A 230,686-nucleotide genomic window follows, 5' to 3' on the forward strand; every position below is an offset into this window, starting at 1 on the left:
AGCATTTTGGCGGCCTGGGGCCTGGGGCTGGCTTACCGCAAAGTAGAGGGCCAGCAGGAACGCACCTATTTACTGGAACAAAGCGTCGTCAAACTGATGCGTGGCCTGTTGACGGCAATGATGCGGCAAGCGGCGAAAGTGGAAAAATTTAAGCACAGCCAAGACCCACTGGATGCGCTGCACGCCAAATACAAAACCACCAGCGGCGAAGTGGTGGTGGGCGACAGCGAATGGGGCCATTTGCAACTGGACGCGACCTCCTTATTCTTGCTGATGCTGGCGCAAATGACCGCCTCGGGCTTGCGGATTGTGTTCAGCATCGACGAAGTCAATTTCGTGCAAAACCTGGTGCATTACGTCAGCCGGGCTTATCGCACGCCAGACTATGGCATCTGGGAACGCGGCAATAAAATGAATCACGGTCTGGCGGAATTGAATGCCAGCTCGATAGGCATGGCCAAGGCTGCGCTCGAAGCCATGTCCGGCTGCAATCTTTTCGGCAAAGACGGCGGCCAGACTGCGATCATCCACGTCATCAGCGACGACATCGCCCGCACCCGCATTACACTGGAAGCCCTGCTGCCGCGCGAATCCATCTCCAAGGAAGTCGATTCAGCGGTACTGAGCGTGACCGGCTTTCCGGCCTTCGCGGTAGACAATAAAGCGCTACGCGAACGCACAGAAGGCTTGATAGTCGACAAGCTGCAAGGCCGCTACGGCTGTAAACGCTTCTTGCTGGACGGCCATCAAACCGTTCTCGAAGATCATCAGCGCCTGCATTACGAACCGAACGAATTGAAGCAATTCATGGACATCGAATGCGAATGGCCGCTGTTTTTCTGCTACTTATTACTGAATAAACTGTTTGCCGGTGATACTGAAGGGGTTGGTGATTATCGCCGCCGCCTGGAAGACTTGCTGGTGGAGCAGAACGGTCAATGGCTGTTGCCGGAACTTTACATCGTGCCGGAAAACGCCATCGCCGCCGAAAGACGCCATCCGCACAGCCAAACGCGGGTTCCCAATGAAAATGTCCCGCTGGTTTGGGCGCAAAGCTTGTATATTTTGGGCGGACTGTTGCAAGACGGTTTGATTGGCCTGGATGACATTGACCCGCTGGGCCGTTACAAGGCCACCCGTCTGTACCCGAACTCCACATTGCAGATTGCCCTACTGGCCGAGGACGAACAGGTACAAGAAGAATTGCGCGGGCGCGGCATCCCCTCGCAAACCTTAACCGAAATCGCACCGATCCAAGTGCGAGATGCCAGCGAACTCGCCGCTGCTTACACCCAAGTAGGGCGCAACGACCGCATTGGACTCACCGGCCGCCCCCTAAGACAATTACGCACGCTAGCCACCTCCAAGCTTTACGTGCTGGCGGGCGAGCCTTTATTGTTTTTACCGCAATTTATGAACCAAAAAGGTTTTTATATTGCCATGGACAACCAGTTGCTGATTCAACGGCTGCGTACTGAACTGGCCTACATCATCCGCCATTGGGACAATCCCGCCCACCCCTTGCTGGTCATCAACATTAAGCACAACATGCTCGGTAGCGAGGATCGGCAGGTTTTGCTGGGTTTTATCGAACAACTCGCCCAAGGCAACGTGCAAGGCACACCGGTTAAACTGGGGCTGTTGACCGATTTTGTAAAAACCGCCAGCCACGAAAAAATCGGCTACCTGCACGACTTCAGCTTTTCCGAAGCCAGTTGGGAAGAGGTCGAACGGCCTTTCGCTAATTTGCTGGCCCACGACGACCAAGCGCCGCAAGCACTGGATAGCTTCGTACTGACCGAGTGGGAAATTGGTGACGATGGCCGCTTAGTAGAACAATTGCGCAATAACCCCAACCTCTATGCCCAGTTGGAAGCCCTCACCTTGCTCTGCCAACGCCACGGACTTGATTACGACACCGGCTTACGCAACGACGAAAACCAGCCAGGGTACGTGCGCGACTTGCTAGAAGAAGTGTATGCCCGAGCCGGCGACCGCCATGCTTGGTATGTGGTGCGGCGTTGCGCCAGCTTACTGGGCAAGTACGACATCAACCTGGAACAAGCCGCCACCGAGATTCTGGTGCGCCAGCATGGCTTGACGGTAGGCCGCGCTTACAGCGGCAAAGCCACCTTGCGCCGCCCCACCGACTCCTGGCAAATCCTGGACACTATCCGCACCTTTAACCCTAACGATAGTAGCCAGCAGATCATCGTGCAGGAACTGATTATCTACCTGGGTATGCTGATCAAGTTAAAGCCGGAATTGTTCGCCGACATGCACACCATTCGCGTCGGCCACATTCTGCAATTGATCATTGCCAGACAAAAACGCCTGAGCAGCACCTCTCTGGACCAGGCGTTTAGCGATATTTTGTCGCTGCCGCCACATCAGGTGGCGGACCTATTGCAGGAAACCCTGGAAGATTACAACAACAGCGAAAACCAGCTGGGGCAAGTCGAAACCTTGCATTGCGAAGGCCCGCAGCGCGATCTGACCGCCGCGCGCTTTCCGGAGTCGATGAACCCGAAAGACCGTGGCGACGCCGACGACTGGTATGCCTGGCGCGAACAGCAAGGCAGCGTCGGCCGGGAAAACGAAGCCTTCTTCGCTGGCGTATGGGACTTGTTGCATCACTGCAAGGGTTTGATGGTCGGCGAAAAATACAACAGCAAACGCCGGATCGACAGCGAAATCATGCTGGCGCAAATGACCGCCGGCGAACAAAGCTTTAGATTACATATCAACCATATTCTGAATAAAATTCAGGCGCCGGTGTATCGGCAATTGAGCGTGGAAGCCCTGCGCGCGCTGGCCTCCATTGTCCGCGATTATCCCGACCTGTACATTGACGACACCTTGGTGACGGATATTTTGATCGGCCATGCGGTCAGAATAAGTTGGCTGCAACAGCACCCGCACTACCGCGATCATTACGAAGAATGCGTATCGCTGGCTTGGCAGGCTTTTTACCAGTTGCCGCCGCATGCGTTGGCCAACGCGATACTCGATGCCTTGATCCACCTGCTCAACAACGCCACCCCAACCTCATGAGGACGACTATGATTCTAGCCGGCGACATTGGCGGAACCAAAACGGTTCTGGCCTTACTCGACAGACAAGCCGACGGCACGCTGAGCTGTTTGCAGGAACAAACTTTTGCCAGCGGCGAGTTTCAGACTTTTGAGGAAATTCTGGATCTATTTCTGAGCGACACCCCAACGGTGACATCGGCTTGTTTCGGCATCGCCGGCCCGGTCGTCAATCAACGCTGCCAAACCACCAACCTGCCCTGGCTATTGGATGGCGAACAACTCAAAGCTCGACTGGGCACCGACCGGGTGAAATTGCTGAACGATTTGGAAGCCATGGCAATCGGCATGCTGCACCTACAGGAACAGGACTTCGTCGAACTAAATCCCAACGCCGAGCCGCAAACCGGCAATATTGCGGTGATCGCCGCCGGCACCGGTTTGGGCGAAGCGATGCTGCATTGGGATGGCGAACAGTATCACCCCATCGCCACAGAGGGCGGTCATTGCGATTTTGCCCCGCAAAACCCGCAACAAGATCAACTGCTGACTTTCCTGCGCGGCCGTTATCCTGCGCATGTCAGCTGCGAACGGATATTGTCCGGTATCGGCTTCAGTAATATCTACGACTTTCTGGTCCAAGCCCGCTTCGCCCCGCCCTGCCCGGCGGTGCCTGCACCCGCCAATGCCAGCGGCGTTGATCGCAATGCGCTGATTTCGCGCTTGGGCGTGGACGATGAAGATCCCTTGTGCCGCGAAACCGTGCGCTTGTTTGCGGAACTTTACGGCGCCGAAGCGGGTAACTTGGCCTTAAAAGCCTTCGCTACCGGCGGCGTATTCATCGGCGGCGGCATCGGCCCCAAAATCAGATCGGTGCTGGAATCCGGGGAATTTATCCAGGCTTTTGTCGCCAAAGGCCGGTTTCAGCCCATGCTCGCCAAGCTATCGGTCAAACTGGCTTTGAATCCGCGCACACCTTTGCTGGGAGCAATGCACTACTTTGCCGCGCAATAAGCATTTCGTATCGAGCTATAGAAAAAGGTACGGCAGCGTCGGAATCGGCTAGGCTTATAAATCAACCTTTTAAATAAGCCTTTGCTAGATTTACTTGCTAGCAGTGTAGCCGAGTCATGGTCCAACCCAAGCAGAAACAAGCCAGTTTGCAAAAATCGCTATCAATCCTTCAAGCCGCGCTCGACTCCAGCACCGACGCTATATTGGTAGTCGATCTGTTCGGCAAGATCGCCACTTTCAACCCGCAATTCATGCGGATTTGGGGCATCCCGCCAGGTTCTTTAAAGATCGGCGACGATGAGAAATCCCTGAGCTATGCCCTGAAACTGCTAAAAGACCGAACCGCCTTCCTAAACCGAATCGAAGAGATTTATAAATACCCTAAGCAACGTTACGCCAGCGAACTGGAGTTTAAAGACGGCCGCTTTATCGAAAGCTATTGCCAACCCCAATATCTGGACGGACAACCGGCGGGTCGGGTTTGGAGTTTCCGGGACATCACCGAGCAAAAAACCTCGCGCAGGCGCTTAGCCCAATTAAGCTTTGGTATGGATCAAATGCATGACAGCGCTTATTTGATTACCGAGAATGCCAGCTTCATTTATATCAACAACCAATCCTGCAAGGCTTTGGGCTATAGCCATCAAGAGCTGTTGCGCTTGAGCGTATTCGATGTAGACCCTTGCTTTCCGCGCCAAGTCTGGGCCGCGCACTGGGCGGAGCTGAAAATTAAGCGCTCGAACAAGTTGGAAACCATCCACAAAACCAAGGATGGCAGGTTGTTTCCGGTGGAAGTCGTGGCCAATTATTTTGAATACGCCAATGTCGGTTATAACTTGGCTATCGCTCGGGACATTAGCGAACGTAAGCGTATCGAAGAAGCCCTGCAACAGGCCGCACTGATTTATCAAAACAGCAGCGAAGCCATGCTGTTGGCAGACTCGGATGATCGCATCCTGACAGTCAACGCCGCCTTCACCACCATTACCGGCTACCAATCCGATGAAGTAGTCGGTAAGCACATTGGCATTTTAAACAGCAGCATCCACAGCGAAGCTATGTGGCAAGCCATTCAAAGCAAGGGCAGCTGGCAGGGCGAAATCTGGGACAAACGTAAGAACGGCGAGTTATACGCCAAGTGGTTAACCGTCAATACCATCTTTGATGCTCAACAGACCATGCAGCGACGGGTGGCTTTGTTTTCCGATATTACCGAAAAGAAAAAAACCGAAGGCGTGATCTGGCAACAAGCCAATTTCGACCCATTAACCCAATTGCCGAATCGGCGCATGTTTTACGACCGGCTGAGTCAGGAGATCAAAAAAGCCCACCGGGAACACAAGCGTCTGGCGTTGTTGTTTATCGACCTGGACTTATTCAAGGAAGTGAACGACACCCTGGGACACGACATGGGCGACGAGCTGCTGCAAATTGCCGCCCAACGGATTTTGACCAGCGTGCGGGAAACCGACACGGTAGCCCGCCTGGGCGGCGACGAGTTTACTGTGATTCTGAGCGATGTCGGCGACCCCGACAACGCCGAGCGTATAGCCGGCAAGCTGTTGCACAAAATGACGGAATGTTTTCAGTTGGGTAACGAAATTGCTTATATTTCCACCAGTATCGGCATCGCTTTTTTCCCGGATGACGCCGACAACCTGAAATCGCTGTTAAAGCATGCGGACCAGGCGATGTATGCCGCCAAGCGCCAGGGGCGGAACCAATATTGTTTTTTCATCCCCACCATGCAGGAATCCGCACAAGCGCGGCTGCGGCTCAGTAACGACCTAAGACAGGCTCTGGCCGGGCAGCAGTTTTATTTGTGCTACCAACCCATCGTCGAACTGGCTACTAATACTGTACGCAAAGCGGAAGCGCTGATCCGCTGGCAACATCCAACACGCGGCCTGATCAACCCAGCGGATTTTATTCCGATTGCCGAAGAAACCGGTTTGATCAGCAGCATCGGGAATTGGATTTTTCAGGAAGCCGCCGAGCAAACCAGTCGCTGGCGGCAATCGATACACGAAAAATTCCAGATCAGTATCAATAAGTCGCCGGTGCAGTTTCGAAATGAGCGCGAAAGCCATCGCGACTGGCTGGATAGGCTGGAAGCGCTGAGTCTTTCCGGGCAAAGCGTCGTCATCGAAATTACCGAAGGTCTGTTACTGGATGCCAATAGCAGCGTGGCCGAGCAACTGTTGTCGTTCCGCGACGCCGGCATTCAGGTGTCGCTGGATGATTTCGGAACCGGCTATTCCTCGTTGTCTTATCTGAAAAAATTCGACATCGATTATCTGAAAATAGATCAGAGCTTCGTCCGCAATCTGGCAGTTGGCTCCGACGACATGGCCTTATGCGAGGCGATCATCGTGATGGCTCACAAATTGGGCATAAAAGTGATTGCCGAAGGCATAGAAACCTCAAGCCAACGGGATTTGCTTACTGCGGCAGGTTGCGATTTTGGACAGGGTTATTTGTTCGCAAAGCCATTACAAGCTCAGGAATTCGAAAGATTGTTTGCCGATTGTAAGCTTTGAAAGATCGGCAGCGGAGGGAGTAAGGGAAGTATGCCAAGCAGGCATGAACATCGAAAACAGTTTAGTTGGGAGCCACCGAGAAAACACGTCTTCCGGTGGCAGCCGTTAATCAATCCGGATTGGATTGACTAGATGCGTCCTTAGTGAGCGGCGCTGTAAACTTTCATCATTTCTTTGTAAAGGTCCAGAGTCGCTTTCAAGCTGGCTACGGCGTTGGCATCACCTTTTTCGATCTCATCGCGGGCAACCTTCAGTTTGTCGCCAGCTCTTTGACGCAAACGCTCGGTTTGCTCATAACGGAACTCTTTTTGCGACTGGCGAACGTCGCCCAGTGCTTTCAAAGTACCTTCTTTGTCGCCTTTTTCCAACAAGCTTACAGCTTCTTCTACTTTGGCAACGGTAGCTTCACCGGCTGCACGTACTTTGGCGTCGCCAGCGCTGTTTGCATTAGCGGATGTGGAAACCAATGCTGCGGCGATCACCAAAAATGAAGCCAAGGTTTTTTTTACTGTGTTCATACAAATCCTATCAATTGATAACTAAGTGTTTTTTTAAACCACATTAAAATTACAAATTTATGACTGTATATTTTAATCCGGTTGCTTGCTCAAAGCCTTTTCATCCTACCATAGATTCTGAAAATAGCAGCAAAACCGGGAAAAATAGCCTAATTACCACAAATATTAAGAGGTATAATTTATTGCGACGCCAAGCCGGCAATATGTTTGATAAAGCCGGTTTCATTGACGAAGGTAATATCGTACATTTTAGTCAACCCCAACACCTGCTCATCACTAACACCCAAGACCAGTAACAGAAAGTTTTCCTTGGCAATATCCAACCTGCGCCGCATTTTGCAGTACTTGTCGATAAACGAACGAAATTCTCCGGATTTACATTCTATAAATACCGGTATCCGCCCGTTAATTAGAAAAAATACATCCACTTCATATTTATCTTCGTTCGCAAACTGAATATTAAAGCTTCTTAAGCAAGAGAAAAGCCCTTTGCTTTCGTAGAAATGTTTCAGCAATTTCATAAACACATACCATTCCAACCATTCACCATTAAAAAATCCGACAATGGCCGAAATGCTCTGTAAATTCAGATGCACTCTCTTTTCATTTTTATTATAAAAATACTTGGCGACAAACGAGAATTCGTAAAGGTTTTTACAAAAGCCGGTAATGGTTTTAATTTGATTTTGACTGTAATCGCTTAAATTCAAAACAACCGATGCGTAGTTATTTCTTTGGGCTTTCCTAATTCTATCCAGTACATCCTGCAAAACCGGAAAGTTATCGCCCAATTCAACCGCCACTTCATCATAAAAACCTTGCGTATCCAAGGCGTTATGATTTACTTCGACCTGGATATTTTTACGTTCGAACCAGCTGATGATGGGTTTGTACTGCATACTGTTAGTCATCACAGCAGTGTTGTGCAAATCCACCTCTTCGTCTTTAGGCAAGCGAATATCGGATGGCGCCATTTCCGTTACAGGATTACTCGCCTGTTCCAACTCACGGTATTTAGCCAGTAGCACCCCGTATTTATCGATCAGTTTCTTCACAAAAACCACGGTATCGTGAATTGCCGAGGCTTGTTCGCAAACCGGACACTTAACCGTTTTGCCCACATGCTCGTTCGGCACTTCACGTAAATAGGCACAATTGTTACAGCGCAGAATTGCCATATGGCGTCCTTGAATATTTATTACGGTAATGAATGTACTTGGCTAAATTCAAAATAACCACGCAATCAGCTTGCACTAAAAACTGGCGTTTAGCTCACTGAAGAGCCGCATCTTGACGCTAACAATCCACCCTGAACCTAACGGATAACGCCGGCCGCCGTGTCACAAATCACCCCATCGGTCTGGCAATTGTAGACATGCCTGCACAGACCTCAACCTGAAAATACGGCAAAAAATCCTATCTAACTGATATAAAACAAAAAACCAGATGCGCCGGTTATTTTTGAATCTGGATCAAAATTTGCTGAGAAGTTTAAAACGGCTGTACAAGCCTTATCCCGCACTCTCGATCACAGGTGATTTATGAGCAAAATCGGCATTTTTTTCGGAACGGATACCGGCAGCACCCGACTGGTGGCAAAAAAAATTTTCAGTCTGTTAGGCGAAGAGCTGGCCGACAAGCCCAAAAATATCAATCGAGTAAAACCCGAAGAATTATTGCAGTACGACGCGCTGATTTTGGGCACGCCCAGCTATGGTATAGGCGATTTACCGGGCCTAGCGGCCGGATGCCAGGAACGCAGCTGGCAAGAGTTCGTGCCTTCCCTGGACGGCGCCGATCTCTCCGGCAAACGCATCGCGCTATTCGGCTTGGGCCATCAAGAACGCTACGCTTCGCGTTTCGCCAGCTCGCTGATCCAGCTTTACCGGGTGTTTTACGACTACGGTGCCGAAATGATCGGCCGCTGGAGTACCGAAGGCTACACTTTCGAACATTCCGACTCGATAATCGACAACCAATTCGTCGGCCTAGTGCTGGATCAACGCGGTCAACCGCATTTGACCGACGAGCGCATTCGAATCTGGCTGGCGCAAATCACGCCGCAGCTACTGCCGGTCTTAGCGGAGGCCGCCTAAATGGTGGCCTCATCCCTAGCAGAGCACGATTCCGTGGATCTAACCCCGTTAGCCGACTGCTCGACTTGTGCTTACCGGGATAGCTTATTGGCTGCCGGCACTTGCAAACCGGGCGACCGCTGTGTGGTCGCCGAAAGCGGCCGGCAAATCGACCGTTTTTTTAAAGTTCATCCGGGCTTCGCGCCGAATTACGCCAATGATCCGTTCTGGGAACGCCGGGCAATCGCCGCCCGCTATCTCCCCACCAATCATTTACGCCCGCTACTAACCGATCCCGACGAAGCGGTGCGCCGGGTATTGGCCTACCGCGTCCCCGTTGACTGGCTACTGGAGTTGAGTCAGGACAGCGACAGAGAAGTCCGGGTCACCGTAGCTGATCGTCTGCCCGAAACGCAACTTGAACTGATGGCCAACGACCCGGATTATTTGGTGCGAACCTACGTGGCCAAGCGCTTGCCCGCCGGGCGGCTGTTCCGCCTGGTCGCCGACCCGGACAATGAGGTGCGCCGCACCGTCGCCGAACGCATACCCAGTGTCAGTTTGGGCTTGATGGCCGAAGATCACGAGGTGAACATCCGCCGCATCGTCGCGCAGCGCATGGACGTCGACGATCTGGTCATGATGAGTAAAGACGAAGACTGGACCGTACGTTACGAGGTGGCCTTGCGCGCCGAGCCGGAACTGCTGAAACAGATGCTCGACGATGCCGACGAAGAAGTCAGCTTTACCGCCCGCGAGCGCTGGGAAGCCCTCACCATGGAGACAGTGCATGCAGCAGACTGAACACATCGTCGGCCTGACTTATGCGGATCGATTGCGCATGGCAACCGAATCTCGCCATCAAGCGCTGCAGGAACAGCTGGGTTCTGAATTGGCGGCGCTGACCTCGCTGATGGGGCCGATGAGCGACGGGCCGGAATGGCCGGCCGGCGCAGCCTGGCTGGCGGCACGGCATGGCCAGAACGCCTGCGTGATCTCGGATGGTTTATCCGATCCCTGGGTTGAGCGCGACCGACCGGAAACCGGCCTGGGCCTGGAAGTGTTTATCGAAAGCCCGGATTCCGGCACCGCCACCGATGCGCCGCTCAGCAAACTCGCCGACACGTGGTTATTTCCTTTAACAGCCGAAGTCAGCCACACCCTGGCCGGCTTTCCGCGTTTGAGCGAACGGCTGTTGAACGGCGAGCTACTATCGATGGAATTCGCAATCGACCATATCAAGGACGGCCGCGGGCAAATCGGCGCACTGCTAGGCGCTAACAGCGAATCTGGCAAAACCCTAACGCTAGCGGGTGGAGAGATAAAACTGGTTGCCATCACCTTGCTGACCGGCAGCGAATTGAAGTATCTGCGCGGCAAAGGCGAACTAGCCCGTCACGAATTGGCCGACAAACTGAAAACCGCCGGCGTTGGCCATCTGTCCTTACTCCACCGCCCTTCTCTGGTCTGATCTGTATGCCTCTTTCGCCCGAAATAGATGCCTGGCTACTGGAAAATGGCTTTCAATTAGGCCTCAACCCACACGGCAAACACCCATTAATTCTGTCCGCCCAACAAGGCCGGAGCGACGTGCTGACCTATCTGTTGGAGCAAGGTGCAGATCTTACGGCGCTGGACGCTTACGGCAACAACGCGCTGTGGGCCGCATGTTTTGCCGAAGCCAGTGATTGCATCGGCTTGTTACTGGAAGCCGGCATCGATATTAACTATCAAAACCCTAGCGGTGCCAGCGCGCTGACTTATGCATCATCCAGTGGCAAGCACGCGGTGGTCAAGCAATTACTGGAAGCCGGCGCTGATCCACTACTGACTACGCAGGACGACTTCAGCGCGCTGGACCTAGCCGCCAATCGCCAATGTTTGCAGTTGTTACGCAGTGCTACGAAAGCCGTGCAGGCATAGCGGAACCGGACATTATTCACTCTTACCCTAAATAGCGGCACTCTCGCGAAGGCGGGAGACCAGCAGCTACGCTGGAGTGGTTGCGCCGTCTCACAGCCTTCCAGCCTTACCTGCGCGTATCGGGATCACATGCGATAACAGCACTACCCCCACATGCTTAGCCACCAATCTAAACCCTAAGCCGGAGTCCGCCTATTGCCGCAAGCCCAGCGCGGGCATAGAATGCGGCCTTTCTCAACATACTCCGAGGACGCACCATGTCAGACTCTTATTGGTTTAGAACCGGCGAAGCCACCGTATTTTCCAGCGAAGGGCAAGGCACCGACGCCATGCCGGAAATTCTGATTGGCGACGTCAAAGGCCCGGCCGGCCATGCTTTTGCCAATCTGATGGGCCAAACCGCCGGCCACACGCGCATGTTTGCGATCCGCGCCACCAACCAACAAGTGCGCCCGGCCACCATCATGGTGCCGAAAGTTACGATCAAATCCTCGGCTTATGTCAATTTATTGGGCGGTCCGGTACAGTCGGCGGTCGCCGACGCAGTCATCGATAGCGTCGCCGACGGCGTCATTCCGCGCCTGCAAGCCAACGAGTTGTGCATCATCGCCATGATCTGGATAGATCCCTCCTGCGCGGAAAACCCAGAGCTGGACCGCAAGGATTTGTACCGCACCAACTACGAAGCCATGAAGCTGGCAATTTCCCGAGCCATGAGCAACTCGCCCAGCATCGACGAATTGATCGCCAACCGCCACAAAATATTCCACGAAATGTACGACCCGGAAACTGGCGAATCACAGTGGTAGGCTTGTAAAGCAAATCGTCAGGGAGCCGCAATGCGGCAACCTGACCGACTGCTTGATCCATCATAGAAGCGTATTGTCCAAGCATCATCGCATTCACAGGCAAATCCGCCCGCTCTGCAGCCTAATCCCTTTGCCACCTCCAGCAAGCAGTGTTATTATCCCGCGCCGTATCCGCCCGCACCGCAGCGAGCGATTCGCGTCAACGGAGACGCAAGAGGCTGGTTTTCAAGGTTATACGTTCGCCCTCCGCTTTGTTAAAATCCGCCGATTTTTTGCCCTCGCGGCCAGCCCAGTTTGCTAGGGTGTAATATCCATGCCGCTCGTTCCAATTCCGCAGAGTTTGACCACATGCCAACCCAACCGCTCGAAACGCTGTTCCGCTCAGAAGTTCTCTCCATGTCGGCCTACCATGTCGCCGATGCCAGTAACTTCATCAAACTCGATGCCATGGAAAATCCTTATAGCTGGCCGGAAGACATTCAAACACGCTGGCTGGAATCACTGAAATCCTGCCCGATCAACCGCTACCCGGACCCGGAAGCCAAGGCCCTGGCGGCCGCATTGCGCCGAGCGAACGGCATACCGGAGCAAGCGGCCTTGCTGCTCGGCAACGGCTCGGACGAGATCATTCAAATATTGCTGATGGCTCTGAGCGCCGATGCCACTGTGTTGGCACCGGAACCCGGATTTGTGATGTACAAGCAAGTGGCGCAAAGCTTGGGCCTGCGTTACCTTGGCGTACCGTTGCAGGCAGACTGTTTTGAACTGGACATGCCGGCCATGCGCGCGGCGATTGCCGAATCGCGACCCTCCCTGATTTTTATCGCCTATCCCAACAACCCCACCGGCAACTTGTTCGATGCCGACGCCATCAAGGAAATACTTAGCCTTGCACCGGGCTTGGTCGTGGTCGACGAAGCGTATGCGCCGTTTGCCGACGCCAGTTTTATCGGCGAGCTAGGACATTATCCTAATTTACTGGTGATGCGTACCGTTTCCAAACTGGGGCTGGCCGGCTTACGCCTGGGGTTTCTGGCCGGCGATGCGGCCATTGTGGAGCAGCTGCATAAAGTCCGCTTACCATACAATATCAATAGTCTGACCCAAATCACGGTGGGCTTTGCGTTGGATCATGGCGAGTTTCTGTTAGAACAAACCCAAACGCTGCGAGCGGAGCGCGCTTTAGTTCTTCAAGCCTTAGACGAGACACCCGGCGTCCACGCCTACCCCAGCGCCGCTAACTTCATATTGTTCCGCACCCTCAACAAAGCCGCAGACGACGTATTTGCTTCATTGAAGTCGCAAGGCGTGTTGATCAAGAATCTGTCCCCGCAAGGCGGGCTGTTACACAATTGCCTGCGCGTCACCATCGGGAAACCGGAAGAAAATCAAGCCTTTCTAAACGCGCTGGCAGTTGCTTTAAAGTGATAATTCTCAGCATCCGCAAACGCCTGAAACCCTTGAGTAGCGCTGTCGCAAGAACAATTTCAATAATCACGGACAGTAGGGTATATTTGCTGAAAATTATAATAATCGATGTATCGCGATATACATCACATCATCAGGAGTGTTACTTATGAACCACGAAGGCGTCGATCATTCCAAACGCCAGTTTCTGACCTCGGCACTGTCGGTGGTTGGTGCAGTGGGTGCCGGCTATTTGGCCGTCCCTTTTCTCTCGCAAATGCAGCCCAGCGCCAAGGCCATGGCAGCAGGAGCCCCCGTCGATGTCGATATCAGCAAGATGGAACCCGGCCAGCTAATTCGTGTAGCTTGGCGAGGGAAGCCGGTGTGGGTCTTGAACCGGACGCCGGAGGTTATATCCACTCTGGCGACGCTGGACAGCAAACTGGCTGACCCGGTATCCAACGAATCCATGCAGCCGGAGAACAGCAAAAATCCGCTGCGCTCCATTAAACCGGAAATTTTTGTCGCGGTCGGCCTATGCACGCACTTAGGCTGCTCGCCTACGTTTCGCCCGGAAATTGCCCCTAATGATTTAGGCCCGGACTGGAAAGGTGGTTTCTTTTGCCCGTGTCACGGCTCCTGGTTCGATCTGGCCGGTCGTGTGTATCGCGGCGTTCCCGCCCCTACCAATCTTGAAATACCGCCTTATCGATATGAAACAGACAATCTAATTGTCGTGGGCGAAGACAGCGAGGCAGACAAAGCATGAAGCGTAAAATGAATCAATGCAGCGAATGGCTGCTGGAGCGCTTTCCACTCTCCGATTTGTGGAATGAACACATGGCGCACTACTACGCGCCCAAAAACTTTAACATCTGGTATTTCTTTGGGTCTCTGGCTCTGTTCGTGCTCGTCAATCAGTTCATCACCGGTATTTTGCTGACCATGAACTACAAGCCGGACGCCAAACTGGCTTTCGATTCGGTCGAATACATCATGCGCGACGTCAACTGGGGTTGGCTGGTGCGTTATATGCATTCCACCGGCGCCTCGGCATTCTTCATCGTCGTCTATCTGCACATGTTCCGCGGCCTGATTTACGGCTCGTTCAAGCAACCGCGCGAACTGATCTGGATTTTCGGCATGCTGATCTTCGTCTGTTTGATGGCCGAAGCGTTTATGGGTTACCTTCTGCCTTGGGGCCAAATGTCTTACTGGGGCGCCCAGGTAATTATCTCCTTGTTTAGCGCGATTCCAGTGATCGGCGACGAGTTATCACTGTGGGTGCGTGGCGACTATGTGGTCTCCGACGCTACCTTGAACCGCTTTTTTGCGTTTCACGTCATCGCTGTGCCGCTGGTATTGCTGATCCTGGTATTCCTGCACATCGTGGCTTTGCACGAAGTGGGTTCCAACAACCCCGACGGCGTTGAAATCAAGCAATCAAAGGACCCTTGGGGACATCCTGTCGACGGAATTCCCTTCCATCCGTACTACACGGTGAAGGACATCGTCGGCGTCGGCGTGTTCATGTTCTTCTTCGCCACGGTGATTTTCTACATGCCGGAATTAGGCGGCTACTTTCTGGAGCATGCCAACTTTATCCCGGCTGACCCATTGAAAACCCCGGAACATATCGCCCCGGTCTGGTATTTCACCCCGTTCTACGCCATTTTGCGCGCGGTACCGGATAAGTTTGCCGGCGTGATTGCGATGGGCGGCGCGATTGTGGTGCTGTTTATGCTGCCCTGGCTGGATCGTAGCCCGGTCAAGTCTATCCGTTACCGTGGCGGCATCTTCAAAAAAGCCGTGGCATTGTTTGTAGTGGCGTTTATCGGCTTGGGTTATTTGGGTACCCAGCCTGCTACGCCAGGCGCCACGACGGTTGCGCGGATATTGACCGCCGTTTACTTCGGATTTTTCCTGTTGATGCCTTTATATACCCGCTGGGAAAAAACCAAACCGGTACCGAATCGCCTGACCAACCAGCCTAGCCTGGAAGATCGCATTCCCGCTTTGCTGGCCTTAGTCGATGAAGTCGTTGAGGTACAGCAAGTTCCCGACAATATGGGGGGCACTATCGCTAAGAAAAGGCCGAACTGGTCCGGCATTTCAGCCGTGCTGATTCGTTTTGCAAAAAACCTAAAAAAGAGCCTGGATTAAGCCATGAAAAAAATACTCTACACTCTTTTGTTTTTGCTGCCTTTCAACGTGCTGGCCAGTGGCGGCGTCAAACTGGATAGCGCCGACATCGACTTGAGCGACAACCTGTCGATGGAGCGCGGCGCGAAGTATTACGTCACTTATTGTTTGGGCTGTCATTCGGCAAAACACATCCGCTACAAACGTATCGCGATCGATTTGAAACTGGATGAAGCGGAAGTTCTGAAAGTGGTAGCGCCTTTCGGGGCAGGCATTTACGATCAGATGCATTCAGCGATGAACGCGCACGACGCGGAAAAATGGTTCGGCACCACACCGCCGGATTTATCGCTGATCGCCCGTTCGCGCGGTGCCGACTGGCTATATACCTACCTGCGCAGCTTCTATGCGGAACCGGGAAAACCTTTAGGCGTTAACAACGCGGTATTCCCTGATGTCGGTATGCCCAACGTGTTCTGGCAACTGCAAGGTACGCAGTCGGCAATTACGCAGAAAATCGACGGCCATGACGTGATTACTGGTCTGAAACTGGATCAACCAGGCCAAATGACACCCCAGGAATTCGACAAAATGGTCAACGACTTGGTCAATTTCCTGGTTTACGTCGGTGAACCGGTACAGTTGGAAAGACAACAAATGGGTAAATACGTGCTGTTCTTTATCCTGATGTTTATCGCTCTAGCTTATCTGCTGAAAAAAGAGTACTGGAAAGACGTACACTAACCACAGCTTGAGCGCGTTATATCAAACCGGTATCGGCTGAGCTGATACCGGTTTTTTTATGGCCGCGGGTTTAACAAGCAATCGATTTGTAAATCCGGTTAAAATCTCGGGTAAACTCCCCGCATAGCCATAAGCTCGAACGCTGGAAACTACTCTATCCCTGACCGTCTGAAAGCCAATATGAAAAAAACTACGCCTACCTCCGAAACACCAGTCTCTACCGCTGAAAAGCCCACTCCAGCGAAAGCGACTAAAAAATCCCCTGCCAAATCCGTTGCCGTTAAAACAGCACAAGAAGCCTCCGCCGCACCGGACAAAACCAAAGCTAAACCCAAAGCAACTACAACGCCTAAAGCCGTAAAAACAACGGCTGAAGCACCGGCTGCCCCGGAAAGTATCGAAAAAGCGCCGGAAGCTGCCGCTGCCAAAGCAGCCACGAAAAAAGCCAACCCAAAACCAAAGGCCGCCAAAGTAGAGCCTAATGTAGAAGCCGAGCCAAGCGGCACTGAGTTAGCCGAGATTTCCATGCTCGAACGCATAGGTTTGACCGCTGGCGTTATCTGGCATCATTTGGCTGAAAACGGCGCGACACCGGTTGCCAAATTAGTTTATGTACTTCCGGAGGAAGAGGCCGTCATTCAAAGAAGTATCGGTTGGTTAGCTCAAGAGGACAAAATCACGCTGTCGGCCAGAGGTGGTGACCAAGTCGAAACCATCGTGCTGAAGGGCTAGTATTTGCGACTGAGCGAATCGTTCCTCACGCAACACTTAGCCGCTTGCCATGAAAATAACGATTGTTGAGGCATAAAGACCTCTGGCTTTAAACGACAAGCAACAGACGGTCAATTGCGAGAGCCATCCAAACCTCAGCAATGACCGAATAAGCGCACTATCAATTATTCGGAGGATAAACAATGAAAAACATTATTTTGGCAATCGTAGCTTTATTGTTCTTAGGCCAAACGGCGTATGCGGCCGACGCAGATTGCGAAGCGAAGGCGACTGAAAAAAAGCTGGCCGGCGCCGCCAAAAATAGCTTTCTTAAAAAATGCGAGAAAGACGCCAAGATCGCTGCCGCTAAAGCCAGTTGCGATGCAAAAGCGGCCGAGAAAAACTTGAAAGGCGCGGCCAAAAACAGCTTCACCAAAAAATGCGTCACTGACACAAGTAAATAGCACTTTCGATAAACGCGAGTCCTCCGTCCCTCAGGAACGCCAGCAACGAATATCTGCTTGCCCCCATAGTTGCAATCACTCCGAAAATACCTTTTTTGTGGAATGACGTGTTTCAGTCCCACTGACACATACGCAACCGCTATTAACCCCGCGCCTCAATAAGCTCGCTCCCGCAAAGCCGGGAGCCCAGTTGCCGCACTGGAGCCCCCTCTTCTCGGGAATGACGACCTCAAGAAACTTAAGAAGCGGATTAACCATAGCGGTTTCGAGAAGACCGCTTTACCTCACCCAAGCAGCAACAGCCCATCGATAGAAAATTTTTCCGGTAACGAAAAAAATTATTTGTTCTGTATTTGTTTTAGTTGTATGCTTTATCAAAACAAACACAGAACAAATATGACGCTTACCCGTAAACAACAAGAAATTTTCGACTTCCTGCTACAAAACCAGGAGCGATTCAGTCATCCGCCGACATTGGAAGAATTGTGCGCGGCGATGGGCTTGAAATCACGCGGTTCATTGCATAGCCAGATTAAGGCGCTAATCGATGCCGATTTGATCGAAGCGCCGCAGCGCAAGCAACGCGGCATCCGCCTGACCGAACACGCCAAATCGCTGGTCAACAAAACCGAAGCATCCGGCATGTTACCTTTTGTCGGTACCATAGCCGCCGGCAGGCCGATAGAAGCGATCGAAAACATTTCTTATATGGCAGTGCCGGAAGAATTGAAAACCGAAAACCCTTGTTATGTACTGAAAGTAAAGGGGGATTCGATGCAGGAAGAAGGCATCTTCGACGGAGACTGGGTCATCATCGAACAACGCAGCCATGCCCGTAACGGCGAAATCGTCGTGGCATTGATCGAAAAAGCCGAAGCAACATTGAAATTTATTGAGCAGTATCCACACGAAACCCTGCTAATCCCCGCCAATTCCACGATGCAGGCCATGCGTTACCGGCCCGAGCAAGTGGAAATACAAGGGGTATTAGTCGGACAAATGCGTAGCTATACCAACCACCACTAGGAGGAGATTATGCTTCATCAATCCGTTCATATGCGCGATCAAAAAGCCAATCAAACAGCCATGCTGAACAGGGCGGACAGACAGGCCGCCATCAACATGATCGAGGAAATTACGTTGGTAGTGGTGCTGTGGGGCGTGTTTTTACTGGCTACCGGCTGATGTTCGTAACCATAAGCTGCATGGCATGACCACCTGGCACCCGGCACTATGTATAAGCTGAGTTTTTATGTGCCGGTGAGCCATGCCGAGCAGCTAAAACAAGCGCTGTTCGAGCAGGGCGCCGGGCGTATCGGCGATTATGATAGTTGCGCCTGGCAAGTGCTGGGAGAGGGCCAATTCCGGCCTCTTGCCGGTAGCGAACCCTATCTGGGCAGTATCGGTAAAATTGAGCAGGTCGCCGAATATAAGATAGAAATGGTCTGCGCCGATGATTTGATAAAAACGGTGGTGCAAACCTTGCTGGCTTGCCACCCTTATCAGCAGCCAGCCTACGAGGTTTATAAAATCCTCAGCATCGCAGACTTATCCTAGCCTGTTCAAATCAGTTTTAGGATCTGTGCACAAGCTGATTCCATTGGGATTCGAAGCCATCCAGACGAAATCTATCGATTGCCACTCGCTGGTAAAATGGCCTATCGTCGGCTTTTATGTCTTGATAGCCCCGCTATTCCCACAACAGGAAATCCAGTTTTTGAACTTGCCGGCTTGCCACTTTCGTGGCAACGACAAAGCAAAGATTTTTGAGAAATTCTTTGGAATTTCCTTAATGCCCCCCACTATCCTCATCGCCCTCTTTCTTGGTGATTTCTTCCAAAGCAAGACCGCCGGCCAACGAACTGGGCTTTTTGGTCGCCGACCCCAAACCTTCGCTCAAATTGATTTTAAGTTTTAAATTGTTCGGCGAGTCCGAATTGCGTAAGGCCTCCTCCAAGGTGATCACGCCGCCTTTGTAGAGCTTGAGTAAATGGCTGTCAAAAGTCTGCATGCCGATATTTTCGGATTTTTCCATCGCTTCCTTGATGGCGTGAATATCGCCTTTATGGATCAAATCGCTGACCAATTTAGTGCCCAGCAAAATTTCGATAGCCGCCACCCGCTTTCCTTCGACAGTAGGCACGAGGCGTTGGGAAATAAACGCTTGCAGATTCAAGGACAAGTCCATCAACAACTGCGGACGGCGCTCTTCCGGGAAAAAGTTGATGATCCGGTCCAAGGCCTGATTGGCGTTATTGGCGTGTAACGTGGACAAGCACAAATGCCCGGTTTCGGCAAAAGCCAAAGCGTGTTCCATGGTCTCCTGACTGCGAATTTCGCCAATCAGAATCACATCCGGCGCCTGCCGCAGAGTGTTTTTCAATGCATCCTCATAACTGAGGGTATCGACACCGACTTCGCGTTGATTGACCAAGGATTTTTTATGAGGATGCACAAACTCGATAGGATCTTCGATGGTAATGATATGCCCGGATGAGTTGCTATTGCGATAATCTATCAAGGCTGCCAATGACGTGGATTTACCGGAACCGGTGCCGCCGACGAACAAAATCAGCCCGCGCTTTTCCATGATTTTATCTTTGAGGATTTGCGGCAAGCCCAAGGCATCGGCACTGGGAATATCGACCTTGATGTTGCGGATTACCAAGGCATGGCAATTGCGCTGTTTAAAAATATTCACCCGAAACCGTCCGATTCCTTCTTCGGTGATCGCCAGATTCATTTCCGGCACCTGTTCGAAGGCAGCGCGTTGCTCGGCGTCCATGATGCCGTCAGCAATTTCCTTGATGCGTTCACGGCTAAGTTTGACGTTTTCCAGCGGTTTTAAGCTGCCTTGGAACTTGGCCGCCGGTGGAGCGCCCGCCGTCAGGTAAAGGTCCGAACCATCGTGTTGGACGAGGATTTTTAGATAGTCTTTAAATTCCATGCGGGCGGCTCTCGAATTGATAATGCCCAAAGTGTAGGCCAATCCGCCCACAAGTGAAGCCGGGACGCTATTCGCTCGGTTGCCTAAAAAATGCCTGTTAATTTCTTCACCGAAAAATGTAGTAGCTCGTTTATGCTTGCCTTCCCAAACCATTACTAATTCGTCGAGATGCCAAACCGCCGACTCAACTTGAGTAATTTTGCCCATGAAACCGACTTGCTTTACGGGATCATAGACAGCATTAAAGAAGCCGTCATTGTTTTCGACACGACGCACACAATCGTCTGCGTCAACCGCGCCGCTGAACTTATGCTGGGGATTGGCTCAACAGCCGATTGGGAGAATCGACATTACCTGTTTACCGCCGACGGCAACACGCCTTTTCCCATTGCGCTTTTACCGTGTTTCCAGCCTGTTGACCCAGGCATGACGGAAGAGGCTATCGAATTAATTGTAAAGCGCGCAGACGGCAGCGCAGTCCGCGTCAGCGTTAGCGGTCGAGGCCTAGCAGACCGGCATGGCACTATATCGGCGTGGCTAACGATACTTTCGGACATTCCGGTGCCCAATAACCCGGAGAAACATGCCAAAATTTTAGAGTGCCAACATAACTTGGGCTCCGTCCTCAACCATATGCCGGCGATGATCGGCTACTGGGACAAAAATCTTATCAACAAATTTGGCAACAAAGCCTATGAAGAATGGTTCGGCTTTACTTCGGAAAACTTGCTCGGCAAACATATTCGCGAAGTCATCGGCGATCATCTATACACGCTGAATAAGCCGTTTATCGATGCCGTTCTGAAAGGAGAACCGCAGTATTTTGAGCGTACCATCGTCAATGTCGCGGGCGCAGTTCGCCATACCCAATCCGCCTATTTGCCGGATGGCGCAGCAGGGCAAGTAAAAGGATTTTTCGTCTTGGTGACCGACATTACCGCATTGAAGTCTGCACAAAAACGGGTTAGCGAATCGGAAGCCCGTCTGCGTGCCATGTACGATAGCTTGCCGTTCTTGGCCTGGATGAAGGACAGAAACGGGAAATATATTCAAGCCAACAAACATTGGCTAAACGCCGTGGGCATCGACCATCTGCACGATTCAAACGATGTGACTGATTTCGATATCTGGCCGGAAGGCCTGGCCGAGCATTACCGCGCGGTTGACCAAGAAGTGATGCTGACTCGGCAACAAATATCGCTGACCGAGAGAGCCTTCGACGCTGGACGGGAAACCTGGACCGAAACAATCAAAGCCCCCATCGTCGACGATAAAGACGATGTGCTGGGCACCATCGGTCTGGCACGCGATATAACCGAAAGCCGCAGCGCGGAGGAGCGACTCCGCAATTACAGCGAACGCTTGAGCTTGGCCACCAAAGCCGCCGCAATCGGCATTTGCGAGTGGGATCTGGCGTTGGGCGTCGGGGATTGGGATGAACGCATGTACGAAATGTTCGGCATTCCTGTGGGAACGCCCATAGACTACCAGACCTGGTCTGCCTTGGTGGTGGTTGAAGACTTACCGCGCACCGAAGCCACCCTGCGCAAGCTGATTCGAGACCAGCAGGAAAAGCATTGGGAATTTAGGATTCGCCGGCAAAGCGACGGCGCCTTACGCTTCATTCAGGCTTCAGCCATCATAGCCGGCGATCCCAAGAGCGGCGGGCAAAAAATCGTCGGGGTTAACAGAGATGTCAGCAATTTTAAGTTGATCGAAAATGCCTTGCGCGAAAGCGAAGCGCATCTGGCTCACGCCCAAGCCCAGGCGCATTTGGGCAGTTGGTCCTTGAATCTTAGAGAACATTCTCTGAAATGGTCTGACGAAAATTACCGAATTTTCGGCATGCCTTTGGGCACGCCGATAAGCTACGAGCGCTTCTTGAAATGTGTCCATCCGGCTGACCGACATTACGTGCGCCACGCCTGGGAAGCGGCCATGCGTGGCGCGCCTTACGACATCCAACACCGTATCGTGGCGAACGGTAAAATAAAATGGCTGAGGGAACGCGCCGATCTGGTATTTGCCGGGGATGGCAGTTTCGTGCGCGGCATAGGCACATCGCAGGACATCACCGAGCTGAAAATAATAGAAAAAGACCTGGAATCGTCCCGCTTGCAATTACGGCAACTGGCCGCTCGTCGGGAAAAGGCCCGTGAAGAAGAACGCAAGCACATGGCCCGTGAAGTTCACGACGAGCTGGGACAAATGTTGACTGCCCTGCGCATGGAAATGTCGCTGCTGCGCATGAAATTCGCCATCAACAACCGGGAGCTGGCCGAACAAATCCGCAACATTATGGAGTTGCTGGACCAAACCATCCAGGTTACCCGCGACGTGGCAACCTCCCTACGTCCCTCGGCGATAGAAATGGGAATCGTGCCGGCTTTGGAGTGGCTGGTAAGGAAATTCGCGGAACAATCCGGGATTCAGTGCGATCTGTTGTATCCGGAAGATGATTTCGATATGGACGAGGAATGCGCAATCGTGATTTTTCGCATCGCCCAAGAATCGCTGACCAATGTGCTGCGGCATGCGGCAGCCAGCAAGGTAAAAATTGCCGTCAATTTGGATAAGGACCACTATTGCCTGAAAATTGACGATAATGGTCGTGGTTTCGACACCCATGCGCCCACTAAGACCAAGTCTTTTGGCCTGATCGGCATACGTGAACGCTCCTTGATGTTGGGCGGAGAAACCAGTATTTCCAGTGCCCCGGGCCAAGGTACCTCTATCCAGGTACGTATCCCGGCTAACCCTAAAAGACCAGAACTATGATCCGATTAATTATTGCCGACGACCATGCCATTGTGCGGGGCGGTCTGAAACAACTATTCGCACTCTCCACCGATATTACCGTCGTCGGCGAAGCCGAAAATAGCCAACAACTGTTGAGTTTTCTCGCTGAAAACGCCGTTGATCTGGTGCTACTGGATCTGACCATGCCCGATCTTGGCGGCGTGGAGATGATCAGCCGGATTCGCGGCCAATATCCGGCATTGCCCATCCTGATTTTGAGCATGCACAACGAATTGCAAATCGTCTCGCGCGCATTAAAAACCGGTGCGAATGGCTATCTAACCAAGGATAACGACCCGGAAACCTTACTGACAGCCATCCGCCGAGTTGCCGGCGACGGCCGATTTATCGACCCTAAACTCGCCGAAAAAATGGTATTTGAATTCGAGAGCTCCGAGCCAAGCAAACCGCATGAAAAACTATCCGAACGCGAGTTTCAAATCTTGCAGTTACTGGCTAAAGGCCAAAGCCTGAACGACATCGGCAGGGACCTGGCAATCAGCAACAAGACTGTCAGTACATACAAAGCCCGGCTGTTTGAAAAATTGCACATCAGCAATAACGCCGAATTGATCCGCTACTATGATGCACACCGCCTGAATATGTAGTCCCATGCCCGCATAAGAAGGAAATAGCCTACAACAAATTACACTTTTACCTGCCTGAAATTTCGGATTGACTGATATTCAGCCGCTCTACATTTAAATATGATGCAGGATCCAGAATTTTGAATGCATCGGGGTTCATCTATGCAAGTATCGGTAACAGGTGAATGGTTTGAGGTGACTATCCGTAACACGTTGGAGTTTGCAAAATGCCATGAATTACTGGCGTCATGCAAGGCTCACACCAAAGTCAATACGCGCGCCGGCGCCAGGATAACACTCGAGAATATCCCTACATTCAATATGTGCGGCATCGCCACCATCTCGCTAATCTGCGATTGGATGCAGGCCGGCGTCGAGCTGAATCTGCAAGGCTGTGGCGGCGACGTACATCAGATTTTCGATACCGGCATATTCGATAAATACTTCAGCAAACACACCCCCTACATTCGCACCACCCACCATGTGCCTGGAGCGCACAAAGCCGCGTTTAGCCAAGGATTGCCCGATACGCAAAACCCACCCACGGTTACGTCCGGACCAAACCGTGCTGGAAAATTAGCGTGAAAACACCATTCTTCGATTTTTTCAGTGCGGGCGGACTGATGCCGCACGGGTTTTGCCTAAAGTGGACGCCCGGCCTGCTGTGGTCGTATGTGATTTCCGATGCCTTAATCACTCTGGCCTATTTCGCGATTGCCGTCATTCTGGCTTATGTCGTATCACAGCGCCGAGACCTGAAATTTCGCGGCATCTATTTGATGTTCAGCTCATTTATTCTGGCCTGCGGGGCATCGCACTTGATGTCCATCTTCCTGATCTGGCAACCCTTGTACTGGTTGGATACCGCCATAAAAGCCTTGACGGCGGCCATCTCCCTGGCAGCGGCAATATTGTTGATCAAGTTGGTGCCGCATGCATTGAAACTACCGAGCAATCGGCAACTGGCAGCCGAAATTGCAGTGCGCACGCAGGCGCAACAGGACCTACAGGAAAGCGAAAGCAAGCTAAAAGCCCTCAGCCAGCAACTCATCAGCCTGATAGAAGCCATTCCCGACGCAATTCTGTTCAAAGACGGCGACGGCCGCTTGTTATTCGCCAATGAGCACGCGCAACAGTTATTCCGATTTGACGGTATGGATTGGCAGGGCAAGACCTATCTGGAACTGGCCGATCAACAGCCGGACGCACTGGACAAGCATATAAAACTATTTTCGGATGAAGAAGCGGTATGGAAGGCCGGACACTTGATCATGTTTGAAGATCATATTCTCAACGACGAGGGCCGCTTGATCGAAATAGAGGTACGCAAAACGCCGATTTACCAGGAAAACGGCCAACGCAAAGGCATGGTGGTGATTAGCCGGGACATCAGCAACATCCGCTGGGCGGAGAGCCAATTGCGCATCGCCGAGCGCGCTATCGAGTCCCAGGAAGGGATCATGATTACCGATGAAAATAATATCATCTTGCGCGTCAACAACGCCTTCACCCGGCTGACCGGTTATCAGCCGGACGAAGTCATCGGCAACAAACCCTCGATTTTAAAATCCGGCCGTCACGGCCAAGAGTTTTACCGGGAAATGTGGGCCGCTCTCAAGCGCGAAAAATTCTGGCAAGGCGAGGTGTGGGACAGGCGTAAAAACGGCGACGTGTACCCGAAGTGGCTGACAATCAGCGTAGTAACCGGCGCGGACGGCCACACTTGCAACTACGTGGCGGCCTTTACCGACATTAGCCAGCACAAGGAAGCGCAAGCCGCCATTCACCGCCTGGCTTATTACGATCCGCTCACCGACCTGCCCAATCGCCGCCTGTTGCAAGACCGGCTACAGCAGGCTTTACACAACAGCCGTTGCGCGCGTAAGCACGGCGCGGTGTTGATGATAGATGTCGATAATTTCAAAACGATTAACGATACCCAGGGCCACCAAATCGGCGATCAGCTACTAATAGAAATTGCCTCGCGCCTAAAAGCCTGCGTTCGTCAAGGCGATACCGTTGCCCGGCTGGGCGGCGACGAATTTATCGTGCTGCTGGAAAATCTGGGCAGCGCGCAAGCCGAGGCAACCGCGAATGCCGAAGACGTTGCACACAAAATATTGTGCGCCATCAATACCGGCATGTTGTTAAACGGCAAGGAACATCTCGGCTCCATCAGTATCGGCATTGCCATATTCGACGAACACAACAACTCGTTCGACGACACGCTGAGGCGCGCCGACGCGGCGCTGTACCAGGCCAAGGATGCCGGCCGCAACACGCTGCGTTTCTTCGATCCACAGATGCAGGCCTTATTGGAATCGCGCGTATTGCTGGAGTTCGATTTACGCCATGCCCAGGCCCAAGATCAGCTAAGCCTGCATTACCAACCCCAGGTCGATAAAAACGCCCAGATTTTTAGCGCAGAAGTGCTATTACGCTGGAAACATCCGCAAAAAGGCATGATTTCGCCGGCCGAGTTTATCCCGCTAGCCGAAGAATCCGGCTTGATTCTGCCCATCGGCGAATGGGGGTTGCAATGCGCCTGCGAGCAACTCAAGGCCTGGGAACAAAATCCGCTCACCCAGCATTTACAGCTTGCCGTCAATGTAAGCGCCAGACAGTTCCGTCAAGCCGATTTCGTCGAATCGATCTGCCGAATTCTTAACAACTCGGGCGCCAACTCGGCAAAACTCAAACTGGAATTGACCGAAAGCATGGTATTGCACGATGTCGAAGACGCCATTGAAAAAATGCAAACGCTGAAATCATTGGGCGTACGTTTTTCGATGGACGACTTCGGCACCGGATATTCCTCACTGAGTTATCTAAAGAAGTTGCCGCTTAGCCAACTCAAAATCGATCAAAGCTTTGTGCGTGACCTTATCGTTGACCCTAACGATGCGGTCATTGCCCAAACCATTATCGGCATGGGCCACAACCTGGGCCTGAATGTGATTGCGGAAGGGGTGGAAACCCAGGATCAACGCATCTGCCTGGAGCGTATAGGCTGCGATGCCTTTCAAGGCTACCTGTTCGGCAAACCCATGCCCTTACCTGAATTCGAACGTGTAATACACAGCTTGAACCGGGCGATTCGACCGGAAAACATCCGCAACGGCAGCTAAATGGCCGTCATTTTAAGCCCTCATTGATTTTCTACACGACTTGGCGACATGGCATGTTTGATCATCCATCTGCCGTTTCACTCACTCTTATAACAATAAATTTAACGGGGGAAATCTTATGTTCTTAATGAACTGGCATTCGGTGGGAGTCAAAGTGGTAGCCATTACCACGGGCATACTCTTCGTCCTGAGCTTGGGCTTGTTGTTGATGTTTGCCAACATCGAAAAACAAAAACTGATAGACCGCAAGATTGAATCGTCCCGGCAATTGCTGCTGCTTTCCGAATCGATTCGCGACAATGTAGCCAAAAATTGGGAAAGCGGCCTTTACTCGCCGGAGTACCTCCGGCAGTTGGTGCAAGGCAAGGATGAAGCCAGCCGCCGGTCGTTGATTATCGCGACCGTCCCCACCGCCAATGCCTGGGACGTGATAGAAGCCAAAGCCAAGGAAGGCGGTTTTCGTTTTAAAGCGCCGGCACTGAATCCGCGCAATCCGCCCAGAAACATGCCGGACCAACTGGAACAACAGGTTTTGGACAAATTCAAAAAAGACCCGGCGCTAACTGAATACAGCATGGTCGACGAAGAGAAACAAGAAATTCGCTATTTCAGACCGGTGAAAATGACCAAACAATGCGAGCTTTGTCACGGCGACCCGCAAACCTCGCAAGCCTTATGGGGCAACGGCAAGGGCCAGGATTTACTCGGTTATGCCATGGAAAACCGCCGGACCGGCGACTTGCACGGCGCATTCGAAATCATCACTCCTTTTAGCAACGCCTTTAGCGAGTTGAAGCAAACCGTGTTTTACGCAGTCGGCTTTTTGGGTTTGACGCTTTTAATCATCGGTATCACCGGTTATCTGGTGATGAGCAAAATCATCATCGGCCCACTGACTGCATTGGCGCTGAACCTGCAAGCCATTTGCAGCGGAGACGGCGATTTGCGCGCCAGGCTCAGCGCGTCGGGTAAATCCGAGTTTGCCTGGGTGGCCTCCAGTTTTAATGCCTTCGTGAAGAAAATCGCCAAAACCGTTGAAGAAATCAGCGTGACCAGCGACCGGCTAGCGCAGGCAGCCAACAAACTGGCAACCATCACCCAATCCACCCAACAAGGCGTAGAGAAGCAATTGCAAGAAACCACGCTGGTGGCTAATGCGATGAAACAAATGACATCGACTGTACAAGAGGTTGCCAAAAACGCGGTCAAAGCATCCGAAGCCGCCGAAAATGCGGACCGGGAAGCGACGTCAGGCAAAAATATCGTTACGCAAGCGGTTGGCGGCATTAACGAATTAGCCACCGAAGTGGAAAATGCCGCCAATGTGATTCACGATCTGGAAACCGACAGCAACAGCATAGGCGAAGTATTAAGCGTGATTCAGGGCATCGCCGAGCAAACCAATTTATTGGCGTTGAATGCAGCCATTGAAGCGGCCCGCGCCGGCGAGCAAGGCCGCGGCTTTGCAGTGGTGGCGGATGAAGTCCGCACCTTGGCCAGCCGCACGCAAAACTCGACGCTGGAAATCCGCCAAACCATAGAAAGGTTGCAAGGCCGGGCGAAACAAGCGGTTTCGGTGATGGAAAACGGCAGAAAACGCGCCGCCTCCAGTGTTGAGCAAGCCGCTTCGGCAGGTGATTCGATCAATACCATCAGCGAGAGAATATTTACCATCAACGACATGAATAATCAGATCGCCACCGCCGCAGAGCAACAGACAGCGGTCGCGGAAGAAATTAACCGTAATGTCAGCAATATCAGCCATGTGTCCCAAGAAACCTCAAGCGGCGCCAAACACACCGCCGATGCCTGCCACGAGTTGCTTGAACTGGCCAATCAATTACGCCAGACGGTTGGCCATTTTAGAATTTAAAGCCATCGCTTCGCCGGCCGTCAGCGGCCGGCGAATCACCGACCCACCAAGGCAAACCCCTGATTTTTTGGTGGATTTTCCCACCGAAAGTTGCCCAATTAATTGTTTGCCCACGTTGCTGACAGCCGCATATTGCTGAAATCCACAGTATAATGCGGCGTTTTTCCTGCTAGACATCTGAGTTATGAGTCAACAAAGAAAAGCGGTGGCGCTGATTTCCGGCGGCCTGGACTCCATGCTGGCTACCCAAGCCATCCTTGAGCAAGGTATCCACGTCGAGGGCATCAATTTTTTCACCGGCTTTTGCGTGGAAGGCCACACGCACGCGATACGCAAGCAAGACGCCGACAAGGTCAAGCGCAACAACTCGCTGTGGGTGGCCGAGCAGTTGGGTATCAAACTGCATATCATCGATGTTATCGAAGAATACAAAAACGTCCTTCTAAACCCCAAGCACGGTTACGGTGCCAACCTAAACCCTTGCCTGGATTGCAAGATTTTCATGGTCAACAAGGCCAAACAGTGGATGGTGGAAAACGGCTTCGATTTCATCATCACCGGCGAAGTGGTCGGCCAACGCCCCATGTCGCAGCGCAAGCAAACCATGCCCATCGTCGCGGCCCAGTCCGGTGCCGACGATTTACTGGTCCGCCCCTTGTCCGCGCAAAATTTACCCGCCACCTTACCGGAACGCGAAGGCTGGATCAGCCGTGAGAAAATGTTTGGTTTCAGCGGCCGGTCACGCAAACCGCAAATGACCTTGGCGAAAGAATACGGCTTTACCAACTACGCCCAACCCGCCGGCGGCTGTTGTTTCTTGACCGACGAAGCCTATTCATTAAAGCTGGTTGATCTATGGAAAGCCCGCGGCGAACGCGATTACGATCTGGACGATGTGATGCTACTGAAAGTAGGCCGGCATATCCGCCCCAAACCACATTTCAAAGTCATCATAGCGCGCGAAGACGGTGAAGCCCGCTTCATGAGCGGTTATAAAAAAGAATTTATCAGTATGAACTGCGCCAGCCATCGCGGCCCGCTAGCCTTGATCGACGGCACACCCAGCGAAGACGATCTGCTGCAAGCCGCGCAGATTACCGCGCGCTACGGCCAAGGCCGCGAAGCCGAACAAGTGGAAGTGACCATCCGCGAGCGGGACGGAGCAGAACGCAATGTGTTTGTGAAGCCTTTGCTTGCCGACGACATTCCACAGGAGTGGTTCGTATGAGTGAACATGTTTTGAACGCCCGCCGCTTGCTCTGCCCCTTGCCGGTGATCCGCACTCAGGACAAGGTCAAGACCTTGCTAGCCGGTGATGTGTTGACTGTGGAATGTACCGATCCTGGAGTGATGCAGGATATTCCGGCTTGGTGTCGGATTAATGGGCATAAGGTTTTGGAGACTCGTACGGGTGATGGGGAGTATGTGATTGTTTTGGAAGTGGGTTGAGTATTTGTGTCGCTATCGCGACGGATTTTAGAAGTCGGGTCTCGGCCCGACAGCCGAGATACTTTTCTTTGCTTGTCCAAAGAAAAGTATCCAAAAGAAAAGACACCCGGATGCCGCTTTGATCCTGCGCGCCGAAGCTTTCGACGGGGATCGACAGAAGGGGCTTCCTGCCCCTCTGTCGACGTGCGGCATCCATGCCGCACCCCTACGGGCTATTCCCGCCGAAAGCTCCGGTGCTCGGCGCGGCATACGGGAGGGAAACCGTCGAGATAGAAAGGAACGATGTATTTGCGAACACTAGATGATACACAGAAACCACTTAATCACTTGTAGGCATAGAAAAGGGACATAATACATCATGGCTTATCGATTCCAGATTTCCGCAAATTTATTGACATGGCCACGGAAATGCGCATGTTGTGGTGATTCTGCAGATAATCATCTTAAAGCATCGGCATCACGAACGACTGGAAAAAGGGTGCGTACAACTAAAACGTCTTGGTGGGAAGTACCATATTGTTCGTCTTGTTTAAAACATAAGGTAATCTTCGAGAGGGCTGGCATTTGGATTCTACCTGGTTTTCTGTTTGGAATTGTTACTTGGTATTTTGCTGCAAGTGCATCAAACAGTGGTCTGATAGGTTTTATTGCTGGAATGATACTTTTATTGTTAAGTTTTTGGCCTTATAGACAAGCGGTAAAGGTTGCTAAATTAAAAATGAAGCCGGGGTGCTGTTCGCCAGGTTCTGCAGTGCGATACATCGAATGGCATGGGACTGTGCATACTTTCGTTTTCGAGAGCAAGTCGTACCTTGATAGCTTCCTGAGTAGTAATTCTGGAAAGAAAAGGTCTGACATAAAAGAAATATAAGGGGATTAGGAGTTTACTTTCTGGCCTAACCACTGCGTCAATTCGAACCACCCACTACGCTGGGTTTCGTGGATAGCCGGTTACGTGCCAAGTTATATGTTTTTTATACAGAACATGAGAGGACAAATGTGGCTACTTATCTGAGCATAGCGTCCATATTCTTTGGTTTTCTTTCAGCAGGTGCCTGGCTCTGGGCGAGTGTAGTAAAGGTAAGCCGGGAAAAGGAAATAAATCGACGCATAGCCAAGGCAAAAAAACTCGGCGAAGAACCGAATTTGGCAGGAGTTAGTCTAGATGGCTGGGATATGTCCGGCACCTTCCGTGCACAATCATTCTGGAATGCCATCGGCGCGGTACTAGCAGCTATTTCTATTTCTTGCCAGGCAATCGTGCAGATTCTGCAAGACGTATAACAACCACATTACCCTGATATTCTCAGCGATGTGCCTCAACGCGGTAAGGCGCAATCCGTAGGGCGTCAATAGGCGAAGTCGTATTGCGCCGCATGCTGGCCTTCGATTATTCGGTGCATTACGCTATCGCTAATGCACCCTACGAGGGTGAGACAAAAGGCTTTGGGGCAGTAGTTAATCGCCAAATTCCGGGATGGTTTTGTCCCGTATGCCGCGCCGAGCACCGGAGCTTTTGGACGGATCAGCCCGCAGGGGCGATGCAGGGATGCATCGCGTTGCTGAAGGGGCAGGAGCCCCTTTCGGCAACCCCGTTCAAAAGCGAGGAGCGCAGGATAAAAGCGGCATCCGGGTCGCCTTTTCTTTGGATACTTTCTTTTGGCGACGCAAAAGAAAGTATCGCGGTTGTCGGTCCGCGAACCGACATTAAAATATTCGTCGCGATAGCGACACAAACTAGAGCGACTAATCAATTTAAATTAGGCTACAACAATGGCAGTAGGACAAATCGACTTCCCCACCATGCATGCCGTCAAAGGCATCAAACTCGGCACCTGCAATGCCGGCATCAAACAAACCGTTCGTGACGATATTTTAGTCATCGAAATGGCGGAGGGCGGCAGTTGCGCGGCGGTGTTTACCCAAAATGCCTTTTGCGCGGCGCCGGTACATATCGCCAAAGCCCATTTATCGCAAAATCCGCGCTGGTTGCTGGTCAATTCCGGCAACGCCAATGCCGGCACCGGTAAGCAAGGCCTGCAAGATGCCTTTGCCTGCTGCGCCAATCTGGCCGGCGAAGTCGAGGCCTTGGCACAACAAGTGTTGCCGTTCTCGACCGGCGTCATCGGCGAACCACTGCCCGTGGAAAAGCTCACGGCAGCGTTGCCGAGCGCCGTTGCGAATTTGGCCGAAGCGCATTGGGACAAAGCCGCGCGCGCCATCATGACGACAGACACCTTTCCCAAGGGCGCTTCGCTCATCATCGATATCGCCGGGCATCCGGTGACGATCACCGGCATTTCCAAGGGCGCTGGCATGATTCAACCCAATATGGCCACCATGCTGGGTTTTGTCGCCACCGATGCCAATATCGAACAATCTCTGTTGCAACAGTGCCTGAGCGCGACGGCGGAAAAATCCTTTAATCGGATTACCGTAGACGGTGATACCTCGACTAACGATGCCTGCGTATTGCTGGCCAGCGGTAGTAGCTCGGCGCCGGAAATTCTGGCCGGCAGTGCGGAGTATGCGGCCTTCGCCGAGGCCGTGATGACAGTTTGCAAACGCCTGGCTGAACTGATTATTCGGGACGGCGAAGGTGCGACCAAGCTGATGCGCATCGTCGTCGAGCAAGCCCGCGATAGCGCCGAGGCGGTGCAAGTCGCTAAAACCATCGCCCATTCGCCGCTGGTGAAAACCGCCTTCTTCGCCAGCGATCCGAACTGGGGGCGGATTCTGGCGGCGGTCGGTCGGGCCGGGGTCGAAAACATGGACTTGGATAAAATCGAAATTTATCTGGGCACCGTGTGCATCGTCGAAAACGGCGGCCGAGCCCGCTCTTACACCGAGCAAGACGGCCAACGTGTGATGAATCAGGAGGAAATCGTTGTCACGGTTAGACTGGGACGAGGCACAGCTAGCGAGGAAGTGTTGACCTGCGATTTTTCCTACGATTACGTCAAAATCAACGCTGAATACCGTACCTAAGCGCGGGAAAGCATGTCCATGCCTAAGCAGTGCCTGCATGTCGCGGTCGGCGTAATCCGCGACGGCGACGGCAAGATTTTGATTACCCAGCGGGCCAAACACGCGCATCAAGGCGGCTTGTGGGAATTTCCGGGCGGTAAACTGGAAGCCGATGAACCGGTACAGCAAGCACTAGCCCGTGAACTGGCGGAGGAAGTCGGTATTCAGGTACAAACCGCGACGCCGCTGATCAAAATCAACCATGATTACGGCGACAGGCAGGTATTGCTGGATGTTTGGAACGTCACGGCTTTTACCGGCCAGGCCAGAGGCTGCGAAGGCCAGGCCATGCGCTGGATTGACGCCGAACAACTCAGAGAGTTCAGTTTTCCGGCCGCCAACATCCCCATCATCGCCGCCGCGCAACTTCCGCATTATTACGCCATCCTGGAAGGCCGCAACGCTGCCGAAGCATGGGACAATTGCCAACGAATTTTGGCGGCCGGCGTCAAACTGCTGCAATTTCGGGTTAAGTCTTTACCTATTGCCGATTTGCAAATTGTCTTCGAGCAAGTTTCTCAGCTTTGCCGAAAGCAACAGGTTAACTTGCTAGTCAACGCCGATTTGCCTGTCGATACAGTTCAGGCGCAAGGCCTGCACCTGAGCAGCCGCGCTTTGCTGGCCTGTCATGAACGGCCAAACGGCTACCGCTGGGTAGCGGCATCGTGTCATAACCTTGATGAACTGAAACACGCAGAAGCGCTGGGCCTGGACTTTGCGATTTTGGCGCCCATCCAAGCGACCGCATCCCATCCGGACGCCACGCCGCTAGGCTGGCAGGCCTTGACCGAATTGCTCGAGCACATCAATTTGCCGGTGTTTGCCTTGGGCGGTTTGGGGAGGCACGACCTAGACAAAGCACTTGCCGCCGGCGCTCAGGGCATAGCCGGCATCAGCACCTTTTTAGCGACAGATTAGCAGGATAAAATCCGGCTTAGTAGGATTCGAAATCCGAATTTTCGCCGTCTTCGTCAAGCAGCGGCGGACCGGGGATTTTGTGAGCTTCGGTAGCCCAATCGCCCAAATCGATCATTTTGCAGCGCTCAGAACAAAACGGCTTGAATAGTTCGGCGGCTATCCAGGCGACCGGCTTGCGACAAGTGGGGCATGCCACCGTAGTCGGGGTATTCGTGGCCATCAGAACATGCAGCGGGTCAAAGAAAACTCGATATCGTCCAGCGTTTGGCTGGGCCGGTTTTCATCGACAGACGGGTTCATAAAACGAATGCTGAACCTATGCTTGCCACCGCTGATCTCGGCAAAACACGGAGTATCAGCCGCCAAGCCAACTCGAAGCAGTTGCACCGGATGATTTTTATTATCCAGCGCCAATTGGAAAAATCCGGCCTTGGCAAGTTCCTGGGTGGGCACGCTGCTTTGCCTGATAAAACCCAGGATCAAATCGATCGCCACCCGAATATCCACGAACGGTTGAGTCCAGCGTTCCAGGTCTTTTTGCTGCTCGGCTTCGTGTTGCTCCAGCCAGTAATGAAAGGCCGGCAAATCGAAAGAACAGCTGCCGCCGGGGATGGAGTTGCGCTGCGAGATACTTTGAAACAAATCGCTTTCCATTACGCTGATGCCGATTTTGCCGTTCGCGCTATACAGATTACGGCTGGCTTGATTCAGCTCGAGCAGTATTTCCTGCAATTTTTCATCATCGACGCCGTGGGTATGCGCCAGTTGATTCAATACTTTGGTGTGCCTATCCAGCTCTTTGATCAACTCGGATTTCAAGTCGCTGCGGCTGAAGATCATCAAGATGTCGAGTAAAACCGAAATGGCGGCGCGTTTATCGAAGACCGAAGCGCCCAACATGAAGTGACTGAGCTGTTGAAAGAGTTGCTCCAAGCGCATAAACACCCGAATTCGTTCATTGAGAGGGAATTCGTAGATAGTTTGTGTATTCAAGCCGATTGTGTCCTGACGGTGGCTAATAAAGTGTAGGAATTGTGCAGTCTTTTAACCTGTTCTGCAAGTTGCTCCGGGCCGGCGATATTCTCGATGACATCGTCCGCTTTGCTTAAGCGGTCTTGCCGCCTCATTTGGCTGTCGATGATGGCTTGCACTTGCTGGCGAGTAAGTTTATCGCGCGCGGTAACCCGCGCTATTTGCACATCCACCGGGCAATCGATTACTAACACTCGATCCACGGCATAGGGATTTTTCGACTCCAGCAGCAGCGGCACGGCAATTATGCAATAGTCGGACGCTAGAGTATTTACCTCCGCCGCGATTTGCGCGTAGACCAAGGGATGCATGATGCCATCCAATTCACGCTTTTTGTCCCTATCAGTGAATACCGCATCGCGCAGTCTGGCGCGATTCAGGCTACCGTCCTGGTTAAGCATCTGTTGCCCAAAAGATCTAGCGATCATCGACAGAGCAGGCTGCCCCGGCTCGACCAACTGTCGGGCAATCAGATCTGCGTCGACAATGGGAACGCCAAATTCGGCAAACAACCGGCAAACCGTGGATTTACCGCTGCCTATGCCGCCCGTCAGACCAATCTTCAGCATCGCCTACAAACCGGCACTATGCAGATATAAGGCATTCAGCTCCGGCCCGAACAACATCGCCAGCCAGCCAGCCATAGCCAGATAAGGCCCGAAGGGTATCGGTTTGCCGGCATCGCGTTTGCCGAACACGATCATCGCGATACCGATGACCGCGCCCACCAAAGATGACAGGAGAATAATCAGCGGCAGATATTGCCAGCCCAGCCAGGCACCGAACAGCGCCAGCAGTTTGAAATCGCCATACCCCATCCCTTCCTTGCCGGTCAGCAATTTAAAAAGTTGATAAACGCTCCACAGGCTCAAATAGCCAGCCACCGCACCGATGATCGCGTCGTGGCTATTCGTGTATATATCAAACAGGCTTAACAACAGGCCCAGCCACAGCATCGGCAGCGTGATCGAGTCCGGTAATAATTGCTGATCGATGTCGATAAAACTCAATGCGATCAAACACCAAGTCAGAGGCAATGCAAACGCTAAAGCCCAACCGTAACCGAAATGCCAAGCCATCACGGCCGAACATAAACCGGTAAACGCTTCGATAAGCGGGTAACGGATGGCGATTTTCACCCCGCAATGTGCGCATTTACCGCCCAACAACAGGTAACTGATGACCGGAATGTTTTGATAGGCTTTGATTTCGGTTTTGCACGACGGGCAATGCGAGGCCGGCAACATCAGGTTGAACACTTCGCTTGCCTGATCCTGTGGGAGCTGCAAATATTCCCGGCATTCGCGCCGCCAACCCGTCTGCATCATGACCGGCAAACGGTAGATCACCACGTTCAGAAAGCTGCCGACCAGAAGGCCCAGCACGCAAACGACGCTGATCAGAAACAGCGGATATTGTTGTAGAGTGGCAAAAACCATGAGGAAGAGAGAATATCCGTAATTCGGCCCCGGTACTCGGCGCAACGATAAAGAGTACCGGGGAGTAGCAAAACTAAATAGCCGCGCCCAGCTTGAAGATAGGCAGATACATCGCGACGATCAAACCGCCGACCAAAATGCCCAGGATCACCATGATGATAGGCTCCATCAAACTGCTCAAGTTATCGACCAGGTTATCCACTTCTTCTTCGTAAAAGTCGGCTACTTTGTCCAGCATCGCATCAATGGAACCGGACTCCTCGCCGATCGCCACCATTTGCACCACCATATTCGGAAACATGCCGGTGGTCTCCAAGGCAAACTTCAATTGCTGGCCGGTGGAAACGTCGTCGCGCACAGCCATCACCGCTTCGTAAAATAAAATATTGCCGCAAGCCCCTGCCACCGAAACCAGTGCTTCAACCAAGGGTACGCCAGCCGCAGACATCGTTGACAGCGTTCTCGCAAAACGAGCGATGGCCGATTTTTCCAGAATCATCCCGACAACCGGGATTTTCAGCAAAGTTTTATCGAGAAAATGGTTAAACGCCTTCGAGCGCTTTTTAAAATAATTGAACACGTAAGCGGTAATGGCGATCACGCCAATCACCGCCCACCACCATTCCTGCACCCACGCCGACAGCTCAATAACAAATTGGGTAAATGCCGGTAGGTCGGCGCCAAAGCCTTTAAACAAATCCTCAAACACCGGCACCACGAAAATCAGCAAAATCGCGGTGACGATAAACGCCACGACCAACACTGCAATCGGGTAGGTCAATGCTTTTTTAACCTTCTTTTTGATCGATTCGGTTTTTTCTTTGTAGGTGGCAATCTTGTCGAGCAAAGTTTCCAATACCCCGGCATGTTCGCCGGCTTCGACCAAATTGCAGAACAGCGCATCGAAATACAGTGGCTTACGGTTTAAGGCCTGGGCCAGGGTATCGCCACCTTCCACATCGGCTTTTATCGATAACAGCAACTCCGACATACTGGCATTGTCGTGTCCCTTGCCGATAATGTCGAACGATTGCACCAAAGGCACACCAGCGGCCAGCATCGTCGCCAACTGCCTGGCGAACACCGCGATGTCGCCGGGCGTGATTTTCTGCACTCTGGCACCGAACAAGGGCTTGGACTTGGCTTTGATACCGATGACCCGAATGCCCATCCGCCTTAATTCGGTGCGCGCAATGACCTCGCTCTTGGCGCTGATGGTGCCTTTGGTTTTCTTGTTTTGCCTATCGAAACCGTCCCAATTGAACTCGATTTGTTCGTCTTGCTTTGCCATGATTATTCCTTGGTGACCCGGTCAATTTCTTGCAGCGAGGTGACGCCTTGCTTAATTTTTAACAGCCCCGACATTCTTAAATCGTTGATTCCTTCACTTTTTGACAATTCCGCCATTTGCATGGAATTACCGCCGTTCAAAATCAGCGCACGCATTTTTTCGGTGATAGGCATTACTTGGTAGATACCTACCCTGCCCTTGTAACCGTTATTGCAATGTTCACAACCCACCGGACCGTAGACTTTAAACGTACCGATTTCCTCCTGCTTAAACCCGGCCGACAGCAAGGTGCTTTCCGGATAATCAACTTCTTGCTTACAATGCTCGCATAAGCGCCGCGCCAGCCGTTGTGCCATGATCAAAATCACCGCCGAAACAATATTGAACGGTTCTATGCCCATTTGCACCAAACGGTTGATGGTTTGCGGCGCATCATTGGTATGCAAGGTAGACAACACCATGTGACCGGTTTGCGCCGCCTTGACCGCGATACTGGCGGTTTCCAGGTCGCGAATCTCGCCAACCATGATGATGTCCGGGTCTTGCCGCAAAAACGCCCGTAGCGCTTCGGCAAAGGTCAGGCCGGCCTTGGGATTGACATTGACTTGGTTGATGCCTTCCACGGTGATCTCTACGGGATCTTCGGCGGTGGAAATATTGGTTTCGATGCTGTTCAAAATATTCAGCCCGGTATACAGCGATACGGTTTTACCGCTACCGGTCGGCCCGGTGACCAGCACCATACCGTAAGGCTTGTGGATCGCCTCCAGAAAATTTTTCTGCTGGTCGGGTTCGAAGCCGAGTTTCTCGATACCAATTTGCGCACTGGTCGGATCGAGAATCCGCATTACCACTTTTTCACCGAACAAGGTCGGGCAGGTGTTTACCCGAAAATCGATGGCCCGGTTCTTGGAAATCTGCATTTTGATCCGGCCGTCCTGCGGCACCCGCCGTTCGGCAATGTCCATTTTCGACATGACTTTCAGCCGGGAAATAATCCGGTTGGCAATGCCCACCGGCGGACTGGCCACCTCCGATAAAATACCGTCGGCCCGAAAACGGATACGGAATTTCTTCTCGAAAGGCTCCAGGTGTATGTCCGACACCCCGCGTTTGATCGAGTCCAGCAGGATTTTGTTCACAAAACGGACGATAGGCGCGTCATCAATATCCGAGCCTATTGCTTCGTCGGCCGGTTTGCTGTCGTCGCCTGCGGAAATATCGATATTGTCCAGATCGTCGTCCAACAGATCCTTCATCGACGTATCGGCAGCCTCCAGCGCCGTGTCTATCATGCGAATCAGCTTGTCTTCTTCAACCAGAATATTTTCGGTATTGTGCCGGGTATGAAACTTGATCTCGTCCAGCGCCTGAAAATTGGTCGGATCAGCGGTGGCGACAAACAAGCGGTTGCCGCGCTTGAATAAAGGTAAGGCATGATGCTGGCGAATCAATTTCTCGCTGACTAGTTTGATCGGCAAGAATGAAGGGTCTATGGCATCCAGATCGAAAAACGGCACACCAAACTCCGCCGAAGCCAGCGTAGCCACGGTTTTGCTGTCCGCATACTTATGTTCCACCAAATAGCTGATAAACGCTTGTTTACGCTTTTGCGCCTCCTGCAAACAGGTCGCCGCCGATTCCTCGGTCAACAAACCTTTCTGAATCAGGCATTTGACCAAGCCGCTGAAATGGATGTTAGTGGGTGCTGTCGCCATGAAAAAAAGTCTGGATTGGTTTTACTGCAACTAAGTGCTGCAACTATAGATGAAGTAAGGATTTTATCCAAACTCATCAAGCCATGCCCAAGACTTTAACATGGTTATATTGGCATGCCGCCAAGCGCTGTTTTTAAGCTGGCGATCATTTGGAACGGCCGGCGGTGCCAAGAACAGCACCGCCGACGAATGGGACAAGAATCAGATTTCGTGATAAATCGCAGCACCTTCTTCCAGGAACTGCTTGGACTTTTCTTCCATACCAATTTTCAAGGCCTCGGCTTCTTCCAGACCTTTTTGCTCGGCGTAATTGCGCACGTCCTGGGTGATTTTCATCGAGCAGAAATGCGGACCACACATCGAGCAAAAATGCGCGACTTTTGCGGAATCTTTCGGCAAAGTTTCATCATGGAAAGAGCGGGCTTTTTCGGGATCGAGCGCCAGATTGAACTGGTCTTCCCAGCGGAATTCGAAGCGCGCCTTGGACATGGCGTTATCGCGGATCTGCGCGCCGGGGTGGCCTTTGGCCAAGTCGGCGGCGTGGGCGGCGATCTTGTAAGTGACGATGCCTTCGCGCACATCCTGCTTGTTCGGCAGACCCAAGTGTTCTTTCTGAGTGACGTAGCATAGCATTGCGCAGCCGTACCAGCCGATATTGGCAGCGCCAATCGCTGAAGTAATATGATCGTAGCCGGGGGCGATGTCGGTGGTCAATGGACCCAGGGTGTAGAACGGCGCCTCGTAGCAATCTTCCAATTGCTTGTCCATGTTAACCTTGATCATTTGCAACGGCACATGTCCGGGGCCTTCGATCATGGTTTGTACGTCATGCTTCCAGGCGATTTGCGTGAGTTCTCCCAGGGTTTCCAGTTCGCCGAATTGCGCTTCGTCGTTGGCGTCGTAAATCGAGCCCGGACGCAGACCGTCGCCCAACGAGAACGACACGTCGTAGGCTTTCATGATTTCGCAGATTTCCTCAAAGTTGGTGTAAAGGAAACTTTCGGTATGGTGAGCTAGACACCATTTGGCCATGATGGAGCCGCCGCGCGACACGATGCCGGTCAGGCGTTTGGCGGTTAACGGTACGTGATGCAGACGCACGCCGGCGTGGATAGTGAAGTAATCCACTCCCTGCTCAGCTTGTTCGATCAATGTGTCACGGAAGATTTCCCAAGTTAATTCCTCGGCTTTACCGTCGACTTTTTCCAGCGCTTGATAGATTGGTACGGTGCCGATAGGTACCGGCGAGTTGCGCAAGATCCATTCGCGGGTTTCGTGGATGTTTTTGCCGGTGGATAAATCCATGATGGTATCAGCGCCCCAGCGGATGCCCCACAGCATTTTCTCGACCTCTTCTTCGATAGAAGACGTCACGGCAGAGTTACCTAGGTTACCGTTAATCTTGACCAGAAAGTTGCGGCCGATAATCATCGGCTCCAATTCGGGATGGTTGATGTTGGCCGGGATAATCGCACGACCTCTGGCAACTTCGGAACGAACAAATTCTGGCGTGATAAACGACTGAATGTTCGCGCCGTAGGAAAAACCGGGATGCTGACCTTGGTAACGGTCGCGCATTGCTTCAAGATTTTGGTTTTCGCGGATGGCGATGTATTCCATCTCAGGAGTAATGATGCCTTTACGGGCATAGTGCATTTGCGAGACATTGTGGCCGGATTTGGCACGACGTGGGTTACGGGTCAATTCGAAACGTAGGTGCGCGGTTTTCGGGTCGTGTAAACGCTCGTGACCATACTTTGAGGTCGGACCTTTCAATAATTCTGTGTCGCCGCGCTCCGCAATCCAGTTACCACGAATCGAACCCAAGCCTTTATGTAAATTCACATCCACATTCGGATCAGTGTAAACCCCGGAGGTGTCGTAAACATAAATCGGCGGATTTTTTTCCGCACCGAAGTGGGCCGGGGTATCCGACATACTGATTTTACGCATCGGCACTTGAATATCTGCGCGGCTGCCCTGGATATAAATTTTCTCGGAAGCGGGGTAGGAATCAATTCTTACGCTACTACCGGTGTCGGTAGTAATCTCATTGCGGACAGCGCTCATGCTTATCTCCAAACTATCAATAAATCGCAAGCGCAGGGAAGATAGGGCTTTCCTACGCCGGTGTTAACCGGTTCAGGTTCGAAGGGTTTTTCTCAGCTTTCCGGGCTTGCATACAGCGGAAAGCACCCCTAGCCTTTCAGGTGACTTGCTAAGTTAAATGATAATCGAGCCAATTGCAAGCGCAGCGCCAAGCTCCCAAGGCGCAAAAAGCTTATAAAACAATGGGTTTTAAAGCCCATCAATCCCTCCCGGCGCTCTTGCTATCATAAGCATTCACAGCCAAACCAGAGCATATGCCGCCGCAGCAATCAACGCACTAAAAAACAGGAGAAAACATGGCATCCCAAAAAAAGCAAAGCAAACGCCTGCTGAACGACATAGAGGACTCAGTAAATCAGTTAGTATTTTTGACCAGCGATTTGAGTTTGCTTGCAGACACAAACAGACTGGCGCTAAACCTAAAAACAAACATCGAGACATTAAACCGCCAATTAGCCGGCTTAAAAAAAGCAGAATTCAACGCCACCCTGGCAGAATCGGAGATACTGGAGATATTGGACGAGCTAATCGATAGCGATCCGATCAGCACACTGGAACAACGACTGTTTGTAGCTCATGCTGATCAAGAATCGGGCGAAGTAGGCGAGTTTTTCCAACAGTTGCTCGATAAAATCGAAAAACTGTATTCGCCGCTACTATCGTCCATCCAGCAACTAACTGCGATGCCGGATAAGCTGTAAACGCTCAGTGACTGCGCTGCACCGAGAAGCGCGCCAACTCTTCAAGAGCCTGTTTGTAATCGGAATCAGGCAGGCATTGCAGTGCGGCAATCGCCTTTGCAGCGGCCCTGTCCGCACATTGCTCTGTGTATTCTATGGCATTGGTGGCCTTAACTACTTCATAGACATCGTTAAACGCCTCGCGCGAACCTTGCCGGATCGCATCGACCACAATTTTAGCCTGCTGCTCGTTCCCGTGCTGGATGGCATAGATCAACGGCAAGGTAGGCTTACCTTCAGCCAAGTCGTCACCCAAGTTTTTACCCAGTTCTTCGCTATTGGCTTTGTAATCCAATGCATCGTCTATCAACTGAAACGCCACGCCCAATTGCTGACCATAAACCGCCAACGCTTCTTCCGTAGCCGGGTCTGTTGCAGAAACGACTGCCGCCAAACGGGTGGCCGTACTAAACAAAATGGCGGTTTTACGGGCAATGACTTCTAAATATCTGGCTTCACTGGTCTCCGGGTTATTGCAATTCAACAATTGCAGCACCTCACCCTCAGCAATCGCGGTGGTAGTTTTGGACATAATGGCCATCACCCGCATGTTATCGGTGCGGACCATCATTTCGAAGGCACTGGAGTACAAGTAATCACCTACGAGCACGCTAGCCGCGTTGCCCCACACCGCATTCGCCGACTCCTTGCCGCGCCGCAGAGCCGATTCGTCGACCACATCGTCGTGCAACAACGTCGCGGTATGGATGAATTCGATCACTGCTGCCAAAATCAGATGATGGTCATCAACCTTACCCAAGGCTTTTGCCGCCAACAGCAACAGCATCGGTCGTAATCTTTTTCCGCCATTACCGATTATGTAATGCCCAATTTGATTAATCAGCACAACATCGGAACTCAGTTCCTCTAAAATCAACCGGTCGACGGCTTGAGTTTCCGCATTGGTTAAATTTTTGATGGAATCGAAGTCTATAGTGACTGACGCTGGCGTTGAAACTTTAGCTATCATGTGATGTTGTGAACTTGTCGCTCGTTAGCGTATAACGTGAATAACCGGTCATGCTATGAAGAATACTGATTAGTGTCAATAGTACTCCCCGCATAGGCCTGTTAGACAGCAGGTTTCCCCTGGAATTTTAGTTTGACTGTGACTTAAATAAAAAATATAATCCTCTGTTCACTATTAACAGATTATGCTTGATGGAGCTTACGCTGATGTATGCGGTAATTCAAACAGGTGGTAAACAGTATCGGGTCGCAGAGGGTACTACCTTAAAAATAGAAAAACTTGAGTTGGGCGCAGGCGACAGCGTAGAGTTCGACAAAGTACTGATGGTCCAATCCGGCGACTCCGTAAAAGTAGGCCAGCCATTTGTCGAAGGCGGCAAAGTGACTGCGACCGTGGTTTCCCAGGGCAGACACAAAAAAGTCAGAATCATTAAATTCAGAAGACGTAAGCACCACATGAAACAAATGGGGCATCGTCAATACTACACAGAAATCCAGATTACTGGCATTTCTGCTTAATATAACGAGGATAAGAAATGGCTCATAAGAAGGCAGGCGGTAGTACTCGTAACGGCCGCGACTCCCAGGCTCAGCGCCTCGGCGTAAAACGTTTCGGCGGTCAAGTGGTTAAAGCCGGCAACATTCTGGTTCGTCAACGCGGCACCCAGTTCCACCCCGGCACCAACGTAGGCATCGGCAAAGACCACACCTTGTTTGCAACAGTCGATGGCAAAGTGGTTTTTGAAGAAAAAGGTCCTAAAAACCGCAAATACGTCAGCATTGCAGCAGCGTAAATTTCTTTGGCTGTGCTGATTGGCACAACTAAAAATAAAAGCCTCGTTTTCAGCGGGGCTTTTTTGTTTATACCGGTAGATTATGAGATTTGTTGACGAAGCGGAAATCCGCGTAGAAGCAGGCGACGGCGGCAATGGCAAGGCCTCATTTCGCCGTGAAAAGTATATTCCCTTGGGCGGCCCGGACGGCGGTGACGGCGGTGACGGCGGCAGCGTTTATCTGGTCGCCACCGAAAACGTCAACACCCTGGTGGATTTTCGCTACCACTCAGTACACCGCGCCCAACGCGGACAAAACGGCGGCAGCCGGGATTGCACCGGCAAGAAAGGCGACGACTGCTTCGTCCCGGTCCCACCCGGCACCATCGTTTACGAAGCCGACACTGGCGAAAAAATCGGCGACCTGACCAAGCCCGGCCAGCAATTATTGGTCGCCAAAGGCGGCTTCCACGGCCTCGGCAACACCCGCTTCAAAAGCAGCGTCAATCGCGCGCCGCAACAAACCAGCAAAGGCTCGTCCGGCGAACACCGCATGTTGCGCCTGGAATTAATGGTTATCGCCGACGTAGGTTTATTGGGTATGCCCAATGCTGGCAAATCCAGCCTAATCCGCACGGTCTCTTCCGCACGCCCCAAAGTCGCGGACTACCCATTCACCACTTTACACCCCAACCTGGGCGTGGTGCGGGTAGACGATTTACGTAGCTTTGTCATCGCAGACATTCCCGGCGTCATTGAAGGCGCCGCAGAAGGCGCCGGCCTTGGCTTACAGTTTCTGAAACACCTATCCAGAACCGGCTTGTTGCTGCATATCGTCGACATCGCCCCCTACGAAAGCGACGAAACGCCAGTGAGCGCTGCGCGCAAAATCATCCACGAAGTGGAAAAATGGAGCGACGACCTATCCAACAAACCGCGCTGGCTGGTATTGAATAAGATCGACAATGTGCCCGACGACGAAGTCGAGCAACATTGCCAAGCCATCGTCGAAGAGCTCGATTGGACCGGCCCGGTATTCCTGATTTCCGCTTTAAAAAATCAAGGCACCCAGGCACTGATGTACGCCATCATGGAATTTCTCGACCAACAAAAAGCCGAGCGGGATTTGCAAACACAGGAGCCGCGCCATGAGCCGTTCTGAGTTTTCGCAAGCCCAGCGCGTTGTCGTCAAAATCGGCAGCTCGTTGCTGACCGACGGCGGACGCGGCCTTAATAAACAGGCCATCGCCGACTGGGTTGCGCAAATGGCCGCCCTCAAACGCCAAGGCGTCGACGTGGTATTGGTATCGTCCGGCTCCGTTGCGGAAGGCATGTCCCGCTTAAAGCTAAAAGCCCGCCCGAAAACCTTACATGAATTACAAGCGGCCGCCTCAGTAGGGCAAATGGGCTTGGTCAGACGCTTTGAAGATGAATTTCAAATACACGACTTGCTGACAGCGCAAGTATTGCTGACCCATGACGACCTTTCAGACCGCCAGCGTTACCTGAATGCCCGCAGCACTTTACTCACGCTGCTGGATTTCGGTGTCGTGCCGGTCATCAATGAGAACGATGCCGTCGCTACCGAAGAAATCCGCTTCGGCGACAACGATACCTTGGGCGCGCTGGTTGCCAATTTGGTAGAAGCCGATTTGCTGATCATTCTTACCGACCAAACCGGCTTATTCGACGCCAACCCCAGCCTGAACCCAAACGCTCGCCTAATTTCCAGCATTAGTGTCAACGAAAGCCTGCTCGACGAAGTAGCCGGTGGCAGCATCAGTGGTCTGGGACGTGGCGGCATGTACACCAAAGTCCGTGCCGCCAGGCTGGCCGCGCGCTCCGGAGCAGCGACAGTGATTGTATCGGGCAAAATTGACAACGTGATCCACGCGGTATTCGACGGCAATGACTTAGGTACTTATTTAATACCCAACATTGCACCACTGGTGGCGCGCAAACAATGGCTGGCCGGACAACTGCAGTTGAAAGGCAGTGTAGTACTGGACGATGGCGCGGTAAAAATTCTGAAAGACGCTGGCAAAAGCCTGTTGGCAGTCGGCGTAAAGGCCGTGCAAGGCGCCTTTAAACGCGGCGATTTGGTCTCATGCCTGGATTTGCAAGGTAACGAAATCGCCCGAGGTTTAATCAATTATGGATCGGAAGACGCCGGCAAAATTGCCGGAAAACCCAGCAGCGAATTCGAAGCTTTGCTGGGCTATGCCGATGAAGACGAACTTATCCATCGCGATAATTTAGTATTGGTCTGAGACCAGACGACTTCGCGACTAGCCAAGTCGTCTACCATCAATCTCAGGTATTCTGGATGACTATATTTGGAAACCTGCCACTGTAATCCCGCGCACGCATTGCCAGCTTGGCGGCCATTTTCCGGGCAATCGCTTTGTAGATTTGCGCCGGCCGGCCATCCGGGTCAGCCACCACTGTAGGCCTGCCGCTATCGGCATACTCGCGAATCTGAATATCCAGCGGCAAAGAGCCCAGTAAATCCAGCTTATTCTTGACCGCCATCGCCACGCCACCACCTTGGCCGAAAATCGCTTCTTCATGCCCGCAATTACTGCAAATATGCACACTCATATTCTCCACTAGCCCCAATATCGGCACGTTGACCTTTTCGAACATCCCCAAGCCTCGTTGTGCGTCGATCAGGGCAATATCCTGCGGCGTAGTAACGATCACCGCACCACTTACCGGTATTTGTTGAGCCAATGTCAGCTGAATGTCGCCAGTACCGGGGGGCAAATCAATGATCAGATAATCCACATCTTGCCATTGGGTTTGATTCAGTAATTGTTGTAAAGCACCGGTAACCATGGGCCCGCGCCAGATCATAGGCTGGTCCGGGTCAATCAAATAGCCTATGGAAATGGTCTGCACACCGAACGAGATTTTCGGCAACATGCTTTTGCCGTCCGGGCTATCGGGCTTACCGGACAAGCCCAGCATGGTCGGAATGCTGGGGCCGTAAATATCGGCATCCAGAATACCGACATTGGCGCCTTCCGCCGCCAAGGCCAGAGCAAGATTCACGGAAGTGGTGGACTTGCCCACCCCGCCCTTGCCGGAGGCCACCGCGATGATGTTTTTCACATTCGGCAAGGGTTTCAGCGCCTTTTGCACCGAGTGCGAAACGATATTGAAACTAACCGATACATCCAGTTTGCCAACGTCCGGCAAAGTTTGCAGACGCTGTGTTACCGCCCCCTTCAGTTCTTCAAGATAACTTTTAGCGGGGTAACCCAACTCGATAACGACGCTGACATCATTGCCATCCACACTGATTTTCTTAACGGATTTTGCCGACACCAAATCGGTTTCCACATTTGGATCGATAAAATGTTTAAGTAAATTTTCGACAGCCGTTTTGTCAATGCTCGCCATGCGGAACTCCGAAGTAAGGGGAAATAATAACCAAGTAAAATAGTGTGAATATGATAGCACCTTAACAGGATGCCATTAAATCCGCGCCATTGTTAAAAAATAGTTTTCTCTTTAAGAATAATGCTTTATCGTAATGACTTAACTATTAGCCTTAATAGTTAATTCTTAATTAGGACTTAATGCCGCCTTAATCTGATTTTAATTTGAATCGCTTACCTTCAATCATCCAGCTCCGTCACTACATGCGCCTATCATAAACATGTCAGCAGTCATTCAAAACCGTACTGTTTCACCGATACCGCTAGTCTTCGTTGTGGCAGTAGTCAGCGCCCTGCTTAGCGGCTGTCAAAGCATACCGTTGTTTTCCGACAACCAGCCGGAACACATCGTCTGGAACTCCAAACCGGACAGTATTGCCAGTCATGAGTTTAACCTGAGCAGCGGCCAAGGCATGGTCGGCACGCTAGCCAGTATCAGCAGCCGCGAAAACGATACGCTGTCCGACATCGGCCGCCATTACGGCTTGGGTTACAACGACATTACCATCGCCAATGCCAATCTCGATCCTTGGACCTTGCCCGCCGAGCAAACCGTGTTGCTGCCATTGCGATTCGTACTCCCCGACGCCCCGCGCAAAGGCATCGTGTTAAATCTGGCCAATATGCGCATGTTCTATTACCCCAAAAATCAAGCCAATACCGTAATGACTTATCCGGTGGGCATTGGCCGCCAAGGCTGGAACACGCCGTTAGGACAAACCCAGATTGTCGCAAAAAAGGCCAATCCGGACTGGACGGTGCCGGAATCCATTCACCGCGAACATCAGGCATTGGGCGACCCACTGCCGAAAGTGATACGTTCCGGCCCGGACAATCCCTTGGGCAGCTACGCCATGCCCTTGGGTTTCAGCGGCTATTTGATCCACGGCACCAACAAGCCTTACGGGATTGGCTTACAAGTCAGTCATGGCTGCGTACAGCTATACCCTGAAGATATAGAAGTCTTATTCAACAAAGTCGAAGTCGGCACCCCGGTTCGCATCGTCCACCAGCCGTACATGGCAACCTGGCAAGATGACATGCTTTATCTGGAAGCTCATCGCCCCTTAGACAAATGGGAAAAACAGCAAAAACAGCTACAAAAAGATATTCGGAAAAAATTGCAACAGCTAGCCTCCGAAAAGCAGGCAACGGTTGATTGGAGCAAAGTCGAGCGTATTTTACAACGCGCCGACGGCGTCCCCACCCCAGTATTACCGGGCAGTGCGGATCTACCCGAATTAACAGCCGATGCGGTGCAACTAGCCCATCCTGAACAATTTTTCGGTCAACCGGTCATCGACGAATTGAGCGACAGTGACTGGTCCATTCTGGCCGCCAGCTTCGAAAATGAGACCGACGCCCAAAAGCTGGCAGCCATGCTTAATCACCAAGGACCGCCGATTCCTGCGCGTAAAATTGCCAAAGATGGTAGCTTTCAAGTGGTTGCCGGACCGTTTAAGAACAAGAAAGAAGCCAAAACCGTAGCGCAACGCATCAAGCTGAATTTCGACATGGACGTTAAAGCCATCGATCCGAAGCAGGCTTCAAGAAACTGAGCGCAGCCAAGCCTTATTGCTGTTGCAACATGGACTGCCGCAACAGGGCAGATGCCTGTTCGGCCGGCACGGGTTTACTGAAAAAATACCCTTGTCCGTAATTGCACTGTTGTCCGCCCAAAAAATCCAACTGACTCTGATCTTCGACGCCTTCGGCCACCAGCTCCAGTTTCAACTGGCCCGCCATGGCCGAAATAGCCGACACAATCGCTCTATCGTTGGCGTCGGTGCAAATATCCTTCACAAACGATTTATCGATTTTTAAGGTATCAAGCGGAAAACGCTTCAAATAACTTAGCGAAGAATAACCGGTACCGAAATCATCCACCGAAATCCGCACTCCCAGCTGCTTGATCTGACTCAGCGTGTCCAGCGTCGTATCCAGCTTATGCATCAAGATGCTTTCGGTAATCTCCAACTCCAGCAACTCCGGCGAAAGCTCGGTTTCTTTCAGCACATCCAACACCACATCCAGCAACTGGCGCTGATCTTGGAAGCGGTGAAACTGCCGCCCGGACAAATTGACCGCAATTCGAATCGGCATACCGGCCAACTGCCAGGCCCGTGCCTGTTTGCATGCAGTTCGCAATACCCAAGCCCCAATTGGCACGATCAGCCCGGTTTCTTCAGCCAAGCCGATGAATTGATCCGGCATGACGATACCCATGGCGTGATTGTGCCAACGAATCAAGGCCTCCATACCAATGATGCAACCGCTATCGATTTTCACCTGCGGCTGATAGTGCAATACCAGTTCCTCCAACTCCAGGGCCTGGCGCAAATGATGCTCCAGCTTCAGATAATGCTGAGCAGCGCTGTTCATTTCCGGGGTAAAAAACTGGTAATTATTTTTGCCCAGCTTTTTGGCGTGATACAAAGCAGAGTCGGCCTGCGCCAGCAATTCGTCGAACGAAAGCGAATTATCCGGATAAATACTGATACCAATACTGGCCCGTGAATAGATTTGATGCTGTTGAACCTGTAAAGGCTCGTTCAAGGCATGTAATATTTTGATGGCCACTTTGGCGGCATCCAGACTATCTGCAATATTGGGCAGCATAATAATAAACTCATCCCCGCCCATCCTGGAGGGCGTATCGCCTTCCCTCAAACAACCGGAAATTCGCTTGGCAACAGCTCTGAGTAATTCATCACCCACGGCATGCCCAAAGGTATCGTTGATCGCCTTGAAATTATCCAGATCGAGAAATAGAAACGCGATAATGCCTTGCCTGCGCTGCGCTTGCGTAATGAACTGCAAGGCTCTATCGGTTAACAAAGTCCGGTTCGGCAACTCGGTAAGCGCATCGAAATGGGCAATATAATCCAGGCGTTGCCGTGCGCGTTTCACTTCCTCAATTTCACGGGCATTATCGATTACCAGCGACAACGAATGCGCAAAACTCAACGCCAACTCTTCATCGTTCTTGGTAAATAGCTCACCACTGTATTTATCGCTGAGATAGATACGCCCATACACCCGACCTTGATGAGATATAGGCACCGCCAATAAGGATGTCATCTGCGGATGATGTGGTGGAAAGCCGGCGCTGCGCGGGTCCTTGCCCATATCCGCAAGCCTCAAGGAGACGTTTTCCTCAATGACTACCCCCAACAAGCCCCTCCCCTCAGGTAAATGACCTATTTGCTGAGCTTGCTCGTCGCTGATACCGGCATAAATAAACTCCGTCAACGCGCCGCCGTTGTCAACTATCCCAATAGCACCATAACGAGCATCCAACAAATTACAAAGCGCATCAATGCCGGCCTGCAATAACTCGGTTTCGATTGATGTATGGGCCAGCACCCCCAGCAAGCTGCGCGCAGCGTCGTTCAATGCGGCCAGACGCCCAACCCAAACCACCGTTTGCTCGTGGTTGGTTTCCGCCGCAATTTTAAGGCGCATAGTCTCTTTCAGCAGCAGTCGCTCACGGTTCAGCAGAACTTCCAAAATACTTTGCCGGGTAACCACGCCGACGAATTGACCTTTGTTGAGCACAGCCAAGGCTCCCAGCTGATTTTCATCCATCAGACATAGCGCTTTGCGGACGCCAAGCTTAGGAGCGACACTAAGCATAGGCCGATGCTCGACCAAATCTGCAAAAATCCAATTGGGATGTTTTGATATATCGTGATCGGTGGCCAAACCGCAAAACTCTTCCACCGGTGCTTCCCGAAAAACGGCAAAAACGATATTGCGCTCAACGCTGCAAGGCCGCTCCTCCTCCATAACCCGACGAACGTGCGGCCATAAACAATCGCCAACCGCCAGTTGTTTCATAACTTGGTATTTAGCTGAACGGAAATATCCATCTCCGCATGCAATATTTCATCGTCACTCATCAAGGGCTTTATCTGAGTCAACACGAAATCGATTAACGCAGCCTTGCTGATACGTTTTAGCAAGCTCTGTCTTACCAAAAGATCACTGATCACATCGTCATCAAACTCAATATGCTCAAACGGCGCTTTTACCAATAGTTCGATTGCCCGGCGCATGGCGATGCAGCCAATCGGAGACTCCTTGCCTAACACCAACATATCTTTTAACGGCGGAATAGCGTATTCGCCCAAGTTGGCAGAAATATGAATTTGATTTTGGCTGGCTTTGTACATGGTCTAATGGCCGAATTATCTGACAAATTGAAAGGTTAATTTAGCAGATTTTCAGTTTTGAGAATTATTTCAGTAGCAGCCGACGCTAGGTCAGAGACTTCACTTGCCGCTCGACCACGTGCTATGGAAATGAAGAAAGGAAGGACTTAAAAGTTACCGCTAAAATCATGCGGATTGGCGATTACCCATCCACAACAACTAACTTGAAAAAAAGGAATTTGCATTGCGTTTACCGGCTTGCTTAGTCAAGCGGCGAGTCAACCAAGCAAACCGGTAAACGCTATCCGGACAATCGAGGGGAGATTATCCGGTCACAAAACAGGCGGCAGTGACCGCCAAAAACAATTATCTCGGTTCAAACCAAACCGCTCAAAACCCTCTATCAAACCGACTCTTAAACTCCCTGGATTCGTCATTCCCGAGAAGGTCGCAACCTTTAAAGAATTCTCAGCGAATCCGGGATAGCCGCTGGGCTCCCGCCTTCGCGGGAGCGACGATATGTAAGAATTGGATTAATCGTTTCGTAAAGTCTTGGCCGGCAAGTTGTCGAACCGAATAGGTTCAACGGGTATCAGTTGCCACCTTTGAAGGTAATTTCCAGCGCGTGCAGGGCATTAGCGCAATTAGCGCTGCCTTGAATAGCCGGATCATCGTGACAAGCTTGGTTTTGGGTACGCGCCTCTTTAATGTTGGCCACATACCAAGCGACGGTTTTGACATCCTCGCCAGCCGCTTCATTAGCATTAGTAACATTCAACGCCGTGGTCAATCCCAGCGCGGCAACGGCAGCGGCTATTATCATCATGTGTGCTTTTTTCATAAAAACTCCTTGGCTTCTCGATTATCGGGGGAACGATTAACGCCCATGCAAACCCGCATGAGCTGGCGATAATCTAGCAAAGAATCCTAACGTTTAAAATGTGGCCGATTGCCGCGCGACAATATGTCTCTACAGTGCGGCATATCACACAATTTTTCACAAAAAGCCCTAAATGCGGCTGACAAAAAGCGTTAATAACAAATGGCCGCAAAACACAGCGGGACAGCCCAGGCAGGTTTGTTGGAGAAAAGACGGCGCAATAAGCCAAAGCCATTGCGCCAGGGATTTATTTGATTTTGACCAGTTCCTTACCGTTGCTGGAAAAACTGCAGATACCGGCTGCGAAATAAGTACATTCGTCCGATTGCTCCAGCTTGGCACCGTTAGGCGTCAGATGAATTTTCACGGAGCAAGAGCGCGCTTCGCCCTCAATGTGCTTTTTCAAGACCAATTCGTTTTCACCAACACTTTTAGCCTCATCGGATACCGTTGCGGAACAGGCGTGCTTGCCGGCCTCATCGGGATTGGGTTCGAAATCCACATCCACCGTGGCGTTAATGTCTTTTCCCAAGGTCGTAATCTTCAAATGCTGTACATGATTGCCGTCGCGCAACAGATAATGGTCAGTAGCCGCCGCCGCAGTACCGGAAGCCAGCATCGCGATGGCCAGAAACAACGTTTTTCTCATGATGTTACCTCTTCTTATAAGTTTAAGTGATTCAAAAAGGGCTAAGGCCGATCCGACTTTAAGTATGCCATGCCGGACGGTATAGCGCTTAAGCTGGAGGCTTGGTTGGGATTGTACCTTACTGATCCCTATTACCAAACATCCCTAGCCCCCGCATCAGGGTAACGCGCCGGCAATCGGCAAACCGCTGCCCAAACCATGAAAGCCCTGGCGATTTATGCCATAATCCGCCCTCATTTTCCCAGGCTGTTTTAACCCCATGTCTAACCGAAAAATCCTTGTTACCAGCGCCTTACCGTATGCCAACGGCCCTATCCACTTGGGCCACCTTGTCGAATACATCCAAACCGACATCTGGGTGCGGTTCCAGAAACAACGCGGGCACAATTGCTACTACGTCTGCGCCGACGACACCCACGGCACGCCGATCATGCTTAGAGCCGACAAGGAAGGCATTACCCCGGAACAACTGATCGCCGATGTGGAAAAACAACATCGCGCCGATTTCCAGGAATTTGGCGTCGCGTTCGATCAGTACCACAGCACCCATTCGCCGGAAAATAAAGAATACTCCGCGCTGATCTACAAACGTCTGCGCGCCGGCGGCCATATCAGCCAACGCAGCATCACCCAGGCTTACGATCCGGTGAAAAATATGTTCCTACCGGACCGTTTCATCAAGGGCGAATGCCCGAAATGCGGCGCGGCCGACCAATACGGCGACAGCTGCGAAGCCTGCGGCGCCACCTATTCGCCCACCGAACTGAAAAACGCCGTCTCCGCCATTTCCGGTGAGCGCCCCATCGAAAAAGATTCCGAGCATTACTTTTTTGAACTCGGCCATTTTGCCGAGATGTTGCGCGACTGGACCACCGCCGGCCACTTGCAACCGGAAGTCAGCAACAAGATGGCGGAATGGCTGGAAAACGGCCTGCAGCAATGGGACATTTCCCGCGATGCGCCGTATTTCGGCTTCGAAATTCCCGATGCGCCAGGCAAGTATTTCTACGTTTGGCTGGATGCGCCCATCGGTTACATGGCCAGCTTCAAGCACTTCTGCGACCGCCAAGGCCTGGACTTCGACCAGTTTTGGCAAAAAGACAGCACCACCGAGCTGTACCATTTCATCGGCAAGGACATCATTTACTTCCACGCCCTGTTCTGGCCGGCCATGCTGCACGGCGCAGACTTTAGAACACCCAGCGCGATTTTCGCCCACGGCTTTTTAACCGTCAACGGCGAGAAAATGTCCAAATCGCGCGGCACCTTCATCAAGGCCCGCACCTACCTGGACCATCTGAACCCGGAATATCTGCGCTATTACTTCGCCGCAAAACTCAGCGCCGGCGTAGATGACATCGACTTGAACTTCGACGATTTCAGCCAGCGTGTCAATTCCGACTTGGTCGGCAAAGTGGTTAATATCGCCAGCCGCTGTTCCGGCTTCATCGCCAAGCGCTTCGACGGCCTGCTTTCGGCAGAATGCGCCGAACCGGCACTATTCCAACAGTTTGTCGACGCCAACAGCACGATTGCCGATTTATACGAAAGTCGCGAATTCGGCAAAGCGATGCGGGAAATCATGGCGCTGGCCGACAAAGCCAACCAATATATCGACGAGAAAAAACCCTGGCTGATCGCCAAGGAAGAAGGCAAAGACGCCGAGTTACATGCCGTGTGCAGCATGGGCGTGAATCTGTTTCGGATGCTGGTAGCTTATCTGCGCCCGGTGATTCCGACGCTGGCAAACAACGCCGAAAGCTTTTTGAACATTCCCACACAAAGCTGGCCGAGCGATGCTCAACCGCTGCTCGACCATAAAATCAACAGCTTCGTACCGTTGATGACCCGCGTAGAGCCGGACAAAATCGCCGCGATTGTAGAAGCCTCCAAAGAAAATCTGGAAAAGACGCCACCGGTTGTAGCCAAGCCAGGCAAACAAGCTGCCGCAGTGAAAAACAATCCCGAGCAAGTAGCAAAAGCGATAGCCGAGCCGATTGCTGAAGCGATCGAGATCGAAGACTTTGCCAAAATTGATTTGCGCATCGGTCGAATCGTCAAAGCCGAATCGGTGGAAGGCGCCGAAAAACTGCTGCAACTGACGGTGGATTTGGGGACCGAAACCCGCAATATCTTCGCCGGCATTAAATCGGCCTACGCCCCGGAAGAACTGGAAGGCAAATTGACAGTGGTAGTGGCCAATCTAAAGCCGCGCAAAATGCGCTTCGGCACCTCGGAAGGCATGGTATTGGCGGCCGGACCCGGCGGCAAAGACATCTGGGTGCTGTCGCCGGACCAAGGCGCGCAACCGGGCATGCGGGTTAAATAAAGCAAGAGGCCGCAAGACAGCTTATTGGTCATGAGCGAGCAACACGAGGCATCTCTAGCCGTACAGATCGACGCGCTGCTACCGCAAACCCAGTGCCGCAAATGCGGTTACCAGGGATGCCGGCCGTATGCGCAAGCTATCGCAAACGGTGAAGCCGACATAAACCAGTGCCCGCCCGGCGGCGGCCAAGGAATCCGATTATTGGCGGATTTACTGAACGTCCCCGCCAAGCCGTTGAATCCGGCGTTCGGTATGACGCAGCCTTTACAAGTGGCCGTAATCGACGAGGCAAATTGCATAGGCTGCACCAAATGCCTGCCGCCTTGCCCCACCGACGCCATTCTCGGTGCATCCAAGCAGATGCATACCGTCATCGCCACCTTATGCACCGGTTGCGAATTATGCATCGCCCCCTGCCCGGTCAACTGCATCAGCATGATCCCGGCAAACGCCGAATGGACCGCCGCTAATGCGGAGCAATCCAGACAGCGCCACCAAGCCAAAAACCGGCGCCAAGCCAAAGCGGAAGCGGAAAAGTCCGAACGGCTGAATCGACAAAAACAGCTGCTGGCGAAACTTAATAAAGGAAAAACCGCTGTTTAAGCCAGGATTGGCAATGACTTTAACGGCATTTAATCTTATAATGGCGCGCTTACCCGATTCGGCCCAGTGGCCGATACATATCCTGAAAGGAAATCCTCTTAGGTTTTCAGGATTAAGGTAAAAAGCCTAAACCGCTTGACTGCAAATCACATAGCGCCCGTAGCTCAGCTGGATAGAGCGCAGCCCTCCGGAGGCTGAGGCCAGAGGTTCGAATCCTCTCGGGCGCGCCATTTGACATGTTTCCTACCCTATCTTGACTCTGCGTGCGATGGTGCCGAGAGGTCTTTAGTAGCAAATAGTCTTTTGCCATGCCTGTCAAACCCGCTTCCGAAACCCTGATCAAATGGACATTTAATATTAGCCTGCCTCTTAACGTCTCTGGAGTCGCCATACCCGCGAAAGCAGAAATCCAAAATAGCCACCGGGCTATGGCCATAGCAAGAACGGCGATACTTAAAGACTAATAAACAGGCTAATCCGGATTGAAGTCACTCAAGGCGTTTTCAAGTTCCTCCAACAGGGTCTTTAACACTTCGGCTTCTTGAAGCAAATGGCTATTTTCTTGGCGGACGGCTCGCCCCGGAACGGCATCAGCCTTAATACTTGGTTTATCCGTTGCTGATTTAACCGGCATATCGGTTAATAAAGCTTCAAGCCCGCGGCCCAGGCCGCGTTTGGGTGGAATATTATTCATATCAATTTAATGACAACAACAAATCCGCAGCACTTGCGGCCGCTTAAGGCCATCATCTCCAGCGCATAGACCCTGGTAACTTCGGCGAAGTGTTGCTGCAACATCAAATAAACTCCTCTTCTAATCCCGGGGAACCGAGCCAATACAAACTGGGGCAACGAATACCAGAGAACCTCCATTTCGCCGGCGAACAAGGCATTTTAGCAATTTCCCTGCCGGCAAGCCGATCAGAAATAGCGGTTGTAACAGAATACGCCCCGCATTCCATGCCTCGACACTTACACCAACGCCACGAGTAGATATGAGGAAGATCAACAACAAGCCATTCATCCCCGCGGGTGCGGGGAACACGGCAAATGAAGCTTCAACAGCTCCAAGAAGCCACATTCATCCCCGCGGGTGCGGGGAACACATCATGGTTTGAAGCGCTTGTGTCTGCGTTTCCGGTTCATCCCCGCGGGTGCGGGGAACACTCGAACTGCCTGCCATCCATCGCCGCCGCCACCGGTTCATCCCCGCGGGTGCGGGGAACACGGTTCGCACCACGGCATCAATCTCAGCACTGGCGGTTCATCCCCGCGGGTGCGGGGAACACATATCCCGGCTGGAAAACAACATAGACACCCGCGGTTCATCCCCGCGGGTGCGGGGAACACACCGGTGTTTTGGTGATCGGTATCGCTATGGCCGGTTCATCCCCGCGGGTGCGGGGAACACCCCGCCACATGAATAACCAACTCCCCGAAAGGCGGTTCATCCCCGCGGGTGCGGGGAACACGCGCGAATCTTGGACCATTGGCCGGTTAAATACGGTTCATCCCCGCGGGTGCGGGGAACACCTGGAAATTAAAGCGGAAAAAGTATTGCCCGTCGCTTCATCCCCGCGGGTGCGGGGAACACTTTGTATTGACAAACAAAAAAATAACTGTATACGGTTCATCCCCGCGGGTGCGGGGAACACCATCAATCCGGCGGCCGCGCCGAGCTAATCGCCGGTTCATCCCCGCGGGTGCGGGGAACACTGCATCGGTCGCCGTATTCGGCAAGGCCATTACGGTTCATCCCCGCGGGTGCGGGGAACACCACAGGGCTTAACTTTAGTGCGCCGGATGCGGCGGTTCATCCCCGCGGGTGCGGGGAACACCGAAGCGGCTATGATGGTGTCCATATCTATCACGGTTCATCCCCGCGGGTGCGGGGAACACTCGTTCTGGGTAGTTCGCTGCCTGGACGTGTCCGGTTCATCCCCGCGGGTGCGGGGAACACATTGGCGCTGATGATCGTCGTTGCTGTTGCGACGGTTCATCCCCGCGGGTGCGGGGAACACATAAGGGCGGCTAGTCCTATTGTTAACCCTGCCGGTTCATCCCCGCGGGTGCGGGGAACACATAGTAATCAACTGAGTTTTACACTCGACAAACGGTTCATCCCCGCGGGTGCGGGGAACACGCAAAAGTGGAAAGAAAAAGGAAAGCCGTTTCCGGTTCATCCCCGCGGGTGCGGGGAACACCGGTTATCGATCCCGTTTTAGTTAAACGTCGCCGGTTCATCCCCGCGGGTGCGGGGAACACCCAGCTTTTACGAGCTTAACCGCTGCGGTTGACGGTTCATCCCCGCGGGTGCGGGGAACACACACAAGGCGCGGTCTGTTCGTCTGGAGCAGGCGGTTCATCCCCGCGGGTGCGGGGAACACTCAGTATTCCTCGTCTTCGTCTTCGTCGTAGTCGGTTCATCCCCGCGGGTGCGGGGAACACCGAGTGTTTCTGATTCGGCTAACTCCTTCGCTCGGTTCATCCCCGCGGGTGCGGGGAACACCGGTGTCACGTCAACGGTTGAGGTCTATTCCTCGGTTCATCCCCGCGGGTGCGGGGAACACTTGTTCGTCCAAATTAATCGACGTGCCGAAACCGGTTCATCCCCGCGGGTGCGGGGAACACAAGGTGCAGTTAAATTTAAAGGAAGCCTAGCCCGGTTCATCCCCGCGGGTGCGGGGAACACTTATCGGGAATATGCCCGATGAAATACACACGCGGTTCATCCCCGCGGGTGCGGGGAACACACGGTTGGGCGGTTTTCTTTTAGCCTGGCTGGCGGTTCATCCCCGCGGGTGCGGGGAACACATTATGTTGACCTTCGTCGGTGGTATCGCTGGCGGTTCATCCCCGCGGGTGCGGGGAACACCCAGTGCCGAAAAAAGAGCTTGATTGCTCTGACGGTTCATCCCCGCGGGTGCGGGGAACACTCGTTGAACTCTACTGAAACAACTTCGACATACGGTTCATCCCCGCGGGTGCGGGGAACACAGTGTTCGAGTGTACTGGTTCAAATAATGTGGCGGTTCATCCCCGCGGGTGCGGGGAACACAAAGGCTCGCATATTGGCGAAATAGACAGCGACGGTTCATCCCCGCGGGTGCGGGGAACACAGCGTTACAACCCTTGCGGGTAGGGTGTGCGGCGGTTCATCCCCGCGGGTGCGGGGAACACCTATTAAAGTAGTTCCCGCGCGTGGTAGCCGGCGGTTCATCCCCGCGGGTGCGGGGAACACCGAAGGATTACATCATCAGCGGAGCCACCCCGCGGTTCATCCCCGCGGGTGCGGGGAACACGTTTCAGGCATAAAAAAAGCCCGCTCAAGTCGCGGTTCATCCCCGCGGGTGCGGGGAACACCGCCTCGGCTGCCGAGTTGGTAAACGATGCCTCGGTTCATCCCCGCGGGTGCGGGGAACACCCAACCCCGTGCGCTCTGCTATCGTTTCTCGGCGGTTCATCCCCGCGGGTGCGGGGAACACCCGGCCAACAGCCCGCCGACACCCGCAACAACCGGTTCATCCCCGCGGGTGCGGGGAACACTTTAAGTTACCAGCGGGACAGTTAACGCATATCGGTTCATCCCCGCGGGTGCGGGGAACACTGGAATGAAAAAAGTTTTATCAAATCCACTTCCGGTTCATCCCCGCGGGTGCGGGGAACACTTTACCGAATTGTTTTAAACGCTGTTTTATACCGGTTCATCCCCGCGGGTGCGGGGAACACCTGCAAGGCAAGTCGAAAAAGCTATAAACAGGCGGTTCATCCCCGCGGGTGCGGGGAACACCAGCGGGACAATGCCGCTTATAAAATCTCGATCTGGTTCATCCCCGCGGGTGCGGGGAACACTTAGTGCCGGAAGCCGGCATTAAACCGATTGACGGTTCATCCCCGCGGGTGCGGGGAACACGTCATGGGCTTTAAGCATCAAATGGCTGTAGGCGGTTCATCCCCGCGGGTGCGGGGAACACGGCAGCGCACTGGAAAGAACGGTATATCGAAGCGGTTCATCCCCGCGGGTGCGGGGAACACGTTAAGGGATGAATTACGCCGACGCAAAATTACGGTTCATCCCCGCGGGTGCGGGGAACACGCTACCCTCTTTGATCAGCCCTTCGGCAAACGCGGTTCATCCCCGCGGGTGCGGGGAACACCCTCCCTCTTTAGACTACCCCCAACACTAAGGCGGTTCATCCCCGCGGGTGCGGGGAACACACCAAGACCTTCGTTACGTTGCAAGGCATGGGCGGTTCATCCCCGCGGGTGCGGGGAACACGTATTAGAACAGGCAAAGTTAGAGTTATAAATCGGTTCATCCCCGCGGGTGCGGGGAACACCGCGGCGAGATCAACCTGTTCGGCAATAAATACGGTTCATCCCCGCGGGTGCGGGGAACACATGGTGTGACGCAGTCTATGCAGGCCACCGAGCGGTTCATCCCCGCGGGTGCGGGGAACACAATGACCGGGGCAAAAGTGACATTGCAATACCCGGTTCATCCCCGCGGGTGCGGGGAACACAGCTGCTTATCGTATGTCCACCATTTAACCGCCGGTTCATCCCCGCGGGTGCGGGGAACACTGCTCGGCATTCAACGCACTGGCGATAGGATTCGGTTCATCCCCGCGGGTGCGGGGAACACCCACAGCGTCAGCAAATGGGCGCCTGCTGCGGCGGTTCATCCCCGCGGGTGCGGGGAACACGGTATAGACTAGGCGGCGCGCCGCCCTGGCTGCGGTTCATCCCCGCGGGTGCGGGGAACACGCATCAGGTGCCAACTATTTAAAATCGGCATCCGGTTCATCCCCGCGGGTGCGGGGAACACCTCTCCGCGCTGTTCCTGGCACGGTCTTTGATCGGTTCATCCCCGCGGGTGCGGGGAACACTTTATCGACATCGACCTAAGCACCGACCGCGTCGGTTCATCCCCGCGGGTGCGGGGAACACCCTGGCCAGCTTGCCCACGTCCTGCGCCATACCGGTTCATCCCCGCGGGTGCGGGGAACACGAAAACCCCGCTCCGGTAGATGACGGTTCTATCGGTTCATCCCCGCGGGTGCGGGGAACACCGCTAAGTCCAAAAGGGAAACTAATTTGTTGCCGGTTCATCCCCGCGGGTGCGGGGAACACGAGGCTTTACGAACTCTCATTAGGTCCATTAGCGGTTCATCCCCGCGGGTGCGGGGAACACTGTTTTGGCGAGGATTTTGGCCGCCTGGGAGACGGTTCATCCCCGCGGGTGCGGGGAACACACGCCGTTAAATTGCGACCGGGCAAAAGTCGCCGGTTCATCCCCGCGGGTGCGGGGAACACGCTATGGTGAGTGTGGCCAGCGGTTCGACCGGCGGTTCATCCCCGCGGGTGCGGGGAACACAAATGACGACGATACTTATCCAAAGCGATTTGCGGTTCATCCCCGCGGGTGCGGGGAACACCGCACGGCATAGCGGCCCGCCGCCAAGGCTATCGGTTCATCCCCGCGGGTGCGGGGAACACCAGCATTGGACCTTTAAAGGCGCGGCTATCTGCGGTTCATCCCCGCGGGTGCGGGGAACACCTCTTGAACACTATAAGTGTACTGACAGTTGCCGGTTCATCCCCGCGGGTGCGGGGAACACCTGCATGGGGATAACTCGCGGCCCGCAAACCCCGGTTCATCCCCGCGGGTGCGGGGAACACATTCTCACCGCCTCGACGGGATACCCGGCAGGCGGTTCATCCCCGCGGGTGCGGGGAACACGTGTTCATCGTCCTGCGCGGCGGTGGGTTGATCGGTTCATCCCCGCGGGTGCGGGGAACACAAGATTCAGTTAAATTTAAAGGAAGCCTAGCCCGGTTCATCCCCGCGGGTGCGGGGAACACTTGAGTAGCCATCCCATTAACTCCGCGCTTCGCGGTTCATCCCCGCGGGTGCGGGGAACACCCCCTAGTATGACTTCGATAACTGCCGAAAAACGGTTCATCCCCGCGGGTGCGGGGAACACATGACCGGCATAGCCGATTACAACTACCCAGCCGGTTCATCCCCGCGGGTGCGGGGAACACATGGACAAGCCGCCGGTTTTCCGTACCACCGGCGGTTCATCCCCGCGGGTGCGGGGAACACCTTGCGCATTTCTTCGCTGTCTAGCTTTTTGCCGGTTCATCCCCGCGGGTGCGGGGAACACACGGAAAGCCAGATAAGGCCGGTAGTGGCGACCGGTTCATCCCCGCGGGTGCGGGGAACACACCCATTTCATCCCTTTTTAGGTTTGACCATCCGGTTCATCCCCGCGGGTGCGGGGAACACGGGCAGTCTTACGGCAAAGCCCGCGACAAAGGCGGTTCATCCCCGCGGGTGCGGGGAACACCGGCATGGTCGGCACCATTAAAGCGGCGGATGCGGTTCATCCCCGCGGGTGCGGGGAACACGTTTCCTCATACCAGCCGCAACGCAAACACTCCGGTTCATCCCCGCGGGTGCGGGGAACACGCGCGAAGCCGGAAGCCGAGCGGCGTTTTTGACGGTTCATCCCCGCGGGTGCGGGGAACACCCTGTTCCCGTTATAAGGCCCGCTAGGCGTGGCGGTTCATCCCCGCGGGTGCGGGGAACACGCGGATTATTACGTGGAAATGATGGCGGACAAGCGGTTCATCCCCGCGGGTGCGGGGAACACCCACGTTGTACAATGCGCTGCCGGTGTTAATACGGTTCATCCCCGCGGGTGCGGGGAACACTGATTTTAACCCCTAACGTTAAAATTGATTTTCGGTTCATCCCCGCGGGTGCGGGGAACACTGCGCTTTGGTATCTGTTTGCACCTATACACACGGTTCATCCCCGCGGGTGCGGGGAACACAACGATGTACGGTCTAGTTAACATGCCTCCAAGCGGTTCATCCCCGCGGGTGCGGGGAACACGAGTGACTAAAACAATATCCGGTTCCTGTCCGCGGTTCATCCCCGCGGGTGCGGGGAACACTCATGCCGTCTAAGTACCGTAATGAAATAACACGGTTCATCCCCGCGGGTGCGGGGAACACTTTTGCGTTATTGCTTTCGCTTTCTATTTGTGCGGTTCATCCCCGCGGGTGCGGGGAACACGCGCGATCCGCCACCCAAACCATCAACAATGGCGGTTCATCCCCGCGGGTGCGGGGAACACCCGGATGATGCTAGTTTCGCAGATAATCGGGCCGGTTCATCCCCGCGGGTGCGGGGAACACTAGCCAACGATCAGCGACTGTTGCCCGATTGCCGGTTCATCCCCGCGGGTGCGGGGAACACGGGGTAAAAAATGGAACAATGGCAAATTGATTTGGTTCATCCCCGCGGGTGCGGGGAACACATAACGCATTCCAGCAAATTACCGGGATTTCCCGGTTCATCCCCGCGGGTGCGGGGAACACCGCCGCCACCATTTAGGGCAAATGAGACGAGCCGGTTCATCCCCGCGGGTGCGGGGAACACCATGTCCTGGGTGCCGCGCCAAGCTTCAATGGCGGTTCATCCCCGCGGGTGCGGGGAACACAATGAAATCCTTCATCATCCTTTTTGACGAGTCGGTTCATCCCCGCGGGTGCGGGGAACACTCCATCACCGCTTGTTTAAGCTGTTCTAGCGTCGGTTCATCCCCGCGGGTGCGGGGAACACGCTTTTTCCATGCTAACGCCGTCCTGCATCATCGGTTCATCCCCGCGGGTGCGGGGAACACATCGACGTGATTAACACCATGCTCGGCAGCCGCGGTTCATCCCCGCGGGTGCGGGGAACACTTCGCTGTTCTGTAGTCGCTTCCGGTTTTTGCCGGTTCATCCCCGCGGGTGCGGGGAACACTCTTCGATTGGCTTGCCGACAATCTCGGAAAACGGTTCATCCCCGCGGGTGCGGGGAACACAACTGACGAATTCCCCAGGTAGACGACCAAGCCGGTTCATCCCCGCGGGTGCGGGGAACACCGACGTTCGCTCGGCGGTTGCCGCTCGACCGGCGGTTCATCCCCGCGGGTGCGGGGAACACTTTTGTAAGCATCAACGGCTGAATTAAAACGGCGGTTCATCCCCGCGGGTGCGGGGAACACAAAATATACTTTACCAATTAGGTGTATATCGTCGGTTCATCCCCGCGGGTGCGGGGAACACATAACCGGGGGCAATTCCAAGTGCAATTTAGGCGGTTCATCCCCGCGGGTGCGGGGAACACCGTATTTGCAGAATTGCAAAATCAATGTTTTGCGGTTCATCCCCGCGGGTGCGGGGAACACTCATCATCATAGAAATCAACCTTATCAACATGCGGTTCATCCCCGCGGGTGCGGGGAACACATGCCAGCGCGTATGGTAAAAGCTGGATTTTGCGGTTCATCCCCGCGGGTGCGGGGAACACATGAGCCTTATTATTCCTGACCAGCTTTCTAACGGTTCATCCCCGCGGGTGCGGGGAACACCAAGGCGAGTTTCAAATGAACACATTTTTTTTCGGTTCATCCCCGCGGGTGCGGGGAACACCCCTTTGATAAATCACGTGCAACGGTACTCGCCGGTTCATCCCCGCGGGTGCGGGGAACACCCAGAAACGTTACGCCGTCTGATTATTCGAGCCGGTTCATCCCCGCGGGTGCGGGGAACACACTAATCGTAACTCATTGTTACGCATATAAAAACAACCCGTCCAATTTTCTACCGAATTTTTCGGTATTTTCCAAGTTGTTAAAAAGCTGGCGACTACCCTTACAGCGCCCTATATCCCAACAGGAATTTAGTGCACCTTCACCCCGCCCCTCGCCCGGAGGGCGAGCGAGACAAATCGGCCTCTTCCGGCGGAAAAAACGACACCAGTTTCAAGCCGTCAAGCTCTACCGGTAGCCGTCTATTCTTTCCTAAAGTCATAAAATCAAAACCGGATTCGGTATTGGTGGACCAGGCCATCACGGCGTTGCCCTCCTCCAAGCCCTGCTCGACTTGCGACCAGATCATCTCCCGCACCTTGGCCGACAAGTCGCCGACGTAAACCCCGGCGCGAATCTCGATCAGCCACACCGCCAAGCGTCCGCGCAGCCTGGGCGGCACGTTTTCAACTACGATGACCAACATCGCCGATGCCCTCCGCATTGGGAATGGCCGGGGCGATGTTTTCCTCGACCGGTTTGGGAATTTCCAGTTCGCCGGCCGCCAGCACTTCTTCGATGGTGGGGATGATCTTGCGCAGGATTTTGGATTGACGAAACACGTCGCGGCACATCAGCCGCACTTCGCGTTCCGGGTTGGAGTAGTTTTTGGCGGCGATTTTGAAGGCGTGCGGGACGATGTCGTCGAATTTGAACAGGTCGGCGATGTCGTAAACGAAAGACAACGGCTTGCCGGTATGGATAAAGCCGATGGCCGGCGCGTAACCGGCGGCCAGCACGGCCGCTTCGCAAATGCCGTATAGGCAGGCGGTGGCGGCACTGAGACAGCGGTTGGCGGTATCGCTGTTGTCCCACGCCGTATAATCGTAATTGCGGCCCTTCCAGTCCACGCCGGCCTGCTTGGCCAGCAACTGGTACAACTTCCTGACTCTGGCGCCTTCGATGCCGCGCAGTTGTTCGACGCTACGGCGCTCGGGCGGTTTTTCGCCGAAACGGATTTCGTACATTTTGCGCACCACCTTCAAACGAGCGTCGTCGTCCAGCGCCAGTTTGGCCTGGTAAAGCAAGCGGTCGGAACGCGCGCCGCCGGGTTGGCCGGCTGCGTATAACCTGACACCGGCTTCGCCAACCCAGACCAGCAAAGTCCCTGCTCGGGCCGCCAGGGCGGCGGCGTGATGGGAGACGCGGGTGCCGGGTTCCAGCATGATGCAGGCAATGGAGCCGACCGGAATGTGGGTGCGGATGCCGGTTTCGTCGATGACGACGAAGGCGCCGTCCTTGACATCTATCTGGCCTTTTTCGATAAAGACCAGCGAGACACGTTCTTTCATGGCAATGGGTTTTAGGGGTGGGAGCATGGGTAAAATCATCCTTAATTTTGGGGATCGTTCGGCTAGAGAGCGCCTATCAATCGCTGGGTTAACAGCGTTTGCATATCCCGGCGCCCATCCAGAATGGCATGGACGACCACTTGTTCAAGCATGCGTTGATAGACGATGCGATAGGGTTTTACGATGAGTTGTCGATATTGGCGAATGCCCAAACCCAGTAACCCTTTAGGTACGGTTCCACGCTCGTTCAAATCCGCGAGGCTATTGACGGCTGTTTCGAGGGCGTCGATGATTTTTGCCGCCACCTTATCACTGACTTCCACTAAGAAATAATCATTGATAGCCAGCAAATCGGCCAAGGCCGGTTCGGTCAGCCTTACCGGAACACTCATGCCAAGCCGCGCCGCTTACGTAAACGACTAAACGCCTCTGCGCTGGACACCGTTTTGCCTTCCGCTAGCGCTTGCTGACTTTGCGCCAACATTTTCAGCAAGGCCAGGGTTTCCTGAGTTTGCTCGTAATCGGCAACCGACTGAACTACCATCGCCGCCTCGCCGTTTTGGGTGATGATCATAGGCTGATGATCGGTTTTTAATTTTTCGATCACCTCAGCGGCGTTGGCTTTTAAGTAACTGATGGGTTTTATGTTTTCGGATAGTTTCATTTGGTTTTGCTCGCAATGAAATAAATTCAGACTGAATTAAGTCCGAATTATAACCGCCGCACCATCAACAAACCACAGCCAAATGCCTTGGCCCGGCCCAGGCCGGTGAATAGGGTTTGGCGAAATTTTTCGGCGTCGGTGATTTGCAGTTCGCCGGTGAAATCGACCGAGCTAAAGCCGGATTTTTCGCCTTTTTTGACAGCCTTTTGCTGCAAGCCGTGCCATGCGTAAGTGCTGTTTTGCAACTTGGGTAAACCGTCATCGCCGCTCAGTAACGTAAATCCGCAACGCTCGCCTTGCTTGATCATCCAACTAGTCAGTGCCTGATCGACGCAGGCTTTGATCGCCCATTCCAACTTATCAGCCAAGCCGGAAATTTGCCCCAAACGCTCGGCGTAGTAACGATCCCCAGCCAATAATTCGGATAATTCAGCCTCCAACGCCGCCCCGCCCTTTTCCAGTAACAGCCTTTTGTAAATACCTTTATCGGTTTTGGCGGGCAAAGAAACATCCAGGCCATGCGATTTGATCAACGACGCCAAAAACTGCAATTGCGCATCCATCGCCACATCATGCTTTTTGCCTTGCCGACTGACCACTGGGTTGACCCGGCAATCGAATTGCAGGCATAGGCCGTTCGCCAATCGTGGGTCGTATTCTTTACTCTCGACCTTGAACAACGATCCTTCATGCTCAATAGGCTTATTTTGCGAAACGACGTAATACAAGGGCTCGCCGCGTACCGCCGGCGACGGACCAATCTGTTCACGGGCGATTTCTTCGCGGTAAAGAAAAGTCCGTTTGTCCTGTTCCGGAAACAAATCCCACAACAATTGATGGCAACCGTAAACGTTGCCTTCCAACACTCTCGCCAACTGCGACGATTTGTAAATATCCGGCCGTATCCTGACCCTGGAAAAATACATCACTCGCCTCCCTGATAAAAATAATGTTCCTGACGCGGCGCGAATTGCCACCGTTTGCGCGATAAGGGTTGATCGTGGCGGACTCGGGTTTGGCGATGCTTTATCAAATTGATGTCCTGTGCAAAGTCTTGCGGCTCGCCTTCCCAGTAATAATAGCGTTCACCACCAGCATTCAGCCAATCGGCGTCTTGCTGAATCAGCTGACCTGCTGCACCATCTGCCTGTTTGCGCGGCAATAACGGTTTATGTGAATAGGCTTTGAAGGCCGACAACAGATCGGGTTGTTCAGTCAGCAACTGCGGATGCAATGGGGCTGCCAGCGGACAAGATTTGCGACCCAGATACAAATGAAACACTGGCTTGCGCAGTTTTTCCTCGATTTGTATCAGACTGAACGGCGCATCCGGTAAAGCGCGCAAAGCCACGACGGCCAAGGCATCACTACGATATTCGCGGCTGGACAAAATCGTGCCCAAGCGCTCCTTGCCCAACACCAATTCGTCGCGGCGGGTACGGTAAACAAACTTGCCGGCCGAATCCGGCACTTGCGCGGTATGGTAATCGCGCAACAGTTGGCCGGTGCTGAACACTTCGACGGCCACTTGGTAACCATTCTGCAAACCGACTTGTTGCGCTTCGTCGCTACGTTCTATGCCCAGTGCCGCGCCGACCAATCCCAATATCGCCGACTTGCTCGGATAATTGGCGCTATGCCGGCTTTCGCCAACGGCGATTTCACCCCAACTCGCCATCGGCCCGTATAATCGGAATAACAATAGGTCCATGACCGGCTCCTATTGAGCGACGAAGTCGAGCAAACCGGCCAAAGTACCTTGGCGTTGCGACGGTAAGGCATTCAGTTCGTAACGGCTATCCGCGCAGGCGCCGTAAACTTCGTCAAAGCTCTCGTTCTGCGCTTTCAACGCCAAAATGGCCTGAATAGCATAATCGTCAGCTTCGCGGCCAACGGGTTTCAAATAAGCCACCGACAAGGAACGCGGCTGCTGGTCGCCCTTTTCCGCCAACACGAACGACGCATAAGCCCTGGACGCAAAGCTGTTTTGCTTGCCTTCCGGCGCAACTTTGACGGCGGCTTCGGTCAAGGCGCGAATGGCTTTATTCGCAAGCTCGGCGTTGCCATCCAGGTTTTTGATCAGCAACTCGCGGTTGATGCAGATGTAGGCGTAAAACAAACCGGCTGCGAAGCGGGTTTCGCCGATGTGGGCGGCACCCATGTCGTCCTGGCCGTTGTTTAGATCGTCGACGGCGGTGAAATAATCGTCTTCGATCACCACCGGATGCACGCTGATGGCGTGCGCCACTTGGCAAGCAGCTTCGATGTTGAAGGCCGGGCTGGATGCCAGCATACGGCCGAACAAGGCAATGTCCACCGCCTGTTCCTTGACTCGCAGCAAATTCAATTCGTCTTTTTCCGGCGCTCGCTGTTCGGCAATCAATTTTGCGGTCAGCACATCCAATGCCGACCGTTCCGCAGGACTGACATGCACCAATTGTTCGATTTCCATTTCCGCCAGCGGGTCGCTTTTGTCGGTTTTTTTCAACGCGCCGAATACTTTGGCAATGTCCTTGGTCCATTCCTTGGCGTCTTTTTCTTTAACCCCGCCTGCCAACAGCTTGTTATAAATCTCCAGGCCAAGCAATTTGGTCCGGGTGCCCAAATGGCCGGCAACCGCCGCCTGGAACATGTCCGAGGTCCGCCAGGTTCTTTTCAGGCATTGCGACGACACCCGCAAGCGGTCGTAACCTCCCATCTTCGCGGTTTTCGGGCTGCCTTGATCGTCGCGGTTCAGGTTGGCGGGCGGGTAAGCGGTCAGCAAATGCAGTTGAATGAAACGGCTCATGTGTCTCTCCTTGAAATTAATTTTTGGGTAAGGCGGTGAAATAGTCGGTGGCCCAACGCACAGCAAGGCGGTCTTTGGGATAGCGGCCCAGCGGCTGATTAAACTCCTTATGCCAATGAATGATGTCGTTGGTGAGCGACACAACATTGGCGGTTTTGCCAAGCAAACGAATCGCGCGCAGCATGCGCCGATAAAAGTCTTCGACGGTTGGGCTTTTTTGCAGTTGCTGAAAGCGCAACTCGCTCATTGGCGGCTTGGCTTTATCTTTGGCCGTACCCAACTGAGCGGCAAAACGGGCAGTGGCATCGTTGGTTTCGACATGCGCCAGCAAACCAACAATAGATGCGGCGACCAACAAGCGCTGCTCGGGCGACACCTTTTGCGGAAAATCGTCCGGCATTTGCCGTAAGAAATGGAAAAAGGCGTCGGTCAACAAAATGTCTTCCGGCGCTTCGGCGCGGCGTAAACGGGCGCGGGCGCCACGATTACCACCCCGGTCGCCGTCGTCGCCGTTCAACCAGCGATGCCAGGCCAGCAAAGCCGGTAATTCCTCAGAAGTTAAAAAATAGTTCTCGCTCATTTAGGCAGCCTCCTCCGTTTTGGCATGGGTTTTCAATTGCTTGACGATTTTGTTGCCGTGAAAACGGCCTAACATGGATTTCCGGGCGTTGATAATCCGTTTTAAATCGAGGTCTTCCGGGGTAGCGCTTAAAGTTGCAACTTCAAAAACCTCGATCATTTTCGATCTCAACGCTGCAAACCAATCAGCGTAAATGTCAGCCGGGGCCATACCACCGCCGTCCGACAAGGTAGCCAAGCGTTCCAAGAGGCGGAAAAACTCCGCTTCGCTGGCTTGCCAAAATTGCGCGTCGATTTGGCTCATGTCGCCTTTGGCATCTTCTGGGCGTCGAAACCAGGCGGCTTTGACTTCGCTACGCAAAATCTTCACGGTTTCCCGTGCCGCGGCTATCAATTCGCCAGCCCAACCGACAAGGTTGCGTTGCTGCTGTGCGGACAGATAAAACACCGGAAACCTCGCTTCGTACCAGCAACGCGCCTTCATGTTGTCCATGTCGTAACCGAAGCACCACAATGCCGCTCCGCCCCGGTCGGCCAACTTGCGACCGCGCTCCTGGTTGTATTGGCAAACAATTTTGGCGGCTTTGTCGCCGTTGCTATCGTCCTGCAAGGCCAAGCCCAACCAATGCCGGTAACCCAAACCGCCTTGCTGGCCTTTCAAAGACAACGGTGGATTGACCTTTTTCGGATCATGACGGTACGGCGTTAACGGATGTTGCCAAGCGCCATCGTAATTGGTGCCATAGTTTTTAGTACGGTATTCGCGGAACAACGTCTTGGCATCGCATCCGCATACATCGCAAATACCCGGCTCAGGAGTTTCGCTCAAGCGAATCCGGCGCGGCATGCCCCAATATGCGTGCAACGGATGAACGTCGACCGGCGTGGTGATTTGGCCTTTTTCAGAAGTGCGGGTTTTGTCCAACCAGGGCATGATGGATAGTTCCAGTTTGTCCAAAGGTTGCAGGTCTTCCTGATTGAACACATTCAACCAAAGCTTTTGCCACAACGTGGTTTGGCTAGCCTTAGGAAGCACCAAGGTCGTCAAAGGCCCGCCGCCGCGCAAGCCGACCCGATGTCCGACACCGCCGGATGGCGCGTTGGTTTGCAAGGTAAACAATGCGCTAGCCGCACAGCTTGGGCATAGCTGGTTCGCCGAGCCGCGTTTAATGAAGTGGTCGAGATTGTCTTTCAGCGTTTTACCGCCGGGCGCTTCGATCAGCAACGCCGCGATAGGCTTGGCTTCACCGTCCGGTAGTGCCAAATCCTGCAAAAATGCCGGGCCGTTATCGCCAGTCAGTTCGAACGCTGGCGAAAGTGATGACAAACGACCTTGCAAATCTGTGGAGTCAGGCGCCTCTTCCCAGTATTCCAACCATTGATCTTCGTCTTCGGGTGCAAATCCGGTTTGCAGCAGACCGATCAGGAACTGATACAACGCCCCATGAAAATCCGGCCTCGGCGCGTTGATTTCGATTACCGGGTTTTCCGTCTCGGCGATTTGCCAGGGCGCGGCCAAATCGTGTAAGCCATTTTGGCGAATGACCGGTATCCAGCGATCCGCTATTAAATTCATCTTGTCTCCCTGCTTGAACTTGAAATTACAATTCGGCTTCGCCGATGTCGGCCATCTTCATGATCTGCTTTTGCAAGCCGATCTTTAACGCACTATCGCCATGCACCGGCACGGAGATCCTGGTGATGCTGCCCGCTTTGGCGTAAATATGATGGCTGCCGTTGATTCGTTTTAAATCCCAACCGCGCATCTCCAGCAATCGGCACATGCGCTTGCCGCTGATAGCCTTCACACGGCAATCTCCATGATTCGGTCGTTACTGCCAACGCTGGCCTCATCTATATCCACCGATAAACACCCTTCCACGGCTTCATAAATATTGCTTAGCAACTCGTCAAAGCTTTCGCCTTGGGTTACACAGCCCGGAATCGACGGCACTTCAGCCCAGTAACCGCCTTCTTCGGCTTCGTGAATGATGACTTTTAATTTCATACCAGACCCTCGTAAATGGAATTGAACAATTCATTTTAAACACTCTTTTCAGTCTGCCGGCGTATAGCCAGCAAATCCATCCGTCGCCGAATACAGATTTTGCCCATCGAGCAAAGGCAACACTTCCAGCCAACGCAAGGCTTTTTGTTCGTTTTTCAAGGTTTCGACTTGCTGCTTCAGTTCGTCGGGAAGTTGTTGGCTAACCTTTTTCCATTCGCGTTCCGGCAATTTGATGGTGCTCATCGCCCAGGCGTAACGCTCGACATCGGCGTAAGGTTTAAGCTGACCGTCAACCAGCACAGCCAACGCCACCGAAATACTTTCCTCTTCGGTAAGACGTGTGGGGATTCGGGTTTCCTCATCCCACTCGCCGCTTTTCCGGGTATAGCCTTTGTCCAGCTTCAAGACATTCAAGTCGGCCATGCTCCGCTGTACCATGGTTTTGCCTTCCGCGTCGAAGGAAGCTTCTTGCAATGCAAGCGGTATCCGAGCCTGCGCTTCGTCGGCATACACGCCTTCAATCAATTCCCGCGCATCGTCCGGCATAGCGAAACCGCTTTTATCTTCCAATAATCGAGCCGACAGCCATAGCTGACCAACGTGGGGGTAAACCGCCTGGGTGCCGGCGTGATCCGGCTTCAACCAAGCGGCGTTTGCATCTTCTGAAGGCGTCGGAGCATACAGGTAAAACACCGGTGCGCCGCGGCCATCTTCCGCGCCTTGTTCACACAAACGGTTGCCTAACGCATCGCGGACATGGCGGCGCAAACGGCCGGCGCGTTGAATCAGTAAATCGATGGGTGCCAAGTCGCTGATCAGTACATCGAAATCCAAGTCCAAGGATTGTTCGACCACTTGCGTGGCAATCAGGATTTGGCCGTTGCGCTGGTCATGCCCTGATTGTTCGCCGAAGGTTTGCAAGGTGCGGTTTTCGATGACTTGCCGGTCTATCATCGCAAAACGGCTATGGAACAGTGCCAAACAGTTGGCAGGAAAGCCGCTGCTCAGCAGGTTTTGATAAGTCTGGCATGCGGATTTGACAGTATTGCGTATCCAGCAGACGCATTCGCCTTGCTCGGCGCTGTGTCGAATTTTGGCAATGATTTGTTCTTCGCTGTCCATGCGTTGAACGCGAACCGTGCGTTTGACTTCGGCTCGGGTATCGATGGGCTTTTCCAGGTTTTGTGCCGGCGTGTGAGTCGCCAACGGGTAAGCCGCCGGATAGGCCAAATTCGGCGCTTCCAATCCGAGTCCGCGATGAAAAGCCGCGGTTAGAGTTTCGCGCATGGTTTGCGGCAAGGTGGCCGACAACAGAATCGCGCTGCCACCCTGGCGGGCATGGGCTTCCAATAATGCCGAAAGTAGTTCTCGCATATAGCTGTCGTAGGCGTGAACCTCGTCCACCAATAGTACTTTGCGGCCCAATCCCAGTAAACGCAAGGATTGATGCCGCGCCGGCAACACCGCCAATAAAGCTTGGTCGAGCGTGCCGACGCCGACATCCGCCAGTAAGGCTTTTTTGCGACTGTCCGCCAGCCAGGCGTTGCAGTAAGCGGTAGCGCTCAGTTCCTGATCTTCCTCGAGTCGGCCGTTCTGATAATCGGTATCTAGATTTGCTTGCTCGGCCAGTAGCACCGAATCACGAAAGGCTTGCGACAATTCACGAGCACCATGCGCCAGTACCAACGATGGCTGTTCGCCGACTTCATAAAAGCTGCGGTAGACCTTACCCAAGCGCTGGTACATGGCGTTGGCGGTCGCCATGGTCGGCAAGCCGATGTACAGACCGTCAGCCAAACCTTTTGCAATCAAGCGTTGCGTCAAAATCAACGCCGCTTCGGTTTTGCCGGCACCAGTGACGTCTTCGAGGATGAAGAACTGCGGTTGATCGGTCAACGGCTCTTCGGCAGCGTATCGTTGTAACGGCGTAGGCTGCTGGATAAAGGGAAACAGGGTTTGCACGGTTTCGAATTTTCCGGCTACAGGCGGTTTAGGCAAACCGGCAAGCACTTGTTTGGCCTTGGGTAACGCAAAGTTTTGCCAATATTCGGTAAGCGGCATCGGCTTGGCGCAATAAGTGAAATGCTCCTGATTCGAACCCAACCAGTCGGCCAACACGGCTATACCGGCGAATTGCCAAGACAAAGGTTTCAAGCGCTTGTAGAGGTTTTTATCGCTCAGAGGCTGAAAGTCGAAACTGGCTAAAAACTCTTCGAACCAAGCCCGCACAAATTCGAATGCGGCTTGTTTATCGTCAATTTCATCAGCGTGAAAAAAATTGCCGATGTTGAAACCGCTTAACTTCGGCGGCATGCCATGGTGGCCAGTGACGATTTCCAGCCAGGGATCTATTTTGTCGATCCAAGCAGTTTGATTCGACTGAAAGTGCTGCGCCAATTTTTCTTGCAATACGTCCCGCCACAGCGCGAATCCCAAGCTATCGTGGCGCTCGGAATAAGTCATTCTCGGATTCGGTTTGACCAAATCGTCCGACAAATCCGTTCTCAAGCCTTGGAATGCGCGAGCGAATTTACCCAGATCGTGTAGAACAAGACAGAAGGTAAACCAACTTTGAAGCCATTCCGGCTCGACTTGCAGACGCATTGCCAGTTGCTTACAAACCGCTGTATCCGGCGCCAGCCAAAGCGCGCCCACCGCTGCCACATCCAAACAATGGTAAGGCAATAAATGGTACGCGGGGCCGATGTCGGCTTCCGGCTTGGCTTTACCCCAATATTGGAAATACGATGCTGTCACGCTCAGTCCTTGATTTGATTGAATCCATATCCGACAGATATGCTACGCCGCCAGGTAGTGTAGTCGTTTGCAGGTATTCATCAATGCTGAGTCGACCCGGCACAGCAAGAGTTCGGCGTTTGTTAAGTGCTACGCCGCTGGTGATGTTTACACGCCAATGTGAAAAATCAAGGATCACGTAAAATGGTGTAGCCATTGTCAGCCCCAATCATCCTGAGTCCGGTGGCGACATCACACCCTGCCCTGCTCTTGTAGCATGGCGTAGGCGGCGTTGATTTGTCGGGTTTCTTCCTCGGCGAGTTGTTTGATTTTTTCGCCAAACACGCCGACTCGGTCCGGGTGGTATTCGGAAATTTTCTTTTTGTATGCTGCTTTGATGTCTATCGGTATGGCATCGGCAGTTAGACCGAGAATTAAATAACAATCCGCTAACGATTTGATGTGTTGATCGTCTTCAGGCAGTTTTATTTCGGTTATATACACATTGCGATGTTCGTCGATATCCAATTTGAATTGTGCATGGCACTTTCGGCATCGCGCTTTGTTACCTTCAATGGGTAACGTAAATTTAATGTGTTGCGCACAGGATGGACAGGAAATTGTCCTTACATTGGCAGGCGTTCTAAGGGTGGGCTGCTTTTGATTTTGATGTTTGCGTCGAACTTTTCGGGCATTGAAGACCAGCAGCGCGACCAAAACAATGTTCAATATTAGCGATGCGGACAAAGCAATATTGGTCATCATCCCTGCTAATTGACTGATCGACGAAGTTTAAAATGAAGGGGGTTAAACAGGCGGCGCCCCGTAGTCGTTCGCACGGTCATCGCCTTTTGACACCATCCAGATGATATACGGGATGATGCCGATGATGGTCAGAATAATCAGATACCACCAGCCGCTATGCCCGGTATCGTGTAATCGGCGGATATTAACAGCCAGCGACGGAAATAGAATTACCAAATTGGTGATCGCCGTGACGGTAGCCGGCTCGCCGTAGGACGATTGATCGATAATTCCCGCCATCATCGATACCAATAACGTGAAAAGCGCAAACCACCAGTATTCAGCGCGTGATGCTCTACCTGTAAAAACAAATGCCTTTGCAAAACAGCCGGACACCGATTCGGTAAACGTCATATCCCGTCCGTTAGCCACTGGCCCGCGATAGCCGTTATTCGCTTGCATGGCTGCGCCACACTCAAGGCAGAAGTTTGCATTGTCCGGATTTTGTTTTCCACAGTTTGGGCAGTACATTTTGCGCTCCGACAGACTCTTTAAGTGACGATATTACTGCGATATGGAAAAATGTGTAGCCCGTTCGCACATTTTTCATTTAGTTTCATTTAGCGGCTTTGACGATAGGGATCAAACACTTTGCAATGCTGACCAGTGACCATGCTTGCAATGCACGCCAGCAAATAAAGCAATCCCGACAAATAGCGAACGCACCGCCTCACCAGGTTTATCGCCATTTTCCACGACACGGTAAGACTCAGAAAAAGCAGGTGAAACCTTGCCTGAATGCGTTTATACAAAACCGCTGGCAGTCCTCCGCGAAAAGGCGGCATAACACGACTAAACCGCGTTGCACGGTTTACGCGGATTAACTATTTATTCTGCTCGTCCGCCGCATCGTTGTTGTCTTTCGGGGCGGCATCGACAACGCGCTTTTTCGGCTTCTTAATAGCGGTCTGCTGATTGATCCGTTCAAGCTGGGCTAGAAAGTACGAGTCGTAATTCCAGTTTGGTTTTGCTGCGATGGGTTCGGGTTTGGTATCTCTGATGTCGCTCATAATATTTTCGTTGATTACACTCGTGTGTGGGCAGATTAACTGCATTGACATAAATTAGCGCGCATCGCCAGTCACCCAGAATCGCATAGGCTCTTCGCCTAAAACATAAAGTTTGATTCAGTGGGTTATTTAAACAACTCGCGCTGGACGTATTAAACAGCCGCCGGCTTCAGCATTGAGGTTTTGCCTACCATAATATCCGCGGCTTTCAGCATGCGCTTAAATACCGATTCCTGGCAGTAAGGAATATTATGTTTCTCGCACAGCGCTTTCACTTGCGGCTGCAATTTTTGGTATTGGCTTAGCGGCAAATCCGGCCATAAATGGTGCTCAATTTGATAATTCAACCAGCCGTAGAAAAAATCATTCAAATTAGACCCGGTTGGATAATTGACCGAACCCAAAATCTGCCGCAGATAAAACTCGCCTTTACTATGCGATTTTTCATCGAACATCATCACGTCATCGCCGGCATGATTGGGGATCATCACCAAAAAGCTATGCATATTGGTGAAAATTTCCGCCAGAATCGAATTGATCAATACGCTGACAGCGGCAACCCCGCCGAGCGGTAAGAATAGCAGCGGTATTAATACAAAACGATACGCGCTATAAGGCAATACGCTTTGCAGCCATAGCGCCTTACCTTGCGGGGTAAACAGGCTCCAGGCACCGATACGTGTGGTCTCGGGCTTGGGTTTACCTTGCAGGCGGGCGGCATTTAAAACCAATTCTTTATGCGTGCGCGGGGTGTAATAAATAATTTTCCAGATACCGGAAAACAAAGCCACGATGGCATAGCGCTGCCACATTGGCAACGTGGATTGCCGCAGCCATTCCATATTGTGCTGGGCATTGTTGGGATCGGTCTCCTCACCCAGGTTGTAATGATGCAATAAATCGTGTTCGTGATGCCAGCCGGCCGGGGTCATCCAATCCGGCCAATCCAAAAACCGCCGCCAACCCTTTGCAAACTTCTTGCTGGTGTAGTTTTTGTCCACATCCCGCATTTTATCGAAGGCTTTATGCACGATGGGGTGGCCTACCCCGGTCCAGCGGGAAAAACTACCCTGACTGATCAACAACGCGGAAATCGGGTTGGGAAAAATCCAGGCGGTCGCGTAACCAACGAGAGAGCAAGCCTTGCCCCAGCGCTCGACTTTTTGCAAATGTTCGAAATCGGCAGGACCAATATCGGCTAACGCTTGTTTATGAATTTGGCTGATGTCTTTGGCTAATTGTTCGCGATCAACCGACTGGTAACTATTTAAACTCAAAATGTGTTGTCTCTGTAAAGTGCAAGGAAAGGATTTGAATACCTTCGGATAAAAAGTCAGGATTTAAAGCGTCCGGACGGCGCTTAAAATTAGCGGTTGCGGCCTATAGGGTCGGAACGAACCAAAACTGGCCGGCCAAAACGGTATAAGTCTATAGACTATCCGCATCTTTGCACGCGCTATCAAACTCCCCGACATCCCGCGCGCGAGTTTAACGAAGCAACTTTTGCAAATGTCTAAAAAGGATAGAGTGTTGATTTAAATGGTGCCGGCAATAGGAATCGAACCTACGACCTTCGCGTTACGAGTGCGCTGCTCTACCTGCTGAGCTATGCCGGCGTGTGATTGTCTATTTGTAGATGGCTTTGGGGTCTTTGAGTACCGGCTCGGTGGCTTGCCATGCACCATCTTTCAGGCTGCGGTAAAAACAGCTTTCCCGACCGGTGTGGCAGGCGATGCCGCCTTCCTGTTCAATTTTAAGCAATATTACATCAGCATCGCAATCCAATTGCATATCGATGACTTTTTGCCTATGCCCGGACTCCTCGCCCTTGCGCCACAAGCGGTTGCGCGAGCGGGACCAATATACCGCATAACCTTCGGCAACCGTCAAGGCCAGCGATTCGCGGTTCATCCAGGCAAACATCACCACCCGGCCGCTATCCTGCAGTTGAGCGATGACCGGCACCAAGCCGTCTTCGGTCCACTGGATTTCATCCAGCCAGGCAACGTTCATAAGCGTACCTCTATGCCTCTGGCTTGCATATGTTTTTTGGCTTGCTCTATCGTATATTCGGCAAAGTGGAATATGCTGGCGGCCAAGACCGCATCGGCTTTGCCTTGGGTGATGCCGTCGGCTAGATGGTCCAGATTGCCGACGCCGCCGGAAGCGATGACCGGGATGCTGACCGCTTCGCTGATCGCACGGGTCAAAGCCAAGTCAAAGCCGGATTTGGTGCCGTCGCGGTCCATGCTGGTCAAAAGAATTTCACCCGCGCCGTAGTCTTTCATTCTGACGGCCCACTCCACCGCGTTAATGCCAGTCGGTTTGCGGCCGCCGTGGGTAAAGATCTCCCAGCGGTTTTCCTCGCCTTCCTGACTGACTTTTTTGGCGTCGATAGCCACCACGATACATTGCGAACCAAACTTTTCAGCCGCTTCCTTAACAAACTCCGGGCGAAATACCGCAGCGCTGTTGATGCCCACTTTGTCCGCGCCGGCGTTGAGCATGCGGCGGATGTCTTCCAACACCCGGATGCCGCCGCCCACGGTCAGCGGGATAAATACTTCGCTGGCCACTTGCTCGACCACATGGACGATGGTGTCGCGGTTGTCGTGGGTGGCGGTGATGTCCAGGAAGGTGATCTCGTCGGCACCCTCTCGGTCGTAGCGACGGGCGATTTCCACCGGGTCGCCGGCATCGCGGATGTCGACAAATTTTACGCCTTTCACGACGCGGCCGTTATCGACATCCAGGCAGGGAATAATACGTTTGGCTAGGCTCATGGTTTACGATTTAGCAGCATTAGCTCAGACATCTGCTCCGCCGAAAGACTCGGCCAGTTTTTCGCCTTCGGCAAAATCCAGCGTACCTTCGTAGATGGCCCGGCCGGTGATGGCTCCCATGATGCCTTCGTGGGCTACTTCACCCAACGCGCGAATGTCGTCCAAATTAGTAATGCCACCGGAGGCAATGACCGGGATGTGCACCGAGCGCGCCAATTTGGCGGTCGCTTCGACATTGACGCCTTGCATCATGCCATCACGGGAAATATCGGTATAGATAATGGCCGCGACGCCGTTGGACTCAAATTTTTGCGCCAGATCGATCACATCGTGGCGGGACAGTTTCGACCAGCCGTCGATCGCTACTTTGCCGTCTCTGGCGTCCAGGCCGATGATGATATGACCGGGAAACTCAATCGATACGTCGCGCACGAAATGCGGTTCGCTGACGGCCTTGGTGCCGATAATCACATATTGCACACCGGCCTCTAAATAGGCCTGGATGGTGTCTTCGTCACGGATACCGCCGCCGATTTGCACCGGCACCTCGGGATAAGCCTGGACGATGGCGTTAATAACCTGGGCATTTTTCGGTTTACCGGCGAAGGCGCCGTCCAGATCGACCAGATGCAATCTCTTCGCCCCTGCTTCAACCCAACGCCCGGCCACAGCCACCGGATCGTCGGAGAATACGGTATCGTCTTCCATACGACCCTGGCGCAAACGGACACATTTTCCTTCCTTCAAGTCAATTGCGGGTATCAGCAACATATTTAAATCTCGACAGTTAAAACACTAAATCTAAAGGTTAGTAAAGCCAACATCTAAGGGTTGGGGAGTTACGCGGTTCCATCCCACGCCAGGAAGTTTTGCAATAGCTGCAATCCGACAGTCTGGCTTTTTTCGGGATGAAATTGCACGGCAAACATATTGTCTTTTGCCAGTGCGCAGGTAAAGGCTTGTGGATAATCGGCCGTCGCAGCGCTGTGGCGCACATCGTCCGGCGCTGCATAATAGCTGTGTACGAAATAAAAGCGGCTATGATCCGGGATGTCGTGCCAAAGCGGATGCGGGTTTTGCTTAACCTGATTCCAGCCCATATGCGGGATTTTCAAGACATTGCCTTCGGCATCCAACATGTGATCGGTAAAACGGCGCGCATGACCGGGGAATATATTCAGACAAGCGATGCCGTCGTTTTCCTCGCTGTCGGTCAGCAAGGCCTGCATACCCAGGCAGATGCCCAGAAAAGGCTTGCTTTGCGCTACTTCACGGATCACATCCGCCAAACCACTCTCGTTCAAGGCTTGCATACAATCACGTATCGCGCCGACCCCCGGAAACACGACGCGATCGGCCGCGCGGATCAACGAGGCTTCGGCGGTTATTTGTACGTTTACCCGGCTATCGGCATGTTGAAGCGCTTTGGCAATGGAATGCAGATTTCCCATTCCGTAATCGATAACGGCTACTGATGACATAAAACTAGAGATACAAGGTCGGGGTTTCTAGGCGAAAAGTGTGGGAATTATAGACTGCCTTTAGTCGAAGGCATGATGCCGGCCATCCGCTCGTCATGGCTAATCGCCATCCGCACGGCCCGGCCGAATGCCTTGAATACGGTTTCGGCAATATGATGCGCATTGCCGCCCTTGATATTATCGATATGCAAGGTCACGCCGGCATGATTCACAAAACCTTGAAAAAACTCTTTAAACAAATCCACGTCGAAATTACCGATGAACGCGCGTTTGAATTCCACTTGATAGAACAAGCCCGGACGGCCGGAGAAATCTACCACCACCCGCGATAACGATTCATCCAGCGGGCAATAAGCGTGACCGTAGCGGTAGATACCTTTTTTATCGCCCAGCGCTTTGGCAAAGGCTTGGCCGAGCGTAATGCCAATGTCTTCCACGCTGTGATGGGCATCGATATGCAGGTCGCCGTGCGAGACAACCTCAATGTCTATCAAGCCGTGTCTGGCTATTTGATCCAGCATGTGATCCAAAAACGGTAAGCCCGTGGTAAACGCAGCTGTGCCGTTGCCGTCGAGATTAATGGAAACTTTGATCTGGGTTTCGAGCGTATTGCGCTCAACCTGGGCGGTGCGTGGGTTCATGCTTGATGCGGATGGCTTATTTCGGCGCTAGTTTACGTGATTGTGACAACTACGCCAAACTCTTGCTGGCGATCTCATAGACATCCTTGGATAGATGTTCGGTAGCGACAATACGCTGTAATTGCTGTTTCATCAAGCCCTGCCGGGCTGCATCATAACGCCGCCATTGCGCCAATCCGGTTACCATCCGCGAGGCGATTTGCGGATTGAGGGTATTCAGCGCCAACACTTGGTCGGCCAGGAAGCGGTAGCCCTCGCCGTTTATGGCATGGAAATGCAGTGGATTGGCCTGGCTGAAGGCGCCAATCAATGAGCGCACGCGGTTGGGCGTTTTCATATCAAAAGCCGGATGTTTCATTAAAGCCTGCACAGTCGCAAAGGTATTGGGCATGCTGCTGGTCGCTTGCAAGGTAAACCATTTGTCGATAACCAGCGCTTCCTGCCGCCATTGCACGTAAAAACTATCCAGACTTCTGGCCTTGGCCGGATGGTTACTGTTGACGATGGCCGATAAGGCCGCCAACTGATCGGTCATATTCCGGGCGCTATAAAACTGCTGCTCGGCGATATGATAAACGCCCTGATTTTCCAGCTTGCTCAAATAGCTCAAGCAGGCATTTTTCAAGCGCCGCCGCCCCACCGCTCCGGCATCGAAACTACCGGATTCGTCGCGGTGATGTTGCACATACAGTTGCTTAAACTCGGCTTGCAATTGCTCCGCCAGGGTTTTTTTCACAAATTCACGGGCTTGATGAATGGCTTCAACATCAATAACCGCCATTTGCCCGGACAAATAACTTTCTTCCGGCAGCGCCAGCAACAACGCTTGATAAGACAAATCACCGCCGCTATCGGTCAACACGCTGCGATAGGCATCGACGATAACCGGCTCCAGTTGCAAAGGCCGGCCCAATTCTATCGCATCGATCAGCTTGAAAATTACCTGCACAGCCAGTTGCTGTCCCGCTTCCCAACGATTAAAGGTATCACTGTCGTGCCGTAGCAAAAACGCCAATTCTTCCGGAGTGCGTTCCATTTTCAGCGTGACCGGCGCGGAGAAACCTCTAAGCAGCGAAACAACCGGCGGTTGCGCCAGCTTATCGAAACTAAAAGTCTGCTCCGCTTCCGTAACATTCAACGTGATTTCCGCCTGACTGGAACCGTTGTAATGAATCTGCGCAGCCGAACCGTCGGCAGCCAGCAAACCCAGTTTTACCGGGATATGTAGCGGCGCTTTCACCGGTTGATTAGGCGTAGGCGGACAATTTTGTTGAATGGTCAAATGCAGTTGTTGAGATTCGGAATCGTATTGCTGGCTCACCGTCAACACCGGCGTACCGGCTTGCGAATACCAAAGTCTGAACTGCTTCAACTCCACGCCATTGGCGTCTTCCAAAGCCTTGACGAAATCCTCGCAAGTCACCGCCTGGCCGTCGTGGCGCTGGAAATATAAATCACAGCCTTTTCTGAAACCAGCCGCGCCCAGCAAGGTGTGCAGCATCCGCACTACTTCCGCACCTTTTTCATAGACGGTCAGCGTGTAGAAATTGTTGATTTCGATATAGGCTTCCGGACGAATCGGATGCGCCAACGGGCCGGCATCTTCGGCAAACTGCCGGGTGCGTAAGGCGTTGACGTCTTCGATGCGTTTCACGGCTGGCGACGTGCGGTCGCCGCTGAATTGTTGATCACGAAATACGGTAAAGCCTTCTTTTAAACTCAACTGAAACCAATCGCGGCAGGTAACGCGATTACCGGACCAGTTATGGAAATATTCATGACCGATCACGCCTTCTATGTGCTCATAATCGCTGTCGGTGGCGGTATCGGGCCGGGCCAGCACGAACTTGGTGTTGAACACGTTCAAGCCCTTGTTTTCCATCGCGCCCATATTGAAATGGTCGACCGCGACGATCATGTACAAATCCAGGTCGTATTCCAGCCCGTAGGTTTCTTCATCCCAACGCATCGCGTTTTTTAAGGACTGCATGGCGTGGTCGCATTTATCGACATTGTGCTTCTCGACAAATATCTCCAGTGCGATACGCCGATCAGTCATCGTGATGAAGTCGTCAGCCACGCATTCCAATTGCCCGGCCACCAGCGCAAACAAATAGCAAGGTTTGGCGAACGGGTCTTCCCAACTCACCCAATGCCGGTTGTTTTCCAGCTCACCCTGACCGACCTTATTGCCGTTGGACAGCAAGACCGGATATTTGCTCCTGTCCCCAGTCAAGGTGGTTTTAAACCGGCTCATCACATCCGGCCGATCCAAAAACCAGGTGATTTTCCGAAAGCCTTGCGCCTCGCATTGCGTACACAGCATGCTGCTGGACAAATACAAACCTTCCAGTGCGGTATTAGCTTGCGGATTGATGACATTTTCGATGACGATCTGAAACGGCCTATCCTGGGGCACCTCATGCACAATCAAGGCTTCCTCGCCCAGCACATACTGGCTTTGCTCCAGCAATTGGCCGTCTATCGCGATACTCACCAACTGCAACTCCTCACCGAGCAAGGTCAATGCGGCACTGCTGTCCTGGCTCTGCGGATTGCGGCGCAGACTCAAGGTCGAGCGGACCTGCGTGTGTTGCTCGTCCAAATCGAAATTCAGTTCAATCTGTTCGATCAGATATTCGGGTGGGGTGTAGTCTTTCAGGAAAACAGTTTGCGGGCTTGCATCGCGCATCATTTATCGCTCGTCTTGTTTGACAGGTTGTGGCGGTTTGTAAGAAATCAGCCAGTAAGTAAGGCCCAACGCCACGATGACCGCAGCAATGGCCGTTATGTAAGCCGGATCCAAATCCTTGAAATCCAGCATGATGACTTTTCGGGCCACGGCCATCAAGGCAGTGGCTATGACCATTTTAATCGGTAGCGTGTCGTGTTTAATGTACAACGTGATGTTGATAAATATCTCGATCGCGATCAACACAGCCATGAACGAACCAAAAATCACCAGTATGTCGGAGACCGTCAGCATCAAAAATGGTGCCGCGACCACTCGCTGATACATCACGTAGCCCACGTCCGCCACGCCCCACAAAATCACCAGCACCATCAGCACCGCCAGAATTCTGACCGCGAAATGAATTACCGCGTGCAGTACTTTGAGCATGGCGTCTTCCGGAACCGGCGGCACTTTTACTTCGTGGCTTTCCTCGCGCAAATTGCGGTTAGCGCTGGGGCGAGAAGGTGCCGGTGGCGGCACGGAAGGTCGAACGGGCGGTTTACTGTCCATCTACAACTCCTGGTTTTTCTGCCAAGCCACATAAGCCAATAAGGCCCATGCCGCTAAAAAAGCCAGGCCGCCCAACGGCGTGATCATACCCAGCCAACCGATATTCAATATCGCCAGTAAGTATAGACTGCCGGAAAACAGCACGACGCCCGCCACCAAACACCAGCCGGCCATTCGCAATAATTTATGTTCCGGTAACACTGCGATCAAAGCGAGAACCAACACGTGCCACATCTGGTAGCTTACCGCGGTTTTGTAAACATCCAGCAGATGCTCGGATAATAAATGCTTCAAGCCGTGCGCGCCGAACGCGCCCATCGCCACACCGATAAATCCGCCGACAGCAGCCAGAAACAAAAAAGGTGGACGCATCATTTCTCCAGCAGGCGCGGCATTAGTTGCACCAGATTACAAGGCCGGGTGCGGTAATCCAATTGTTCCTTGATTAAGGAATCCCAGGCAGTACGGCAAGCACCGGACGAACCGGGCACACAAAATATATAAGTGGCGTTGGCCACGCCGGCAATGGCCCGCGATTGCATCGTCGAGCTTTTGATGTCCTGGTAGGAAATCATCCGAAACACTTCGCCGAAGCCATCCAATACTTTATCCAACAGCGGTTGAATCGCTTCCGGCGTACCGTCGCGGCCCGTCACGCCGGTGCCGCCGGTGGTGATAACCGCATTGACTTGCGGATCGGCGATCCATTGACAGACGGCGGCGCGGATTTGGTAAATATCATCGGGAACGATTTTTTTGTCGATCAAGTTATGCCCGGCAGCGGTTAAACCGGTGACCAAGGTTTGCCCGGATACGTCGTCCAGTTCGGTACGAGTATCGGAGACAGTCAATACGGCGATATTAATCGGAATAAACTCTCGGGCTTGGCTCACAGTGCGGCTCCAGATAAAGGCTACCGCATTCTATGTAAAGCGCCGCCAGACAAGCAAGCGTTGTTTAATTCAACGGCTGTCATACCGGCTTAATCGATAATGCCGTAAACTCCAGATATTGATTCCAATTCAGTTAGCTGCCGCCCACTCGATCATGCCTATCCAGATTTCCCGTTACGAAAAAATCGCCAGTCTGGCAGCCTTGTGCCTGCTGCTGTTTGCCTGTTATCAGGTATTAAAACCGTTTATTTTCGATTTGTTGTGGGCGGCGATTCTGTGTTTTGTCACCTGGCCGTTGTATTTACGTTTGCGCGATTGGAAGTTGACCGCCAACTGGGCCGCCACCGCCATGGTCCTACCGATAGGCATATTGCTGCTGACGCCGTTCGTCGCCGCCACGCTGACATTTACTGAAGACATAAACCACTTGCTGCAATGGCTTAATCAAAGCCGGCATGTGTGGCCGGAACCTCCGGCTTGGCTGCAATCGTTGCCAGTAGTCGGCGACAACGCTGTTGCCGCCTGGCAAAGTGTCGGCGAAGACTCCAGCCGCCTCGTCAATCTGGCCCGGCAATATGCGCTGGGCGCCAGTAGCTGGTTGCTGCAACAAGGCATTGGCTTGGCCGGCGAACTGATGCATATGGGCCTGGCTATTTTGGTGCTGTTTTTTTTCTATCGCGACGGCGAGCATGTTGCTCAGCATGTCGTGATTGGTGTCGAACGCCTGGCCGGCGAGCGCACCCAACGCATCCTGCATATCGTCCGCTCCAGTCTGCGCGCGGTGGTATACGGCATCCTCGGCACCGCGCTGGTACAAGCACTGGCTTCTATCTTGGGTTTTGTGATTGCCGGCGTGCCTTATGCCTTTGTGTTGGGCGTGATCGCGTTCTTTTTAATGATCATCCCTGCGGCCGGCACGGTGATTTGGCTGCCCATCGCCCTGTGGTTGTTAGCTGAAGGCGAAACCGGCTGGGCGGTTTTTATCGCATTGTGGTTTTTGCTGTTCGTCGGCACCATCGACAACTGGCTGCGGCCAATTTTGATCAGCCGGGAAGTGGAATTGCCGTTCGTGTTGATCGTGTTCGGTATCTTCGGCGGGCTGTTAGCATTTGGCTTTATCGGCGTATTTATCGGCCCGACCCTGCTGGCCACCAGCTATGCCTTGGTGCTGGACTGGCTGATTCGCAATGAACAGCAGGAGCTGGACAGCCAAGCGAACACTGAAGGTAAAGACTGCTAAATACCCGCTGTCAGTTTGATTTGCCGAGTAACGCCGTCCGCTTGCTCAATTGCCGAAAATCCATCGAAAAAATACAGCATTGTGGCCCAAGGTTTGCTAGCAATCGTGGGGGGAGGATAAACAACCATGTCGGTGAAACACCCATTTGCCATCTGCCCTGCTCAACAAGTTCCCGAGCTCGGCAAATTTCCGTTTGAACTGCTCTATCGCGGCTCGCCACGCGCTGCGGTTCTGGTGCGTTTCCAAGGCGAGGTATACGCTTATCTAAACCAATGCGTCCACATGCCTAGGGCATTGGATTGTGAGAACAACAACATTTTCGACGAATCGGGACGCTATTTGCAGTGTTCCATGCACAGCATTTGCTACGACCCGGTCAGCGGCGAGTCTTTAAGCGAAATCTGCCTGGGCAAAAAACTGACCGCGCTGAAAATTAAAGAACAAGACGACTGGATTTACTTAGTGGATAAAAGAGCCGCAATTACCGATTGAGGCTTTGGCCGGGGCGAAACAATAAGCATCGCCCCATTTACTTTCAGACGGTTTGCCCAGCAAACTCATCCTACCTTAGCCGTGCGCCGCGCCTTCCTTGATCTGTTGTTCCAGCTTTTCGTGCGCGCGTTCCAATTTGGCAAACACTCTTAAAATATCAGTAGCGGACAATATGCCTACCAGTTTGTCTTTTTCCACCACCGGCAGCGCGCCGACGCGGTGTTCCGCCATCATCGCCGCCGCTTCCGACGCAGGCGTTTCCGGGGTAACGGTATAAACGCCGCGATGCATGATGTGCACGACTTTTTGCGTGACCACATGCAATTGGGTACTGTCTTTACTAGCTTCCACCGCATTGGAATTACTTTTGGGGCCCAGGGCTTTATATAAATCCCGGTCGGAAACGATACCGACCAATTTGCCTTTTTCAACCACAGGCAAGTGGCGGATTTTCTCGTAATGGATCAAAAAGAACACGCGATCGATCAGATCGTGAGGTTCGACGGTAAATACCTTGGTGGTCATTAACTCTGCTACGCGCATGCTGTTTCTCCCATAAAAATGTCTGTATAAAAGTAAGTAAATTCTGACGCAATAGTGCCACTATAGCCAGGCAAAATTAAGAAATATCGCTGCTTGATGGCTGCACACAACCATTCATTCGCGAAGCACGGCCGTAAATCCTTCGCCCGCGGCGCTTGGATCGACTCAATAAATGGTCCGGCCCAAATCCAGACAGGTCAGATAAAGCCGCATATCAAATTCCCATTGGTGATAGTCCGGCGCCATGTGCTCGCATAATTTATAAAAAGCCTTGTTATGCTGTTTTTCACGCAGATGCGCGAGCTCATGAACGACGATCATCTGCAAAAACTCCGGCGGCGCAATTTTAAAGATCGCACCGATACGAATTTCATTTTTTGCTTTTAAATTGCCGCCCTGCACCCGCGATACCACGGAATGTAAGCCCAAGGCCTGATGTAATACATCGATTTTGTCGTCGTAAACGACTTTGCTGAGAGGGTTGGATTGCCGCAGAAATTGATTTTTAAGATCCATCGTGTAGACATAAAGCGCCTTGTCGGTCTTTATATCATGCGGCCGGGGATATTTTTTCAGCAGTAGCTCGGGCAGTTTGTCGCTGTCGATCAGCGCATGCACTTGCGCGGTGATGGCGGGCGCATAGCCAGCCAGGTATTTTAACGGGCGCACAAGCTAAAACCGCGCACCGCTTGCTTCAATCCCATGGCGGCTCGTCTCCGTCATAGGCTACGAAGTTTTTATCGCTTGATCGGGTTGTGCCACCGACGACACTGTCGGCTTTTGAATTTTTCGCCTCGCCGTTGGGCAATTGCCCAAGCCCGGACTCCACCTGCCATTTGACAAACAGCGCCACGTCTTTATTGGCGGGGACATACCATTTCTTGACAGCCGCATCCCACCTGGCGCCAAGCGCTTTCGCCGCATCCTTTTCGGCATAGGGTACATTCAGATAAGTTTTCGCGTCAGCCATTTACCGCAGCCGGTCAAAGTTTAATTGCATCGCAATATTGTAAAACATTGCTTATGCAAGCGGCGCGGATAATCCAATATTACCCAGAAAACCTAACGCTGAACGCATTTATCAAAACATCTGCCGGTTCGACTACGCCGCAGAACAATCCAGTCCTACGGTTTTTTGCGGCTCGAACCCATAGTACTGGCAAAAGTGGTCGCCGCGAACAAGGCCGAGGAAACAATAAAATCGCCCGAAATAAACTCGATAACGCCGGTCACAAACACCAGCCCGGTCAAAATGTCTTTATGTAAGCGTTTCATGGTCGCTTCCCGAAGTAATTAAGGCATTTAGACTATATGCCCGCCGACATTAATTAACAATGACACTAAAAACACATTGATTAATCGCTAAAAGGAAACAACCCAATAAGCCAAACCGCAAGCCGGTTTAACTGGGCTTATCGACTGCGTAGACGGCGAAACGGCAACGCCAACAGGCCTACAAAGCCCAACTGCGCACTATCGCGAAACTCGGACAAACCTATCATCATGCCAGTTTGTGCTTCGCGCGCTTGTGGGCAATAGGTTTTGAACAATCTATCCCAACACGACAGCGAGAAGCCGTAGTTGCTGTCGGTTTCCGGTTGAAATGCAGAGTGATGAATGCGATGCATGTCGGGTGTCACTATCAAATAGCGCAAGCCGCGCTCTACCGCAGGCGGCAGGCCGACATTCCCGTGATTAAATAACGCGCAACCGTTCAATATCACTTCAAAAGCGATCACCGCGAACGGATCGGCGCCGAGTAACACCACCAGCGCGACCTTATAAAGCATCGACAGCATGATCTCCAAAGGATGAAAGCGCACGGCAGTCGTCGTATCGAAATCCATATCGCTATGGTGTACCTGATGTAGCCGCCAAAACCAGCGCCAGCGATGGGCGGCGATATGTTGGGCGTAAATGGCCAAATCCAGCAGCAGCAAACTGAGTGTTATCGACAGCCAATTCGGCATCGACAACGTATTGAATACGCCGATTTGTTGCTCGGCAGCCCAGTTCGCCGCCAGCCAGGCCGCGGCACCGATGCTGAGCCGCATCACGCCGACATTCAGAATCGCCAAACCCAAATTGACCGGCCAACGGCGGCGGCGCGTTGCCGCCAATCGCCGCTTGGGCCGCAGCCACTCCCAAGCCGCCATTAGCAAAAATATCCCCAAAAACACGCCCAAGCGCACCATTGCTTCCATCACCGTCTCCGATAATACTGCGCTGCCAGTTCATCCGGATGGGCTCCGAAAAAATACCGCAGCCGCAAGCACCACATCAATAAGATCGTTCTGAGGATACCGTGTTGTTGCCAACGCCGCGCGGCAGTGACGACCTTAGTCTTTAAACAGCAAGGTTTACCGAGCTTTTTCAGCGCCACACTGATGGCAATATCTTCCATCAAGGCAATCTCCGGAAAACCGCCCACAGCCTGAAATGCCTGACGAGTGATGAAGATGGCCTGATCGCCGGTAGCAATACCGGTCAAGCGGGAGCGCGCGTTCATCATGCCGGCAATCAATTTAAAAATGGCTTGTGGGCTGTCGAATTGCACATCAAAACGCCCCCACGACCAGCCTTGCGCGACCGCCGACAAAATTAAAGCAATAGCCTGATCCGGCAGCCGGGTATCGGCATGCAAAAACAGCAACACGTCGGCTTGGGCTTGTTGCGCACCCAGGTTCATCTGCCTGGCCCGGCCAGGCTGACTGGGCAAAATCTGATCGACCAAAGGCTTCGCAATAAGCGGGCTGACATCAAGACTGCCGCCATCGACCACCAGTAATTCGCAGCGCGGTCTCAGAGACTGCAAGGCTTGCAACGTATCGGCAAGCCGCGCCGCCTCGTTGACTACCGGAATGACAATACTAATCTGCGGTTTCATTGCGCTAGCACATCTTCGTCAGCGCTACCGATTACAGTTCGTTGCTAACAGAGGCAGCAACGCTTATACCAGTAGCATTCAGCAAGGCCGCGATTAAAGCACGCCCCGCTCTATCTCTTGCAAATAGATAAATTCCGGGGCTTTTACCCCAGCCTGCTCCCTGATTTCCACCAACTCGGGGGATTCGAAAAAGCGCCGGGCATTATCCAGCGAGGTCCAGGCAGAAAAATGCACGATATTATTGGCATCGTCGTCGTAGCGCAGCAGTTGGTAGCTGATTTCTCCGGCGCGTTTTCTGATCTCGGCGGCCTGATCGAAAATCTGCTTCCAGGCCGGATAGTCGGCGACCTCATGGATGATTAATACGTGTGGCATGCAGACTCCCGTTTTTTAGTATGGCTCGCCGTCTTTATGGGCAAAACGCCAGCTCCCGTCGACTGACATCGCTTGCAAATCGTCGTCCGGGTAAATGACTGCGTCTCCGGCCGTCCTGTCGCCAACTTCCAGATACTGTACCTCTGCGTTCGAGCGATTCAGCAACTGGTGCGCATTACCGGTGCCGGCTTTAAATCCCGCGCACATACCCGGCGCCAGCTGGGTTTCGCCTGCATCCGTCACCAATGTTGGATGGCCTTGCAATATGTAAATAAACTCGTCTTGCCGCGTATGGCTATGCCGCAACGCCGATCTGGCACCGGGTGCTAGCGTGCTTAGATTGACGCCAAAATTTGCCAGATCGAATACCTCGCCAAGGCGGCGCTTCTCCCTGCCCGCCATGCGCGAGGCAAACGGTTCCGGATACAGCGATGTGGTGCGTGGCTCGACATCTGCCGCAGACACGGCTATTGGAGTGTGTTTATCGTTCATGGTGGCCTGCAAATGGAAGATAACCGGCTCGAACGGTTTATTAAAAATCCGGTGGAGACTAGCCCAAAGCTGCCGAACCGATCTGCTTGCCCTTAGCGCTCCGCGCAAGCGCCTGAACAAGCACAGGACTACCCCAGAGCGCGGATATGATCGGGCGGGCCTCTTCGACCGCGGTGCTGGAAAAAAAGCGGATCTCTGCGGTTCGCGCACTCGGAACAGGCCTAAGATGGCCTTGCAAACGCCGCACCAGCTCTTTTGCCACGGCGGTGGCCGGGTCGATTATCGTCAGATCCGGCCCCACAATGTTCCGAATCAGCGGCGCCAGAAACGGGTAATGCGTGCAGCCTAATACGATGGTATCGGCACCGGCCAGCAGCAACGGCGACAGGTAACCGACCAAAAGCTCGCGCGTCGTATCGCTGTGCAATTGGACTTTTTCAACTTGTTCGACCAATCCGGGACAAGGCTGCAACAATATTTCAATGTCTTTACCGTAGGCCGCGCACAACCTGGCGACGCTGGGGCTGGCCAGCGTACGGCTGGTGGCCAGCACGCCGACCACTCCGGATTGGGTGGTTTGCGCCGCCGGCTTGATGGCCGGCTCCATCGCCACCACCGGCACCGAACACCACGCGCGCAGTTTTTCGATTGCGACCACGGTGGCGGTGTTGCACGCCACCACAATGGCCTTCACGCCGGCATCGAGCAGCAGCTCGGTGATCGTTGTCGCCCTATCCGCAATAAACTCCGCATCGCGGTCGCCGTAGGGCGCATAGCCGGAATCGGCCACATACAACAAGTCTTCCATGGGAAGTTCCGCACGGATGGCTCGCAGCACGGACAGGCCGCCGACGCCGGAATCGAATACGCCAATGGGTGCGTCAGTTTGCAACGCTGTCATGGATGGATGCTGTCTATTATCCAATCGATCAGACCTGGCGTTGTTGCACATATTCTTCGTTGAGACGAATGGCTTGCAGGGCTGCCGGACGGGCGTAGATGCGCGCCACATAATCCTCGAACAGCGGACGCTTGTCGATGCTGCCAAACATCATGCCCCAACCCAGCTGCGAGCCGACATACACATCCGCGGCGGTAAATTGTGCGCCGCAAATGTACGGCCCAGGCTGCAGGGCTGTTTCAACGGCCGCTAAGGTCGCCTCGTAACTACCGAAACCGACAAAGCCGCTTTTGCCCTCGGGCACTTGCCAACCCAGCGTTTTGGCGGTAACGGCCTGCTCCAGCGGACCGGCCGCGAAAAACAGCCAACGGAAATAGTCCGCGCGCGCGGGATGATTTGCGGCCGGCAGCAGATTTTTCTCCGGAAAACGATCCGCCAAATACGCGCAAATGGCGGCAGTTTCCGTAACGAACGCCGCGCCGTGTTTCAGCGCCGGCACCTTGCCCATTGGGTTGACAGCCAGATAATCGGCGTTTTTCATCGCGGCGCCGAACGCCAACCAGACCGTTTCATAAGGCTCGCCGATTTCTTCCAGCATCCAGTGAGCGATGCGCCCACGCGACTGCGGATTGGTATAAAACACCAGATCGTTCATTGTGCGTTCTCCTTGGCGGGATGTTGAACTAAAGGCAATATGGCGGCGGATTTTACACCGATAAACTGGACCGGACTCAGACGATCTTTTGGGACCGGCTATAGACACTGTTCCATCAGAAACAATATCGAGCGATTATCCCAACGGTTCCAGTGCAGCGAGTGATTCGGCCACTACCCGTTTGAACTCGGCGTAGTCGGCTTGACTTAAATTGTCCTGCTTGAGTGACATACAAAATACCATCGCGGCCTGCTCCACACGATTTGCCCCCAAGTTAGCGGCGACGCCTTTCAAACCGTGCAGCACGTCTCGCGCCTTTTGCAAATCGCGCTTCTCCAGCAAATCATCCAGCGCTATCAAGGTGCTTGCGGTGCTATTTCTGAAACTACCCAGCAACTCGCTCAAAAAGCTTTCGTCGCCATCCAGCAAATCCAGCGTGTTGCTGAAATCAAAACCGGGCAAATCTCGTAAGCAAAACGCTGAAACGTCACGCGCATTTTTAACAGGCCCGTTTACCGAAGCGCCAACCGAACCTCGACCTATCTGCTGGCACAACACCTTAACCAACTGCATCGGTTGAATCGGCTTGACCACAAACTCGTTCATACCGCTGGCCAGGCATTTGTCCCGTTCCTCTTGGGTCACGCCAGCACTCAGCGCGATAATCGGTAGCGATTGATACTCGGGGTTACGGCGGATCTGTTCGGTGGCGGCCAGGCCGCTCATCACCGGCATATGAATATCCATCAGCACTGCATCATAAGCATGCTCTGCCAGCATGGCCAAGGCGTCACGGCCGTTACCGGCAAGATCGACACTAACCCCGCATAAGGCCAAAAATTCCTGCAAAATTTTCTGATTGATAGCATGGTCTTCGGCCACCAAGATACGCATGCCCCGCAATGCGCTACCTTGATCGGCAAGAGTCTTAGACAAGCCACCGGCCTGGGTGTCGTTATCCGGCCCCGCCGCCGGCAAGTCGGCTTGCTGCGCGCTAACGCCCAGCATTAAGTCAAAACTAAAATTCGAACCCTGCCCCGGCTTACTTTCGACATGAAAATCGCTGCCCATTAGTTGCAGCAACTTTTGGCTGATGCTCAAGCCCAAGCCTGTACCACCGAAGCGGCGAGTAATCGACGCATCCAACTGACTGAAGGAATGGAACAACTTAGGCAGATCCGCTTCGGGAACGCCGATACCGGTATCTATCACGCTGAAACGCAGCTTGGCCTGAGCATCCTGCCATTCCAGCAAAGCCACTTGCAATGTGACACTGCCTTGCTCAGTAAACTTCAGCGCATTTCCCACCAGATTGGAGAGAATCTGTTGCAAACGCAACGCATCCCCCACCAAACTTAAGGGCACATCCGGCGCAACGTCTATCTTGATGTCCAGGCATTTTTCCGCGGCGTACAAGGCAAACAGATTATGCAGGTTATCCAATACGGTATTCAGGTTGAATTCGACCTGTTCGAGTCCCAGTTTACCGGCCTCCATTTTGGAGAAATCGAGAATGTCGTTGAGTATGCCGAGTAAACTGACGGAACTGCTGTAAATCTTTTGCAGATAATCCCTTACCTCAGCGGATACCGGCTTATTCAATGCCAACTGCGACAACCCAATCACCGCGTTCATCGGCGTGCGGATTTCGTGCGACATGTTCGCCAGAAACTCCGATTTGAAGGCCGCCATGCTCTCGGCGGTTTCTTTGGCTTCGATCAAGGCCTGCTCCACCCGCTTTTGCTCGCTTAGATCGCGCACCACGCTTTGTAATACCAGGTGGCCGTCCAGACTAACCCGCGCCAGCGTCACCAAAGCCGGAAAAATACGACCGTCGGCACGCTTATGCAGCCACTCGAATTCCAAGTGGCCGTTTTTGATCGCCGTAGCCATATACTCGTTCGCCAATTCTACCGAATCCCTGCCGTTTGCCTGATTTGGCGGCGAAACTTTACCGGGGTGCAAGCGGCAGAACTCGGACACAGCGTCGTAACCAAATAAATCCAAGGTGGCCTGATTACAATCCAGAAATCCGCTGCTATCGGCCATCATGACCGCATCGCTAGAACTGTTGAACAGCTTTCGATACTTCAACTCACTTTGTCGCAGCACTTCTTTATTGGCTTTGGCTTGGGTGACGTCCTCGGCAATAAACCAAATATAATCCTGATCCTCGGTACCGGCGACTTTGGTGCCGCTTAGTTGCAACGATACCGGCCGCCCTCTTTTATGGATAAACGTCGCTTCGTCCGAACCATACTGCCCGGTTCTAGCTAACCAACTTAATTGTTCGGCCAAACTCTGCTCTTTATCGGCGGATAAACTCATGTAATCGAGCCGTTGAAGTTCTTCTTCCGTATACCCGGTCATGCGTTGAAAAGCATGATTGAATTCAACGAATTTGCCGTGCACGTCCAGCAAAGCGATGCCTAACGGCGACAGCTCGTATAAGTCGCGGAGCTTTTGGCCTTTTTCCGCCAAACGAATATACGCATCCTTTAAACTTGAGTTTGCCGCATCAAGCTGAGCGGTGCGCTGATCGACCAGTGCCGCCACCATAGCCGCCCTGCCGGTGGCGGATAACAAGTACACGCTTAGTAGCATGGTAAACAGCAATCCTCCCAACAACACCAGCCACGGTAACCAGGAGGCATGCGTCGCAATGAATACGGCTTCCGGCTGGACAATCACTTCCAACAAGCGATTGCCAAAACGGATGGAATGCCTGGACTCATTAACACCGGTCGTCAATGCTTTCAGCGCTCCGTATAACGGTATAGCGTGGTTTTCCGCATCGTAATACAGTAGCGCCACGTTCATATCGTCAAGATTTAAGTCTTGCATGGCCGCCTTCACCAGGGAATCGATACGCACCACTGTAGACAAAAACCCGCTAAACGCCGGCTCCGAACTATTGGCATTAGCCAGGTATACAGGCATCATCAGCAATAAGGCTTGATTGGCTTGCCCGTCCTGCACCAGTTGAATAGGCCGGGTGACGCTGACTGCTTGGCTGGCCCTGGCTTCCGTCAGCGCTGCTCGGCGATTGGCCTCCGAATTCAAGTCAAAGCCCAGCGCCAGCTTATTGGTTGATAAAGGCTCGATAAAGGTAACGGGGAAATACTCGGTACGCTCCTGAGCCTTGATGAACTGGCGATCCGCACCTAGCTCCTTGATCGTAAAATCTTTATATCCTTCGTCGCGGATCGATTGTTCGTAAGACGCCCGCTGTTCGCTGGGGATCTGCGATACCCAGCTCAGCGCTTGAATGTGCGGATTCTGTGTCAGCACGCCATTGGCAAAAACGCCGAATTTATCCCGGTCTACCGGTCCAGCCGCTTGAAAGAAACTATTGAGCGAAAAAGACGCTTTTAACACGGCGGAAAAGTTGTCTGCCAAGGCTTTATTAACCGCGCCGGCGTTGCTGTCAAATTGCAGTTGCAGCCGACTGTCTTCCGCTCGCAAAACCAATAGAAAAGTAATGATCAGCCCGGCCAACATGGCTACCAGGGGCATAGCCACACCTACCAGCCGGGGACGCCAAAGCGCTCTTGGCTCTGCAAACAAGCAAAAAACCAAAGGCGATATGATGATGGCTCCGAGACAATCGCCTATCCACCAATTCCACCAAGCCACCAAAACATTGGCATCGGTTAAAACACCGAATCCAAGCAAGGTGCTGACCCCGACGGTGGCGGCAATCAAGCAAGTCAAAGGCCCGACTAGTAACACATACCGAAAAATGTTTTTGCCTTTATCCAGACGCGGTACGCCGGTCCCTAGAAAGCGTTGCGACAGCCAAGCACCGGTCAATGCTTGCAATGTGCTGCCGATCGCGATGCCCATCGCGACGAAGACCGTCGGCGGCGTTAATTCGCCGCTTAAATCATATCCTTGCGAGAGATTGGTCAGGAACGAGCCGCACCCTATCGCCGGCCAGATTTTCTTACCCCAGAGCAACACCGCTGCCAGCGCAATGCCGGCCGGCGGCCAAATCGGACTGGCATAGCCTGGCGGTAGGGCCAGGCGCAACCCAGCCCAACCCGCCACGGCAATCATTGCTGTCAGAAAAATAAATCGGTAAAAGCTCAAACGCATTCCTTCTCTGCCCAACAAGCCAAGAAAAGTGAGAGAAGGTGATTATAGGTCAAATGTTTTGCTAGGGATGCGGATAGGCCAAAACCTGGGCCATCCGGCATTACGAGGACTCATCGCTAATCCAGTTTAGCAACTGGGCTCCCGGCGGCCCGGGAGCGACGATATTTAGGAGGTTGGGTAGTGCGTCAGCCCGGCAGGGTTGCCATATCGATCACAAAGCGGTATTTCACGTCGCTTTTCAACATACGTTGATAGGCGTCATTGATGCCGGCCATCGGAATCAGCTCAATATCGGAAACGATGCCGTGCTCGGCGCAGAAATCCAGCATTTCCTGGGTCTCACGGATGCCACCGATCAGCGACCCAGCCAGTGCGCGGCGACGGAATATCAGATTGCCGACGTTCGGCGAGGGATGCGGCTCGGACGGTACGCCAACCAGACACATCGTGCCGTCGCGCTTCAACAGGCTTAAATATTGATCCAGATCGTGCTGCGCGGCGACGGTATTTAATATGAAATCTAAGCTGTTTAGATGCTTTTCCATTTCGTCGGCGTGTTTGGAAATTACCACTTCGCTCGCCCCCAAGCGTTTGGCATCGGCTTCCTTGCCTGGCGATGTCGTAAACAGCACGACTTCCGCGCCAAAGGCATGGGCAAACTTCACGCCCATATGCCCCAGCCCGCCCAGACCGACGATGCCAACCTTATGGCCCTTGCCGATTTTCCAATGCCGTAATGGCGAATAGGTCGTGATGCCGGCGCACAGCAGGGGCGCGACCGCCGCCAACTCCAGCTTATCGGACACATGCAACACAAAATCCTGATCGACCACAATCTGATTCGAGTAGCCGCCGTAAGTCATTTTGCCGGTATGTTTATCCGGACTGTTGTAAGTGAACACTGTCTGGTCGCAAAACTGTTCCTGATGATCAAGGCAATCGGGACAGACGCCGCAGGAATCCACCATGCAGCCTACCCCGGCCAAATCACCCACCTTAAAATGAGTCACTTGGGAGCCGACTTCCACGACCCGACCGACAATTTCGTGGCCCGGCACTATCGGAAATGTCGTGCCGCGCCATTCGTTGCGTACTTGATGCAAGTCGCTATGGCAAACCCCGCAATACAGAATTTCGATACGCACATCCTCGGAACCGGGTTGCCGGCGTTCGAAATGAAACGAGCGTAGCGGCGTTTGCGGGTTATAGGCGGCATAGCCAACACTTTTGAGCATATCGATCTCCTAAGAATAACGTTTTAAAACGGATCATTACCACTGCTCTTGAATGCGTGTGTAATAATTGAAAGAAAAGGAAACTTTAATTTTGTTTAATGGACTTTAGCTTAATTATTCGGTTGGGAGTAACAAGTGATCCATAACGTAGCAGAAACGGTTTTTGGACATGCCGGATGGCGTGATCTGAGAAATAACATTAATCTCTGGATACAATTCCTAACAAATTTTCGCCGACGACTGATTTCTAGGGGAAAACTTAAAAAAGCGAGTGGAAATCAACTTCTAATTAACTTCGGTTGCGGAAACCTTGCAAAAGAAAACTGGATCAATATAGACATGACGGACAGCCAGGGTGTCTACTTTCATGACTTGCGTAATCTTATTCCGCTGAATAGTCAATGTGCTAAGCACATTCATTGCGAACACTTTCTAGAGCATTTGGAATACTCCTATGCGAAAAAATTACTTAGAGAGTGCTATCGACTACTCGAAAATGGCGCCACGCTCAGACTAATCGTGCCCGACGCTGAAAAATACTTGAAAGCTTACTGCTTTGACGACAAAGAATTTTTCGAACAACTTAAAAATTTGGGAGGCAGCCCAAAGCCATACGACACAAAAATGGAAATCATTAACCAAATGTTCCGAATGGACGACGACCACAAGTTTGCCTGGGATTTCGAAACGTTGAAGCTCGCTTTATCGGAAGCTGGTTTCACGCAGATCAATCGCTCCGAGATAGGCGATATTGAAGCTCAATACAACATTGATGGTACCGACTGGTGGCGTCCCGTAGAGAGTTTATATATTAATGCCACTAAATCTAATACCTAAAAACGAGTTATCGAAAGAAAAATAACGAGCTCATCAAAAAGCATTTGTTTCATCGTTCTCGTAAAACCTAGCCCCCCACATTCGGGCGCGGGGGGCTAAGAGTTTTTCGAGGCAGTCCAGTTGTTAACTTGTCAGTTTCAAATACTTCTTGTACAGGCTGTCCTTGTCCTCGACCACATCCGGATCTTTATCGATACAATCCACCGGACAAACTTCCATGCACTGCGGCTTGTCATGATGACCGACGCACTCGGTGCATAGGGACGGGTTGATCACGTATATATCATCGCCTTGCGAAATGGCGCCGTTCGGGCACTCCGGTTCGCAGACATCGCAGTTGATACAGTCGTCGCTGATAATGAGCGCCATAATTACTCCTCGGAAAATTTTTCGGTTAAGCGTTGTTTGACCACATCAGGCACGAAGCTGGACACATCGCCGTTCAATTGGGCGATCTCGCGGATCATGCTGGACGAGATAAATTCGTATTGTTCGGCCGGGGTCAGAAACACCGTTTCAATATCGGGCGACAAACGGCGGTTCATGCCGGCCAATTGAAATTCGTATTCAAAATCGGACACCGCGCGCAAGCCGCGGATGATGACGCTGGCTTGATGTTGCTTGGCACATTCGACCAACAAGGTGTCGAAGCCAATCACGCGGACGTTGCTGAACTCGGTGACCACTTCCTGAATCAACGCCACGCGCTCTTCCAAGGAAAACAGTGGCTGTTTGCCGCGACTGACGGCGACGGCAACAATCACATGTTGATAAAGCCGGGAAGCGCGGTGGATCAAGTCCAGGTGACCATTGGTGATGGGATCGAAGGTGCCGGGATAAATCGCGGTAATGTTCATCGGCTTTGGAAACAGGCAAAAGCGGCTTATTTTAAACCATTCGCCACAGCAAAAGTATCCGATTGCTTTTGCAGCAGGTGGTAGCTGACTTCGCCGGCCGTCTTGGCTTTCAACAATCGCCAGCCGGCCGGCAGATCATCCAACGGCCGCTTGCGCTCACATTCCAGATAGATTTTGGCGTAATCGGCCAGCCAGCCTTGGGCGTCCAATAGTCGGCAGGTCTGCCCGATCAAACCTTGCCCAAACGGCGGATCGAGGAACACCAAGTCGAACGGTTGAGCCGGCGCGTTTAGAAATTGCCCAACGTCTTGCTGCACCACCTGAATCTGTGTCGCCGCCAATTTGGCGATGTTCTCGCGCAGCTTTTGGCAACTGGCAGGGTTGTTTTCCACTTGCACCACGTGCTTGGCACCGCGCGAGGCGGCTTCGACGCCCAGCGCGCCGCTACCGGCGTACAAATCCAGGCAACGGCTATTCAGAACATCAGCTTGCAGCCAGTTGAACAAGGTTTCCCGCACCCGCGACGGCGTCGGCCGCAAACCGGGCGCGTCGTCGAATACGATTTGCCGGCTGCGCCAATCGCCGCCGATGATGCGGATTTGGTTAGACATTTTATTTACCGGCACCGACCGTTACAGTTTGCAACAACTCCGGTTTTACCCGGCGCTTGAACGCATCCTTGATTTGCTCGATGCTGACAGCTTCGACATTGCTCTGAAAGGTATCCAGATAGTCCAGCGGCTGCTGATAAAAACCAATCATCGCTACGTAATCGGTCAGCTTGCTGTTGGTATCGAAGCGCATCGCAAAACCACCTGTGATGTTTTGCTTGGCGGCGGTCAATTCCTTATCGCTGGGGCCTGTATCCAGAAACTCGTTGAAGGTCTTCAGCAACACATCCAAGGCCTGCTCGGTTTGATCGTTGCGGGTTTGCAAACTCATCATGAACGGGCCTTGGCGATACATCGGAGCGAATACGCTGTAAGCACCGTAGGCCAAACCGCGCTTCTCCCGCACTTCTTCAAACAACCGGGAAACCATGCTGCCGCCACCCAAAATATGGTTACCCACATATAGAGCAAAATAATCCGGGTCCTTGCGATAGGTGCCGGGCAAGCCAACCAGTACGTGGGTTTGCGTGGACGGAAACTCGATGTGCTGCTTGCTGGATTTGCTGGGCATCGTCACCACCGGAATTTCGGCAGGCTTGCTGCCGACCGGTAACTTGCTCAGTAACTGGTTAGCGGTCTGCTCTGCTTGCTCGCGACTGACGTCACCGACGATAACCACCATCGCGTTGGCGGCCACATAGTATTTTTGATAAAAATTTTTCAGATCATCGGCGCTAAATCCGGCCACAGTTTCCACCACACCTGTTTCTGGATGGGCGTAGGGATGATCGCCGTAAAGCGCTTTATTGAAAGCAAGGCCGGCCAGCTCCCCGGGCGATTCTTCCCGGTGTTTCAAGCCGGCCAGCGTGCGGGCTTTTTCCCGCTCGAAATCGGCTTGGTTAAAGGCCGGTTTGCTCAACACGGTTCCGAAGGTAGCCAAGGCTTTGTCGAACAAGGCTTGTTCGGTCAGCGTCCGTATCGCCAACCAGGCCATATCCTCGTTGACACCGGCTGAATAATTGGCGCCTACGGATTCGAAGCGCTGGGCGATGTCGTCAGCGCTCAAATTGTCGGCACCGCTGTCCAGCAACGCGGAAGTCAGCGCGGCGAGACCGAACTGCGCCTCGTCACGGGCGCTACCGGCATCGAATACCACTCGCACATCGACCATCGGCAAGCCGGCGGTGCGCACGTAGTAAACCCGGCTGCCTTGCGGGGTTTGCCAGTTTTCGATTTTGGCGGCGGACCAGACGGTCTGGCTCAACAGCAATAGTGCCAAACCAATTAAATTAAAACGCATGATGGCCTCCTATGGCTTTTGCAGGTTTGGCGGCTTGGGTGATCGGTTGCGGGTCGAGATAGGCGACGGTGAGCGTGTCTTCGATCAAGTATTTACGCGCCACTTCCCTGACCTGCTCGGCGGTGACTTGATTGATCTTATCGACATACTCGTCGGCTTTTTGCCAACCGATACCCACGGTTTCCAGCGTGCCCAATTGCATGGCTTGATAGAAGTTGGAGTCTTTCTGATACACCGCGCTGGCCAACACTTGCGCCTTGATGCGTTGCAATTCATCCTTGTCGATCAACTGGTTCTTGAGTTGATATACCTCGTCCAGCAAAGCATATTCCAGATCAAATACGGTTTTACCTTCGGCGGGGGTGGCTTCCAACAGGAATATCTCGGGCAAGCGCGAAGTGAAGTCGTAACCCGCACCGGCCGATACCGCGATTTGCTTACCCCTGACCAGACGCGAAGACAAGCGGGCACTATCACCACCGTCCAGCACACCCGCCAGCACTTCCAGCGCGTAGGCCTCCCATTCCGGCTTGGCGGTTTTCAGTACCGGCACTTTATAACCCATCATCAGATAAGGCAGTTTGGCGGGGGCTTTCACGGTGATGCGCCGCACACCTCTCTGTTCGCTTTCATCCTGAGGCTTTACCGGCTTCAACACGCTGGGTTGCAGCGGCGCAAAATATTGCTCGGCCAGCTTTTCGACTTGCAACGCATCGACGTCACCCACCACCACCAGCGTGGCATTATTGGGTGCGTACCATTGTTGATACCAGGCTTGCAGGTCTTCGACTTTATAACTGGCGATGTCGGACGGCCAACCGATAACCGGGTTTTGATATGGGCTGTTGGTGAAAGCCGTAGCCATGAATTGCTCATGTACTTTCGAACGAGGCTGATCGTCGGTGCGCATGCGCCGTTCTTCGGTCACTACTTCCAGTTCTTTTTTCAGTTCCTCGGCTTTTAAGTCCAGATTGCGCATCCGGTCGCTTTCCAGTTTAAAGCTGATTTCCAGACGCGATTTTTCCAGGGTTTGGAAGTAAGCCGTGTAATCCTGACCGGTAAAGGCATTCTCGTTACCGCCGTTTTCGGCGATGATCCGGGAAAACTCGCCGGCCGGATATTTTGCGGTGCCTTTGAACATCATATGTTCCAACATATGTGAGATACCGGTGATGCCACCGGGTTCATAGCTGGACCCGACCTTGTACCAAACTTGCGATACTACCACCGGCGAACGATGGTCCTCCTTTACCAGCAGTTTCAAGCCGTTGCTAAAAACATGTTCGTGTACCTTGCCGGCCTCGGCATGCGCCGCGACAGCAGGGCAAAGCAGCGCTAACGCCGCGAGCCTATAGTTCATAAATCCCTCGTTGACTAAAAGATGGTGAGCGCTTGTGATTATTTTAATAATCAATGGTTCACTGTTATTCTATATGTTTAAAGACCCGCAAATCTATTTGGTACTTGATGACCGACATCACCTCCGCGCTATCCTGGAAAGACTACTTAGAACTCTGTAAGCCCAGAGTCGTGGCATTGATCGTGTTTACCGCCATCGTCGGCATGTTGCTGGCTGTGCCAGGGATGCCGCCGCTGGATAACTTTTTCTACGGCAGCATAGGCATCGCCCTGGCGGCATCCTCGGCAGCGGCGATCAATCATTTCATCGACCAAAAAGCCGATGCGCAAATGGGCCGCACCAAGAATAGACCACTACCCACCGGTCATTTGAACTCTCATCAGGTATTGGTATTCGCCAGCTTTATCGGCCTTGTAGCGATGGCGATATTGACCATCAAAATCAACGTATTGACCGCCTTTCTGACCTTTTTGTCACTGATCGGCTACGCGCTGATTTATACGGTATACCTTAAAAAATTAACGCCGCAGAATATCGTCATCGGCGGCGCGGCTGGCGCAGCGCCACCGGTACTGGGATGGGCGGCAATTACCGGCGAAGTACATCCGCACGCTTTATTGTTGTTTTTGATTATCTTCGTTTGGACCCCGCCGCACTTCTGGGCTTTGGCGATCGCTAAGCGAGACGAATACGCCAAAGTTGCCATCCCGATGCTGCCGGTGACGCATGGCGTCGAATTCACCCGGCTACAGATTCTGCTTTACACCATTTTGTTGCTGATTAGTACGCTGCTGCCCTATCTCACCGGCATGAGCGGTGTTATTTACCTGTTGGCCGCCGTGGTATTGGGCTTGGGTTTTATCTATTACGCCGTGCAAATGATGCGTAAAAAAGACAATAAAACTGCAATGCGCACCTTCGGCTACTCCATTATTTATCTGATGCTGATTTTCGCGGCATTGCTGATCGATCATTATTTTCCACTGTCATTCTCATGAGCTTGTTGACCCAGGAACATCCGTTCGCGGAATTTATCAAGATACTTGGTAAAGGCAAAAAAGGCGCCCGCCCTCTGACCCAAGACGAAGCCTACCGGGCAATGCAAATGATCTTGGCCGACGGCCAGGTCGAGCCGATTCAACTCGGCGCATTTTTGATGCTGATGCGGGTGAAGGAAGAAACCTGCGAAGAGCTAGCCGGCTTCGTGCAAGCCGCGCGGGAAAGCTTCGCCTTCGAATCCAAAGTAGCTGTCGATCTGGATTGGTCGTCCTACGCAGGCAAACGCCGCCACTTACCCTGGTTTTTATTATCCACGCTGCTGCTGGCCGAGAACGGCATCAGGGTCTTCATGCATGGCGCCGGCGGTCACACCCAAGGGCGTTTATATACCGAAAACGTGCTGCAAGCCCTAGGCATTAAGGCCGCAGCCTCGATAGCAGAAGCCGGTCAGCAATTGCAGCGCGACAATTTCAGCTATCTGTCGCTGGCATATATCTGCCCGAAACTGTACGACATGATCAATCTGCGGCCGACTATGGGTTTACGTTCGCCGGTGCATACCCTGGTTAGATTGTTGAATCCGTTCGATGCCACGGCCAGCATTCAAGGCATTTTTCATCCCAGCTACCGACAGGTTCATCAAAAAGCCGCGTTGCTGCTGGATCAGAAAAACATGGCGGTGTTAAAAGGCGAAGGCGGCGAAACCGAACGGAATCCAGACGTCGAGTGTCTGGTGCAAAGTGTCAATAACGGCGAACTTAACGACGAAACCTGGCCGGCCTTATTCGAACGCCGGCACATGAAAGCCGAAGACATGGACCCGCAGTTATTGGCGCAGTTCTGGCGCGGCGAGGTTAACGACGAATTTGGCGAGGCAACCGTGATAGCGACTGCCGCCGTTGCGTTGAAGCTGCTGGACAAAGCCGATGACCAAGCACAAGCTCAGCAATTGGCAACGGAATTTTGGCAGGCGCGTAACCGGCAACGTTTTTGAGTGGCCGACGGTTTAACCCGCAGTTCTAGCCGGCTTCCAGAGGCGGGTAGCTAAAGTTTGGAATACCCTTGATATAGTCACGCTGCAAATGCAGATACTGCAAGCCCATCAGCGTGGAAATATCGTCGTGATCGACCCAAACCACCTTAACCTCGCCTTCCAGATTCAAGTGCTTGTAATCGAATTTGGCCACCGTACCGTCCGCCACTTCAATTCTGCCCAGCATGCGTATCATCAAACCGTCCACCGAGACATTTTCGGTATTGAACGCATAATCATTGCCGTTGAAGACAATATGCCCGGGCGCGGTCATGTTTTTGCGGTAGGCGCGGCGGCTGTAGAGTAAATTATCGGTATCGTAAGACAAGTTGCGAAACTCGATGGCAATTTCAAATCCGCCCTCGGTAGCTTCAGCGCGCACCATTTCCGCCTCTCCAGCCAAGCGCATGCTCGGCAGATAAAAATCGACTATCGGCGAAACTTGCAAAGCATTAAAAATGTCTTTGACGCCATTGACCTGCGGCTCGACCTTCAGCACTGCCAGCAAGCCGGAAAGCGACAGATTGACGACCCAAATTTCGTGCTCTTCAAAGCCCAAATACAGCAATCCTTGGCTAGCCAGGTTTTTGCGATAGGCGCGTTTTTCGGTTGTTGGCATAATAATCCTTCTGTTTGGCAGGGCTTTTTAAAGGTAAATCCTTTTAGCAATCTAATTTATTGGGATATGAAAAGCAGATTAATTTGTCTGGCTAGTCTAGCCGTTTTATCGGCGTGTACAACCATGCCACCAAAAAACCCGGAAAATATCTGTCAAATCTTCCGGGAAAAAGACGATTGGTATCAAGCAACCTTAAGCTCCGCGCGGCGCTGGGGCGTGCCCATTGCGGTGCAGATGGCGATCATCCATCAAGAATCCAGCTTCGTCGCCGACGCCCAACCGCCCCGGCCATTGATTCTCGGCTTTATCCCTTGGTTTCGTTCCAGCAGCGCTTACGGTTACCCGCAAGCCAAGGACGAAACCTGGGCGGACTATCAGCAAAAAGCCGGCAACGGCTGGGCCGATAGAGAAGATTTTGCCGACAGCTGCGACTTTGTGGCTTGGTATTGCGCCACCAGCAACCGCAAGCTGGGCATCCCCACCTCAGACGCCAACAATCTGTATTTAACCTATCACGAAGGCTTAGGCGGCTATCAGCGCAACAGCTTTTTATCCAAGCAATGGCTGATGAATACCGCGCAAAAAGTCCATCAACGCGCCTTGCGTTACGACGCGCAACTGGCAAGTTGCCGGCAGGAGTTGGAACAAAAAAACTGATAAACTAGCCGCCCCAATCATCTATCGGGAGTTTTCATGAAATCCACGAAACAACGTGTCATCGCCATTTTAATCGCATTTATTACAGGATTTGCTATGTTCTCACTGGCCAACGCCAACGCCCCAACCCCAGCCGAAAATAAAGCAGCCGGGGAAAAATTTCTGGCCGAAAACGCCAAAACCGCCGGCGTGGTAACCACCGCCAGCGGTCTGCAATATGTGGTCTTCACCGAAGGCACCGGCGCGCAACCCAAAGCCACCGATAACGTCACCGTCCATTACAAAGGCACCACCATCGACGGCAAGGAATTCGACAGCTCCTACGGCCGCGGCGAACCCGCCACTTTCCCATTGAACCGCGTCATCGCGGGCTGGACCGAAGGCGTGCAATTGATGAAAGAAGGCGCGAAATACCGTTTCTTTATTCCTTCTAACCTGGCTTACGGCGAGCGTGGCGCGGGACGGGATATTGGGCCTAATGCGGCGCTGATTTTTGATGTTGAGTTGATTAAGGTCAACTGAGTTTGTTTTGTCTTTTTAACTAACGGTTGTTTGTTGGCTTAAGACTTTATTGAGGTGTCGCTAACGCGACGGTTTGATTTAATGTCGGTTCTCGGACCGACAACCGAGACACTTTCTTTTGCTCCGCCAAAAGAAAGTATCCAAAGAAAAGGCGGCCCGGACGCCGCTTATTCCCTGCGCTCCTCGCTTTTGCCGGGGGTTGACGAAAGGGGCTTCCTGCCCCTTCGTCAACGCGCCGCATCCCTGCGGCGCCCCTTCGGGCTGATCCCGTCAAAAGCTCCGGTGCTCGGCGCGGCATACGGGATAAACCCACCCCATAATCCAACATCAAACCAACTTACGTCGAGCGTCATCCTTAAGTATGCTGGAATATTGTTTTGGCTCGAACAAAATCTGAATCCTTTTTCCAGCTAGACTTCCCCCTAAATTGACATAACATGTATATCACCCAATTCAGGGAAGTATCCATAAACTATCTAATCACTTGTTAGGCATGCCACTTTGGCCGCTTATTTTTCTAAGGAGAAGGAAATGAAACAACTTGTGTGCGCTGTCCTTTTGATGTTTTGTATTACTGCTTACGCCCAAGCTTGGCGCGATTGTGTTCCAAATTCTATAGGCCCAGGTGGTTGCGATTCAATTGGGCCTGGAGGTGGCCAGTCAATTGGCCCCGGTGGCGGTCAATCAATTGGTCCTGGCGGTGGCTTGTCAATTGGCCCGGGTGGGGGGCAGTCCATTGGCCCAGGCGGCGGTCAATCAATTGGCCCCGGTGGAGGGAAAGCGCTAGACCGTGATAGAACAAGAGGGCTCAACACCGACACTATGCGTCCATACAACGACTATGAAAACAGATAAATGAAACAAGTTTTTCCGGCTTTGAAACGACTGTTTTCACGAAAGCAGAGTGACCAAGACTGGTCGAAATATATTGGCGACATTCCACAAACTCGGAAGCAACGACTATTAGAGGAATGCAAGAGACACGATGTTTCAATCCACATTGACAATCCGTCTGAGCAATCATCTGGCATCTACGCAGATTTTCGAGGTGTTGCCTCCGAAGCTGAACTGGAACAACGTCTAAATGCGAAAAAAGCTGTTGGTCAATCCAATCGTGCAAATATTATTGCAACCATCGCTCTTATCGTTTCAGTTATAGCTTTAGTAAAGTCATTTCTATGAACAATAAGCCCAACTCATCAATCCACCCGACACTACGCGATAAAGCCACAAAGCTCGGTAGGTCCGATTAGCGCAGCGTAATCGGACGCATGTTGAATTAAAGCCCATCTAGGGTATGCCCTGCCAAAGAATGCTTGGAATACTCCTCCTTCCTCCGAATACGCTTCGCTATTCGGAGCTACTCCATCACATCCAAAAGTATTGCGAAAGCTTTCAGGCTTGCTAGTGGGTGTCTCCCGTATGCCGCGCCGAGCACCGGAGCTTTTGGCGGGATCAGCCCGTAGGGGCGCCGCAGGGATGCGGCGCGTTGACGAAGGGGCAGGAAGCCCCTTTCGGCAACCCCCGTCGAAAGCTCCGGAGCGCAGGAAACAAGCGGCGTCCGGGTGTCTTTTCTTTTGGATACTTTTCTTTGAACAAGCAAAGAAAAGTATCGCGGCTGTCGGTCCGCGAACCGACATTCAAAAAAACCGTCGCGCCAGCGACACAAACTACCTAAGCCAACACCCTAGCAAACAGCCTGTGAGAATATTCCTGCTCCCGCTGTAAGATAGTTTCGTTTTTTATATCCTTGAGCTTTTTCACCAACACCTCCCCCGTTTCCGGAAAGAAATACACCTTGCGGGGATAGATACCGAGCATGTCGTCAGCGAGGACCGGAATGTTCCGGCCGGCCAGATAACTGCGTAAAAACTGCGCACTACGCGCGCCGACATTGTTGCGTTGCATGCCGTTAAGAATGTTACCGCCGCCAAACACTTTGGCTTCCAGCTCGCTCTCTTCCGCACCCATGCCGACCAGGTGCTTGATGAAATTGTCCATGCCGTTACTAGCCATGTTCTCCATGCGTTGATTGAGCGGCTGGTCTTCGTTGACGTTCACCACCATGAACTGATACATGCCGCCTATGCCCCGCCGCCTATCTCGAATACAGGCAATCACGCAGGACCCCAACACAGTAACAATAAGCTCGCCGGAATTGGTGACACAATATTCGCCGGGAGTGATTTTGCAGGCGCGGATACGTTGGTGCGGGTCGTAGTAGGTTTCGGAGTATTTTTGCGGGTGCATAGCCAGGACCATCTTGAGAGTTGCAGAACATTAATACTTATGAAGCAATAAGCCGGCCACTATAAAATTTGGTTTCCACCTCAAATCTTTAGCATTTCAGCGCGCGACCTTGCCGAAGCGATTGTAAACCGCTTCGACAACTATTGATTGATTGGGTATCTGTCTCAGCGCGCCGAGACACAAGCACCCGGGCTATCGACAGTCAGAACGAGCAACGTGCCGGAGTGGTGCGTAGCGCTCGCGATTGGCGCACTTGCTATTACCCCAACCCAAGTCATCACCGGCATATCGTTCGGCAGACCGGGCGAACGATGTCGAATGGAACCGTGGTTTGCAATTTTGTTATAAAAATATCCGCCGCAGTCGCAGCACATTTTAGTATCCTAGCCAGCCATTCCGTACCCAGCCGTCAACCATGAGCCAATACCCACTTTTTGCCACCACGCCTAAAGCGATGGAAGGCATCCTTGCCAACGAAATCAAAGCCCTGGGCGGCCAAAACGTCCGCGAAAAAATGGCCGGCGTGGCTTTTGAGGGTGATTTGGCACTGGCTTACCGGGTTTGCCTTTGGTCGCGCACCGCCAACCGGGTGTTTTTGCCGCTGAGCAGTTTCGAGGTCAAGTCCCAGCAGGATTTGTACGATGGCGTCAAAAAGATCAACTGGTTCGAACACATCAAACCGGACGACAGTCTGGCGGTATCGTTTAGCAGCAAAAACAATCCCGCCATTAACAACACGCATTTCGGCGCCTTGAAGGTCAAGGATGCCATCGTCGATCAGATGCGCGCCAAGTTCAACAAGCGACCCAATATCGACACCGACCGACCCAGCATTCGCGTAAACGTGTATTTGCAAAACGAAACCGCACAACTGAGCCTGGATTTGTCCGGCGAGAGCTTGCACAAGCGCGGCTACCGCGACGTCAACATCGCCGCGCCCATCAAGGAAAACCTGGCGGCGGCGATTTTACTGCGCGCCGGCTGGCCGAAAATCGCCGAACAAGGCGGATCCTTGCTCGATCCGATGTGCGGCTCAGGAACGATGCTGCTAGAAGGCGCGATGATCGCTGCAGACTATGCACCGGGTTTGCAGCGTGATTATTTCGGTTTCCTGGGTTGGAAAAAACACGATGCGCAGTTGTGGCAAAGCCTGCTCGACGAAGCCAAGCACCGCCGCGATATTGGCTTGAGCAAAATGCCGGTCATCGTCGGTTTCGATCAAGACCGGCGCACCGTGGTAGCCGCCTTGCAGCATGTTGAAAACGCCGGCTTGGCGGGCAAGATTCATATCGAACGGCGCGACATCGCCGATGCGACAGCGGCGGAAAGTTGGCCCAAGGGCTTGATCGCCTGCAACCCACCTTACGGCGAACGGCTGGGCGACGAGGCGGAAACCTCCGAGCTTTACCGCCGTTTCGGCGAGGTGCTGAAACAGCGCTTCGTCGGCTGGCAGGTGGCGATGATCATCAGCAACCCTGAATTGGGTTTTAGGCTGGGCGTGCGTTCGCAAAAGCCCATCACCTTGTTCAACGGCGCGCTGGAGTGCAAATTGCTGCGCTTTAATATCGAAGAACAAACCTTTTTCGAGCCCAAGGCCAAATCCCAGCAAGAACGCATAGCCCAAATCAGCCGGCGCACCGAAACCGAGCAGCCCGACAATCAGGCGGAGATGTTCGCCAATCGCCTGCGCAAGAATCTGAAAAAAATCGGCAAATGGGCCAAGCAAAACCAGGTCAGTTGCTACCGGCTGTACGATGCCGATTTGCCGGAATACGCGGTGGCGGTTGACGTTTATCAGGGGGACAAGACTTGGGTCAACGTCCAGGAATACGAATCGCCGAAAACCATAGCCCCGGCCAAAGCCAACCAACGCCTGGCCGGGGCGATGGTGGAAATTCCCAAAGTATTGGAGATACCCAAGGAGCAAGTGTTTCTAAAAATCCGCCGCAAGCAGAAAAGCACCGATCAATACGAAAAGCAAGGCGAATCCGGCCGCTTTCATGTGGTCGAAGAAGGCGGTTGCAAGTTTTGGGTGAATTTCGAGGATTATCTGGATACCGGTCTGTTTCTGGACCATCGGCCGATTCGGTTGATGATACAAAAGCAAGCCAAGGGCAAGCGCTTCCTGAATCTGTTTGCTTACACCGGAAGCGCCAGCGTGCATGCGGCAGTCGGCGGCGCGGCGTCCAGCGTCACGGTCGATATGTCCAACACCTATCTGGACTGGGCCAAACGCAATTTTGATTTAAACGGCATCCAAGGTGATCACAAACTGCTGCGTGCCAATTGCGTGGAATGGCTGGCGGAACAAGCCAGCGCCAAAGACAAAGTGCAGTTCGATCTAATCTTTCTCGACCCGCCGACCTTTTCCAACTCCAAGAAAATGGACGAAGCCTTTGATATTCAGAACGATCATTTGCATTTGCTGCGCAATGCCGTAGCTTTGCTGGCACCGGAAGGCGTGCTGTATTTTTCCACCAACTTCCGCCGCTTCAAATTGGACAAACAGGCCTTGGCGGATTTGCAGATAGAAGACATCAGCGCGAAAACCATTCCGGAGGATTTTGCCCGAGATCAAAAAATTCATTATTGCTGGAGGATTACGCGATGAGCGAGTGTCTACACATCATCGTCAAGGGCCGGGTCCAAGGCGTGTATTTTCGCGCCTATACCCAGAAGCAGGCGGTGAAGTTAAATGTGAAAGGTTTTGTCAGAAATCTGGCCGACGGCTCGGTGGAAATCATCGGCAACGGCCATCCTGACGACCTGCAAAAACTGGTGGCGTGGTGCCATAAAGGGCCGATGTTGGCCAAAGTCTCCGAAGTAATCGTCAATCCACATGCTGCAAGCGAGCATTTTGAGTTGTTTGAGATTAGGTAATAGGATTCTCTGTTGCCCCTCGCCGCTGCGTTGCTGAATGGTGATCAAGTAACTTCTAACCACCTTCCCCGCCAAATCGGATTACAATAGCGAGCATTTATTCTCAACAAAGGGCGCAGCTTAGACGCCCGCCAGTAATCGGCAGGAGCAGTTTTGGCAGACAGAATTATTCGCATCGCTACCCGGCAAAGCCCGCTGGCCTTATGGCAGGCCGAGCATGTCGCGGCCAGGTTGCAACAGGCGTTTCCCGGATTACAAACCGAGCTGGTAAAAATGGTCACCCGCGGCGATAAAATTCTCGACGCACCGCTAGCCAAAGTCGGCGGCAAGGGTTTGTTTGTCAAGGAACTGGAACAAGGCATGCTGGAAGGCACAGCCGACATCGCAGTGCATTCCATGAAAGACGTACCTGTGGAGTTTCCGGAAGGCTTGCATCTGGCGGTAATTCTGGACAGAGAAGATCCGACCGACGCCTTTGTTTCCAATCACTATCGCAGCCTGGCCGAATTGCCCGCTAACGCGCGCATTGGCACCTCCAGCTTGCGCCGCCAATGCCAAATCAAGGAAAAATTCCCGAATGCGGAAATCCTGAGTTTGCGCGGCAACGTCAACACGCGGCTAGCTAAACTGGATGCCGGCGAATACGATGCAATCATCCTGGCGTCGGCCGGTTTGAAACGTCTGGGAATGGGCGAACGAATCACCGCTCAATTGCAGCCGACAGAAAGCCTGCCGGCGATGGGCCAAGGCGCTATCGGCATCGAGTGCCGGATCGACGACGCCGAGATTCACGAGTATTTAAAGGTACTGCACGACGAGGACACCAGCATCCGGGTCGGCGCCGAGCGAGCGATGAATGCCCGACTCAACGGCGGCTGCCAGGTACCGATTGCCGGTTTTGCTGAAATCAAAGGCGAGCGTTTATTGCTACGCGGCCTGGTCGGCAGCCCCGACGGTACTTTGTTATATAGAGCCGAGGCGGAAAGCAGCCTCAGTGACTTCGAAGCGTTGGGCAAAACCGTTGCCGAGGATTTATTAGCGCAAGGCGCGGACAGGATATTGCGCGAGCTATACCAGTGAACTCGGCTTTAAACGGTGCACGCATTCTAGTAACGCGGCCCGCCGCTCAGGCTGAGAATTTATGTCATTTGATTGAACAACAGGGCGGCGTGCCAATACGCTTTCCAACACTGGAAATCGTCGAAACCCAGCCCGATCCGGACTTGCTAAGCCAAGCCGTCGCCAGCGACTGGCTGATTTTTACCAGCACCAACGCGGTGGATTTTGCTATCAAGGCGTTCGGTGGCAAAATGCCGGCCTTGCGCAAATTCAAAATCGCGGCTGTCGGCGCCGCAACCGCCAACGCATTGCAGCAAGCGGAATGGCCGGTTGATTGCGTGCCAGCCAGCAAATTCAACAGCGAAGGCTTATTGGCTGAACCTGAATTGCACGCTGTCGCCGGCATGCGCTGCGTCATTGTGCGTGGTGTCGGTGGCCGGGAAAAACTGGCAGAGAGCTTGCGCAGCCGCGGCGCGGAAGCGAGTTATCTGGAAGTGTATAGCCGCCAACAGCCGATGGCGGACAGCACGGAATTGCGGACAGACATAGCCCAAGGGAAGCTGGACGCCGTGACGATCACCAGCGTCGAAGCTTTACAAAACTTGTTGGTGATGCTGGATGACAAGTCGATAGTATTGTTGAAATCGATACTTTTAGTCGTCGTGAGCGAGCGGATCGGCCAAGCGGCCGAAGATTTCGGATTTAAACAGATTGCAGTGAGCGCACAGCCCACGGATGCAGCGATTTTAGAGACCTTGACGACGTTATTTAACGGGGAAAACAGTGGCCGAAGTAATTGAAGAACAACAAGAAAATCCAGCTCCGGTAGTGGTGGTTAAAAAGTCTCACGCCGGATTGTGGATAGGCATCACCTCTATCGTATTGGTGATTGCTTTGGCGGGTGCAGGCTTTTTCTTTTTCCAGCAATTGCGCTTCAGTCAAGATACCGAAAACAATCAGGATAACCTGAAGATACTGGAACTGGACAAAGAACTTAACGGCCTGCGCGAACAGCTAAATGGCGTGCAAACGCAAATCGCCAACGTCAATGCCGAAATGACCGGCAAAGATAACCATTTTAATGAAACGTTGGCTGATTTTTCCAAGCTGCATGATGAGCGCCTGAGCACGGCGCGCAAAGAGCTGGAAGCCTCAATTGTGGCCTTGCAACGGCAGTTGGGTAAAACCCGCGGCGACTGGCTACTGGCCGATGCCGAATATCTGTTGACCGTTGCCAATCAGCGTTTGCATTTGGTCGGTGACGTCACCACCACCCGCGAAGCGCTGGAAGCGGCCGATCAACGGCTAAGAGAAAGCGGCGACGCGGCGGTATTTAAAGTCCGTGAGCAAATTGCCAAGGAAATCGCCTTGTTAAACGGCGCCACCGTACCGGACATCGTCGGCATCTACAGCGGCATCCAGCACTTACAAGATGCAGTGGAAGGCCTATCGGTATTTCTGCCGCACGCAGGCAAGCAGCCGGAAAAGCCCGAACCCAATAGCGACCTATCCGAACACGGCCATGAAATCTTGAATACGGTGGCCAAACAGCTGGAAGGCTATGTGGTGCTGCGCCACACCGAACAACCTGTCAACGCCATCCTGACCCCCGAAGAAGCGCACTTTATCAAGCAGCAGCTGAAAGTCAGGCTGGAAATGATCGAAATTGCCCTGGTACAACAAAACGATACCTTGTTTGCCAGTAGCATCGCCGACGCCAAACAATGGCTGAAGAAAAATTTCGCGGAAAATCAGCAAACCGATAACTTCGTGGCTGAACTGGACAAATTGGCCAGCGTACAGATTCGCAGCCAATATCCGGATGTCAGCGGCTCGTTGAAGCTATTGAAAGACATCAGTAAATTGCGTATCGAATCCGATAAAGCCTTGCTGAATAATCCGCCAGCGGAAACGGCCTCGCCGGCAATACCCTCTGCCGGCCAGCAATAAGCGAGTGGCATTATGAAAAATCTCATGTATTTTCTAGGCTCCTTGCTTTGCGCCGTTCTGGTGGCGTTTTTGCTGCATAGCTGGCTGGTCAAACAGAATGATCCGGGTTATGTACTGATCGGTTTCGGCCACTGGTCGCTGGAAACCTCTTTGACCGTATTTGCGGTTGCGCAAGTGATCGGTTTTTTCGTTCTTTACAATTTTTTCCGCTTGATGGGGGTGTTGATTCGGATGCCCAACCAATTTGCCAAGCGCCGCCGCAATATCCGTTTCAACCGTTCGCAGGAAGCCCTGGTGGCCGGCTTATTCGATGCGGCAGACGGCAATTGGGAGCGCGCGGAGAAAGTGCTGATCAAGCATGCCGCGCACAGCGGTGCACCATTACTGCATTATTTGACGGCCGCCAGAGCAGCGCAATCGCGCGGCGCCCTGGACAAGCGCGACGAGTATCTGCAAAAAGCCAGCGAACAATCCTCGGACACCAATATGACCGTCGGCTTGACCCAAGCCGAATTGCATCTGTCTGAAAAACAATTCGAGCAAGCCTTGGAAACCCTGGGCAAGTTGCACTCAATCAATCCGGGCCATGCGCGGGTGCTGAAAATGATGCACCAAGCGTATCAACATCTGGGCGACTGGGAAGGCTTGAGCAAGATACTGCCTTCGCTGCAACAGCATAAAGTGTTGATGGAAACCGAGGTTAAATTGCTGGAAACGGAAACCTTCAGCCGCCTGCTGAAACAAACCATCGCCCAGGGTGACCGCCAGGCGATCCAAACCTGCTGGGAAGGCATCCCCGATCACATTAAGACTCTGCCGGGTATCGCCAACATCTATTTTGCGGCAATGATTGCCGCCGGCGCCGGCAGTAGCGTCGAATCGGCGATGCTCAAGCAATTGGGCCGGCACTGGGACGACACCTTGCTGGTGTTGGTTTCCAATATTGAAGCCGAAGATAAAGCCAAGCAATTGCAGTCGGTCGAACAATGGCTGGCGGTTTACCCCAGCAACGCTGTATTGTTAAGAGTACTGGGCAAGTTGGCTTTGAAAGCCGAGCAAATGGAGAAAGCCGAACAATATTTGTTGAAAAGCCTGAATACCGAAGCGTCGGTGGCGACCTATCAATTATTGGGCGAATTATTGTTTAGCAAAGGCGACAAGGATCAAGCCTGCGATTATTTCAAACGTGGCATGGAGTTGGCGTCAGCCGAGCTGATTAGCGGTGTGGAATCGATTCGCACAGCTTAAATACTTAAAACAACCCGCGATCAGTTCAAATCCCGAATAACCTCGGCGTCTGCATATTCGCTTTTGATAATCAAAATTTCCGGTAAATTCTTTTTTAACAGCGGCGCTAATTTAGGATCGAAGTGTTTGCCGGATTCCGAGGCGATATAAGCCAACGTTTCTTCTACCGCCCACGCCGGCTTATACGGTCGTTGCGACGTCAGCGCGTCAAATACGTCGGCTAGCGCGCAAATTCTGCCGGCAATCGATATATCTTCTTCCCGCAAGCCATTCGGATAGCCGGTGCCATCCCACTTTTCATGGTGATGTTGGGCAATGGTGCGCGCGGCCCGCATCAGCTCGGTCGGCGAGCCGGATAAAATATTGGCGCCTATTTGCACATGGGTCTGCATGATCCGCCATTCTTCGGGGTCGAGCTTGCCGGTTTTTAACAGAATCCGGTCCGGAATACCTATCTTACCAATATCGTGCATCGGCGCCGCATTTAGAATAATTTCCGCCTCCTGCTCAGTTAAGCCATACGCCAAAGCCAACAGCTGCGCATATTTACTCATGCGAATGATATGGTTGCCGGTTTCGTTATCCCGATACTCGGCGGCCAGCCCCAGTCTGCGTATGACTTCCTGACGAGTACGATACAATTCGTCGGTTCTGGTTTTTACCTGTTGTTCAAGAAGACGGTTTTGATCGCGTATCTGATTATGCATCAAGCGCACTTCCAGCAGATTGTGGATGCGGGTAACGGCTTCCAGTTGATCGAAGGGCTTGGTCAAAAAGTCCTTAGCGCCCAAACTCAACGCTTTCAAGCGGGTCTCCATGTCCGGCTGCGCACTGAGCACCAACACGGGTAAATAGTCGTCTCTGAAACGCTGTTGCAATTGTTCCATGACATCAAAGCCGCTTAAATGCGGCATGCGGATGTCTAACAAAAAGGCGTCGAATCGCGTGGTATCACACAGAGAAGTCACTTCGCGAGAATCGCAGGTCGATTGAATATTCCGATAACCCTGGCGCTGCAAAATTTTTTCCAACAATTTGACGTTAGCGGGTTCGTCGTCGACGATGAGAATGGCGGCTTGCAGAATATGCTGTTTTAAGTCCACGTTGCTGTTTTCAAAGAATCATGAAGTTGGGAGCGAAAACCTAGCAGTCCGACTCGTACCGAGCCATGCCTGCTGAATGGGTTATCCGCGAGATTCTCAGTATAGACAAATTAGTTGAGTCTGCTTTTTACCGCCTGACGCCAGCATTCAATCTAACAGCCGAAAAGATTCCAGAAATAAAAACCAGCCGGCCCAAAGTCGAAAACTTCAGCGGCAGCGAATGGCCATACAGGAAATATCGTCTTGCGCTTCCCGGTTCAGCATATGTGCTTCCAGGGCCTGTTGTATCGCCGCCACTTCAGCGCCAGGCGGTGCCGTTCTGAGAATCTGCAGGACGCGCTCTTGGCCGAATAAACCGCCGTCAGGACCCAGGGTATCGGTCAAGCCATCAGAGTACATAAATAACTCGCAAGCCTCGCGCCAATGCCAGATTTCGCAAGTATCGTCGAATTGCCGGTTATCGAGAATGCCGGCAGAGGGGTGTGAGGAACGAAAGGTGTGAACCGGCTTGCCATCGCCATCCAGCGCATAAACATCGGGTAAGCCGCCATTCCACAACTCAACCGACTTTTTTTCAGCATCTATCATGCCCAATACCAAAGCCACGAAACGGCCCGTCGGCATCTGGCTGTGCACCAGGCGATTGATCTCGCGGACGATGATGGGTACGGCCAAGCCCTTTTTCGTCATCGCCTGGAATGCCTGATTGACAATCACCGTCGGTAACGCTGCCGCCAAGCCGTGGCCGGTCGAATCGGCGAGCATAAAGTAAATTTGTTGCTTACTGACGCGCCTGGCGCAAATCAAATCGCCGCTAAAGCGTTTGGCCGGCAATAACCAAAACTGCAAATGATCGTCTTTCAGATCGCTCTGTTTAATTAACCTTTCAAAAATACTCTGTAAAAACTGCTGCTCCGCTTCGTTTTCGTCGCGATAGGCTTTAAGTAGCTGAGTATCGGCAATAATCAGATTTTGCATATCGATCACACGCTGCACCGAACCCAATTTAGCGGCAAGAACAGCACGACTGAACGGTTTTTGCAGATAGTCGTCAGCACCGGCTTGCAGCCCATCCAGGACATTTTGGTCATCGGCTAGCGCGCTGAGCACAAAAATGGGCACCCACTTGTCCAGGGTTCGCTCCCTAATCGCTTTGATAGCCTCCAGGCCATCCATGACCGGCATCATAATATCCATCAGAATCAGATCGGGATTTACGCTGGCCAGAGCTTGAACCGCCTGCTCCCCATTTTCGACCAAAATGACTTCATGCTGCATCCTGCTCAGTAATTTGTCGAGCAATAGCCTGTTTTCGTAGATATCGTCGACAACCAATATTTTCATTAGGAACTGTACCGTTATTCAAGCGAACCGGCAGTCTACCCTAGTTAAATAGGGTATCCCACATAGAATCGACTTTTTTGATGACATCCTCACTCATTACAATCGGACGTCCCCACTCCCGGCTGGTTTCGCCCGGCCATTTGTTGGTCGCATCGAAACCGACCTTGGACCCCAAGCCCGACACCGGCGAAGCAAAGTCCAGATAATCTATAGGCGTGTTTTCCAAAATCGTCAAATCCCGAGCCGGGTCCATCCGGGTAGTAATCGCCCAAATCACGTCTTGCCAATTGCGTACATCGACATCGTCATCCACCACGATCACAAATTTGGTGTACATAAATTGGCGCAAATACGACCAGGTGCCCAGCATCACCCGCTTGGCGTGGCCGGCGTATTGCTTCTTCATGCTGATCACCGCCATCCGATACGAACAGCCCTCCGGCGGCAGATAGAAATCAACGATTTCCGGAAACTGCTTTTGCAGGATGGGCACGAAGACTTCATTTAAGGCCACACCCAAAATAGCCGGTTCATCGGGCGGACGGCCGGTGTAGGTGCTGTGATAAATCGGCACCTGCCGCTGAGTGATGCGTTCAATCGTAAACACCGGAAATTCATCGACTTCGTTGTAATAACCGGTGTGATCGCCGTACGGCCCTTCCGGCGCGGTTTCTCCCGGATAGATAAAGCCCTCCAAGACAATTTCGGCGCTGGCCGGCACTTGCAAGTCGTTGGACAAACATTTGACCACTTCGGTCTTGCTGCCACGCAGCAAACCCGCGAAGGCATACTCGGACAAAGAATCCGGCACCGGTGTAACCGATGCCAATATCGTCGCCGGGTCCGCTCCTAGAGCCACTGCAACCGGAAACGGCTTGCCAGGATGCGCTTGCTGCCATTCCTTGAAATCCAATGCGCCGCCGCGATGCGCCAGCCAGCGCATGATGACTTTGTTTTTGCCGATGACTTGCTGGCGGTAAATCCCCAGGTTTTGCCGGTCTTTGTTCGGCCCTTTGGTAATCACCAGCGGCCAGGTGATCAAAGGCGCGGCGTCTTCCGGCCAACAGGTTTGAATCGGATAGACGCTTAAATCGACTTCGTCACCGACCCGAATCACTTCCTGACAGGGTGCGGAGCTGACTATTTTCGGCGCCATATTCAACACCTGCTTGAATACCGGGAATTTTTCCAGCGCGTCTTTCATGCCCTTCGGCGGCTCCGGCTCTTTCAGATAGGCCAGTAACTCGCCGATACCGCGCAATTCGGACACATCTTTGGCTCCCATGCCCATCGCTACCCGCTTCGGCGTGCCGAACAGGTTGCCCAGCACGGCAATGTTGGAACCTTTCGGATTTTCAAACAACAAAGCCGGACCGCCCTGCTTTAACACCCGGTCGCAGATCACCGTCATTTCCAACACCGGATCGACTGCCTGTATGATGCGCTTCAGCTCGCCCTGCTTTTCCAGTTGGGCGATAAAGTCTCGTAAATCTCTATATTTCATGCATGGTCCTTAAAAGGGGAGGCAGAACTTCGTGTCATGGGGTGCAAAATTAAAGCGTCAATCATACGCTGAGTTAAGCTAGACGAGAAAACCAAAGAGACAAGTAATCAGACTATGATCTCGCTCATTTCGCTGCCGTCGTCTTCACTGGGAAATTGCACGGAAAATTTCAAGCTAGTTGTCGCCTCAAGTTTTTAGAATCCTTTAAATTTGACGCAACAAATAACTACCCCCAAAAGCAGACCGGTAGGTCCGCCGTATGCGTAATCGAATGCCACAGCGCCAGCTTCACCTCCCCCCCGTCAGATTAAAATTGGGGGTTTCACTATCCGAAGTAGCGTTACGATTCACTGTTAGGCGCTCAATAGGACTCAACGTGTTGCCATCAAGGCGCATGCCACGCCCCGTTCGCGACAGCTGACTTTCCAGTTGTCGCATTTGCTGTTGCAAGGTTTCTTGATTACGCAAGATCAACTGAATCTGCTCTTGCAGAAACTCAAAATGAATCTGGAAATAACGCACGGACGGGAATATTTCGGCGGCTTTTTCCGCCGGCACCACGCAGGGTGCCTTTTTAGTGGTTTTGCGCATACCAGCGCCTCCTTCCATGTTCTTAATAATCATTATGAGGCGGGGAGATAATTGGCTCCGGCCAAGAAATTCCTACGGGTAGTCAGAGCGTAGGTTGGGGTGACGACAGGAACCCCAACACGACAGTAGCAAAACAACCCGCAAACCGTTGGCAACGCAACAATGAAGTCATCGATAATTTAAAGGCCATCAATGTTGGGGTTCGTGCCTCACCCCAACCTACGGCCCTTGATAACAAGACCTGACCCCAGATTGCTCCTAACGCGATTCATAAGCTGGCGATTGTTTGGCTTGATGCAACTTTGCCGCGCGGCGTTTTTGCAGCCAACGAATCACCCCCGTTACATACAAAACCGGACAAGCCAAACCCGCCAGAAACACCAAAATCCGCCCCGGCCAAGCAAACGCTTGGCCGCTGTGTAAGGGCCATTGCCAGTCCAGAAATACATCGCCCGCATTGCCGATGCCCGCGTTGTAGCTGTGAATAATCTCGCCACTGTATTGATCAACAACCAGCGTTTGATGACCAACGAAGCGGCTGTTTTCTAGAACATCCCTTTTTTGAATGATATAAACGCCGTTCGGATCAATCGGTGCATTGACCATCACTACCTTACCGACAGAGGAGTGATTTTCAAGTGCCGCAACCGCTGCCGAAAACCCGATGGCTTTTTCACCGGCATGGCGGCTAGAGTGATAGCTTTCGTCGTCTATACCGTCATAGGCATTCGTTCTGGTAATTGGCGAAAATAGCTTAGCCAGCGTATTAACCTGTTCGGGCAAGTTCATATAAATCCCGGAAAACAACACAGGCAACAATACTATGCTGCAATAAAAGCCGACGGTTTTATGTAAATCAAAGTTAAAGCGCGTCGCACCGGCATGAAATTTAAAGCTCAACGCCTGTTTATATTTGCCGGTTAAAGGCCACCAGACTATCAGGCCGGTCAACACCGAGATAATTGCTAACGCTGCCAAAATACCCACAATCGTGCCGCCGGTTTCACCTAACAGCAAACTCCAATGCAACTGCATGATGAAACTCATAAAAGGTCGCCCCCAATATTTGCCCTTGGGATGCCAAAGCTGTATGCCCTTGACCTGATTGATGTAAGGATCGATATAAATGTAATAGCCATCGCCGTTATTCGCTTGGCGGGCGTCTTGGACAAAGTAAAGCAGCTTATAAGCGACATCGGCCTTGCGGGGGTAATACACTTTAAGGAGTTTGCTGCCAGGCGGTTTAGCAGATTCTGCCGCGATGATAATTTCATCCAATGAATGGGCATTCTGCCGGGGTTGTAAGGGCTCAGAAATTACATTCAATTCGGCATTCAAGACCTCTTGTAGCTCCACATAGAAAACCGCGATACTGCCGGTAAAGCCGACGACTGCCAATAATGCACCTGCAAACAAACCAAGGTAAAGATGTGCAGCCAGCCATAGTTTACGATGTGCCTTAAGCCGAGATAAACGCGCAGCGCTGGCGTTATCTGTATAGATGTCCAAAAAATTGGCGTCCGATTTATTCATGGTTTGCAAATGAATTTCGTTAAATTAAATGCGGTGTTAGTGGGTTTGGGGGGGGTAAATATTCAATCAAGCGTAGGTCGGGTTAGCTCGATAGCGCGTAACCCGATCAAATAAAGCTTAGCTTTAGATTTACGGCTTACGCAAAATCCAACTTACAACACTAATATTCAAGCTTTAATAAGCCCATTGCTGATAAAGGTTCTCCCGGAATAACACTTAAAGAGTTACTGCTTCCAGCAAAATATTCTTTATCCAATAAATTATGAATGTTGATCTGTGCGGTTAAGCGAGTTTTGCCGACAGGCATGGAATAAGCTGCCATCGCATCCATTCTGACGTATCCTGGTAATTGGAAAGTGTTGGCAAAATCACCTTCGCGGCTACCAACGGCAATGCCACCCATGCCAAATTTAAAATGCGGCGTTAACTGATAGGTTCCCCAAAGGCTGGCTTGATGTTCAGGAATATTTACCAGGCGATTATTTACAAAACCACTATTATCTTTGGTGATTCTATTATCAGTATAAGCATAAGTAGCCACCATATTTAATTGCTCAGTAATCTGCCCTTTTATATCGACCTCAATGCCTTGGCTGCGCGCTTCACCAACGGCGATTTGATAAGTATTAGACGTATCAGTAGGATCGCTAGTTAATAAATTACCTTTTACTAAGTGATAGTAAGCAATGGTACTGGATAATCGTTTGTCAAATAACTCAGCTTTGAATCCTGCTTCAAATTGTTCACCAGTTTCTGCGTCAAACTGTTGGCCTGAACGTGAGCGGCCACCATTTTGCCCTCCTAATGATTCGGTGTAATTGCCATAGATAGAAAGCCAGTCGAAAGCTTGATACAGAATGCCGACTCGTGGGCTAAACTTCTGATTTTCCAAATTGGAATAATCAGATTTAGCTAAATCGATGGAACTAGGTAATGTTGTCGTTACCCCAAAACCAGTGCCTCGTTGAGCCCAGTCATAGCGACCACCTCCCATTATATGTAATTTATTCCATAGCGTTATTTGATCTTGGAAGTAAACTCCAAACCAGTCTTCATTTCTCAGAAAGCTCGCTTTGCGAGACAAATTATCGATCAAAGACTGATCAATCTGTCCGTATTGTGGGTTATAAATATTTATGCTTGGTAATAATACACCAGAGAAATCAGGTTTATAGTTCCATTCTTTAAGAGAAGTATGGTTAAAATCGCCGCCAATAAGAATTTCATGTTCAGTGCCAAATAAATGAAATTTGCCCAGTAAGTCCAGATTGGTTCCATAAGTTTCTTGGTTTGAAGGCTGATTGAATGCAAGCAAATATCTGCTTAAATTACCATTGCTATCTAAACTCAGAGGGCCAGTACGTATTTCTTATTATCAAAGTTTTCCCACAAAAATCGATTTTTTATTTTCCAGTCGTCATTAAAACTGAATGTCCAATCGTAAGCGACAAGTGTTGAATCCATTACAGGGCCTTTTGACGCGTCGCCCAGATACCTAGACAGCGGTATATCGGCAGGTTTACCACCAACTATTGGTATTCCATAATTATTGACACGGTTTTCATGCCTGTACTCCAAATCAAGATTAGCCTCAAATCGATCATTAGGTTTCCAGCTTAATGTCGGGGCAATGAAAACACGGTCATTTTGGATAAAATCTCTAAATGACCCCATCTCTTGATAGGCTGCATTAAAACGGTATCCCAATGTGCCTTTTTGGTCGATAGGCCCGGTAGCATCGACCGCTGTCCGATATTGATCATAAGAGCCGAATTGTTGAGATAATGAGTAATAGGGAGTAGCTAACAGGCTGGTGAAAAACTCGAAAAGCCAAGTAAGCTAAGGCATAGATGAGCGGCCAACTGTTAAAATAGGCTACCTAAATTTGGAGCCTTTCAATGCGCGGACACGATGCCATTCAAAACAGCTGGTTCAGCTATGTTAGCCTGGAAGACCGTATTCCCAAACAGCATCCGTTGCGTCGTTTACGGCTACTGGTTGATGGCGTATTGGCCTCTATGGATGCCGTCTTTGCCGAGCGTTACTCGCACACAGGCCGTCCCTCGATGGCCCCTGAAAAACTGCTGCGCGCCTTGCTGTTACAAGTCCTGTATACGGTCCGTAGCGAGCGTCAGTTGATGGAACAACTGGACTACAACCTGTTGTTTCGCTGGTTTGTCGGTCTGGGCATCGACGACGCCGTGTGGGAACGCACAGTGTTCAGTGCCAACCGCGAACGCCTGCTGTCCGAAGCCCTGAGTCGCGAATTTTTTGAGCGGGTACTGGCCATAGCCGAATGGCAAAATCTGGTGTCCGACGAACACTTCAGCGTCGACGGTAGCCTCATTGAAGCCTGGGCCTCGCACAAAAGCTTCGTCAAAAAAGATGGTAGTGGTCCCGATAAACCCGCCGGCCGCAATCCCGAGATCGACTTCAGTGGCGAAAAGCGCAGCAACGCCACCCATCAAAGTACAACCGATCCCGAAGCCCGGCTTTACAAGAAAGGCGAATACACCGAGGCCAAACTGCGTTACATCACCCATGCCTTGTCCGAGAATCGCAACGGCCTGATTGTCGATGTCGAAACCACTCAAGCCACCGGCACCGCCGAAATCGAAGCCGCGCAAAAAATGATCAAACGCCGCGTGCCCCAAGGTGGCAGCGTCGGTGCCGACAAAGGCTATGACCAACCGGCGTTCGTCAACGGACTCGAGTCCCGTGATATCAAAGCCCATGTGGCCCGCAAAAAGATTGGCAGTGCCGTCGACGGCCGCACCGCGCGCGGCAAAGGTTACGCCCAAAGTCTCAAGCGCCGCAAAATCGTCGAAGAAGCCTTTGGCTGGGTCAAAACGGTCGGCGGCCTGCGCAAAACCCGTCACATCGGCTTAGCCAAAGTCGCGGGTCAGGCCTTGTTTTGCTTTGCCGCCTACAACCTGACGCGCATGCTCAACCTATTGGTGTTCACGCCGAAACCGGCGTGGAGTGCACCCGCCTAGGGTGAAGTTCGCCTGAAAACCGTCCACAGACGGCTTCAGGCGAATAAAAAGCCCTTGAAACCGGGGCAAAACGCTTGAAACTCGATGTCATGACCGATTTCAACTCGAAAAAATCACGAACATCGTGGGTAAGGGGAAATATCGGCGGGTTTTTCACCAGCCTGCTAATGGTTTTTTTGTTACATAGTTAACCATCCCGCCAGGCTCTATACGGCCATATAGAACAGCAGCCGGGCCTTTTTAACACCTCAAGTTGTTCAATATTCGCTGGATCGGTAAAGCTCAGCGCCCGTCTCAACCCATTTCGATAAATATTGGATTGTGTAGAAAATCTTCGAATGGTGAAGTTTTCGTAGAGATCAGAATCATTAATAGCTCGCTGTACGCCGCTGACGTTTTTAGTTAAAGCATCCTCGATACGAATGTCTTGTTGATCGTTCATTAATGCCTTAGGTACAACTTGTACCGACATCGGCGTCTGCATGAGTGGTGTGTCGGTTTTGGTTGCAGCGCTGGCTGATGTGCGGTTGTAACTTTGGTTGTATGGATCTGTCGAATCATAAACCGCCTGACCAACCACCCTCACCACCGGCAAAGTCGTTGCCGCATCGCTTCCAGATTCCGCCACCTTGATCGCCACCGCGTTGTCAGCCGTGATGGTATACGTCAAACCGCTTCCCGCCAGGAGTTTTCTGAAACCTTCTTCGACGGTGTACTCGCCATCCAAGCCCTTACTGGTTTTGCCGTCGGTCAATGTGGATTCCCCGGTAAACAGGATGCCGGCATCACGCGCAAACTGGCTAAGCGCCTGCCCCAAGGAACCGCCGCTGATGTGGTAGCTTTTCCTGTTGGTAGTTTCTTCTCCATGGGCTGCGACTGAAGCGGTCAGCGCTGAAGCCAATAAAATTCCCTGTATGGCTTGGCTCAATCGGGGTGAACGAAAGCCCGGATTGCTGCGGCGGTGTGTGATTGACATCGGTTTTTTCTCCATTTGTGGTGTTTTCATTAGCTAATACAAACGAGGAGGAAAAAACCGGAACTGCACATTGAAGAAAAATTAGAAAAACTTTTAAGCTATTGTTTTTTTAAAAAAAATTTCAGCGAAAAATATCCGGTTAGGCGTGTCTTATCGAACCGACTTGATGAATATCATTGGTACGTATCAAGCTGTGATATATACTTCAGATACCTATTTGATAAGGGGAATTAAGATGCATACCACTGCCAAGTTATTTACCACTGGCCGGAGCCAAGCCATACGGCTTCCGAAAGAATTCCGTTTTCCGGGCGCGGAAGTATTTATTCGTCGTGATCCCGTGACAGGCGAAGTCATTCTGTCGCCTAAACCGGCATCCTGGGCGGAGTTTTTCGAGCTTGCCGACCACACAAAGATTCCTGGCGATTTCATGGCTGATCGCGAAGACTTGCCGAACCAAGAGCGGGATTTGTTTTGATGCGTTATATGCTGGATACCAATATGGCCAGTTATATTATCAAAAGCCATCCCCCGGAGATTCGACACAGGTTGGCATCACTACCGATGGACAGTATTTTCATATCCACAGTCACACAAGGCGAGCTTTTATATGGTTTAGCCCGCAAGGGCCACCCTGCCAGCCTGGCAAAGCTGATCCGAGAGTTTCTATTTCGTGTTGAGACATTGCCCTGGGACGAGCAAGCCGCCAGCGTTTATGGCGATTTGCGTGCATCTTGCATGTCGGTTGGCATTACGCTTGGGGCGCTAGATATGATGATCGCCGCGCATGCAATAGCCGCCAAAACCATACTTGTCACCCATGACAAAGCCTTCAGCCTGTTTCCCGATGGGGTTTTGACTATCGAAGATTGGGTGAATGGGGTTTAAGTAAGTAATAAACGATGGCAATAAAAAACAAGCTGCTGATGGTGCTATCGTAAACCGCATGGACCTGCATTGGCTTTGTTGCAGGCCGTAGAGAAAGAGCTTCAAGCAGTGCTTCGAGCTTTATCGTAAACGGACCTAGCGGACCGAGCATGACCGTCTCTGCGAGTGCAGAAGCAATCAGCGCGGCAGGACTTTAACCCAGAAAGGTAGCGGGTGTGAGAGCTTGACCGGCAGGTTAGCCTCGAGAAAGGCGAGAATTTTGTCGGTATCTTTCAGCGGGTAGGAACCGATAATCCGTAAATCGGCAATCTCGGGAGCACAAGTAATGTAGCCTGATCGGTAACGGCTTAGTTGCAGCAAAAACTCGCTGAGCGGCAAATCGTCGGCAACGATAAAGCCTTGGGTCCAAGCGGGTTTATTCTGGCTGTGTCCTTGGATAGGCTCAAAGTGGTTTGAGGAAAATTGAACTTGTTGTCCGGCACGTAGTGTTTGTTTGGCGGAAGTTGCATCGGCTGGTTGGATTTCTACGGCATCTTGAAATACGGCAACCTGCGATAGATTTTGGCGTTGGCTGACGCTGAAGCGCGTGCCGAGTGCTTGAACTCTGCCTTCCAAGGTATCGACGACAAACGGCCGTTTCCAGCCAACGGTATCGGGTGCTGTTTCGATGTAAACCTCCCCCTTAACCAACTGCAGCCTGCGTAAATTAACCGAGAAATCGACGTTAACCGCGCTGCCGCTATCCATAACCACGCTGGAACCGTCGGCTAGGGTGATGGTTTTAGTTTCGCCGAGTGCTGTATGTTGATCGGCCGACCATTCCTGCCAATAACGACCTCGAGAAATCTGCCAGCCGGACCATCCTGCAACACCCAATAGGGCCATGCTCAACAGCATGCGTCTTCGATTGAGATTGGGGGCATTTAACGCTGCGGTGGCGGCGAAGGCGGCTTGTGGTGGCAGTGATTTAAATTTGTCGGTATAAAACTCAACTCTGGCCCAAGCCATTTGGTGATCCGGGTGCGAAGTCAGCCAGGCTTGCCACTGTGCGGTTTCGTCAGGGCGAACGTTACCGGAGCTAAGAACCATAAACCATTCAGCGGCCTCCGCCACGATGCGGGGATGGATCTTTTGTCGATCTCCGGAAGACATTTACTGTTAGAACTCCACGCTCAGGCATAGCACCATGGCTTGCACCATGTACTTTCTAACCATGCGATCACTGACCCCGAGTTTTTCGGCGATTTCGACGTAGGTAAGTCCATCAATCTGGGACATAAAAAATGCCTTGCGCGCCTTTTCCGGTAAGCGACTAAGCAATTCATCAATTTCTTGTATGGTTTCCAGAATAATGGCGCTTTCTTCCATAGACAACGATGTGGCTTCAGGAATTGCCGAAAGACGTTCCAGATACACTTGTTCAATGGTGGCGCGGCGCCAATGGTTGATCAGTAAATTTTTGGCGATGGTGGCGAGGTAAGGCCTGGGTTCATTCAAATCCGGTGTGCGACCCGATGCCATCACCCGTACAAAAGTATCGTGCGCGTGATCTTCGGCTTGCAAGCGACATTGCACACGCTTGTCCAGCCACCCTAGCAGCCAGGAGTGATGTTCTTGATAAAGCTGGGACAACGTTTCACTTGTCAGCAATTCCGTCGCCACTAAACACTCCTATTGATGATTGAAAGATGTGCTTTCAAGACGACATACAGACTTTTGATCATAGCTTTGGTTGCCTTGCTAAATCCTCACGATTGCTGATTGTATGCTTACAAATCAGTCAAACTTTTACCAAATAACCAAAGAATTCAGCAAAAAATATACCATTTTCTAGGCTATAGACATCTTCCAAAATGCCTATGTGAAATAAATTCCAGTAAAAACAACTACTCAAGCAAATACATCACTCTTAACGCCACCTAGGGTTGCACACTAAACTTACCGGCGAAAAGTCGCCTCCAAATTTAACTATGTTAAGTGACCTGTTGAATATGAAAAAAATCAGTGAATTGCCTTATCGCAACCATCGCGAAAAATTTACTGATCAACCATCAACGCCTCAACACTTGTAGCGGTGGCTGATTAACCACCTGCCTAACCCCCCAGTACCCTGCCAGCCCCACCGTTATCGCACCTATCGCCGGCAATGCGCCCCACAAATGGTAGCCCGGACGATAATCTATATGCATCACACGGGTATACAGCGCATACAGAATCGCTTCGCTAGCCAGTGCCGCCATAGCACCAGCTAAAATGCCGAGCAAACCAAACTCAATCACGTGCGTGGTACGTAAAAAGCCGCGCCGGGCACCCAAAGTCCGCATCAGCCCACCTTCGTAGATTCGTTGATCCAACGTGGCGTAGACGGCGGCAAACAACACGGTAAAACCGGCCGCCAAGGCAAAATACAGTAGTAGATTGATAGCCTTGGTCAACTGCGTCAGGATCATCTTGAATTGTTTCAAGATCTGATCAACTTCCAATATCGTGATCGCCGGATATTTTTTCAGCAACGTATTCAAAAGAATTTTTTGCGTATCGGCCAGATAAAAGCTGGTCATGTACATGGTCGGAAAGTTATCCAGCGTGCCGGGCGAGAAGATCATGTAAAAATTGGGCCGCATCGTATCCCACTGCACGCTGCGGAGTTGAGCTACCTTGGCGCTGAATTGCGCGCTCCCCACCGTAAAGGTCAATTCATCGCCCACCTTGATTTTCAAGCTTTCCGCCAGTTTTTGCTCCACCGATACCAGACCCGGCCGATCGGCTTGCCAAGCACCGCCATCGGTGGCTTTGTTATCGTCGGGCAATTGCACCGCCCAGGTCAGGCTCAATTCGCGTTGAGTGGCACCTTCGCCCTGGGTGTCTTTGCTGACCCGGCCTTGCACCGCTTCGTTATTTATCGTCACCAGGCGTCCGCGTACCACCGGATAAAACCGGCTGCTGGGGATTTGCGCCTGCTGCAATTCGCTTTGAAATGCCTGCTGCCGTTCCGGCAGAATATTCAAGGCAAAATGATTCGGCGCCTGTTCCGGCAATTGCTGTTGCCAGTTGTCGATCAAATCGCTGCGCACCGTAAAACTCAGGGCCATGGCGGTGAGCGTGATGCTGAAAGCCAATATCTGGCTGACGCTGGCCTGGCTGTTCCTCAGCAATCCCTGCAAGCCAAAACGCCAACTCAAGCCCATCTTCGGCAACAGCTTGCGCGCCAGCAATAACAAACCGTATATCGCCCCACCTAAGCCGACTAATGTCAATGTACCCAAACCCAATATGATGGAGGTCATTTTCGGGTCTTGGGTATAGCGCCAAATCAAACTGCCAATAATCGCCAGCGCCAAACCGTAAATCAACCAACCGCTGGTGGGTAATGGCTCCAACTCACGGCGCAACACCCGCAACGGCGAGACTTTTTGCAAGCGCAGCAACGGCGGTAAAGCAAAACCCAGCAAGATTGCCAAGCCCGAAGTCAATCCAAAAAACACCGCCAACCAGCTGGGACTGGCCAATTCTTCCGGTAACAAGGATTTTAACAGCTCGAATAAACCAAACTGCGCCAACCAACCCAGGCCGCAGCCAAGGCTGCTGGCTAATAGGCCCAGCACCAAGAACTGCAAACCGTACAGCCAGACAATTTCCGCTTGTTTACACCCCAGGCAACGCAACAAGGCAGTGGCGTTGAAATGCCGCTCGGTGTAACGGCGGGTAGCCATCGCAATCGCCACGCCGGCAATCAAGATCACCACGATACTGGACAAGCCCAGGTAACGCTCGGCGCGCTGCAATGCCGATCCCAGTTCCGGGCGGTCCTCGTGTATATCCAGGATTTTTTGCGAACTGTTCAGTTGCGGTTTCAACCAGGTTTTAAAGGCAAGCAAAGCCTGTTCGTCGCCGCTGAATTGGAAGGCGTAACGCACATGACTGCCAGGTTGAATGACGCCGGTGGCGGCCAAATCGCTTTGATTAATCATCACCCGCGGCGAAAAGCTGTAAAAGTCACCGCGTTTATCAGGCTCGTAGCTCAACACCCGACCGATGGTCAGAGGTTTTTCGCCTACGGTTAGCGTATCGCCGATTTTTAGATGTAGAGCCGGTAGTATGCGCTTGTCTACCCAAGCCGAGCCGGGTTCCGGACCCTGGCTGGCGACGATTTCATCCTGCGACTCGGCATCGCTGGTTTTCAATTTCCCGCGTAGCGGGTAGCCGCTGCTGACGGATTTTACCGAAGCCAACAGCATTTCCTGGTTTTCCAACAAAACGCTGGCAAACTCGCTGGTTTGCGAGTGGGATAAGCCCAATTCGCCGGCCTTGGCCAACCAAGTTTCGGCTATGAGCGCCGGCGCAGCCACCACCAGATCGCCGGCTAAAAACTCGGCGGCTTGCACCGTCATGGTCCGATGCAAACGGTCGGCAAATAGCGATATGGCGGTGGAACTGCTAACCGCAATCAGCAAAGCCAGCAGCAATAAGGTCAGCTCTCCGGAACGACTATCGCGCCACAACAGTTTCATGGCCAGATTGACACGTTTCATACCACGCTCCCGGCATCCAGGCGAATAGTGCGTTGACAACGCCCGGCCAAAGTCATGTCGTGAGTCACCAAAATCAAAGTGGTATGTTGTTCTTGATTGAGCTCGAACAGCAGATCGATGATGTGCGCACCGGTTTTGCTGTCCAGATTACCGGTCGGTTCGTCGGCAAACAGGATAGCCGGCTGGGCGACAAAAGCCCGCGCTAAAGCCACCCGTTGCTGTTCGCCGCCCGACAATTGCTTGGGTGTATGCGTCAAGCGCTGCGACAAGCCCACTCTGTCCAGCAAAGCTCGGGCAGCGGTCGCCGCTTGAGCATGCCCGCTGAGTTCCAGCGGCAGCATGACGTTTTCCAGAGCCGTCAAACCCGGCAGCAGTTGAAAGGATTGAAATACGAAACCGACTAATTCATTGCGCAACAAGGCGCGGCCGTCTTCGTCGAGCTTGGTCAGATCGCGGCCGTTGACCACCACTCGACCGGTGCTGGGTGTATCCAATCCAGCCAGCAAACTGAGCAGGGTGGATTTACCGGAACCGGACTCGCCGACAATGGCCAAACTCTCGCCCGGATTGATGATTAAATTCACCGAGGACAAGATGTGTAAAATGCCTTCGGAAGTTGGCACCGATTTACCGAGTTGTTCGGTAACGATAATCGGGGAACTGGTCTTATCAATATGAGTATTCAACATGTATAGCGTGGTCCTTGCCGTAATTCTGGGTTTACTACCAATCAGCGCCATGGCGAAATCGATAGTGGTATTGGGTGACAGTATTAGTGCCGGTTACGGCATCGAAGTTCAGCTTGGCTGGGTGGCTTTGTTGCAAAACAAGCTAACCGACCTGCATAGCGGCTATGTTATCAGTAACGAAAGCATCAGCGGCGATACTTCCGCTGGCGGCCTGGCGCGACTGGAGCAAATTTTATCGCGGCATAAACCGGATATTGTGTTGGTGGAATTGGGCGCCAACGATGGCTTGCGCGGTTTATCGCCGGCGGAAATGAAAAATAATCTGACCGAAATCACCCGGCGTTCGCAAAACGTCGGCGCCAAAGTGATGCTGCTGGGGATGAAGATCCCCCCCAATTACGGCAAGCGTTATGTCGAGATGTTTTACGAGGTTTTTCCGCAGCTTTCCGCGGAATTGAAGATCCCTTACGTACCGTTTATCCTTGAGGAGGTGGCTTTAAACCCGGAGATGATGCAGGCCGACAGCCTGCACCCGAATGAGCTGGCACAACCGGTGATTGCCGAAAAGATTTGGGGATATTTACAAGCCTTGCTGTAGGCGCGAGTCGCTACTCTGCCGCCAACGTTTGCTTAAACGCCGGCAATTGCCGATAACCGGCGATTTCGCCGGCCGTAAACATCCATTTCATTTTTTTTTGTAAGCGTTGCTGCTCGCGCGGTTCCAACCAAAAACTCACGATCCTGCTCAGGTAATGCCGCAGCAAATATAGCGGGATACCGGCTATGTTCTTCCCGGCAGGTACATCGGCATAAGCCAGCACCTGACAGCGGGCCACGTCGAACATCCAGCGGCAGACATAGGCTTTAGTCATCCGCTCCGGAATGTTGCAGTGATAGAGCAATGCTTCCGGCACATACCAAAACTCGCCGCCACCACGCCGAAAACGGCCCATGTATTCGGTGTCTTCCGTAAAAGGTACCGAGGTACCCGGCCCCAGTTCTTCGCGAAACCAGCCGTTTTTGGCTACGGCCTCGGCTCTTAACGCGGTGTTGACGCCACCCGGAATCACCTGTTCATCCAAAATTTGCTGAGACATACCAAAATCGCGGGTATTGGTAATGCCGCGCGGCAAGGCAAACTCACCTTCGGTATGCAGCCAGGCGGGGATGTCGCCCAGCCATTTGGGTAATACTTTGCCGGCAAAACCGTCGATTTCCGGATGCAGCGCGGCGGCATCAATGTAAGCCTGCAACCAAGTTGCCTGCGGTTCGACATCGTCGTCGGTGAACACCAATAACTCAGCTTGCGCTTGCTTGATGGCGCGATTCAAAGCGCGGGACTTACCGGGAATCGGCTCGGAGACACAATGCACCGGCAACCGACCACGCTCAGCTTCGGCAGAGATCACCGCAACGGTGTCGTCGCTGCTGCCGTTATCAACCATCAGCAATTCCCAGCGGGTCTCCCTATTCAGCTGCATGGCGGCCAATGCGTCGAACAAGCGCGGCAATATCGACGCTCTGTTGCGGGTGCTGATAATCACGGAGGCGTTTAACATAGGCGGCAGACCGAGTTTAGAATGTTGGATTGGGCAATATTACAGTGGATGATCAAAATAATCGCCATCGATCCCGCTGCGGTACCAATTTTGCAAAATGTTATCGGCCAGCGGCGGCTCGCGATAGATTAGATAGCGGTTACCGCGCGACGGCACTGCTTCATAACCAAGACTGCGGAACAGACTGGTTAATGACGGCGAAGCAACTTCCAGGCTGCCCCAACTAATCCCGTTCTCCCGCCAATAAGCAAATAGGTAATACAACAGGGTCTGCAAAGCCGGCTCATCGTCCAAGGGATAAAACACGTCACGCAATACGGCCATGCTGATAGCGTCCCCAAAACCTTGCTGATGCCAAATGGCATAAGCGCGCAATTTGCCGGCAGCGTCGCGTAGCGCGAAAAGTCTTAACGGACAGGTAGGGAAATCGAATAAACGCCAATTCAAGTAGCGGCTGCTACGTTCCAGACAAGAGATATAGCCCGCTTTGGCTCGCTCCCACAACGCATCAAACTCGGTGTCGCAATGCCAAACCTCCGCTAAGGTAAAACCGCCGCTACGCAATTTGACATTGCGTAAACGCAAGTTGATGTCAAATAGGCTGCCCAACAAATGGCCCAATGATTTGCCGGCACGTTTCTCCCAGGAGCCGCGATAACCGACGCGCAAACGATAAAAATCGTTATCGCTGCCGCCAATCGGCACAAAACCGCATTTTTTGAAGGCTTTCTGGGTAATCACGCCGGCAGTCACCGTGCCGTTGAACCGGGCAAATTCGAGGCTGTGTTCGATCAGCTTGGTGGCTAAGCCCTGCCCGCGAAACTGTTCATCGACGCAGGTATTGGAACCGAAGGCAAGCGTTACGGATTCGCCGTTCAACCACCAGGGTTGTACGAACATGGCCCGGAAACCGGCCAAACTCCCATTGTGCCAAACCCCGACGCCGACACACGGCAAAGCGTTCTGCCAGGGGTTATGCGCGATACGGCGCTCGAACCACTGCTGGATGTATTCGGGGTGTTGCTGAAACTCCTCGAAATTGGCAACGGCAATCCGAATGCAATCCGGAATATCCGCCGGTTGGATAGGTCCATAGACAAAATGGTCTGCAACAGCGGACATAGGCTTTCTCGAAAAAGTGCAGGAAATGATTAGCGAGGCCTAACTATCGTTAGCAAAGGCATCAGCGACAATCGAAAACTATTATCGGTGCAAACTTGCTGCAATACCAAACGACAGCGTCGTTTTAACAGGATTGAAGGAGCAGGAAAAGTTGAGGCTTGGGCAACGCGCGCACTGCCCAAGCCCTCAGCACATCTATAACGGCGCTTACCGGACTAAATTCAAAACCGCTTTGGCTTCCAGCAATCTGCTGCGTTTTTTCAAGCCCAGAACACCCAGCATGCCGCTGAGAAAAAACCAGGCCGCCGTGGGTAAGGCGGCTTTCAATTCAGCTGTTTTGCTTTCGTCTATCACTGGCTGGAAAACCGTGCCAAGCAGGCCAAGTAAACCCATTTGCGAAACCATGTCGCCAAGCCCTGCTATGTCCGACAATGCCTGCTGAAATGTTACGACCGCACGGGTCTTGACCCGTGTAAACAGTGTGAGCGCATAGTCCTGCAAGGGCTTATCCGCTACTGGATTCAATGGCTGCTCCTGGTAAGCACTTGGCAAATCCGGCAAAATCGTTTGGAAGGATTCGAGCGGGTTTAACGTATTTTCGGTCGTAGCTGCTTGCGCAAGCTGTATCCCCCAAAACGATAGACCAATAAAAAATAACGCGGAAAGTAACGGCTTGTTTGTGTCCATATTAAAACCCCAGAATTAATCAATTAGTTAAGAGGTGAAACCCTATTCGCACAAACCGGACCGATTACGGCTGGCAACGGCTTATGGTATAGGCATCCATACACAGGAGGATAGCACTATGCGTGCCAATTGCAAGAGGCTGTTTTATATCAACATTTCCCATCCACCCTTTAAACTTGTTGGTATAGAAGCCACAAAAAGCCAATTAAATGCTGCTAACACAACAACTTAGCGGCTAGCGACTTCATCAAAGTCGTAGTAGCCAACATCGCGGAAATAACCAGTATTTTCTGTCTGAATCCAGTGGCCGGCAACACCGCCACCACCCAAGCTAAAGGCTAATCTCCCATCGGCAAACGGCGGTTTTCTTGTTGAAAGATAGCCATAAATTGTTAGAGTAGTAGGCAAGTGACTGAACACTAAGACTCGGGAGCATCATGTTACGCAAAATACTGATCGCCAATCGCGGCGAAATTGCTGTCCGGATCATTCGGGCCTGCGCGGAAATGGGCATTCGTTCAGCGGCTATTTATTCGGAAGCCGACCGCTTTGCCTTGCACGTCAAAAAAGCTGACGAATCGCATTACATCGGCAGCGAGCCTCTGGCCGGCTACTTAAATATCTACGGCTTGGTGGATTTAGCCTTGCGCACCGGCTGCGACGCCATTCATCCCGGCTACGGTTTCCTGTCAGAAAACGCCCAGTTCGCCAAAGCCTGCCAGGAACGCGGCTTGGTGTTTATCGGCCCCTCCGCCGAAGTGATTCAGCGCATGGGCGACAAAACCGAAGCCCGCAGCGCGATGATAGCGGCCGGTCTGCCGGTGACGCCCGGCTCGGACGGCAACCTGGACAGTGTCGAACACGCCTTGCAGGTAGCCGAACAGATCGGTTATCCGATCATGCTGAAAGCCACCTCCGGCGGCGGCGGACGCGGCATCCGGCGTTGCGACACCCCCAACGAACTGCGGCAAAATTATCAGCGCGTGATTTCGGAAGCCACCAAGGCCTTCGGTAGCGCCGACGTGTTTTTGGAAAAATGCGTCGTTAACCCCATCCACATTGAGGTGCAGGTGCTGGCCGATCACTTCGGCAACACCATCCATCTTTACGAGCGCGATTGCTCGGTACAGCGCCGCAACCAGAAATTGATCGAAATCGCGCCCTCACCGCAACTGGATGAAGCGCAACGCCAGTATCTGGGCGGTTTGGCGGTGATGGCGGCCAAAGCCGTCGGCTATACCAACGCCGGCACCGTGGAGTTTCTGCTGGACGCCAACGGCCGCTTCTATTTCATGGAAATGAACACCCGGGTACAAGTCGAGCACACCATCACCGAAACCATCACCGGCGTCGATATTGTTGAGGAACAAATCCGGGTTGCCGCCGGTTTACCGTTGCGCTTCAAACAAGAAGAGATTGTTCGTCGCGGTTACGCCATTCAATTCCGCGTCAATGCCGAAGACCCAAAAAACAATTTCCTGCCCAGCTTCGGCCATATTTCCCGTTACTATGCCCCTGGTGGACCCGGCGTACGTACCGACACCGCCATTTATACCGGCTACGAAGTCCCGCCGTTTTACGACTCGATGCTGGCTAAAGTCATCGTCAGTGCTATGACCTGGGAAGACGCGATCAATCGCGGCGAGCGCGCCCTGAAAGACATGGGCTTGTTCGGTATCAAAACCACCATTCCCTATTACTTAAAAATTCTCGGTCATCCGGATTTTCGCCGCGGCCGCTTTAATACCGGCTTTGTCGAAGCCAATCCAGACCTGATCAATTATTCCAACAAGCCGCGACCGGAAATTCTGGCCAGCGTGCTGGCGGCCGTGGTCGCCTCTCATACTGGCCTGTAAACCCAAGGAAACCCCATGAGCAAAGTTTACGTAACCGACGTTATCCTCCGCGACGCCCACCAATCCCTCATCGCCACCCGCATGCGCACCGAAGACATGCTGCCGGCTTGCGCCATGCTGGACGATATCGGCTATTGGTCGCTGGAATGCTGGGGCGGCGCCACCTTCGACGCCTGTCTGCGCTTTTTAAAGGAAGACCCCTGGGAACGGCTGAGCAAGCTGAAAGCCGCTCTACCCAATACCCGCCTGCAAATGCTGTTGCGCGGCCAAAACCTGCTCGGTTACCGGCATTATTCCGACGATGTGGTGCGCAAGTTTGTCGAAACGGCCGCGCGCAACGGCATGGACGTGTTCCGTATCTTTGACGCACTGAATGACATCCGCAACCTGGAAACCGCCATCGAGGCCACCAAAGCCGCCGGCAAACATGCGCAAGGCACGATTTGTTACACCACCAGTCCGGTGCATGACATCGCCAGTTTCATCAAACTCGGAAGAGGCCTAGCCGACTTAGGCTGCGATTCGATTGCCATCAAAGATATGGCCGGTCTGTTGACCCCTTACGTCGCCGGCGAATTGGTCAAAGCGCTGAAAGACGCCGTCGATTTGCCGCTGCATCTGCATTGCCACGCCACCGCCGGCTTGGCGGAAATGTGCCAGCTCAAGGCTATTGAAGCCGGCTGCGAACATGTCGATACCGCACTGTCTTCCTGGGCCGGCGGCACCAGCCACCCGCCTACCGAATCCTTGGTCACCGCCCTGCGCGGCACCGATTACGACACCGGCCTGGATTTGGACCAACTGCAAGCGGTGAATCAATACTTTCTGGAAGTCCGAAAAAAATATCGCCGCTTCGAAAGCGAATTTACTGGCATCGACACCCGCGTCCACATCTTTCAAGTGCCGGGCGGCATGATCTCGAATCTGGCCAACCAGTTAAAAGAACGCAATGCTTTGGATCGCATGGCCGAGGTATACAAAGAAATTCCCGAAGTCCGCAAAGACTTGGGCTACCCGCCATTGGTGACACCCACTTCACAAATCGTCGGCACACAAGCCGTGTTGAACGTGCTGACCGGCAAACGTTACGACACCATCAGCAACGAGGTAAAACGCTATTTGCACGGCGGCTACGGCAAAGCCCCGGCGCCGGTTAACGCCCAACTGCAAGCCAAGGCCGTCGGCAAAGAAGAAGTCATCGAGTGCCGTCCTGCAGATTTACTCAAACCGGAATTCGAGCATCTGCGCAACGAAATCGCCCACCTGGCGATGAATGACGAAGATGTGTTGAGTTTTGCTATGTTCCCGGAAATTGGTAAACAATTTTTGGAACTGCGTTCCACCGACAGCTTGGTCGCCGAACCCCTGGAGTTGGACGAAGCCCCAGCCTCCGCCGAAGTCAAAAAAGCCCCTACCGAATTCAACGTGGCACTGCACGGCGAGCAATATCACGTGAAAGTCACCGGTGCGGGCCCGAAAAACCAAAGCTTGCGGCATTTTTACTTCACCGTGGACGGCATGCCGGAAGAGATCGTCATCGAAACCCTGGACGAAATCGTGTTGGATGGCGGCGCCCAAGGCGCAGTACAGAGTGCTATCGCCAGCAAACGCCGCCGCCCCAGCGAGCCGGGCGATGTGGTCACCAGCATGCCCTGTAATATCATCGACGTATTGGTCAAGGAAGGTCAAAAAGTCAATGCCGGTCAATCTTTGCTGGTGACTGAAGCCATGAAAATGGAAACCGAAATCACAGCGCCGATAGCCGGCATCGTCAAAGCCATTTATGTGGCAAAAGGTGATGCGGTTAACCCTAATGAGGTGCTGGTCGAAATTAATTAGGAGAAAAGCCTAAAGGCGAAAGGTAAAATGGCGTGTTTGCCGTGAGGATGGCTTCCATATATTTGTAGCTGTTTACTTTGGCAAATGAATTCGCCACTACAATTATGTCGGCTGCTCGTCTTTTTAGATTTTTATCTTTCGCCTGATTACTTTGAATCCTAAACCCGTCACCGAAGAATCCATCCGCCACGCCGTCGAGCTATTACGGCAGGGGCAATTGGTCGCCTTTCCGACCGAGACCGTTTACGGACTGGGCGCGGATGCCGCCAATCCCGATGCGGTTGCCAAAATATTTGCCGCGAAAGGCCGGCCGGCCGATCATCCCCTGATCGTGCATATCGCCAGCGCCGCGCAAATCAACGATTGGGCGGAAGCCGTGCCGGAGGCGGCATTAAGGTTGGCTGAACACTTCTGGCCCGGCCCGCTGACCATGATATTGAATAAAAAATCGACCGTACCTGCCGCCGTTACCGGCGGTCAGGATACGGTGGGTTTGCGGGTGCCGGCCAATCCGGTCGCGCTGCAATTATTGCAAGCCTTCGGCGGCGGCATTGCGGCGCCTTCAGCCAACCGCTTCGGCCACATCAGCCCCACCCAAGCCGAACATGTCGCGGAAGAACTGGGCGACAGCGTGGGTTGCATCCTGGACGGCGGAGCTTGTTCGGTGGGCGTGGAATCGACTATTATCGATCTCAGCGACGGCATCCCCGCCATCCTCAGACCCGGCCGGATTACCCGCAGCCAACTGAAAGCCGTGCTACATACCGACATTCGGCTGTCGTCGCAAACCAAAATTCGCGCACCCGGCATGCTGGCGGTACATTACGCGCCCAATACCATGGCTCTGCTGTGCCCGGCCGACACCCTGATCGCAATGACCGACGATTTGTGCGCGCAAGGCAAACACATCGGCATCCTGGCCTTCAGCACGGAAATCGCCGAAATTCCCTGCCTGCATTTACTCAGATTACCGGCCGATGCCGAGCTTTACGAACCGGCTTTGTATAGCTCGCTACGTGCCCTGGATAACCTGCAACTCGACACCATTCTGATCGAACAGCCGCCCGACAACGAAGCCTGGGCAGCGGTCAACGACCGCCTGAATAAAGCCACGGTTTAACATGACCGACGAGGAATGGCTGCGCCATGCCATCCGTCTGGCGCAGCGCGCCGAAAGCCAAGGCGAAGTGCCGGTCGGCGCGGTGCTAGTTTATGAAGGCCGCTGCATCGCCGAAGGCTGGAACCAACCCATCCAGAGCAACGACCCCACCGCCCACGCGGAAATGGTCGCGCTACGCAAGGCCGGCCAAGTCTTAAACAACTACCGACTGATTGACACCACGCTCTACGTCACCTTGGAACCCTGCGTGATGTGCATGGGCGCCATCGCCCACGCCCGCGTCAAACGTTTGGTATTCGGCGCTTACGATCCCAAACGCGGCGCGGTCTGCCATGCGCTGCAACTCAGCGACGCGGCGTTCTTAAATCATCGCGTGGAATGGACGGGGGGGATTCTGGAGGCGGATTGCGCGGAACTGCTCAGCGATTTTTTCAAGGCCAGACGCCAGCAGTCGAGAGGCCGATAATACATCCTACCCAAACAAATTATTCAATTGGCCTGTCTGCCAGCGTGTTGAATAGCTGCCTGCCGATTGCCTGGATCCGCTTGCAGTTATTGATGCGTAAAGTACCTTGATAACAACCCTCTTAACTCTTTTATGCCTTGGCGAGCAGGCTTTTTTATTGATTATGCCTGCCTAAACTGTCTTCAACTCTCAATTACACAGCCTGTTTACTTCATTTGCGTCGATTCTGAATGTCTATTCTCGGGCTCTTCGGCTACATTTTCCAAATGCCGATGAAACATAAAACGTTGTAGCGTACCGGTATACGTCACACCCGAGTGGTAATCGTAAAGCTCCACTTCAGATTCTTCCTCGGTTTGCAATGGCGCTTTGAGCGTGGCATTTTCATGATGTTCCGCAATAGCGGCACCTGTTAATCCCATACCCAAAACAGAAAATATGGCGAGTTTTATCGTGTTTTTAACTCGTTTCATGATGATCACTCCTATCCAGTAGCAAACGATCCAGGCGTTTTCGAGACTTTGCGAATTGACGATAGTTCCTAAATCCACTGTTGATTAAAAACACACGTATCTGACTCGCTTGAAATTTGCTAAACGCGCTCCCATTTTGCCGTCGTAGCGGCTCAGTGGAATTGAATATCCCGCGCTGCCGCCGTTTAAAACAGTATTGATCCGTTCGCACGATTCTGGGTAGGAACCAACAAACCGGAGGCCGACATGCAACATCCCAATCATCCCGATTCGCCCGATGTATTCATTAAACGTGTATTCGCCGCCGGTGCAGTCGCCGCAGCGCTGATATTGCTTTGGCATTGGCAGCCGGGAGCACCGGCGACCGAATCCGCCCCGCTCAGAACCGTCGCCGCGCGCGGCGACTTGGCAGCGGACGAAAAAAGCACCATCGAACTGTTCGAAAAATCGCGAGATTCGGTGGTTTACATCAGCACCGCCGCGCTGGTGCGCAATGTCTGGACCCGCGACGTATTTTCAGTGCCAAAGGGTACCGGTTCCGGATTTATCTGGGACGAAGCCGGCCACGTGGTGACCAATTTCCACGTCATCGCCGGCGCCAATGAAGCCACGGTAAAACTGGCCGACGGCCGCGATTACAAGGCCACTCTGGTTGGCGCCAGCCAGGTGCATGATATTGCGGTATTGAAAATCGGCGTCGGCTTCAAACGGCCGCCGCCGGTACCGGTCGGCACCAGCCGCGATCTGAAAGTCGGGCAGAAAGTGTTTGCGATCGGTAACCCATTTGGTTTGGACTGGACTTTGACCGGCGGTATCGTCTCCGCGCTGGACCGCTCCCTGGGCGGTCAGGAAGGTCCGGCCGTCGAACATTTAATTCAAACCGACGCCGCGATTAATCCCGGCAACTCCGGCGGCCCGCTCCTCGATTCCGCCGGCCGGTTGATCGGCATCAATACCGCAATCTACAGCCCGAGCGGCGCCTCCGCCGGCATCGGTTTTGCGGTGCCGGTGGATACGGTGATGCGGGTCGTGCCGGAATTGATTAAACAAGGCAAATACATCCGTCCGGCCTTGGGTATCGAAATAGACCAACAGATGAACGAGCAGTTAGCGGCTTTGACCGGCACAGCCGGCGTCGCAGTATTGCGGGTGCAACCCGGTTCGGCGGCGGAAAAAGCCGGTTTACAAGGCGTATCGATAACGGCCAACGGCATGGTGCCGGGCGACATTATCGTCGCCATCAACGGTAAGGAAGTCGATACGCTCTCAAAACTATTCGCCCGCCTGGACGACCAGAAGGTTGGCGATGTCGTCAAAGTCAAGGTATTCAACAATGGCCAGACCCGGGAAGTCGAAGTAATCTTACAGCCAGGAAATTGATTCTTCGGCATGATGCCGATCTCGCCATTTCGGGATCGGCTGGTATGATCGGAAGCTATATTTCTTAAGCAGACCAAGCCATGCCGACCGCCAAATCACCCAGGCTGAACCCTAACAAATTGTTGCTCAGCAAATGGACCGCCGTTACGCCGCAAAATAAGGAAAAGCACTTTATTGTCAGTAAATTGCTGCTGCCAGACGACCCTGGTGCGCCACTGGAAATGATCGAACTGGAGGCGGTGTTTAGCAAACGGGTGCAAATCATGCCGTGGCGGGATTTACGCGACACCAACAGCTGGCGCCAGGGCTGGCTTTGACTGATGAGCTACAACCTGGTCTGGTTCAAGCGCGATCTGCGGGTACACGACCATGCACCTTTGCTTTACGCCAGCCGCAAGGCGCCGGTGCTGTGTTTGTTTATGATCGAACCCAGTTTGTGGGCCGCAGCCGACGCGGCGACGCAACACTACCAATTTTTACGCGAGAGCCTGCTTGATTTGGAACTTGCCTTGCGCAAACGCGGCGGCGGTTTGCGTATCGAAGTGGGCGAGGCAGTGGAAGTATTGGACCGGCTTTGGCACGAAGCGCCCTTCATGGCGGTGTATTCGCATCAGGAAACCGGCAACTGGCTGAGCTTTCAGCGCGACTTGGCGGTACAAGGCTGGTGCCGGGAACGAGGTCTGCCTTGGCACGAGTTCGCACAGTTTGGTGTGGTACGGCGTTTGAAAAATCGCGATGCGTGGAAAACGCATTGGGAAACGCTGATGGCCAAACCCTGCCTGGAACCTCCAGCTTGTGATTGGATAGCCGTCCCCGAACCTTTCGCCTGGCCCGAACCCAACTCCCTGGGCTTACTTCAGCCCGACCTGCCGCTGCGACAATTGGGTGGCCGCCGCCAAGGTATCGAAGCGTTGCGCGACTTTCTGTTCGACCGTTGCGCTGCTTACCGAGGCGGCATCTCCTCGCCCTTGTCCGCACCGAAGGCCTGTTCGCGGCTTTCTGCTTATTTGGCCTTCGGCTGTTTGAGTTTGCGGGAGGTCGTGCAAGCCACCCGCCGCCAGTTGGCTGCTTTACCGCGCGGCGATGCCCGTCGTGCCGGTTTGACGGCCTTCGTCAGCCGCTTGTACTGGCATTGCCATTTCATGCAAAAGCTGGAAAGCGAACCGGAACTGGAGTTTACCAATCTGCATCGCGGCTATGACGGCTTGCGCGAAGCGGATTGGAATCCGGCGCATTTTCAAGCCTTAAGCACAGGCCAAACGGGTTGGCCGCTGGTCGATGCCTGTGTAGCAATGTTGCAGCAAACCGGCTGGCTGAATTTCCGCATGCGGGCGATGCTGGTATCGGTAGCCAGTTATCCTTTGTGGCTGCATTGGCAACCGGTTGGCGCTTGGCTGGCCCGGCAATTTCTGGATTACGAACCCGGCATCCACTGGAGCCAGATGCAAATGCAGGCCGGCACCACCGGCATTAATACCACGCGGGTGTATAACCCGATCAAACAGGCCCGCGACCATGATCCGCACGGTCATTTTGTCAGACATTGGCTGCCGGCCTTACGCCGCGTGCCACAGGAATGGCTGTTCGAACCCTGGCGGATGCCGGTAAAACTGCAACAGCACTGCGGCGTGAGGGTCGGAGTGGATATTGCCGAACCGCTGGTCGATCTGGAAGCGGCTACCCGACAGGCCAAAACCCGTCTTTACCAAGTGCGTGGCCGCGCCGACGTGAAAGCCGCCAAGGCCGCCATCGTCGAGAAACACGGTTCGCGAAAGCGGCCCTCCCGCCGCCGACCAACCCAAGCCGCAGCCAGCGATTGGATACAAACCCAGTTGGAGTTTTAATGCACCAAAAAGCCCTTCTGCCCGCCAAGGCCTGCGCCGTCTGCGGTCGCCCGTTTGTGTGGCGTAAAAAATGGGCACAAGACTGGGATGCGGTGAAATATTGTTCAGAGCGTTGCCGCCGGCAACGCGGCAAAGCCAAAACCGCATGACCACCTTGCGGCTCATTCTGGGCGACCAATTAAATCCGCTGCACAGTTGGTTTGCGCAAACCGATGATGAAGTGGTTTATACGCTGATGGAAATCCGCCAGGAAACCGATTACGTCTTGCATCATGCGCAAAAAATCATCGGCATTTTCGCGGCGATGCGCGATTTTGCTCTGCATTTGTCGGCCCAAGGCCATCGCGTGCATTACCTGCCAATTGACGATAGCGGCAACCGCCAGTCGCTGATCACCAATTTGGATACGTTGATTACGCAGTATCGGGTTCAGCATTTTGACTATCAACTCCCCGACGAATGGCGTTTGGATCAGCAATTGCGCAGCTATTGCCAACAGTTAGTCATCAGCAGCCGAGCCTGCGACAGCGAGCATTTCTATAGCCAGCGCGAGGAAGCCGCAGAGCTGTTTGGCTCTCGGCCGCATTGGCTGATGGAAATGTTCTATCGGCGCATGCGCGTCAAACACCGGGTATTGCTGGCAGACAATCAGCGCCCGGCCGGTGGGCAATGGAATTTCGACCACGACAACCGCAAAACCTGGCCCGGCACGCCGGCGGTGGCCGCTGACACTCGGCCCCGCCACGACCATAGCGCGATTTGGCAAAGCATCGTCGCGGCGGGCGTGAACAGTTTCGGCGCAGCGGACGCCGAGGATTTCCGCTGGCCGCTGAATCGCAACGAAGCCTTGCAGCAACTCGAAGCCTTTATCGCCGAAGGCTTGCCAAGGTTCGGCGATTTTCAGGATGCGATGAGCCGGCGCAGTTGGCGGCTGTTTCATTCGCTGCTGTCGTTTGCGCTGAACACCAAAATGCTCAATCCGCGTGAAGTGGTCGAACGCGCCGAACAGGCTTATCGCCAAGGCCATGCGCCACTGGCGGCGGCGGAAGGCTTCATACGGCAGATTCTCGGTTGGCGCGAGTACGTGCGCGGCGTGTATTGGGCAAGGATGCCGGACTATGCCGCGCACAATTATTTCGGCCATGCCCGACCTTTACCCGCCTGGTTCTGGACCGGCGAAACCCGGATGAATTGCCTAGCGGCTGCCATCGGCCAATCGCTGCAATACGCTTATGCCCACCATATCCAGCGGCTAATGGTGATCGGCAATTTCGCCCTGCTGGCGGGACTGGCGCCGGAAGCCGTGCATCGTTGGTATCTGGGCGTGTATATCGACGCCTTTGAATGGGTGGAATTACCCAACACGCTTGGCATGAGCCAGTTTGCCGACGGCGGCCTGCTAGCGACCAAACCCTATGTATCCAGCGCCGCTTACATCGACCGGATGAGCGATTATTGCAAGGGCTGCCATTACGACAAAAAAGCCCGGACCGGCGAACGGGCTTGTCCGTTCAATGCGCTGTACTGGAATTTTTTTATCCGCCATCGCGATAAGCTGAACCACAATCCGCGCCTGAGTATGGTCTACCGCAATCTGGATCGGTTTGCGGTTGCTGAGCTTGAGGCGATAGCCCGGCGTGCGGAAACAGTGTTAGAGGATTTGGAAAGGCTTTGAAAACAAAGACTATACCCGATTGCCGCCGCTCGGTGATTCATCGCTATAGGCGTGATATAAACTCTCCTTCTCCCTCCGGGAGAAGGCTGGGATGTGGGGAAAACCATCAATGATCGTTCGAATTCTCTGCGTTGATTAAACCTGCTGGATACTGTTTTTGCAAACTTACCGAATGCTTGGAATGACGAATTTAATAATTAAACCAGCCAATCCTCAGGGCAAGGGAAGCGTCGCTGTACTGGACAGTTTGCAACAAGCCAAAAAGCAGCTGATTGCCCCCGCCAAAAACATTCAGCAAATCAGCAGCGATTTATTTACCTCGCTGTTTGTTCTCAATAGCCAAATTCGTTTTAAACCGACCACGGGACAAGTGTATTGGCTGTATTTCAAGAATGACCAGTACCTCCTATCATTGATAGCGCCGGAGCAATGGTCGCCGGCTCAATCCGGGCGTTTCATCGGCGCTTGCGAATTACAGTCGGATTTAACCTGGACCTTGGCCTTATCCGAGGCTTGTGCCAATGATGAAGCGTTTATCCAAGAGATTGCAGATCAGCGCCGGCAACTTGAACAGACACTGCAACAGGCCGAAAAAATCGACGATGTATTGCCGGTCTATCTGGAAACCCTGCCTTACTATTCCCGAGTACTTGCCGCGACGCTGGCCTATTCGCTGAAGCAATCCATGCAAAAATCGGGTATTTTGGGTTTGAGTTTTCGGCAAGCGGAGCAGCAACTTCTAAGTTCTACCGATTAGATAATCCGCCGAACAATTTGGCATAGAATTCGGATTACAAAGCGTTGAGGTCGCCAGTCGACCCTTTGCTGCCTGTCAACCTAAATTACCGTGCCGGAGACTATTTTCTGGTAGATATACGTTGAACAGCTAAATAATTTTTTATATTTCAAGGAGGTAGCTATGACGTTTTACCCAAACTTAGGTTTTTCTAGCTGTGAGCTGGCGGGAGCCGTGGCCGAGGCGGCGGTTCATGATTTGCGCGTTAACCTCTTTTCGTTTTCTGGTTTTCCCCAAATCGAGGTGAGCTGGGATGAAGAAGATGTCTTTTCGGTAGTGCTGAGCTGGAACGACGACGCCAACGTTCAGTTTCAGTTATCAAAGGCAGAAGCAAAAGCAGCTGTGAAGAAGTTCAAGGACAAATCTGGATTCGATCGCGCGATCTTTGATCGCGTGCAGGAAGCTCTGGCCCAACTGGAAAGCCGCGCATTCCGGTTAGCTCCTCGTTAGAGCGCATTGACCGGTCGGCAGTGCTTCAGCACAACCCAATCATTGAGGATAGAAAGTGAAACGTTTTTTCTGGATTGCACTTCTCTGCGTTGAATCTGACAATGTTTTCGCGTCAGACGTCACGCTGGATTTGAACGTGATTGGGAACGATCAGAAACCGATAGTAAGTATAAAAACCAACCTGCCTCCAAAAACTATTCTGACGGCAGATTTAGCCAATCCGATAAACCAAGGAGGAGATGGCTACTTTGGGATGGCACATGCTGCGGTACAGGCTAATCAGGTTGTTCAATTTAGCCCATTCTCAAAATCGGGCGATAGTCTTTCCCCCGGCACATATCAGCTAACGGTCACTACGGTCATGGCCGCACTTCAGCCTCAAGAAGCTCAAGCATTCTTTGGAGTACATGGGGAAAAGCTTACGGGACGCCAAGTTTCAACTCTATCTGGCACATCAGAAAGAATGGTTTCGGAAACGTTTCACTTCAAAATTAATCCAGATGGCTCAACAAGTAATCCAAATACCACTCAACCTGATGAACACACTATCGGCTCAACTGACGACATATGGCAAAAGGTTCAGAGCGGTGGACGGGAAATCTACGTCAAGACAAATGGTTTTTACTACACCAAGGAGCGTAATTTCGTCTATGGGTTTCATACATACATCGTCGCAAACCTTCCAGAGAGTGACATTGTCGGAGCACCTCAGTCAGTAATGAACGAAGTCGAAGGCAATTGTGAGACGAGAACCTTTCATTTGCGTGGTTCCCTATTTTTCGCAGGAAAGAATCGTAGCGGCATGGCGATGGAAGACACGCCACCGGAAAATTTTGAAAGAAAGTTGGTTTCCAATTCACCTTTTGAAAAGGCGTTCGACATGCTGTGCAATATTGCGAGAGCGCAAAAGTAACCATGCACCCGAAGAATCAATTGGGTCAGTGTCGTTGATTTAGCAGCAAGGTTTTTTATTTCTGGTCGGTAGTAGTTTGGCATTGGCTATGTTGTTTGACATTACGGGGCGGTGAAAGGGCCGCGCCCCTTACCTTTACGTTGATCATCAGAAACATGCGGGAGGACTTCACCCATGCACCCACAATCACCAATTAATGCGGTCGCTGCACAAATTGCGGTAGCTCTCCACTCCGCGCAAGAAATCTTCACGGCGGTCGCCGCCGCTTTCAAGAAATTTCCGGGTGAGATACGTCCAGCGATTCTTTCACTCGCGAATCTTGGGTGGTTTCCATCCGGTGAAATGGGCTTTTCTGAAATTTATGCTTTTCGCGCCTTATGTGATTCAGGCGACAAATCAGCAGTTGATACAGCAATGATTGAATGGCTCGATGGTGAACTTGAGCATATTCAAACACGCGCATCCAATAGATTTCCCAACAGAAGCCACATTCTCGCCTCTGCTTTCCGTGCACATTATGATGGGCAGTATGAGCTTTCAATTCCAGTATTAATGGCACAAGTCGAAGGGATGTGCCTTGAAGTTGTAGGAACAAAACTCTTCTCTACGAAGAAGGGTCTTCCGGCAACCCGTGCCGCAACTGATAGATTCAACCAAATGGCTCTCTCCGATGCGTTGTTGCTGCCATTCCGAGAATTAAATGGCTTTACTGCCAGCGAAGCTTCGAGGCATCAGTGGCCGGACACACCAAACAGGCATGAAGTTTTACATGGAATAGCAACTGACTACGGCACTCGGGAAAACAGTTTTAAGGCTATTTCCCTCGTGGAATATTTCATAACATTTGTTGCGCCGAGGTTTGATTCAAATTGGCCGGCATGACACCCAACCCATTATTCCAACGGACTCGCTTCGCTCACCGCTGGATTAGAATGTTAGACGCAACTTGCCTTGGGAAGGTTAGCCCGTAGCGTGCGGTGAGGTAACGAACCGCACGAAACGAGCCGGGCCGCTTTCACGAACGGTGAGGTTCGCAAGCTCACCTGCACCTTACGCCGGCTTTAGGCTAGAAATTTGCCATTGGCTCTTTCGTTTCTTCTGGCGGCTTTTGGCCGTTTGTGTTGAAAAAGTCCCTTTTTTGAAAAATTGGCTCAGTCTATAAAATTTATTTTAAATTAAAACAACAAGTTAAAGACAAGAGAAACATCGAAAATAGTCTAAATTCGCTAAAAACCGACTTTTTCAACACAATCGGTCGACAGCCGCCCAAACTCCCGGAAAAACCCACCCCTCGGACCGTTCCTAACAGCAAGCAGCGTTGTTGATTTAGCGCTTCTGTCTGCCGCGCGTTTTGGGTAGCAATTGAGGCTGGGCTGAGCCGACATGCGCGGTCGAAGACGACCCACTTGCCCAATTCATCTTAGGCGACACCGCTCTCCGGCAAGCGGCCTTGATGCAATTCCGCCACCGCCTGAAACACATAAGCCAATAGCGGCTGGTCGATAAACGTACCAAAGAACAGGTATGGTTCAGCCTGATTGGCGGCGCGAATTTTGGCATGGGTTTCCGGGTTATCGCCGGCGTAGGCGCGGAACAATTCCAGCCAGGTCCGCGCCAGTTTCTGCATGCGCGGATCGTTCGGCGGCGTGCCGTCTTCCCTGTGTTGACGTATCGCGGCGATCAGCGGCGGCCACTCGTCGGCGCGCTTGCCGTAGTTTTCGCGCATAAAGCTGAATTCATCGGCGGCTAGATATTTTTCGTAGATCGTCAATTTGGTCTCGATGAACGCGCGCTGGATGTAAGCGACGACTTCCGGCGTCACGCCGGTTTTAGCTTGTACCGTCGGTTCGCCGACCATCATGGCGTTGAGTTTGACGAGTAGCCGAGGATCGCCTTGGGTGTCGCGTTCCAGCATGCTGATCCATTGCCTTGCCAATTCCTGGGCCTCGGCACTCTCGGGCGCGACCCCGGCCTGCATCGCTTCGTGCACCGCTTGAACCAGTGCCGCCCATTCGCCGGCGGTGGAGGTCTCGTCTATATCCAGTAGCGGCAAGCGCTTTAAGTCGGTGGCGGAAAAATATTTATCGTACATGGTCATCATCTCCAAAGTGGTTAGCCAATCGGCAAGCTCCGGCTCTTCTCCGCGGGTCAATTGCAGCTGCAGACCGGACAAGCGGTCGCGCAAGGCTTGGCTTTGCGCAATCTGCTGGTCCAAGGCTTCAATCTGCCGTTCGACGATAGTCGCGAGATTCAGTCCGGAATTTGCCAAAATGTCTCCGATGTCGGCCAGCGCCAAACCAAATCGCCGTAAGGCTTGAATTTGATGCAATCTGGAAATGTCGGCCCGGTTATACAGCCGGTAGCCGCTATCGGAACGCGCGGAAGGCTTAAGCAAACCGATGCTGTCGTAGTGGTGCAAAGTACGGACCGTCAGTCCGCAGCGTTTGGCAAGATCGCCCACTTTAAGCAACATGGTTTGGCTCCTTCGTTATGCGTGCCGCCAGCATAGAGCGTGACGTTGCGTCAGGGTCAAGCGCCATGGTTAAGATAAATAGATTGGAACTGGGTTATTAAAATGTTGATGGCCGCATCCGGGGCCTCAAGCCATTACATCCAGTTTCGGCGGCAAGGCCATGCCGTCGAGACGTTTAACGTTGCTCAACACTTTTTCCAGAAAAGCGGTGTCTTCGTGACGGCTTTTCTGAAATTCGATCTGCGCTTCGATCTGGCCCTAATAATCCACCTTCACGTCGCCAACATCCCCTGCGCCGGATGAGTTGATAGTGGCGGTGGGAATATAAGGCACGACGTCCAGCAAACCGTCCACGCCGGATTTGATCAAGGCGTTGATTTCATTGAGCGAGACCCGGCGCATATCAACGGTCCGCGGCGTTTGGCTTTGATCGGCTACCTCGGCGACTTTAGCGATAGCCGGAGACGGCAAAGTTTTTCCGCTGACTGCGCGGCTAGCGGCAAGGTTGGGTCCTATGTTCGAAATATTCATCGCAAACTCCTGGTTTTAGGGTGTGTGTCCATCGCATCCAGCAAAATAAACGCCATTTGTTGAGGCTTGGGATTGTCGAATTGGCGTCTTTTACGAGTAGTTATTGTCGGCCGCCGGCAATAGCCGGCTCAGCAGGGCATGTAACGCCAATGGGTCCAAAGGCTTATGCAGCACCAAGTAACCTTCCTGCTCGGCTTGCGCCAAAGCCGGGGAATTGAATTCGCCGCTGACCATCGCCCCGGCGGCATCCGGGCAGCGTTCCAGCAAGGCTTGCAGCAACTCGAAACCGCTTTCGCCGGAGCGCAGGCGCTGGTCGCAAAAGATGGCCTGCGGTTCGAAGCCGGCATCGAGCAAGGCCAATGCATCGTTGGCGGACGCGGCGCACGCCGTTTCCACGCCCCACGAATTCAATAAGGCTTGCCAGGCGTTGCGCACTTGCGGTTCGTCGTCGATCACCAGGCAGCGGCCGCTCAGCGTTGCGGCTTGCTCGACCGGTGCGACGGGCTGGTCAGCCGCCATAGTCCACCGCTCGTGGCTGAGAGCGGCGGCCGGCAATCGCAACCAGAAGCGTGAACCGCGGCCTTCCCGCGAACTCAAGCCCTGGCTCGCGCCCATCAAATCCGCGCAGCGCGCCACTACCGCCAAACCCAAGCCGTGACCGGCGTTGTCGATGCGCCAGGCATGTTCGGGGCGGAAGAATGGCGAGTAAATCCGCTGTTGGTCATCTTCGGCGATGCCGACCCCGGTATCCCAGACCTCGAACTGCCAGCAAGCACTGCGCCGCCGCACCGCCATCAATACCCCGCCGCTTTGGGTATAGCGCAAGGCATTTTGCATCAGGTTGATCATGGACTGGCGCAACAACATGGCATCGGCGGTAACTAAGGCCCGGCCGCCGCTCAACCGCACTCTAAGATCGATTTGCCGTGAGCGGGCCTCTTCACGAAACAACGTAGCGACATCGTTCATCAGCGGGTCCAGCGCCACGGTTTGCAGATTGACCGGCTGAGCGCCCAACTCAATTCTGGACAAGTCCAACAACGAATTGAACATCTGTGTAATCGATTGCACGCTTTGTTGCAGATCTTGCAATGCAGGCTGCAAACTCGGTTCCTGATTGCGGCGAGAAATCGATTCTATTAAAAAGCCCATGGCATGCACCGGCTGGCGCAAGTCGTGGCTGGCCGTGGTCAGGAACTGGTTTTTGGCGCGTAAGGCGGCTTCGGCTTCCTCCTTGGCGCGCCGATAATTCTCGGCCAACTTGGCGCTATCTTCTTCCAGTTTTATTTGCTGCAGGAAAAAGCCATGGGCAATCGAGGAGTGCCGGTGTATCGATAAGACGTAACTGACGCACAGAGGCATGATTAAATGCCAATGCTCGGGAAACGCCCATGGGGTCAACAGTGTGCAACCGCCCCAAGCGGCACCGAAAAACCGCTGAAACGCACTGAATACCGGTGATTGGTGGGTGGCGTTAGCCGCCATGATTGCCGCCAAACTCATGTAAAGCAGCAAGGTATATTCGAACGGGACCCGACCGGCGATGATAAGCACCAGCGCCGCCAAGCCGAGCCCATGCGCCAAGGCCATGCGCAGAATGATGGGTAGCCAATGGGCGACTGCCGCATGTGGATCAAGGCTGGCCCTGTCACGCAAATATTGCCGCTGTTGCAGGCGCACGGCAAGCACGACCAGAAAATACGACACCGTCCACGCCAGCAATCCCAAGACGTCTTGATCGAGTTGATGCTTCCAGTACACGAAGGGCAAGCCTACAAACGGGATAATGGTGATCCCGTACACCAACCGGTTATGCGTCATGTCCAGCAATCGAGCTTGGCCGGCCGGGCTGATGTCGGCAAAGCGCAGCGGCTTGCTGTCCGTTGAATCGGCCAATGTGGCTTGCATCAGGAGCCTTCCAGCTTTTTGCCGCGCAGCATGGTAATCACCTCGATCCGGTTGCGGGCACCCAGCCGTTCCAGAATACCGGTGACGTGCTCCTTGACGGTTTGCTCGGACAGCGACAGGTTCAAGGCGATGCGTTTGTTGGGCAAGCCTTTCAACATCATCGCCAGCACCTGGCCTTGGCGGGCGGTCAAACCCAGCTCGGCGGCGGTGACCGGCAGTTCCTTGAGCGGCTGATTGCTGCCTGTCACGGCAAATGGACCGCTGTGAAACCAAGTGTCGCCCCGCAGCAACGCGGCCACGGCACGGCCGAAAATCTCCGGCGCTTCCTGCTTGTGCAGAAAGCCGTCGGCGCCGGCCTCACGTGCCTTGTCCGACACGGCCGAATTGTCGTCCGCGCTGATTGCCAGCAAACGTGTCGCCGGGTACTGGCGTTTCATTTGCACTAACAACGGCAGCGACGCACCTTCCGGCAGCCAAAAATCCACCACGGCCAACGACGGCGGCTGGGCGGCATCGAGAATCGCCCAAAACTCGGCGATGCTGGATACCGGTCGAGCCTGACCAAAGCCGCAATGCGATAGCAAAAAATCGGCGATACCGCTCGCCGACAGCGGATGGTCGTCGATAACCAACGCGCTAGCCGAATTTGTCACACTCAACTCTCCCCAATGGTCGATAGCCTGGTTCGGCATTTTGCGTCGAACCAGACTATCGCTAAAACATGCAAAATAATTACATCTTAACAAACAGCCGATGCGCCCCAATACCCTACTACGGTAGGGTTACGCCGCCGCACCGCGCTTCCGATAATGCAGCCCAGGCTCGTCGCCGTTCATCAGGGTTCCGGGTATTTTCATCCCTGCAAAACGGCTGTTTGGAGAACGCTTTTTGATCTCACTGATTTATTAATCAATAAAAGCAGCCCATGACGAAGATACGGCAAATGGCGAATTTTATAAGACATTCGATGCCGTTACATCAACCTTAGGTTTATCAATTAAAAAGAGGCGACGCTATGAAAACGTACTTTCCATTGTTACTGGTTATGGTTGTTTTAACCCTTGGTGGGCGTGCTTTACGTTTGCGCGGCAATGACAAGGCGAATCCATGAAAAATGTGATGACCATGATTGCCACGTCCATGCTCTGTTCATGCGGTTTTATGACGCCAGCCAAGCAGTATGCGGGAGACACGCTTAGCGCTGACGAGATTGCGGTAATCCAAAGTGTTGTGGGCACCCCTTTTGCCGATGCCTATCACGCGACCATCATCGGCTATACGAAGATCGAAGCCAACGGCGCGGGCGAACAAAAGGAATTTGGCTGGCCGGGTTTTACGGACTACCCCAGCGAGATTCATGTCTTGCCTGGAGAGTACGACATTCAAGTCTATTGCTTTAAAGGATTTTCGAGTCATAGACCCAAGAAAACCCTGGTTTTACAAGCAGGCCAAACCTATTTGCTCAAATGCGATGTCCGAAGCGATCAGGCGTTTATCGGGGTGAGCTCGCGAGCCAACTAGCCAGTTAGGGCGGTTGGATTTTACCCGCCATGGTTAACTCGATCTATTGTTCTTGCCCAGTCGAAACCCATCCTCCGAGACCAACGCGCCGTTTAGCAACACGTTACAAGAATGGCAATAGCTGATGCCAATGATCAAATCGGCGCCACGCAGATTTGCCTTATGCCTGATCGTCTCTTTGTCGATACATCTTGGGATAGTGTTGACGTTGACCGATATAGACCGGCCGAGAAAATCGGCGGACCGTTTGACAGCGCTATCGGTGGAATTCAAGATCCTACGCTTAGCGGAACAAGGCAGGCAAAATCAGTTGCCGCTAAGCCCGCCGCCCAAGGTGGCTGGAGGCAGATCAAGGACGCCACCAAAGCCGGCGCCGATTTTGACGGGTCGTGGCGACTCTTCGCCGCGGCAAACGAACAACACCGCGCCGCGGAGCGACAAGTCAACGAATCCCGCACATCCGGAGCCTGCCAAACTCGACCTATCCAAGGTACTGGACGATATGCGCCAAGTCGCCCGAGAATCCGCCGAACTTGCAGGGGGGAATAAGTTCGATCGCCGCAAATTGGCGGTTGCCCCGGAAAATCTTAAGGCGCCGGATAGCAGGCCCGTACAAGAATCGGAAACCTATACGCTTCCCAACGGTTACCAGCGCCGATGCGTCGTCAACGCGGATGGCAAAAGGCAATGTATGAGTAAAGAGGCGGATGACGGCGATATTTGGAACGCTAAGATTTATTTACCGGACTCGCAGCCGGCCGACGGTAAATCCATCGAATTCGCTCGACGTCTACAGCAGGTTGTCGGAAAACATTAGCGCCATCGGTCGGCTCGATGAAAATGCATGATTTTTGGCATTGATGGCTAGGCCACTAAGCGCACCCGAGCTAGATGTCGGTTGCATCGCTTGCTTTATCGACCGCCCGATGGAGGACTTTTTTCCGCTTGGTAGCTTTACGAAAAATACCTGGCTAGAATCAAGGTCGTGTAACGTTTAATACCACTTGCGCCTTTTATTCGGTCACCTTGCCATTGCAATGCGGTCAATGTAGAGGCGGGCCAATTGCACAGCGCTCGCTAACGTCAACCAGCCGAACAACACGCTTTCGGCAATGCGTTGAATCAGGCCCCTGTAGTCCGCCAGAGAGGGGACGGCCAGCAACACCAGAACTGTCAGTACCAGCACGCCGGAAATTTTCAAAGGGATGGCGATGCGGGAGCCAGGAATACGCCCAAACAGCAGCAAGCCATAACCGCCTCCCAGATATTCAAGCGCACCTAACAGGTTATGAATTTGCTGGCGCCAAGAGCCCATCAGCGGAGAGCCGGGCTCGCACGGGAATAGCGCGCAAAAGACATAAGCCGTTCCCACCCAGGAAAACGCCAGTAAACCCCGGCGTAGCGTGGGGTTCTGCTTGAGCATGCGGTACTGGCAGGCCAGCGCCAGCCATTGCATCAAGCCCACCGGCAGGAAAAGTCCGTAATTGATTTGGTCCGCCAATGGCGTTCCGAACGCAGCCAATTCGCTAATGGTCTGGCGCACGGCGTCGTAGTTGGGGAGCGTTTGGGCGTAGTGCCAGTTACCCCAAGCCAACAGACCCGAGGAAGCCAGCCCCAGCCATCCGGCAAGACTACTACTAGGCAATTGCATTTTTCTTGGTTATCCCTGTTAGCGGATCGGCTGGCAATAGCCGGCTCAGCACGGCGTACAAGGCCTCCGGGTCCAAGGGCTTATGCAGTATCAGGTAACCTTCCTGCTCGGCTTGCGCCAGGGCCGGCGAATTGAATTCGCCGCTGATCATTGCCCCGGCGGCGTCCGGGCAGCGTTCCAGCAAGGCTTGCAACAACTCGAAGCCGCTTTCGCCGGCGCGCAGGCGCTGGTCGCAAAAGATGGCCTGCGGCTCGAAGCCGGCATCGAGCAGGGCCAAGGCGTCGTTGGCGGACGCGGCGCAAGCCGTTTCCACGCCCCACGAGTTCAACAAGGCTTGCCAGGCGTTACGCACTTGCGGTTCGTCGTCGATTACCAGACAGCGGCCGCTCAGCATTTCGCCACGGCCGGCCGGCGCAAAGTCCCGGTCGCGCACCACCGAGCGCCGCTCCTCGATGCGCGCGGACGGCAGCCGCAGCCAAAACCGCGAGCCTCGGCCTTCCCGCGAACTCAAGCCCTGGCTGGCGCCCATCAAATCCGCGCAGCGCGCCACCACCGCCAAACCCAAGCCGTGGCCGGCGTTGTCGATGCACCAGGCATGTTCGGGGCGGAAGAACGGCGAATAGATATGCGGTTGATCGGCTTCCGCGATGCCGACCCCGGTATCCCATACCTCGAACTGCCAGCCGTCGTTCCGCCGCCGGGCCGCCATCAACACGCCGCCGCTTTGGGTATAGCGCAAGGCATTCTGCATCAGGTTGATCATAGACTGGCGCAGCAATATCGGGTCGGCGCGCACCAAGGCTTTACCGGCGCTGGTGTGCACGCGGAGCTGGATTTGGCGGACGCGCGCTTCTTCCCGGAACAGCGTCGCGACATCGTTCATCAACGGGTCCAAGGCCACGGTTTGTAGATTGACCGGCTGGGCGCCCAGCTCGATCCTGGACAAATCCAACAGCGAGTTGAACATCTGCGTGACCGACTGCACGCTTTGCCGCAAATCCTGCAAGGCTGGGCCCAACAGTAAATCCCGGTTGCGGCGAGAAATGGATTCGATCAAAAAGCCCATGGCATGCACCGGCTGGCGCAAGTCATGGCTGGCGGTGGTCAGAAATTGGTTTTTGGCACGCAATGCGGCTTCGGCTAGATCCTTGGCGGCGCGGTAGCCTTCTTCCAGGAATATCTGTTGTAAAAAAAACCGGTGCACGAGCACCGCGTGTTTGTAAATCGACAAAATGTAGAGCGCAGTCAGCGGCATTACGTAGGGCCAATGAGCGGGAAATACCCACGGCATTAGCAGTGTCGAGACGCCCCAACTGGCAGCGAAGAAACGTTGAAAAGCACTCAGGATAGGCGACTGGTGGGTGGCGTTGCCCGCCACTATCGACGCGCAGGTGACCAGAAACAGCATCGCAAACTCAAAGGGATAGTCGCCGCTGCACATAATCATCACCGGTACCGACAGGCTGAATCCGTAAAGCAGCGCCAACGCATGCACCTTGTGCAGCCAATGGTACATGGCCCGTTCGGCGCCCAGTTGTGCGCAGTCGCGCCGATAGCGGCGGAACAACAGACGGACGGCCAGCGCTACCAACGTAGACACACCTGCCCAAGCCCAAAAGGCGCGAGCGTCCCGGTCGATTTGATGCAGCCAGACAATAAACGGTGCGGCGACAACTGGGATCAAGCCAAAACCGAAGGCGATACGCCCGAAACTCAAGTCCAGTAAGCGTAGTTGACCGTTTGGACTGATGTCCGAGAAGCAAACCGCCCCGTCTTGGCGAGGATTAGAAAAAAGTTTTTCCATTTTGCTATTCCGATTCTGTTGCCGCCCAGCCTTGGCGCGGTTAGTCAGCTTATCGTGTCCGGATACTCCTTCGTTAACATGCGGTTTTATAACCTTCCACTAGCCATCGGTGCTGCGGCAAAGGGGCACGGAGCGTCGCCTTGAGCTCCGTGTCGCGTATTACTTCAGCATTTGCCCGCCGCCTGCAGCAAAGCGTTGCAACTTGCCTTGTTGGTTTTGCCTACGTCGCTCGATCCTTTGGTGAAATCGGTGCACATGGCGTCCGCTCCGCTCGCCATCCCCCAGGTCGCGAATTTACCAAACCCCGACGGCTCTAAAATTTCACATTTAAAGGTCGCCCCGTCGTCAGTTTTAACGGTGTACTGCATGCCGTTATAACCGGCGGGGGCTTCGGTTGCCTGCGAATGGGTGATTTTGAAGTTGCCCATTTCACGGCCAATGGCCATTGATATTTTGCCTTCCGCTTTGTTGCTTCCCTGGGCGGGAGGGTTGCTTGCCGTTGTGGCACAGCCGGAAAGGATCAAGAAGAAAGTTACCGTTACAAGTTTTTGCAGCATTTTGATTCTCCAGCGCTCCGATTGATAGAAGCGCTGGGCACAGGAGCGAGAAATGTGCCTAACGCAGGTAAGCAAAAGCGCTTTGGTGGCTTCCAGAGGCCAAAGCGCTCAAGATTAACGCGGTGTTATGGGTTGTTTTTTGCAGGCGCAGCCGATTGTCGCATCCTCAGAATCCCAGCAACCTTGCTACATCCGGGTAACGAGCTGCTTGTCCAAGTTGCAGCTAAGCGTTAGCGCCACAACCTCCATGCGCTTTCAGAATCGAGCCCGCAGGCGCAGCGGAACCAAACCGAGTAAAGCAGAACCAAACAACCAGATGGCGCCGGGTATGGGCACAGCAGCAATCGGATTTAATAGAAAGGCCCGTTGCACGCCATTCGCGGCAATTCCCACCCCAACGATTTGTCCACTATTGTTGACATCGTAAGCTGTCATCAGCGTCCAGCCGATGTTGGCTGCAATCAGCGTGTTCAAGTCTGTCATGACGCCATTGAGCGTGACGAAAGCACGTTTCGATCCACCAAAATTATCGCCGAAATATCCCACGGCTTGTCCGGCGTTATTGATACCCAATGCCTCGCTGCTATAGCCGGACAAACCTATATCCATCATCTGGTCGTCAACAGTTGTAATGAACGCGTGCTTCTCATCGTTGGTGACAAGGGATGTGCCGGCCACCTGGCCGAGGTCGTTGATGGCATAACCTCTGCTGACACCCCAGGCAAGCGCGCCCAGATCCACCATTTGGCCATTACGGGTAATAAAAGCGTGACCACCATTAGGTGTTTGACTCTCGCCAGTGACCTGACCGCTATTGTTAATTGCATTACCCGCACTCCAGTGACCACCATTCAAAGTTCCCAGATCAGTCAAGCTGCCGTTCCCGGCAATAGTGGCTCGTTGGTTGCCCTCGGCATTCCATGCACTGCCGACTATTTGCCCGGCGTCATTGATTCCGTAGGCCATACTGGAATAAGGACTGCCGCTGAAACCACCGATTATTTGGGTGACACCATTACTGTGCACTATGCCGCGCCCGCCAGAATTGCCCACCACCACACCGCTTGAATTGATCCCGGTAGGACTTGAATATCTGGGTACGGACAGCCAACTCACACTATTGTTTTTGTAAACAAAGCTTTCACCATCCCCCGTAAAACCCAGAACATGCCCGGCATCGCTGATAGAGACCGCCCCCGAACTGACTAACGGGCTCTCCGGCATGAGATCCACCAACGTATACAAAACACTGGCGTGTGCCGGTAATACCGGCAGCATTAAGCCCAGGGCAAGACATCTCAGACTGCGTTTCATTGTAAATTCCTCTTTAAATTATCGAGCTAATAGTTGAATTAGAAATACATGTTAACAAAACTCTCTAACGTTCCAACACCCTACTCCGGTAGGGTTCCCTGGCTACACGCGCCTTCCGATAATGCCGCCCAAACTCGGCTCCGCTAGGCAGGTTTCCGAGTATTTACATCCGTTCGAGAACTAACTTTTTGGAAAAAAATGATGAAACAAAAAGCTATATACGCCGCGCTATCCGCGCTCTGCACGCTGGCGGCCGGTAGCGCCCAAGCCCAGTTGCTCGACCGCGGCGGCGGCCTGATTTACGACAGCGAGCTCAACGTTACCTGGCTGGCAGACGCCAACTACGCCAATACTAGCAGCTCCTATAATCCCGGCAAAATGAGCTGGCAAAACGCCGCGGCCTGGGTGGAAGGCCTAAGCTATGCGGACGGCGTGCGCGGCACCACCTACAGCGATTGGCGTCTGCCGACCTTTCACGACCTGGGCGCCCAGGGCTGCGACTATGGTTACAGTGGCACAGACTGCGGTTACAACGTCGATTTAGCCAGCTCGGAACTGGCGCATCTGTTCTACGGCGATTTCGCGAATAAGGGGTACGCCGATTCGCGCGGCTTGCCCCAACCCGGCCACGGCCTCGTCGACGACCCGTCCACGCCCAATGACGAAAGCCTGTTCAGCAACCTGCAATCCTTCAGCTATTGGCTAGGCAGCATTTATTACAATGATGCCAACAAAGCCTGGTATTTGAACACCGCCACCGGCATGCAAAACTACATTAGCAAGGGCAACCAATTTTATGTTCTGGCAGTCCGCAACGGCGACGTAACCGCGGTGCCGCTGCCCGGCACGGCCTTGTTCTTCGGCAGCCTCTTGGCGGGATTTTCGATCAACGCTTCCCGCCGCAAAATCGCTGAGGATTTCGCTAAAAACAACTTCCCGACATGACTTTTCCCGCCAAACCGTTCGTGCTGGGCTTGCATGGATGCAGGAGCAATAGCCGAGAACCCAATCGAAGCATGAACGGTTTGGGGCGAATGGTCTCGGAAGCAATCTGTAGTAAAAAGGGCGAATCAGCCAAAACCCGTTACTGAACCGATGAAATTTAAATCACCACTATTGGCCGTTTTGTTGCTCTCGCTGAGCGGCTGCGCCGCCACCATCCCCGACATCACAACGGCAGAAGTCACCGGCCGGCAGGTGGAATTTGCGCTTAGCAAGCACCAGACTGTACCGGTCATCTTCGAAAACGGACTAGGCGGGACTTTCGAATATTGGACAGAAATTTATCCCACGATAGCGCGCGATGCCACGGCCTTGGTTTATAACCGCGCCGGCTACGGGAATAGCGCAGCGGCGACAACGACGAGGGACGGCCGGCATATTATTGAAGAGTTGCGCGGTTTGCTTGCCAGCCAGGGTCTAACGCCGCCTTATGTGCTGGTGGGGCATTCGCTGGGCGGTTTGTATATGCAATGGTATGCCCGGCATCACCCACAGGACGTGGCGGCCTTGATTCTGGTTGATTCGACTCACCCTGCTCAACTCAAAGGCGCCGGGGCAATCGAAAACTGGCCGCTCTGGGTGCGTTTGCTGTTCGATATGCTGACATCGGCAACTGCCGAACAAGAGCTGGCGGCGCTGGATCTAACCGGTGACGAAGTATTGGCCGCCCCGCCCTATAGCTGCGGACCGATCATAGTGCTGAGCGCTGCGCAACCACTGGAGGACACCTCGGAGTTGGCGCTCGATGCCAATCAAAAACGCAAGGATATTGCGCAGCTATATCCAGGGGCAATTCAACGCTGGGTAGATAGCGGCCACGTCATTCCGCTGGAGAAGCCGGAGTCCGTCATTTCCGCAATCCACGAAGTCTTGTTGAGCACACAGCCGAATGACACCAAGCCTAATGCGTTACCCTAAGCGGGATTATGCCCAGTAGTCACTCAGCCTAGCTTTTGTTTTTTGAATCAATTTGCGCGCCCGCGTGGGGCGCGACCTTGTAAATGGGTAAAAATACCTAAAAAATAGGTTTCAATCCACGCGCCCGCGTGGGGCGCGACCTTGTTGGCGTAAATTGCTTTCTTGTTGCCTGGTTTCAATCCACGCGCCCGCGTGGGGCGCGACGTTGTTGCGCTAGGTCTTGAGAACGATCAATAGTTTCAATCCACGCGCCCGCGTGGGGCGCGACGATTGTTTTTTATGAGACGTCCAACCATCCAAGTTTCAATCCACGCGCCCGCGTGGGGCGCGACATTAGATTAAATCCTCTTTTTTCAAGTTGGTTGTGTTTCAATCCACGCGCCCGCGTGGGGCGCGACGCCGGTGTTGATTTTGCCTTCGCGGTCGGTTTGGTTTCAATCCACGCGCCCGCGTGGGGCGCGACGGAACGCCTCGATTCGGGCGTTTTTCTCGGCTTGTTTCAATCCACGCGCCCGCGTGGGGCGCGACCTAAAACGGTTACCGATTCGGTAACGGGCATAGTTTCAATCCACGCGCCCGCGTGGGGCGCGACGGGCATGTATGTCCAAAAAACGAGAGATAAGCGTTTCAATCCACGCGCCCGCGTGGGGCGCGACGTAAACATACATTTTGTCGGTGTCTCGGGGCGTGTTTCAATCCACGCGCCCGCGTGGGGCGCGACGTTTGCGTGGGTCTGGCGACGTTAGCCATCAAGTTTCAATCCACGCGCCCGCGTGGGGCGCGACGTACGCGAGGGTTTGCAGCGCTGGATGGCGGAGTTTCAATCCACGCGCCCGCGTGGGGCGCGACAAAGGATTTGTAGCGCTTCCATCTTGTCTTGACCGTTTCAATCCACGCGCCCGCGTGGGGCGCGACAGCCTGGAGACCGGCCGGCGCACGCAGGTGCATGTTTCAATCCACGCGCCCGCGTGGGGCGCGACGTTCAGCAGTCATAACACCGACTCCGCAAGCGCGTTTCAATCCACGCGCCCGCGTGGGGCGCGACCAACGGCGACGGCAACGCGCCGCCGGAATTGCTGTTTCAATCCACGCGCCCGCGTGGGGCGCGACGCCCCCCTGCCCCGCTGATAAATCAGGTAAATCAGTTTCAATCCACGCGCCCGCGTGGGGCGCGACCAGCAAACCTGGCCACAAAGTCAGCCCCAGCTTGTTTCAATCCACGCGCCCGCGTGGGGCGCGACTTCTGAGACTGTTGCTGCTGTTCATAGGACAAGTTTCAATCCACGCGCCCGCGTGGGGCGCGACCAACAAGCTGTAACTTTAGTTACAGTTGTGTCGTGTTTCAATCCACGCGCCCGCGTGGGGCGCGACTTTCAGGTTGCGCAGGCGGGTAATGGCATCGATGTTTCAATCCACGCGCCCGCGTGGGGCGCGACGCTTATCGAGTCTGATCCTGCTCTTGCCAATATGGTTTCAATCCACGCGCCCGCGTGGGGCGCGACCTAAAACTGTTCCAGTGTTCGATAAAGTTGTAATGTTTCAATCCACGCGCCCGCGTGGGGCGCGACAGAGACGGGTATTACCAAAGGGGCTATTAAGAGGTTTCAATCCACGCGCCCGCGTGGGGCGCGACACTCGATTGATGTACGGCGTTGATCTTCGCGTTGTTTCAATCCACGCGCCCGCGTGGGGCGCGACTGACAAATACTTGTAGCTTTGCCGACAGGTCTCGTTTCAATCCACGCGCCCGCGTGGGGCGCGACTCAGGTGCGAAATAGGGCTGACCATCACCACCGTTTCAATCCACGCGCCCGCGTGGGGCGCGACCAGTCCCCAAAACTGGAGATTGTTTTTTCGCAGGTTTCAATCCACGCGCCCGCGTGGGGCGCGACTGTCTAGTTCAATCATTTTTGCCCCCTTGCTTGGTTTCAATCCACGCGCCCGCGTGGGGCGCGACCTTAGCTGAATAAACTTCCCTTTGTTTTGCTTGTTTCAATCCACGCGCCCGCGTGGGGCGCGACCGTGTAACATGTGGAGACCGGGCGGCTGTGTCTGTTTCAATCCACGCGCCCGCGTGGGGCGCGACATTGATCGGATGTGCGGTCTATGGTCATACGTCGTTTCAATCCACGCGCCCGCGTGGGGCGCGACCTGGAAATTCATGGTGGGTGTGTACACCATTGTGTTTCAATCCACGCGCCCGCGTGGGGCGCGACCGGCATCCCATTCGGCTTTGGCGTTGGGGTCGTGTTTCAATCCACGCGCCCGCGTGGGGCGCGACGTCTCGCTGCCGAAAGGGTTGGCGAGAGTGTACGGTTTCAATCCACGCGCCCGCGTGGGGCGCGACAGCGCAGCCGAAAGCAGTAGCCGTCCGGAAACGGTTTCAATCCACGCGCCCGCGTGGGGCGCGACTTTCTTTCCCGGTCCATTGATTTTCGCCTTTGATGTTTCAATCCACGCGCCCGCGTGGGGCGCGACACTGCCCTGTAGTGGCGTAACTGGCATGTTTTGGTTTCAATCCACGCGCCCGCGTGGGGCGCGACGCGCGGGGGAACCGCACCGCTTGCGATTGCGTGTTTCAATCCACGCGCCCGCGTGGGGCGCGACGTTATGAGTTTAATACCGACACCGCAACAAATAGTTTCAATCCACGCGCCCGCGTGGGGCGCGACCCATGATTAAGGCCTCAATGTGACAGCTAAAATGTTTCAATCCACGCGCCCGCGTGGGGCGCGACCAAATCGAACAATATACCATTCATGTCTTCGCCGTTTCAATCCACGCGCCCGCGTGGGGCGCGACCTGCGCAAAGTGGTTCAATCGGCTGCGGTTAACGTTTCAATCCACGCGCCCGCGTGGGGCGCGACATTTGCGGCAGTTGTTCGAATATGTCGTCGAAGTTTCAATCCACGCGCCCGCGTGGGGCGCGACCGCTGGCAGGTTTGTCGATTCGACGTTCGGTACGTTTCAATCCACGCGCCCGCGTGGGGCGCGACGGAAAAGAACCGACCGCTGGCGCGTGAGTTCGGTTTCAATCCACGCGCCCGCGTGGGGCGCGACTCTTCCGACCGGTTAACGCGCCGAGCATTATCGTTTCAATCCACGCGCCCGCGTGGGGCGCGACTTGCACGCATTTGCACTTCTGTTTTTGACGCACCGTTTCAATCCACGCGCCCGCGTGGGGCGCGACCATGATTAAGGCCTCAATGTGACAGCTAAAATGTTTCAATCCACGCGCCCGCGTGGGGCGCGACAAAGGCTTGATGGGGCTTGTGGTATTGCATCTGGTTTCAATCCACGCGCCCGCGTGGGGCGCGACGGCTAGGTATACTCGTTTCATTCATTACTCTCTGTTTCAATCCACGCGCCCGCGTGGGGCGCGACGCAATCGGATAATACACCGGCACCAACAACATGTTTCAATCCACGCGCCCGCGTGGGGCGCGACTACAACGGTGGCTGATGCCGGTATGCGTTCGAGTTTCAATCCACGCGCCCGCGTGGGGCGCGACCTGACGCTAGATTAACCCAACCAGTCATCGATGTTTCAATCCACGCGCCCGCGTGGGGCGCGACTAAAATAAATCACAGCCATCTGATATTCGATTGTTTCAATCCACGCGCCCGCGTGGGGCGCGACCAAAAATCACCCTTGTTGTGCAAGGTGACACCGTTTCAATCCACGCGCCCGCGTGGGGCGCGACACACTTCCAAACCAGTTGCGTTCGGATTACCAGTTTCAATCCACGCGCCCGCGTGGGGCGCGACTTCCATTGGTCAAGTGTCATTTGTCCGACCTCGTGTTTCAATCCACGCGCCCGCGTGGGGCGCGACCGAGTTGGGGAGGTAAAACGCAAAGCCCCATTGTTTCAATCCACGCGCCCGCGTGGGGCGCGACGTGATGCTGGGTATTTCATTGATTCACCACTTTGTTTCAATCCACGCGCCCGCGTGGGGCGCGACTTAACTCGAATAGTCATTGTTACTAAACCATCAGTTTCAATCCACGCGCCCGCGTGGGGCGCGACATTTACAGATAACTCAATAATTAATTATGAAACGTTTCAATCCACGCGCCCGCGTGGGGCGCGACATCCATTAACGCTTTCGACATGCCGTAAATACGTTTCAATCCACGCGCCCGCGTGGGGCGCGACTGCAGTGGCGAGCGCTGAATGGTCCGACCGCATGTTTCAATCCACGCGCCCGCGTGGGGCGCGACTACTACGGTAGCGAAATACCGCTCGACAGTCTCGTTTCAATCCACGCGCCCGCGTGGGGCGCGACCACGTAAACCCCCATATCGTGCGCGATTTCCTGTTTCAATCCACGCGCCCGCGTGGGGCGCGACGTTCTCAGGTAACGGGTGTACCGCAATGATATGTTTCAATCCACGCGCCCGCGTGGGGCGCGACCTAAACCCTTCACCGCGCTTTCCATCGCGCTTAGTTTCAATCCACGCGCCCGCGTGGGGCGCGACGGGTAAACCTCCCAACCGCAACAGTAACCGGCGTTTCAATCCACGCGCCCGCGTGGGGCGCGACGGACATCCAAGAGCTGGACATGGCCGACTATAAGTTTCAATCCACGCGCCCGCGTGGGGCGCGACTGCGTTGAGGTTATCGATTGATTTCAAAGACAAAGACACCCATGAAATGCGAACCGACCAAAATCAACGCGAATAGCATTCTAAAGTATTTCCGGAAAATTGAAGAATCGGCGTAAACACTGGGCATTTCGGCAACTGCGAACCCTCCGGGACTTTCATGTGCGCTTGGGGTTCGCATCACAACAATAATAAACCATTCAGGTCCACGGCCTTCTTCGCACCAATGTGCTCGACCTTGCGTTCCCAGTTGTTGCCCAGGTAATAAATCCGCAGGCTATCCTCTTCTTCGTCCATAACGTTGATCAAATCGTTTTTCAGCTGGGTCCACTGCGCCATATCGACTTCGATTTCGAATACCGAATACTGCACCCGCTGCCCAAACACCTGACATAGCCGCGCCATGCGGCGCAGGCGCTTCGGGCCGCCGTCATTTTTAAAGCTGACGTCATACGTCACCAAGATCATCATGGTTAAAGCTCCGGTTTATTTCCACAAAAACGGCACGTAACTGTCGCAATCGCCACGCAGAAATCTGGCTAATATCTGCGCCTGCAGCCATGGCAACAAACCAACCGGCACGGACTCCTCAAACCAGGGATGCATCAGAGTGTCCTGCTTGCGGTCCTGCCAGGCTGCTAGCAAGATGCGGCGCGGCTCTTCCTTCAACGTAAAAGAGCCATTGGGCCATTCTTCAAAGTCCTTGAGCGCCAGCTGGCGTTTGTTGATTAAGGACAGCACAAAGCGATCTATCATCGACCGAAACTCTTCCGCCAAGTCCAGCGCCAATGATGGCCGGCCACTGCGGAGCTGGTGTAAAAAACCGCTGGCAGGATCGAGACCGGTGGTTTCCAGTGCCGAGCGGCAATCATGAGTCAACAAGGTATAACAAAACGACAGCAAGGCATTGACCGGATCGGTCGGCGGCCTGCGCCGACGAGCGTCGAATTGAAAATCCGGCTGCCGAATCAAATGCTGAAACACGCCGAAATAAACTTGCGCCGCTTCGCCTTCCCGCCCCATCAAAGTATCGATGGCGTCGCAATCGGCCAGTTGTTGCAGGCAGCGGCTCAAACGCTTTTCCGCAGTCGCCAATTCCGCCGTCATCGTCTGACCACCGGCTTGATCACCGTAATCGCGCAAATACCGACGCAACACCGCGCGCTGGTTGTAGAGCTTGCCGGATAGCATGGTGCGGGCGATGGCGACACTTTTATCGCGATTGGCACCCGTCAAATGCTGGGTGCGACGTAATAACACGTTACCGCTGACCGGACCTTCGACGCGAGCGAGAAATTTACCGAATTGATTCAGATAGGTAATGGTCACGCCGTTTTCCGCGCAGTGCGCCATCAAGTATGGCGAGATGCTGACCTGACCGAAACAGACCAAACCTTGCAGTTTATGAATGGGCACCCGCGCTTTCAGTTCGTCACCGACCTTCATCACCAGATTGTCGTTATCCTTATGCACCCAGGCGTTTTGGGTTTGGATGTAAATCACGTTACGGAGTGGCCGCATGCTTAGTCCTGTGCCAGTTGTTGGGCCAACCAAGCCGAGGCCGGCCTAGTGAAATCTTGCGGGTGACATTGGTCAATCAATGAACAATTTTTGCACTTGCCGGCTTGATAGACCGCCTTGGGAGTGATTTTGGATTGCACAATGTCACGGCAGGCTTGTATGGTCTGCAAGGTGAGTTCGCGTAAGCCACTATCAAACTCCACGCTATGCCGACGCCGCACTTCGCCGTAAAACAAGGCCCCCGCAGGTACCGCGGCACCTTCCATATCTTCCAGGCATAAGGCCTGCGCGCAAAGCTGCACTTCGTCGGCGCGATGGGCTTTGGGCTTGCCGCGCTTGTATTCGATGGGATAGGGTTGCTCGCTGCCGTCGGGCTGGAGATGATACTCCACTACATCAGCCACACCTTCGATGCCCAGCGCACTGTGCGACAAACGCAGGGAACGCACGGTACGAATATCGCCACGTTTTTGCTTATCAGGTTGGTCTACTCGTTGATGCAATACCTTGCCCTCGGCGGTGAATTGGTTTTCGATCCACACGTCTTCCAGCTCAATTAACGCAAACTGCCGGGGGCAGTAGAGATAGTGTTGCAGACGCGAGAGGTAGATGGGTTCCAGTTCCATTGGGTATCCTGTTCTGCTATTAAAGCAGCGTCTTAAAACTGTCGTTATTCAAGCCAGCATCACGAATGATATTACCCATGGTAATGGCGTTGACGGGATTATGCCGGGGAATGGTCAAAATCCGGCTGCCGTCTGTCATTACAATATGCTTGCCCTGCCGGGCAATCCGGAAACCGGCTTTTTCCAAAGCCCGCACCGCCTGTAGGTGGTTGATACCATCCAGCTTAGGCAATGCGGCGCTCCAACACGTCTACTTCCTTGACAATTTTGTTGACGGTCAAATCGTCAACCACCGCTAAATACTCGGCGATTGCCTCGGCAATATTACTTAAGGCTTCCTGTTCGTTGGCACCTTGAGAGTGACAACCCGGTAAGCCGGGCACCGACACAGCTATACCTTCTTCGGAAGGCTCTAAAACGACTTTGTATTTCATAACTACCTCGTTAGTTAAAAACCATCGACTTCTTCCGGAAGCAGGCCATCCAAATTGTTTAGTGTATAGCTGCCGTCCGGATTTACATGCAAACTACCATGTACTTTGGCGGAGGAATACTGGCCGGCTTTGCTGTTATGTTGCCACCATATGACTTTTTTGACGGCCATGGAACCCTCCGGGCGAGCCGAAGAAGCATCGCCTTCGAACAAGCGCGGCAACACCGCTTTGATGGTTTCGGCGTCGGTATCGCTAAAACCGGTTTTCTCAGCCAGTTGCGGGGTCATGGCGCCATACACCACATAGATAGCTTGGTCGACGCGATGTTTCATCCCCATGGTGTCCGAGCCTTTTTTGTTGCCATCGCCTTCGCCACTGACACTTTTGGTGATTTGGGTGCTGGTAATACTGACCGGCTCGACACTGAATGCGGACTGAATGGTGACCGGGCCGCGAATGGCTATCGAAACCCCGGCAGAATCACCTTCCTTGCCAAACGCAAATACCTGACCAAACGAGCGAACATCCAGCCAGTGTGCACAGGCTTGTTTGGCGGTTTCATCCTTGTGCTGTTTTTTGGGATTGAATGCATCCTTGCCCAAACCAATCGGCGCGTCAGCTTCCGCACGGTTTTTCAGACTGGTCATGCCGTCGGTTTTCTTCTCGTCGGATTGCACAAAAATCGAGTGGCCTTCGCTTTGCAAGCGGTCGCGCAGCTTGCGTTTAAGACAAACATCGGTAATTTCGCCATAGCCGGAATAATCGGTGCGCGGGCGATTGCCATTGAGCGGGTCGCCGTTGGGGTTGGCATGATTGACGGTCAAGATAAGGGCGAAATCAATTTTGTGGTTCAACGAGCTCATGCTTATTCTCCTGATTCAAGGTTGGCGTCGTGCCCTTCAGCACTGGCAGGGTTGGATTCGGGTTTATGTTTGTAATGGTGACGTTGGCAGTGATAGCCCAACAAAAACTCGCCACTCAAGGCCGCATTGCGGGTGAAGTCGTCGTGTTGAAACAGCGCCAGAATTCTGTCGATGTCTTTGTTGCGGTTAGTCAGGAACCCGGCACGCGAAACCTGTAGTCGCTGCATATAGGGTTGTAGGCTGAGCTCTATGGTGCGCCAAGTTTCAAAGGGCCGGTCGGCGAAGCGTTGCATCAAGCGTGCAGCGGTAGTCGGACGTTTCTCCCCGCCTACACCCTGGGCAATTTCTTCGATGTAATCAGCCACGGCCAGTAATCGGCCAAACAAATAATCCCGATCCGGGCAGTTTTCTTCTAGCGCCATGGCGTAGTCTCTCCTGAGTTGAGTGTCTGGATGTCGTTGGTAATAGCCTTTAATCAAAGCGCAGGCGATACCGAGGTTTTTCTCCCACAACCAGTGTTTATCGCTGGGGTAGGCCACGCGGTTACTGACTTTGCGCAGGCAAAGCTCCATCAAGTCGCGAGGAATCGGGGCTTCATCAATGATGCAGGGTAACAAGCGTTCGAGTACTTTTTTCTTCAGCGCGTCGTCGAGATTTTCGCCATGGGCAGCGACGGCAATATCGCGCGGCAATGGGGCGCAAATCGGCCAGATGACCTGGCTTTTCGTTTTTTTGTCGTTGTCGACTGGCAGGTCTTTGTTATGGCGCTGCCGCCAGGCAAATTGCGTGTGCCAGGCCTGCAAGCGTTGGAAGAACTCATCCCGCAACAGTTCGCGGTAATAAATGATGCTCATTCTTCCCGGTGTTGCGGAGTCGATGCCCATGACGGTGATTTGTTCGTTATGGCTGATTTTGGCCGCATAACCGGCCATGTATTGACTCAGTTTTCGGGCGTAGGCTTGACCAAGATTACGACCATGATCGACTTGCACGTTGATGATCACCGGCTCGGCCACCTCTTCCAGATCGAAATCATCGCTGTCGTTGGCCATACCGCTATCGGCCAAGGGTTGTGGCACCTGAGCACCGGATACAGCCCAGGCCACATAGACCTGATCGCCATTTCTAAATCCTTGCCGATTGACCAGCCAGCGCAAGGCATTGTGGGCTTTCTGCGAGACTTCAAAACCGATGCCGCAGGCCTGGGTTTCGTCCAGGAATCGGCCACGGTAGGTGTAACCGCTGCTGTCGTTGGATGAAATCAGCTTAGCCTTATCCCCGCTATGTCTGATTTTGGCAGGATGGTTATTGGATAACACCTGCTCAACGCCAGTGGCGTAGCACAAGCTTTTCTCAATACTGTTTGCCGTATCAAAGCGAATCCAACAGGCCTGAATGCTTGGGTCTTTCCACGTTTCGCTGGGTGAGTTGCCGGGTATTTCCACCGACCAACACACCAACGCCGCCCCCTGGTCTAATATGCCTTTTTCTTTCGGCAGCACTTTAAACAATGCGGGTGGCGCATCATCGAATTGCCAGCGTTCCAAGAGTTCAGGTACTCCTTGTGCATTGGTTTCGGCAAACAAAATCTGCTGAGCGATTAAATCGGCAACCACCGTGCCTTTCTCAATGTAACGATATACTGCCTGCACTTTAGGGTGAGCATAAGGTGATTCACACCAGGCGTTGAGTTGTTGACGATAGCTTTCAAAATAGGCTTTTTTCTTACCGCCAAATCCTGCGTAATCTTTGGCCACATATTGAATCTTATCGGCCAAGCCATGTGGAGCTTCGCCACTGCTGCGACTGGCAGAACTTTCGGTAGCGGGCAATACGATTTGAGTTTTCTCCAATACTGAAGCGCGTCTGAAATTGCCTTCAGCATCCAAAACGATATTAATATGGGCATTTTGCGGCGTATGGCTGATCGGCATGAGCTGTTGCTCTAACGGCAAATCCAGCAACACGCCCGCGTCATAGGTTTGATACAACTTTTGCAGCCAGCTCATAGCAACTCTGCCTCCGTTTGGTCTACGGTTTGCAGATTGTCGTCAACGCCAAAGGCTTTAACGCTCATGGGCCTGACGACCCTACGCACACTACAATCTTCAGGCCTAGGAAACTGCAAAATGCCTTGCTTGAGCGTGGCTTGCCAGAACAAGCTTTCCAGACTCGAACTGCCGGTTTCGTCGGGATAGCCGAAACTATGGAACATCAGGCCGAAGGCCAGTTCGTCGATGCCATCATAAAAACCTGCGTCGCTGCCGAATTCGCAGGGTTCGACATACCCCTGGCAATCTCTGGTGCCGAGAAAAATATCCTGCCGCCCGCCTTTTTCCAGCATGCGTTGGGCAATGCTGTAGTGCTTGCCGTCGATGCGGTCATTGGCTAATTCCGGACGATGGAGATTCCATTCGAAATGCGCTTCCACCTGGTATTCCACTTCATGCAAAAAGGTATAAATCGCCAGGCTGTTGCCACCGTTCCAGTTCAGAGGTTTGGTGCCTTTGGTTTGGGTGCGCAGCGGTTTGACAATGCGGACTTTATCCACATGCCAGATCAGCGTCGGTTTCCAGTAAATGGATTTCAGCACGCCCTTGATGGCTTCGTAAGTTGGCAAGTGGTACGAACATTTTTCGCCGCCGATCCGGGTCACCGGATCGGTGAACATGGCATAACGGCCCCACAATCGAAAACTGATGCGGTTATTCATAGGCAATTCCCTGCGCAGCTGCGCCTTTGGTCATTTACAAAATATCGGCTTGAGCTTTGTTGACGGCTTCAGTGGTTAAACCAAACGCATCGCTGTAATAACGTTTATCCAGGTAATAAACAGCTTCCTCGCCAATGGGATAAATCGCTTGTTGCTGCTGAAGCTTTTGCCAATCATTGGGAAAAACATTGACGCTGTATTTTTGCGCACGTTTTAAACAGTTTCGATAACGAGCAGTTTCATAGCGACTTAATCCACACAGTTCGGTAATCAACTGCTCACCCTCTCCCCAAGGCACGATTACCGCCTGTGTAGGAGCGTCTATGGATTTGAAATGTTGTGTGGCGGTTTTGAACGACTGCCGGAGCATTTCAAAACGGCCAGATTCTCTGACGATACTGTTCTTGGGATTGTGACTGAGCAAATTTAACAAGCTGTCATCCTGGCCCAGTTGCGCGGCGGGTAACCTGTAGTCCATTTCATCGGCGCGATCATAGAAATAATATTGAAAGTACCGGCTGATCGCCTCCGGGCAAAGCAAGTTGCCATCGCCTAGCTCACCTAAAACGCGCCGGGCTTGCTTCTGACCTTCCTTGATGTCGATGAGTTGATTGATCGATTCCTGGGCCGGATTTACGACATGCACTGTAGCCTCGGATAAATGACCATGCCGATTACAGCGCCCAGCGGCCTGAGCAATGGAATCTAGTCCGGCCAGAAAACGAATCACACTGGCAAAGTCAATATCTACACCCGCTTCGATCAATTGGGTGCTGATGCATAACATGGGTTGTTTATCATCCAGACGTTGTCGCATCTCTGCAAAACGGGCTTGTCGATGTGCTGAACAGAGATTGGTGCTGAGATGGAACACCGTGTTATCGTCCAATTCAGTGCGACACAACTGGTAGAGTTTTTGCGCCCAGGCTTTGGTGTTGACGATGACCAGACAATTGCCTTTGTTGCGCAGCTCGCTTAAAGCCAACTCGGCAACCTCGCTTTCCGACCAACCTTCCGGGCGAATTTGCGGCTGGATGGTTACCCGTTGTAATTGTTTGAACAGTTCGAGTGGATCAGGCATCAATTCGTTCTGCTCGGGAATCTCCAACTGACCTTTAAGCGGTGCTTTGAGCTTGTTCAATAACGGTTGAGTGGCGGTACATAACACCGCTGTAGTGTTCGCTTGCTGGCTTAGAAAATTCACCGCATTGCAAAATAAATGGGTGCAGCGTATCGGCAGGGTCTGGATTTCGTCGAAGATGATGACGCTATTGGCCAGTTGATGCAGTCGCCGAACACCGCGAGTGCCGCCTCCGAATAAGGTTTCCAAGAATTGCACCATGGTAGTCAGCAAAATCGGCACATCCCAGTTTTCGGCTGCCAGTTTGCTGTGCCAGGTTTGCTCCTCAGGCTCCAGGTTACTGTGATGTTCCAGTACCCAGGGGAACGAATCCTGTTCATGCTCCACAATATCGCGAATCGCTGTGGCGTTTTGCTCGATGATAGAGGTATAGGGAATCACATAAATGATGCGCTCAAGTTGATGCTGACGGGCATGATGCAAGGCATAGCGCAAACTGGCCAGGGTCTTGCCGCCGCCGGTGGGCACGGTCAGGGTATAGATGCCTTGCGCGTCGCTGGCCCGCTGATGACAAGCATCGGAAATGGCTTGGCGGATATGATCGATAGGGCCGATTTGCTCGACGGGTTTATTGCTGAGTTGATGTAAATGCTGTTCCAGGCGCTCAACGGCAATTGTCCAGTCCGGCTTTTGGCGTTGACGATAAGCGGTGTTTTCGACATATTCAAAATCGGCACTGCTGATACGATCAGCATCGATCAAACAGCTGAATAAGAACCGCGTCCATAAACCACGGTTGAAATGCGTGATGGTATCTGATGCCGAATCCAAGGTTTTCAAGCGCGTCAACATGCTGATGAGCAGCTCTTTGCCTGCCAACGCTTTGGCACGTTCCTGGACTGGCGAATCGGCTTGTTGTTTGCATTCGGTTAGATGCGTTTTGTCATCGGCTTTACTAATGCGCTTGGCAAATAAATGCTCCTCGCCATCCGCTGACAAGTTGTCGATCAAGCCGCCGTGATGCGAGGCTATGCACAAGGCCAGAATCTGACCACACAGCTTACCTTCGTCGTGACTGCCGTTTCGGGCGAATTTGGAAAGTGCATCCCAAACCCACTGTGCTCCGGCGGTAGAATGATCGACCTTGCCTTTTTGGTTGGGCTGGTCATCGCCATCCGGCGCCAGCAATCCAGTCTCGGTACTGATATAGGTTTGAAAGGCCTCGCTGTATTTGCCGAAATCATGCAGTAAACCAATTAATTCCCCTGCCTCCGGCACTGCAATTTTTGCGGCCAGATTCTTGGCGATTTCTGCGACTTCGAATAAGTGCTCAGACACTGTTTGAATCGCGCCGTCCACGTGGCGAACGTGGGCGACGTATCCTGGGTTTCGCAGCTTTGCAGACTTTGATGCATCACCAGGCGAGTTGATAGAAGAAGTGAAATCCATGTCAGCGTGCTAAAAGTTGGCGTAGTATTTTCCAAAACACATTTTGAACGTTAGCACACCTCTTGAGCGCTACGCAATGACAGGCTGCTTAGGATTAGTTTGGAAATGGCTTAGAAGAAAGAACCCGGTTTTGGCAAAATTCCTGATCATTTCCGGCCTGAACTGCAATCATCCCGCTTTTTTCACCGTCATTCTGACTTACAGCTCGATCATTCAGGCTCAGAACAAGAGTGTTCTGGCATAGAAGGAGATCATTCCGATTCCGAACCTGATTATTCTGAAGCATTGCTTGGCTGTTCTACCAAAAAGCTCGGTCGTTTTCGCTTTGAGCGAGAATGATGAGGCTATTTACCTGAACAGCTGAGCTTTTTGGTCAATCGTTCCGGTATTTTGCTTGATCGTTCGAGCCGTGAACGGGAACGTCGGGGCTTCAAAAGGCGGCAATCGAGAAAATTGTTCGGCTGACCGAGCAAGACACCTGAACGTTGCGGCAAAACACTGCAACACTCAAGCTTAAAGGACGAGTTAAACTTATGACTGGCTGGTGGCCGCCGTCCAACTGGCGACTACCGGGGGTGATGCCTCTTATTTACGCAGGCGCTTATAAGCGTTGATCAAGCCGTTGGTGGAGCTGTCGTGGTCTGTGACCATCTCGTCGTTTTTCAGCTGCGGCAGAATCGCCCGTGCTAACACTTTCCCCAATTCCACACCCATTTGATCAAAGGAATTAATGTTCCAGATCACGCCTTGTACGAAGATTTTGTGTTCGTAAAACGCAATCAAGGTACCCAAGGTTCTGGGGGTCAGCTTTTTGAATAAAAACGAGTTGGATGGCTTGTTACCTTCGAAGATTTTGGAGGCAATCAGGGCGTCATCCAGATTAGGTTCATGGCTTAAATCCTCCCTAACCTCGGCCTCGGTTTTACCGCGCATCAGCGCTTCGGCTTGGGCCAGGAAGTTGGAAATCAGAATATCGTGGTGGTCGGGTAAGTCGTATTGGCTTTGCGCGGCCGCCAAGAAATCGCCTGGAATCAGCTTGGTGCCCTGATGGATCAATTGGAAAAAGGCATGCTGACCATTTGTACCGGGTTGGCCCCAGATAATCGGACCGGTGTTGTAATCGACTTTTTCACCGTTGATGGTAGCGCTTTTGCCGTTACTTTCCATGTCGCCCTGCTGGAAATAATCGGCAAAATATTTCAAGGACTGTGCGTACGGCAGAATCGCATAGGTTTCCGCTTCGAAGAAGTTGTTGTACCAGATGCCCAGCAAGCCCATGATGACCGGGATGTTTTTTTCGAATGGCGCACTGCGGAAATGTTCGTCGGCGATATGCGCGCCCATCAGCAATTCTTCGAAATTGTCCATGCCTATGTATAGGGCAATGGACATGCCGATCACGGACCACAGGGAATAACGGCCACCGACCCAATCCCAAAACTCGAACATGTTCTCCGGGTCTATGCCAAATTCCTTAACCTTTTCGACATTGGTCGAGATCGCCACGAAATGTTTGGAAATATTGGCCGGGTCAACCGCAGCTTTTAAAAACCAGTTACGCGCCGACCGGGCGTTGGTCATCGTTTCCTGAGTCGTAAATGTTTTTGACGAGATCAAAAATAAGGTAGTCTCGGGGTTGAGCGGTTTCAGGGTTTCCACGATGTCGGTTTGATCAACATTCGAAACGAAGTGGGCTTTCAAACCGTCTTTACCGTAAGGCGCCAATGCAGTATCGACCATTTTCGGCCCCAAATCGGAACCGCCGATGCCGATGTTGACGATGTCGGTAATAGTCTTGCCGGTGTAGCCGGTCCAGGCACCGGAACGGACTTGTTCCGTAAATACCCGCATTTTCGCCAACACTTTATTAATTTCCGGCATCACGTCCTTACCGCGAAACAATACCGGCTTGTTGCTGCGATTGCGCAAAGCGGTATGCAAGACAGCGCGTTTTTCCGTGGTATTAATAATGGAACCGGAAAACATGGCTTCGGTCTTGGCGGAAAGCTCCGCGCGGCTTGCCAATTCAATCAACAAAGGCAAAGTTTCTTCGGTAATTAGATTTTTAGAGAAATCGAACAGCAAATCGCCAAATGTCACGGAAAACTTGTCGAAGCGTTGCGGATCTTTATCGAACGCATCCTTCATGCAAAATTTGCCGGCAATCTCGCGGTGATGTTGCTTAACGGCATTCCATTCGGCAGAGTTTATTAATTTGGACATATTGTTGTTATTTAATTAACCGGATAGGGGGATATTTCAGTAGACCTGAACAGGCAGAGGCAATTTAAAGGGATGATTCATAACCCCATTATAAGGATTGTCTTTGATTGCTGACAAAAAAAATTACAGCTTGAATCGATCATCTCAACTACGGCACGATAGCCTTTCTTTGGCTAGGGCGATGTGCTAGAGTTAAGCGCTGTTTTGATCGAAATCAGGCAGTTACGTTCGCCAATGATTTAAACATGTTCATGTATAACCACATGAAAAATAATAAAAACTACAGCATTTATTAACACGGGAAGGGTATTTATGAGAAGCTCTCGCATATTAAGAAACGGTTTACTGGGCTTGTTGGGCCTGATTTTTTCATCAACAGTATTGGCACACGGTGGCGCCGCGGGTACTGATACTGACCAATGTAAGTTCGAACTGGAAAAAGATCACTGGATCCATTACACCGCCTACCAGCCAAACGCATACCCGGCTGAAGAGTTCTGCGGCAATATTCCCGATATCAACACATTGACTCAATTGGTCTTCGACTATCAAGACCAACGCTATCGCGGCATGGCTATCGAATTTGAAGTGACCAAAGAGCCTGAAGGCAAACGGGTTTTCTTCCAAGCAGCCGAAAAACATAAATCAGGCACCGTCATTCTGAACCTGCCACAAGGCGTGCCAGAAGCCGGCAAACATTTGATTCACATCACGCTACTGCAAGATAATGGCGAAAGATTGGATGCACACATGAGCTTTAAAGCCGGTGCGGGTCAACCGACCAGCAAAGGTAGTTATGCCTTGTATGCATTGGTGTTGTTCGCTGGCTTGTACGTCCTTTATCTGTCTAACGCCGGTTTCAAACGCAAAGTTGACGGCATAATTGGTAAAGCGAAAGAAATCTAAGAATTACGCCGCAAGAACCGTTATTCCGCCTATGCTGCGCGGCGGAATAACGTCATGTCCGGCAGCCTTGTCAATCAGAACTATCGCGGCATAATCCACGCTATACATAACGCCCCTTTGAGGTAATGCAATAATGTTCAAATTCGTATCACTTGCCACACTGGTCTGTGCCTTATCTGTTACTGCTGTGTCCGCAAAAGAAATGCAGGATCACAATCAGATGATGAACCACGGCGACGGTCATTTGATGGATATGGATGGCGGCATGGTTATGGGCCAGAACACCGACACCTTGCCCGGCGGCTGCGACAAAATTGCCGCAACCAAGGAAATTACCGTGCATGCCGGGCACAAATATTCCGAGAAATTCCCCGGCACCATGTTTGCGTTCGATCAGCAGGAGTTTCAATTCGAACCTTGCACCAAACTGACTGTACATTTCGTCAATGAAGATGAAATCCGTCATCAATGGATGATGCACGGATTACCCAAATATTTGTACCCCAAAGGTATGTTCCATTTGGAAGTCAGCGGTCCCGGCAAAGTATCCGGCACGCTAATCCTACCGCCGGGCGACAAAACCTATCTAGTGCATTGCGACATCGCGCAGCACATGGAAAAAGGTATGAAAGCCCAATTAAAGGTCGGCAAAGGCAGCGAGGACTTGCCCAGCATTCCTGGGGTAACCGCGGCGATTTTCCCAGATGATTACAGCGGCAGACCCTACGATCCTAAACTCGACGCGCCAGCTCCCAGCACACCCGTGGCAGCCCCAGTAGTGGCAGCGGCACCCGTGCCTGTTGCCGCAGTCGATGATTCGATTGTTTCCGGCACCACCGTAGTCGGTTTGGCTATCGGTTTTATTGCCGCGCCTTGGCTGGCGAAACGCTTTAAAGGCATGAGCGCCGGCGAAATTGTTGCTACCGTACTGGAGCAAGTCGCTCACGCTGTTGGCTATGTCATGCAACTGATCGGCAAGCTGATCAAAATGGTATCCGGCAAAAACGTCATCGCCTTACCGGACAAATAAAGACTAAGCAAAAAGCCCCTGAAACAGTAGTTTCAGGGGCTTTTTTTATGAGCCAAACAAATGCAGTTAGAATCGCTCGGCCCTCTGGGATTATTTATCAGCGCTTTCATTTCGTCCACCGTCGCACCCGGCGGTTCGGAAGCCGTACTGGCCTACCTGGTTAACAGCCAACAACATTCCGTCAGCCAGTTGGTCGCTATCGCCAGCATCGGCAACACCTTGGGCGCCATGACCACCTGGTGGCTGGGCCTGTGGGCTGCCAAAAAATATCCCGCCGAAGCTTTAGCCAAGCAACATCAAAAATCGCTAAATACCGTGCGTCGCTGGGGCAGTTGGGCCTTGCTGTTTTCCTGGCTGCCGCTAGTCGGCGACGGCCTGTGTTTTGCCGGCGGCTGGCTGCGCCTTTCCATACTGTCCTCGCTGTTAGCGATTTTTTTAGGTAAAGTGTTGCGTTATATCGCCGTCGCCTACGCCTTTGTCTAAGCCATGAGTTTCTTTTCCTTACCGCACTTCCCTGCCGTCAATACAGTCGCTGAGCACAATAAACGCGATTATCAGATTGCCGCGTTTACCTTTGTCACCACCACCATCTGTTTGACGATGGATGGCTTCGCGCCGCAATTCATGCAATACGTTTTGGCGTTTTTCGGCTGGCTGTTTTTGATAGCTTGGCTGCGCGGCGAATGCAAATATGTGCGCACCCAAGTAGCCGTAGCGGTAACCTTTGCGGTGATCGGCGAATACTTCGCGTCCGTGTATATGAAAGGTTATATCTACCGCTTCGGCAATGTTCCGGCTTACGTACCAGCCGGTCATGGACTGGTGTATCTCACCGCCGTGGCATTGGGTCGCTCCGGGCTATTTCAGCAACACGCCCGCCGCATTGCGGTTTTCGTTGTAGCTGTTTGCGGCACCTGGGTGGCTTGGGGGTTGAGCGGCCTCGGACGCTTGGACATCATCGGCGCGGTGCTGTTTGTGGTGTTCTTGGGCTACTTGTTCAAAGGCCGCTCACCCATGGTTTATTTGGGTGCGTTCTTCATTACCTCCTGGCTGGAAATCGTCGGCACCAGCGCCGGCACCTGGGCCTGGGCCGAGATCGACCCCGCCTCGCACCTACCGCAAGGCAACCCGCCTAGCGGTGTAGCGGCTTGGTATTGCTTAGTCGATGCGGTGGCTATTGCCGGGGCCGGGCCGGTATTGCAGGCATTCACCAAAACAGCTTTGGTGTTGCAGCGGCAAAGGGCGTGACCGTTGCAGGCTGAGTCGAGCGAAACGATACCCCGCAAAACGCCTTCAATGCTGGGTTTCGCGCTGCTCAACCCAGCCTACATTATTCCACATGCCGGATCGCATTCAAGCGCACCCGGTCACCCACCCGAATCAAGCCCCCGGCCAAAATTCGCGCCGTCATCCCACAATGTCCGCGTAGCGCGTTATAACTCCCCATCCCCAGTTCGGCGGCCATTTTCGAGCACGGATCACAAGGGCCGGTGACTTGAATAATGACTTCATCCCCAATCGCCCATTCCAACACCAAATCTGGAAACGGCGAGCGCATACCGATAAGATTGAGCCCCGAAACCACGAGATTGCGCCGCAGTTGAGTCGGCTCTAATTCCACGAGGCCACACCAGTTGGCGACAATGGGTAAATGCTCGGCTTGAAACAAAGTCAGTTCGCGTTTTGACGATTGCCTGCCGGAACGAGCGCTATTGACCCGACGATCCCCCAATAACCCCTGCCCCGGCTCAGCCCGCACCTCGGCAACCGAAACAGCCGGTTTACCTCGCTCGGGACGCAGGATGATAGCTTCGATCCGGCCTTCCGAAGCAAATTGTTGAGTGAGATCGCGGAGAGTCATAATTGAACGTAGTGTTAGGACGATTTAATCTGAGGCTTAAAAGCGTAGCGTAATCGCTCTAATATGAAAAACTTCATTACCCCGGTGTCGAACTTGCTAGTCGACGCTACGAGCCATTAGCCCTTTCAAGCTTGTGTATAATTCATAGCAGATAGACTCAGTTGGGAGCTATCGAGCCATTCGGAACGAACGGCTTCTCAAATATCAGCAAAGGATAATGACAATTCTATGAATAAATTTCTTGCCGCCACCCTTTTTGTAGCTAGCAACCTATTGGCTGGCTGCGTCGCAACCGGCGTCTATCAGCCGCCGCAAGCGCCGCAAACCTTGGATTATTCTCGTGAAGTGAATGCAAATTTCGACTCAACTTGGTCAACAATTACCAATGTCGCGGGCGCCACCTTCTTCAATATCAAAAACTTTGACAAGGGTAGCGGCTTGATGACTCTCGAATACGACAATATCCGTGGCAATATCGGCGCCTATGTCAATTGCGGAGAATTTGTAAGCAATCAAAGCGCCCAAAAGACTATCCATCCCGATCCCAAATCGGTTATTAACTATATGACGATAAGCGACCTGATTATGCATCTTTCGGGCAGAGCCAATGTCATGGCTCGTCCAGTAGCCGATAACAAGACCCAGGTTCAGATCAACAGCCAATACACTTTGGTAATCGACAAAAAAATCGGCGACAAAGTCGAACGTGTAGGCGTATGGAATTTCAGCTCCCGCGAACCGGACACACAAAAAGCCGATGTCAGTTATCGCCCAACCAATGTCACATGTCAGTCCTCTAACAAACTTGAAAACGACTTTTTAACTGAAGTTTCCGCGCGCCTGCCATCGACCGCAAGGCCAGAACCGGTTGCCGAGCCATCGGAGCCAAGCAAGAAAAAACGATCACGCAAATAATTTGCAAGTCCAGGCTGCGGGGTTTTCCGCAGCCTAATTCCTACCTAAACCAAAAAATACTGCTTTTCGGCGCTCACCCGTATTTTGCTAACGTCGAAAAACCTTCCCCGCCGGATTTCTCCAAATGTTCGCCGCCCGCCCGCCGGAAGTTTCCGGTTAAATCTTAGTCGCCAGTCGTTTTGCGGTTAAAATACACCCCTAATTTAAACCCAAGCGCATTCAACAGAGAACATGGAAAAAACCTATTCCCCGCACGCAATCGAACAACGCTGGTATCAACTTTGGGAAGATAGCGGCTACTTCGCCGCCAAACAAGAGGGCGAGTCGTATTGCATTATGATTCCGCCGCCCAACGTTACCGGCAGCTTGCACATGGGGCATGCGTTTCAAGACACCATCATGGATGCGCTGACCCGTTATCACCGGATGAAAGGTTACAACACGCTGTGGCAACCGGGCACCGATCATGCCGGCATCGCCACGCAAATGGTGGTGGAACGCATCATCAACGCCGACGGTAAAACCCGCCACGACTTGGGCCGCGAGGCGTTTATCGAGAAAGTCTGGGAATGGAAGGAAGAGTCCGGCGGCACCATCACCCGCCAGTTACGGCGCATGGGCTCGTCGCTGGACTGGGAAAAAGAGCGCTTTACCATGGACGACGGCATGTCGGACGCGGTGCAGGAAGTGTTCATCAAGTTATACGAAGAAGGCCTGATCTATCGCGGCAAACGTCTGGTGAACTGGGACCCGGTATTGCACACCGCCGTTTCCGACCTGGAAGTGCTGTCCGAAGAAGAAAAAGGCTCGATGTGGTATATGCGTTACCCGTTGACCAACGGCACCGGCCATTTGCTGGTGGCGACCACTCGCCCGGAAACCCTGCTCGGCGACGCGGCAGTGGCGATTCATCCCGATGACGAGCGTTACAAACATTTGCTCGGCGAATTCGTCGAATTGCCGTTAACCGGCCGCCGCATTCCGATTATTGCCGACGAGTATGTCGATCCAGAATTCGGTACCGGCTGCGTGAAAATCACGCCGGCCCACGATTTCAACGACTACGAAGTCTGGTCGCGACACAAACAAATATCCGCCATCGCCGACCTACCGCATGGCGGCTTGATCAACATCTTTACCGTCGATGCGGCGATACGCGGTAACGATGATGGCTTTACCATTATTCCTGACGCCTATATTGGCCTGGACCGCTTCGAAGCCCGCAAAAAAATCGTTGCCGATTTGGACGCGCAAGGCCTTTTGGAAAAAATCGCCGACCATAAATTGATGGTGCCGCGCGGCGACCGTACCGGCGCGGTGATCGAACCGTTATTGACCAATCAGTGGTACGTAAAAATCGCCCCGCTGGCCAAGCCAGCCATCGAAGCGGTCGAAACCGGCGCGATCAAGTTCGTGCCGGACAACTGGAAAAACACGTATTTTGAATGGATGCGCAACATCCAGGATTGGTGCATCTCCCGGCAAATCTGGTGGGGCCACCGGATTCCGGCCTGGTACGACGACCAGGGCAATACCTACGTCGGCCATAATGAAGCCGAAATCCGCACCACGCATGGCTTGGCCGCCGATTATCCGTTGAAGCAGGACGAAGACGTGCTGGACACCTGGTTCTCGTCGGCGCTGTGGCCGTTTTCGACGCTGGGTTGGCCGGCGCAAACTCCGGAATTGGCGAAACATTACCCGACCAGCGTATTGGTCACCGGCTTCGACATCATTTTCTTCTGGGTCGCCAGAATGATCATGATGGGCCTGAAATTCCAAGGCGAAGTGCCGTTCAAGGAAGTGTATATCCACGGTCTGGTGCGCGACGCCGAAGGCCAGAAGATGTCCAAATCCAAAGGTAACGTGCTCGATCCTATCGACATCATCGACGGCATTGATTTGGAAGCTTTGGTGGCCAAACGGGTGTCCGGCATGATGCAGCCGCATCTGGCCAAAAAGATCGAACAAGCCACACGTAAGCAGTTCCCGGACGGCATTCAATCGTTCGGTACCGATGCGTTGCGCTTTACCTTTGCTTCGCTGGCATCAACCGGTCGCGACATTCGTTTTGACTTGCAACGTACAGAAGGCTATCGCAACTTCTGCAACAAGCTGTGGAACGCGGCGCGTTATGTGCTGATGAACACCGAAGATCAGGATAACGGCATCGACTGCGCCGAGTGCACCTATAGTCAGGCCGACTTGTGGATTCTGTCCAGATTGAACCGCACCATCGCAACGACCACCGATGCGATCAACAGCTACCGCTTCGATTTGGCCGCGCAAGCCATCTACGAATTCACCTGGAACGAATACTGCGACTGGTATCTGGAGCTGGCGAAAATCTCGCTGCAAAGCGACGACGAAACTTTGCAACGCGGCACGCGCCAAACTTTATTGAAAGTACTGGAAACCGTGTTGCGTTTGGCGCATCCGATCATGCCCTTCATCACCGAGGAAATCTGGCAACGGGTCGGACCGTTGGCCGGCGTCACCGCAGCCACCATCATGCTGCAGCCTTATCCGGAAAGCGACAACACGGCTATCAACACCGACGCGGAAGCCCGAGTCCAGTGGACGATGGACTTCATTCTCGGCATCCGCAGGATACGCGGCGAGATGAATATCGCGCCGGGCAAGCCGCTGAACGTGCTACTGCAAAACGGCAGCAATGCAGATCAAGTCTATTTAAAAGACAGCGAAAGCTATCTTTTAAAACTGGGCAGATTGGAAAGCATCACTTGGTTGAATGCCAACGACAACACGCCGGAATCGGCAATCGCCTTGGTCGGCGACATGAAAATCCTGATCCCGATGGCCGGCCTGATCGACAAAGACGCCGAATTGGCCCGGCTGGAAAAAGAAATCCAGCGTATCGAGAAAGAACTGCCGCGCATCGAAGGCAAGCTCGGCAACGCGGCGTTCGTCGATAAAGCACCGCCGGAAGTCATCGAGAAGGAGCGCGAGAAACTGGCGGGCTTGCAGTCGTCCCTGAAAAACCTGAACGAGCAATTCACCAAAATCAAGGCCTTGTAATGCAATGACCGCCACCGGCACCGCGCAGAAACCACCGCAATCCCTGGATGACTGGGCGGAGCTACTGCGTGTGCAGGAAATGCCGATCTTCTCCAACACCGCGCATAATATCTACGCGGCGTTGGACGACAGGCACAAGGGGGCCATCGAGCTGGCGACGGTAATTCTGCAAGACCCCAACCTCACCGCCAAGCTGCTTAAGGTGGGCAGCAGTCCTTATTACAATCCGTCCAAGCAAAAGATGAGCACCGTATCGCGCGCCATCGTGGTATTGGGCGCGGAGGTGATCAGAGAGCTGACGCTGGCTTGCTCGTTTTTCGAAGCGATGCTGTCGTCCACCAACAAGGACAGGGCTAATCGAGAAATTGCGTTAGCCTTGCATGCCGCGGTGCAGGCCAAGGATTTGGCGCTCAGCATGGGAGATACCTCGCCCGAGGAAGTGTTTGTCGCGGCGCTACTGCACAATATCGGCCACATTGCCTTCTGGTGCTCCGGCAATCCGCAATCCAAAAAAGTCCATGAGCAAATCGAAAAAAGCGGCCTGAACAATCGCGAAGCCGAGAAAAAAGTACTCGGCTTTACCTTGCAGGACTTAGGCAAAAAACTCAGCAAATCCTGGAGCCTGGGCGGCCTGATAGAAGACGCCATCGCCAAGCCGGATTCCGCGGAAAAACGGGTGCAAATGGTGCAACTAGGGCATCAGATTTGCTTGGCTCTAAAAGCCGGCCGCGACTCAGACGCCATGCGGGCTTGTCTGCAGAAAGTCGCCGCATTCACCGGCCTGCCAACGGAAATCCTGAAAACAAAAATAGACAAAAATACCTCGGAAGCCGTGCATATCGCCCGCCAGTTTGGCGCCAACGATGCCTCCAAATTCATCAGCACCGAAGCCATCATCGCCAAATTTGAAGAAGCGGAAGAGGAAAAGGCTGACAAGAAGCAGCTGCAATTTCAGATTTTGCAAGACATCAGCAGCCACATCAGCGGGCAAATCGATCTAAACGGCCTGTTTGAAATGGTGCTGGAAGGCATACATCGCGGCGTGGAAATGGACAGAACTTTGTTCATGCTGCTCAGTCCGGATAAACAGACGCTAAACGAAAAATTTTCCTTAGGCTGGCATAAAATCGGGCTTGACCAAAAAATCCGTATTTACAATTCCGAACCGTCCGCGAACTTACTGTTTCACGCCTTGCAACAGCAAGAAGGCGTCTGGCTGTTTCCCCAGCAGCATCGCGAGCTTTACACGCCGCAAATCCGCCAGCATATCGGCGAATACGAGTGCTTTGTTTTCCCGGTTTATGCGGAGAAAAAGACCGTGGGCCTTATTTATTGCGACCATTCTATTCATGGACTACCCTTAACGCGCGAGGACTTCACCGCAGCCAAGCATTTTGCCAAACAAGCGCATATCGGCTTAACCCTATACTGCATGAAAAACCACTAATCCATGACAGACTATCAGCTTGCCAATCTTCAGGTTTTTCTCGTCGAGCCGTCGCATACTCAGCAGCAAATCATTTCCCATTTTTTAAATGCTTGCGATATCAACGACATTACCTGCCTAAATACCGGCGCGGAGTTGTTCGAGCGTTTACAGCACTCCCGGCCCGATCTGATTATCAGCGCGATGTATTTGCCCGACATGACCGGCGTGGAGTTGGTAACCTCGCTTCGTAAACACGACGAGTCCTACGAAATGGCTTTTTTGCTGATTTCCAGCGAGACGAATATCAAATATCTGGAACCGATCCGCCAGGCCGGCGCCATCGCCATATTACCCAAGCCGTTTACCCGTCAGGCCCTGGAAACCGCCCTGCATTCCACGCTGGAGTATGTTCGCCCGGAAAAACTTAACCTCACCCATCTGGACATAGAGGACCTAAGCGTGCTGCTGGTGGACGACAGCGAATTCTCGTTGAAATACTTGACCCGGGTTTTCGAAAATATTGGCGTTGGGCAAATTGTGACCGCTCATGACGGCAAACAAGGGCTGCAAATGTTCAATCAGCAGTATTTCGATCTGGTAGTCACCGACTACAACATGCCGCAGATGGATGGCCTACAACTGGTCGATCACATTCGCAACCATTCCGAGCGCGGCTCGGTACCTATTTTGATGGTCACCAGCGAGCAAAATGAAAGCCGCCTGGCGGCCATCGAAAAATCCGAAGTCTCCGCCATACTAGACAAGCCCTTCGAAGCCACTTCAATCAAGCGCCTTCTGATTAATTTGCTCAATTGAGCTAATCTTGTGTGGCGAGCGAATACCCCACAATATGCACGGCTATGAGAATCCCGGATCGAACCAATGTCCGATGCGGCCATGATCGAGCTCATCCGGTTTTCGCGCAAAATATGCCAGGACTGACCACCAATAGCCCCAAATTAAGGTACGGAATATGAAGCCGACTATCACGCCTAACAATAACGAAAAAAAACTCGCGGACGATGATTTTATCGTTTCCAAGACCGACACCTCTGGGCGGATCACTTACGCTAATCGCATTTTTATGGAAATCGCCGGCTATCCGGAACACCAATTGCTGGGCATACAACACAACATCATCAGACACCCGGATATGCCGCGCGGCGTGTTTAGATTTATGTGGAATACCTTAAAAGCCGGTGATGAGTTTTTCGGGTTTGCCAAAAATCTATGCCGGGATGGCGGATTTTATTGGGTATTTGCCAACATTACGCCGGATTATGACAAGGACGGTAAATTGCAGGGTTACTATTCGGTGCGCCGTAATCCGCCCCGTAACGCACTGGGGGTCATCATACCGATTTATCAGGAAATGTTGGCCATCGAGAAACGCCATTCAGTCAAAGATGCCCCGGATAAATCGCTGGAATACCTATTTGACGTGGTTCAGCAATCCGGCGCTAAAAATTACAATAGCCTGGTGCTAAGCCTTTACAAGCCCAACGGAGTATAAGCCATGAATTCAAATGCCAATATTCCGTTTTTAAGAACCAAGCTGAATTATGCGGTGGCAGCCGTTATATTTTTTACTGTTGCGGCATTCGTCTACACGCTTATCACGCATGGCTTTTCCTGGCTCATGCTTGGCTTGCTGCTGCCGTTGCCGGTGATAGCTCTGGATGCCTGGCACGCCGGCAAACAATGCCTGCTGGTATTAGAGCGTATAGAAGAAGTGCTGAGACACACAAATCAAGGCCAACTCTATCATCGCGTCACCAAAACGCGAGGCATGGGCGAAGTCGGCAAAATAGCCTGGGAGCTCAATGAGACCCTGGACATCATGGAGTCTTACTTCAAAGAAATGAACTCCTGTTTCCAGCACGCAGCCGAAGGCAATTATGACCGTTATGCCTTGGTTGACGGCTTTCCGGGCATACTGAAAAAGTCGGCGAAGAATATGAACGATGCCATCAAATTAATGGATGAAAACGACAAATTGACGATCAAGCGGCGTTTATCGGCCGGTCTGCATGCGCTCAACACCAACAATCTGCTCAACAATCTGAAAGGCAATCAGAGCGACTTGCTCAATATCACCGAGCAAATGCAGAAAGTAGAAAATATTGCTGTGGAAACGGGTGAAAACGCCAACGCCAGCCTATCGGCAGTGGAAACCATCAGCAACTCCCTGTCCGACATCAATGCCAATGTACATTCGGTGTCGGATGTGATCGGTGCGCTGATTAACGACAGCAAAAAAATTACTGAATCCTTATCGATGATTACCGGAATTGCCGATCAAACCAACCTGTTGGCCTTAAACGCCTCCATAGAAGCGGCACGCGCCGGCGAGCATGGACGGGGCTTCGCGGTAGTCGCGGACGAAGTCAAAAATCTCTCCGAGCATACCAAGAACGCCGCGTTGGAAGTCTCCAGAACATTGAAATCGTTTAATAAGCGAGTCGAACAAATGCAAATCGAGGCAGAAAGTTCGTCATCGCTGTCGCAAGAGATACTGGCTCAGGTCAACTCGTTCCGCCAGCAGTTTTCCAATCTCTCGCAGTCGGCAAAAATTTCGGTCGATTACATTTCTTATGCAAAAGACAAATCCTTCGGCGTCCTGGCCAAACTGGATCATGTGGTTTACAAACAAAACGGCTATGTGGCGATAGAAACCTTCAGCGAGTGTCCGCATCACCAAGCCATCATGGTAGACAACCATAATTGCCGGTTAGGAAAGTGGTATTACGAAGGGCTGGGCTATGAAAAATTCCGCTCGACCAGCGCTTACGCCAAATTGAATCAGCCGCATGCCGAGGTGCATAGGACGACGCAAAAGGCTTATGAAGTCTCTCGATCCAAATGGGTGGATGATCCAGGCATGCTGGATGAGATCATTCGGCAAATGCAACTGGCCGAGGCCGCCAGCGCCGAGGTGATGCAGTATATCGACGCGATGGTGGAAGAAAGGCATAAAAACATATAGTCCACCGCTTTACAGAATCGCCGTAGCGCAAGTCGCTTCGGTGCAAAGCGCAGCAATATGCACTGAGCTGCCTAACTTCCCAAATATTCCACCGTCACTTCCGCTAATCCGTGCATACCGATCTGTTCCGCCGCGCCCTGGGACAGATCGATAAGTCGATTAGCCTTGAATGGCCCCCTGTCGTTGATCACCACATCCACAAAACGGCCGTTACGCAGATTGGTAACCCGAACTTTAGAGGGAATCGGCAGCGTTTTATGCGCCGCCGTCATGCCGCGCGGATCGAAGCGGTCGCCATTGGCCGTAAAATTACCGGATTCTGCGCCATACCAGGAAGCCAATCCCTGTGCTTTGTACCCTAGCGCGCTGTGCAGCGGGGAATAAGTTTTACCTTTGACTTTATAAGATTTGCTGTAAGTAGTCTTGGTCGTACCGGTCAGCATGGCTTGATCGTCAGTGCGTTGCAGCGTCGGCACACTGGAACAGGCACTAAGTAGACTAAGAAACATCAGCGGCATAACTGTATGCCATCGCCGCACGTTGAGGCTAAATCGGCTTGAAAAAACCGATACCGTGTTTAAAAACATAACTGTTTCTCCGCGAGGAAGACTGCTTAAACAAGCAGTCTTCAATGGATAGAGTTGAAAAATTCAGACGAGATTGCCGAGCCGGTTTATCCTGACGGATTGCTCAGTTAACTACCCGATGGCCGCGTTGGCGTAAGCAGTTGTTGTAGGCGTTTTTATAGCGGTCTTCGGATTGAATACCTTGTTTGGATGCACCACCGATACCGCCGGCAGCCGCACCGATAGCCGCGCCTTTTCCAGGGCTGCCGAGCACTGCGCCCAAAGCGGCGCCGCCGGCCGCGCCAATCAGGCCGCCAACGCCGGCGCCTATTGCGGCTTCCTTCGCAGTACCTCCGGACGCTTGCGATGCCAATTGCTGGCACTCATGCATATCCTGATTCAAGCGGTAAGAATTTGGGTTATTGTAAGCATCGACGGTTGGCGTCCAGCCGGTTTGCGAAGCGCAAGCCGATACCAACAGACAAGCGACAGTGACTGAACAGACTGTTAGCTTCGTCATTATCTATTCATCCCATTGCCAATCCACGAACCGGCCGCAGCACCGATACCGGCCGCCAATGGGTCACCGCGACCCATTTCATAACCCATCGCACTACCCACCAAACCACCGACCAAACCTTGCGGAGAACGTTGGTCGTACCCGCCGTATCTAACTGGCGGGGGTGGCGGCGGCGCGTAATATCGCTGTTGCATGGGCACATATTCCACTACTCGCTCGGGCACATACACCCGCTCCACAGGGTAAGCAGGGTAATACTCGCGTCCATAACCGTGACCGTGATGGTGGTGCCGATGATGACGATGCTCGCCCCAATCGTCATCGGCCAAAGCCGCTGACGAAAACAACAAACCGATCAACATGATTTTTGTCACTCTGAACATATATGACTCCTTGTTGGGAAATTATTCAGTTGCGGCAAATTCTAGGGAGACTGGCTTAAAACAGAATTAAGGGCAGATTATGATCGGATTAAGAATCTCGCCGCGCCGATTAGCCCGTTAAGCAACGAAATCAGCAATTATCTGGGCATAGTCTTGTCCGACCTTGAAGGCCCTGATTCGTCATTAAACAGAACGTGCGAAACTGCATTCGCGGTGGGTTGTAAAATACTTAGCGTTGTTTTTGGACCGTTTCAACTTACGTTTGAAGTTGAAAGTCTACCGAACGTACCTTTGGGTTTCTTGTCAGAACAGCGAAGCCTACTCCTCCGACACCACCATCTTCCTGAACCCAAACCACTCATCCAAAACCTGGTGCACATCGTCAATGCCGACTTTGTTCAATGCGGAAAACAATTGCAAAGTCACTACAATATCCGCCTGACTCAAATCCCGTTGCACCTGCAATAACGTAGTCTTGGCCGCGCCGAATTTCAGTTTGTCGGATTTGGTCAACAAAATGTGCAAGGGCAATTTGCGATGTTCGCACCATTCAACCATTTGCCAATCGAAGTCGGTGAGCGGGTGGCGGATGTCCATGACCTGAACGATGCCGCACAGGGCTTGGCGGTCGTGCAAGTAGCTCTCCATCATCTGCCGCCAATCTTTTTTGATGGCTTCCGGCACTTTGGCGTAACCATAACCGGGCAGGTCGACCAGTTTGCGTTGGGCGTCTATTTCAAAAAAATTCAGCAATTGGGTACGGCCGGGGGTTTTACTGACGCGGGCCAAGGCATTTTGTTGCACCAGCGTATTGATTGCACTGGATTTACCGGCGTTGGAGCGGCCGGCGAAAGCGATTTCCATGCCTTGGTCGGGCGGCGCGTCCTTCAGTTTGGGAGCGCTGTTGATGAACTTGGCTTGGTGGTAGATGGGATTCATCACAGTCTCGCTTAGTGTTTATAAATCGGTTAGAATCCAGGCATTATAACGTCCGGCGGCTGACATCAGCTTGCTTTATATCGAATCAACCTTCCTGAGCAGGGGCCCATAATGATAAAAAAATTGCTGACTGTTTCCATCTCTTTGTTGTTGGTAACTGCCGCCGGCCAAGTGAACGCGCAAGGTAATGCCAGCGCCAGCGCCGGAAAAACCAAAGCCGCCAGTTGCGCGGGCTGCCACGGCGAAGACGGTAACAGCACGATGCCGGCGTTCCCGAAATTGGCGGGACAGCATCAAACTTATTTGGTTAAGCAATTACAAGCGTTCAAGAGCGGCGCGCGCTTGGCCCCGATGATGGCGCCATTAGCGGCGGGCCTTGACGAGCAAACAATTCAAGAGCTTGCCAGTTATTATGCTGGCAACAAAATTTCCACCAATCCGGCGCCCAAACTGCCGGCGAATGATGACGACGATGCGCCCGCAAAAACCCCTGAGCAAGAAAAAGCCGCGCTGGATGCCTTAATTACGCAAGGTAGCGACTTATACCGTAACGGCAATATCAGCCGCGAAGTGTCGGCATGCGTGGCATGCCACGGCCCTTATGCTGAAGGCAATAAACCGGCCTCATTCCCGTCCTTACATTCGCAGCACGCCGATTATCTGATTAAAAGTCTGACTGATTTCAAAACCGGTGCCCGCAGCAACAACCGGGAGAACATGATGCACATGATCGCCACCAAAATGACTGACGAGGATATTAAAGCGGTTGCTTATTACATCTCCACGATGAAATAAGCCTTCGTTATCCGGCGGAGTTGCTGCTCTGCCGGATTTGACCAGTCCTTGATTCACAAGGATTAAATTCTCTTCCTCGTTCTTGTCGCAACCTGCCTTCCTCGTTCTGAAAGCTCTCTTCCTGAAGGCCGGCGTGGAAGCGTTGCCTTGAAAACTGGACAAGGTCAGCTCCGCAACAGATTGGGTTAGATTACAGAACTGCGTTTGCTTGAATGTTACGGAGTGAGGGCTGACGAGGTGCGGACCAGTAATTGACTGGGCGAATACGTTCGATTTTTTGTCAAATTGTTTACGCATCTGCGTGTAAACATGGTTTTTTATCGGGAATACATTATTACGGAGAACGTTGATGTTAAAAATAATCGCATTGTTGGGACTGTTGGGCTTTTCTTCGCTGGTAAATGCAGAAGGCGGTTACGAAGCCATAACGCCGGCACAGCCGGTACAAAATCCGGACAAGATCGAAGTGATCGAGTTTTTTTGGTACGGCTGCCCGCATTGCTATAGCCTGGAGCCGTCTATGGTGGAATGGCTGAAAACCAAACCCGCCAATGTTGAGTTTATCCGTCAGCCGGCGGTATTCAGCGATCTGTGGGGCAAGCATGCCAAGGCCTATTTTACGGCCGAAGCGTTAGGCATTTTGGATAAAGTCCACGCCGATCTGTTCGATGCGATTCAGAACAAGAAGCAAAAATTAGTCAGCGAAGACGAACTGGCTAAGTTTTTTGCAGATCATGGCGTTAAGGACGAGGATTTTCGGAGTGCTTTTAACTCGTTTTTGGTCGATGCCAAGCTGCGTCAAGCCGAATCTACCGGTCCTCGTTACGGTATCAGTGGCGTACCTGCGCTGATTGTCAACGGCAAATACAAAGTCACCGCTCAATCGGCCAAATCTCAAGCCAACATGTTGACCGTAGTCAATCAATTGATCGCACAAGAAAGCCAGAAAAAATAAACGCCCGACTAACGAATTGCCGCACAAGGACGTGAGGGGCGAATGCTGATTGTAGGATATTCTTCACAAATTCAACGATAGTCTATAATCAAGCGACTAAGAATTTAAGAATTAGGGCACGTTTCATGGTTTTTTTTAAAAACAAGGATGAGGGTCCGGACAGGTGGAAGGAAAAATACCTCAAGCTGTTGGACGACCAGGAACACACTGAAAAACAATACAAAGCCAACGAAGAGTTGTTGTGCAAAACTATCGTCCGTTTTGCGCTGGCCGTAAAAGGCCTGAATCGGCAACTTGATCCTCACTTAAACCGTATTCGCAATTTATTAAAAAGCGGCCTGCAAAGTCAGCAATTGCAGAAAGAGCTATCGGCTTTTTCTAATGCGCTGATAATGCTGGAAGAATCGCCTGAGCCTTCGCTCATGGACGCTTCATTGCTGTTCGAGTTTCTTGGCAAACAATATCCCCAACACTCGGATCAGCTTGATGAGATTCGCGAAAAATACGAAAACCGCCTGTTCAGTAACAATCAGGCCTTTTATCTGGCACTGTTGGAACTTATAGAGGACAACAAGCCGCTTGCCAAGATGGACTTGGCCTTGGAGCTAACCGGAGCGGATGCTAAAGCCATCAATATTCAACTGGTTCGTTTGTTGGACAATGCGGAAATTCCGTTGGTTTTTGCCGAAGACGCCGAAAAGATCAAAATCCGGCTGCATGCCGATCAAGCCTTAGGGCCTATTTTTGACGATACGGTTGCATTGCTGTTGGCGATAAAAAAACATTTGGAATCCGAACAGCAGGAGATGGCGGCATTTTTGTCGAAATTGACCGAGCAATTAACCGAGTTAGGCGTAAAAGCGACCGGCGTTAACGCCGCCAACGAAATAAGGGTTAAAAAACGCAATCTGCTGGATCAGGCCGTATCCGAGCAAATTATGGAGCTACGCGAAAAGTCGGAGAACGCGACGCAGCTTGAGCCGCTGAAGCAAATTGTCAGCAGTCGATTAACCACTATCACGCAACAGATCCAAGCGCACAATCTCCAGGAACAGCAGGAACGCGATAAAACCCAACGGGACATGCAGATCCTGTCACAAAGGTTGCGGGAAATGGAGTCCGAGTCCTCTGAGTTGCGCTCGAAGCTGGATCTGGCCCAACATCGAGCGACCCGCGATCCGTTGACTAATCTACCCAATCGGTTGGCGTTCGAGGATCGATTGGCGGATGAGATGGCGCGTTGCCGACGGCATAAATCGCCGATGACGCTAATGGTTTGGGACGTGGATCTGTTTAAGAGCATCAACGACACTTACGGCCATAAAAGCGGGGATAAGGCCCTGATTGTGATAGCCGAATTATTACTCAAACACTGCCGGGAAACCGATTTCGTGGCGCGTTTCGGCGGCGAGGAGTTTGTAATGATATTACCCGGCGCTGATGCCAAATCCGCCTTGGTGATCGCGGAAAAGCTTCGAAAAACCCTGGAAAACAGTAGCTTCAATGCCAATGGCAACAAAGTGTCGATCACCTTATCCTGCGGAATGAGCCAATTTATCGATGGCGACACTAACGAATCGATTTTCAATCGAGCCGACTCAGGTTTGTACCGCGCCAAACAAACCGGCCGTAACCGCTGCGTTGTCGTGTAACCAAGTCTGATTCATGGCAACTGCTAACCCTTATTCCGCACCACTCGATAACGAAAAGTTTTTATACAAGCTCGTTATTCAGCTGCTGATTTTTTGCCAAGGCAGCCACAAGTTGTTGGAGCCCCATCTTCTGGCAATAGGTGCAAAGTTGCGCAGCGGCGCGAATGCGCAGGAACTACTGCCTGAGTTGCAAGCGGTTTCCAAAACTTTGTTACACATTTCCAAACAAGCCAAGCAGAATGTGAGCGTCGGGGAAGACGATGCTACTGAGTCACAACACAACTATTTGCTGGAGCGTTTGGATGAACTGCTTGGCGAAACTGAGGTGCCTTTACGTTTTCAGCAGCAGACGTCGCTATTAAAGCAACGGGTCAGAGCTAATCTCAGCGAGGATTCGTATAAGAAAGTGATCGATTCAGCGATTACATTGTTGCTGAACATCAAGGATTACAGCGCCTCCGAGCAGAAAGGTATCGATGTATTTCTCGGCGATTTAAGCGAGAGGCTGGACGAGCTCGGCCAAGACGTAGAAACCGCCGGGCAAGCTAATCGCGCGTTGATTGATGATCGCGAGATTATGAACACCGAAATTCACAGACAAGTCGGTAATCTAAAGGACTCGACACAGGCGGCTGAAGAACTCGATTTGCTGAAGAACCAGACAGCCGAGCATCTTGATCGTTTGCTGGAGCGGTTACTTGAGCATAAACAAATAGAGGATGAAAGGCAGCGGGATGCGCAAGAAAAAATTGACTCAATGACGCAAAAATTACAGGAGCTGGAAACGGAGACCGAGACCCTGCGCGTCAAACTGAAGATAGAGCACGACAAAGCCCTAAGCGATTCCTTGACCGGATTGCCGAATCGTCTGGCGTATAACAATCGTGCGGAAATGGAATTGAAACGTTGGAAGCGTTATAAAGCGCCGCTAGCGCTGATCATTTGGGATATTGATTTTTTCAAGCAAATCAATGACACCTACGGCCACAAGTCCGGCGATAAAACCCTGGCTTTGGTGGCTCAGCTATTGTTGAACAACTGCCGGGAAACGGACTTCGTCGCCCGTTACGGCGGCGAGGAGTTTGTCATGCTGATGCCCAACACTAGTGCGCTTCAGGCGCTGGAAATGGCGGAAAACACCCGCAAGATGATTAAAAGCTGCGGATTTAATTCTAACGGCGAAAATATCAATCTAACCCTGAGTTGCGGTATCAGTGAGTTTATAGACGGCGACATGCATGACGATGTGTTCGTGCGGGCCGATCAGGCGCTCTATCAGTCCAAACAAGGTGGGCGCAATCGCTGTACGGTGTTCGAACGATAATCTTTACGAGTCCCCACTTTTTTGGCGGCTCTTTTAGAACGCTGGCTATCTAGCGCAAAAAGTTAGTTTTTTAGCATCGCCTCTACAAACGCGCTCCCCACAACTGAGCAATCTGTTCGCTTACTCTCAGCCAAATAAAAATGGATAGCTAACCGACCTGAACGGTGTATTGGCAGTCAGGCAACGGTCGAATATGCCTATTGCCTCATCGCAGGAGATGATTTCCTGCTGACTGTCCAGGATATAGTGGGCTAAATTAAGGATACATTTCCAGTGGCGGCGATTGTCGATAAAGCGAAAAGCCTGAAGCAACAATTCCTGCATTTTCTCTTCCCGCTGACTTTTTGACGCGATGAAGTGATCCAGGTAACTGAGCGCCTTTTCCAGATCGCTGCAGCCACCGTAGTTATGTAAGGCATTGAAACTTATTAGATTGATATTAAAAACTTCGTCATCGCGAATGGACACGTATTTGGCTTCCGCCAAAGGCCCAACCAATAAGTTGACAACATCCGCTTCGTAAGCGCGTTGACAGGCGTGCTGCTGATTATCGTCGGATAAGTCGTTAAAGCTTTCCACGACAGCAATCGGCAAGTTTTGGATTAAGTTGCCGTCTACGACTTTCGCAAAAAAATCGTCGTAAGCATTAACAGGCCGTTTGACATGTATTTCAAAAAATACCGGAGGTAATTGTTTTTGGCGATTGCCAAGATGGATAGCCGCGGCATGACCGGCTTCATGAAAAGCTGTGCGCCAATTGAGTTCGTTAGGGTGCACGAAAGTTGACGTAGTTGAATAGTAGTTTCGTTCCATAGACAGCAACCTCATCCAGAAAAAAGATGCGGCCCAAGGGCCGCATTGAGGAAGGATATTAAAACTCTTTACCCTTTAGGAGAGGGAGCGCATACATAAGAGTTGCATACAGTTTAATGCTGGAAGCGCGTTTTGAAAATGTGACAAATTGACGCGCGGCAAACTGTCACTCAATATAACAACGACTTTTCGGGTTGAAAAACAGGTATTACGGCGTCATACCCGTTAACGTAAAACTTAAGCGTCCTGTTTACTGCGATGCTTAGTCCAGAACGGCAAGGACAGCATAAGCAAACAAGCCAGCCAGCCAAGCAATTGTTGGTTGTACAAGGTGTAGCTCAGCGCAAAGGGCAGGCCTTCTGAAAAGCCTGGGTGAGCTTGAATGAAATCCCGACCATCCATAAAGGCTTTGACCTCTCCCAGTATTAGCGCGATGGCGCCAAAACTCAGTAAATAAGCCAAGAACCGATCACGGCGGCTTTGCAAGTTCCCGCCAATTAGACTGTCAAACGCCAAAACTCGGCCATTGAATTTACGCTCCTTTAGCCATAGGCAAGCAATCAAACCGATCACCCCAAAAGCCGGAATGGCAAACTGCTCGATAGGAAAGCTCAAATAGCGGCCATTCATGGCTAGTCCGTAGGTTTTATAAAGCGCCAGCAATATAAAGATTAGATAACCGGCTCTCAAGCTATTGGCCAACTTAATGCTGCCTGGTTTATCGATCAAAATATCGCTACCACGCTCAAGCAACAGCGCGCCGAGAATCGTATTCGCGATCACCTGGGCTACGGTATAAAGCCTTTGCCAAGTGCTGTAACTGGTGTACCAGAGAAAATCGGCCAATGTCACCAGGCAAACGCTGAAGACTTGCGCCAGGGTGAAAAACGCCAACATGCGGATCAGCGAGGCTTGCTCCAGCTTTTTGGAATACCTCACGATTGCCAACAGCCAGATCAGCGTGGCGACGGCAAAGCGGACCGGCCAATTGGGCGTTTCGTTGACCGGGCCGGTCAACGGAAATACCGGTTCGCGATCCGCCGAGAACAAGCCCCAATTGGCCCCCACCACGCCTTCCAGTTCACTTTTCCAAGGTTGGTTAAAGGCTTCGACGATGTTGTAATCAAAGCCGTGGCGATTGGCGACCTGGATCATGCCGCGAATGAATTTGGCTTCGTTGACGACACCAGGAATGGCCATGCCGCGCTGTCTGCCGGCGCTGGGCCAACCGGATTCACCTATCAATATAGGTTTGCCGGGCGCGATGCCACGGGCTTCGTCTTCTACCTGTTTGACAATTTTTTCCAGATGCTGCGAGGCATTCTCCACCGAAATGGGTTCATCCTCCCAATACGGCAGGATGTGAATGGTGACGAAGTCCACTTCGTTGATCAGTTTGGGGTACTTCATATACATCGACCACACGTCGGCATAAGACACGGGTTGCTTGACCGCTTTCTTCACCTCGCGGATATAGCCGATTAGCCTGTCGACATCCATGTCGCCGCGCAATAGCACTTCGTTGCCGACAATCACTCGTTTCACCACGTCGGGGTTTTCATTGGCCGATTTGATTAAGGCATTGACTTCATTGCTGTTGTCTTTGTAACCGTAACCCAGCCAGGCACCCTGGATCATCTTCAATCCGTGTTTGCGGGCTAACGCCGGAGTGGGTTGCTGGCCACCAAGGCTGGAGTAAGTGCGGATGCTTTCCGTTTTGTCGGCCAGCAGACGCAAGTCCTCATCGATATGTTCCGGCAACGGGAATTTTTCTTCCAGCGGACTAAAGCCCTCCCGAAACGGTGCGAAGGACAGGCTCATCAACTTGCCGGAGGGCACGTCCGTGCCAGCGTCTTGCGGCTGATTGTTCAACCAGGCAAAACTGCCGTGAACTAAAAAAATGAAAATCAAACAAAGCAATACTCTGATGCTGGGCATAATCTGACTGAGTGGTCTGTTGCAAAAATGACGCGGATTGACTGGCAATAATCGCTCGTCATGGAATTATAAGGCATTAGCCGCCTTCCAGAATTACATCGTTTGGTGGCTGGGTAATAACGGTCAGGATTGTCGCGAGTCCGTTAAATAATTACTGTACTTTACCCATGGGTTCTGGTTACAGTATCTGGCTTTTCTGATATTCGGAAACCTTGATTAGGGCTTCCGTCAATTCGTCTGTTTTATGAGGTTTTGTATGCATAAAAAGGTTATCCCCATTCTGTGTGGCGCCATGCTGCTTCCGGCGTCACAATGGGCTGTGGCGGCGGTAGACAAACTACCGGCGACCAATAGCGTCAAGATGGGTGCGGCAGAAGAAGTTTGTTCCGAATTTACCGATGCCAAGTGGCGTGATGCGCAAGTGATCGACGGAGTCGAAATACAAGAATCACGGATGTGTAACCCCGATAATCCTGCTGAAATCGCTGCTTTTGTTAAAGGCACCAATAATATTTCAATGTCTACCTTAATGGAGACACAACTCGCTGCCGATGCCATCACGCTTGGCGAAGATATGGACGGCGACGGGGACCCCGACCACTATATTATTAAGCTGGAAATTGCCGAACTGAACGGCCATTCTCCGGACATGAAAGACCCTACCACCACCTTTGACATTGCACCCGGCATTCAACCGACTTTCTGGGTCTACGCGCCGAAAACTCGCGACATGTCTACCTTGAGCTTGTACGAGCCGGTAGCCAATGCTTTGTTGCGCGCGCCATCACCAACTATTCGGGTCGAACAAGGCGATATTGTTTGGTTGGTGCTGGAAAACAGCCATTACTTTCCGCACTCGATCCACTTGCATGGTGTGGATCATCCTTACATGGATCATAGCGGCGAAGGCAACGATGGCGTCGGTCAAACCGGCCAGATGGATGTTTTGCCCGGCCAGAGCAAAACGTATGTGATCAAACCACGCCAACCCGGCACCATGTATTACCACTGCCACGTACAGCCACACACCCACATTCCGATGGGTTTGCAAGGTATGTTTGTGGTCGAGGAAAACCGCCCCAACAACTGGGTACAGGTTTTCAACGTCGGCAATGGCCAGGTTCGCCATCCATCGGTAGCGGTCAAAGAAAAATATGCGGCCGAGTACGATCTGCACTATCAATCGGTTGATAAGGAATTGCATGAAATGGTGCGTTCCGCTAACGATCCGCGGATCATTGCCCGGCGGATGAATCAGGAATATGACATTACTGATGCTAGCCCCGATTATTTCATGCTGAATGGTCGCTCATTCCCTTACACATTGCGGGAATCGCTGATCCTGATGGAAGAAAACAAAAAGGTCAAATTGCGGGTGTTGAATGGTCATGAAGAAGCATTTGCAATACATATTCACGGCCACAAGCCTATGGTGACGCATTACGATGGTGTCGATAACGGCCCTAATTCCTATATCAAGCGCGACGTACATGGCATGGTACCCGCCCAGCGTATCGATCTGGAATTAAGCGGTGTTGACGATGGCTTGAACAGTTTTGGTCAAGGCGTCTGGATGTTTCACGACCACGTCGAGAAATCCTTCACTACTAACGGTATCGGCGAGGGTGGTGACATCAGCTTAGTGGTTTACAAAGGTTTTTCCGACGAGAAAGGCATCCCCAAAGTCCATGGCATGAGCCTGGCGCCTTACTTCACCAGAGAATTCTGGCAAGGTAAATACCCGGCCTGGCAAGATTACGATGCCTGGAAGAGCTTAGGTTTGCCGGATATCAGTAATAAAAAGCAAGTGGCTTTTGTGCCGCCACCACCTCCCCCGCTGAATACGGGCGACGCCGCTGCGAAAGCGGAAGCAGCCGGAAATCAGCCGTCTTTTATTGGGCAATTGCTGTATGGCTTGATACTAGGCGGTTTGAGTTATGTCGGCTTTGCCAATCGCCAGCGGATCATGGCGATGTTCAAAAAGTAAGCGCCAACTGCTCTGCGTCAGACCAACGCCGCTGTCGAGCTAAAGCCTCGGCAGCGGCGTTTTGTTACAGGTTCGCGTGTAACTCCGCATCGTGTCCTGAGTTGTGACGGTGATACAAAGAAAACTTGTATTGTTATGATCTGAGCAAATTGTTCACCATCCTGCGCCATCTCAAATCCGGCAAAATTTGCGCCCTACTGCCGTTGATCTCAGTTGGCACGTCTCCCCGTCCTGTCATTTCACTGGGACCATAAGCTATTTAGTATCGAATTGAACTCGCCTTTTTTCCCCGCCGCAAATAGCTCAGCAATCCAGCCAACAACCAGACAATATGCCGGACAATCACAATCCGGATTTGGGTGTTAGAATGCTCAGCCATTGATGTTAAGGGGACATTGCCGACCATAGTTTGGCGGCGTGTTCCGCAAGTAGGCGCTCGGATATCTAAGTAAAGAGGAAATTATGCGTAATTGGAAACTGTTGCCGGCGATCACTTTAGCGACCCTCGCAACTGCTATTGTGCTATATGTCGCGTTCTACTTCGTGTTTCTCGATTTTTTCGTGGATTTATGGTGGTTCCGTTCGCTGGAGTTCGAAGCCTACTTTTGGTTGAAGTTACTCTACCGATTTATTTTCTCCGGTGCGGTTACTGCGTTTTTCTTTGCTGTTTTTTTATTTCACTTCTGGATTGCCTCTCGCTACCTGGGCCTGAACCCGCCCGATGAAATATTGATGGACGATTCCAAGCGTCGGCGTTTTCAACGCTTTGCCGATGTGTTTATGAGTGGTTCGGCTCGTATCTATACTCCCATTTCCCTGCTACTCGCCGTAGTCATTGCTGTGCCGTTCTATTTGCAATGGGAGCAGGCGCTGCTGTTTTTCTTCGGCAGCGCATCGGGCATCGTCGATCCGGTATATGGTAACGACGTCAGCTTCTACATGTTTTCCTATCCGATTTACATGCTGATTCAGAAGGAGTTGTTAACCACAGCGGTTATTGTGTTTTTGGCGACCGGCGTGCTGTATTGGATGGAGCATGAATTTGTCCCCAATCAAAGCAAGGAATTTCCACTGGGTGCGAAGATCCATTTGACGGTGCTTTTTGCATTTGTGGTGTTGTTTGTGGTCTGGGGTTTTTTACTGGAACGCTTCGCCTTATTATATTCAGGGGGTAACGAACCGGTGTTTTTTGGCCCCGGTTTTGTCGAATTGCGTTACAAGTTGCCGATGATTTGGCTTGAAGTCTTGTTCTTTTTGGCGATTGCCATATCGGTAGTTTTTTACGCGCTGTCGGAGAGACATCGTAGTAAAACGCCTATTATCGTTGCCTCGTTGGGTTTTTTGGCTGTTTGGGGCCTGCAAGGCTCTCACACCATACCGGAGTTGATTGAAAAATTCATCGTCAAGCCTAATTTTACCCGCACCGAAGGTGATTCGATTCGGCATAACATTGATGCCACCATGGCGGCATTCGATTTAAACAATATTAAAACCGTCGATTTCCAGGTCAATCTGGACGCCACCAAAGATATAGAAGCTTGGTCAACCAAAAAACATTTCGAAAATATTCCGGTATGGGATCGCGAATTTCTGATCGACAGCTATATGCAGCTACAAGGAATCCGGCCGTATTATGGCTTTCCGACTGTCGATGAAGACCGTTATTTTATTAACGGCCATCATCAACAAGTCAATCTGGCAGCCCGTGAAGTCAATATCGATAAATTGCCCAAGGAGGCGCAAAACTGGGAGAACACCCATTTGCGCTACACCCATGGCTACGGCGCGGTCATCTCGCCGGCTGCTCAGGACGCCGGCATTCCTATCGTTTGGTACTTGCGCGATTTGAACATGACCTCGGATGTTGGGTTTTCCGTGAAGTACCCCGACATTTATTACGGGTTGGAAAAATATCGCTACGCGATCGTACCGAACAACTTGGCTGTGACCGATATTTCCGGCTCTGCGCCAGGCGAATCGCTGGATTATCAGGGTATCTCCGGCATACCGATCCCGTCGCTGTTCAGAAAAATGTTGTTCGCCTTTTACCTGAAAGACGAAAAAATATTCTTCTCACCAAACATATCCGCGCAAAGCAAGTTATTGTTGCGTCGTAATATCGACGAGCGAATTACCGCGCTGACGCCGTTTTTACACCTGGATAAAGATCCGTATTTGGTTGTTGACAAGGATCGCTTCTACTGGATTCAGGATGCCTATACCTTGTCCAATTATTACCCGGTCTCCAAACCGGCAGCCGACGATTATCTGGACGGCCAGCACAAGTTCAATTACATCCGTAATTCGGTCAAAATTGTGGTCGATGCCTATGACGGTAGCGTCGATTACTATATTTCCGACCCAAAAGATCCGATCATCAACGCTTACAACCGCGCGTATCCCGGCGTTTTCAAAAATTTGCGGGAAATGCCCGACGAGCTAATGCAGCATCTGCGTTATCCGCGCGACTTGTACTATATGCAAATGAAAATTTACGCTAAATATCATCAAAACAGTCCGGAGTTGTTTTATGAGCAGGCGGAAACCTGGCAATTCGCTTCCGTGGATGGCCAACCGGTATTACCGTATTTCATTACGATGGACTTTGATCGTTGTAACGATTTGGAGGAGTTTGTGATGATTAATCCGATGACCCCGATACACAGAGATAATTTAAGTATGGTTGGCATTGCCGGTACAGTTGACGATAAAAGCTGCGACCACACTTACAAGCCGGGTATCACTATTTTCAAATTCCCGAAGGCTGTACAGGTTAACGGACCGTCGCAGGTCAATGCGCTGATCGATCAAAACCCGGAAATTGCCTCGCAGTTTACCCTATGGAATCAACAAGGCTCGGAAGTTAAAAAAGGCCGGATGGTGATATTGACGATGGGTAATTCGATTTTATATGTACAGCCTATTTATATGCTGGCGACCAAAACCAAGATGCCTGAACTGGCACGAGTAATTGTTTCGATAGGCAATCAGGTGGTGATGGACAAAACCCTGCAGGCGGCCTTCAGTCGTTTGAAGGATTTGTTTATTAAGGGCGCAGCAGGGCCTGTTTCAGGCGTTTCGGCAGCTGAAAGCAAATAGGCTATTCGGAGCTTTTCAGGGGCAATATCTGCGCATCAATGCAGCAGCATGGAGCACAGCCGGTCTTCCAGCTCCATGCGTTCCGCCAGCCGTTCGCCAAGCAAGGATAAATCCTGAGCCAAATTCGCGGTATTAAATTTACGCCTGCCATCGTCGTAAGTGTCGCTAAAAGTAACGGCCGACGCGGTAATGCTGGAGAATGCCGGATATATCTTTTCCGCGTGAGACAGCGCTGAAGTTTGATGCTGCTTTTCGGCTATTAAATGTTCGTAGATGCTGAAGTGACCAAAGGATATGTAATCTATTAGCAGTTGCGAAAACTCAGACAACATTGGCCTGATTGCGTTCTCGCTGGAGAATGGCTTCATTTCGGCGAGTTGACAATACAAAGCCCAGACGGCAGAGCGCTCCTCCTGCAATGCTGTCACCAGGTGCAAGTTATTTGAACTGGTGTTATTAGCTACGGAATTCATTTCAGTCACGGCACGTCTCCCTTTGAAAATTGACGAATCTTAAATTTATGTGAATTATCATGAATATTCAACAATTGATTAAAATATAAGGGAATTTTTCTTAAAAACTGTGATTGACTTTGCACCATCAACTTTTATCTTTGTCGCATTGCCCTGTGAGGCCAAACCGTTAATTCAGGCATGGCGACTAAAAAAACTACCACAAAAGCAGCCCTTTGCGATTTACAAAAACGCCGACATCGTTTTGGTGATTAGCGGTGTAGGCAAAATAGCTATGGCTGGCGCGGTGGCTTATACGCTGGCGCAATTTCCCGAGGCAACCCAACCTATCCTGCTCAATTTCGGCATCGCCGGACATCGCCACCAGGCGCTAGGTAGTTGTTTTTTGGCCGATAAAATCACCGACGCCGAAACCCAACGCCGTTTTTATCCGCAACTGGCTTTCGATGCCCCTTGCCCCACCACCCTGCCGCTAATTACCTTATCCAGCGCCGATGTCGAGTACAACGACGAGAATCTGCGCGATATGGAGGCTGCGGCGTTTTACGAAATAGCCGTTAAATTCAGTTCCAGCGAATTGATTCAATGTTTAAAAGTGGTTTCGGATAATGCCGAATCGGCACTGGAGAAAATCAATGAGGAGTCGGTGATGGCTTGGGTCCAGGCGCGTATTGCTGACGTCGAAGATATGATCACCGTGCTGACTAAACTCAGAGGATCGCTGCCAACATCGGAAAGTGCGTTATACAAACAGCTGCTTGAACAGTTTCATTTCACGGCGACCAACGCCGCTAAATTGCACACACTGGTGAATCGTTGGCAAGCATTAAACCACGCGACCATGTTCAATTTAGCTGGGACAAAATTTGAAAATGCGAGGGCGTTATTAGCTTGGTTGGAAACCCAGCTAGAGAAGCATCAGTATTATTTGTAGCTATTGCCGGAGATGGCAATGAACGGGGAGGAATGAAAAAATACGGGGTGCCCCGAAAGACACCCCGGGACAGAATTAAAGCATTTTTTTCAAAGCTTCAACGCCTTCTTTGCCGGCAGCTAAATGTTGTTTGGCTTCTTGCAAGTTAGCGGCTTTAGCTGCAGTAATGGCTGCTTTCAAATGGCCTCTGGCTTTATCAGCATATCTGGCAACCTTGTCGTTTGCGTTCAGTTCTTTGATAAAACCAGCCGCTTTTTGGATCAAATCGACAACGGCAGCATCTTCAGCACCATTGTTGATTGCTGCCTCGGCAGCTGTAATACGCGCTACAACTTCATTGATTACATCGGTAGGTTTGTAAGCAGTTCTACCTGGATCAGATTCAGCAACGGCAGCTGTTGAAAAAGAACCCATGGCAGCAGCTAAAGAGAACGCGATAACAGCACTTTTTAAAATTTTCATGTATTGAACCTCACAGTTATTTTTATAAGAACATATAGCTGCTAACCCAACCGCTTTAACCACTACATGTTGGGCCGGGATAATAGCACAGTTCATTCCGTTTGCTAGCCTGTTTATAGCGGTTTTTATGGTTTTTTCGGTGGCAAAAAAATGCCGCTGCGGCCTTATTCGACGCTGACTAGCAGCTTGTCCAGCCATGCGCTGGGCAGCAGCCGTTTCAACCAGGCAAACAAATGCGTGGGCACCGTCACCCGGTAGCGAATTTTCGGCCGATTCGACTCCAATGCATGCGCCACTTTTTCAGCGACTGCACTAGCCGGTAACGTGAAAGGTGCCGCCGGGCCGGGTTTTTGTAGCCTTGCTTCCATCGCTTTATAAGTTTCTTTGTGAAAACTATGCTCGGCATCGATATGCTTTTGATACAAAGCAAAAGCATTTTCCCGGAAACGGCTCGTTATCGGCCCCGGTTCAATCAATACGATATGAATGCCTGTGCCGCGCAATTCCAAGCGCAAGGTATCCGCCAAGCCTTCCAACGCGAATTTGCTGGCGTTATACGCGCCGCGAAACTTCATCGCCACAAACCCCAGTACCGAGCTGTTATAGATTACCCGGCCATGGCCTTGTTTGCGCATCAGCGGTAATAGCATATTGGTCAATTCGTGGGTGCCGAACAGATTGGTTTCGAATTGGTGGCGCAGCACATCCCTGCTCAAATCTTCCACGGCGCCTGGCTGGCCGAAGGCACCGTTGTTGAACAGTGCATCGATCTTGCCGTCGGTCAGCGCGATTAATTCGTTGACCGCGCGTTGAATGCTCGGCGAATCCGCCAAATCAAGTTGCAGACATTCTAAGCCGTCACCACGCAAACGCTCTACATCCTCAGGCTTACGCGCGGAGCAAATCACCCGATGGCCGCGCTGTTTCAAAAACAGAGCGGTGTGATAACCGATGCCGGAAGAGCAGCCGGTGATAAACAGCGTTTTGCCGACAATCATGGTTGAACGAGATCAGCCTCGTTGAACAAAAAGGTTTTGCCGCTGCTGCAATTAATCAGAAAATTTAGCTGGTCCGGTTTGCTCTTCCCGGTTAGCTCATCGGTTTCAATTCGCTGACATTCTCCGCTGGCTAAGGCTTTTTGTGCGGCCAGCCTGCGGAATTTTTCAACATCCGGCAGGCGCGTTTCGAAGGGTTTGACTTGCGCGGGTAGTTTTTCCGGGTCGTAAGGTGGGATGGCGAATGCGGAAAATTGCATGGGGTTTTGCTTGATCAGAGTCTGTGTCATTTCACTCTGAACTCGAGCATCTTGTTTATTTTTGGCGATGGCGTCGAGCTTGGCCTGTTGCTCGGCCTGTTCCTGCGCAGACTGCTGCTTTTTCAATTCGGCTTCTGCGGCTTGCTGCCTTTCCAGCGCATTTAAATCAACACTGCTGCCGGTTTTGGTATTCATCTGCACCGCTTTGTGCTCCACCGTGCAGGGTGACGATTGATAATTCGTGTGGCCGGTGGCATCAGTGCATTTAAATACCCCAGCCCAACTATCCGCGGACAGGCACAGGGCAAAAACGAAGAACAGATTTTTCATTGGATTCCTGTTGATTAAACGCCGAAGCAAAACTATTACTCAGCTCGCGATCAGTGTAAATAAATTTTTTCTATTGCCCAGTGCCAGCCTGGCATCGCGCAAAAAATCGGTGGTTTTTGCCGGCCATTAATTTCCGGAAGTGAGCTCGACGGCGAAGTGTATCAGTCTTTTCAGCAATATCCAGCCGCTTAAAACGCAGATGCAGCCATGTTCGCCGCGAAAGCACTTGAGCGAAATACCAACTGCTTTTTCTCGAAATCCTTGGGCGATAAAGCCACCCCTTATCTCAAACTGAACACGCAGACGGCTAAAGGCTTACAGCGCCTGGAGCTTATCTGGCATGTACAAAACCGAGTAGCTGGCTGGTAGCCGCGCACCTCTTCTCATGGTGATCGACCAACCATTTTGCCGCACCTCTAAAGCTCTCTGCTGCCTCCATCACGACTCATGAAACACCGTCATGACAGTCGTATTCATCAAGCCGGCAAGTTATACTGCCCGCCAATTTTCGACCTAAGAGCGCTATGCAACCCTACCTGGATCTTCTCGCCGACATCATGAATAACGGCATCGACAAAAGCGACCGCACCGGCACCGGTACTCGCTCATTGTTTGGCCGGCAGATGCGGTACAACCTGGCAGATGGTTTTCCGTTACTGACGACCAAGAAGCTACATTTCAAATCCATTGTGTATGAATTGTTGTGGTTTTTACGCGGCGATACCAATATCCAATATTTAAACGATCACGGTGTAACGATTTGGGATGAGTGGGCCACGCCAGACGGCGAGTTGGGGCCTGTATATGGTGCGCAATGGCGTAACTGGCTGGGGCCGAATGGCGAGAGTTACGATCAGATGCAGATTTTGTTGGACGGTTTAAAAAATAAACCGGATTCGCGCCGACACATCGTCAGCGGCTGGAATGTGGCATTTTTGCCCGAAGAAACCGTTGGTCCGCGCGAGAATGCCGCCGCCGGGCGAATGGCCCTGCCACCGTGCCATGTGTTGTATCAATTCTATGTCGCTAACGGCAAATTGTCCTGCATGATGACGCAGCGCAGTGCCGATTGCTTTTTAGGGGTGCCTTACAATCAAGCCAGTGTGGCCTTGTTAACGCATATGCTGGCACAGCAATGCGACTTAGAAGTCGGTGAGTTAATCATGTCGTTCGGTGACGTGCATATCTATCTCAACCATTTTGAGCAAGTTGCATTGCAACTTAGCCGGCAACCCTTGGCGCCGCCGCGGCTGCAATTAAAACGCCGGCCGGAATCGTTATTCTCCTATGAATTTGCCGACTTTGAACTGCTGGATTATCAGGCACATCGACATATCGCCGGTGCGGTTTCAGTTTAGGGAAGTAGATAGAGACGCTGAATTTGCGTCTCTACCTATTTGATCGCAAATGGATCTATTGATTAGCGGTTAAGAATCTACTTGTTGCCCGCCTTGATATGGTCAACGGCTTCTTCGGCGGCTTTTGTAGCGACATCGGCATGGCCCATTTTGCCGTGTTCAATTGCGCTTTCCAGGGATTTTACCCCGGCATCCAGATGCGTTTTAGAGTCGCCCTTGGCGACTTCAGCACCTTTCTTGGCATGGGTTAAGGCCGCTTCGGCATGCTCCACCAAGACGGGGCTATGGCCGGCTTTGCCGTGGGTGACAGCCTGTTCGGCATGCTTCAAGGCTTCGGTAGCATGTTCTTCGGCGAATACACCGGCACTCGCGAGCAGTAATGCACTAATGGTAATGGCAGTAAATGTTTTCATAATTCCCCCGAATTGAATTGTTGTGGTTTTCCGCACCCATTCTGAGTGCTAGCTAGTGACTTGATGCGCGCGAGTTTGGTTCCAAATTAAATGCGACAATTTAGTTGACTCGTTACTTAGTTCCTTTAGCGGACAAATGACGACGCCACCAATATTTGCCTTGCAAGCAGGGAGAATCCTGGAAAGCTTGGCTTTGAATTCTTTTTTGAGCATGAATAACGAAAAACGCCTACTGATATTCCTGCGCTTGGCCGAAGCCACGCCGAATCCGACCACCGAACTGAATTTCACTACCCCGTTCGAATTATTGGTGGCGGTGGTGCTGTCGGCACAAGCGACCGATAAGGGCGTCAACAAGGCGACTGCCAAGTTGTTTCCCGTGGCGAATACACCGCAGGCGATCCTGGCCTTGGGGGAAGATGGTTTGAAGGAGCACATCAAAACCATCGGCTTATTCAACAGCAAGGCGGCAAATGTCATAAAACTTTGTCAGACTCTACTGGAACAGCATGGCGGAGAAGTGCCGCGTCAGCGGGAAGCACTGGAGGCGCTGGCCGGGGTGGGCCGCAAAACGGCGAATGTGATTTTAAACACCGCATTTGGGGAGCCGACCATCGCCGTAGATACGCATATTTTCCGGGTCGCCAATCGCATCGGCCTGGCGCCGGGCAAAAATGTCCTGGAAGTGGAGCGCAAATTGGAAAAAACCGTGCCCAAGCAATACAAGAAAGACGCGCACCATCTGCTGATTCTACACGGCCGATATATTTGTGTGGCCAGGAAGCCGCGTTGCGGAGCTTGCTGCATCGCCGATGTCTGTGAATTTAAGGCAAAGAATTTAGACTGAATATGCAATAATCAGAGTAGAGCCATAAGGATTACGCATCAGTCGTAAGCCCCGGTAGTAATGTGCCGGAGCACCATAAATAAAAATTAAACGAGAGGATAAACGCATGAAAAAATTTAATAAATCTCCGCTGGCCGCTGCGATGGGCGGTGCGCTTTTGTCCGGCATGGCTGTCAACGCGCAGGCCGATGCCAACCCATTCGCCGTTTCCGAGTTGTCTAGCGGCTATATGCAAGTTGCGACGTCGCATGCAGAGCATTCAAACGGCAAAATCAGTCAGGGCGCGTGTGGCTCTAATGCAATGGACGGCAATGGCATCAAAAAAAGTGAGACCAAAAAAGCTGAAGCGAAAAAAACCGAAGGCTCATGCGGCGAAGGCATGTGCGGCGGCATGATGAGCGGTGGCAAAATGAAAAAAGGCATGGAAAGCGCTTGCGGCGCGATGATGAAGGGTAAAGAAGGCGCTTGCGGCATGGGCATGATGACTGGCGGCGGCATGATGAGTATGGGCAGCATGGGCGGTATGGATCACGGTGCCGACAAATCTAAAAAAGCCGAAGAAGGCAGTTGCGGCGCTATGATGGGTGGCGACAAAAAAGCCGGCGAACATAGCTGCGGGGCTATGATGAAAGGCGAAGAAGGCAGTTGCGGAAGCAAAATGGATGCCGACAAAGCGGCCAGCCATTAATTTCGACTCATCGCCAATAGACCGACACTATGGATTTTAATGATTTACAGCAGCTGGTTATCGATTACGGCTATCTAGCCTTGTTTATCGGTACGTATCTGGAAGGCGAAACCATTCTGGTCATCGCCGGCTTTTTGGCGCATGGCGGCTATTTGCAGTTGGAATGGGTGATGCTAACGGCGTTTTTGGGTACCTTTGCCGGCGACCAGACCTTTTTCTACCTGGGCCGTTGGAAGGGTATCGCTTTTCTGGAGAAACGTCCGCTTTGGCACAGCAAAACCGACAAGGTTTTCGATTTGCTGCACAAGCATCAGATACCGGTGATATTGGGGTTTCGCTTTCTCTACGGCGTGCGTAACGTCACGCCGTTTGTGATCGGTGCCAGCAAGATTCATCCCTTGAAGTTTTTCTTGCTGAACTTCCTCGGCGCCGGCATTTGGGCGATAGCTGTCGGGTATCTGGGCTACACCTTCGGCGAATTTGCCGAGTCCATCATGGGCCAGGTCAAAAAATACGAAATGTATATCCTCGGCGTACTGGTTGCCATTGGCGTGGCCTTATTTTGGCGGTCTACGCACAAACCGGAAACGCCAGAAGCGCCGGAAGAGTAAGCCATGGATAGCGTTCGCAATCTCGTTCACGGTGCCGGCTTGGGTTTAAGGCGGTCATTTTTGGGTGAGATTGTCGAGCAACCGCCCGGTAACGTCGATTTTTACGAAGTGGCGCCGGAAAACTGGATGACCATAGGCGGCAAGTTCGGCAAGCAGTTTCGGGCCATGACCGAACGTTTTAATTTTGTCTGTCATGGCTTGTCTCTGTCGATAGGCAGCAGCGATCCGCTCGACGAACAGTTCGTGCGCCAACTTAAACTGTTCATGCGCGAACACGGTATCAAGTTCTACAGCGAGCACCTCAGCTATTGCAGTCACGGCGGGCACTTGTATGACTTGATGCCGATGCCGTTTACCGAAGACGCGGTTAAGCATGTCGCCGCGCGTATCCGCAGGGTGCAGGATATTCTGGAACAGCGCATGGCTATCGAAAATATTTCCTATTACGCCGCGCCGGGACAGGAAATGGCCGAAATCGATTTTTTCAACGCGGTAGTTACCGAAGCCGACTGCGATGTGCTGATCGACATCAACAATATCTACGTTAACAGTGTCAATCACAGTTACGATGCCGAGACCTTTCTGCGGGCCATGCCTGCCGAACGCATCGCTTACGCGCACATCGCCGGCCATTATGTGGAAGCAGAGGATTTTCTGGTCGATACCCACGGCGCGCCGGTGATCGATCCGGTCTGGACTTTGTTGGGCAAGGCTTACGAGCTGTTCGGCGTATTCCCTACCCTGCTGGAGCGGGACTTCAACATTCCCGCCTTGCTTGAGTTAAGCAAGGAAGTCGATACCATCCAAGCCATTCAGCAGCACTATGCGGCTGGCCGGCAAAAACAGGTAGCCTGATGGCTGCCGATTTTCAGGCTACCCAAGGCCAGTTTGCCGCGTATATTCGCGATCCGCAAAACAATCCGCCGCCGGCAGATGTCGAGCCGCGGCGTATGGCCATGTATCGGGAATTGTTTTTCAATAATATCGACAGTTTTATTGCCAGTAATTTTCCGGTATTGCGAGCCATCCTGACTGATGCGCAATGGCAGGAAATCACTCAGGATTTTTTTACCCGGCATCGCTGCGAAACCCCCTATTTCTCGGAAATTGCCGAAGAGTTTTTAGCGTATTTACAAAACGAACGAAATAATCCGGACGATTATCCGTTTCTGTTGGAATTGGCACATTACGAATGGGTGGAAATGGCTTTGTCGATTGCCAAGGACACACCAATATTGGGTGACAGCGATTTTCTGGATAAGTTGTTGCCGCGCAGCATCGCGTTATCGCCCTTGGCCTGGCCGCTGCTTTACCGTTATCCGGTGCAGGCAATAGGCCCCGACTTTTTGCCGCTAGAGCCGCCGGAGCAAACCACTTGCTTGATCGTTTACCGCGACAATCTCGATCATGTGCATTTTCTGAAAACCACCGGTTTGACGATACGCCTGCTGCAAATTTTGCAGGATAGAGGACCGATGACGGGCGAGAGCTGTTTACAAACGGTCGCCACGGAATTCCCGCACCTCGATAGCCAAGCCTTAATGGCCAACGGCCCGCCAATGCTGCGGGAGTTAGCCGAGAAAGGTATTCTTATTCCAGCTGTTGACGCCTAAAGCTGTGTACCCAGACCAGTCCGTCCTCGTTCCACTCCATGCCGCTGTGCATTTTCAGTATTAAGTCCTTATACATTGCCAAATTCGGATAACCTTCCGCCCTGGCATCCGCATCGCTCATATCCCCTATTCTCTGCCGCTCCACGCTAATTACTTCAAATACGACGTCTTCCAATACAAAGGTTTCGCCGGGGTAAGCATATAAACCGTCTCGGCGTTGCTGGGTTTTGTCGCCGGCCAGCGTTGCTGCTACCAATTTCGGGTGACGGACCAAACGGTCGATGCTGCAAGATTTTTCGGGATATTCAGTCATGAAAGCGGATGTCCTTGTAGTATGGGATAAAACAGCTTGGCACTTTAAAAGCCTTAAACACGCATTGCAAGCGACTTCCGTTAGCAGTTTCGCAAATTAATCATAAGTTGTGGGACTAACCCTACAATTTGTCGGTAGCTTTCTAGATAAACCGAATTTTCCTGCCTATACTTTTTTCCACATTGAATTTCCAGGCCACTGAACCGAAATGATCGGCGGCAGAGGGCTGCGAAATCATAAAAAAACCAGGGAGATTACGCCAAAATGTCTATATTCCAATTTGCGGTAATGATTTGCGTTGCATTGATGTCGGCAGGAATAGCCGCTTGGGTTACCAAAAAACGCTGTGTTGCCGCTACGCAAAATACCTTGACTGACAAGGCCCCCGCCTTATCGGTAGCCGAAATAGAAAAATATATTTCCGGTCTGGATCGGTTTGCCGAGCAAGTCACGCCGGTATGGGCAGCACAAATCGATTCGACCCGGCAACAAATCGAGCAGGCGATTACGTTGTTGACTCAACGCTTTGCCGGGATTACCAATAATCTGGAAGCGGCTTTAAGATCCTCCCATTCCACTCTCGGTGGCAACGGCGAAGAAGTATTCGTAAACAGCAACACCAATTTGCAAAAAGTGGTGAGCTCCATGGATGCGGCATTGCAGGAAAATTTGGCGGTTTTGCAGAAAATTCGCTCCTTGGCGGGCTTTATTGATGAACTTAAGCAGATGGCCAAGGAAGTGGCGCGGATTGCCGAACAAACCAATCTGATTGCCTTAAACGCCGCTATCGAAGCGGCTCGGGCCGGCGAAGCCGGCCGCGGTTTTGCCGTGGTGGCGGACGAGGTTAGAAAGCTATCCAACTTGTCCGGTGAAACCGGTAAGCAGATCGGCTCCAAAGTCGAGCAAGTTAGCTCTGCTATTCAAACCGCCTTGCTAGCGGTGGAAAAAAGCGCGCAAAACGAGGCCGAAGCGGTCTCCGCTTGTAACGGCAATATTCAATCGGTAATGGATAACCTGCATGACGTGTTTACCAAATTGCAGGGCTATTCAAGCAACTTAAGCCATTCGGCGCAGGCCATAAAAGGTGAGATAGACGAATCCTTGGTGCATTTTCAATTTCAAGACCGGATCGGCCAAATTCTGGAACACGTCAAAGACAGCATTGCCGATTTCCCGAAACAGCTCAACCGCAGTCATGCCGGCGGTGTATTTGCGTTGCGGCCGATAGATGCGGACCACATTTTAAGCGGCTTGACCAGCACCTACACCATGGAATCCGAACACCACGCCCATGGTCATGGCAATCGGGCCGTTGAACATCAAACACAAGAGATTACTTTTTTCTAGGATATTAAGCATATGGCAAAAACGATATTGGTAGTAGACGATGCGGCGTCGGTCCGTCAGGTAGTAGGTATTGCGCTGAAGGGCGCCGGTTATGAGGTGATAGAAGCGTGTGACGGCAAGGATGGGCTAAGTAAGCTCAACGGCCAGAAGATTCATCTAATCATATCCGACGTCAATATGCCGAACATGGATGGCATTACCTTCGTGAAGGAACTTAAGCAGCTGCCGGCCTATAAATTTACCCCGGTCATTATGCTGACCACCGAATCCCAGGAAGGCAAAAAGCAGGAGGGCCAGGCTGCGGGCGCCAAAGCCTGGGTGGTTAAACCGTTCCAGCCGGCGCAGATGTTAGCGGCCGTTTCCAAGTTAATTTTGCCTTGATCGGAGTATGAACAGCGGTCGTTCATCACGTTTCCGCCGATTCATATAAGTACCTCTGTCTATGTCTAGCGAGATCGTCCATGCCCAGCCTAACCATTAAAGACGAATTAACCATCTACAACGCGGCAGATCAGAAATCCAATCTGCTGATGTTTCTAACGGCTGGGGACGATTTGGAAATCAATCTTGCCAACGTCACCGAAATCGATACTGCCGGCCTACAGTTGTTGATTCTAATTAAACGCGAAGCCGCGCATTTGGGTAAGAGCTTGCGTTTCGTGATGCACAGCAAACCGGTGTTGGATGTGCTGGAACTAGCAAATCTGACGGGTACTTTTGGCGATCAGGTCGTGCTGACCCAAAACTAAGGAGTATGCGAAATGAGTTTTGATGACCAAATGCGGGATGCTCTGAAGACTTTTGTGATTGAAAGTCTGGAGTTGTTGCAAGACATGGAAGACGGCTTACTCGGTCTGGAAGACGATCAGGAGCCATCCGAACGAATTAACGCCATCTTCCGAGCCGCACATACTATCAAGGGTTCGGCGGGATTGTTCGGACTGGATCACATCGTTGCCTTCACCCATGTGGTGGAAAGCGTGCTCGACACCTTGCGCGACGGAAAGTTGAGCGTTTCACCGGAACTGGTCGCCATCCTACTACCTTGCTGCGACCATATGATTGAGCTGATTCAAGCAGTGGCCGACGGTGAAGTAAACGCCAACCCGGCGATGACCAATGCCGAACGACAATTACTGGATGGCTTGGAGTCTTTTTTGAAGCCTGAGCCCAAGCAGGCGATGACTACCGTGCGGCAAGCTGGCGAACCGCTCGAAGCCAGCGGTGGCGGCGTAATCGACAGCGGCAATTGGCATTTGTTTATTCAATTCGGCGAAAACTGTCTACGCGACGGTATGGATCCCTTGTCTTTCATCCGCTATCTGGCAACGCTAGGCGAGATTATGTCGCTGACTACTTTCAGTCATGCGATGCCGGACGCCGAGAGCATGGACCCCGAGAGCAGTTATCTGGGTTTTGAAATTGTCCTAAAAAGCGACGCAGACAAAGCCGCTATCGAAAGCGTGTTCGATTTTGTTCGCGAAGGCAGTTACATCCATATTTTGCCGCTGGAAGACAAAATCCCCTACTACGTCGAACTGATCAATTCGCTGGGCGAAGACAATGCCCAACTCGGCGAGCTATTGCTGAAAAGCGGGGTCATTACCCAACGTGAACTACAAGAAGGCCTCAACGCGCAGCAAGCGCAAGTCCCGCAACCGAATACCCGCCTCGGCGAAATCTTGGTCGATCAACAAGTGGTGCAACAGCCGCTGGTGAATGCAGCGCTGGAAAAGCAGCAGCAGATTAAAGACAACAAAGCCCGAGAAAACCAAACCATACGGGTAGACGCCGAGCGCTTGGACAAACTCATCGATGTGATAGGCGAACTGGTTATTTCGGGTGCGGGTGTCAATCTGCGTGCCTTACAGACCAGCGATTCCGCGCTATTGGAAGCCACCAGCGAAATGATGCGCTTGGTCGAAGAAGTGCGCGACGGTGCATTGCAACTGCGGATGGTGGCGATAGGCGCCACATTCAGCCGCTTCCAGCGAGTGGTGCGTGATGTCGGCAAAGAACTGGGCAAAGATATTGCCTTGGTCATTACCGGCGGCGACACCGAAGTGGATAAATCGGTTGTCGAAAAAATCGGCGATCCGCTGATGCACTTGGTCCGCAACGCCATGGACCACGGTATCGAGTCTGCCGAAGTCCGCGCCGCGCGCGGCAAACCCAGTCGCGGTGAGCTCAGATTAAACGCCTACCACGAGTCGGGCAGCATCGCCATAGAAGTTAGCGATGATGGCGGTGGTCTGGATCGTGATCGAATTTTGGCAAAAGCCATCGAAAAAGGTTTGGTGCAAGCCGACGCCAAACTAAGCGACCATGAAATTTATAGCTTGATTTTCGAGCCTGGTTTTTCAACCGCCAGCCAAATCTCCAATCTGTCCGGGCGCGGTGTCGGCATGGATGTGGTCAAACGGAACGTGACCGATTTACGCGGCGACATCGAAGTTGAAAGCAGGCCGGGTCAAGGTTCCACTATCCGCATTCGTTTACCACTGACCTTAGCCATCATCGATGGCTTTTTGGTGGGTGTAGGTAAATCGTCATACGTGATTCCTCTTGACCGGGTTGTCGAATGTCTGGAGTTGTCCGGCGATTTGATTGACAGGGATTACATGGATTTACGCGGCGAAGTACTGCCTTTTATCCGCTTGCGCGATTTGTTCAACATTAGCGGAGATCAACCGCGCAGACCTAATGTCGTCGTGGTGCATGCAGCGGGTGTCAAAACCGGGCTGGTCGTTGATCGCTTAATCGGCGAGTTTCAGACGGTTATCAAGCCGCTTGGCAAATTATTCGGACATGTGGAAGGGCTGGGAGGATCCACGATCTTGGGCAGTGGCGAAGTGGCGTTAATTTTGGATGTACCTGTCTTGGTGAGCGCCTTTGAACACAAGCTTCAGGGCAATATGCACTTGGCCCAGGCTTGAGCCCAATTGGAAAAAAGCCAATTACATACTATGGAAAATAGCCATGAGAAATAATCAACCCGTTACTGACGTCGAATTACACTTTTCCGAAGAAGACATTCTCACCTCTACCACCGATTTGAACGGCTATATCACCAGTGTCAGCCCGGCTTTCATCAAACTGAGTGGCTTCACGGAATCGGAACTGCTGGGGCAGCCGCACAACATTGTGCGCCACCCGGATATGCCGGAAGAGGCCTATGAATGGATGTGGCGAACCATTTCCGCCGGTTGCACTTGGCGCGGATTGGTAAAAAACCGTTCCAAAAATGGCGATTTCTATTGGGTGGAAGCCAATGTCGCGCCAATTTACAACGAAGGCCAGATGATTGGTTACCGGTCTATCCGCTTCAAGCCAGCACGTAGCGAAGTTGATGCGGCGGCCGCGCTATATGCCGATATCAAAGCCGGTCGCGTTAAAAACCCCTTTAAAGAGGGAAAGATTTCTAGCGTATTCAGCAAAATTAAGCTCTGGCAAAAGTTTGTTGCCTTAGTGGTTCTGGCTATTGCTATGTTCGCAGTGCCAACCTACTTTTTGATAAATGACAATATCGCAGACAAGGATTTCGCATTAAAGGAAAAACAAGGTGTCGATTACGCTACGGAGAGCATCAAACTGATGCAACTAGTGGTAGAGCACCGTGGCTTGAACGCGATGGTAATCGCCGGCAACACACAGGAGGCGAGCCGCCGGGAGGCGAAACGCAACGAAGTCGATCAGCAAATCGCCGGTATCTCCGCATTGGACGGACGGTTGGCAGAATTAAAGCTGACTTTGGCCTGGCAAGCGCTTAGGGAAAAATGGCAAGAGCTGGCGGCTTCGGCTAGCAAATTTGATGCACAAACCAATCTTGCAAAGCATGGCGAATTCATTAGTCAATTGCACGCTTTTAACCGCAAAGTGGCTGATGCATCGGGGCTAGGATTGGATCCGGAAGCCGATACCTATTACGCCCAAGTGTTGGCAATCAGTTTATTTCCTGAGCTGTCCGAACAATTGGGTATGCTCAGAGGCGTGGGTTCGCCGATTTTGCAGCGAAAAGCCGTGACTGTTGCAGAAGCCGCTTACCTGCGAGCATTAATCGCGAATGCTGAAGAAACCCTGGCGATGATCGACGAGAATATTCCCAAAATCGGCAGCATGAACCCCGCACTCCGCACGGATTTGCAAAAAGCCACCGCCTTAGCCAAGCAAGCACTGACCTTGACTGAAACGGAAATTTTACAACGTGGGCAACTTGAGCTTGCCGGCAGCGATTATTTCAACAGCTTGACTCAGGCTATCCAACAAAACTTCTCGTTAGCAGGAGGATTTAGCAAGTTGCTATATGCCGGTTTGGATGCCCGTTTGGCGCGATTAGGCGGCACTATCAATACTACGATGATAGTCGTGTCCTTGTTCTTGTTGGGTTTCCTGGCTATGAGTTGGTACATCGTCATGGGGGTGCTCCGCCCTGTCAATGCCATGATTCATGCCATGACCTTGTTCGGGCGCGGCCAAATGCCGCAAAACGATAGCCATAACTACGGCTTAGAATTCAATCAACTGAATGAGGGTGTCAAAGCCGCAGTATTTTCCGTGCAATCTTTGATTGCCGATGCCGTCATGCTGTCCCACTCAGCCGTAGAAGGACAGCTGTCCACCCGTGCAGATGCGACTAAACACCAGGGTGATTATCGGAAAATCGTCGTAGGTGTTAACGACACGCTGGAAGCCGTGATCGGCCCTTTGAACGTCGCCGCCGAGTACGTCGATAACATCTCTAAAGGCGCCATCCCCGCAAAAATCACCGACACCTACAACGGCGATTTCAACACCATCAAAAACAACCTGAACAACTGTATCGACGCGATCAGCAGCATGGTGGCCGAAGCCGCTGCCTTGGAAAAAGCCGCCATCGAAGGCCGCTTAGCCACCCGCGCCGACGCCAGCCAATACCAAGGCGATTACCGCAAGATTGTCGAAGGCGTCAACAACACCCTGGATGCGGTGATCGGACCTTTGAACGTGGCGGCCGAGTACGTCGATAACATCTCTAAAGGCGCGATCCCCACCAAAATCACCGACACCTACAACGGTGATTTCAACACCATCAAAAACAATCTGAACAACTGCATCGACGCGATTTCCAACATGGTGGCCGAAGCCACGAATCTGGAAAAAGCGGCGATTGAAGGCCGTCTGGCTACCCGTGCCGACGCCAGCCAATACCAAGGCGACTATCGGAAAATCGTCCAAGGCGTCAACAACACCCTGGACGCGGTGATCGGGCCCTTGAACGTCGCCGCCGAGTACGTGGACAACATCTCGCGCGGGGCGATTCCGGCGAAAATCACCGACACCTACAATGGCGATTTCAACACCATCAAAAACAATCTGAACAACTGTATCGATGCGATTTCCAGCATGGTGGCCGAAGCCGCTGCGCTGGAAAAAGCCGCCATCGAAGGCCGCTTAGCCACCCGCGCCGACGCCAGCCAATACCAAGGCGATTACCGCAAGATTGTCGAAGGCGTCAACAACACGCTGGACGCCGTGATTGGACCTTTGAACGTCGCGGCCGACTACGTGGACAACATCTCTAAAGGCGCGATCCCCGCCAAAATCACCGACACCTACAACGGTGATTTCAATGTCATCAAAAACAACCTGAACACCTGCATTGATGCGGTGAACGCCCTGGTGGCCGATGCCAATATGTTATCGACCGCTGCCGTCGAAGGTCGCTTGGCGACCCGCGCGGATGCCACGAAACACCAAGGCGATTTCCGCAAAATCGTCGAAGGGGTCAACAGCACCCTGGATGCGGTAATCGGGCCCTTGAACGTGGCCGCCGAGTACGTGGACAACATCTCGCGCGGGGCGATTCCGGCGAAAATCACCGACCACTACAACGGTGACTTCAACACCATCAAAAACAACCTGAACAACTGTATCGATGCGATTTCCAGCATGGTGGCCGAAGCGGTGGCCTTGGAAAAAGCCGCTATCGAAGGCCGCTTAGCCACCCGCGCCGACGCCAGCCAATACCAAGGTGACTACCGGAAAATCGTCCAAGGCGTCAATAACACCCTGGATGCGGTGATCGGACCCTTGAACGTGGCGGCCGAGTACGTGGACAACATCTCTAAAGGCGCGATCCCCGCCAAAATCACCGACACCTACAACGGCGATTTCAATGTCATCAAAAACAATCTGAACACCTGTATTGATGCGGTGAACGCCTTGGTGGCCGATGCCAATATGTTATCGACCGCTGCCGTCGAAGGGCGTTTGGCCACCCGCGCGGATGCCACTAAGCACCAAGGTGATTTCCGTAAGATTGTCGAGGGCGTGAATCTAACCCTGAATGCGGTGATCGGCCCGTTGAATGTGGCGGCTGACTATGTCGATAACATTTCCAAAGGCCACATTCCGGCCAAAATCACCGACACCTACAACGGTGATTTCAACACCATTAAAAACAACCTCAACACCTGTATCGATGCGGTCAATACGCTGGTGGCCGACGCCAATATGCTGGCCACCGCTGCGGTTGAGGGGCGCCTGCAAACCCGTGCCGACGCCAGCAAACACCAAGGCGATTTCCGCAAAATCGTCGAAGGCGTCAATGACACCCTGGATGGAGTGATCTTGCCGCTGAATGAAGCGGTCGAAGTGCTGGCATTAGTTGAACAAGGCGACCTAACCCGCAACGTGACCGGTAACTACCAAGGCCAGTTGGGTGAATTTAAAGACACCGTGAACAACACCGTCGCCAAACTCTCCCAAACCATTGCCGAGGTGATTTCCGCCGCGGATCAGCTGGGTAATGCCTCCGAGCAGATCAGTTCCACTTCGCAATCGCTGTCGCAAGCCGCCAGCGAGCAGGCGGGCAGTGTCGAGATCACCAGTGCCAGCATCGAGGAAATGGCGGCCAGCATCAACCAGAATGCCGACAATGCCAAAGTCACCGACGGCATGGCCAGCAAAGCCGCTACCGAAGCCAGCCAAGGCGGTGAAGCGGTGAAACAGACCGTTGACGCCATGCGCGAGATTGCCAAAAAAATCGGCATCATCGACGACATCGCCTATCAAACCAACATGCTGGCGTTGAACGCCGCCATCGAAGCGGCCCGAGCCGGCGATCACGGCAAAGGCTTTGCGGTGGTGGCGGCGGAAGTGCGCAAGCTGGCCGAGCGCAGCCAAGTGGCGGCACAGGAGATTGGCGAGTTAGCGGAAAACAGCGTCGAGACTGCGGAAAGTGCGGGCAAGCTGCTGGATGAAATCGTACCCAGCATAGCCAGAACCTCCGACTTGGTGCAGGAGATTGCCGCCGCCTCCCAAGAACAATCCGCCGGTGTCAGCCAAGTTAACAATGCCATGAACCAGATGAATCAGATTACTCAGCAGAATGCGTCCGCCAGCGAACAGTTGGCGGCTACTGCGGAAGAAATGATGGGGCAAACGGAACAACTACAAAGTTTGATGAGCTTTTTCAAAATCACCTCTTCCGGACATGCTGCGAGCCGCTCTGCAACCCAAACAACATCGCGTCGCTCAGAAAGTGCGAAACAGGCAAGTGCGAAAACCACAGAGGATGACGCCATTGACTTGGATGCAGCCATTCAAGCGCACAGCGAGTGGAAGGTGAAACTGCGCCGGGGTATCAGCCAACACGAGCACATGGATGCCGTCACCATTGGTCGGGACGATTGCTGCAAGTTGGGTAAATGGTTGCACGGTGGCGGTCAAAAGCAATACAAACATTTGTCCGGTTTTCAGGACTGTCTGCATAAACATGCGCAGTTTCATCGCGAAGCCGGAAAAGTGGCCGAGGTGATTAATAGTGGCCAATATGAAACCGCCGAGTCCTTGTTAGATGCGGGCAGCGCGTTTGCATTGGCCTCCAGCCAAGTCAGTGTTGCCATTGTGACATTAAAAAAACAAGCACATTTATAAAATCGGAGCCATCTCAAGCTGGTTTTTTATGAGCTAGAAAAAGCTGGTATCAACTTTTATTAACCCTGCCCTCAAATATCGTCGCTCCCGTGTAAGCGCAAACCCAGTTTTCACGCTGGACTTCAGCTTACGCGGGAATCACGGAATCAGGGAGTTTAAAGGCCTGGTTAATAATCTACTGGCGACTAAAAGGGAAGTTGGCAGCGTGGCGCCTTGAAGTCCGCGCTTTTAGAGGATGCGGTACTTACGGAGCGCGTGAGCGAATCAAAATTTTAAATTGCATGAGGGTTAAAAAAATGACAGTCACACAACGTTTGTTGTTATTAATCGGTTCCGCCGTATTGGGTTTGGCTGGCTTGGCCGGCTTTAACTACGTGCAGATCGATAAGGTGTATACCGCTACCAATTTTAATAGCATCAATACCTTGCCTAGCGTGTTGTTGCTTAACGATATTGTTGGAGAGATATCCGGAGTCCGCGCGCACGTCTGGCAGCATTTAACGGAAACCGACGATACGGCCATGGCCGGCGTCGAGCAAGAAATCGACGAAAAACGCGCGAATATCGATAAGCTTTTGAGCGACTATGAAAAGCTTTTGACCGATGATGAGGACAAAAAACTGTTACAGGACGATAAAGCTAGTTTGGCGGAATACGACAAATTACGGCTCAAAATTCGTGATTTATCCAGGCAGAATAAAAATGCCGAAGCCCGAACTGTGATGATGGGCAATCAGCCTGTGGTTGATAAGCTGTTGGATGCGTTCAAAAATCATAGCGAATATAACCAGCGTCTGGGTAAAAACTCATCGAACGAAGCAGTTTCGATTCAGTCCAGCGCCATTACCATTTCCGTCATTATTACAGCGCTAACGATACTGGCTATCGGCACCTTGGGTTTTTTCATTGCCCGAACCCTGACACGGCAATTGGGTGGCGAACCGGATTTTGTTGCGGATTTGGCTTATAAAATCTCGCAAGGGGATTTGACCACCGTTATTCAACTCAAAGCCGGCGATAACAGCAGTGTTATGGCCAATATGAAGCAGTTGAGCGATAACATCAAAGCGCTGTTAGCCGAGATGGATCATATGGCCGCTGAACATGAAAAAGGCGATATTGATGTAGTGGTTGATCAACAAAAATTCCACGGTAGTTTCAAGACCGTCGCCAAAGGCGTTAACGACATGGTTAACGGTCATATTGCTGTGAAAAAAATGGCCATAAAGTGTTTCATGGAGTTTGGCAAAGGTAATCTCGAAGCCGATGTTGAAAAATTGCCTGGCAAAAAGCGATTTATCAATGAAACCATAGATTTAGTTCGCGATAACATCAAGGCTCTAGTAAATGATGCCGCCATGCTGTCGCAAGCAACCGTCGAAGGCCGCCTGTCAACCCGCGCGGATGCCACGAAACACCAAGGCGACTTCCGCAAGATTGTCGAAGGCGTCAACAACACCCTGGATGCGGTGATCGGACCTTTGAATGTGGCGGCCGAGTACGTGGACAACATCTCTAAAGGCGCGATCCCCACCAAAATCACCGACACCTACAACGGTGATTTCAACACCATCAAAAACAATCTGAACAACTGTATCGACGCGATTTCCAACATGGTGGCCGAAGCCACGAATCTGGAAAAAGCGGCGATTGAAGGCCGTCTGGCTACCCGTGCCGACGCCAGCCAATACCAAGGCGACTATCGGAAAATCGTCCAAGGCGTCAACAACACCCTGGACGCGGTGATCGGGCCCTTGAACGTCGCCGCCGAGTACGTGGACAACATCTCGCGCGGGGCGATTCCGGCGAAAATCACCGACACCTACAATGGCGATTTCAACACCATCAAAAACAATCTGAACAACTGTATCGATGCGATTTCCAGCATGGTGGCCGAAGCCGCTGCGCTGGAAAAAGCCGCCATCGAAGGCCGCTTAGCCACCCGCGCCGACGCCAGCCAATACCAAGGCGATTACCGCAAGATTGTCGAAGGCGTCAACAACACGCTGGACGCCGTGATTGGACCTTTGAACGTCGCGGCCGACTACGTGGACAACATCTCTAAAGGCGCGATCCCCGCCAAAATCACCGACACCTACAACGGTGATTTCAATGTCATCAAAAACAACCTGAACACCTGCATTGATGCGGTGAACGCCCTGGTGGCCGATGCCAATATGTTATCGACCGCTGCCGTCGAAGGTCGCTTGGCGACCCGCGCGGATGCCACGAAACACCAAGGCGATTTCCGCAAAATCGTCGAAGGGGTCAACAGCACCCTGGATGCGGTAATCGGGCCCTTGAACGTGGCCGCCGAGTACGTGGACAACATCTCGCGCGGGGCGATTCCGGCGAAAATCACCGACCACTACAACGGTGACTTCAACACCATCAAAAACAACCTGAACAACTGTATCGATGCGATTTCCAGCATGGTGGCCGAAGCGGTGGCCTTGGAAAAAGCCGCTATCGAAGGCCGCTTAGCCACCCGCGCCGACGCCAGCCAATACCAAGGTGACTACCGGAAAATCGTCCAAGGCGTCAATAACACCCTGGATGCGGTGATCGGGCCCTTGAACGTGGCGGCCGAGTACGTGGACAACATCGCTAAAGGCGCGATCCCCGCCAAAATCACCGACACCTACAACGGCGATTTCAATGTCATCAAAAACAATCTGAACACCTGTATTGATGCGGTGAACGCCTTGGTGGCCGATGCCAATATGTTATCGACCGCTGCCGTCGAAGGGCGTTTGGCCACCCGCGCGGATGCCACTAAGCACCAAGGCGATTTCCGTAAGATTGTCGAGGGCGTGAATCTGACCCTGAATGCGGTGATCGGCCCGTTGAATGTGGCGGCTGACTATGTCGATAACATTTCCAAAGGCCACATTCCGGCCAAAATCACCGACACCTACAACGGTGATTTCAACACCATTAAAAACAACCTCAACACCTGTATCGATGCGGTCAATACGCTGGTGGCCGACGCCAATATGCTGGCCACCGCTGCGGTTGAGGGGCGCCTGCAAACCCGTGCCGACGCCAGCAAACACCAAGGCGATTTCCGCAAAATCGTCGAAGGCGTCAACGACACCCTGGATGGGGTGATCTTGCCGCTGAATGAAGCGGTCGAAGTACTGGCGTTGGTTGAACAAGGCGACCTAACCCGCAACGTGACCGGTAACTACCAAGGCCAGTTGGGTGAATTTAAAGACACCGTGAACAACACCGTCGCCAAACTCTCCCAAACCATTGCCGAGGTGATTTCCGCCGCGGATCAGCTGGGTAATGCCTCCGAGCAGATCAGTTCCACTTCGCAATCGCTGTCGCAAGCCGCCAGCGAGCAGGCGGGCAGTGTCGAGATCACCAGTGCCAGCATTGAGGAAATGGCGGCCAGCATCAACCAGAATGCCGACAATGCCAAAGTCACCGACGGCATGGCCAGCAAAGCCGCTACCGAAGCCAGCCAAGGCGGTGAAGCGGTGAAACAGACCGTTGACGCCATGCGCGAGATTGCCAAAAAAATCGGCATCATCGACGACATCGCCTATCAAACCAACATGTTGGCCCTGAACGCGGCCATCGAAGCGGCGCGGGCCGGCGATCACGGCAAAGGCTTTGCGGTGGTGGCGGCAGAAGTGCGCAAGCTGGCCGAGCGCAGCCAAGTGGCGGCGCAGGAGATTGGCGAGTTAGCGGAAAACAGCGTCGAGACTGCGGAAAGTGCGGGCAAGCTGCTGGATGAAATCGTACCCAGCATAGCCAGAACCTCCGACTTGGTGCAGGAGATTGCCGCCGCCTCCCAAGAACAATCCGCCGGTGTCAGCCAAGTTAACAATGCCATGAACCAGATGAATCAGATTACTCAGCAGAATGCGTCCGCCAGCGAACAGTTGGCGGCTACTGCGGAAGAAATGACCAGCCAGGCTGAACAACTGCAATCGCTGATGAGCTTTTTTAGACTCGACGACAGCGGTCGAAAAGCGACGATCACAGCTGAAGTCAAATCAGCAAAAAAGGCTATCAAAATCAAGCCTGTCGCTCAGGCAAGTGCGAATATTGATCATGACTTCGATTTAAACCAGTTCGAACGTTTCTAGGAGCGGGCCATGACAGGACTTGCAACAACTCAAGAAAAGCTACCCGCCGCGCAGAGCAAACAGACTGCGCTGGCGGGTCAATACCTAACCTTTACGCTTGGGGGAGAACTTTACGCACTGGGCATTTTGAGTAGTAAGGAAATCATCGATTACGGCAATCTTACCGAAGTCCCCATGATGCCGGTGTTTGTGCGCGGCGTGATTAATCTGCGCGGTAGCGTGGTGCCGGTGGTGGATTTGCTGGCGCGCTTTGGCAAGGGATCGACGCCTGTGGCCAAGCGCACCGGTATCGTTATTGTCGAAACCGCCAGCGAAACTGAAGATGGCGTATCCCAGGATTTGGGGATTATCGTGGACGCAGTCAACGAAGTGGTTGAAATCGGTGAACAGGATATAGAGCCGCCGCCCAGTTTTGGGGCGGGGATTCGGCCTGACTTTATTAACGGGATGGCCAAACGGAATGGCCGCTTTGTTATTTTGTTGAACGTCAGCAAGGTACTTTCGGTGGATGAAATGGCGGCTTTGAGTAAAGTTCGCCAAGACCGTCAAGCATTGCCGGATACAATCAACGCTTGATCGTTCCAAGACTTGAGGCGTTTAAATTTATCGACATGTTGGTTAACCCACAAATAGGAGTTTAGAGTGTCGTCAATCCATCGTGTCGGCGCGCCGATATTGCATAAGCAAGAGTTTGCCTGGATCAGGGACTATCTTTACAAGCACGCCGGTATTGTCCTAAACGATAGTAAGCAGGCTATGGTAATGGGACGTTTGGAGAAGCGTTTGCGTCATCATGGCATCGATAGCTATGGCGAGTATTTTCGGCAATTCGGTAAGCCGGGATTCGAAAATGAAACGACGATGGCTATCGATTTGCTAACCACCAATGAAACCTATTTTTTCCGCGAATCCAAGCATTTCGATTTTGTAGTTGAAAAAATTTTACCGCAACACTCGGCAGCCAAGCCGTTTCGAGTTTGGAGCGCGGCCAGCTCCAGCGGTGAGGAAGCTTACACGCTGGCAATGCTGTTGGCGGAATATTTGAGATCCCGGCAATGGGATATTGTCGGGACCGATATTTCCACACGGATTCTAGAAAAAGCCCGGCGTGGCCTGTATCCCAGTAATGCCGCCGAAAAAATTCCTCTTCCGTTATTGAAAAAGTATTGTCTGAAAGGTACAGGTGAATATGACGGTTTTTTGCTGGTGGCGCCTGAGCTACGCAGCCACGTTAAGTTCGAATATGCCAATTTGATTGGAACGCTGCCGGACTTGGGTACCTTCGACGTGATTTTTTTACGTAACGTAATGATTTATTTTGATATTGAAACCAAGCAACGCCTGCTGGACAAAATTGTGAAATACCTGCGGCCCGGCGGCTATTTTTTTATCAGTCACTCCGAATCTTTAAGCGGTATGAAAACCGAGCTGCAAACCATCATGCCGTCGGTGTATCGCAAAGCTTTGGATTAATTGGGCTGAGCGAGCTCATCGGGCATTCTTGTATAACTACCTGCTTAGCAAACTGCTTCAAGTGTGTCCCTCCCTCATACTTAAAATCGTCATCTCGGCAGCTCATATCGCAATCCCGGACAAATGGTTAGAACGAAGCTTGCCTGCTCCGTAGCACTGGATGGCGGGCATGACGGATTTTCTTGGTTTAGCTGAGTCCAATTATTGATCAGGAAACTTTATTCTCCGCCACCGACTCGTTCATAATCGCGCTTTTGTTTTCTGGGGCGACCAATATGCGTTATTTACACACCATGGTTCGGGTAAAGGATCTTACCGAATCGCTGGATTTTTATTGCAATAAGCTAGGTTTGCTTGAAGTGCGGCGCATGGAAAGCGAAACCGGACGTTTTACCTTGGTGTATCTGGCTGCACCTGGCGACCGGCAAACCGCTGTAGCGGTTGACGCGCCATTGCTGGAGCTGACTTACAACTGGGATACCGAGGACTACGGCGGTGGCCGTAATTTTGGACATTTAGCCTTCGAAGTAGACGACATTTATGCGGTATGCCAAGACTTAACGGCAAAAGGAGTAACGATTAACCGGCCGCCGCGTGATGGTCATATGGCATTTCTGCGCTCACCCGACCAAATTTCTATCGAATTGTTACAAAAAGGCCAGGCATTGCCGCCGCAAGAGCCGTGGGCCTCCATGCCCAATGTTGGCGTTTGGTAAGGTCTGTCGAATTGTTACCGCTGAGTCTTTATATCCATTTTCCGTGGTGCATCCAGAAGTGCCCGTATTGCGACTTCAACTCCCACGCCGTTAAACACCCAATTCCCGAACAGGCTTATATCGACGCCTTGCTGACCGACCTGCGCGCTGATCTGGAATTGCTGGGCGGGCAGCGGAAAATCAACAGTATATTTATGGGGGGCGGCACACCCAGCTTGTTTTCCCCGGAAGCCTTAGGTCGTTTGTTGGCCGGTGTCAGGC

General features: G+C 52.5%; 212 protein-coding genes, 2 tRNA genes, 1 pseudogene, 2 CRISPR repeat arrays and 1 riboswitch (2 of these 218 cut by a window edge). Of the genes and pseudogenes, 104 read left to right on the forward strand and 111 right to left on the reverse strand.

Features of this window, described 5'->3' with window-relative positions:
* The 3 genes from ACH5Y9_RS18395 to ACH5Y9_RS18405 form a co-directional block, all read left to right on the forward strand.
* On the forward strand, nt 1-3,054 hold the 3' portion of the coding sequence (locus ACH5Y9_RS18395) for a glycoside hydrolase family 15 protein (RefSeq protein WP_445367112.1). Its footprint begins 204 nt before the window's first position; 3,054 of the gene's 3,258 nt are visible here — the last part of the coding sequence; the start codon falls outside the window, past its left edge; its stop codon occupies nt 3,052-3,054.
* A gap of 8 nt (nt 3,055-3,062) precedes the next feature.
* Nucleotides 3,063-4,046, forward strand: a complete 984-nt coding sequence (gene glk, locus ACH5Y9_RS18400) for a glucokinase (protein ID WP_205452988.1) — start codon at nt 3,063-3,065, stop codon at nt 4,044-4,046.
* Between the two features lie 116 nt (nt 4,047-4,162).
* The gene (locus ACH5Y9_RS18405; protein ID WP_445367113.1) at nt 4,163-6,586 is read left to right on the forward strand and encodes a sensor domain-containing protein; all 2,424 of its coding nucleotides are present in this window, start codon (nt 4,163-4,165) and stop codon (nt 6,584-6,586) included.
* A gap of 140 nt (nt 6,587-6,726) precedes the next feature.
* On the opposite strand, the gene ACH5Y9_RS18410 is transcribed toward ACH5Y9_RS18405, so the two are convergent.
* Complete coding sequence (locus ACH5Y9_RS18410) at nt 6,727-7,104, reverse strand: hypothetical protein (RefSeq protein WP_033155869.1); 378 nt, start codon at nt 7,102-7,104, stop codon at nt 6,727-6,729.
* 179 nt (nt 7,105-7,283) lie between these two features.
* Nucleotides 7,284-8,282 (reverse strand): hypothetical protein, encoded by a 999-nt coding sequence (locus tag ACH5Y9_RS18415; protein WP_445367114.1) that lies wholly within the window; start codon nt 8,280-8,282, stop codon nt 7,284-7,286.
* 363 nt (nt 8,283-8,645) lie between these two features.
* Here ACH5Y9_RS18415 and ACH5Y9_RS18420 point away from each other — a divergent pair, with 363 nt between their 5' ends.
* The 14 genes from ACH5Y9_RS18420 to ACH5Y9_RS18485 all read left to right on the forward strand — a co-directional run bounded on the left by ACH5Y9_RS18420 (nt 8,646) and on the right by ACH5Y9_RS18485 (nt 18,936).
* Complete coding sequence (locus ACH5Y9_RS18420) at nt 8,646-9,200, forward strand: flavodoxin (protein ID WP_445367115.1); 555 nt, start codon at nt 8,646-8,648, stop codon at nt 9,198-9,200.
* Entirely contained in the window at nt 9,201-9,983 is a 783-nt protein-coding gene (locus tag ACH5Y9_RS18425) for a 4Fe4S-binding leucine-rich repeat protein (protein ID WP_445367116.1), read from the forward strand.
* Nucleotides 9,970-10,650 (forward strand): hypothetical protein, encoded by a 681-nt coding sequence (locus ACH5Y9_RS18430; protein ID WP_445367117.1) that lies wholly within the window; start codon nt 9,970-9,972, stop codon nt 10,648-10,650. The genes ACH5Y9_RS18425 and ACH5Y9_RS18430 overlap by 14 nt, the downstream gene beginning before the upstream one ends.
* Nucleotides 10,651-10,655: 5 nt before the next feature.
* Entirely contained in the window at nt 10,656-11,102 is a 447-nt protein-coding gene (locus tag ACH5Y9_RS18435) for an ankyrin repeat domain-containing protein (protein ID WP_445367118.1), read from the forward strand.
* A 257-nt stretch (nt 11,103-11,359) separates the two neighbouring features.
* On the forward strand, nt 11,360-11,911 hold the full coding sequence (fae, locus tag ACH5Y9_RS18440; RefSeq protein ID WP_171696673.1) for a formaldehyde-activating enzyme: 552 nt from the start codon (nt 11,360-11,362) through the stop codon (nt 11,909-11,911).
* Between the two features lie 348 nt (nt 11,912-12,259).
* Nucleotides 12,260-13,339, forward strand: a complete 1,080-nt coding sequence (gene hisC / locus ACH5Y9_RS18445; protein ID WP_445367119.1) for a histidinol-phosphate transaminase — start codon at nt 12,260-12,262, stop codon at nt 13,337-13,339.
* A gap of 148 nt (nt 13,340-13,487) precedes the next feature.
* The gene (gene petA / locus ACH5Y9_RS18450) at nt 13,488-14,087 is read left to right on the forward strand and encodes a ubiquinol-cytochrome c reductase iron-sulfur subunit (protein ID WP_033155861.1); all 600 of its coding nucleotides are present in this window, start codon (nt 13,488-13,490) and stop codon (nt 14,085-14,087) included.
* The gene (locus tag ACH5Y9_RS18455; RefSeq protein ID WP_033155860.1) at nt 14,084-15,481 is read left to right on the forward strand and encodes a cytochrome b; all 1,398 of its coding nucleotides are present in this window, start codon (nt 14,084-14,086) and stop codon (nt 15,479-15,481) included. The genes petA and ACH5Y9_RS18455 overlap by 4 nt, the downstream gene beginning before the upstream one ends.
* Before the next feature lie 3 nt (nt 15,482-15,484).
* The gene (locus ACH5Y9_RS18460) at nt 15,485-16,204 is read left to right on the forward strand and encodes a cytochrome c1 (RefSeq protein WP_033155859.1); all 720 of its coding nucleotides are present in this window, start codon (nt 15,485-15,487) and stop codon (nt 16,202-16,204) included.
* Between the two features lie 180 nt (nt 16,205-16,384).
* On the forward strand, nt 16,385-16,936 hold the full coding sequence (locus ACH5Y9_RS18465; protein ID WP_445367120.1) for a winged helix-turn-helix domain-containing protein: 552 nt from the start codon (nt 16,385-16,387) through the stop codon (nt 16,934-16,936).
* 182 nt (nt 16,937-17,118) lie between these two features.
* Nucleotides 17,119-17,379 carry a hypothetical protein gene (locus ACH5Y9_RS18470; RefSeq protein WP_445367121.1) on the forward strand — a complete coding sequence of 87 codons (261 nt, stop codon included), beginning with the start codon at nt 17,119-17,121 and terminating at the stop codon, nt 17,377-17,379.
* A 396-nt stretch (nt 17,380-17,775) separates the two neighbouring features.
* Nucleotides 17,776-18,405 carry a transcriptional repressor LexA gene (gene lexA / locus ACH5Y9_RS18475; protein ID WP_445367122.1) on the forward strand — a complete coding sequence of 210 codons (630 nt, stop codon included), beginning with the start codon at nt 17,776-17,778 and terminating at the stop codon, nt 18,403-18,405.
* 9 nt (nt 18,406-18,414) lie between these two features.
* Nucleotides 18,415-18,564, forward strand: a complete 150-nt coding sequence (locus ACH5Y9_RS18480; RefSeq protein ID WP_165385910.1) for a hypothetical protein — start codon at nt 18,415-18,417, stop codon at nt 18,562-18,564.
* Between the two features lie 48 nt (nt 18,565-18,612).
* Entirely contained in the window at nt 18,613-18,936 is a 324-nt protein-coding gene (locus ACH5Y9_RS18485) for a Nif3-like dinuclear metal center hexameric protein (RefSeq protein WP_205452962.1), read from the forward strand.
* A 232-nt stretch (nt 18,937-19,168) separates the two neighbouring features.
* Here the strand turns inward: ACH5Y9_RS18485 and ACH5Y9_RS18490 are convergent, their stop codons facing one another.
* On the reverse strand, nt 19,169-20,326 hold the full coding sequence (locus tag ACH5Y9_RS18490; protein WP_205454376.1) for a PilT/PilU family type 4a pilus ATPase: 1,158 nt from the start codon (nt 20,324-20,326) through the stop codon (nt 19,169-19,171).
* A gap of 189 nt (nt 20,327-20,515) precedes the next feature.
* On the opposite strand from ACH5Y9_RS18490, the gene ACH5Y9_RS18495 reads away from it, so the two are divergent.
* The 10 genes from ACH5Y9_RS18495 to ACH5Y9_RS18540 all read left to right on the forward strand — a co-directional run bounded on the left by ACH5Y9_RS18495 (nt 20,516) and on the right by ACH5Y9_RS18540 (nt 34,107).
* A complete protein-coding gene (locus tag ACH5Y9_RS18495; protein WP_445367123.1) occupies nt 20,516-23,104 on the forward strand; it encodes a PAS domain-containing sensor histidine kinase in 2,589 nt (862 codons plus the stop codon).
* Nucleotides 23,101-23,733, forward strand: coding sequence for a response regulator (locus ACH5Y9_RS18500; RefSeq protein WP_445367124.1), 633 nt, complete (start codon nt 23,101-23,103; stop codon nt 23,731-23,733). Before ACH5Y9_RS18495 ends, ACH5Y9_RS18500 begins: the two co-directional genes overlap by 4 nt.
* 141 nt (nt 23,734-23,874) lie before the next feature.
* On the forward strand, nt 23,875-24,297 hold the full coding sequence (locus ACH5Y9_RS18505; RefSeq protein WP_129871332.1) for a hypothetical protein: 423 nt from the start codon (nt 23,875-23,877) through the stop codon (nt 24,295-24,297).
* Complete coding sequence (locus ACH5Y9_RS18510; protein WP_445367125.1) at nt 24,294-26,840, forward strand: putative bifunctional diguanylate cyclase/phosphodiesterase; 2,547 nt, start codon at nt 24,294-24,296, stop codon at nt 26,838-26,840. Before ACH5Y9_RS18505 ends, ACH5Y9_RS18510 begins: the two co-directional genes overlap by 4 nt.
* A 118-nt stretch (nt 26,841-26,958) precedes the next feature.
* Nucleotides 26,959-28,713, forward strand: coding sequence for a methyl-accepting chemotaxis protein (locus ACH5Y9_RS18515; protein ID WP_445367126.1), 1,755 nt, complete (start codon nt 26,959-26,961; stop codon nt 28,711-28,713).
* Between the two features lie 184 nt (nt 28,714-28,897).
* Nucleotides 28,898-29,941 carry a tRNA (5-methylaminomethyl-2-thiouridylate)-methyltransferase gene (locus ACH5Y9_RS18520; protein WP_445367127.1) on the forward strand — a complete coding sequence of 348 codons (1,044 nt, stop codon included), beginning with the start codon at nt 28,898-28,900 and terminating at the stop codon, nt 29,939-29,941.
* Nucleotides 29,938-30,162: a sulfurtransferase TusA family protein gene (locus ACH5Y9_RS18525; protein WP_445367128.1), complete on the forward strand. Its 225-nt coding sequence runs from the start codon at nt 29,938-29,940 to the stop codon at nt 30,160-30,162. Before ACH5Y9_RS18520 ends, ACH5Y9_RS18525 begins: the two co-directional genes overlap by 4 nt.
* 999 nt (nt 30,163-31,161) lie before the next feature.
* Nucleotides 31,162-31,446 (forward strand): hypothetical protein, encoded by a 285-nt coding sequence (locus ACH5Y9_RS18530; protein ID WP_445367129.1) that lies wholly within the window; start codon nt 31,162-31,164, stop codon nt 31,444-31,446.
* A gap of 489 nt (nt 31,447-31,935) precedes the next feature.
* Nucleotides 31,936-33,150 (forward strand): bifunctional glutamate N-acetyltransferase/amino-acid acetyltransferase ArgJ, encoded by a 1,215-nt coding sequence (gene argJ, locus ACH5Y9_RS18535; protein WP_445367130.1) that lies wholly within the window; start codon nt 31,936-31,938, stop codon nt 33,148-33,150.
* Between the two features lie 18 nt (nt 33,151-33,168).
* Entirely contained in the window at nt 33,169-34,107 is a 939-nt protein-coding gene (locus ACH5Y9_RS18540; protein ID WP_445367131.1) for a Nudix family hydrolase, read from the forward strand.
* Between the two features lie 16 nt (nt 34,108-34,123).
* Here the strand turns inward: ACH5Y9_RS18540 and yacG are convergent, their stop codons facing one another.
* From yacG to thiC, 7 genes are all read right to left on the reverse strand, one after another.
* On the reverse strand, nt 34,124-34,327 hold the full coding sequence (gene yacG, locus ACH5Y9_RS18545; RefSeq protein ID WP_205452940.1) for a DNA gyrase inhibitor YacG: 204 nt from the start codon (nt 34,325-34,327) through the stop codon (nt 34,124-34,126).
* Nucleotides 34,327-35,100 (reverse strand): cell division protein ZapD, encoded by a 774-nt coding sequence (zapD, locus tag ACH5Y9_RS18550; protein ID WP_205452939.1) that lies wholly within the window; start codon nt 35,098-35,100, stop codon nt 34,327-34,329. Before zapD ends, yacG begins: the two co-directional genes overlap by 1 nt.
* Nucleotides 35,097-35,708 carry a dephospho-CoA kinase gene (coaE, locus tag ACH5Y9_RS18555; protein WP_205452938.1) on the reverse strand — a complete coding sequence of 204 codons (612 nt, stop codon included), beginning with the start codon at nt 35,706-35,708 and terminating at the stop codon, nt 35,097-35,099. Before coaE ends, zapD begins: the two co-directional genes overlap by 4 nt.
* A gap of 3 nt (nt 35,709-35,711) precedes the next feature.
* Nucleotides 35,712-36,578, reverse strand: coding sequence for a prepilin peptidase (locus ACH5Y9_RS18560; protein WP_445367132.1), 867 nt, complete (start codon nt 36,576-36,578; stop codon nt 35,712-35,714).
* Between the two features lie 73 nt (nt 36,579-36,651).
* Nucleotides 36,652-37,869: a type II secretion system F family protein gene (locus tag ACH5Y9_RS18565; protein ID WP_205452935.1), complete on the reverse strand. Its 1,218-nt coding sequence runs from the start codon at nt 37,867-37,869 to the stop codon at nt 36,652-36,654.
* A gap of 2 nt (nt 37,870-37,871) precedes the next feature.
* Nucleotides 37,872-39,587, reverse strand: a complete 1,716-nt coding sequence (gene pilB, locus ACH5Y9_RS18570; RefSeq protein ID WP_171696693.1) for a type IV-A pilus assembly ATPase PilB — start codon at nt 39,585-39,587, stop codon at nt 37,872-37,874.
* A 201-nt stretch (nt 39,588-39,788) separates the two neighbouring features.
* On the reverse strand, nt 39,789-41,657 hold the full coding sequence (thiC, locus tag ACH5Y9_RS18575) for a phosphomethylpyrimidine synthase ThiC (RefSeq protein WP_171696694.1): 1,869 nt from the start codon (nt 41,655-41,657) through the stop codon (nt 39,789-39,791).
* Nucleotides 41,658-41,689: 32 nt separating this feature from the next.
* A riboswitch (TPP riboswitch) is annotated at nt 41,690-41,797 on the reverse strand.
* 195 nt (nt 41,798-41,992) lie between these two features.
* On the opposite strand from thiC, the gene ACH5Y9_RS18580 reads away from it, so the two are divergent.
* Complete coding sequence (locus tag ACH5Y9_RS18580; RefSeq protein WP_205452931.1) at nt 41,993-42,397, forward strand: hypothetical protein; 405 nt, start codon at nt 41,993-41,995, stop codon at nt 42,395-42,397.
* A 4-nt stretch (nt 42,398-42,401) separates the two neighbouring features.
* Here ACH5Y9_RS18580 and ispB read toward each other — a convergent pair whose 3' ends face one another.
* Nucleotides 42,402-43,406 (reverse strand): octaprenyl diphosphate synthase, encoded by a 1,005-nt coding sequence (gene ispB / locus ACH5Y9_RS18585; protein ID WP_319960211.1) that lies wholly within the window; start codon nt 43,404-43,406, stop codon nt 42,402-42,404.
* Between the two features lie 206 nt (nt 43,407-43,612).
* Between ispB and rplU the strand changes: the two genes are divergently transcribed.
* The 4 genes from rplU to proB all read left to right on the forward strand — a co-directional run bounded on the left by rplU (nt 43,613) and on the right by proB (nt 46,448).
* Entirely contained in the window at nt 43,613-43,924 is a 312-nt protein-coding gene (gene rplU, locus ACH5Y9_RS18590) for a 50S ribosomal protein L21 (protein WP_033156113.1), read from the forward strand.
* Between the two features lie 17 nt (nt 43,925-43,941).
* On the forward strand, nt 43,942-44,199 hold the full coding sequence (rpmA, locus tag ACH5Y9_RS18595; protein ID WP_020484554.1) for a 50S ribosomal protein L27: 258 nt from the start codon (nt 43,942-43,944) through the stop codon (nt 44,197-44,199).
* Nucleotides 44,200-44,281: 82 nt separating this feature from the next.
* The gene (gene cgtA, locus ACH5Y9_RS18600) at nt 44,282-45,340 is read left to right on the forward strand and encodes an Obg family GTPase CgtA (protein WP_319960210.1); all 1,059 of its coding nucleotides are present in this window, start codon (nt 44,282-44,284) and stop codon (nt 45,338-45,340) included.
* A complete protein-coding gene (proB, locus tag ACH5Y9_RS18605) occupies nt 45,327-46,448 on the forward strand; it encodes a glutamate 5-kinase (RefSeq protein ID WP_445367133.1) in 1,122 nt (373 codons plus the stop codon). The genes cgtA and proB overlap by 14 nt, the downstream gene beginning before the upstream one ends.
* A gap of 43 nt (nt 46,449-46,491) precedes the next feature.
* Here proB and apbC read toward each other — a convergent pair whose 3' ends face one another.
* Nucleotides 46,492-47,583, reverse strand: coding sequence for an iron-sulfur cluster carrier protein ApbC (gene apbC, locus ACH5Y9_RS18610; protein WP_445367134.1), 1,092 nt, complete (start codon nt 47,581-47,583; stop codon nt 46,492-46,494).
* A 259-nt stretch (nt 47,584-47,842) separates the two neighbouring features.
* Here apbC and ACH5Y9_RS18615 point away from each other — a divergent pair, with 259 nt between their 5' ends.
* Nucleotides 47,843-49,180, forward strand: coding sequence for a L,D-transpeptidase family protein (locus ACH5Y9_RS18615; protein WP_445367135.1), 1,338 nt, complete (start codon nt 47,843-47,845; stop codon nt 49,178-49,180).
* A 13-nt stretch (nt 49,181-49,193) separates the two neighbouring features.
* Here ACH5Y9_RS18615 and ACH5Y9_RS18620 read toward each other — a convergent pair whose 3' ends face one another.
* From ACH5Y9_RS18620 to ACH5Y9_RS18635, 4 genes are all read right to left on the reverse strand, one after another.
* Nucleotides 49,194-51,461: an EAL domain-containing protein gene (locus ACH5Y9_RS18620; protein ID WP_445367136.1), complete on the reverse strand. Its 2,268-nt coding sequence runs from the start codon at nt 51,459-51,461 to the stop codon at nt 49,194-49,196.
* Nucleotides 51,458-51,796, reverse strand: coding sequence for a hypothetical protein (locus ACH5Y9_RS18625; RefSeq protein ID WP_445367137.1), 339 nt, complete (start codon nt 51,794-51,796; stop codon nt 51,458-51,460). Before ACH5Y9_RS18625 ends, ACH5Y9_RS18620 begins: the two co-directional genes overlap by 4 nt.
* Before the next feature lie 571 nt (nt 51,797-52,367).
* Nucleotides 52,368-52,616, reverse strand: a complete 249-nt coding sequence (locus ACH5Y9_RS18630; RefSeq protein WP_033155832.1) for a hypothetical protein — start codon at nt 52,614-52,616, stop codon at nt 52,368-52,370.
* A 286-nt stretch (nt 52,617-52,902) separates the two neighbouring features.
* Nucleotides 52,903-53,304 carry a hypothetical protein gene (locus tag ACH5Y9_RS18635; protein WP_033155831.1) on the reverse strand — a complete coding sequence of 134 codons (402 nt, stop codon included), beginning with the start codon at nt 53,302-53,304 and terminating at the stop codon, nt 52,903-52,905.
* Nucleotides 53,305-53,563: 259 nt separating this feature from the next.
* On the opposite strand from ACH5Y9_RS18635, the gene metG reads away from it, so the two are divergent.
* From metG to ACH5Y9_RS18650, 3 genes are all read left to right on the forward strand, one after another.
* Nucleotides 53,564-55,633 carry a methionine--tRNA ligase gene (metG, locus tag ACH5Y9_RS18640; RefSeq protein WP_445367138.1) on the forward strand — a complete coding sequence of 690 codons (2,070 nt, stop codon included), beginning with the start codon at nt 53,564-53,566 and terminating at the stop codon, nt 55,631-55,633.
* A 30-nt stretch (nt 55,634-55,663) separates the two neighbouring features.
* Complete coding sequence (locus tag ACH5Y9_RS18645) at nt 55,664-56,236, forward strand: RnfABCDGE type electron transport complex subunit B (RefSeq protein WP_445367139.1); 573 nt, start codon at nt 55,664-55,666, stop codon at nt 56,234-56,236.
* A 153-nt stretch (nt 56,237-56,389) separates the two neighbouring features.
* Nucleotides 56,390-56,466, forward strand: a tRNA-Arg gene (locus ACH5Y9_RS18650).
* A 242-nt stretch (nt 56,467-56,708) separates the two neighbouring features.
* On the opposite strand, the gene ACH5Y9_RS18655 is transcribed toward ACH5Y9_RS18650, so the two are convergent.
* The 28 genes and pseudogenes from ACH5Y9_RS18655 to moaB all read right to left on the reverse strand — a co-directional run bounded on the left by ACH5Y9_RS18655 (nt 56,709) and on the right by moaB (nt 85,807).
* On the reverse strand, nt 56,709-56,930 hold the full coding sequence (locus ACH5Y9_RS18655) for a hypothetical protein (protein ID WP_205452906.1): 222 nt from the start codon (nt 56,928-56,930) through the stop codon (nt 56,709-56,711).
* A 322-nt stretch (nt 56,931-57,252) separates the two neighbouring features.
* Nucleotides 57,253-64,848: a CRISPR direct-repeat array (repeat unit 29 nt; unit sequence CGGTTCATCCCCGCGGGTGCGGGGAACAC).
* A gap of 139 nt (nt 64,849-64,987) precedes the next feature.
* The gene (gene cas2e, locus ACH5Y9_RS18660; protein WP_445367140.1) at nt 64,988-65,311 is read right to left on the reverse strand and encodes a type I-E CRISPR-associated endoribonuclease Cas2e; all 324 of its coding nucleotides are present in this window, start codon (nt 65,309-65,311) and stop codon (nt 64,988-64,990) included.
* Nucleotides 65,292-66,203, reverse strand: a complete 912-nt coding sequence (gene cas1e, locus ACH5Y9_RS18665) for a type I-E CRISPR-associated endonuclease Cas1e (RefSeq protein WP_445367141.1) — start codon at nt 66,201-66,203, stop codon at nt 65,292-65,294. Before cas1e ends, cas2e begins: the two co-directional genes overlap by 20 nt.
* Nucleotides 66,204-66,238: 35 nt before the next feature.
* Entirely contained in the window at nt 66,239-66,568 is a 330-nt protein-coding gene (locus ACH5Y9_RS18670; protein WP_445367142.1) for a type II toxin-antitoxin system RelE/ParE family toxin, read from the reverse strand.
* Nucleotides 66,565-66,840, reverse strand: coding sequence for a type II toxin-antitoxin system Phd/YefM family antitoxin (locus tag ACH5Y9_RS18675; RefSeq protein WP_445367143.1), 276 nt, complete (start codon nt 66,838-66,840; stop codon nt 66,565-66,567). The genes ACH5Y9_RS18670 and ACH5Y9_RS18675 overlap by 4 nt, the downstream gene beginning before the upstream one ends.
* 47 nt (nt 66,841-66,887) lie before the next feature.
* Nucleotides 66,888-67,766: a type I-E CRISPR-associated protein Cas6/Cse3/CasE gene (cas6e, locus tag ACH5Y9_RS18680; protein ID WP_445367144.1), complete on the reverse strand. Its 879-nt coding sequence runs from the start codon at nt 67,764-67,766 to the stop codon at nt 66,888-66,890.
* Nucleotides 67,766-68,551 (reverse strand): type I-E CRISPR-associated protein Cas5/CasD, encoded by a 786-nt coding sequence (cas5e, locus tag ACH5Y9_RS18685; protein WP_445367145.1) that lies wholly within the window; start codon nt 68,549-68,551, stop codon nt 67,766-67,768. Before cas5e ends, cas6e begins: the two co-directional genes overlap by 1 nt.
* A gap of 9 nt (nt 68,552-68,560) precedes the next feature.
* Complete coding sequence (cas7e, locus tag ACH5Y9_RS18690) at nt 68,561-69,628, reverse strand: type I-E CRISPR-associated protein Cas7/Cse4/CasC (protein WP_445367146.1); 1,068 nt, start codon at nt 69,626-69,628, stop codon at nt 68,561-68,563.
* 16 nt (nt 69,629-69,644) lie between these two features.
* Nucleotides 69,645-70,208 (reverse strand): type I-E CRISPR-associated protein Cse2/CasB, encoded by a 564-nt coding sequence (casB, locus tag ACH5Y9_RS18695; protein WP_101051485.1) that lies wholly within the window; start codon nt 70,206-70,208, stop codon nt 69,645-69,647.
* Nucleotides 70,209-71,783, reverse strand: a complete 1,575-nt coding sequence (gene casA / locus ACH5Y9_RS18700) for a type I-E CRISPR-associated protein Cse1/CasA (protein WP_445367147.1) — start codon at nt 71,781-71,783, stop codon at nt 70,209-70,211.
* Nucleotides 71,784-71,808: 25 nt separating this feature from the next.
* On the reverse strand, nt 71,809-72,015 hold the full coding sequence (locus tag ACH5Y9_RS18705; RefSeq protein WP_101051483.1) for a type II toxin-antitoxin system HicA family toxin: 207 nt from the start codon (nt 72,013-72,015) through the stop codon (nt 71,809-71,811).
* Nucleotides 72,012-72,215 (reverse strand): type II toxin-antitoxin system HicB family antitoxin, encoded by a 204-nt coding sequence (locus ACH5Y9_RS18710; RefSeq protein WP_033158589.1) that lies wholly within the window; start codon nt 72,213-72,215, stop codon nt 72,012-72,014. Before ACH5Y9_RS18710 ends, ACH5Y9_RS18705 begins: the two co-directional genes overlap by 4 nt.
* 48 nt (nt 72,216-72,263) lie before the next feature.
* On the reverse strand, nt 72,264-74,972 hold the full coding sequence (cas3, locus tag ACH5Y9_RS18715; RefSeq protein WP_445367148.1) for a CRISPR-associated helicase Cas3': 2,709 nt from the start codon (nt 74,970-74,972) through the stop codon (nt 72,264-72,266).
* A 231-nt stretch (nt 74,973-75,203) separates the two neighbouring features.
* A complete protein-coding gene (locus tag ACH5Y9_RS18720) occupies nt 75,204-75,479 on the reverse strand; it encodes a J domain-containing protein (protein WP_165385909.1) in 276 nt (91 codons plus the stop codon).
* Nucleotides 75,480-75,758: 279 nt separating this feature from the next.
* The gene (locus ACH5Y9_RS18725; RefSeq protein WP_445369904.1) at nt 75,759-76,157 is read right to left on the reverse strand and encodes a DUF805 domain-containing protein; all 399 of its coding nucleotides are present in this window, start codon (nt 76,155-76,157) and stop codon (nt 75,759-75,761) included.
* A gap of 6 nt (nt 76,158-76,163) precedes the next feature.
* Nucleotides 76,164-76,226: pseudogene (locus tag ACH5Y9_RS18730) on the reverse strand (zinc-ribbon domain-containing protein); the annotation flags it as partial.
* A 353-nt stretch (nt 76,227-76,579) separates the two neighbouring features.
* Nucleotides 76,580-76,765 (reverse strand): hypothetical protein, encoded by a 186-nt coding sequence (locus tag ACH5Y9_RS18735; RefSeq protein ID WP_445367149.1) that lies wholly within the window; start codon nt 76,763-76,765, stop codon nt 76,580-76,582.
* Between the two features lie 152 nt (nt 76,766-76,917).
* The gene (locus ACH5Y9_RS18740) at nt 76,918-78,042 is read right to left on the reverse strand and encodes a fatty acid desaturase family protein (RefSeq protein ID WP_445367150.1); all 1,125 of its coding nucleotides are present in this window, start codon (nt 78,040-78,042) and stop codon (nt 76,918-76,920) included.
* Nucleotides 78,043-78,305: 263 nt separating this feature from the next.
* Nucleotides 78,306-78,381, reverse strand: a tRNA-Thr gene (locus ACH5Y9_RS18745).
* A gap of 10 nt (nt 78,382-78,391) precedes the next feature.
* Complete coding sequence (hisI, locus tag ACH5Y9_RS18750) at nt 78,392-78,778, reverse strand: phosphoribosyl-AMP cyclohydrolase (RefSeq protein ID WP_445367151.1); 387 nt, start codon at nt 78,776-78,778, stop codon at nt 78,392-78,394.
* A complete protein-coding gene (gene hisF / locus ACH5Y9_RS18755; RefSeq protein WP_445367152.1) occupies nt 78,775-79,548 on the reverse strand; it encodes an imidazole glycerol phosphate synthase subunit HisF in 774 nt (257 codons plus the stop codon). Before hisF ends, hisI begins: the two co-directional genes overlap by 4 nt.
* 24 nt (nt 79,549-79,572) lie before the next feature.
* A complete protein-coding gene (gene hisA / locus ACH5Y9_RS18760; RefSeq protein WP_445367153.1) occupies nt 79,573-80,319 on the reverse strand; it encodes a 1-(5-phosphoribosyl)-5-[(5-phosphoribosylamino)methylideneamino]imidazole-4-carboxamide isomerase in 747 nt (248 codons plus the stop codon).
* A gap of 68 nt (nt 80,320-80,387) precedes the next feature.
* Entirely contained in the window at nt 80,388-81,029 is a 642-nt protein-coding gene (gene hisH, locus ACH5Y9_RS18765; RefSeq protein ID WP_445367154.1) for an imidazole glycerol phosphate synthase subunit HisH, read from the reverse strand.
* Between the two features lie 47 nt (nt 81,030-81,076).
* Entirely contained in the window at nt 81,077-81,670 is a 594-nt protein-coding gene (hisB, locus tag ACH5Y9_RS18770) for an imidazoleglycerol-phosphate dehydratase HisB (RefSeq protein ID WP_445367155.1), read from the reverse strand.
* A gap of 49 nt (nt 81,671-81,719) precedes the next feature.
* Entirely contained in the window at nt 81,720-84,362 is a 2,643-nt protein-coding gene (pepN, locus tag ACH5Y9_RS18775; protein WP_445369905.1) for an aminopeptidase N, read from the reverse strand.
* Between the two features lie 3 nt (nt 84,363-84,365).
* Nucleotides 84,366-84,914, reverse strand: coding sequence for a phosphate-starvation-inducible PsiE family protein (locus ACH5Y9_RS18780; protein ID WP_445367156.1), 549 nt, complete (start codon nt 84,912-84,914; stop codon nt 84,366-84,368).
* Nucleotides 84,915-85,286 (reverse strand): DUF423 domain-containing protein, encoded by a 372-nt coding sequence (locus ACH5Y9_RS18785; RefSeq protein WP_415880812.1) that lies wholly within the window; start codon nt 85,284-85,286, stop codon nt 84,915-84,917.
* Nucleotides 85,286-85,807: a molybdenum cofactor biosynthesis protein B gene (moaB, locus tag ACH5Y9_RS18790; protein WP_445367157.1), complete on the reverse strand. Its 522-nt coding sequence runs from the start codon at nt 85,805-85,807 to the stop codon at nt 85,286-85,288. The genes ACH5Y9_RS18785 and moaB overlap by 1 nt, the downstream gene beginning before the upstream one ends.
* Before the next feature lie 154 nt (nt 85,808-85,961).
* Here moaB and ACH5Y9_RS18795 point away from each other — a divergent pair, with 154 nt between their 5' ends.
* Entirely contained in the window at nt 85,962-87,047 is a 1,086-nt protein-coding gene (locus ACH5Y9_RS18795) for an AI-2E family transporter (protein WP_033158579.1), read from the forward strand.
* 126 nt (nt 87,048-87,173) lie between these two features.
* Nucleotides 87,174-87,539, forward strand: a complete 366-nt coding sequence (locus tag ACH5Y9_RS18800) for a Rieske (2Fe-2S) protein (protein WP_445367158.1) — start codon at nt 87,174-87,176, stop codon at nt 87,537-87,539.
* 75 nt (nt 87,540-87,614) lie between these two features.
* On the opposite strand, the gene ACH5Y9_RS18805 is transcribed toward ACH5Y9_RS18800, so the two are convergent.
* The 12 genes from ACH5Y9_RS18805 to ACH5Y9_RS18860 all read right to left on the reverse strand — a co-directional run bounded on the left by ACH5Y9_RS18805 (nt 87,615) and on the right by ACH5Y9_RS18860 (nt 98,725).
* The gene (locus tag ACH5Y9_RS18805) at nt 87,615-88,082 is read right to left on the reverse strand and encodes a CBS domain-containing protein (protein ID WP_033158577.1); all 468 of its coding nucleotides are present in this window, start codon (nt 88,080-88,082) and stop codon (nt 87,615-87,617) included.
* 165 nt (nt 88,083-88,247) lie between these two features.
* A complete protein-coding gene (locus tag ACH5Y9_RS18810; protein WP_445367159.1) occupies nt 88,248-88,751 on the reverse strand; it encodes a YgjP-like metallopeptidase domain-containing protein in 504 nt (167 codons plus the stop codon).
* 25 nt (nt 88,752-88,776) lie between these two features.
* Nucleotides 88,777-89,052: a DUF5710 domain-containing protein gene (locus ACH5Y9_RS18815; protein ID WP_445367160.1), complete on the reverse strand. Its 276-nt coding sequence runs from the start codon at nt 89,050-89,052 to the stop codon at nt 88,777-88,779.
* A 155-nt stretch (nt 89,053-89,207) separates the two neighbouring features.
* Nucleotides 89,208-89,357, reverse strand: coding sequence for a hypothetical protein (locus ACH5Y9_RS18820; RefSeq protein ID WP_165385908.1), 150 nt, complete (start codon nt 89,355-89,357; stop codon nt 89,208-89,210).
* Nucleotides 89,358-89,494: 137 nt separating this feature from the next.
* Nucleotides 89,495-90,286, reverse strand: coding sequence for a sterol desaturase family protein (locus tag ACH5Y9_RS18825; RefSeq protein WP_445367161.1), 792 nt, complete (start codon nt 90,284-90,286; stop codon nt 89,495-89,497).
* Nucleotides 90,286-90,969 carry a TIGR04283 family arsenosugar biosynthesis glycosyltransferase gene (locus tag ACH5Y9_RS18830; RefSeq protein WP_445367162.1) on the reverse strand — a complete coding sequence of 228 codons (684 nt, stop codon included), beginning with the start codon at nt 90,967-90,969 and terminating at the stop codon, nt 90,286-90,288. The genes ACH5Y9_RS18825 and ACH5Y9_RS18830 overlap by 1 nt, the downstream gene beginning before the upstream one ends.
* A 93-nt stretch (nt 90,970-91,062) precedes the next feature.
* Nucleotides 91,063-91,344, reverse strand: coding sequence for an antibiotic biosynthesis monooxygenase (locus ACH5Y9_RS18835; RefSeq protein ID WP_101051474.1), 282 nt, complete (start codon nt 91,342-91,344; stop codon nt 91,063-91,065).
* 15 nt (nt 91,345-91,359) lie between these two features.
* Nucleotides 91,360-91,836 (reverse strand): cupin domain-containing protein, encoded by a 477-nt coding sequence (locus tag ACH5Y9_RS18840; protein WP_445367163.1) that lies wholly within the window; start codon nt 91,834-91,836, stop codon nt 91,360-91,362.
* A gap of 58 nt (nt 91,837-91,894) precedes the next feature.
* Nucleotides 91,895-92,737: a glutamate racemase gene (gene murI, locus ACH5Y9_RS18845; RefSeq protein ID WP_445367164.1), complete on the reverse strand. Its 843-nt coding sequence runs from the start codon at nt 92,735-92,737 to the stop codon at nt 91,895-91,897.
* A 28-nt stretch (nt 92,738-92,765) separates the two neighbouring features.
* Nucleotides 92,766-93,392 carry a glutathione S-transferase family protein gene (locus ACH5Y9_RS18850; protein ID WP_445367165.1) on the reverse strand — a complete coding sequence of 209 codons (627 nt, stop codon included), beginning with the start codon at nt 93,390-93,392 and terminating at the stop codon, nt 92,766-92,768.
* A 135-nt stretch (nt 93,393-93,527) separates the two neighbouring features.
* Nucleotides 93,528-97,490 (reverse strand): CHASE domain-containing protein, encoded by a 3,963-nt coding sequence (locus ACH5Y9_RS18855; RefSeq protein WP_445367166.1) that lies wholly within the window; start codon nt 97,488-97,490, stop codon nt 93,528-93,530.
* A gap of 185 nt (nt 97,491-97,675) precedes the next feature.
* The gene (locus ACH5Y9_RS18860) at nt 97,676-98,725 is read right to left on the reverse strand and encodes an NAD(P)-dependent alcohol dehydrogenase (RefSeq protein WP_445367167.1); all 1,050 of its coding nucleotides are present in this window, start codon (nt 98,723-98,725) and stop codon (nt 97,676-97,678) included.
* A 135-nt stretch (nt 98,726-98,860) separates the two neighbouring features.
* Here ACH5Y9_RS18860 and ACH5Y9_RS18865 point away from each other — a divergent pair, with 135 nt between their 5' ends.
* Nucleotides 98,861-99,562, forward strand: a complete 702-nt coding sequence (locus ACH5Y9_RS18865; RefSeq protein ID WP_205452855.1) for a class I SAM-dependent methyltransferase — start codon at nt 98,861-98,863, stop codon at nt 99,560-99,562.
* Between the two features lie 123 nt (nt 99,563-99,685).
* On the opposite strand, the gene ACH5Y9_RS18870 is transcribed toward ACH5Y9_RS18865, so the two are convergent.
* Genes ACH5Y9_RS18870 through ACH5Y9_RS18890 form a run of 5 tightly spaced genes read right to left on the reverse strand, consistent with a single transcriptional unit; the run spans nt 99,686 to nt 103,690 of the window.
* The gene (locus ACH5Y9_RS18870) at nt 99,686-99,931 is read right to left on the reverse strand and encodes a YfhL family 4Fe-4S dicluster ferredoxin (RefSeq protein WP_171696737.1); all 246 of its coding nucleotides are present in this window, start codon (nt 99,929-99,931) and stop codon (nt 99,686-99,688) included.
* Between the two features lie 2 nt (nt 99,932-99,933).
* Complete coding sequence (gene coaD, locus ACH5Y9_RS18875) at nt 99,934-100,419, reverse strand: pantetheine-phosphate adenylyltransferase (protein WP_171696738.1); 486 nt, start codon at nt 100,417-100,419, stop codon at nt 99,934-99,936.
* A gap of 26 nt (nt 100,420-100,445) precedes the next feature.
* Nucleotides 100,446-101,030, reverse strand: a complete 585-nt coding sequence (gene rsmD, locus ACH5Y9_RS18880; protein WP_445367168.1) for a 16S rRNA (guanine(966)-N(2))-methyltransferase RsmD — start codon at nt 101,028-101,030, stop codon at nt 100,446-100,448.
* A gap of 1 nt (nt 101,031) precedes the next feature.
* Complete coding sequence (locus ACH5Y9_RS18885; RefSeq protein ID WP_445367169.1) at nt 101,032-102,330, reverse strand: M16 family metallopeptidase; 1,299 nt, start codon at nt 102,328-102,330, stop codon at nt 101,032-101,034.
* A complete protein-coding gene (locus ACH5Y9_RS18890; RefSeq protein WP_445367170.1) occupies nt 102,320-103,690 on the reverse strand; it encodes a M16 family metallopeptidase in 1,371 nt (456 codons plus the stop codon). The genes ACH5Y9_RS18885 and ACH5Y9_RS18890 overlap by 11 nt, the downstream gene beginning before the upstream one ends.
* Before the next feature lie 107 nt (nt 103,691-103,797).
* Between ACH5Y9_RS18890 and cyoE the strand changes: the two genes are divergently transcribed.
* The gene (gene cyoE / locus ACH5Y9_RS18895; protein WP_445367171.1) at nt 103,798-104,688 is read left to right on the forward strand and encodes a heme o synthase; all 891 of its coding nucleotides are present in this window, start codon (nt 103,798-103,800) and stop codon (nt 104,686-104,688) included.
* Complete coding sequence (locus ACH5Y9_RS18900; RefSeq protein ID WP_445367172.1) at nt 104,685-105,683, forward strand: glycosyl transferase family protein; 999 nt, start codon at nt 104,685-104,687, stop codon at nt 105,681-105,683. Before cyoE ends, ACH5Y9_RS18900 begins: the two co-directional genes overlap by 4 nt.
* Nucleotides 105,684-105,708: 25 nt before the next feature.
* Here ACH5Y9_RS18900 and ACH5Y9_RS18905 read toward each other — a convergent pair whose 3' ends face one another.
* The gene (locus tag ACH5Y9_RS18905; protein WP_445367173.1) at nt 105,709-106,341 is read right to left on the reverse strand and encodes a PilZ domain-containing protein; all 633 of its coding nucleotides are present in this window, start codon (nt 106,339-106,341) and stop codon (nt 105,709-105,711) included.
* Between the two features lie 66 nt (nt 106,342-106,407).
* Here ACH5Y9_RS18905 and ACH5Y9_RS18910 point away from each other — a divergent pair, with 66 nt between their 5' ends.
* From ACH5Y9_RS18910 to ACH5Y9_RS18920, 3 genes are all read left to right on the forward strand, one after another.
* The gene (locus tag ACH5Y9_RS18910) at nt 106,408-106,998 is read left to right on the forward strand and encodes a transglycosylase SLT domain-containing protein (protein ID WP_171696745.1); all 591 of its coding nucleotides are present in this window, start codon (nt 106,408-106,410) and stop codon (nt 106,996-106,998) included.
* A gap of 36 nt (nt 106,999-107,034) precedes the next feature.
* Nucleotides 107,035-107,520: an FKBP-type peptidyl-prolyl cis-trans isomerase gene (locus ACH5Y9_RS18915; RefSeq protein WP_192392074.1), complete on the forward strand. Its 486-nt coding sequence runs from the start codon at nt 107,035-107,037 to the stop codon at nt 107,518-107,520.
* 855 nt (nt 107,521-108,375) lie between these two features.
* The gene (locus ACH5Y9_RS18920) at nt 108,376-108,702 is read left to right on the forward strand and encodes a hypothetical protein (protein WP_445367174.1); all 327 of its coding nucleotides are present in this window, start codon (nt 108,376-108,378) and stop codon (nt 108,700-108,702) included.
* Nucleotides 108,703-109,194: 492 nt separating this feature from the next.
* On the opposite strand, the gene ACH5Y9_RS18925 is transcribed toward ACH5Y9_RS18920, so the two are convergent.
* The gene (locus tag ACH5Y9_RS18925) at nt 109,195-109,770 is read right to left on the reverse strand and encodes a chemotaxis protein CheD (RefSeq protein ID WP_033158609.1); all 576 of its coding nucleotides are present in this window, start codon (nt 109,768-109,770) and stop codon (nt 109,195-109,197) included.
* A 415-nt stretch (nt 109,771-110,185) separates the two neighbouring features.
* On the opposite strand from ACH5Y9_RS18925, the gene rlmKL reads away from it, so the two are divergent.
* From rlmKL to ACH5Y9_RS18955, 6 genes are all read left to right on the forward strand, one after another.
* The gene (rlmKL, locus tag ACH5Y9_RS18930) at nt 110,186-112,381 is read left to right on the forward strand and encodes a bifunctional 23S rRNA (guanine(2069)-N(7))-methyltransferase RlmK/23S rRNA (guanine(2445)-N(2))-methyltransferase RlmL (RefSeq protein WP_445367175.1); all 2,196 of its coding nucleotides are present in this window, start codon (nt 110,186-110,188) and stop codon (nt 112,379-112,381) included.
* A complete protein-coding gene (locus ACH5Y9_RS18935; RefSeq protein WP_205452831.1) occupies nt 112,378-112,650 on the forward strand; it encodes an acylphosphatase in 273 nt (90 codons plus the stop codon). The genes rlmKL and ACH5Y9_RS18935 overlap by 4 nt, the downstream gene beginning before the upstream one ends.
* A gap of 153 nt (nt 112,651-112,803) precedes the next feature.
* The gene (gene hemC / locus ACH5Y9_RS18940) at nt 112,804-113,730 is read left to right on the forward strand and encodes a hydroxymethylbilane synthase (RefSeq protein WP_205452827.1); all 927 of its coding nucleotides are present in this window, start codon (nt 112,804-112,806) and stop codon (nt 113,728-113,730) included.
* A gap of 68 nt (nt 113,731-113,798) precedes the next feature.
* Nucleotides 113,799-114,509 (forward strand): uroporphyrinogen-III synthase, encoded by a 711-nt coding sequence (locus ACH5Y9_RS18945; protein WP_445367176.1) that lies wholly within the window; start codon nt 113,799-113,801, stop codon nt 114,507-114,509.
* On the forward strand, nt 114,493-115,659 hold the full coding sequence (locus ACH5Y9_RS18950; protein WP_445367177.1) for a uroporphyrinogen-III C-methyltransferase: 1,167 nt from the start codon (nt 114,493-114,495) through the stop codon (nt 115,657-115,659). The genes ACH5Y9_RS18945 and ACH5Y9_RS18950 overlap by 17 nt, the downstream gene beginning before the upstream one ends.
* Nucleotides 115,660-115,671: 12 nt before the next feature.
* On the forward strand, nt 115,672-116,907 hold the full coding sequence (locus tag ACH5Y9_RS18955) for a heme biosynthesis HemY N-terminal domain-containing protein (RefSeq protein ID WP_445367178.1): 1,236 nt from the start codon (nt 115,672-115,674) through the stop codon (nt 116,905-116,907).
* A 20-nt stretch (nt 116,908-116,927) separates the two neighbouring features.
* Here the strand turns inward: ACH5Y9_RS18955 and ACH5Y9_RS18960 are convergent, their stop codons facing one another.
* From ACH5Y9_RS18960 to ACH5Y9_RS18990, 7 genes are all read right to left on the reverse strand, one after another.
* Nucleotides 116,928-118,010, reverse strand: coding sequence for an HD domain-containing phosphohydrolase (locus tag ACH5Y9_RS18960; protein WP_033158548.1), 1,083 nt, complete (start codon nt 118,008-118,010; stop codon nt 116,928-116,930).
* Between the two features lie 207 nt (nt 118,011-118,217).
* Complete coding sequence (locus tag ACH5Y9_RS18965) at nt 118,218-119,354, reverse strand: PP2C family protein-serine/threonine phosphatase (RefSeq protein WP_445367179.1); 1,137 nt, start codon at nt 119,352-119,354, stop codon at nt 118,218-118,220.
* A 40-nt stretch (nt 119,355-119,394) separates the two neighbouring features.
* The gene (gene ubiD, locus ACH5Y9_RS18970; RefSeq protein WP_445367180.1) at nt 119,395-120,858 is read right to left on the reverse strand and encodes a 4-hydroxy-3-polyprenylbenzoate decarboxylase; all 1,464 of its coding nucleotides are present in this window, start codon (nt 120,856-120,858) and stop codon (nt 119,395-119,397) included.
* Between the two features lie 288 nt (nt 120,859-121,146).
* Complete coding sequence (locus ACH5Y9_RS18975) at nt 121,147-121,449, reverse strand: hypothetical protein (protein ID WP_445367181.1); 303 nt, start codon at nt 121,447-121,449, stop codon at nt 121,147-121,149.
* 258 nt (nt 121,450-121,707) lie between these two features.
* The gene (locus ACH5Y9_RS18980) at nt 121,708-122,982 is read right to left on the reverse strand and encodes a PepSY-associated TM helix domain-containing protein (RefSeq protein WP_445367182.1); all 1,275 of its coding nucleotides are present in this window, start codon (nt 122,980-122,982) and stop codon (nt 121,708-121,710) included.
* Nucleotides 122,983-123,142: 160 nt separating this feature from the next.
* Complete coding sequence (locus tag ACH5Y9_RS18985; protein WP_445367183.1) at nt 123,143-124,297, reverse strand: TonB-dependent siderophore receptor; 1,155 nt, start codon at nt 124,295-124,297, stop codon at nt 123,143-123,145.
* Between the two features lie 32 nt (nt 124,298-124,329).
* A complete protein-coding gene (locus ACH5Y9_RS18990) occupies nt 124,330-124,689 on the reverse strand; it encodes a hypothetical protein (protein ID WP_445367184.1) in 360 nt (119 codons plus the stop codon).
* A gap of 191 nt (nt 124,690-124,880) precedes the next feature.
* On the opposite strand from ACH5Y9_RS18990, the gene ACH5Y9_RS18995 reads away from it, so the two are divergent.
* Entirely contained in the window at nt 124,881-125,978 is a 1,098-nt protein-coding gene (locus tag ACH5Y9_RS18995; protein WP_445366898.1) for an IS5 family transposase, read from the forward strand.
* A 187-nt stretch (nt 125,979-126,165) separates the two neighbouring features.
* On the opposite strand, the gene ACH5Y9_RS19000 is transcribed toward ACH5Y9_RS18995, so the two are convergent.
* The gene (locus ACH5Y9_RS19000; protein WP_445367185.1) at nt 126,166-126,984 is read right to left on the reverse strand and encodes a TonB-dependent receptor plug domain-containing protein; all 819 of its coding nucleotides are present in this window, start codon (nt 126,982-126,984) and stop codon (nt 126,166-126,168) included.
* Nucleotides 126,985-127,189: 205 nt separating this feature from the next.
* Here ACH5Y9_RS19000 and ACH5Y9_RS19005 point away from each other — a divergent pair, with 205 nt between their 5' ends.
* Complete coding sequence (locus tag ACH5Y9_RS19005) at nt 127,190-127,432, forward strand: antitoxin (RefSeq protein ID WP_445367186.1); 243 nt, start codon at nt 127,190-127,192, stop codon at nt 127,430-127,432.
* Between the two features lie 8 nt (nt 127,433-127,440).
* Nucleotides 127,441-127,842, forward strand: coding sequence for a type II toxin-antitoxin system VapC family toxin (locus tag ACH5Y9_RS19010; RefSeq protein WP_445369906.1), 402 nt, complete (start codon nt 127,441-127,443; stop codon nt 127,840-127,842).
* A gap of 177 nt (nt 127,843-128,019) precedes the next feature.
* On the opposite strand, the gene ACH5Y9_RS19015 is transcribed toward ACH5Y9_RS19010, so the two are convergent.
* The 4 genes from ACH5Y9_RS19015 to ACH5Y9_RS19030 all read right to left on the reverse strand — a co-directional run bounded on the left by ACH5Y9_RS19015 (nt 128,020) and on the right by ACH5Y9_RS19030 (nt 133,063).
* The gene (locus tag ACH5Y9_RS19015; protein WP_445367187.1) at nt 128,020-128,994 is read right to left on the reverse strand and encodes a FecR domain-containing protein; all 975 of its coding nucleotides are present in this window, start codon (nt 128,992-128,994) and stop codon (nt 128,020-128,022) included.
* Nucleotides 128,995-129,000: 6 nt separating this feature from the next.
* Nucleotides 129,001-129,504: a sigma-70 family RNA polymerase sigma factor gene (locus ACH5Y9_RS19020; RefSeq protein ID WP_445367188.1), complete on the reverse strand. Its 504-nt coding sequence runs from the start codon at nt 129,502-129,504 to the stop codon at nt 129,001-129,003.
* 389 nt (nt 129,505-129,893) lie between these two features.
* Nucleotides 129,894-132,374: an ABC transporter permease gene (locus tag ACH5Y9_RS19025; protein ID WP_445367189.1), complete on the reverse strand. Its 2,481-nt coding sequence runs from the start codon at nt 132,372-132,374 to the stop codon at nt 129,894-129,896.
* A complete protein-coding gene (locus ACH5Y9_RS19030; RefSeq protein ID WP_445367190.1) occupies nt 132,371-133,063 on the reverse strand; it encodes an ABC transporter ATP-binding protein in 693 nt (230 codons plus the stop codon). The genes ACH5Y9_RS19025 and ACH5Y9_RS19030 overlap by 4 nt, the downstream gene beginning before the upstream one ends.
* Between ACH5Y9_RS19030 and ACH5Y9_RS19035 the strand changes: the two genes are divergently transcribed.
* Nucleotides 133,062-133,661, forward strand: coding sequence for an arylesterase (locus ACH5Y9_RS19035; RefSeq protein WP_084153408.1), 600 nt, complete (start codon nt 133,062-133,064; stop codon nt 133,659-133,661). The two genes, ACH5Y9_RS19030 and ACH5Y9_RS19035, sit on opposite strands and share 2 nt — an antisense overlap.
* A 10-nt stretch (nt 133,662-133,671) precedes the next feature.
* Here ACH5Y9_RS19035 and ACH5Y9_RS19040 read toward each other — a convergent pair whose 3' ends face one another.
* From ACH5Y9_RS19040 to ACH5Y9_RS19055, 4 genes are all read right to left on the reverse strand, one after another.
* Nucleotides 133,672-134,622 (reverse strand): glycosyltransferase family 2 protein, encoded by a 951-nt coding sequence (locus tag ACH5Y9_RS19040; RefSeq protein ID WP_445367191.1) that lies wholly within the window; start codon nt 134,620-134,622, stop codon nt 133,672-133,674.
* A gap of 39 nt (nt 134,623-134,661) precedes the next feature.
* Nucleotides 134,662-135,744 (reverse strand): GNAT family N-acetyltransferase, encoded by a 1,083-nt coding sequence (locus ACH5Y9_RS19045; protein WP_445367192.1) that lies wholly within the window; start codon nt 135,742-135,744, stop codon nt 134,662-134,664.
* Nucleotides 135,745-135,951: 207 nt separating this feature from the next.
* Nucleotides 135,952-136,431, reverse strand: coding sequence for a hypothetical protein (locus tag ACH5Y9_RS19050; protein WP_319960159.1), 480 nt, complete (start codon nt 136,429-136,431; stop codon nt 135,952-135,954).
* Nucleotides 136,432-136,659: 228 nt separating this feature from the next.
* Nucleotides 136,660-136,839 carry a hypothetical protein gene (locus ACH5Y9_RS19055; RefSeq protein ID WP_133120629.1) on the reverse strand — a complete coding sequence of 60 codons (180 nt, stop codon included), beginning with the start codon at nt 136,837-136,839 and terminating at the stop codon, nt 136,660-136,662.
* 29 nt (nt 136,840-136,868) lie between these two features.
* Here ACH5Y9_RS19055 and ACH5Y9_RS19060 point away from each other — a divergent pair, with 29 nt between their 5' ends.
* The 4 genes from ACH5Y9_RS19060 to tadA all read left to right on the forward strand — a co-directional run bounded on the left by ACH5Y9_RS19060 (nt 136,869) and on the right by tadA (nt 141,712).
* Complete coding sequence (locus tag ACH5Y9_RS19060) at nt 136,869-138,287, forward strand: acetyl-CoA carboxylase biotin carboxylase subunit (protein ID WP_033158539.1); 1,419 nt, start codon at nt 136,869-136,871, stop codon at nt 138,285-138,287.
* Nucleotides 138,288-138,302: 15 nt separating this feature from the next.
* Nucleotides 138,303-140,126 carry a sodium-extruding oxaloacetate decarboxylase subunit alpha gene (gene oadA / locus ACH5Y9_RS19065; RefSeq protein ID WP_445367193.1) on the forward strand — a complete coding sequence of 608 codons (1,824 nt, stop codon included), beginning with the start codon at nt 138,303-138,305 and terminating at the stop codon, nt 140,124-140,126.
* A gap of 151 nt (nt 140,127-140,277) precedes the next feature.
* On the forward strand, nt 140,278-141,246 hold the full coding sequence (locus ACH5Y9_RS19070) for an L-threonylcarbamoyladenylate synthase (RefSeq protein ID WP_445367194.1): 969 nt from the start codon (nt 140,278-140,280) through the stop codon (nt 141,244-141,246).
* 1 nt (nt 141,247) lies between these two features.
* On the forward strand, nt 141,248-141,712 hold the full coding sequence (gene tadA, locus ACH5Y9_RS19075) for a tRNA adenosine(34) deaminase TadA (protein WP_445367195.1): 465 nt from the start codon (nt 141,248-141,250) through the stop codon (nt 141,710-141,712).
* Nucleotides 141,713-141,918: 206 nt separating this feature from the next.
* On the opposite strand, the gene ACH5Y9_RS19080 is transcribed toward tadA, so the two are convergent.
* Nucleotides 141,919-142,185 carry a hypothetical protein gene (locus ACH5Y9_RS19080; protein ID WP_445367196.1) on the reverse strand — a complete coding sequence of 89 codons (267 nt, stop codon included), beginning with the start codon at nt 142,183-142,185 and terminating at the stop codon, nt 141,919-141,921.
* 246 nt (nt 142,186-142,431) lie between these two features.
* On the opposite strand from ACH5Y9_RS19080, the gene ACH5Y9_RS19085 reads away from it, so the two are divergent.
* The 9 genes from ACH5Y9_RS19085 to ACH5Y9_RS19125 all read left to right on the forward strand — a co-directional run bounded on the left by ACH5Y9_RS19085 (nt 142,432) and on the right by ACH5Y9_RS19125 (nt 150,125).
* On the forward strand, nt 142,432-143,565 hold the full coding sequence (locus ACH5Y9_RS19085; protein WP_445367197.1) for a S1C family serine protease: 1,134 nt from the start codon (nt 142,432-142,434) through the stop codon (nt 143,563-143,565).
* An 80-nt stretch (nt 143,566-143,645) separates the two neighbouring features.
* Nucleotides 143,646-143,882, forward strand: coding sequence for a TIGR02450 family Trp-rich protein (locus ACH5Y9_RS19090; protein ID WP_445367198.1), 237 nt, complete (start codon nt 143,646-143,648; stop codon nt 143,880-143,882).
* Nucleotides 143,883-143,885: 3 nt separating this feature from the next.
* On the forward strand, nt 143,886-145,409 hold the full coding sequence (locus ACH5Y9_RS19095; RefSeq protein ID WP_445367199.1) for an FAD-binding domain-containing protein: 1,524 nt from the start codon (nt 143,886-143,888) through the stop codon (nt 145,407-145,409).
* Entirely contained in the window at nt 145,382-145,558 is a 177-nt protein-coding gene (locus ACH5Y9_RS19100; RefSeq protein WP_445367200.1) for a DUF2256 domain-containing protein, read from the forward strand. The genes ACH5Y9_RS19095 and ACH5Y9_RS19100 overlap by 28 nt, the downstream gene beginning before the upstream one ends.
* A complete protein-coding gene (locus tag ACH5Y9_RS19105) occupies nt 145,480-147,084 on the forward strand; it encodes a cryptochrome/photolyase family protein (protein ID WP_445367201.1) in 1,605 nt (534 codons plus the stop codon). The genes ACH5Y9_RS19100 and ACH5Y9_RS19105 overlap by 79 nt, the downstream gene beginning before the upstream one ends.
* Before the next feature lie 181 nt (nt 147,085-147,265).
* Nucleotides 147,266-147,841 carry a DUF2452 domain-containing protein gene (locus ACH5Y9_RS19110; RefSeq protein WP_445367202.1) on the forward strand — a complete coding sequence of 192 codons (576 nt, stop codon included), beginning with the start codon at nt 147,266-147,268 and terminating at the stop codon, nt 147,839-147,841.
* 162 nt (nt 147,842-148,003) lie between these two features.
* Entirely contained in the window at nt 148,004-148,330 is a 327-nt protein-coding gene (locus tag ACH5Y9_RS19115; RefSeq protein ID WP_445367203.1) for a hypothetical protein, read from the forward strand.
* 55 nt (nt 148,331-148,385) lie between these two features.
* Nucleotides 148,386-149,243: a hypothetical protein gene (locus tag ACH5Y9_RS19120; protein ID WP_445367204.1), complete on the forward strand. Its 858-nt coding sequence runs from the start codon at nt 148,386-148,388 to the stop codon at nt 149,241-149,243.
* 174 nt (nt 149,244-149,417) lie between these two features.
* Nucleotides 149,418-150,125, forward strand: a complete 708-nt coding sequence (locus ACH5Y9_RS19125; RefSeq protein WP_445367205.1) for a hypothetical protein — start codon at nt 149,418-149,420, stop codon at nt 150,123-150,125.
* A gap of 538 nt (nt 150,126-150,663) precedes the next feature.
* Here ACH5Y9_RS19125 and ACH5Y9_RS19130 read toward each other — a convergent pair.
* The 4 genes from ACH5Y9_RS19130 to ACH5Y9_RS19145 all read right to left on the reverse strand — a co-directional run bounded on the left by ACH5Y9_RS19130 (nt 150,664) and on the right by ACH5Y9_RS19145 (nt 154,808).
* Nucleotides 150,664-151,716 carry a MerR family transcriptional regulator gene (locus ACH5Y9_RS19130; protein WP_445367206.1) on the reverse strand — a complete coding sequence of 351 codons (1,053 nt, stop codon included), beginning with the start codon at nt 151,714-151,716 and terminating at the stop codon, nt 150,664-150,666.
* Nucleotides 151,717-151,974: 258 nt separating this feature from the next.
* Complete coding sequence (locus ACH5Y9_RS19135) at nt 151,975-152,247, reverse strand: hypothetical protein (protein ID WP_445367207.1); 273 nt, start codon at nt 152,245-152,247, stop codon at nt 151,975-151,977.
* 90 nt (nt 152,248-152,337) lie between these two features.
* On the reverse strand, nt 152,338-154,155 hold the full coding sequence (locus ACH5Y9_RS19140; protein WP_445367208.1) for an ATP-binding protein: 1,818 nt from the start codon (nt 154,153-154,155) through the stop codon (nt 152,338-152,340).
* Nucleotides 154,155-154,808 (reverse strand): response regulator transcription factor, encoded by a 654-nt coding sequence (locus ACH5Y9_RS19145; protein ID WP_033158526.1) that lies wholly within the window; start codon nt 154,806-154,808, stop codon nt 154,155-154,157. The genes ACH5Y9_RS19140 and ACH5Y9_RS19145 overlap by 1 nt, the downstream gene beginning before the upstream one ends.
* A 454-nt stretch (nt 154,809-155,262) precedes the next feature.
* Here ACH5Y9_RS19145 and ACH5Y9_RS19150 point away from each other — a divergent pair, with 454 nt between their 5' ends.
* Entirely contained in the window at nt 155,263-155,676 is a 414-nt protein-coding gene (locus ACH5Y9_RS19150) for a hypothetical protein (protein ID WP_033158525.1), read from the forward strand.
* A 124-nt stretch (nt 155,677-155,800) separates the two neighbouring features.
* Nucleotides 155,801-156,493, forward strand: a complete 693-nt coding sequence (locus tag ACH5Y9_RS19155) for a hypothetical protein (RefSeq protein ID WP_445367209.1) — start codon at nt 155,801-155,803, stop codon at nt 156,491-156,493.
* 204 nt (nt 156,494-156,697) lie between these two features.
* On the opposite strand, the gene ACH5Y9_RS19160 is transcribed toward ACH5Y9_RS19155, so the two are convergent.
* The 4 genes from ACH5Y9_RS19160 to ACH5Y9_RS19175 all read right to left on the reverse strand — a co-directional run bounded on the left by ACH5Y9_RS19160 (nt 156,698) and on the right by ACH5Y9_RS19175 (nt 161,002).
* Entirely contained in the window at nt 156,698-157,327 is a 630-nt protein-coding gene (locus ACH5Y9_RS19160; protein ID WP_445367210.1) for a DUF998 domain-containing protein, read from the reverse strand.
* Complete coding sequence (locus ACH5Y9_RS19165) at nt 157,314-159,131, reverse strand: ATP-binding protein (RefSeq protein ID WP_445367211.1); 1,818 nt, start codon at nt 159,129-159,131, stop codon at nt 157,314-157,316. Before ACH5Y9_RS19165 ends, ACH5Y9_RS19160 begins: the two co-directional genes overlap by 14 nt.
* 164 nt (nt 159,132-159,295) lie before the next feature.
* A complete protein-coding gene (locus tag ACH5Y9_RS19170; RefSeq protein ID WP_319960143.1) occupies nt 159,296-159,688 on the reverse strand; it encodes a hypothetical protein in 393 nt (130 codons plus the stop codon).
* Between the two features lie 255 nt (nt 159,689-159,943).
* Nucleotides 159,944-161,002 carry a hypothetical protein gene (locus ACH5Y9_RS19175; RefSeq protein ID WP_445367212.1) on the reverse strand — a complete coding sequence of 353 codons (1,059 nt, stop codon included), beginning with the start codon at nt 161,000-161,002 and terminating at the stop codon, nt 159,944-159,946.
* Nucleotides 161,003-161,200: 198 nt separating this feature from the next.
* Between ACH5Y9_RS19175 and ACH5Y9_RS19180 the strand changes: the two genes are divergently transcribed.
* Nucleotides 161,201-161,947: an Lcl domain-containing protein gene (locus ACH5Y9_RS19180; protein WP_445367213.1), complete on the forward strand. Its 747-nt coding sequence runs from the start codon at nt 161,201-161,203 to the stop codon at nt 161,945-161,947.
* A 150-nt stretch (nt 161,948-162,097) separates the two neighbouring features.
* Nucleotides 162,098-162,922 carry an alpha/beta fold hydrolase gene (locus ACH5Y9_RS19185; protein ID WP_445367214.1) on the forward strand — a complete coding sequence of 275 codons (825 nt, stop codon included), beginning with the start codon at nt 162,098-162,100 and terminating at the stop codon, nt 162,920-162,922.
* A gap of 44 nt (nt 162,923-162,966) precedes the next feature.
* A CRISPR array of direct repeats spans nt 162,967-167,531; the repeat unit is 32 nt; unit sequence GTTTCAATCCACGCGCCCGCGTGGGGCGCGAC.
* A 177-nt stretch (nt 167,532-167,708) separates the two neighbouring features.
* Here ACH5Y9_RS19185 and cas2 read toward each other — a convergent pair.
* From cas2 to pgi, 10 genes are all read right to left on the reverse strand, one after another.
* Nucleotides 167,709-167,999: a CRISPR-associated endonuclease Cas2 gene (gene cas2 / locus ACH5Y9_RS19190; protein ID WP_415879700.1), complete on the reverse strand. Its 291-nt coding sequence runs from the start codon at nt 167,997-167,999 to the stop codon at nt 167,709-167,711.
* 15 nt (nt 168,000-168,014) lie between these two features.
* Nucleotides 168,015-169,049, reverse strand: coding sequence for a type I-C CRISPR-associated endonuclease Cas1c (gene cas1c, locus ACH5Y9_RS19195; RefSeq protein ID WP_445367215.1), 1,035 nt, complete (start codon nt 169,047-169,049; stop codon nt 168,015-168,017).
* Nucleotides 169,050-169,051: 2 nt separating this feature from the next.
* Nucleotides 169,052-169,675 carry a CRISPR-associated protein Cas4 gene (cas4, locus tag ACH5Y9_RS19200; RefSeq protein WP_445367216.1) on the reverse strand — a complete coding sequence of 208 codons (624 nt, stop codon included), beginning with the start codon at nt 169,673-169,675 and terminating at the stop codon, nt 169,052-169,054.
* Nucleotides 169,676-169,694: 19 nt separating this feature from the next.
* On the reverse strand, nt 169,695-169,907 hold the full coding sequence (locus ACH5Y9_RS19205) for a type II toxin-antitoxin system HicA family toxin (protein WP_415879697.1): 213 nt from the start codon (nt 169,905-169,907) through the stop codon (nt 169,695-169,697).
* Nucleotides 169,900-170,109 carry a type II toxin-antitoxin system HicB family antitoxin gene (locus tag ACH5Y9_RS19210; protein WP_415879696.1) on the reverse strand — a complete coding sequence of 70 codons (210 nt, stop codon included), beginning with the start codon at nt 170,107-170,109 and terminating at the stop codon, nt 169,900-169,902. Before ACH5Y9_RS19210 ends, ACH5Y9_RS19205 begins: the two co-directional genes overlap by 8 nt.
* 14 nt (nt 170,110-170,123) lie before the next feature.
* Entirely contained in the window at nt 170,124-170,972 is an 849-nt protein-coding gene (gene cas7c, locus ACH5Y9_RS19215) for a type I-C CRISPR-associated protein Cas7/Csd2 (RefSeq protein WP_445367217.1), read from the reverse strand.
* Nucleotides 170,973-170,974: 2 nt separating this feature from the next.
* The gene (gene cas8c / locus ACH5Y9_RS19220; protein WP_445367218.1) at nt 170,975-172,981 is read right to left on the reverse strand and encodes a type I-C CRISPR-associated protein Cas8c/Csd1; all 2,007 of its coding nucleotides are present in this window, start codon (nt 172,979-172,981) and stop codon (nt 170,975-170,977) included.
* Nucleotides 172,978-173,685, reverse strand: a complete 708-nt coding sequence (gene cas5c, locus ACH5Y9_RS19225; protein WP_445367219.1) for a type I-C CRISPR-associated protein Cas5c — start codon at nt 173,683-173,685, stop codon at nt 172,978-172,980. Before cas5c ends, cas8c begins: the two co-directional genes overlap by 4 nt.
* A gap of 34 nt (nt 173,686-173,719) precedes the next feature.
* The gene (gene cas3, locus ACH5Y9_RS19230; protein WP_445367220.1) at nt 173,720-176,215 is read right to left on the reverse strand and encodes a CRISPR-associated helicase Cas3'; all 2,496 of its coding nucleotides are present in this window, start codon (nt 176,213-176,215) and stop codon (nt 173,720-173,722) included.
* Nucleotides 176,216-176,800: 585 nt separating this feature from the next.
* Nucleotides 176,801-178,438, reverse strand: a complete 1,638-nt coding sequence (pgi, locus tag ACH5Y9_RS19235; RefSeq protein WP_171696783.1) for a glucose-6-phosphate isomerase — start codon at nt 178,436-178,438, stop codon at nt 176,801-176,803.
* Nucleotides 178,439-178,750: 312 nt separating this feature from the next.
* Between pgi and ACH5Y9_RS19240 the strand changes: the two genes are divergently transcribed.
* From ACH5Y9_RS19240 to ACH5Y9_RS19255, 4 genes are all read left to right on the forward strand, one after another.
* Nucleotides 178,751-179,344 (forward strand): hypothetical protein, encoded by a 594-nt coding sequence (locus ACH5Y9_RS19240; RefSeq protein WP_033158520.1) that lies wholly within the window; start codon nt 178,751-178,753, stop codon nt 179,342-179,344.
* Between the two features lie 133 nt (nt 179,345-179,477).
* A complete protein-coding gene (locus ACH5Y9_RS19245) occupies nt 179,478-180,374 on the forward strand; it encodes a copper oxidase (RefSeq protein ID WP_445367221.1) in 897 nt (298 codons plus the stop codon).
* 60 nt (nt 180,375-180,434) lie between these two features.
* Nucleotides 180,435-180,857 (forward strand): YqaA family protein, encoded by a 423-nt coding sequence (locus ACH5Y9_RS19250; protein ID WP_033158518.1) that lies wholly within the window; start codon nt 180,435-180,437, stop codon nt 180,855-180,857.
* 3 nt (nt 180,858-180,860) lie between these two features.
* Nucleotides 180,861-181,622 (forward strand): hypothetical protein, encoded by a 762-nt coding sequence (locus tag ACH5Y9_RS19255; protein ID WP_445367222.1) that lies wholly within the window; start codon nt 180,861-180,863, stop codon nt 181,620-181,622.
* A gap of 82 nt (nt 181,623-181,704) precedes the next feature.
* On the opposite strand, the gene ACH5Y9_RS19260 is transcribed toward ACH5Y9_RS19255, so the two are convergent.
* Complete coding sequence (locus ACH5Y9_RS19260) at nt 181,705-182,235, reverse strand: MOSC domain-containing protein (protein WP_445367223.1); 531 nt, start codon at nt 182,233-182,235, stop codon at nt 181,705-181,707.
* Nucleotides 182,236-182,463: 228 nt separating this feature from the next.
* Between ACH5Y9_RS19260 and ACH5Y9_RS19265 the strand changes: the two genes are divergently transcribed.
* The 6 genes from ACH5Y9_RS19265 (at nt 182,464) to ACH5Y9_RS19290 (ending at nt 190,604) form a co-directional block, all read left to right on the forward strand.
* Nucleotides 182,464-183,150, forward strand: coding sequence for a hypothetical protein (locus ACH5Y9_RS19265; RefSeq protein WP_445367224.1), 687 nt, complete (start codon nt 182,464-182,466; stop codon nt 183,148-183,150).
* A gap of 231 nt (nt 183,151-183,381) precedes the next feature.
* Nucleotides 183,382-186,189, forward strand: coding sequence for a valine--tRNA ligase (locus ACH5Y9_RS19270; RefSeq protein ID WP_445367225.1), 2,808 nt, complete (start codon nt 183,382-183,384; stop codon nt 186,187-186,189).
* A gap of 4 nt (nt 186,190-186,193) precedes the next feature.
* Nucleotides 186,194-187,636, forward strand: coding sequence for an HDOD domain-containing protein (locus ACH5Y9_RS19275; protein WP_445367226.1), 1,443 nt, complete (start codon nt 186,194-186,196; stop codon nt 187,634-187,636).
* A gap of 3 nt (nt 187,637-187,639) precedes the next feature.
* The gene (locus tag ACH5Y9_RS19280; protein ID WP_445367227.1) at nt 187,640-188,434 is read left to right on the forward strand and encodes a response regulator; all 795 of its coding nucleotides are present in this window, start codon (nt 187,640-187,642) and stop codon (nt 188,432-188,434) included.
* 157 nt (nt 188,435-188,591) lie between these two features.
* Nucleotides 188,592-189,131, forward strand: a complete 540-nt coding sequence (locus tag ACH5Y9_RS19285; RefSeq protein WP_171696795.1) for a PAS domain-containing protein — start codon at nt 188,592-188,594, stop codon at nt 189,129-189,131.
* Between the two features lie 3 nt (nt 189,132-189,134).
* The gene (locus ACH5Y9_RS19290; RefSeq protein WP_033158510.1) at nt 189,135-190,604 is read left to right on the forward strand and encodes a methyl-accepting chemotaxis protein; all 1,470 of its coding nucleotides are present in this window, start codon (nt 189,135-189,137) and stop codon (nt 190,602-190,604) included.
* A 71-nt stretch (nt 190,605-190,675) separates the two neighbouring features.
* On the opposite strand, the gene ACH5Y9_RS19295 is transcribed toward ACH5Y9_RS19290, so the two are convergent.
* The 4 genes from ACH5Y9_RS19295 to yihA form a co-directional block, all read right to left on the reverse strand.
* Nucleotides 190,676-191,191, reverse strand: a complete 516-nt coding sequence (locus ACH5Y9_RS19295; RefSeq protein WP_445367228.1) for a septal ring lytic transglycosylase RlpA family protein — start codon at nt 191,189-191,191, stop codon at nt 190,676-190,678.
* Nucleotides 191,192-191,294: 103 nt separating this feature from the next.
* Complete coding sequence (locus ACH5Y9_RS19300; RefSeq protein WP_033158508.1) at nt 191,295-191,690, reverse strand: glycine zipper family protein; 396 nt, start codon at nt 191,688-191,690, stop codon at nt 191,295-191,297.
* Complete coding sequence (locus tag ACH5Y9_RS19305) at nt 191,690-192,073, reverse strand: hypothetical protein (RefSeq protein ID WP_033158507.1); 384 nt, start codon at nt 192,071-192,073, stop codon at nt 191,690-191,692. Before ACH5Y9_RS19305 ends, ACH5Y9_RS19300 begins: the two co-directional genes overlap by 1 nt.
* Nucleotides 192,074-192,391: 318 nt before the next feature.
* Nucleotides 192,392-193,012: a ribosome biogenesis GTP-binding protein YihA/YsxC gene (gene yihA / locus ACH5Y9_RS19310; RefSeq protein ID WP_033158506.1), complete on the reverse strand. Its 621-nt coding sequence runs from the start codon at nt 193,010-193,012 to the stop codon at nt 192,392-192,394.
* Between the two features lie 111 nt (nt 193,013-193,123).
* Between yihA and ACH5Y9_RS19315 the strand changes: the two genes are divergently transcribed.
* From ACH5Y9_RS19315 to ACH5Y9_RS19330, 4 genes are all read left to right on the forward strand, one after another.
* Nucleotides 193,124-193,807, forward strand: a complete 684-nt coding sequence (locus tag ACH5Y9_RS19315) for a c-type cytochrome (RefSeq protein WP_445367229.1) — start codon at nt 193,124-193,126, stop codon at nt 193,805-193,807.
* A gap of 349 nt (nt 193,808-194,156) precedes the next feature.
* Nucleotides 194,157-194,762, forward strand: coding sequence for a thiol:disulfide interchange protein DsbA/DsbL (locus ACH5Y9_RS19320; protein ID WP_033158503.1), 606 nt, complete (start codon nt 194,157-194,159; stop codon nt 194,760-194,762).
* Between the two features lie 125 nt (nt 194,763-194,887).
* The gene (locus tag ACH5Y9_RS19325; RefSeq protein WP_445367230.1) at nt 194,888-196,414 is read left to right on the forward strand and encodes a GGDEF domain-containing protein; all 1,527 of its coding nucleotides are present in this window, start codon (nt 194,888-194,890) and stop codon (nt 196,412-196,414) included.
* A gap of 13 nt (nt 196,415-196,427) precedes the next feature.
* Nucleotides 196,428-197,738, forward strand: coding sequence for a GGDEF domain-containing protein (locus ACH5Y9_RS19330; RefSeq protein ID WP_033158501.1), 1,311 nt, complete (start codon nt 196,428-196,430; stop codon nt 197,736-197,738).
* 126 nt (nt 197,739-197,864) lie between these two features.
* Here ACH5Y9_RS19330 and ACH5Y9_RS19335 read toward each other — a convergent pair whose 3' ends face one another.
* Both ACH5Y9_RS19335 and ACH5Y9_RS19340 read right to left on the reverse strand, forming a co-directional pair.
* Nucleotides 197,865-198,551, reverse strand: a complete 687-nt coding sequence (locus tag ACH5Y9_RS19335) for a hypothetical protein (protein ID WP_033158500.1) — start codon at nt 198,549-198,551, stop codon at nt 197,865-197,867.
* 237 nt (nt 198,552-198,788) lie between these two features.
* A complete protein-coding gene (locus ACH5Y9_RS19340; RefSeq protein ID WP_445367231.1) occupies nt 198,789-200,489 on the reverse strand; it encodes a glycoside hydrolase family 17 protein in 1,701 nt (566 codons plus the stop codon).
* Nucleotides 200,490-200,745: 256 nt separating this feature from the next.
* Between ACH5Y9_RS19340 and ACH5Y9_RS19345 the strand changes: the two genes are divergently transcribed.
* On the forward strand, nt 200,746-202,476 hold the full coding sequence (locus ACH5Y9_RS19345; protein ID WP_445367232.1) for a multicopper oxidase domain-containing protein: 1,731 nt from the start codon (nt 200,746-200,748) through the stop codon (nt 202,474-202,476).
* A 462-nt stretch (nt 202,477-202,938) separates the two neighbouring features.
* Nucleotides 202,939-205,575, forward strand: a complete 2,637-nt coding sequence (locus tag ACH5Y9_RS19350) for a UPF0182 family protein (protein WP_445367233.1) — start codon at nt 202,939-202,941, stop codon at nt 205,573-205,575.
* A gap of 35 nt (nt 205,576-205,610) precedes the next feature.
* Here ACH5Y9_RS19350 and ACH5Y9_RS19355 read toward each other — a convergent pair whose 3' ends face one another.
* The gene (locus ACH5Y9_RS19355) at nt 205,611-206,048 is read right to left on the reverse strand and encodes an Rsd/AlgQ family anti-sigma factor (protein ID WP_445369907.1); all 438 of its coding nucleotides are present in this window, start codon (nt 206,046-206,048) and stop codon (nt 205,611-205,613) included.
* 109 nt (nt 206,049-206,157) lie between these two features.
* On the opposite strand from ACH5Y9_RS19355, the gene ACH5Y9_RS19360 reads away from it, so the two are divergent.
* Nucleotides 206,158-206,982 carry a 5'-methylthioadenosine/S-adenosylhomocysteine nucleosidase family protein gene (locus ACH5Y9_RS19360; protein WP_445367234.1) on the forward strand — a complete coding sequence of 275 codons (825 nt, stop codon included), beginning with the start codon at nt 206,158-206,160 and terminating at the stop codon, nt 206,980-206,982.
* Between the two features lie 75 nt (nt 206,983-207,057).
* Here the strand turns inward: ACH5Y9_RS19360 and ACH5Y9_RS19365 are convergent, their stop codons facing one another.
* The 3 genes from ACH5Y9_RS19365 to ACH5Y9_RS19375 are packed head-to-tail and all read right to left on the reverse strand — an operon-like array spanning nt 207,058 to nt 209,029.
* Nucleotides 207,058-207,642 (reverse strand): hypothetical protein, encoded by a 585-nt coding sequence (locus ACH5Y9_RS19365; protein WP_240348174.1) that lies wholly within the window; start codon nt 207,640-207,642, stop codon nt 207,058-207,060.
* Nucleotides 207,609-208,442 carry an SDR family oxidoreductase gene (locus ACH5Y9_RS19370; RefSeq protein WP_445367235.1) on the reverse strand — a complete coding sequence of 278 codons (834 nt, stop codon included), beginning with the start codon at nt 208,440-208,442 and terminating at the stop codon, nt 207,609-207,611. The genes ACH5Y9_RS19365 and ACH5Y9_RS19370 overlap by 34 nt, the downstream gene beginning before the upstream one ends.
* On the reverse strand, nt 208,439-209,029 hold the full coding sequence (locus tag ACH5Y9_RS19375; RefSeq protein WP_445367236.1) for a DUF4124 domain-containing protein: 591 nt from the start codon (nt 209,027-209,029) through the stop codon (nt 208,439-208,441). The genes ACH5Y9_RS19370 and ACH5Y9_RS19375 overlap by 4 nt, the downstream gene beginning before the upstream one ends.
* Before the next feature lie 524 nt (nt 209,030-209,553).
* Between ACH5Y9_RS19375 and ACH5Y9_RS19380 the strand changes: the two genes are divergently transcribed.
* Nucleotides 209,554-210,387: a thymidylate synthase gene (locus tag ACH5Y9_RS19380; protein WP_445367237.1), complete on the forward strand. Its 834-nt coding sequence runs from the start codon at nt 209,554-209,556 to the stop codon at nt 210,385-210,387.
* A gap of 77 nt (nt 210,388-210,464) precedes the next feature.
* Here the strand turns inward: ACH5Y9_RS19380 and smbP are convergent, their stop codons facing one another.
* Nucleotides 210,465-210,800 carry a small metal-binding protein SmbP gene (smbP, locus tag ACH5Y9_RS19385; protein ID WP_205452749.1) on the reverse strand — a complete coding sequence of 112 codons (336 nt, stop codon included), beginning with the start codon at nt 210,798-210,800 and terminating at the stop codon, nt 210,465-210,467.
* Between the two features lie 211 nt (nt 210,801-211,011).
* Between smbP and nth the strand changes: the two genes are divergently transcribed.
* From nth to ACH5Y9_RS19410, 5 genes are all read left to right on the forward strand, one after another.
* Nucleotides 211,012-211,647, forward strand: coding sequence for an endonuclease III (gene nth / locus ACH5Y9_RS19390; RefSeq protein ID WP_205454371.1), 636 nt, complete (start codon nt 211,012-211,014; stop codon nt 211,645-211,647).
* Nucleotides 211,648-211,753: 106 nt separating this feature from the next.
* Nucleotides 211,754-212,335: a hypothetical protein gene (locus ACH5Y9_RS19395; RefSeq protein ID WP_445367238.1), complete on the forward strand. Its 582-nt coding sequence runs from the start codon at nt 211,754-211,756 to the stop codon at nt 212,333-212,335.
* A 29-nt stretch (nt 212,336-212,364) separates the two neighbouring features.
* Nucleotides 212,365-212,946: a DedA family protein gene (locus ACH5Y9_RS19400; RefSeq protein WP_064009155.1), complete on the forward strand. Its 582-nt coding sequence runs from the start codon at nt 212,365-212,367 to the stop codon at nt 212,944-212,946.
* A 3-nt stretch (nt 212,947-212,949) separates the two neighbouring features.
* Nucleotides 212,950-213,801 carry an HvfB family MNIO-type RiPP peptide maturase gene (locus tag ACH5Y9_RS19405; protein ID WP_445367239.1) on the forward strand — a complete coding sequence of 284 codons (852 nt, stop codon included), beginning with the start codon at nt 212,950-212,952 and terminating at the stop codon, nt 213,799-213,801.
* Complete coding sequence (locus tag ACH5Y9_RS19410; protein ID WP_445367240.1) at nt 213,801-214,559, forward strand: HvfC family RiPP maturation protein; 759 nt, start codon at nt 213,801-213,803, stop codon at nt 214,557-214,559. The genes ACH5Y9_RS19405 and ACH5Y9_RS19410 overlap by 1 nt, the downstream gene beginning before the upstream one ends.
* Here ACH5Y9_RS19410 and ACH5Y9_RS19415 read toward each other — a convergent pair.
* Nucleotides 214,537-214,872: an ASCH domain-containing protein gene (locus ACH5Y9_RS19415; RefSeq protein WP_445367241.1), complete on the reverse strand. Its 336-nt coding sequence runs from the start codon at nt 214,870-214,872 to the stop codon at nt 214,537-214,539. The two genes, ACH5Y9_RS19410 and ACH5Y9_RS19415, sit on opposite strands and share 23 nt — an antisense overlap.
* 645 nt (nt 214,873-215,517) lie before the next feature.
* On the opposite strand from ACH5Y9_RS19415, the gene ACH5Y9_RS19420 reads away from it, so the two are divergent.
* The 10 genes from ACH5Y9_RS19420 to hemW all read left to right on the forward strand — a co-directional run.
* On the forward strand, nt 215,518-216,219 hold the full coding sequence (locus tag ACH5Y9_RS19420) for a methyl-accepting chemotaxis protein (RefSeq protein ID WP_445369908.1): 702 nt from the start codon (nt 215,518-215,520) through the stop codon (nt 216,217-216,219).
* Between the two features lie 12 nt (nt 216,220-216,231).
* Complete coding sequence (locus ACH5Y9_RS19425; RefSeq protein WP_020484376.1) at nt 216,232-216,600, forward strand: response regulator; 369 nt, start codon at nt 216,232-216,234, stop codon at nt 216,598-216,600.
* Nucleotides 216,601-216,680: 80 nt separating this feature from the next.
* Nucleotides 216,681-216,968: an STAS domain-containing protein gene (locus ACH5Y9_RS19430; protein WP_445367242.1), complete on the forward strand. Its 288-nt coding sequence runs from the start codon at nt 216,681-216,683 to the stop codon at nt 216,966-216,968.
* A gap of 12 nt (nt 216,969-216,980) precedes the next feature.
* Entirely contained in the window at nt 216,981-219,155 is a 2,175-nt protein-coding gene (locus ACH5Y9_RS19435; protein ID WP_445367243.1) for a chemotaxis protein CheA, read from the forward strand.
* Nucleotides 219,156-219,198: 43 nt separating this feature from the next.
* Nucleotides 219,199-224,136 carry a methyl-accepting chemotaxis protein gene (locus ACH5Y9_RS19440; protein WP_445367244.1) on the forward strand — a complete coding sequence of 1,646 codons (4,938 nt, stop codon included), beginning with the start codon at nt 219,199-219,201 and terminating at the stop codon, nt 224,134-224,136.
* A 296-nt stretch (nt 224,137-224,432) separates the two neighbouring features.
* Complete coding sequence (locus tag ACH5Y9_RS19445) at nt 224,433-228,236, forward strand: methyl-accepting chemotaxis protein (protein ID WP_445367245.1); 3,804 nt, start codon at nt 224,433-224,435, stop codon at nt 228,234-228,236.
* 9 nt (nt 228,237-228,245) lie between these two features.
* Nucleotides 228,246-228,812 (forward strand): chemotaxis protein CheW, encoded by a 567-nt coding sequence (locus tag ACH5Y9_RS19450; protein ID WP_033158168.1) that lies wholly within the window; start codon nt 228,246-228,248, stop codon nt 228,810-228,812.
* 66 nt (nt 228,813-228,878) lie between these two features.
* Entirely contained in the window at nt 228,879-229,709 is an 831-nt protein-coding gene (locus ACH5Y9_RS19455) for a CheR family methyltransferase (protein WP_445367246.1), read from the forward strand.
* Between the two features lie 275 nt (nt 229,710-229,984).
* Nucleotides 229,985-230,425, forward strand: a complete 441-nt coding sequence (locus ACH5Y9_RS19460; RefSeq protein WP_445367247.1) for a VOC family protein — start codon at nt 229,985-229,987, stop codon at nt 230,423-230,425.
* Nucleotides 230,392-230,686, forward strand: partial view of a radical SAM family heme chaperone HemW gene (hemW, locus tag ACH5Y9_RS19465; RefSeq protein WP_445367248.1) — the 5' portion only. The gene runs 881 nt beyond the window's last position; 295 of the gene's 1,176 nt are visible here — the first part of the coding sequence; it begins with the start codon at nt 230,392-230,394; the stop codon falls past the right edge of the window. Before ACH5Y9_RS19460 ends, hemW begins: the two co-directional genes overlap by 34 nt.

This window comes from Methylomonas sp. BW4-1 (assembly GCF_052474385.1).

Coding starts and splice junctions, on each gene's coding strand:
- glk (WP_205452988.1), top strand. CDS start 3,063: ATGATTCTAGCCGGCGACATTGGCGGAACCAAAACGGTTCTGGCCTTA.
- ACH5Y9_RS18405 (WP_445367113.1), top strand. CDS start 4,163: ATGGTCCAACCCAAGCAGAAACAAGCCAGTTTGCAAAAATCGCTATCA.
- ACH5Y9_RS18410 (WP_033155869.1), bottom strand. CDS start 7,104: ATGAACACAGTAAAAAAAACCTTGGCTTCATTTTTGGTGATCGCCGCA.
- ACH5Y9_RS18415 (WP_445367114.1), bottom strand. CDS start 8,282: ATGGCAATTCTGCGCTGTAACAATTGTGCCTATTTACGTGAAGTGCCG.
- ACH5Y9_RS18420 (WP_445367115.1), top strand. CDS start 8,646: ATGAGCAAAATCGGCATTTTTTTCGGAACGGATACCGGCAGCACCCGA.
- ACH5Y9_RS18425 (WP_445367116.1), top strand. CDS start 9,201: ATGGTGGCCTCATCCCTAGCAGAGCACGATTCCGTGGATCTAACCCCG.
- ACH5Y9_RS18430 (WP_445367117.1), top strand. CDS start 9,970: ATGCAGCAGACTGAACACATCGTCGGCCTGACTTATGCGGATCGATTG.
- ACH5Y9_RS18435 (WP_445367118.1), top strand. CDS start 10,656: ATGCCTCTTTCGCCCGAAATAGATGCCTGGCTACTGGAAAATGGCTTT.
- fae (WP_171696673.1), top strand. CDS start 11,360: ATGTCAGACTCTTATTGGTTTAGAACCGGCGAAGCCACCGTATTTTCC.
- hisC (WP_445367119.1), top strand. CDS start 12,260: ATGCCAACCCAACCGCTCGAAACGCTGTTCCGCTCAGAAGTTCTCTCC.
- petA (WP_033155861.1), top strand. CDS start 13,488: ATGAACCACGAAGGCGTCGATCATTCCAAACGCCAGTTTCTGACCTCG.
- ACH5Y9_RS18455 (WP_033155860.1), top strand. CDS start 14,084: ATGAAGCGTAAAATGAATCAATGCAGCGAATGGCTGCTGGAGCGCTTT.
- ACH5Y9_RS18460 (WP_033155859.1), top strand. CDS start 15,485: ATGAAAAAAATACTCTACACTCTTTTGTTTTTGCTGCCTTTCAACGTG.
- ACH5Y9_RS18465 (WP_445367120.1), top strand. CDS start 16,385: ATGAAAAAAACTACGCCTACCTCCGAAACACCAGTCTCTACCGCTGAA.
- ACH5Y9_RS18470 (WP_445367121.1), top strand. CDS start 17,119: ATGAAAAACATTATTTTGGCAATCGTAGCTTTATTGTTCTTAGGCCAA.
- lexA (WP_445367122.1), top strand. CDS start 17,776: ATGACGCTTACCCGTAAACAACAAGAAATTTTCGACTTCCTGCTACAA.
- ACH5Y9_RS18480 (WP_165385910.1), top strand. CDS start 18,415: ATGCTTCATCAATCCGTTCATATGCGCGATCAAAAAGCCAATCAAACA.
- ACH5Y9_RS18485 (WP_205452962.1), top strand. CDS start 18,613: ATGTATAAGCTGAGTTTTTATGTGCCGGTGAGCCATGCCGAGCAGCTA.
- ACH5Y9_RS18490 (WP_205454376.1), bottom strand. CDS start 20,326: ATGGAATTTAAAGACTATCTAAAAATCCTCGTCCAACACGATGGTTCG.
- ACH5Y9_RS18500 (WP_445367124.1), top strand. CDS start 23,101: ATGATCCGATTAATTATTGCCGACGACCATGCCATTGTGCGGGGCGGT.
- ACH5Y9_RS18505 (WP_129871332.1), top strand. CDS start 23,875: ATGCAAGTATCGGTAACAGGTGAATGGTTTGAGGTGACTATCCGTAAC.
- ACH5Y9_RS18515 (WP_445367126.1), top strand. CDS start 26,959: ATGTTCTTAATGAACTGGCATTCGGTGGGAGTCAAAGTGGTAGCCATT.
- ACH5Y9_RS18520 (WP_445367127.1), top strand. CDS start 28,898: ATGAGTCAACAAAGAAAAGCGGTGGCGCTGATTTCCGGCGGCCTGGAC.
- ACH5Y9_RS18525 (WP_445367128.1), top strand. CDS start 29,938: ATGAGTGAACATGTTTTGAACGCCCGCCGCTTGCTCTGCCCCTTGCCG.
- argJ (WP_445367130.1), top strand. CDS start 31,936: ATGGCAGTAGGACAAATCGACTTCCCCACCATGCATGCCGTCAAAGGC.
- ACH5Y9_RS18540 (WP_445367131.1), top strand. CDS start 33,169: ATGCCTAAGCAGTGCCTGCATGTCGCGGTCGGCGTAATCCGCGACGGC.
- yacG (WP_205452940.1), bottom strand. CDS start 34,327: ATGGCCACGAATACCCCGACTACGGTGGCATGCCCCACTTGTCGCAAG.
- coaE (WP_205452938.1), bottom strand. CDS start 35,708: ATGCTGAAGATTGGTCTGACGGGCGGCATAGGCAGCGGTAAATCCACG.
- ACH5Y9_RS18560 (WP_445367132.1), bottom strand. CDS start 36,578: ATGGTTTTTGCCACTCTACAACAATATCCGCTGTTTCTGATCAGCGTC.
- ACH5Y9_RS18565 (WP_205452935.1), bottom strand. CDS start 37,869: ATGGCAAAGCAAGACGAACAAATCGAGTTCAATTGGGACGGTTTCGAT.
- pilB (WP_171696693.1), bottom strand. CDS start 39,587: ATGGCGACAGCACCCACTAACATCCATTTCAGCGGCTTGGTCAAATGC.
- thiC (WP_171696694.1), bottom strand. CDS start 41,657: ATGAGCGCTGTCCGCAATGAGATTACTACCGACACCGGTAGTAGCGTA.
- ACH5Y9_RS18580 (WP_205452931.1), top strand. CDS start 41,993: ATGGCATCCCAAAAAAAGCAAAGCAAACGCCTGCTGAACGACATAGAG.
- ispB (WP_319960211.1), bottom strand. CDS start 43,406: ATGATAGCTAAAGTTTCAACGCCAGCGTCAGTCACTATAGACTTCGAT.
- rplU (WP_033156113.1), top strand. CDS start 43,613: ATGTATGCGGTAATTCAAACAGGTGGTAAACAGTATCGGGTCGCAGAG.
- rpmA (WP_020484554.1), top strand. CDS start 43,942: ATGGCTCATAAGAAGGCAGGCGGTAGTACTCGTAACGGCCGCGACTCC.
- cgtA (WP_319960210.1), top strand. CDS start 44,282: ATGAGATTTGTTGACGAAGCGGAAATCCGCGTAGAAGCAGGCGACGGC.
- proB (WP_445367133.1), top strand. CDS start 45,327: ATGAGCCGTTCTGAGTTTTCGCAAGCCCAGCGCGTTGTCGTCAAAATC.
- apbC (WP_445367134.1), bottom strand. CDS start 47,583: ATGGCGAGCATTGACAAAACGGCTGTCGAAAATTTACTTAAACATTTT.
- ACH5Y9_RS18615 (WP_445367135.1), top strand. CDS start 47,843: ATGTCAGCAGTCATTCAAAACCGTACTGTTTCACCGATACCGCTAGTC.
- ACH5Y9_RS18620 (WP_445367136.1), bottom strand. CDS start 51,461: ATGAAACAACTGGCGGTTGGCGATTGTTTATGGCCGCACGTTCGTCGG.
- ACH5Y9_RS18625 (WP_445367137.1), bottom strand. CDS start 51,796: ATGTACAAAGCCAGCCAAAATCAAATTCATATTTCTGCCAACTTGGGC.
- ACH5Y9_RS18630 (WP_033155832.1), bottom strand. CDS start 52,616: ATGAAAAAAGCACACATGATGATAATAGCCGCTGCCGTTGCCGCGCTG.
- ACH5Y9_RS18635 (WP_033155831.1), bottom strand. CDS start 53,304: ATGAGAAAAACGTTGTTTCTGGCCATCGCGATGCTGGCTTCCGGTACT.
- metG (WP_445367138.1), top strand. CDS start 53,564: ATGTCTAACCGAAAAATCCTTGTTACCAGCGCCTTACCGTATGCCAAC.
- ACH5Y9_RS18645 (WP_445367139.1), top strand. CDS start 55,664: ATGAGCGAGCAACACGAGGCATCTCTAGCCGTACAGATCGACGCGCTG.
- ACH5Y9_RS18655 (WP_205452906.1), bottom strand. CDS start 56,930: ATGAATAATATTCCACCCAAACGCGGCCTGGGCCGCGGGCTTGAAGCT.
- cas2e (WP_445367140.1), bottom strand. CDS start 65,311: ATGTTGGTCATCGTAGTTGAAAACGTGCCGCCCAGGCTGCGCGGACGC.
- cas1e (WP_445367141.1), bottom strand. CDS start 66,203: ATGCTCCCACCCCTAAAACCCATTGCCATGAAAGAACGTGTCTCGCTG.
- ACH5Y9_RS18670 (WP_445367142.1), bottom strand. CDS start 66,568: ATGAGTGTTCCGGTAAGGCTGACCGAACCGGCCTTGGCCGATTTGCTG.
- ACH5Y9_RS18675 (WP_445367143.1), bottom strand. CDS start 66,840: ATGAAACTATCCGAAAACATAAAACCCATCAGTTACTTAAAAGCCAAC.
- cas6e (WP_445367144.1), bottom strand. CDS start 67,766: ATGTATTTTTCCAGGGTCAGGATACGGCCGGATATTTACAAATCGTCG.
- cas5e (WP_445367145.1), bottom strand. CDS start 68,551: ATGGACCTATTGTTATTCCGATTATACGGGCCGATGGCGAGTTGGGGT.
- cas7e (WP_445367146.1), bottom strand. CDS start 69,628: ATGAGCCGTTTCATTCAACTGCATTTGCTGACCGCTTACCCGCCCGCC.
- casB (WP_101051485.1), bottom strand. CDS start 70,208: ATGAGCGAGAACTATTTTTTAACTTCTGAGGAATTACCGGCTTTGCTG.
- casA (WP_445367147.1), bottom strand. CDS start 71,783: ATGAATTTAATAGCGGATCGCTGGATACCGGTCATTCGCCAAAATGGC.
- ACH5Y9_RS18710 (WP_033158589.1), bottom strand. CDS start 72,215: ATGAAATTAAAAGTCATCATTCACGAAGCCGAAGAAGGCGGTTACTGG.
- ACH5Y9_RS18725 (WP_445369904.1), bottom strand. CDS start 76,157: ATGCAAGCGAATAACGGCTATCGCGGGCCAGTGGCTAACGGACGGGAT.
- ACH5Y9_RS18735 (WP_445367149.1), bottom strand. CDS start 76,765: ATGAGCGACATCAGAGATACCAAACCCGAACCCATCGCAGCAAAACCA.
- hisI (WP_445367151.1), bottom strand. CDS start 78,778: ATGAACGTTGCCTGGCTGGATGAAATCCAGTGGACCGAAGACGGCTTG.
- hisF (WP_445367152.1), bottom strand. CDS start 79,548: ATGAGCCTAGCCAAACGTATTATTCCCTGCCTGGATGTCGATAACGGC.
- hisA (WP_445367153.1), bottom strand. CDS start 80,319: ATGTTGCTGATACCCGCAATTGACTTGAAGGAAGGAAAATGTGTCCGT.
- hisH (WP_445367154.1), bottom strand. CDS start 81,029: ATGTCATCAGTAGCCGTTATCGATTACGGAATGGGAAATCTGCATTCC.
- hisB (WP_445367155.1), bottom strand. CDS start 81,670: ATGAACCCACGCACCGCCCAGGTTGAGCGCAATACGCTCGAAACCCAG.
- pepN (WP_445369905.1), bottom strand. CDS start 84,362: ATGCGCGATGCAAGCCCGCAAACTGTTTTCCTGAAAGACTACACCCCA.
- ACH5Y9_RS18780 (WP_445367156.1), bottom strand. CDS start 84,914: ATGGACAGTAAACCGCCCGTTCGACCTTCCGTGCCGCCACCGGCACCT.
- ACH5Y9_RS18785 (WP_415880812.1), bottom strand. CDS start 85,286: ATGCGTCCACCTTTTTTGTTTCTGGCTGCTGTCGGCGGATTTATCGGT.
- ACH5Y9_RS18795 (WP_033158579.1), top strand. CDS start 85,962: ATGCCTATCCAGATTTCCCGTTACGAAAAAATCGCCAGTCTGGCAGCC.
- ACH5Y9_RS18800 (WP_445367158.1), top strand. CDS start 87,174: ATGTCGGTGAAACACCCATTTGCCATCTGCCCTGCTCAACAAGTTCCC.
- ACH5Y9_RS18805 (WP_033158577.1), bottom strand. CDS start 88,082: ATGCGCGTAGCAGAGTTAATGACCACCAAGGTATTTACCGTCGAACCT.
- ACH5Y9_RS18815 (WP_445367160.1), bottom strand. CDS start 89,052: ATGGCTGACGCGAAAACTTATCTGAATGTACCCTATGCCGAAAAGGAT.
- ACH5Y9_RS18820 (WP_165385908.1), bottom strand. CDS start 89,357: ATGAAACGCTTACATAAAGACATTTTGACCGGGCTGGTGTTTGTGACC.
- ACH5Y9_RS18825 (WP_445367161.1), bottom strand. CDS start 90,286: ATGGAAGCAATGGTGCGCTTGGGCGTGTTTTTGGGGATATTTTTGCTA.
- ACH5Y9_RS18830 (WP_445367162.1), bottom strand. CDS start 90,969: ATGAAACCGCAGATTAGTATTGTCATTCCGGTAGTCAACGAGGCGGCG.
- ACH5Y9_RS18835 (WP_101051474.1), bottom strand. CDS start 91,344: ATGCCACACGTATTAATCATCCATGAGGTCGCCGACTATCCGGCCTGG.
- ACH5Y9_RS18840 (WP_445367163.1), bottom strand. CDS start 91,836: ATGAACGATAAACACACTCCAATAGCCGTGTCTGCGGCAGATGTCGAG.
- murI (WP_445367164.1), bottom strand. CDS start 92,737: ATGACAGCGTTGCAAACTGACGCACCCATTGGCGTATTCGATTCCGGC.
- ACH5Y9_RS18850 (WP_445367165.1), bottom strand. CDS start 93,392: ATGAACGATCTGGTGTTTTATACCAATCCGCAGTCGCGTGGGCGCATC.
- ACH5Y9_RS18855 (WP_445367166.1), bottom strand. CDS start 97,490: ATGCGTTTGAGCTTTTACCGATTTATTTTTCTGACAGCAATGATTGCC.
- ACH5Y9_RS18860 (WP_445367167.1), bottom strand. CDS start 98,725: ATGCTCAAAAGTGTTGGCTATGCCGCCTATAACCCGCAAACGCCGCTA.
- ACH5Y9_RS18870 (WP_171696737.1), bottom strand. CDS start 99,931: ATGGCGCTCATTATCAGCGACGACTGTATCAACTGCGATGTCTGCGAA.
- coaD (WP_171696738.1), bottom strand. CDS start 100,419: ATGAACATTACCGCGATTTATCCCGGCACCTTCGATCCCATCACCAAT.
- rsmD (WP_445367168.1), bottom strand. CDS start 101,030: ATGTCTAACCAAATCCGCATCATCGGCGGCGATTGGCGCAGCCGGCAA.
- ACH5Y9_RS18885 (WP_445367169.1), bottom strand. CDS start 102,330: ATGCGTTTTAATTTAATTGGTTTGGCACTATTGCTGTTGAGCCAGACC.
- ACH5Y9_RS18890 (WP_445367170.1), bottom strand. CDS start 103,690: ATGAACTATAGGCTCGCGGCGTTAGCGCTGCTTTGCCCTGCTGTCGCG.
- cyoE (WP_445367171.1), top strand. CDS start 103,798: ATGACCGACATCACCTCCGCGCTATCCTGGAAAGACTACTTAGAACTC.
- ACH5Y9_RS18900 (WP_445367172.1), top strand. CDS start 104,685: ATGAGCTTGTTGACCCAGGAACATCCGTTCGCGGAATTTATCAAGATA.
- ACH5Y9_RS18905 (WP_445367173.1), bottom strand. CDS start 106,341: ATGCCAACAACCGAAAAACGCGCCTATCGCAAAAACCTGGCTAGCCAA.
- ACH5Y9_RS18910 (WP_171696745.1), top strand. CDS start 106,408: ATGAAAAGCAGATTAATTTGTCTGGCTAGTCTAGCCGTTTTATCGGCG.
- ACH5Y9_RS18915 (WP_192392074.1), top strand. CDS start 107,035: ATGAAATCCACGAAACAACGTGTCATCGCCATTTTAATCGCATTTATT.
- ACH5Y9_RS18920 (WP_445367174.1), top strand. CDS start 108,376: ATGAAACAAGTTTTTCCGGCTTTGAAACGACTGTTTTCACGAAAGCAG.
- ACH5Y9_RS18925 (WP_033158609.1), bottom strand. CDS start 109,770: ATGCACCCGCAAAAATACTCCGAAACCTACTACGACCCGCACCAACGT.
- rlmKL (WP_445367175.1), top strand. CDS start 110,186: ATGAGCCAATACCCACTTTTTGCCACCACGCCTAAAGCGATGGAAGGC.
- ACH5Y9_RS18935 (WP_205452831.1), top strand. CDS start 112,378: ATGAGCGAGTGTCTACACATCATCGTCAAGGGCCGGGTCCAAGGCGTG.
- ACH5Y9_RS18955 (WP_445367178.1), top strand. CDS start 115,672: ATGAAAAATCTCATGTATTTTCTAGGCTCCTTGCTTTGCGCCGTTCTG.
- ACH5Y9_RS18965 (WP_445367179.1), bottom strand. CDS start 119,354: ATGAAAATATTGGTTGTCGACGATATCTACGAAAACAGGCTATTGCTC.
- ubiD (WP_445367180.1), bottom strand. CDS start 120,858: ATGAAATATAGAGATTTACGAGACTTTATCGCCCAACTGGAAAAGCAG.
- ACH5Y9_RS18975 (WP_445367181.1), bottom strand. CDS start 121,449: ATGCGCAAAACCACTAAAAAGGCACCCTGCGTGGTGCCGGCGGAAAAA.
- ACH5Y9_RS18980 (WP_445367182.1), bottom strand. CDS start 122,982: ATGAATAAATCGGACGCCAATTTTTTGGACATCTATACAGATAACGCC.
- ACH5Y9_RS18995 (WP_445366898.1), top strand. CDS start 124,881: ATGCGCGGACACGATGCCATTCAAAACAGCTGGTTCAGCTATGTTAGC.
- ACH5Y9_RS19000 (WP_445367185.1), bottom strand. CDS start 126,984: ATGAAAACACCACAAATGGAGAAAAAACCGATGTCAATCACACACCGC.
- ACH5Y9_RS19005 (WP_445367186.1), top strand. CDS start 127,190: ATGCATACCACTGCCAAGTTATTTACCACTGGCCGGAGCCAAGCCATA.
- ACH5Y9_RS19010 (WP_445369906.1), top strand. CDS start 127,441: ATGCTGGATACCAATATGGCCAGTTATATTATCAAAAGCCATCCCCCG.
- ACH5Y9_RS19015 (WP_445367187.1), bottom strand. CDS start 128,994: ATGTCTTCCGGAGATCGACAAAAGATCCATCCCCGCATCGTGGCGGAG.
- ACH5Y9_RS19025 (WP_445367189.1), bottom strand. CDS start 132,374: ATGAAACGTGTCAATCTGGCCATGAAACTGTTGTGGCGCGATAGTCGT.
- ACH5Y9_RS19035 (WP_084153408.1), top strand. CDS start 133,062: ATGTATAGCGTGGTCCTTGCCGTAATTCTGGGTTTACTACCAATCAGC.
- ACH5Y9_RS19030 (WP_445367190.1), bottom strand. CDS start 133,063: ATGTTGAATACTCATATTGATAAGACCAGTTCCCCGATTATCGTTACC.
- ACH5Y9_RS19040 (WP_445367191.1), bottom strand. CDS start 134,622: ATGTTAAACGCCTCCGTGATTATCAGCACCCGCAACAGAGCGTCGATA.
- ACH5Y9_RS19045 (WP_445367192.1), bottom strand. CDS start 135,744: ATGTCCGCTGTTGCAGACCATTTTGTCTATGGACCTATCCAACCGGCG.
- ACH5Y9_RS19050 (WP_319960159.1), bottom strand. CDS start 136,431: ATGGACACAAACAAGCCGTTACTTTCCGCGTTATTTTTTATTGGTCTA.
- ACH5Y9_RS19060 (WP_033158539.1), top strand. CDS start 136,869: ATGTTACGCAAAATACTGATCGCCAATCGCGGCGAAATTGCTGTCCGG.
- oadA (WP_445367193.1), top strand. CDS start 138,303: ATGAGCAAAGTTTACGTAACCGACGTTATCCTCCGCGACGCCCACCAA.
- tadA (WP_445367195.1), top strand. CDS start 141,248: ATGACCGACGAGGAATGGCTGCGCCATGCCATCCGTCTGGCGCAGCGC.
- ACH5Y9_RS19080 (WP_445367196.1), bottom strand. CDS start 142,185: ATGAAACGAGTTAAAAACACGATAAAACTCGCCATATTTTCTGTTTTG.
- ACH5Y9_RS19085 (WP_445367197.1), top strand. CDS start 142,432: ATGCAACATCCCAATCATCCCGATTCGCCCGATGTATTCATTAAACGT.
- ACH5Y9_RS19090 (WP_445367198.1), top strand. CDS start 143,646: ATGCCGACCGCCAAATCACCCAGGCTGAACCCTAACAAATTGTTGCTC.
- ACH5Y9_RS19095 (WP_445367199.1), top strand. CDS start 143,886: ATGAGCTACAACCTGGTCTGGTTCAAGCGCGATCTGCGGGTACACGAC.
- ACH5Y9_RS19105 (WP_445367201.1), top strand. CDS start 145,480: ATGGGCACAAGACTGGGATGCGGTGAAATATTGTTCAGAGCGTTGCCG.
- ACH5Y9_RS19110 (WP_445367202.1), top strand. CDS start 147,266: ATGACGAATTTAATAATTAAACCAGCCAATCCTCAGGGCAAGGGAAGC.
- ACH5Y9_RS19115 (WP_445367203.1), top strand. CDS start 148,004: ATGACGTTTTACCCAAACTTAGGTTTTTCTAGCTGTGAGCTGGCGGGA.
- ACH5Y9_RS19125 (WP_445367205.1), top strand. CDS start 149,418: ATGCACCCACAATCACCAATTAATGCGGTCGCTGCACAAATTGCGGTA.
- ACH5Y9_RS19130 (WP_445367206.1), bottom strand. CDS start 151,716: ATGTTGCTTAAAGTGGGCGATCTTGCCAAACGCTGCGGACTGACGGTC.
- ACH5Y9_RS19135 (WP_445367207.1), bottom strand. CDS start 152,247: ATGAATATTTCGAACATAGGACCCAACCTTGCCGCTAGCCGCGCAGTC.
- ACH5Y9_RS19140 (WP_445367208.1), bottom strand. CDS start 154,155: ATGCAAGCCACATTGGCCGATTCAACGGACAGCAAGCCGCTGCGCTTT.
- ACH5Y9_RS19150 (WP_033158525.1), top strand. CDS start 155,263: ATGAAAAATGTGATGACCATGATTGCCACGTCCATGCTCTGTTCATGC.
- ACH5Y9_RS19155 (WP_445367209.1), top strand. CDS start 155,801: ATGCCAATGATCAAATCGGCGCCACGCAGATTTGCCTTATGCCTGATC.
- ACH5Y9_RS19160 (WP_445367210.1), bottom strand. CDS start 157,327: ATGCAATTGCCTAGTAGTAGTCTTGCCGGATGGCTGGGGCTGGCTTCC.
- ACH5Y9_RS19165 (WP_445367211.1), bottom strand. CDS start 159,131: ATGGAAAAACTTTTTTCTAATCCTCGCCAAGACGGGGCGGTTTGCTTC.
- ACH5Y9_RS19170 (WP_319960143.1), bottom strand. CDS start 159,688: ATGCTGCAAAAACTTGTAACGGTAACTTTCTTCTTGATCCTTTCCGGC.
- ACH5Y9_RS19175 (WP_445367212.1), bottom strand. CDS start 161,002: ATGAAACGCAGTCTGAGATGTCTTGCCCTGGGCTTAATGCTGCCGGTA.
- ACH5Y9_RS19180 (WP_445367213.1), top strand. CDS start 161,201: ATGATGAAACAAAAAGCTATATACGCCGCGCTATCCGCGCTCTGCACG.
- ACH5Y9_RS19185 (WP_445367214.1), top strand. CDS start 162,098: ATGAAATTTAAATCACCACTATTGGCCGTTTTGTTGCTCTCGCTGAGC.
- cas2 (WP_415879700.1), bottom strand. CDS start 167,999: ATGATGATCTTGGTGACGTATGACGTCAGCTTTAAAAATGACGGCGGC.
- cas1c (WP_445367215.1), bottom strand. CDS start 169,049: ATGCGGCCACTCCGTAACGTGATTTACATCCAAACCCAAAACGCCTGG.
- cas4 (WP_445367216.1), bottom strand. CDS start 169,675: ATGGAACTGGAACCCATCTACCTCTCGCGTCTGCAACACTATCTCTAC.
- ACH5Y9_RS19210 (WP_415879696.1), bottom strand. CDS start 170,109: ATGAAATACAAAGTCGTTTTAGAGCCTTCCGAAGAAGGTATAGCTGTG.
- cas7c (WP_445367217.1), bottom strand. CDS start 170,972: ATGAGCTCGTTGAACCACAAAATTGATTTCGCCCTTATCTTGACCGTC.
- cas8c (WP_445367218.1), bottom strand. CDS start 172,981: ATGAGCTGGCTGCAAAAGTTGTATCAAACCTATGACGCGGGCGTGTTG.
- cas5c (WP_445367219.1), bottom strand. CDS start 173,685: ATGAATAACCGCATCAGTTTTCGATTGTGGGGCCGTTATGCCATGTTC.
- cas3 (WP_445367220.1), bottom strand. CDS start 176,215: ATGGATTTCACTTCTTCTATCAACTCGCCTGGTGATGCATCAAAGTCT.
- pgi (WP_171696783.1), bottom strand. CDS start 178,438: ATGTCCAAATTAATAAACTCTGCCGAATGGAATGCCGTTAAGCAACAT.
- ACH5Y9_RS19240 (WP_033158520.1), top strand. CDS start 178,751: ATGAGAAGCTCTCGCATATTAAGAAACGGTTTACTGGGCTTGTTGGGC.
- ACH5Y9_RS19245 (WP_445367221.1), top strand. CDS start 179,478: ATGTTCAAATTCGTATCACTTGCCACACTGGTCTGTGCCTTATCTGTT.
- ACH5Y9_RS19250 (WP_033158518.1), top strand. CDS start 180,435: ATGCAGTTAGAATCGCTCGGCCCTCTGGGATTATTTATCAGCGCTTTC.
- ACH5Y9_RS19255 (WP_445367222.1), top strand. CDS start 180,861: ATGAGTTTCTTTTCCTTACCGCACTTCCCTGCCGTCAATACAGTCGCT.
- ACH5Y9_RS19260 (WP_445367223.1), bottom strand. CDS start 182,235: ATGACTCTCCGCGATCTCACTCAACAATTTGCTTCGGAAGGCCGGATC.
- ACH5Y9_RS19265 (WP_445367224.1), top strand. CDS start 182,464: ATGAATAAATTTCTTGCCGCCACCCTTTTTGTAGCTAGCAACCTATTG.
- ACH5Y9_RS19270 (WP_445367225.1), top strand. CDS start 183,382: ATGGAAAAAACCTATTCCCCGCACGCAATCGAACAACGCTGGTATCAA.
- ACH5Y9_RS19275 (WP_445367226.1), top strand. CDS start 186,194: ATGACCGCCACCGGCACCGCGCAGAAACCACCGCAATCCCTGGATGAC.
- ACH5Y9_RS19280 (WP_445367227.1), top strand. CDS start 187,640: ATGACAGACTATCAGCTTGCCAATCTTCAGGTTTTTCTCGTCGAGCCG.
- ACH5Y9_RS19285 (WP_171696795.1), top strand. CDS start 188,592: ATGAAGCCGACTATCACGCCTAACAATAACGAAAAAAAACTCGCGGAC.
- ACH5Y9_RS19290 (WP_033158510.1), top strand. CDS start 189,135: ATGAATTCAAATGCCAATATTCCGTTTTTAAGAACCAAGCTGAATTAT.
- ACH5Y9_RS19295 (WP_445367228.1), bottom strand. CDS start 191,191: ATGTTTTTAAACACGGTATCGGTTTTTTCAAGCCGATTTAGCCTCAAC.
- ACH5Y9_RS19300 (WP_033158508.1), bottom strand. CDS start 191,690: ATGACGAAGCTAACAGTCTGTTCAGTCACTGTCGCTTGTCTGTTGGTA.
- ACH5Y9_RS19305 (WP_033158507.1), bottom strand. CDS start 192,073: ATGTTCAGAGTGACAAAAATCATGTTGATCGGTTTGTTGTTTTCGTCA.
- yihA (WP_033158506.1), bottom strand. CDS start 193,012: ATGAATCCCATCTACCACCAAGCCAAGTTCATCAACAGCGCTCCCAAA.
- ACH5Y9_RS19315 (WP_445367229.1), top strand. CDS start 193,124: ATGATAAAAAAATTGCTGACTGTTTCCATCTCTTTGTTGTTGGTAACT.
- ACH5Y9_RS19320 (WP_033158503.1), top strand. CDS start 194,157: ATGTTAAAAATAATCGCATTGTTGGGACTGTTGGGCTTTTCTTCGCTG.
- ACH5Y9_RS19325 (WP_445367230.1), top strand. CDS start 194,888: ATGGTTTTTTTTAAAAACAAGGATGAGGGTCCGGACAGGTGGAAGGAA.
- ACH5Y9_RS19330 (WP_033158501.1), top strand. CDS start 196,428: ATGGCAACTGCTAACCCTTATTCCGCACCACTCGATAACGAAAAGTTT.
- ACH5Y9_RS19335 (WP_033158500.1), bottom strand. CDS start 198,551: ATGGAACGAAACTACTATTCAACTACGTCAACTTTCGTGCACCCTAAC.
- ACH5Y9_RS19340 (WP_445367231.1), bottom strand. CDS start 200,489: ATGCCCAGCATCAGAGTATTGCTTTGTTTGATTTTCATTTTTTTAGTT.
- ACH5Y9_RS19345 (WP_445367232.1), top strand. CDS start 200,746: ATGCATAAAAAGGTTATCCCCATTCTGTGTGGCGCCATGCTGCTTCCG.
- ACH5Y9_RS19350 (WP_445367233.1), top strand. CDS start 202,939: ATGCGTAATTGGAAACTGTTGCCGGCGATCACTTTAGCGACCCTCGCA.
- ACH5Y9_RS19355 (WP_445369907.1), bottom strand. CDS start 206,048: ATGAATTCCGTAGCTAATAACACCAGTTCAAATAACTTGCACCTGGTG.
- ACH5Y9_RS19365 (WP_240348174.1), bottom strand. CDS start 207,642: ATGGCTGGACAAGCTGCTAGTCAGCGTCGAATAAGGCCGCAGCGGCAT.
- ACH5Y9_RS19370 (WP_445367235.1), bottom strand. CDS start 208,442: ATGATTGTCGGCAAAACGCTGTTTATCACCGGCTGCTCTTCCGGCATC.
- ACH5Y9_RS19375 (WP_445367236.1), bottom strand. CDS start 209,029: ATGAAAAATCTGTTCTTCGTTTTTGCCCTGTGCCTGTCCGCGGATAGT.
- ACH5Y9_RS19380 (WP_445367237.1), top strand. CDS start 209,554: ATGCAACCCTACCTGGATCTTCTCGCCGACATCATGAATAACGGCATC.
- smbP (WP_205452749.1), bottom strand. CDS start 210,800: ATGAAAACATTTACTGCCATTACCATTAGTGCATTACTGCTCGCGAGT.
- nth (WP_205454371.1), top strand. CDS start 211,012: ATGAATAACGAAAAACGCCTACTGATATTCCTGCGCTTGGCCGAAGCC.
- ACH5Y9_RS19395 (WP_445367238.1), top strand. CDS start 211,754: ATGAAAAAATTTAATAAATCTCCGCTGGCCGCTGCGATGGGCGGTGCG.
- ACH5Y9_RS19400 (WP_064009155.1), top strand. CDS start 212,365: ATGGATTTTAATGATTTACAGCAGCTGGTTATCGATTACGGCTATCTA.
- ACH5Y9_RS19405 (WP_445367239.1), top strand. CDS start 212,950: ATGGATAGCGTTCGCAATCTCGTTCACGGTGCCGGCTTGGGTTTAAGG.
- ACH5Y9_RS19410 (WP_445367240.1), top strand. CDS start 213,801: ATGGCTGCCGATTTTCAGGCTACCCAAGGCCAGTTTGCCGCGTATATT.
- ACH5Y9_RS19415 (WP_445367241.1), bottom strand. CDS start 214,872: ATGACTGAATATCCCGAAAAATCTTGCAGCATCGACCGTTTGGTCCGT.
- ACH5Y9_RS19420 (WP_445369908.1), top strand. CDS start 215,518: ATGGATGCGGCATTGCAGGAAAATTTGGCGGTTTTGCAGAAAATTCGC.
- ACH5Y9_RS19425 (WP_020484376.1), top strand. CDS start 216,232: ATGGCAAAAACGATATTGGTAGTAGACGATGCGGCGTCGGTCCGTCAG.
- ACH5Y9_RS19430 (WP_445367242.1), top strand. CDS start 216,681: ATGCCCAGCCTAACCATTAAAGACGAATTAACCATCTACAACGCGGCA.
- ACH5Y9_RS19435 (WP_445367243.1), top strand. CDS start 216,981: ATGAGTTTTGATGACCAAATGCGGGATGCTCTGAAGACTTTTGTGATT.
- ACH5Y9_RS19440 (WP_445367244.1), top strand. CDS start 219,199: ATGAGAAATAATCAACCCGTTACTGACGTCGAATTACACTTTTCCGAA.
- ACH5Y9_RS19445 (WP_445367245.1), top strand. CDS start 224,433: ATGACAGTCACACAACGTTTGTTGTTATTAATCGGTTCCGCCGTATTG.
- ACH5Y9_RS19450 (WP_033158168.1), top strand. CDS start 228,246: ATGACAGGACTTGCAACAACTCAAGAAAAGCTACCCGCCGCGCAGAGC.
- ACH5Y9_RS19460 (WP_445367247.1), top strand. CDS start 229,985: ATGCGTTATTTACACACCATGGTTCGGGTAAAGGATCTTACCGAATCG.